The organism is Planctobacterium sp. AWH2_060, from assembly GCF_056158425.1.
This window is the reverse complement of the sequence record NZ_JBSWTG010000001.1, coordinates 2132579-2363264: the sequence shown is the minus strand read 5'-3', so window position 1 is coordinate 2363264 and position 230686 is coordinate 2132579. Positions and strand designations below refer to the sequence as shown.

Below are 230686 nucleotides of genomic sequence, written 5' to 3'. Positions count from 1 at the left end.
TGCCCGCTATGCTCCGGCGCAATCCGAGGATGGTTTCAAACCCGTGGTGGGTGATGAAGCGAGTCAACGATTGTTGCAACTGGCACAGCGAGTGGCGAAAACAGATGCAACCGTGATGGTTTTAGGGCCAAGTGGTTCGGGTAAAGAAGTGCTTGGGCGGTATATTCACGAACAGAGTAGCAGAGCCGACGGTCCTTTTGTGGCCATTAATTGTGCTGCCATTCCTGAGAACATGTTGGAAGCCACCTTATTCGGATATGAAAAGGGGGCCTTTACCGGCGCGTTACAAACCTCTATAGGTAAATTTGAGCAAGCCCAGCAAGGCACCATTATGCTGGATGAAGTGACAGAAATGGATTTGGGGTTACAGGCCAAGCTATTGCGGGTACTGCAGGAGCGGGAAGTAGAGCGCCTGGGCAGTCGCAAAACCATTAAACTGGATGTGCGTGTGATTGCCACCAGTAACCGGGACCTGATGCAGGCGGTGCAAAACGGTCAGTTCAGGGAAGATCTCTATTATCGCTTGAATGTCTTTCCGCTGCACTGGATACCGCTCAATGAGCGAGTTGGAGATATTGTCCCCTTGGCTGAGCACCTGGTGGAGCGACACGCGCTACGTCAGGGATATCGCATACCGGATATCAGTTTTACCGCCAGGCAAAAGCTTTTGCAGCACCCCTGGCCGGGAAATGTCAGGGAACTGGAGAATGTAATTCAAAGAGCATTAATATTATGTGACGGAAATCTCATCACTGAGCACGAACTGATGCTGGACAATCATGTCCACAACATGGAACTGGCTTCTTCGGTAGAGCCAGAGCCGCAAAATAGCGACTTATTGGGACAGGAACTTAAACAACAGGAAAATCAAATCATTCTGGAAATGCTGATTTCCTGCAATGGCAAGCGCAAGGATGTAGCCGAAAAATTGGGGATTAGTCCCAGAACCTTGCGCTATAAACTGGCAAAAATGCGGGAAATGGGTATCGACCTTCCGGCTTAATAAAACACCTATTTACATATCTAAACTTCCGGTGACATTTTTCTGTCACTGGCGGTTTTGCCATGCCTGTAGTACTGTCAAAATCATCTGTCTCAACGCTTAACCTACTGTTAAATAACAATAAAACATTATTGGCATCATCATTGCTTTAAAAAGGGAAATTGTCAAAGTGACAGATTCCTGGAGAGAGTGATGGATATCAAAGCAGATTCCTTATACAGAGAAATGCAAATGCTGGCGGCTCAAACGAAAACTGAGCTGACGCCCTCTGTAGACTTGCAAACCAATCCTTCCCGTGAAAACTTTGCCGACATGCTCAGTTCAGCCATCAATGGTGTTAATGAAATGCAGCTGCATGGCAAAGAGTTGGCCAACCGGTTTGAAATGGGTGATACCACATTAAGCCTGGCGGATGTCATGGTGGCCAAAGAGAAATCAGGCATTGCTTTTGAGGCGACCGTTCAGGTGCGCAACAAAGTAATGGAAGCTTATAAGCAAATCATGCAAATGCCGGTATAACGGAGCAATAACAAATGGCTGACGCAACTACAGACTTAACCGTACCAGGCGATAACCTGGACATGGAATCGGCAGAACAGAAATCCGGCTTTATGGATGCATTGGGCAGCGTTGATATGTTGCGCCAGATTATCCTGGTGGTGGCCTTGGTGATATGTGTGGCAATTGCCATCTTCATCGTGATTTGGGCACAAGAGCCTGATTATCGTCCGCTGGCTAAACTTCCCACTGATGAGCTGATCCAGACTCTGGATCATTTAGATGTTGCTCAAATCCCCTATCAATTGGAAGGCAACACTATTTTGGTACCAGAAGACCAATATGAGGCCATTAAGTTGTCTCTGGCCAGACAGGGACTGTCTCAGGCTCCGGATTCTGGTACAGACATTATCATGCAGGACATGGGGTTTGGTGTCAGCCAACGGGTCGAAAAAGAGCGCCTGAAACATGCCCGCGAGCAGCAAATCGCCCGTACCATTGAAGACATGGCCAACGTAAGTAAAGCCAAAGTTTTATTGGCGATGCCTCGAGAAAATGTATTTGCCCGTAAACAATCTCGTGGCAGTGCTACCGTTGTTATTACTATGCGTCGCGGTGCCATTTTAAATAGCGAAGAAGTCGATGCTATTGTGGATATGGTGGCGTCAGCCGTAGAAACCATTGACCCTGACCGTGTAACCGTTACTGACAGTAATGGCCGCTTGTTAAATTCTGGCTCACAAGATTCTATTTCGGCACGTTCCAGAAAAGAGTTTGAAATTGTAAAGCAGCGTGAAGCGGAATATCAGGGTAAAATAGATTCAATTTTGATCCCGGTTTTAGGGCTGGGCAACTACACCTCTCAGGTGGATGTCAGCATGGATTTTACTTCCACTGAGCAAACCCAAAAGCGTTATAACCCAGATTTACCCGCCGTGCGCAGTGAGATGACAGTCGAAGAGAACAGCGTCGGCAGCGTGATTGCCGGTGTACCCGGTGCATTGACCAACCAGCCTCCGCTGGATGCCAATATTCCACAGAACAATGCCGGTGCAAATTCCACCAGAACTTCACCAGGCAGAACTCATAAAGAAGCCACACGTAATTTTGAACTGGACACCACCATTAGCCACACCAAGCAACAGACTGGTGTGATCCGTCGTTTGAGTGTTTCAGTGGCTGTAGATTACAAGCAGTCTACCGATGCTGAGGGTAACGAAACCAGTGAGCCGCGCTCACAGCAAGAGCTTTTAAATCTGCGTCGTCTGTTGCAGGGCGGTATTGGTTTTGATGTCACCCGTGGCGATTCATTAGAAGTGGTTACCATTCCATTTAGTCGCATTGATACCGGTCTGGAAAAAGAAATTCCGTTATGGGAACAGCCTTGGGCAATGCGTGCACTAAAATTGATTATGGGTGGCTTAATTATCATTGTATTGATTCTGGCTATCGTTCGTCCGATGCTGAAACGTCTGATTTACCCAGAAGATACCACTGAACAAGAAGAGTTCAATGTAGATCAAAGTCTTGACTTGGGTGATGAAACCATCACTATGTTAACTCAGGAGTTTGATGAAGATGCAGTAGGCTTTGCCGCAGATGGTTCCTTGATGTTGCCAGACCTGCATAAAGATGAAGATGTGCTCAAAGCAGTACGTGCATTGGTCGCTAATGAACCAGAACTGTCTGCGCAGGTGGTGCGTAGCTGGTTGATGCTGGACGAATAAATTATGGCAGAAGAAGCAGAAGAAATTGGCTACGACGTAGGTAAACTGGAAGGGGTTGAGAAGGCTGCAATTTTGCTTCTCAGTCTCTCCGAGGAAGATGCGGCGCAAATCCTGAAACACATGGAACCCAAGCAGGTGCAAAAGCTGGGTCAGGCTATGGCCACCATGGATGATATGACCCAGGGTAAGATTACAGCGGTGCACAAGCATTTTATCGAAGAGATTCAAAACTTCAGTACTATCGGTTTCCACAGTCATGACTTTGTGAAGAAAGCCCTGACAGCTGCCTTAGGTGAAGACAAAGCCGCTAATCTGATAGACCAGATACTGGTGGGCGGTGGAGCTAAAGGTCTGGATTCATTGAAATGGATGGATTCCAAACAGGTCGCGGGTATTATCCGTAATGAACACCCGCAGATCCAGACCATCGTATTAGCCTATCTGGATCCAGAGCAATCTGCTGAAATCATGTCTCAGTTCCCGGAAAAAGTACGCCTCGATTTGATGATGCGTATCGCCAATCTGGAAGAAGTACAACCAGCGGCATTGCAAGAGCTGAACGAAATCATGGAGAAACAGTTCGCTGGTCAGGCGGGTACGCAGGCAGCAAAAATGGGCGGCCTGAAATCTGCCGCAGATATTATGAACTACCTGGATACCAACATAGAAGGTCAGCTAATGGATGCCATCCGTGAGCAGGACGAGGAAATGAGTCAGCAAATTCAGGATCTGATGTTCGTATTTGATAACCTGGCCGATGTGGACGACAGGGCCATTCAGGCAATCTTGCGTGAAGTACAGCAAGACGTGTTGATCAAAGCCATCAAAGGTGCTGATGAAGGCTTGCGCGATAAAATCGCCAGTAATATGTCCAAACGTGCCGCTGAAATGCTGCTGGATGATTTGGAGGCACTGGGACCTGTGCGTATTAGTGAAGTGGAAACAGCACAGAAAGAAATCCTGTCAGTGGCCAGAAGATTGGCTGACGCCGGTGAAATTATGCTTGGCGGCGGTGGCGGCGAAGAATTCCTGTAATCAATTAGTGGTGGTGTGAAATGGTTAATTTTGTCGATAAGGAGCAAGGCGAAGAGTTTAAAGCCCTTGAAGTCCCTTATATTGAGGATCCTACGTCAAAATTCAAAAGCGAAAGTAATGCGCTGAACAAAACTTCTGACTGGAAGTGGGAGCCGCCAGAGGAAGAAGAAGAAATTTTGCCACCGACGGCGGAAGAAATTGAAGCCATCCGCAAAGCGGCTTACGAAGAAGGTTTTTTACAGGGACTGGATGAAGGCCAGTTAAAAGGTCATGAAGAAGGTCTGGCCAAAGGCATCGAAGAAGGCCAAAAACAAGGTTATGAGCAAGGTCTTAATGAAGGTTTGCAGGAAGGACGCGAAATTATTCAGCAGCAGATGGAAGCCTGGCAGTCATTGAATGCCTCGTTGCAGGAGCCTTTGACTTTGGTGGAAACCGAACTGGAAAAGGAGTTGACGCAATTGGCTGTGGCGCTGGCTCGCTCGGTGATCCGCACCGAAGTACAACTCAACGAAAATATTATTTTTGAAGCCCTGAAATCAGGCCTAAAGGTTCTGCCAATCAGAGAAAATGGTTATCAGATCCATTTGCATCCGGACGACTTGAATTTGGTAAAACAGCATTTCTCCGATGAAGAAATTCAGCAGCACAACTGGATCCTGGTGGAAAGTGTTGGTCAGTCACAAGGCGGATGTGAAATTATCACCGACTCCAATGCGGTAGATGTCTCAATTGAGCGTCGCGTGCGCGAAACCCTGGATAAGTTTTTGCTAGAGCAGGGGCTCAAAGAAAGAGAGTCCAAATAACTTTTCCGGCCGGATGCTATGACGCAACGTATTCTATCTAAAATAAAAGAACTGCAATCGCAGGTACCGCAATCCACCACAGTAGCAGCCGGGAAACTGGTGCGCGGCATAGGATTAACCCTGGAAGCCGTTGGTTGTCAGTTACCGGTAGGCAGTCAATGTCTGGTACAGACGATTGACGGTGAAATTGAGGCCGAAGTGGTGGGCTTTGGTGACAGTGTTACTTACCTGATGCCCACAGAAGCGGTAAAAGGCATTGTACCAGGGTCCAGAGTCCAGCCTTTAGCGCGCCAGCAAGGTATTGCTGTGGGAATGGAATTATTGGGCCGGGTTGTAGATGGCAATGGTCACCCCATTGACGGCTTAGGGGCGCTGAAAACCACTGAATATGTGCCTTTCACCCGACCTCCTATGAATCCATTGATCCGTAAACCGATTAAACAACCCATGGATGTGGGCGTCCGTTCAATTAACTCAATGATCACGGTTGGCATGGGACAGCGTATGGGACTGTTTGCCGGTAGTGGTGTTGGTAAGAGTGTTTTGCTCGGTATGATGACCAGAGGTACCACAGCTGATGTGGTGGTGGTGGGCCTGGTAGGTGAGCGGGGCAGAGAGGTTAAAGAGTTTATCCATGAGATTCTTGGTGAAGAAGAGCGTCACAAATCTGTGGTGGTGGCCGCGCCAGCTGATACATCTCCTTTGATGCGCTTAAAAGGTTGTGAAACGGCAGTCAGTATTGCCGAGTATTTTCGCGATCAAGGCATGAATGTCTTACTTTTGATTGATTCTTTGACGCGTTATGCCATGGCCCAGCGGGAAATTGCCCTGGCGGTGGGAGAACCACCCGCCACCAAAGGTTATCCGCCTTCGGTATTTGCGAGATTGCCTGCGTTAGTGGAAAGAGCGGGTAACGGCGCCGAAAATCAGGGGTCTATTACCGGCTTTTATACCGTGCTGACAGAGGGTGATGACTTGCAGGATCCGATCGCGGATGCGGCTCGTGCTATTCTGGATGGCCATATTGTATTGTCCAGAACGCTAGCTGATTCTGGTCATTATCCTGCCATAGATGTTGAGTCTTCCATCAGCCGTGTTATGCCTCAGGTGGTTAGCGACGAACATCTACAAACGGCGCGTCGTATAAGACAGGTGTATTCTACCTACCAGCAGAATCGAGATCTTATCAGTATTGGCGCTTATACCCGCGGCACTGATCCCAGAATCGATCTGGCCATTAAAGCTGAACCGGTAATCAATAACTTTTTGCAACAAGGCATGAAAGACATCATTCCCTATGACGAGAGTCTGACCGGAATGGTGCAATTGACACAACGATTCGGGGGTAACGCCGGATGACGCGTCAACTGCAAATGGTAGCAAAATGGGAAACTGAAAAAGAGGAAAAAGCGGCATCTGCCTTTCAAGAAGCTCAGGCTTACGTGCATCAAAATCAGGAAAGACTGAACGGCTTAATGCAATATCGGCTGGATTACTTTAAAAAAATCCAGGAAAAAGCCGCCAACGGGTTGGAAGCCTTATCTTTTTCCCACCATCAGTCATTTATTACCAAATTGGACAGAGCTTGTGCGCAGCAACAGCAAATTATTCAGGACGCCAAAAAGGCAGCTGAACAAAGGAAGCAGTTGTGGTTAGAGCAGCAGAAAAAACGCAAAGCCGTAGAAATGTTGCTGGATAAAAACGCCAGAGCGCTGCAGGCAAAGCTGGATCGCCAGGAACAAAACATGCTGGACGAATTTGCCTTGCAAAAGTTTTTACGTTCCGCCAAGTCTTCTTTCTAATTCTCAGGTTTTCTTTCCTTTTATTTAATATCGAACATTTTGTCAAAAACTGGCCTGCTTTATGCTTTCAGTTGCTACAGAGTTTAAACGCCACAGAAATTTGACAGTTGAAGGCTGTCGCTGCCGCAGAACTCGGTATTTCTGGCTGAATCAGGTGAACAAATATGCAACAAGTTGCCGCTTCTAATAATGACATTGCCGCCAACAAACTTTTTGTTGGCGATGTGAGCCCTGAGGTTTCAGGAGCCGGTAGTGAATTTGCCAAAATTATGATCGGTGGTACAGACAAAGGCTCATCAGATGCTAATTTTCGCGGCTATAGTGATGTAAAGTCGGAGTCGGGACAATCCACGAAAATCACTGAATCCGGTGCCAAAGATAAAGTCGAATCCGGTTTTATTTTGCAAAAGCAAACGACTGAAAGCAATGAGCAGGGGGCAAGTGAGCATGGTGAACAGCAAGGCGATGAATTACATGATGAATGGGTCAGTATTATTCAAAAGCTCAATGGGGAAGATAGTGGAGCTGTTAAGCCTGAAATAGAAACCGATGCACCCGTTCCAGAAGAAGGCCAAGACCAAGAAGTCATATTGTTGCAAGACACCTCATTAGAAGTCACTGAAGTAGATAATACCGACAGTAGTTCAACATCCACAATAGAAACTGAAACTGTAGTTGCTACTGAGACAGAAAATTGGCGGCAACAACTTAAAGACAAGTTACTTAACTCCGGCCAACCGCTGGATATGCATCAAATGAAATCGATGGACAAAACCATCCGCAGTCTTTCAGATGAAGAGATTAAGCAACTGCTCAATGACGATCAGGCTTTAAAACAAATGATGTCAGAAATTTTGAAGGTGGAAGAGCCCGACCCTCAGGATGTGGCATTAATGCTATTGCTGGCCGAACAAAATAACCAACCGGGCGGTCAAAATACGGTAAGCCTGGAAGAGTTGGCTGGGGAATTACAGTCTGGCTCTGAATCCGGCAACACGTCAGAAGATTCTGACGATAATCAACCGTCTCCTACACCTGAAGAACTGTTGAATCAAACATTGGTGACGGAAGTTGAAGGTGAAGTCAGAACCGATATCGAAACGGCACCGATCCCTGAGCCTCAACCCGAACCTGAACCGGAAACCAGTCTTCAGGGGACTGAAAATATTGCTGCAACTGTCGCTGTCGCACCGAATGAAAATCTGGCTTCAACTGAAAATGAGACAGCTACTGATAATGTGGCTTCAACTGATAATGTGGCTTCAACTAGTAATGTGGCTTCAACTAGTAATGTGGCTTCAACTGAGAATGTGGCTTCAACTGAGAATGTGGCTGCAACTGAGAATGTGGCTGCAACCGAGAATGTGGCTGCAACCGAGAATGTGGCTGCAACCGAGAATGTGGCTGCAACCGAGAATGTGGCTGCAACCGAGAATGTGGCTGCAACTGAAAATGTATCTTCAAATACAGTGTCTGATAAGGAGCCTGTTAAACCGGAACTGCCAAAATTAACTCAGTTATTGAGTGAAGTAGACAATATTTCAGAAACTACCGAAGGCAAAATTGCCGCTCTGGATAATCTGACTCGCAGAATCGAATCATCAGATGTCGGACAAACAGAAGCGGGCAAAAAGTTTCTGGCTAGCCTGAAGAATGTGACTGAGGAATTCAAAGATCAGTTAAAGGCTGGTCATGAACCTGGTATTAATATCAGCAAAGTAGTGGCTGAAGCGATGCAGGCAGAGACAGGTTCTGTCGAAGGGGTTGCATTAGATAGGCAATTGCGGGTTTCTTTACAACAAATGGCCAATGTTGCTCAGGCTCAAACCGGACTGGATGCGCAAACCCGCGAGAGCATGCTCACCAGTTTTAACAACAGCCTTGCCGTAAGAGAATCTAATACTGCACAGGTAGAAGCGCAAAAAACGCAGCAGCAAACTTTGCACAATCAAGCCTTCGACAAGGCGGTAAATATTCAGAAACCCGAAGCTGCCCAGGAGTTGGCCAATAAAGTCCAGGTAATGATGAATCAGAAAAACATGGTGGCTGATATTCGCCTTGACCCACCTGAGCTGGGACAGATGCAGATAAAGATCAGTATGCAAGGTGATTCGGCCTCTGTCAGTATGGTGGTGCAATCCCAAGCCGCCCGAGAAGTACTGGAACAAAATCAGCCCAGACTCAAAGAATTATTGGAGCAACAAGGTATTGAGTTAGGTCAATCTTCAGTGCACGAGGAACAGCAAGGACAAAAAGGCGAGGGCGATGGACAGAACTTCGCCTCTGGAAAAGGCCAAGAAGCGATGGATGACCTGGAAGCTGAATCTAATGAAGATATTAGCGCTGTCAGTGTTAATAAACCTGAGGGAATCGATTATTTTGCCTAAATGGCCCATTGATTGCCTTATAGATATTGCGTTACTGACGTGGTGTTATCCATAATAAGGGTAACAAACTAGCAGAGAACCGGAAAATGGCTGAACAAGAACTACAAATGGAAGAAAGCGCCCCAAAAAAGGGGAAAATGATGATTATTATCATTGCTGCCGTGGTGGTGATCATTGGGGCAGTTGCGGCTTTTTTCCTGTTGGGAGACAGCAGTGACGAATCAGAGTTGGATGAGTTGGAAACCGAACAGGTTACCCAGCAGCAACCAACCAGCGGTATTGGCTCCACCAATGTGGGAACGGCACTTTATGTTGCGATGCCTCGTCCGTTTGTGTTCAACGTGCCAGGGTCTGGCCGGGACAGACTGGTACAAATTAAAGTGCAACTAATGGTGCGCGGCACAGATGCGGAAGAGACCGCAAAGATGCATATTCCCATGATTGAGGGGACTTTGTTACGAGTATTTAGTAGTTCCAATGCGGATGATCTGGTCACTGAAGCGGGTAAAATTGCCATGCGTGAACAATCACTACGGGAAGTGCAAAAAGCGATGCAGGAAATTGCCGGAAACCCTGTCATTGAGCAGGTTTTATTTACCGGCTTCGTTATGCAGTAAGTTACGAAATAGTTATCAGAGGCGGAAATAGTGAGCGATTTATTATCACAAGACGAAATTGATGCCCTGTTGCATGGGGTCGACGAAGTTGAAGAAGAGGATGTCGAAGAATCGGATATGTCCTCCTCTGCGATGGAGTATGACTTTTCGTCGCAGGATAGGATCGTTCGTGGTCGTATGCCCACCCTGGAGATGGTGAACGAACGCTTTGCCAGACACATGCGGGTTAGTCTCTTTAATATGATGCGGCGCTCCGCTGAAGTCTCGATAAACGGTATACAGATGATTAAATTTGGTGAGTACATCCATACTCTGTTTGTACCTACCAGCCTGAATATGGTTCGCTTTCGCCCATTAAAAGGCACCGGCTTAATCACTATGGAAGCCCGACTGGTATTTATATTGGTGGATAACTTCTTTGGTGGCGACGGTCGTTACCACGCTAAGATTGAAGGCCGAGAATTTACTCCTACCGAAAGACGTATTATCCAGATGTTGCTGAAAATAATCTTCGAGGATTACAAAGAAGCCTGGGGACCCGTCATGGATGTGTCCTTTGAATACCTGGATTCGGAAGTTAACCCGGCAATGGCTAACATAGTGAGCCCCACCGAAGTGGTGGTGATCAGCTCTTTTCATATCGAGCTGGATGGCGGTGGTGGTGATTTTCACGTGGCATTGCCCTACAGCATGTTGGAACCCATTCGGGAATTGTTGGATGCTGGTGTTCAAAGTGATAAAGAAGATACTGATCTGCGCTGGAGTAAAGCACTACGGGATGAAATATTGGACGTCAATGTTGCGTTGACCACCCATATGTTGGATCTGGAGTTACCACTGGAAGCCATAGTAAAAATGAAAGCCGGGGATGTGATCCCTATTGATATGCCGGAATACATCACGGTATTAATAGAGGGCTTGCCCACTTTCCGCAGTAAATTGGGGCGTTCCAGAGAGAACATTGCGTTACAAATTGTGGAGCGTATCCCCAGACCTGTATCGGTTAAATCGCAGTTACACCTGTTAACTAAAGGTGGTCGAAGAATTGACTCTGATGCCGAACTGCAAACCCTTGAAGATGATTTAGTACTATAAAGTGTAAGAGGAAAGAAAGATGAGTGGTGAAGATGATGCAATGGACGATTGGGCGGCGGCCATGGCCGAACAAGCCGATTCAGAGTCCGAAGAGTCCATATCTGGTGATGCCGCCTCTGGTATGTCTGGAGTGCAGGTAGCGGAACTGGATGAATTTTCTGAATCTGGCGGCGTTTCCGGTGAAGAAGAGAAAAAACTAGATACAATTCTGGATATTCCTGTCACTATATCCATGGAAGTGGGCAGAAGCCTGATTAGTATTAGAAATTTATTACAATTGAACCAGGGCTCGGTGGTGGAGCTAGACAGAGTAGCTGGTGAGCCGCTTGATGTTTTGGTCAACGGTACGCTGATTGCGCATGGTGAAGTTGTTGTAGTTAATGACAAATTCGGGATCCGATTAACGGATGTTATCAGTCAAATCGAACGTATTAAAAAACTCAAATAAGCACTTCTTTCCGACGTTGGTATGGCTGCTTTTCAGTTTCCTGTTGGCAGCCTCCCCTTTCTCAATAGCGCAAGACGATTCTGTTGGGACGCCACTATCTGCCTGGTTGTCCGTGGGCTTTTCACTGATATTGGTAATCGCAGTAATTCTGCTATTGGCCTTCATTATGCGCCGCTTCTCTGGAGTGCAAAGCTCAGGCGGGCAGATAAAGACCGTTGCCAGTATGATGGTGGGTACCAGGGAACGCATTGCGGTTATCCAGGTGGGAGAAGAGCAACATCTGGTGGGCGTCACCAGTCACAATATTAATCACCTTGCAAAACTGGATACGCCGATTACTGCAGTTCGCAAAGATGAGTCATTAAAACAGACGTTTGCCGGGTTCTTACAACAACAAAAAAAGCTTCAGGGCGATTCTGATGATAAAAACACTTAGCCTGTTACTTCTGCTGTTGGTCGCAATATTTCCTGATACCGCATGGGCCAATCCGGGGATTCAGGCGCTGACTGTCACCACCAATCCTGATGGAACTCAGGATTACACCATGACCCTGCAGGTGTTGGGGATTATGACGGCGCTGTCTTTGTTGCCAGCGTTTTTAATCATGATGACGAGTTTCACCCGCATTATTGTGGTCATGTCAATTTTGCGCCAGGCTATTGGCTTGCAACAGTCGCCATCTAACCAGATATTGATTGGCCTGACGCTGTTTCTGACCATGTTTATCATGGCTCCGGTTTTTGAAGAAATGAATGACAAGGCATTGCAGCCTTATTTAAAAGAGGAAATGACCGCCAGAGTAGCGATAGACGAAGCTATCATACCCATTCGGGCCTTTATGTTGTCACAAACCCGAATTAAAGACTTGCAAACTTTTGTGCAAATGGCGAACCTGGAAGATTCTGTCAGTTCGCCGGAAGAAGTGCCCATGACGGTATTAATTCCCGCGTTTATTACCAGCGAACTTAAAACCGCTTTCCAGATTGGCTTTATGCTGTTTATTCCGTTTCTGATTTTAGATCTTGTCGTAGCCTCTATCTTGATGGCGATGGGTATGATGATGTTATCGCCAATGATAGTGTCGCTGCCCTTTAAGTTGATGTTATTTGTGTTAGTGGACGGTTGGAATCTGGTATTTGGTACGCTGGTAAACAGTTACGGTATGGGGTAAGGCGCTATGAGTCCTGAGGTCTTTGTTGATATTCTGAATGACGCGCTGTTTATGGTGATCCTGTTAGTATCCGCCATTATTGTACCCAGTATGATTGTGGGTTTATGTGTGGCGGTATTTCAGGCTGCCACCTCCATCAATGAACAAACCATTAACTTTTTACCTCGACTATTAGTGACACTGTTGGCATTGAGCTGGGGCGGTCATTGGTTGGTAAATAAGTTGATGGACTTTACGTTCGAAATTGTCGCCCGCATCCCGGAAGTTGTTGGCTGACATGATTAATTTCAGCGAAGCCGAGATCATTCAGGCCGTTGCTGATTATGCGTTACCTTTTATGCGCATCAGTGGCATGTTGGGAGCAATGGTGGCTCTGAGTGCCAAAACTGTGCCTACACCAATTCGCGTATTATTGGCTGTGACTTTGGCCATAATGGTCATGCCCCTGGTGCCGCCTGTCCCCATGAAAGACCCGGTTTCGGTGGAAACCTTTGTGATGGGTATCCAGCAGGTTATCATCGGTCTGTCCATCGGATTCATCTCCACCCTGGTGCTGGAAACCTTCGTGATTGCCGGGCAAGTGGTGGCTATGCAAACAGGTTTGGGCTTTGCCTCCATCGTTGATCCGGTCAATGGCATTAACGTTCCTGCGGTAGGTCAGTTTTATTTGATTCTGGCAACCTTGTTGTTTTTAGCCTTTGATGGTCACCTGAACATGATCCAAATGCTGTTTATGAGCTTTGAAGCCTTCCCCATCGGGGAAGTCTGGTGGACTGGCGAACAGTTCAAGGCCATGGTGAATTGGAGCGCCTGGATGTTTATTGCGGCTTTGACATTGTCTCTGGCCCCTATTGTATCGCTACTTATCATTAATCTCGCCTTTGGTGTAATGACCAAAGCTGCACCGCAGCTTAACATTTTTACCATCGGTTTTTCATTTGCTCAGATTGGCGGTCTAATTATTATCTGGCTGACGCTGAACAACTTCACTAACCACTTCGGGCAACAATGGAACAGGGCTCAGCAACTGATGTGTAACCTGTTAAATGTCTGTCCCGGATAGTGAAGTAGGGAGTTTAAACTATGGCAGATGAAGAAAAATCAGAAGAACCCACGGCGAAACGCCTCGAAGACTCCAGGAAAAAAGGTCAGCTAGCTCGCAGCCGGGAGTTATCCACCGTACTGGTTTTGATTTTTAGTGCTGTGACGCTATTTTTTCTTGCTGAAGGAATCGGGCGGGCATTACTGGGCATAATGCGTCGTTTCTTTGATTTAAGTCATGATGAAGCTTATGACTATACCCATATGCTCAATTCATTGGGGTGGGCGTTAGATGCTATCTCTGTGCCTATTCTTACTTTTTTATTGATAGTCAGCGCTGCTGGTGTCTACGGTAGCATTGCTTTGGGAGGATTTAATTTCACCTGGTATACCGCCTCTTTCAGAGCGGAAAACTTAAGCCCTCTCAATGGCTTGAAACGCATGTTTGGCATCAACGGTTTGGTGGAATTGCTCAAAGCCATCGCTAAGTTTGGCATAGTGGCAGCCGTAACCTATGTGATGTTGGCATACTACATGGAAGAGGCGTTGCACCTGGATCAGGAATTGTTCCCCAATAGCTTATTTCACGCCCTGGATTTAATTGGCTGGACCTTCATTATCATTTGCTGTGCTCTTATTCCGATAGCGGCGTTTGATATTCCTTATCAGACATATACTCATAACGAACAAATGAAGATGAGTAAACAGGAGGTCAAGGATGAACGCAAGAACGCCGAAGGTGATCCGCAGGTAAAAGGTCGCATCAGGCGTTTACAATATCAGGCTGCGGCAAGGCGGATGATGCAAGAAGTGCCTAAAGCGGATGTGGTGGTCACCAACCCAACTCATTATTCTGTGGCTTTAAAATACGACCAGGAAGGTAATCGCGCGCCCTACGTAGTGGCCAAAGGTGCGGATGAATTAGCGATGCATATTCGTAAGATTGCCGAGGGGAATGGTGTGCCATTACTCGCATCTCCAGCACTAACTCGAGCTATTTATTACACGACAGAGATTGATGAAGAAATTCCTGAAAAGCTATTCCAGGCTGTCGCTCAGGTACTAGCTTATGTTTATCAGCTAAAACGTTTTAAATCTGGTAAAGGTCACCGGCCTAAACCCCTGGCTAAAGATCTGCCCATTCCACCTGAGCTAAGACATTAATTCCGCAGTTTAGTTTAGCTTTTAGACAAAGATTCACAGTATCTCATTAATTGGCCTGGTTATTGCTGAATACCCGCAGTTGTGTCAATTAATTAACATGCAGATATGTCAGTAGCCACTTATTTCAATCGCATAGACCAAAATAAATTAAAAGAAATTACCTCCGGGCTGGGCACTCCTATGGTGTTGTTGGCCATCATGGGTATGGTAATTTTGCCTATGCCGGCATTTCTTTTAGATGTGCTGTTCAGCTTTAATATCGCTTTGTCACTGATTGTGATTCTGGTCTGTGTATTTACACAGAAGCCGGTGGACTTCGGTATATTTCCTTTAGTGTTGTTGATTGCCACGGTATTGCGATTAGCGCTTAATATTGCATCTACTCGCGTTGTATTACTTGAGGGCCATGAAGGTGGTGACGCCGCAGGTAAAGTTATTCAGGCTTTTGGTGAAGTGGTTATTGGCGGTAACTTTGCGGTCGGTATTGTGGTGTTTGCCATCTTGTTGATCATTAATTTTAAAGTAGTTACTGCGGGTGCCGGAAGAATATCAGAAGTAAGTGCTCGCTTTACCTTGGATGCCATGCCAGGTAAACAAATGGCCATTGATGCGGATTTGAATGCCGGTTACATAGATTCTGACGAAGCGCGTAAACGCCGGGAAGAGATCACCGCTGAAGCGGATTTTTACGGCTCGATGGACGGTGCTTCTAAGTTTGTAAAAGGCGATGCGGTAGCTGGCTTGTTTATTATGCTGATCAATATTGTGGGCGGCTTGTTCATCGGTATGATCCAGCATGATCTGGGATTCGGTGACGCAATAGAGATATACACCTTACTGACCATTGGTGACGGTTTGGTGGCGCAGATACCCAGTTTATTACTGTCAGTTGCTACCGCCATTATTGTGACGCGGGAAAATGATACCCAGGAGATGGGCAGTGAGTTAAGCAATCAGTTAGCTAACCCACAAGCCATGTATGTTACTTCCGGTATTCTGTTTGTTATGGGTATTGTTCCTGGCATGCCGCATCTGGCGTTTTTAGGTTTCAGTGCCATCATTGGCGGTTATGCTTTCTATCAGCAATATCGCGCTAAAAAGGAAGCAGAAAAACCAGCGGTGGTTGAGAAGAAGAAAGACTCAGCTCCGCAGCCAGCAGAAATTAAAGAATTAGGTTGGGATGATGTACAGCAGGTGGACACCATTGGCCTTGAAGTGGGCTATCGCTTAATCCCACTGGTGGATAAAACTCAGGGAGGTGAACTGTTAACACGTATCAAAGGCGTGCGTAAGAAGCTATCCCAGGAGTTGGGCTTCTTAATCCCACCGGTACATATTCGCGATAACCTGGATTTGACGCCCAACAACTACACCATTTCCATGATGGGGGTAAATGTGGGCGAAGCCGATATTCATCACGATGAAGAGCTGGCTATAAATCCTGGGCAGGTTTTTGGCAAGTTAAACGGCACACCCACTAAAGATCCCGCATTCGGATTGGATGCCTTATGGATCAAACCTTCTCAGCGTGAACATGCACAAACTCTTGGATATACCGTGGTGGATGCAGCGACCGTAGTGGCCACCCATCTGAGCCAATTACTGACTAATAATGCCTATCAGTTGTTGGGCTACGAAGAAGTGCAGCAGCTGCTAGATATGTTGGCTAAATCTAATCCCAAACTGGTGGAAGGCCTGGTTCCAGATATCTTACCGTTAAGCACAGTAGTTAAGGTGTTGCAAACACTGCTGTATGAAGGTGTACCAATTCGCGATATGCGCACCATTATTCAGACCCTTTCAGAATATGGCATCAAGAGTCAAGATCCCGACGTTCTGGTTTCAGCGGTTCGTATTGCATTGAAGCGATTGATTGTTCAGGAAATTAATGGCGGCGCGAAAGAAATGCCGGTTATTACACTTTCTCCAGAGTTGGAGCAGATGTTACATCAATCATTGCAGGCGGGTGGACAAGATGGAGCCGGTATAGAACCTGGCCTGGCAGAGAATTTACAAAATTCTCTGAACCAGGCTGCACAACAACAAGAGATGGCGGGTGAGCCTGCAGTGTTGCTGACGTCTGGTATGCTGAGACCGGTTCTGTCAAGATTCCTCAAACATGTGGTACAAGGTTTGCATGTGGTGTCTTATCAAGAAGTTCCGGACGACAAACAAATAAAAATTGTCAGTGCGATTGGACAATAACAAGGCACCAACACCTGAGGTGATGAAATGAAAATTAGACGATTCTTTGCGAAAACAATGCACGAAGCCTTAAACGAGGTTAAAGCGGAACTGGGCGGTGATGCGGTGATCATGTCCAACAAAAAAGTCGCTGACGGTGTAGAAATTGTAGCCGCTTATGATAATGAGCCTGTTAAACGGGCTGCTCCTAAGCCAGCAGAATCGCAACAAGCTCCAACATTAGCAAAGCCGACTGGAAATGGGACGCCGACGCTTAGTGAGATTATCGGTGACTCAGGCGCTGACAGTTTAAAAGAACTGTTAGAAAAGCAGGGCGTCCCCAGTTTCAGCAAGGAGCCGGAACCTGGAACCTATTCAAAAGCGAAACCACAGCCAACTGCTGAGACAGCTCGTCCAGTGGTGGCTAGTGCCTCCGTCTCCGAACCCGTGCGTCAGAGTCAGGCAAAGCCGTCTGATAGTGGAGCTCCCGCAGTCAGCCTGCAAACGGGTGACAAAGCGATTCAGTCAATCCAGGAAGAGCTTAGATCGCTGCGCAACGTCTTACAGTTCCAGGTTGGTGGGTTGTTAAAGCAGGAACAACGCAGAGGACACCCATTACAATCCTATTTGGTTGATCGCCTGGAAGCTATGGGGATCAGTTCGGAATTGGCAGAAGATGTGGTTTCTTACGCGCCGGAAAGTGCCAATGAGCGAGAAGCCTGGTTATTCATTCTTAAACTTTTGGCTAATAGACTTAAGACAACCCGTAACGATATTTTGACGCAAAGTGGTGTAATGGCGTTTCTTGGTCCCACCGGAACCGGAAAGACAACCACTATTGCGAAGCTAGCTGCGCAATACGCTAAACGCTATGGCGCAGATCAGGTGGCATTGGTGACCATCGACAGTTATAGAATCGCGGCCTATGAGCAGTTGGCAACCTACGGTAAAATTATTGGCTGCACGGTTAAAAAAGCAGCAAACGCACAAGAGTTATCCGACGTTTTATATCAATTTAGGAATAAAAGGTTAGTATTGATAGACACCGCAGGCTTCGGTCAGCGAGATACAAGATTAATCAAGCAGTTAGATACTTTAAATGAAGCATCTTGTGCTAATATCAAAATGTACATGGTGTTACAGGCAAATACGCAAAGACATGTCATGGAACATACATTACGTATTTATAACAAATTGCCGGTACAAGGTTGTATCTTTACCAAAATTGATGAATGCTTCTCATTAGGTGAGGCAATCAGTGTCGCAATTCAGGAAAGATTACCAGTGGCCTATTTGACTGATGGACAAAAGGTGCCAGAAGATATAAAAATAGCGGATGCAAAATATATTATTTCATTGGCAGCAAAGCTTTATAAAAAATATGAATTGCCGCATACTTCAAAACAAAGAACAGTACATTCAGCAGTAGCAGTATGATTGAGGACCAGGCGAGTAGTTTAAGAAAAATGAGCCAAAATAATTTAACAAAAGTCATCGCAATCACCGGCGGTAAAGGTGGTGTAGGGAAAACCAATGTGACCCTCAACACCGCTATTGCAATGGCAAAGCTGGGTAAAAAAGTACTGGTTCTTGACGCTGACCTGGGACTGGCTAATGTTGATGTTATGCTGGGCTTACGGGTTGGTAAAAATATCTCTCACGTTTTGTCTGGTGAGTGTTCTCTGGAAGATATTCTGATTGAAGGGCCTCTTGGTATCTTAATCGCGCCTGCCACATCCGGTACTCAAAACATGGCCGAGTTGTCACCTACCGAGCACGCAGGACTTATCAGAGCATTTAGCGAGTTAAAAATTCCGATTGATGTTTTGCTGGTAGATACGGCTGCGGGCATTTCCGATATGGTGCTAAGTTTCTGCCGGGCATCGCAAGATATTATGCTGGTGGTGTGTAACGAACCAACATCACTGACCGACGCCTATGCACTGATGAAGATCCTGAATCGCGATCACGGTGTATTTAAATTTAAGGTTGTGGCCAATATGGTCAGAAACGCCAGAGAAGGGCAGGAACTTTATGCCAAACTCTCCAAAGTAACTAATCGCTTTCTTGATGTTGCCCTGGAACTGGTGGCAACTGTGCCCTATGATGAAAATATACGCAAGGCTGTGCGTAAGCAAAAAGCTATTGTTGATGTATTCCCAGGTTCACCGGCTGCCTTAGCCATATCTCATCTGGCGAAGCAGGCGCTTTCATGGCCGATTCCGGCGCAACCCGGTGGTCATCTCGAGTTTTTCATTGAACAACTAGTTAAACGGCAGGCAGCGAGTAATCAGGCGTGAACAGTAAAGCAAACGCTTACAAACAACATGACGATAAAAGGTTGCTTGTGGAAAAGCACGCACCTCTGGTCAAGCGTATTGCTCACCACCTTATGGCGCGGTTACCCGCCAGTGTATTAGTTGAAGATTTGATTCAGGCTGGCATGATTGGCCTGTTAGAGGCATCACGAAATTTTGATGGTACCAAAGGTGCCAGTTTTGAGACCTTTGCAGGTATCAGGATCCGAGGGGCAATGCTGGATGAGATCCGCAAGGGTGACTGGACCCCCAGATCGGTGCACAAGAATGGCCGGGCGATAGCCGAAGCCATTAACGAAGTTGAAAGAGAAATCGGCGGTGATGCCAAAGACGTGGATGTCGCCGAAAAAATGCAGGTATCCCTTGCTGAATATCACCAAATGCTCTCAGAGGTCAATGCCGGTAAAATAATCGGTATAGAAGATTTAGGAGTGACAGAAGACGTTCTGACAACGGATAAAAATAAGGGCGAAAATACCCCTTTTGATGATCTTATGGAAGGTTCATTTCAAAAGGCTTTGGCAAATGCAATTACAACTTTGCCAGAACGTGAGGCAATTGTTTTGTCTCTGTACTATGATGAAGAACTGAATTTAAGAGAAATTGGTGAAGTACTGGATGTAAGTGAATCCAGGGTGAGCCAAATCCATAGTCAGGCTATGCTTAGATTGAAGTCCAGAATGCAGGCATGGCAAGCTGGATAGCGTATAATAATAAAACTTGATTGAATCCTCACTGGAGGCGGTTTTGGATAAAAACATGAAAATTCTCGTTGTTGATGACTTTTCTACAATGAGACGAATCATCAAAAACTTGTTGAAAGATCTCGGCTTTACCAATGTCCAGGAAGCTGATGATGGCAGCACTGCATTGCCGATGTTGCAACAAGGTGATTTTGATTTTGTAGTTACTGACTGGAATATGCCCGGCATGCAAGGTATCGATTTGTTGAGAGCAATTCGTGCCGATGACAAGCTGAAGCACACGCCGGTATTGATGGTAACTGCCGAAGCTAAAAAAGAACAAATCGTTGCTGCTGCCCAGGCAGGCGTAAATGGCTATGTTGTTAAGCCCTTTACTGCCGCTACGCTAAAAGAGAAGCTCGACAAAATTTTTGAGCGTCTTGGTTAGTTCAGGACAGTCCTGAGATAAAACGGAGCTGAAATGACTAATGAGAAAAGCTCTCCCATTTCGCTTGAAGATGCTAAGCAGTTAGTCGCATTTTTAGAGCAAGGGGATGATGAGGCCGCCAGGGCCTTACTTGAAGCCAGCAAAATCCAGGATTCAATGGAGTTATTTGCTGAGGTGGGTAAATTGACCCGCCAACTCCACGATTCTTTGAATACCTTTAACATTGATTCCCGAATCGTTGATCTCGCAAACGAAGACATCCCGGATGCTCAAACTCGTTTGAACTATGTAATCGAAACTACCGAGCAGGCTGCAAACCGAACGATGGATGCAGTTGAAAGTAGTATGCCGATCGCTGAGAAGATCAATTCGAGTATCAGCCACATTTTACCTGAGTGGAAAAAACTTATGACCCGCCAGTTAGAACTCGGTGAATTTAAGTCCCTTTGCCACGAACTTGACGGTTTTTTAGAACAAGCTAGTAAAGATTCTTCGCAATTGAACGATTTATTAACTGAGGTTCTGATGGCGCAGGGATATCAGGACTTAACCGGGCAGGTTATTCGTCGCGTGATTCAACTGGTTAAAGAAGTTGAAGATAGTCTCGTAAACATGCTCACAGTATTTGGTGAACCTGAAACCGAGCTTAAAAAGGTAGTCGGCAAAGTGGATAAATCGAAGAAGGCAGATGCGAGTGAAGCAGAGGGCCCGATTATTGACGCTGCGGAGAGAGATGATGTCGTTCAGGGACAAGACGATGTAGATGATCTGCTTTCGAGCCTGGGTTTTTAACGTGGAGTTGATGCATGTCGTTTGATGTTGACGAGGATATACTTCAGGACTTCCTGGTGGAAGCCGGGGAAATTCTGGAACAATTACAAGAGCAACTCGTCGATCTGGAAAACAATCCTGAAGATGCTGATTTGCTCAATGCAATATTCAGAGGCTATCACACCGTAAAAGGCGGTGCTGGCTTTCTGTCGCTAACCGAACTGGTGGATATCTGCCACGGTGCGGAAAACGTGTTTGATACCATGCGTAATGGTCAAAGACGGCTGACGCCCGAATTGATGGATGTCATTCTTCAGGCGACAGACGTCGTTGTGGAAATGTTCGAGCATGTTAAAGCCCGTGAACCTCTGCAGGCGGCAGATCAAACATTACTCGACACCCTGCATCGATTGAGCCAGCCGGAGAGCGCTGATGAAGCAGCGGCTCCAATTCCAGCTGCAGAGCCCGAATCCGCAACTGCCGAAGAGGCGGTTGATGACGATGATGAATTTTTTGATTTTGATGCGGACAGTGTCACATCAGATGACGATGGTGGTATCGATGAAATCAGCGAAGATGAATTCGAGCAACTACTAGACGAATTACATGGTTCAGGCGGAGCGCCAGGTAAGAAAGAAACGGCTGCGCCAGCCGCTGCTGCTCCCGCGCCTGCTGCTAGCAGCTCAGGTGGTGATGAAGACATTACCGATGAAGAGTTTGAGGCGCTGCTTGACCAATTACACGGCAAAGGCAAATTTGTTGGAGAGGGAGAATCTGCAAGTGCTGAGCCTGCCAGTGCTCCTGCCCCGGCTAAAGCACCAGCTCCCGCACCTGCTGCTACCAGTTCAGGTGATGACGACGATATTACCGACGAAGAGTTTGAAGCGTTGCTTGATCAGCTACACGGCTCTGGAAAAGGCCCGGGCGTAGAGCAAGCAGAAACGAAACCAGCGGCACCAGCCTCAGCGCCTAAGGCTGCTCCCGCACCAGCCCCCAAAGCGGCGCCAGCACCAGCTCCTAAAGCCGCACCTGCGCCAGCTCCTGTAGCCGCCGCGCCTAAGGCTGCGCCTGCGCCTGCGCCAGCTCCAGCCAAAGCTGAAGCCGCGCCGAAAAAGGACGACAAGAAAGCCGCTGCTGCAGCGCCCCCTGCTGAAACAACCGTACGGGTTGATACCAAGCGTCTTGATCAAATCATGAACATGGTGGGCGAGTTAGTGTTGGTGCGCAACCGCCTTCTTAGCCTCGGCATCAATCTCAATGATGAAAATATGTCGAAGGCTATTGCAAACCTTGATGTGGTAACCGGCGATCTGCAAGGTGCGGTAATGAAAACCCGCATGCAGCCCATTAAGAAAGTATTTGGCCGTTTCCCCAGAGTTGTACGTGACCTGGCCCGAAGCCTGAAAAAAGATATCGCGCTGGAACTTAAAGGTGAGGAAACCGACTTAGATAAAAACCTGGTTGAAGCTCTGGCGGATCCTTTGGTCCACCTGGTCAGAAACTCAGTTGATCACGGTATTGAAATGCCTGATGATCGTGTCGCCGCCGGTAAACCTGCCCGAGGCACTGTTACTCTGGCAGCCTCTCAGGAAGGTGACCACATTTTGCTTACCATTGACGATGATGGTAAGGGAATGGATCCGGAAAAATTGAAAGAGATTGCGATACGTCGCGGTGTACTTGATGCCGATGCTGCGGCAAGAATGTCAGATGTTGAAGCCTTTAATTTGATTTTTGCGCCCGGCTTTTCCACCAAGACCGAGATATCTGATATCTCCGGGCGCGGCGTTGGCATGGACGTGGTTAAAACCAAAATTAATCAGCTGAATGGTTCGGTGAGTATTGATTCAGAGTTGGGTAAGGGTACCCGTCTTGAAATCAAAGTACCACTGACTCTGGCGATACTACCCACCTTGATGATTATTGTCGGGGAGCAGACGTTTGCTCTGCCTTTGTCCTCAGTAAACGAAATCATCAATATGGACCTGAGCAAAACCAATACGGTAGATGGACAATTAACCATGATTGTTCGCTCTAAAGCTATTCCGCTGTTTTATTTGCGGGAGTGGTTGCGCCGCAAACCCGGTGAATTAGACAGAGCATCTGGGCATGTTGTGGTGGTACAAATTGGTACCCAACAAGTGGGCTTTGTCGTGGATTCCTTAATCGGTCAGGAAGAAGTAGTGATTAAACCTTTGGATGCGTTATTACAAGGTACTCCAGGTATGGCCGGGGCGACAATCACCAGTGATGGTGGCATCGCTTTGATATTGGATATACCAAGCCTGTTAAAACGCTATGCTAAAAAGGCTTTAAAGTAGGTTAAATCAAACTGCGAAAATGACTATCTGTAATGCCTTATAAAGTACTGGTTGTTGATGATTCTACCTTCTTTCGCCGGCGCGTATCGGAAATACTAAATCACTCCCCTGATCTCGAAGTCGTCGGGGATGCGCGCAATGGCAAAGAAGCGATAGAGTCGGTTAAACGGCTTAATCCAGATGTCGTTACCATGGATATAGAAATGCCGGTGATGGACGGTATCAGCGCAGTAAAAGAAATTATGCGCTCCCATCCCGTGCCTATAATTATGTTCTCATCGCTTACCTACGAAGGCGCTCAGGCAACACTGGACGCTCTCGAAGCGGGCGCCATGGATTTTCTACCTAAGCGGTTCGAAGATATCGCAAGGGACAGAAAAGAAGCCGTTGATCTCCTGCAACAACGAGTAAAAGCTTTAGGTCCAAGAAAGTTGCGCATGAGGGCCATGCGCTCTCCTGCTGCGCCCTCAGAGAAAAGTGCCCCTTCCACATCTTTTTTCCTAAGACAGCGCAAAGACAGTGCTGAGTTAGTCAAAGAAGCAGTCAGTACACCAACAATTGGCAGCTCCTTCAGAGCTTCCGGAAAACGTTATAAATTATTGGCTATTGGCACTTCAACAGGTGGCCCCGTTGCACTGCAAACCATTCTGACCAAATTTAAAAGTAATTTTCCTTATCCAATATTATTGGTTCAGCATATGCCGGGTACATTTACCTCTGCTTTTGCTGAAAGATTAAATAATATGTGCGATATTCAAGTGAAAGAAGCACAAAATGGCGACGTGCTGATGCCAGGGGTAGCATACCTGGCGCCTGGTGGCAGACAAATGTTATTGGAAGGTACCGCTGCCAGAGCAACAATCACTATTACCGATGTTCATAATTCAGATTTAGTCACCTATAAACCTAGTGTCGACCTGACCTTTTCTTCTGTTGCCAGGCTCTATGGTGGTGATGTGCTCGGCATTATATTGACCGGAATGGGGGCTGATGGCAAAGAGGGATGCAAAAAGTTAAAAGCGAGAGGGGCGACAATTTGGGCGCAGGATGAAAAATCCAGTGTGGTTTATGGCATGCCACAGGCGGTGGCCAGTGAGAAAATCGCAGAGAAAAGTATTGCACTCGCCGATTTTGCAGAAATGATTCAGAAAGAGATGTAATTCAGTCATAATGCACAACAATCAATTACAACCTTTTAACTGTCTTTAAAGAGCCGATATTAGTGATCATCTGGACTGTAGCAAATCAAAAAGGTGGTGTTGGAAAAACCACTACCACTGTGACCCTCGGCGGATTATTGGCGCAGCGAGGTGAACGGGTAATTTTGGTGGATACCGATCCTCATGCATCCTTGAGTTACTATTTTGGTATCGATTCCGAGGAACTCAGTGCCAGTGTTTACGATGTGTTTTTAGCGGGCAAAAACCTGACTAAAGATCGCGTATTAGATTGTTTGTGTCCTACCAAGCTGGATTCGCTGTTTATTTTGCCTGCCACTATGGCATTGGCGACGCTGGATCGGAAGTTAGGTTCTCAGGGGGGCATGGGGCTGGTGCTGAAAAAAGCACTACACTTGCTCAAGGATGAATTTGATTTTGCCCTGATTGACTGCCCTCCTGTTTTAGGGGTATTAATGGTCAATGCATTGGCGGCTTGCAGTCGTATATTGGTGCCTGTGCAAACTGAATTTTTGGCACTTAAGGGGCTGGATCGTATGATGCACACGCTGGAGATTATGGAAAAATCTCAAAATACAAAGTTCAATCATACGATTGTGCCCACCATGTATGACAAGCGAACCAATGCTGCACTGGATGCGTATAAAAAGTTGCGGGCCACTTATGGTGCCTCTGTCTGGTCTAGTGTTATCCCTGTGGATACCAGATTCAGAGAGGCCAGTCAGGCGCAGACGCCACCTTCGGTATTTTGTCCGAAATCCCGTGGGGTTTTTGCGTATAATAGTCTGCTTAGTTATGTTGAATCTATGGAGCTTTTCCGATGAGCGGGTCTTTTGCCAATGAAGATGTAATGGAGGAGTATCTTGCTGCTTTACTGACAGAGGATCAACCGCCTGCTGAAGATACTGTACAAAAACAGGCTGTAGCGCGTTTATTAGAAGGGGTTAAGCCAGAGCTGCCCAAAGTAACGCCGTCCGTTAAGGAAGCGACCCCTGTACCAGAAGTGAAGGTGACGCCCCCGATTCAGACACCTAAAACTGCGGAACCTGAAACTGTTACTCAGCCTGAGATGCAAACAGAGCAAGGCGCAGGAGGCGGCGATGCAGACATTAACGAGCGGGTTATTCAGGGAAATTTTCAGTCACTTTTTTTCAACGTGGCAGGGTTAACCCTGGCGGTACCATTAACAGAGCTCGGTGGTATCCACAATCTTGAGAAGCCGGGCCCGCTTTTTGGAAAGCCTGATTGGTTCATGGGCGTCATGCTTTATCGTGAAGAAAAGCTGAATGTGGTCGATACAGCTAAATGGGTAATGCCCGAAAAGTGCAATGAAATACTGGAAGATTCAATAAAATATCAATATCTTATCATGTTAGGCGATAGTGGTTGGGGATTAGCTTGCGAAGAGCTGGTTAACACGGTCACTTTACAGTCCGAAGATGTTAAGTGGCGAGATGTAGGTGGCAAGCGTCCGTGGCTTGCTGGCATGGTTAAAGAGAAAATGTGTGCTATGCTCGATGTTAAGCAATTGATTAAAATGCTTAACAAAGGGCTTGGTAGTAACGATTAACAGGTAAACACGCTTATACTGGAGCACCTCATATGAGTGATGAAAGAAGTTCAAATACAGCAGAAGATCAAAACGACGAGGTATTGCAATGGGTTACCTATCGTTTAGGAGAAGAAACCTACGGTATCAATGTAATGCAGGTGCAAGAAGTATTGCGTTATACCGAAATTGCTCCTGTTCCCGGGGCCCCTGATTATGTGTTAGGTATTATCAACCTGCGTGGTAACGTGGTTACTGTAATCGATACCAGAGCACGGTTTGGTCTGCCACCCACGGATATTACTGACAATACCCGTATCGTGATTATTGAGTCTGATGAACAGGTAGTTGGCATTCTGGTGGATAGCGTTGCCGAAGTGGTTTACTTGCGCTCTTCTGAAATTGACAGTGCTCCGAATGTTGGTACTGAAGAAAGTGCCAAGTTTATTCAGGGCGTGTCCAATCGCGACGGCGAGTTACTTATCCTGGTGGATCTCAATAAACTACTCACTGATGATGAGTGGGATGAAATTTCTAAGATGTAAGCTTTAATGCTGAAAGAACTGACGTAATTTGGGTATAAAGCCGTCTTTTGACGGCTTTTTTGTGTTGGAGTAAAAGTGGACTGTTTTAAGAAGTATGACATCCGTGGTGTTGTCGACAGGGAACTGACAGAAGATGTGGCATATCGAGTTGGGCATTCATTGGCTATCGTCAAGGCTGCCAAAACTGCTGTGGTGGGGCGTGATGCACGCGAATCTAGTCCACGTTTAGCTCAGAAATTAATTGAAGGGTTGTTACAACAAGGTGTTCGGGTATATGACATTGGACAAACTGGCACCGAAGAAGTGTATTTCGCCTGCCAGCATTTAAATACCGACCTGGGTATTGAAGTTACAGCTTCCCACAACCCCATTGAATACAACGGCATTAAATTTGTCGGTAAGATGGCAAAACCGTTTTCAGATCAAGAGTTTTTACAAGTAAAACAGTACACTCAGGAGGAATACTTTCCACCTGCGGCAAAAGGAACACTGGAATCTTATAATCACTTGCCTGCTTACGTGGCTCACCTGATGAGTTACATCGAAGCGGTGGCAATCAAGCCTTTGAAGATAGTAGTGAACGCCGGAAATGGTGTGGCAGGACATGTGATAGATGCCCTTGAACAGGCGTTTGCACAGCATCAGGTACCTATTGAGTTTATTAAAATATTCCATGAGCCGGATGCGACTTTCCCCAATGGCATACCGAACCCTCTGCTGGATAAGGATAGACATAAAACCACTGAAGCTGTGCTGCAGCATAAGGCTGATTTAGGGATTGCCTGGGATGGTGATTTTGACCGCTGCTTCTTATTTGATGAAAACGGTGAGTTCATCGACGGTATCTATATTGTTGGGTTACTGGCTAAATCATTTTTATTAGATAATCCAGGCGGAACTATTGTTCACGACCCCAGAGTATTTTGGAATACCCGAGATATCGTCAATAAATACCAGGGTAAGCTGGTTAAAAGTCTGACCGGTCACGCCTATATCAAAGCGACTATGCGGGATAATGATGCGATTTACGGTGGTGAGATGTCTGCTCACCACTACTTTAAATCCTTTGGCTATTGCGATAGCGGCATGATCCCCTGGTTGTTAGTCACAAAATTACTGAGTCAAAGCAACAAAGCATTGTCAAAGGAAGTTGAGGCAATGCAAGAGTCTTATCCGGCTTCTGGCGAGATTAACTTTGTTGTTGATAATGTCGCAGAAGAACTGGATAAAGTTCAACGAGTATTTCAGGGGCAAGCTAAAAGTTGTGATACATTTGATGGATTAAGTATGGCTTTTGAAGGATGGCGCTTCAATTTAAGAGGTTCAGCCACAGAACCCTTGCTCAGGTTGAATGTTGAATCTGTTCAGGACGAAGCACTGATAAAGCAGAAAGTTAATGAAATATCGTCGTTAATAGGAAATTCAGGTAAAAATGACGCTATCTAAAGATAAAATAATTCCGGTGATTCTTTCCGGTGGGGCCGGCACCCGCCTTTGGCCGATGTCCAGGCAACAATATCCAAAACAGTTTATCGATATTTCTGGTGCCGGGAAAACGATGCTGCAGTTGTCAGCGTTGCGCACTCAGTCATTTGGCACCCCAATTATTGTATGCAGTGAAGAGCATCGATTTATTGTTGGCGAGCAACTCAATTCTGTGGGAATTGAGCCCAGAGCCATCATTTTAGAGCCCGTTGCCAGAAATACCGCGGCAGCAATCGCTACAGCCGCGCACGTTGCAAAAAGCATTGATAAAGACGCTGTCATAGCGGTTTTTCCGGCTGATCATATGATCAATGACGTTGACGAATTTGTTGCGGCTCTGGAGCGGGGAGTGGAAATTTGTGGTAATGATTATTTGGTCACTTTTGGCGTAAAGCCAGATAAACCTGAAACAGGCTACGGTTATATCCACACTTCCACTGAATCGGTTGGTAAGGGTGTTAAAGTGAATCGCTTTGTGGAGAAGCCCGACTATGAAAAAGCCTGTGAATTTTTAGCTGACGGTCATTACCTTTGGAACAGCGGCATGTTTATGTTTGCCGCTGAGTTTTTGTTAAAGGAATTAGAAAAAACAGAAAAGAGCATTGTGGAGCATACCCAGCGAGCCATTGAAAATGCCACCAGGGACCTGGATTTTTTGCGACTGGACAAAGAAGTGTTTTCTGAATGTAAGAATATTTCCATTGACTATGCCTTAATGGAGAAGTCGCAGCAGGTAGTGTCGGTAGCACTGGATGTGGGCTGGAGCGACATCGGCAGCTGGGAATCTATCTGGCAACAGGCGCGAAAAGATAAGCAGGATAATTTGCTGATTGGCGATGTGATTAGTCAGGATGCAACGGGTTGTTTAGTCCATTCCAATGAGAAGCTTACTGCTATTGTAGGTGTAAATGATTTACTGGTTATTGACACCGATGACTCGCTGTTAGTGGTGGATAAAAAAGCCTCGCAAAACGTTAAAAAAGTGGTTGAGGAGCTGCAAAAGAAAGCCAGAAAGGAACGTTTGCATCATCGAGCGGTTCATCGTCCCTGGGGGAGTTACGACTCTATCAAAACTGGAGAGCGATATCAGGTAAAACAATTATTGGTTAAACCTGGGGCGTCTTTGTCATTGCAGCTTCATCATCACAGGGCCGAACATTGGGTGGTTGTGGAAGGAACCGCTGAAGTGGTGTTAGGAGAAGAGCGGAAAATACTCACGGAAAATGAATCCATCTATATTCCGGTTGGCATCAAGCATCAGCTGAGCAATCCTGGAAAGCTGCCATTAAAGGTTATTGAAGTACAAAGCGGTGCTTATCTGGATGAAGATGACATTGTTCGTTTTGATGATTTATACAACAGAGAGTAATATTAGCAATAGATACAAAGATTTATGCTGACAAAGAGGATTGAGAATGGAAATTTTGCTCGCCAATAAAGCTATCATAGTGGCAGCTCTTGCTCTGCTGGTCAGCGTATTTGTTCTGTGTTTTTTCTCCGCAAAAATTCGTTCTGAAAAAGCCCGTATTACCAGTCTGGAAAATGATTCCCGAACCCTGAAACAAAAACAAAAACAGCAAGAAGAGTTGCTCAATGAGCTTCGGATGGTTACTCAGGGAATGTCTCAAAAGCTCACCTCCTTGCAGAGTAAAGAACCTGAGGACATGGTTCATCAGTTTGAGTTTAATGAGTTACAGCAGACTGTCCAGGCGCTGCAAAGTAAATTGCAAACATTAGAAACGGATGACCCCAATTCCAGGCTGTATACTAAAGCCAGTAAGCTGGTGGCGTCTGGGGCCACGGTCGAAGAGATAATGCAGGAGTGCGATTTACCTCGGGCTGAAGCTGAGTTGGTGATGACTCTCCACTCTGCCAAATGAGCTCTCCCTTTTTCGGTGAAATTTATATTTTATCCATTAAATGCAATGAGCTTATTCGAGTTTTTTGATTTATAGAATCTCAATGCAGTCACAAATCACTAAAGAGTTATGAATAGTAATAAAAAAATAATAGTAACCGGTGGAGCAGGATTTATCGGCTCAAGGTTGATACTAAAGTTGTTGTCCTCAACCAACTATACCGTCGCTAACATTGACAAACTTACCTATGCTGGGGCAAATCATGAGCATTCTTGTATAGAAAGCAGTGCCCGATACCGATTCTACAGGGCCGATATCGCTGACAAAGACAGCGTCTCTGAAATAATCAACGAGTTCGGACCTGATGCCATTATAAACTTGGCTGCCGAGTCTCATGTTGACAGGTCAATAAATAAACCGGAAATATTTATGCGTACTAACATAATGGGAACTTTCACAATGTTAGAAGCAGCAAGAGATTACTGGAACAAATTAAAAGGAAAGGACAAAGACTCTTTTGTATTCTATCAAATATCTACAGATGAAGTGTTTGGAGATTTGAATTCAGATGCACCTGCAATGATTGAGGAGGGACGTTATAAACCCAGTTCGCCTTATTCAGCGTCAAAGGCTAGCGCTGATCACTTGGTTAACGCATGGCATCGAACTTATGGATTACCCGTAAAGTTAAGTTATTGCACCAACAATTATGGACCATTTCAATATCCTGAAAAGTTCATTCCACTTATGGTTAACAATGCATTAAAGGGGAAGAAGTTACCTGTTTATGGTGACGGTAGTCAAATAAGAGATTGGTTGTATGTTGACGACCATGTGGATGCGATTGTCGCTATTTTGTTAAATGGACGTGTCGGTGAGAGTTACAATATAGCCGGAAACAATGAATTGACAAACCTTGAGGTTGTGACGCATTTATGCTCTTTATTGGATGAATTAAAGCCATCCGATGGGCCTTACGCCAGGCTTATCCAGTTTGTTACTGATCGTCCTGGTCATGACTTTCGTTACGCATTAGATGATGGAAAGCTGCGCCGAGAAATTGGCTGGAAACCTCAATATAGCTTCCAGAAAGGACTAAAGTTGACAATAGATTGGTATCTCCATAATCAAAACTGGATAAATAAAGTATTGGAAAAGTCATATGAAATATAAGGGAATCGTTCTGGCGGGTGGCACTGGAGGTAGAATGTACCCGGTAACCAAAGGAACCGTTAAGCAACTGTTACCCGTGTATGATAAACCAATGATCTACTATCCATTGTCGGTCCTCATGTTGGCAAATATAAGGGATATTCTCATTATTACAACTGACAGGGATCAGTCGTTATTTATGGAGTTGCTGGGTGATGGGAAGAAGTTCGGGGTGAGTCTGACTTATGCCGTTCAGGAAGAGCCCAATGGTATTGCCGAAGCATTTAAAATTGGTGCCTCATTTATTGCAAACAGCAAAGTATGTTTGATTTTAGGTGACAATATATTCTATGGCCAAGGATTCCTGAGCAAATTAGAGTCTGCTATGGAAAGTGAAAGTGGGGCTTCTATTTTCGGTTACCAAGTCAAAGACCCTGGAAGGTTTGGCGTCATTGAGTTTGATAATGAGCGCAAGGTGTTATCTTTAGAAGAGAAACCAGATGTTCCTAAAAGTCGGTTTGTTGCAACTGGTTTATATTTTTTTGACAACGACGTTGTTCAAATTGCGAAAACTATAACACCATCCGCGCGAGGCGAGCTTGAGATTACAGATATTAATAATTACTACCTGGAACGAAATAAGATGGATGTCCAAATATTAGGGAGAGGTTTTGCCTGGTTAGATGCTGGCACACCAGATAGCTTGTTGAAAGCCAGTCAGTTTGTGCAGACAATTGAGGAAAGACAAGGATTTAAGTTGGCTTGTTTGGAGGAGTTAGCTTACAGAAAAGGGTGGATAAGTAAGGCTGAACTAATTCGACAGGGTGGTGAAATTCAATACTCCGAATACGGACAATATTTGTTAGAAATTGCACGGGAGTTATAACTGTTATTTTCTCTTGAACTGCAAACTCAATTTTAAGCGTTGTATGAATGTTGCCCGGGTTTAGGTTGCCAGTTTTCCGGAGTTTTGCCTTGTAATACATAGGAAAAAGCGATGAGCTCGGCTATCACGTAGTACAGGTTCTCAGGAATTTCCTGCCCCAGGTCCATTCTGGCCAGAAGTTCGCTCAGGTAGGGATCTTCATGCACCAAAACGCCACTTTGTTTTGCCAGATCGATAATCTCATCGGCCAGGTCGCCGAATCCTTTGGCCACCACAGTCGGAGCGTCATTGCCATCATATTTCAGGCCAACGGCGCGTTTGTCTCGTTTGTCAGTGTCTTGTTTCATTTTATGCTCTGGTTTGCAAAATCTGATAAGGGTTTTGTGCCAAATGTTTCGGGATGTTGCCTCTTTCACAGCGGCCAATTTCAAGTGTTAGTCCCAACGAATCAAAGCGTTTTTTTAACGCCGGCAGGTGTTCTAAAACAATATTTTTGAGCGATTCACTGGATGTGTAAAAATCTACCTTTATGGCTTCCTCGTTGACCTTGGTCTTGGTTAATAGTTCCCCCAAATCCCCCACCGGTAATTTCATGGTCAATAACCAGGCTTTATTTTCTGCGCTGTTGGCTTGCTGCTCTTTGTCCTCAGGTTTATCACGAGTAATTAATATTTCGGGTGATGAGTGTTGCTCACTCTGCCTGAAGGGCAACACATAATAGAAGGCTTCCTGACCCTGCAAACTGCGTTCTGCATTTTGCAATTTTTGTTTTGAATGCTGATTAACTATATCCCCCAGGAGTTTAGCCAGATTATATTTCTGTTCCACTTGGGATAACTCTTTTAAGCCTGAAGCGGTGTTTTTAGCGGTTGCTGTAGATTTGCTGCTACCCCCTACAGCATTACTAATGCTGTTGGCTATTTTTTCCGTGAGTTCGTTATTGCTGCGGTTCAGCTTTGAAGCCAACGAAACCTGCAGCAGGTTAATTAATCCCGCCACCATGCCACCGGATGGCGGAGAGATAATACTAACAGGGGTGATGGGGAGCGCGGGTGATTGTAAAAGCTGGCGAATGGATTGAGCATCTGGCAGTGAAACGGAAGCTTTACCTGGCTCGATATTAGGGAGCGATATCTGCTTTTTGACAAAGCTCTTTAATTCTTCATTGATGTTCAGGTTTTTAAGAATTTCATCAACGGCTGGTGCCAGCTTTTGCCATTGTGCTTCAGAGCTTCGGGAAACCTGTTCCGATATTCCCTTAAGTGTATGCAGAATATCTTTGGCCTGATGATGTAATTGGGTAGTACTGAGCTCGGATTTGATGCCTTGGTTTGGTTCTGCTTTTGAGCTTAATGTCACCATTAACTTTTCAACATTTTTAATGACCAGTTCCTGAATATTGGGCATTGAACTGGACTGCAACGATTTTAAGGTTTGCAATATTTGTTGCGCAGAATTGGATAATTTGGGTGACTGAGGTTCAGATGTAACTTGTTTTTCCGGAGCTGGGTTGCTTGCTTGTTGCAGCTTTTGCTCACTGATCTTAATTTCCGGAATGGTTTTGTTGACATTCAGTTGAGTAAACTGTTTTTGACTCTCTGCTATGGTTTTGTCTAAATCCGGAGACACCGGTTGCTGGTGCCGCTCCTGCGGAACTTTATAGGTGATGTTATTTTCTTTTTCTGCGGATAGTTTGTTGGTGTCATTGCTTACTGGTATGCCTTTGGATGGGATGTTTTTTTCAGTTGCGACAAATTCAGTGTTGCTGCTTTGCAGGTGTTGTTTTACCTGATTTAGCTGAGCTTTTTCCAGAGGTACAGAAACTATCGGTTTATTGCCAAATTCGAGTTGTACCACCAGGCGGTTGTCTTGATTGCGCAACTGTATTCTTGGAACCTGAACCGGTAATTGACTCTCCGTTAACTTGCTCAGCACCGGCTGGATTGTTTGTCGTCCTGCCTGTGACAAGTCAATAGACTTGTGTACCGGCTGCTGCCGCAGAACCTTGACTACGTCTTCTGGTGGCAGACGCAGTGACTCTTGCGTTGTCCCAGCGCTAATTTTTGCTTCCCAGCCCAGCGTACCTGAAGTGAGCTGTAACTTTAGTTCTTGTCCAACAGTGTAACGTTGCGGCGTTTTTACCGCTAAATTTAATACTTCGTCATTGACGCGAATTTGAATACTGCCGCTTTGAGTAGCCACCACACTCGCTTTAATTTCCACAGGACTGGCAATATTGGCCGGGTTTTGAGTGATGCTTTGCAATACCAACTGCGATTGTTGCGGTGTCAGTGCAATTCGTTGCTTCAGGTATTTAGCACTGATATCGAGCAAATTTGGCGATGTTTCAGAATTTAACTTAATGGATATTTCTTTACCTGCTTCCAGAGATAAGGGTATCTTTGGCGCCGGTAATGAGAGTTTTCCAATCGCGGTGTTTAAAGTGAGTTGGGCATTGTTCGAAACCACGACACTTGCTGCAGTTCCCACAGAGTTAATGGTCTGAAAATTAGTCGCACTGACGCTAGTCGAATTGTTACTCGATGTTTGGGGGATATTGGCGGGTAAGACACCAGAACCAGATAAAGTACTCATACGTATAGTTTATCGACACTTCCGGGTATTTGCTGAAATCTCATCATAAATTGTAGTGGAACCGTCATTTTAAATCCGAACATAATAGAAATTATTGATACAGCATAAAAATAGCAAGAGGAATTGTGCTATATTCACGCGGCATTAACTAGGAGCTTTGGGCTTGGATCGTCTTTCAGTTTCAGATCTACAGTGTATAAAACAGGATCGAGAACTTTTTTCACAATTGTCTTTTCAGGTATGCAGTGGCGAAGCCTGGCACATTGTCGGTGATAATGGCGCCGGTAAAACCAGTTTGTTACGCATTATTGCAGGCTTGTCCCAGGCGCAGCAGGGCAAGGTCTGTTGGAATGGCGAAAATATTTCGCAGTGTACTCAGGAATACAATCACAATATGTTGTATCTTGGACACAAATTGGCGTTAAACCAACACCTGAGTGCCGTGCAAAATTTAGAGTTTTGGGCGGGTATTCAATTGTTACCGGGTAATCTGGAGCTTTATCCGTTGTTAGAGTTATTGGGTCTCACCGGACTGGAAGACGTGCCGGTTGGCAATTTATCGGCCGGGCAGCAAAGACGGGTTAGTTTGTGTCGTATCTGGATGAAAAAAGCCCGGCTGTTGATTCTGGACGAGCCTTTTAACGCGCTGGATGTCGATTCCAGAGCGTTGTTAGAAGTCAAATTAAGGCAGCACATTGATGATGGCGGCATGTTGTTGTTTACTTCTCATTGGCAATTGGCTTCCGACATCAAGGTACAGGAACTGAGACTGGAGTATCAGCTCTGATGTTACCAGTACGGACCATTTTTAAAAAAGAATTTAGCTTAGTGGCCAAAGGCAGTGCCGAAATGATGATGCCATTGCTACTGAGTATCATTGTTGTCAGTTTGTTTCCCTTAGGTGTTGGGCCGGGGCCTGATACTTTGCAATTAATTGGGCCTGGAGTGATCTGGGTGGCAGCGCTTTTGAGTGCTCTGTTAGGACTGGAGCATTTGTTTCGCGATGATTTTCAGGACGGCTCTTTAGAACAATATTTGTTATCACCAGCAAGCCTGACATTGATGGTAATGACGCGTCTGTTTTGCCATTGGTTGTTTGTTATCGTACCGCTGATTTTAATTTCACCGTTGTTGGCGCTGTTTTTGAATCTGACCCTTAATATGTACTGGGCGCTGTTGTGTACATTGTTAGTTGGTACCCCTTTATTGAGCCTGGTGGGCGCTATTGCCGTTGCCCTGACCTTATCAATCAACAAGGGCGGCGTACTACTTGCGGTGTTGCTGTTACCGGTTTTTATCCCGTTACTTATTTTTGCTACGGCGGCAATTAACAATGCTGCACTGCAATTGACCTGGTTTGGTCAATTGGGCATTATCGGCGCCATGTTGATTTTTGCCCTGGCGCTTTGCCCTTATGCGATCAGTTATGCTATCAGAGTGAGTCATCATTAATGTGGAAATGGTTACATCCTTACGCTAAAACAGAAGTTACTTACAAGCTAGCGGGGCGCCTGGCTCCTTGGTTTTTATTGCTGGGAATATTGGCCCTGACGATCGGCACGTTCTGGGGCCTGTTATTCGCCCCAGCTGACTATCAGCAGGGTGATGCTTTTCGAATTATCTATTTGCACGTGCCTTCCGCCATTTTATCAATGGGCTTTTATTCCGGGATGGCAATTTGTGCTTTTATCGGGTTGGTATGGCAGGTCAGAACCTGTTACATGGCCATTATGAGTATCGCACCGGTGGGCGCTTGTCTGACGTTTATTGCTTTGTGGACCGGAGCAACCTGGGGGAAACCCATGTGGGGTACTTGGTGGGTGTGGGATGCGAGGCTGACATCGGAATTGATCCTGTTGTTTTTGTACCTCGGTGTAATGGCATTGTATGCCAGTTTTCAGGATAAACTTCAGGGTGGCAAAGCCGCAGCGGTTATGGCATTGGTTGGCGTGATTAATTTGCCGATTATTCATTTTTCAGTTGAGTGGTGGAACACACTGCATCAAGGCGCCACCATTACCAAATTTGCTAAACCTTCAATGGCTCCTGAAATGCTGTGGCCATTGCTGTTAAACATTGTGGCTTTGGCGGTGTTTTGTGCAGGACTGGTTTGTATCCGTTTGCAAAATGAGATTTTTCTGCGGGAGATTCGTCGTCCGTGGGTGATTAAGATGGTCAAAAGAACAGAGGAGTCGTAACCATGCAGTTTGCCAACATCAGCGAGTTTTTTGCTATGGGCGGCTATGGCTTTTATGTCTGGTTGGCCTTTGGTGTGTCTTTTTTATTATTGTTTGCAATGTGGTTTTTAGGGCGCTGGCAAAAAACATTTTTACTTAAAAAAGCCCGTCAGGAATTTGCGCGAACGCAACGCATCAAAGCCGCCAGAGCAGCAAAAAAATCCGGCAACTCAGAAAATTCGTAACCATTTAAATTTAGTTTTTGGAGCGTTAATAGAGCCATGAATCCCAGACGTAAAAAGCGACTTTTGGCAGTAACCGGCATCATCGCCCTTATCGGCCTGGCAGTAAGCTTGATGCTGTACTCGCTAAATCAGAATATTGATCTGTTTTATACTCCCAGTGAGATTGTTAACGGCAAAGAGGGCCGAATGCCTGTCTCAGGGCAGCGTTTGCGGGTTGGTGGCATGGTGGTTGAAGGTTCTGTGGTGCACGATGAAAAAGAGCTGGCTGTAACCTTTAAACTGGTAGATACAGGGCCGGTGGTTAAGATTATCTACAAAGGTTTATTGCCTGATTTGTTTCGGGAAGGACAGGGCATAGTGGCTACGGGTAAGTTATTGGATGCCAATACCATTATGGCTGACGAAGTGTTGGCAAAACACGATGAAGAATACATGCCACCAGAGTTAGCTGAAGCAATGAAGGGCATCAAACATGAAAAGCCAAAACAAATCTATGGAGCTGAAGGTGATAACTAATGATTGCTGAACTGGGGCAACTGTCATTAATTCTGGCCATGATGGCCTCCATGTGCCTGGGTTTTTACCCGGTGCTGGGCGCAATCAAAAACGAGACTAAGCTGCTTAAAATGGCAAAGCCGATGGCTTTTGCCATGTTTGTCTTTACCTTGTTGGCTTATATGGCACTAACGCACGCCTTTGTTACTGACGATTTCACCATTAAGTATGTGGCCAATCATTCCAACAGTTTATTGCCCATTTACTACAAGTACACGGCGGTGTGGGGAGGCCATGAAGGCTCCTTTCTGCTATGGATGTTAATGCTCTCGGGATGGACTTGTGCCGTTGCGATGTTCAGTCGTGGTGTGCCACTTATTATGGTGGCCCGCGTTCTGGGCGTGTTGGGTGCTATCGCTTTGGGTTTTTACTTATTCTTAATTTTGTCCTCAAACCCTTTTGAGTCTTTGTTGCCTTACTATCCGGTGGACGGCCGGGATCTGAATCCGCTGCTACAAGATATTGGTATGATTATTCATCCGCCAATGCTTTACATGGGCTATGTTGGCTTTTCAGTGGCTTTTGCATTTGCCATTGCGGCATTAATGGCGGGTCGTCTGGATTCTACCTGGGCTCGCTGGGCAAGGCCCTGGGCGCTGGCGGCATGGGGATTTTTGACGCTGGGCATTGCCCTGGGCAGTTGGTGGGCGTACTACGAACTAGGCTGGGGAGGCTGGTGGTTTTGGGATCCAGTGGAAAATGCCTCGTTTATGCCATGGTTAGCCGGGACTGCGCTGATCCATTCTCTGGCTGTGACAGAGAAGCGTAAAGTCTTCAAAGCCTGGACTGTGCTACTGGCAATTTCAGCATTCTCACTGAGTTTGTTGGGCACCTTTTTGGTACGCTCCGGCATCATTGTATCGGTTCATTCATTTGCCAGCGATCCGGAAAGAGGGCTGTTTATTCTGGCCTTGTTGGTTTTGGTGATCGGTTGTTCCCTGACATTGTTTGCCATTCGCAGCTCCATGTTGAAGAGTAGCAGTCGCTATGAGTTAGTGTCTCGGGAGATGATGCTGATAGGTAACAACGTGTTTTTAACCGCTGCCACCATTGTGGTGTTGTTAGGGACCTTATTGCCCCTGGTGCACAAAGAATTGGGATTGGGGTCAATTTCCGTAGGTGAGCCATTTTTTAATCAGATGTTTACCTGGTTAATCGTGCCTTTTGTGGTGCTGTTAGCAATGGGACCTATGAGTCGTTGGAAGCGACAGGCTATCGGCGATATAAAGTCGCAATTACTATGGGCTTCCGGGCTGGGGATCGTGATGACGGCATTGCTGTTAACCAGTTTTGATCAATTTTCAACTCTGGCTGTGCTGGGCAGCTTTTTGGTGTTTGTTATTCTGCTCACCACGATTCAGGAAGTATTACTGCGTACAAACCGACAGCTAAGCTGGCAAAATTTACGCAAATTATCCCGCAGTCATTGGGGCATGGTGCTGGGGCACCTGGGCTTTGCGGTGACTTTACTGGGTATCACATTGACCAGTAATTTCAGCGAAGAGCGGGAGGTCAGGTTACACATCGGCGATAGCATTGAATTGCAAGGCTATCAGTTTACCTTTAAAAACGTGACCCATATCGAAGGGCCTAATTATACTGCGGATGGCGGTGTGGTTGTGGTGTCTAAACAGGGACAGCATATCAGCGAGTTAGTGGCTGAAAAGCGCTTTTATCCGGTGCAGCGCAATGTTATGACCGAGGCGGGTATAGATACTAATTTATTGCGTGATTTGTTTGTTGCCTTAGGTGATGAGTTTGCTGACGGCTCTTGGGGATTAAGGGTATACGTTAAACCATTCGTACTTTGGATATGGTTAGGCGCCGCAATCATGGCCTTGGGAGCACTGCTATCCATCATGGATAAACGCTATCGCTTCGCTAAAGTCAAAACGGCATCTAAAGCAGAGCAGGTGCAAGATAACTTTGTTTCGGGAAGAGGAGCTGAAGTTGGTTAAGAAGTACTTACTTTTATTTTTGCCCCTGGTTTTTTTTCTGGTTTTAACTTTTTTTCTGGTAAAAGGATTGTTTTCTGAATCCCGGTATCAGGTGTCTACCCAAGTTGACAGGCAACTACCGGAGTTTTCTTTACCCGACGTGATGGATGAAAGCATCATTTATTCGCGAGAGGTGTTTGAAGGTGAGGTGACCTTGATTAATGTCTGGGGAACCTGGTGCGTTACCTGTGCTATTGAATTACCTTTTTTGACCTCTTTGCGCGAACAGGGAGTGCGCATCGTGGGGTTGTATTTTGAACAAGATTTAGATCCTGATTTTGGCGGCAAAACGGTAGCGCAAATCCGTGCTGATATTAAACAGACTCTCAATCAGCTTGGAGACCCCTATCAGTTTAATATTTTCGATGTAAATCGAGATTATTCAATGGATCTGGGAGTAACCGGGGCGCCGGAGACTTTCCTTGTTGATATTCATGGAAGAGTGTTGCTGCATCATGTGGGTGATCTGAATGAAAGGGTATGGCAAACCAAGTTTTTGCCGCTTTACCAGCAAGCGACACAGGAATTGCAAAATGATTAACCGATGTATTTTGTTATTAACTTGGACTGTTTTGAGTTGTGTTGCTCTGGCAGAAGAAAAGTATCAGTTTGAAAATGCCCAGCAACGGGCTGATTTTTTGTTATTAAGCAAAGAGTTGCGTTGCCCAAAATGCCAGAATCAAAATATTGCGGATTCCAATGCGCTTATCGCCAATGACATGAAGCGCAAAGTGCATCAATTGTTGCTGGAAGGGAAATCAAAGCAGGAGGTCATCGACTACATGAAACTGCGTTATGGCGAGTTTGTGCACTATCAGCCACCTATGACCCCGGTAACTTTTTGGTTGTATTTTGGACCCTTATTATTTGTTTTCCTCTGTGGCAGTTATTTTATTTTACAGCGACGCCGCTCTTCAAGTTCAGTATCTACAGATGCCTCGAACGAAGCCGGCGATGCCAGTCAGGCTGAGAAATTAAAGCGCGCAGAATCAGCGCTCAAGGAAATGAAATGACCTTGTTTTATTCAGGTGCAGCAGCACTGATTATCCTTTTTATGCTATTTCTGGTGATGCCTCTTTGGTCAAAGGCAAAAAAAGTCCGGCAGAAAGAAAACGCTATCAGTAACCCTGAAATCGTCAAACAAAGACTTAGCGAATTAGAACAAGAGCGTCAGGAGGCTCTGTTTTCCTCTGAGGACTATGACGAAGCGGTAATCGAAACCAAACTCAGTTTGGCGGATGAGTTGGATACCGCTTCAGGTGTTGATGCCGAAAGAAGCTCAAGGGCGTTAATCTATCTTAGCGTCACTGTGTTTATAGCGATTCTTGCCAGCACAGCATGGGTTTATACTGAAAGCCATCAACTGCAAAAGGTCCAGTCCTGGTTACTGGCGCAACAAAAATTACCTGAGTTAGGACAGCGCATCGTAGTGCAGGCCGATGAGCAAATATCCCGACAGGAGTTAGTTGAGTTTGCTTTGGCTCTCAGAACTAAACTCAGCCGACAACAAGAGGATGCTGTGGGTTGGCTGTTGTTAGGTCGGGTATTGTCGTCCTTGACAGATTTCGAGGGGGCAATTGACGCTTTCAACAAGTCTATCGCGATACAACCGGACAGGCCGGGTGCTTTGTTTAGTCTGGCACAGGCCTTATTGGTCACCTCTGATGCCAGCAATATGGCAAAGGCGGAAAGTATTTTACTGCGTTTGCGGTCAATGACACCGCAAGATAATAATGTTTTGGGTTTGTTGGCTGTTACCTATGCGCGTAATAACAAACCTCAGGAGGCCATCAACAGCTGGTTGGCATTGCAGGACAAGCTGGACAAAAACGACCCTATGCAGGTCACTATTGAACAGCAATTAAAAATATTGCAAGGGGAAAGCGCAACAGCGGCAGAATTAAATGCACAAAGCGGCACTGAAATACTTGTAACTGTGAGTGTAGACCCAATATTACGAGACAAAATCCCGGCTGATGGACAATTATTTGTTTTTGTACAGGATGCTGACTCTGATAATCGCATGCCGGCAGCAGTGATTAAAATGCCCACGCAACGGCTTTTGGCTAGTGGCAGTATTGTTGTTTCATTGAGTGACGCCAACGCCATGATGCCTGAATATCAGTTATCGAGTTTAAACCGTGGGCGTTTAATCGCTCGTGTTTCCAGTGATGATATGGTGACTTCCGCCACCGGCGATCTGCAAGGACAAAGTACAGTCGCGATTACCAAAGGGAACAGTATTGAGCACGCCATTTTGATAGACAAGGAATTATTGTGAAGACAAAACTTTTCAGTATTTTAATCCTGGTGTTACTCACCTCCGCTTGTGCTTCCAATCAGCAGGTTCAGGAGCAGGCCAGAGCCGCCAGCAATAATGACCCTCTGGAGTCTGTGAATCGCACGTTCTGGGAGTTCAATTGGGACGTATTAGACAAGCATGTGTTAAGACCTGTCACTGTGGCTTACGTTGACTATACCCCAGAGTTGGTGCGCAGCGGCTTGTATAATGCTGCCAGAAACCTGGATGAACCCGGCAATACCCTGAACAATTTATTACAGGGCAAAGTTGCAGATTCTTTTGTGAGCCTCAGTCGCTTCGCGCTGAATTCTACCTTTGGTATCTTAGGGGTTTTTGACGTTGCTGATGAGCTGGGGCTGGAACGCAAGCGCGAGGACTTTGGTGAAACGCTGGGCACCTGGGGCGTGGGTACCGGTGCTTATTTGATGATCCCGGCTATGGGACCCAGTGATGTGCGCAGTAGCTCAGGTGATATTGTTGATGCTTCTTATTGGCCAATTGATGACTTAAATATTTACTTTACGGTGTTCTCTGGGGCGATAAAAGCACTGGAAGGTCGTGCTCAGTTGATGGCTCAGGAGCAACTGATATACGATTCGTTAGACAGCTATGCATTTCTTAAAGATGTCTATTTCCAGGATTTGGCCCACAGGGTAACTGACGGCAAAGTGCAGGAGCCGGAATTAACTTCCGAAGAGGATGCTGAGCTGGACGCATTACTGGAAGAGTTTTAATGCTTAATTGGGGCCATAGCGGCCCATCTATTTTAAGTATTTTCGACACATATTGAACTGAATAGGGCGGATAATAAGGAGATAGAGTGCAATCACCAACGCCGCCCACAATAATACTGTCCAATCCTGACCTGCCCTTAATATCAAAGTAAAGACTGGCACCAATACCAATAGCTTCAATACATTTAACAATAAGCGCTCCGGCGGGGTGAGTTTGTTATTCGCCTCTTGCAATGCCTGTAAGCGCTCAGTCAGCGATTTATTCTCCAGCTCTGGCAGTGAGCGATGGGTAAAATAGAACTTCATTTAAAGATCCTGCAGGGTTATCAGCTGCTAATTCTATCAAAAAACTTTGTTTTAAAGCGTATTTAAACAGGAAATTTGATGCTTTGTTTGGTTTACATTTATGTAACATTTAGCAGAACTGTCTTGAGATTAGCCGACACTTCTTGTATAACACCTCGCTGCGGTTGCCGTCTTCTCAAAGGATTGGCAACCAAATAACAATAATCTGATAAAAATCACAATAAGAACATATCCAAAACTATTCCTAACAGGCAGAAATTGATAATGAGTGAATCCACCCTCAATTCCCCTTCATCGGCCGCAAAACCAAAAGAGTTTTTTGGTCACCCGGCTGGTTTACAAACACTGTTTTTCACTGAAATGTGGGAGCGCATGAGTTACTACGGTATGCGTATGCTGCTGGTACTCTACATGACTGCTGCCATGCAGGAAGGCGGCCTTGCTATAACCGTGGCTACAGCAACCGCAATCTATGGTTTATACACTGGTGCCGTTTACTTTATGGGGCTACCCGGCGGCTGGATGGCTGACCGACTGATTGGTGGACAAAAAGCGGTCTGGTACGGTGCCTGGATCATTATGGCTGGCCATATTGTATTGGCGATTCCCAGTGACAAAACCTTTTTCCTGGGTTTAGTGCTGGTGGTATTGGGTACGGGTTTACTTAAACCCAACATTGGCGCCATGGTGGGTATGTTATACAGCGCTGAAGACCAACGCCGTGATGCCGGTTATACCTTGTATTACATGGGGATAAACCTGGGTTCGGTATTTGGTTATTTCTTGTGTGGCTGGTTGCAGGTGGAGTATGGCTACCACTATGCCTTTGGTGCTGCTGCGGTAGGCATGGGTATTGGTATCATCCAGTTTAGCAAAACATCAGCTCGTTTAGAGGGCGCGGGTTCAAAGCCGTTGCAGCCGTTATCTGAAAAAGGCGCCAAAATGGCCTGGTCTGCGATTGGCGTATTTTTGATTGCTCTGGTGGCAGTCATCGGCGCTATGATGACAGGCGCATTAACTATCAATCCTGTAGTAGTAGCGCAATATGTGGTCACTATTATCACTATTGTGTTTCTCGCCTATTTTGGTTTTATCTTTTTTACCGGTGACCTGAACGGTAACGAAAAGCGCAGTCTGGGCGCACTATTTCTGGTGTGTATTGCCTCTATCTGTTTTTGGGCAGGTTTTGAGCAGGCCGGTTCTTCATTAAACCTGTTCGGCCGAGACTATACGGATCGTCTGGTTGGTACCTTTGAAATCCCAACTGGCTGGTTCCAGTCGTTAAACTCTTTATTTATTATTACCTTGTCGCCCTTTATCGCTGCGCTTTGGATTAACTTAGCCAAGCGTATGATTACGCCTTCATATGGCTTTAAGTGTGCACTGGGCCTGATTATCATGGCTACAGGCTTTATCGTGATGTTTTTCGCGGCACAGTACGCCGCTGCGGGTTTGAAGGTGGCGCCTTACTGGTTGGTGGCTACTTACTTCCTGCACACGGTAGGTGAATTGTGCTTAAGCCCGGTAGCACTAAGTGCTGTGAGTAAGTTATCTCCGAAGCGCTTTGCTGGTCAAATGATGGGGGTATTTGTATTAACTTACTCTATCGGAAACGTCGTTGCGGGCTTGCTGGCTGGTAACTTCGATCCGGAAAATGTGGCTGAAATGCCGAATCTCTATTTACAGATCAGTCTTTTCAGCATTGCTATTGGAATAGTTATCCTGCTTCTAACGTTTAAAACAAATAAGTGGGAAAAGCTGGCAGAAAAATAACCCTTTAGTTGAGTTATTTTAAAAAGGCTCCCAAAAGGGGGCCTTTTTTTGCGTTTTTGAACACAAATTGTAGAGATTTTTCGTGAGCAATTGAGTTAAAATGCGCGATGTTTTGGGTGATGTAACCATCGCGTAAAAAATATTCATTATAAGAAATCTTCCGCCCGATAATTAAGCACAGGATTGGATTCGAACTCATATGTTGGAAAAGAGAGTTTTATCGACACTATTTGCATTGCTGTTAGGTATGACGGCTTTGTTCGTAAATGCACAATATAATCAGGCACCAACCGCACAGCAAATTGAGCAGTTTAAGCGCTTACCAGTGCAACAACAGAAGGTGCTGGCGCAGCAACTCGGTATGGATTATGCCACGATCCAGGCATACATTTCTGGTAGTGGCAACGCCAATCAAAATAATATAGATACGACTGATAGTACTATATATCCGAGAGGAACTGAGTTTGATGAACTCGGGAATCCGGTTAGCTACGAAGATCCCATTGCTAAATTCTTAAAAATAGAAAGCCAGGAATTAAAACCTTACGGTTATGATTTGTTTGCCGGCAGTCCCTCTACTTTTGCGCCAGCAACAGATTCTCCGGTTCCCGCTAACTATTTATTGGGGGTTGGGGACACGCTTGAGATTCAAATTTACGGCAAAGAAAACAAAAACTATACATTGCAGGTAGATCGGGAAGGTCTGATTGTCATCCCTTCTATGAGCCCGTTGAATGTGGCGGGCTTAACTTTTAGCGAGGCTAAAGCGTTCATTTCGGCAGAAATATCTAAATATCTGATAGGTGTTGAATCCCATGTGAGTATGGGACAATTGCGCAGTATGCGTATTTTTGTTTTGGGAGAGGCCTTTAAACCCGGCGCCTATACTGTGAGTTCTCTGACCACTATGACCCAGGCGTTGTTTTTAAGCGGCGGTGTTAACGACATTGCCTCACTGCGAAATATCCAATTAAAACGCGCAGGCAAGACGATTTCTACTTTGGATTTATATGAATTGCTGACAAACGGCAATACAAAAAACGATGCCTTGTTACAACCGGGCGATGTGGTGTTTATTCCTACCATCGAATCGTCGGTAACCATCAAAGGCAATGTCAGACGTCCGGCAATTTATGAACTAAACGATACGACGACCTTTGCTGAGGCCATAGAATTAGCGGGTGGTTTCGCCTCTGATGCTTATCAGGGAGCGGTAAATGTGCAACGGGTCTCCGAAGGCGCAATTACTCAGTTAACCATAAAGTCGTCAGACATGGATAAAAGAGTGCATACAGGTGATGTTATCGACGTCCCCAGTGTGTCTGATAGTTTAGACAGCGCGGTAACCCTGGTGGGTGCAGTAGCCAGACCAGGACCTGTGCAATGGTACGAAGGATTACAGCTTAGCCATCTCATCAGTAATCGAAAAAAAGACTTGTTGGCGGAAGTTGACCTGGATTATGGACTGGTACTGAAAGGTTATCAAACGGGGGAAAATTTGCAGGTAATGCAATTTCAGCCGTCGAAATTATTGATAGGTGATAGTCATCACGACTTTTTACTTAGTAAAGAAGATATCGTTGTATTTTTCTCTCAGGTAGAGGGGAGTGAGTTGGGAAGTGAAGATATCCAGTCGTTGGCTCTCACAAAATCTGACTTAAAGAACAAAGAGAAACAGGCTTGGAAAGATAGAATTGAAGAGCGTCTATTTTGGCAACAGATAGGATTCGATTTTAAAAGTGCGGAACAATCTGATGCTGAGAATGAATTACGGGAAAGCATTGGTGCCTCAAAGCCCATTATTGAACTAACGCAACTTGAAGAAAAGCGACTAGAAAAATTTTATGATACCAGTGCATATTCCCGTACCCGATTACTTGCCCCAATCATTGAAAAGTTAAAAGTTCACGCATCATTTGCAAAGCCTTTGAAGTTGGTTGAAATTTCAGGTTCAGTGCAATATCCAGGATTGTATCCATTACCTGACAACGGCAGTTTAAAAGATGTGTTTCTAGCCGCGGGCGGATTATCTGAATCTGCATTTGCGCAGCAATCAGAAATAACACGATATTCTCAATCCGAATCAGGGGAGATTGTGGTAGAGAATATTCAGTTCAGCCCCCAGAGAATAGTAGAGGGAGATGAGGTTTTTTCACTGAAGAGTCGCGATCGAATTAACGTTTTCAGAAACCCAGAATGGCAAGAGCAACTTACTGTTGAATTAAGAGGCGAAGTTACATTTCCCGGAGAATATACGATTAGTCGTGGTGAATCACTCGCTAACGTTTTACAACGGGCAGGTGGATTAACGGAATATGCAGACCCAAATGCATCAATATTCTTAAGGAAATCTTTACGTCGTCAGGAAGCAGAAAATCTTCGTCGATTAACTGAGGATTTGCGTAAGGAGATAGCCTCTGAAAGCTTGCGTAAAGACACTGGCGCGGGCGCCCTTGTCAGTTATTCTGAGGTTCAAAAGTTGCTCAGAGATTTGACTCAGGTAAAAGCAATGGGGCGCTTGGTAATCGATTTACCAAAAGTACTCGCAAAACAATCTCGAGATATTACATTGGAAGATGAAGATGTTTTAATTGTGCCAGGAGTAAATAATACGGTGAATGTTATTGGCGAAGTTTATGTTCCAACGAGTCACCTTTTTGAAGACGATAATTCTTATACATCTTATATAAATCAAAGTGGTGGTTTTAAGAGTTTTGCTGACAAAGATCGCACATACATAATTAAAGCCAATGGCTCTGTTGTAATTCCTGAATCCAAAGGGTTTTGGTATCAGTCAGCCGCAAGTAAGGATTTTACGGTAAGTCCGGGGGATACTATTGTTGTGCCCTTCGACAGTAGTCACGTGGATAATTTGACGTTATGGACGAGTGCATCTCAGATCATGTATCAATTTGCTGTCACAATCGCAGCCGTTGGCAGTTTATAGGGGATTAGTGTGATTACATCAACAATAATATTATCTTTGTTATTGGCGTCTTTGGGTTGTTACGCTGCAATAAAATTAGTAAAACCCTTTGCTTTGAAAGTAGGGCTTGTTGATATACCGAACCATAGAAAAATTCATACTGGGGAAGTACCATTAGTCGGGGGGATTGCAGTCTATCTTGGGGTTTTAACCGCAAGCTCTGTCTTGTTACCACAAGGACAAATAGTCAATATTTATCTGATCTCTGCAGGTTTGATTGTGTTGTTAGGGGCGCTAGATGATTATAAAGATCTGTCTGTTGGGGTTAGGATAATAGCTCAGATATTGATTGCCTCATTAATGGTTTATGGTGCAGGTCTACACCTGGCAAATTTTGGCAATATTTTGTTTGGGATAACGACCAATTTAGGATGGTTTGGGTATCCATTAACAATCCTGGCAACTATTGCCGCCATTAATGCTTTTAATATGACTGACGGTATCGATGGTTTAGCTGGAATGTTGAGCCTCGTGGCTTTTGCGGGTATAGCTGTATTGATGATCCTTGGTAACGAATCGTTATTTGTATTGCCTTTGATACTTGTGGCCTCCATTGTTCCATTCCTATTTTTTAATTTGGGTATAATAGGTGGGCGTGCCAAAAAAATATTCATGGGTGACGCAGGGAGTATGTTTGTAGGGCTGAGCATAATTTGGTTGCTGGTTATTGGAACACAAGGTGAACAAACTTCATTTCGTCCTGTCACTGCTTTGTGGTTAATTGCCGTACCATTTCTTGATATGTGTGCAATAACTATTAGGCGCATTTTAAAAAGACGCTCACCCTTTAAGCCCGATAAAGAGCATGTACATCATATTGTCATGAGATTGGGTTTATCAGCTCGCTCAGCCTTGGTTTTAATCACTCTGATTTCTGTTTTGCTTGCTGCGTTCGGATTATGTGGCGAGTATTACCAATGGTCGGAAAGTTTCATGTTTTGTGCTTTTTTGGCTCTGTTTGTTGTTTATTTCTATTCACTGAAGCACGCATGGAAGGTCAGCAAATTCATTCGGAAATCATTAACAAAGAGGCCTAAACTGATTTAAGTTTAGGCTTTACCATTCAGTAAAAATTAAGCATACCCATGTATTATTGAGACGAAACTCAAGAGGAAAAGTATGAAAACGCAATCAGGTTTTACACTTGTCGAATTGTTAATTGTAATCGTAATTATTGGACTTCTTGGTTCTTTGGTTGCCCCGGAAATGTTCTCTAAAATTGGAAGCTCCAAACAGAGCACTGCAAAAGCGCAGATGCAATTTTTTGAAACTGCGTTAGACACTTATTATTTAGATGTTGGTCAATACCCCTCAGATTTACAAAGTTTGAAAAATAGCAATGAAAATGGTTGGGATGGTCCATATATTAAAAAGGATGTTCCACTCGACCCATGGGGGAACGCCTATCAGCTAACGGTGCCCGGTCCGGATGGCGCAAATTATCAAATTACATCATTTGGAAAAGATGGTCAGCCAGGTGGTAAAGACGAAAATGAGGATATAAAAGTAAGCGGATGAATATATCTGTCACTTTACAAGAGGAATTTGGTGTTAGCCCAGTAGATCTAGAAAAGGCAAAAACTTATCAGGCAAAATTTGGGGGCCGACTTGAAAAACTGCTGGTTAATATGGGGAGCCTGTCAGAAGATGCTCTCCCTGTGTTATATTCTCAAATGTTGGGAGCTAAGCTCTTAGAGGATATTTCTGATCTCATTGATGACTATGAATTACCTGAATGGGCATCACAACTAGATGTTAAGTTTTTAATTCGGAATCATTGGATTCCAATAAATGGTGAAGAAACTCATTTCTATACCTGTGATCCACTTGACTGGGATGTTAATCAGCATTTAATTCAGCGACAGTTAACTCCTTTGGTAACGCTGATTTCTAAAGATGATGCTGAGAAATTTGCAAGTAAGATCAATAGCGATATAACCGAAGAAAATTCTGGTGAATTAAACCACTTGGAGGAAGACAGGCTAAGAGAACTGGCTTCTGAAGCCCCGACGGTCAATTTACTTAATAATTTAATCGCCCGTGGTGTTAAATGGCGAGCATCTGATTTGCATATAGAGCCTGTAGCCGGGCGTTATCGGGTTCGCTACAGAGTAGACGGCGTATTAAAAGACGAAGGATTATTACCGTCCTCCCTGAGTTTACCTGTGATATCCAGAATAAAAATTCTTTCTAATATGGATATTGCTGAAAAGAGGAGACCTCAGGATGGAAAAATTGAAACTAAAGCTGCAAATGTTGAGCTCGATATTAGGGTATCAATTCTGCCTCTAGGAAAAGGTGAAAGTGTCGTGCTGCGTTTTTTGCGCAAAGACGCTGTGAGCTATGATATGTCTACCTTGGGTATTTCTTCTGATCTGGAAAGTAAAATCCTCAAGGATTTAAAGTCTACGGCTGGCGTTATTTTGTTAACAGGCCCGACAGGTTCAGGTAAAACAACGAGTTTGTATACATTCTTGAACGAACTTAATAATGACAAAGTTAAAATTATCACACTAGAAGATCCCGTTGAGTACCAATTGCCAGGAATTAATCAGGTTCAAGTTAATGCTGACATTGGTTTTGATTTTGCGGCTGGTTTAAGAAGTATTGTTCGTCAAGATCCCGATATCATAATGTTGGGCGAAATCCGAGATCAAGAAACGGCCAGAATTGCAATGCAATCAGCATTAACTGGACATTTAGTATTTAGCACCGTACACACCAATGATGCTCCGGGGGCTTATACTCGATTGGTGGACTTAGGTGTCGAAGAGTTTTTGCTGAATGCAGCTATTATTGCTGTTATCGCGCAGCGATTAGTGCGTAAGGTATGCCCACACTGTGCTGAGCCGGAACCCGATCTTGAACAGTTTGCTCATCTTCATATTGAAGAGCTTCTGATACACAATAGTATCGAACAAGTTCAGTTTCTGCGTGAAAAAGGTTGCGAGCATTGTGGAGGAACAGGTTACAAAGGCCGCATGTCTATTCTTGAATATCTTCCGAATGATGAAACGGTGAAATCGATGGAAAAAGATAGCCAGTTTATTCCCGCAGCGAAAAGATATAATCAAACGATTGGTAATAGAACATTGTTGGAAGATGGCTTGCTGAAAGCGGCACAGGGGAAAACTACCATCAATGAAGTACTCAGAGTTTGTGCCTGATGCCTCTATATAAGTTTAAGGCCTATGACAGTCAAGGCCATTCTGTTGAGGATGTGAGAGAGGCTGGAGATGCTTCTTCACTTAAAAAAGTACTGTTAACTGAAGGGTTAATGGTCGCATCAATCTCAGAACAATCAAAGGCTGTATCCTTAACATTACCCTGGAAAAGTCAAAAGTTAAGTTTGAAGGATATGGAGTTTTTAACTTCAGAGTTGTCAATATTACTAAACAGTGGAGTAAAAATTGATAAGGGCTTGGAGATTATAGCTCGTTCGAAAAAAGAACCTACGACTTCACGTGTTGTTGCAGAAATCATTAAAAAGCTTAAAAGTGGTAATTCTGTCTCTGAGGCTTTTCAAACCAATAAAAAAGACTTCGACCCTTTGTATTTAAATCTGATAGCCATTGGTGAGAAAGCGGGAAAGCTGCCTTCGGTATTTTCGGGCTTGGCCGGGGATTTAAAGTTTCAACAAGCGCTTAAAGCAAAAGTAATGCAAGCAATGACCTATCCTGCGATAATTTTGTTTGTTTGCATACTTTGTGTTTTATTTGTATTTAATTACATTGTTCCGCAGATGGGAAGCATCTTTGATAAAGACGATGCAATTCCTATTTACACGCGATTATTGTTAGGTGCCAGTGAATGGATGATCAATTATCAGTTTTGGTTGCTGGCTGGGATATTAGCTGCTGTTTTCGGTATTGCTTATCAATGGCAATCCCCTTCATTCAGGACTAAATTAGCTCATTATGCTTTGTCAGTTCCTATTATTTCAGATTTGGTTAAACAGGTGGAGCGTATTCGATTTAATTCTGCCATGGCGCTTATGACTGACGCGGGGGTTAAAGTAGATCATGCTATTAACGCTGCTGTAGCCAATGTGCAAAATCCGGTGATTCGCAACAGCCTTGAAATTGCCAATGGAAAGATAAAAAAAGGGGAGCCATTGGCTAAGAGTTTGTCGATGACTCCAATTTATCCAGCTTTTTACGTATCACTTTTGGAAGTGGGTGAAGAAAGTGGAGAATTGACTAGGATCTTCAATGAAATCGCACAGAGAAGTAAAACTGAATTTGAAAGTTGGACTGATAAAGTCACCAATATTTTAGAGCCACTGCTAATCCTGGTTATGGGGGGGATTGTAGGGAGTGTGGTTATAACCATGTTACTTAGCGTTGTATCAGTCAATGACATCACCATCTAAGCGAAAAGGGTTTACCCTTGTAGAGCTATTGGTTGTCGTTACAATTGTGATGCTCGCGACGGGCCTTGTCGGTGGACTCGTAGTTGACGGTTATTCAAAGTTCCAAGGCAAAGCAGAACTAAAACAATTCGAACAGATAATTTTAAAAGCAACTTCCAAAGCCTTTTTATTGGAAAAACCACTCCTGCTCAAAGTACGAGATAATCAATTGAAGGTTTACTTCGAGGAGCAGTTAATTCAGGAGAGTGTGTTTGATTATTTAAGTTTTTATGAAGATGAAATTTTGATTAATAGACTTGGGCTTGCCAGTAAATCACAACTCTCTGTTTTGATACTAGGACGTCGCAAAGTGGTATTGTTGAATGAGATCTCTCGTAGTGTTTAGATTAAGTCGTGGTTTTTCTTTGATAGAAGTATTAGTTGCTTCGTTGATTCTTTTTCTTGTATTAGCGACTGTCACTATTACTTATAGCGGAGCTGTAAAGGGAACTATGTCAGCTACAGAGTCATTAAAATTAAATAATTATGTTCCCATTTTATCCGAACATATCTCTCTTGAAATAAAAGATGGGAAACGCAGTGGCAATGCTCGCTTTATTGATCTGGAGTATCATTGGAGCACTGAATTAATTGAGTCTAAGCCAGTCATCGCTTTTTTTGACTCCGACAATTTTGAAGTTCGGGAGTCTGATATCACTGCCTATTATTGGCGAGTAACTTTGACGACGCAGTATAATGGGCGTCAAATGCACCACGTTTTTAAAGCCCTGTCATGGACCTGAATTCGAATAAAAAAACAAATGGGTTCACCCTTATCGAAATTCTTGTAGCGTTAACAATATTGATGATGGTGCTTTTCATCGGTAGTTTGGCCTATCGCACTTATTCCGTTTATTGGCACAAAGAGCTGGGTGATTTTAACGCAGATTTAGCTGAGTACGAAGGTATTACGAGGCTGCAAAACCTTATCAGAAACATCAAGCCAATGGTCTTTAAAGGTGGAGAGCGTGGCGGATACGTATATTTTGAGGGAGGTGACTCATTAATAAGGGCTATTTCGAATGAGTCGGTACAAAAGCAAAACGCTATATCAGCTTTTGAGATTTCGGTAGTTCAGGATACGTCTAATACAGTTAGAGTAGAATATCGAGAGTCTACAGTTATTGATAAGCCACTGTTATCTGAAATGGATATATCAGGGTATTCAAAGCCAATTGTTATCCTAAAAGGATTTGAAGATATCCGCTTCGAATACTTTGGCTGGATTGATTTTGACAACTTTTCTGTAGAGCAGCATCAAGATAACACCCTAACTGGTGAAAAAAAGTGGTTCGGGCTTTATAGCGGGAAAGATACATTGATATCTCCTTTGCAGGTTAAAGTCAGATTCAAAAAAGATGGTGTGTGGTCTGAACTTAGAATCCCTTTAAGTCAATTTTTACATAAAGATTTGTTGCAATTTATCGGAGTGGACTTGTGAGTGTGTCTACACAGCGTGGTATTGCCCTTGTTCAGGTTCTGCTCATATCAATGGTGCTAATGTTGCTCGTTGTACAGTTGAGCAGTAAAGCTAACAATGCAGTAGAAATCGCTACCGAACTAAAATATAAGGCAAAAGCTGAATTGCAGATTCAATCCACCTTCACTGATTATCAATATGCTCTGTTAACTCAGGATAAGTCGGATTATTTGATTCAGTTAAATGAGCAGAATATCTTGTTTACTAGTCAAGAAACAGGCATCGGAAATCATACCAAGGTAGCAGTGCAAGATATGGCGGGGTTGCTTTCAAGCAGTTTTTTTACTGCAGAGTGGCAATCATATTTAGGCGGAGATAGCGCTAAAGTTGATTATTTAAAGTCTTGGCAAGGGATAGAAGCCCAGTCGGTAAGTGTAGGTATCAAGCGCAACGCGCGTTTACCGTATGTCGAAGAGATAAATTTACTCAAAGGGTTCGAGAATGTCGATCTTTCCTATGTTACACATTTACCCACGGGTTTTTTTAATATGGCAACAGCTCCATTGGGATTGGTGGAGAAAGTTTATGGGAACGACATTGCCAATCAACTCAAGGCATTAAGAAGTGAATACAACTTTAACCGAAACACATTGAACGGAATCAAAGGGTTGGAGGAAGCTAGTGCATTCCCCCCAGGTGAATTTTCTCGCATAAATGTGAGTGTTAATATTGAAAATTCGGACAGGCGCATGTTGTCCAGAGGTCGCTATTATCTATTACAACCGGGGAATCCAATCCCTTTACTTGAATTAGGCTTAACTACACCATGAATCTTTTGCGTAAGTATTGCAAAAAAAATTCCTATCTGTTCCGGGCTGGTTCAGCACACTCCCTGTCGTATTCGACTCAGAACAATAGTTTTTGGACTGGACATATATTACCCATAGTTATAATTGGTCGAGAACATTACCAGGAACTCGAAAAAGTTTATCCGGTAGCTGACAAAAAAGATGTAACGCAAATCGTGGCAAATGAATACCCGCATTTAAAGATGCAACGATTGGTAAACAAAGATCTAACTTCAACGAATGCGACGCTTTATTTGTTTGATGACTCTGTGGCTGAATATGTGAATAACAACAATTGCATATTTTTACCAGAGACTATGTTGACTTCCTTTGTAGATGACGGGGAAATGTATACGATTGAGCGGCTTGGCGGCGTTCTAAATGTTGCTCGAAAGGGGAGTCTAGTTTTTTCATCCTCAGGAAGCGGCATTTACCAGAATCCCGATATGTTTGTATTGTCATCAGGGATAGGAGAAGTACAAGTCCGAAAGAAGTTACAGCAAACAGAGTATTTTGAGCTTTTACTGGAGCAGCTATCTTCAGTTGCTCCAGAGAATATGGCAACGTTGCTTAAGGGGCAAGTGTTGCATCGGAAAGTAGTTGATAATTTGCACATACCTTCTGTGTCAGTCGGTTTCTGCTTATCAGTCGTTTTATATTGGTTGCTACTATTTGGCCATCTTAAATGGAGTGAGATGATGACTCAAACCTCTGTGTCATCGGCCGAGGTAAAAGAAGTTATACAATTGAAACAAGCTGTGGCCGAAAAGCTCGAAACTGCCAAGGAGTTAAGAAGTGCTGGACAGGGTGCCATGTCCGGTGAGCAAATGTGGTCAATTATCACCAGTTTATTAGAAAACGACGTTTCTGTCGGTTCTCTTTTTTATGAGAATGGAGAAGCAAAGCTGTCTCTGGTTACCGCATCAGCCACGGAAACGGTGGAATTTTTACGCAGTATAAAAGGTGTCAAACAGGTTCGGGTAGACGGTGACATATTTAGTTTTCAAGGAAAGCAGAAAGTGAATTTAGTGATTGCCATTCAATCGGAGCAAATAAATGACTAGACAACAATATTTATTGCTTTTGGTTGCAGTGCTTTTGCTTTTGCGATTTGCAGTTGTACCGGCTTTTGAATGGTTAGATTCAGAGTTAGAGGAAGTGATTGCCGAAGGTAACAAGTCTGCAAAACAGGAAATGTTACTGCAATCAAAAGCGCCATTAGAGGCGCAGTTAGCGGAAATCGATTCATTTCTGGATGATGCTACGAAGCATGCGTTTAAAGCCGATTCTGTTCAGGCGGCTACTTTGGTAATTCAGAGCATGATCGAAAAAGAGGCACAAAAACACGAAGTAAAGATCAATCGAATAGCTTGGGTGGAACCCGATGGCGAAGAGAACAAATACCACAGGATTGAAATATATATCAAGGCCCATCCAGCAGATTGGGTGGCGCTGCAAAGTGATTTGAAAGGAAAAAGCTGGCTTCTATTAGAACGCATGAACTTTTTTTATTCACGCCGCACGGGGGATAGCTCATTGATTGGCACTATTAGTGGAACTCTAGCTTACAATTTAAACTTGTGGATTGAAGATGATAAAGACAATTAAACCGCTGCAGGTAGGCGGGGCAACATTATTGGGCTTGTTACTTGTCATGTTCATGCGAGTCGATAAGCGTGATGATTTGGGGGAAGTGGAGTCTCGGACCATTAACCCCATAACACTACCTAGTTTAAGTCAAAATTCAAATTGGAATGCCGGGGAATTGATAAACAGATTGTTGGTTATAATGCCGAAGCCAAAAACACCGAGCGCAGAGGAGTTAGCAAGGCAAAAAGCCGAACTTGAAAGTCAGGTAGCGGTAAAACCTGAAGTCGTGGTGGATAAAACGGTTAAACCTATGTTCTCGCTTTTAGACGATGACCATCAAATTGGGTTGCTTGCCGTAGTTCAGGAAAATCAACAGAAGTTTGCAGTATTGCAAGTTATCAACTTTGAAAGTAAAGAATCGAAGACCGTTAAGTTACTCGAGAGCAACACGTTTCAAAATCTTACGCTACGCATCAACTCCCAAACACAGGTTGAGTTGAATCGCAGTGACAAAAATATAATTCTAAACCTTTTTAAACCAAGGAACACATAAATGATTGGCACAATTTATAAACGCGTTTCGTTTATCGCTCTTTCGCTTGTGCTGGTGTCAGCTTGTCAGAGCACCCAAGAAAAGATCTCAGAACCTCAGGAACAAGTTTATTACATGAAGAAATCTTTGCTTCGAGGTCAGGCGCACGAGGATGAACAAGGTACTAATTTAAGTGATTCAGAAGAAACGGTTCCCGGCTCAAAGCGGGGGTTTACCAGGTTAGATCCTATAAGGCAACACAATCAGAATGTAGCTGACAAGATGGCTCAAAACCTTTTTTCACAATCTGATGAATTACGTATTTCAGCGAATAGCATGCCGGTTACTGATTTCATTCATTATGTGTTCGGCGATCTGTTTAAAGTAAATTATGTTATTGATAATGGGCTAAAAGAAGATGCGACACCGTTAACTTTGAATGTGCAAAATCCCATGACGCAAAATGAGTTATATACCCTTGTAGCAAATTTATTAGCGCAAAATCGCATCAGAATAGAATACAACGAAAACACCTTTTTTTTCCACAAGCCAGAAGACAACCGCGGCAGTGCGACTGTTGCTGTGGGTAGAGAAAGAACCTCGGTGCCAAATGTAGGAGGTCAAATTTTACAGGTTGTACAGTTTAACTATGGGATCCGTATTTCTCTGGAAAGAACGTTAAACAAACTAGTTGATGCGGAATTTATTCCAGATTTTGATCAGAACTCCATGTTTATTTTAGGGAATCGTCAAAATGTAATCAGGGCATTAGAACTCATTAATATGTTGGATGTGCCTGCTCACCGAGGAAAGTATATCGGATTACTTTCACTTGAATACATTAGTATGGATGACTTTACCACTCAGGCAATAACGTTGCTGACCAATGAAGGTGTGGATGCCGCCGTTAATACAGCACAAAATAAAAGTGTATTATTAGTGCCATTGGGGCACATAGGGGCTATAGCCGTTTTTGCTAGTTCTGAAGAAAGCCTGGAAAGAGTAAGGTACTGGGCCAATGTATTAGATCGACCAAGTCAGGGTGAGAATGCACAGTATTTTATTTACTCTCCTAAATATGCCCGTGCAAAAGACCTCGGTGAAAGTATTCAGGGGTTGCTGGGAATCAGTGTAGAAAAGAGTAATAACGAATCTACAGGGGCTAACGCTGCAAAACTTGCCAGTGGACGCACATCTTCTGCTTCAGGCTCTGTTGTGGGGCTTTCCTTTGTCGTGGACGAGCGAACCAATAACATCATTTTTAATACGACTGGCGACAGATATCTGAAATTATTGCCTTTACTTCAAAAGCTCGATGTTTTGCCAAAACAAATCTTGTTGGAAGTGATGATTGCAGAAGTCACTTTGACGGATAGCTTCAAATACGGGGTTGAGTTTGCGTTGCAGAATGATGAACGTTTTACAGCCTCGACACGAGGCGCTTTTGGCGTAGATAAAACTGGTGGTCTTTCTCTTTCATTATTAGATCAGGACTTCCTGGGCTCAACCAGAGCAGAAGCCGCACTGGCTTTATTTAAAGAAAATCAATTCGTGAACGTGTTATCTAATCCCACTTTACTGGTCAGAGATGGCATGACCGCCAGTATTAACGTAGGGACAGAAATCCCAACACGTGGAGCGTTGACAGTCGATGATGGTGTTCAAACTTCCAGCATAAATTATCGAGAAACGGGTGTTCAGGTTCAGGTAACGCCCACTTTGAACGCACAAGGCGTAGTTATCATGAATATTGCTCAAACTATTAGTAATGTTGTCGAAGGCACTGCGGGAACTGATACTCCATCAATTTTCAATCGCTCTTTAAGTACTGAAGCTGTTGTCGAGAGTGGGCGAACTGTTATCTTAGGGGGGCTAATTAGTGAGAGGAATGCGCAGGGGGAAACCAAAGTGCCAGTATTGGGCGATATTCCGTTAATTGGTAAAGCATTTAAGTCTGAATCAGACAGTACTGAGAAAACCGAATTAGTCATGATAGTTACACCAAAGGTTATCCGGTCTTCAGATGAATGGGATAAGCTATTGACTGAATTCTCAGAAAGCCTTGAGACGATTAAACTACGGCACTAATTTTTACAATTGGGAAAGGCTCTGTTTATTGTTTTGACATTACTCCGTGGCAGAACCGATTTTCAACTGAATTCAGTTCGTATTCAGCTCATTATGCTAAGTATCCCAAAAAAGCGGATTTTACAGTAAATAGTTGCCTGGCAAGCCGGGCGCTGGTTTTATATCTACCTCTGTAAAATTTAACTAGCGAAAAGTCGTGTTTAGAATTCGTGACTTTCTTTATGTGTATTTATTGGAGTCTATAAAGCAATGAAATATCAACAGCTTATGTGTTTTTGTGCGTTATTGTTTTGCACTTCTGACTATGCCTGGTCCGTTGAAAGTGGAGCAACTTTGAAAAGTGAGGAAGCCGAAGAGCAGTTTCCGACTTATAATGCTACTTATTACTCCAGAAATGGTTTTTCAGAGCTGTACTTTGAACATGTAGGTGCAGTTACCGGGAAAATCATCAGCATTGAGCCAGGCCCTGAGGGAAAGCTAATTTTGGAGCTTGAACTGACTGACGTGGAAAAAAAGTTGTGGGTTGCTACTATTAACAAAATACTCGAAGGACAAATGATTGTTGGGAATACCGTTGATGTGTTGGGTTTTTTCGATGAAACCCAAAAAGAACAACAATATATGGCAAAGATTACGGATGAGAAAGAGTATCTGATTGGTTTTTGCTTTAATGTTCACGAAACAAATTTACCAATTTACAGGAGCCATTTGTTGCACCATTGCCTGGCGTGGGAACAAGGCAAGCTTGATGTTCAGGCACTGGAAAGAACATTAACTAAATGATGCTTAGACTGAAAAACGCGCAAATATTGACGGCTTAAGTTTTTTCGCCTTTAGCAATGGCGAGCTAAGACCTCTATCGTGAAGCTGCAAAGAGTTTCAAAAAATTACAAATTATTGAAAATAAAGGTATAAACAGTTGTTGCTTCATCTCAAATTTGCCGCTATTCTTTTCCGAGATACAGGTATTGTATCTTATGAACGTTCATAAAATGGATTTGGGTAGTTGCCCGGTCCGCGTTTCAAGAATTGGAGATAACTAATAATGAAACAACTATTTAAATCAACACTACTGGCGACGGCTGTAGCTGTTACATGTGGAACTGCGGTTGCGGGCACAGTAAGTGTCACTAAGCAAGTGCACTCATCAGAAGGTTTGACGGGCGTAACGGCTAACCAAACGTCTAACGCTATCGCCTACACTTTGGCTGCTGCTTATCAGGAAGGTGACAGAATTACTTTCACTTTCCCTAGCGGCTCACTGGTTTCTGGTGGTTTTGCCAGCCAGATCAATGTATCTGCAGTAAACAGTGCAACACCTGCTAACGCGATTGCGGGTTTGGCATTAGGTTTATTGAATTCAGATGCTAACAGCGTAACTTATCGTGTTACTTCTATCACTCAGCCTAACGATGGTGGTTCACCAGCGACAACGTATACTGACCGTACAACTATTGGTGCCGTATTGCCACTGGGTACTGTTCAGTATACTGCCGATGCAATTCGTTCAGGTAGCGTTACTGTAACTGTTAACTCTGTAACAGCGGCTGGTGATGTTCTGGATACAAGTGGTACACTGACTGCCACTGTTGCTGAAGCGAAAACTCAGTTCGGTTCTGCGAGCGTTGGTACTGGCTTTAATGCGGTGATTGACGTTTCACAGATGCGTCAGGCATTTGTTGGCGGCGCCAGCGACAGCTTGGCATGGGCTATCAGCGAAGTAGATACTACAGGCTGGTTGAACGTAGCGACAGTTAACGCCACCAGTGGTACAGTTGTAAATCTGTACGGTGAAGCTGGTAAGATGGCTAACGTAACTGCTGCTCAGTGGTCAAGTGGTTCAGGTACTCGTACTTTTACAGCTGACTCTGCCAAATTGGCAGTGGCATACAATGGTATGACTACTAACGATACCATCACCTTCACTCCGCTGACAGGTACTAGTGCAACTGTTATTGAAGCTCAGGATTTCAGTGCAGACTTCACTTACAACTATACTTCAGCAGGTTCTCAGGCAGGTGTTGCAACTGTAGGCTCTAATGTTAGCGCAGGTTCATGGACACTTAACGGTGCGACTGTAAACATTCCTTACATGCCTTACGGTCCAACTTCATCTCAGGTGGTTTATGTGTCTAACGCTGGTTCTCAGGCGGGTGACATTTCTGTTACTGCGTTTGACAACAACGGTAACGAGTTTAACTTGGGTGTAATCGGAACAGCGAATGCTAAAACTGTGACTAAAATTGCTCCTCTGATCAACAATGCATTAGCTGCAGCTGGTTTTGCAGGTCGTCAGGCTTCAATCACTGTAACAGTGAACGCACCTGAAGATGACATCACTGTTCACGCTTCCTTCAACATTGGCGGTAACGACAGAGCATTTGTTATCACTGACCAATACAAAGGTATCGAGTAATCTTAGATTACTGACCTCATAAAAAAGGCGACCAGAGGTCGCCTTTTTTGTATCTGATAACAGGGGAATGTCCCTAATAACCAATCCCTCAAATCTATTGCATGCGCAAATATCTTGTTATTTTGAGATACAGTTCTCGTAATTTATAGAACATTTGCTAAATTTTAATTAAATAGTACAAGATTGTTATGTTAGGTGTTGCATCTTTGCCAATACTGTTTTTACAATGTGTCACCGTAATAACAAACTAAATGTAGAATACGCAAAGTGATGTAATGCGAGCGCTTATTCTTTTTAGGCAAAAAAATAATAAATGTGGAAAATCAGGAATAAATCTTGAGAAAGAAACGTTTAAGAATTGAGAGTTTGGTGAAGGCACTAAACTTAAATTTGGGAATTGGAGATAACTAATAATGAAACAACTATTTAAAGCAACACTACTGGCGACGGCTGTAGCTGTTACATGTGGAACTGCGGTTGCGGGCACAGTAAGTGTCACTAAGCAAGTGCACTCATCAGAAGGTTTGACGGGCGTAACGGCTAACCAAACGTCTAACGCTATCGCCTACACTTTGGCAGCTGCTTATCAGGAAGGTGACAGAATTACTTTCACTTTCCCTAGCGGCTCACTGGTTTCTGGTGGTTTTGCCAGCCAGATCAATGTATCTGCAGTAAACAGTGCAACACCTGCTAACGCGATTGCGGGTTTGGCATTAGGTTTATTGAATTCAGATGCTAACAGCGTAACTTACCGTGTTACTTCTATCACTCAGCCTAACGATGGTGGTTCACCAGCGACAACGTATACTGACCGTACAACTATTGGTGCCGTATTGCCACTGGGTACTGTTCAGTATACTGCCGATGCAATTCGTTCAGGTAGCGTTACTGTAACTGTTAACTCTGTAACAGCGGCTGGTGATGTTCTGGATACAAGTGGTACACTGACTGCCACTGTTGCTGAAGCGAAAACTCAGTTCGGTTCTGCGAGCGTTGGTACTGGCTTTAATGCGGTGATTGACGTTTCACAGATGCGTCAGGCATTTGTTGGCGGCGCCAGCGACAGCCTGGCATGGGCTATCAGCGAAGTAGATACTACAGGCTGGTTGAACGTAGCGACAGTTAACGCCACCAGTGGTACAGTTGTAAATCTGTACGGTGAAGCTGGTAAGATGGCTAACGTAACTGCTGCTCAGTGGTCAAGTGGTTCAGGTACTCGTACTTTTACAGCTGACTCTGCCAAATTGGCAGTGGCATACAATGGTATGACTACTAACGATACCATCACCTTCACTCCGCTGACAGGTACTAGTGCAACTGTTATTGAAGCTCAGGATTTCAGTGCAGACTTCACTTACAACTATACTTCAGCAGGTTCTCAGGCAGGTGTTGCAACTGTAGGCTCTAATGTTAGCGCAGGTTCATGGACACTTAACGGTGCGACTGTAAACATTCCTTACATGCCTTACGGTCCAACTGCATCTCAGGTGGTTTATATCTCTAACGCTGGTTCTCAGGCGGGTGACATTTCTGTTACTGCGTTTGACAACAACGGTAACGAGTTTGATTTGGGTGTAATCGGAACAGCGAATGCTAATACAGTGACTAAGGTTGCTCCTCTGATCAACAATGCATTAGTTGCAGCTGGTTTTACAGGTCGTCAGGCTTCAATCACTGTAACAGTGAACGCACCTGAAGATGACATCACTGTTCACGCTTCCTTCAACATTGGCGGTAACGACAGAGCATTTGTTATCACTGACCAATACAAAGGTAAAGAGTAATCTTAGATTACTGACCTCATAAATTAAGGCGACCTTTGGTCGCCTTTTGTATTTTTAAGAGACACCTATAGCATTGATATATATGCTTTTTATGCTCTTGGAACATTTTTCAATATCTCTTTTCAGTGTATTCACTACATGCTTGGATTAAATAATAAACATTTGTTTTTCGCCTTATTGACGATTTTGAGTGCAGTTATAATCGCTTATTCACCTTCTTTGTTTGTTCCATTTTATCTGGATGACAATGATTCAATATTGAACAATCAGGCGCTACATTCGGATAGTTTGGATTTATTAATAGCGGGGGGGTATTTGAGTCGTATTGTTGGATATGCTTCGCTTTGGGGAAATTATCAATTTGGGCAATTGGATCCAATGGGATATCATATTTTCAACATCATGATCCATTTGTTTAATGTTGTGGTGGTTTTTCTTTTAGCAAGAATATTGATAAGGTCTGAATCAAGAAATCTTAAGAGTAATCAACACATTATTTGGGCGCTAAGCATAGCCTGCCTATGGGCCCTGCATCCGTTAAATAGTCAACCTGTTATATATATTGTGCAGCGCCTCAGTAGTTTGGCTGCGCTATTTATATTTATAACCATTTTCTTTTACCTTAAGGCCCGCATTAGTAAAAATTCAGGAACCACTTTAATTTGTCTTCTTTTGACAATGTTGTTTGCAATTACTGGGGCGTTCACTAAACAAAACTTTTTTGTTGCTCTGATTTTTTTGTTTTGTTGGGAATGGTTTCGGTCCGAAGGGCGTATCCGTACCTTGCTAACTCGCATTAGCGTAACTGGTTTTATCGCTATTATATTGATTGCTCCGTTGCCATTTATGGAAGGTTATTTGCTGAAGTTAGATAGCTTTACACGTGACCCCGGGGCAACAGACAGAGTCAGTTATTTTTATACGCAGTTGATTGTACTGTGGGACTATATACATAGATTTTTCATCCCTGGTACACTTCAATTGGAAATTCAGGTTCAACTGAGACAAAGTTTTGAACCGATAGTGGCTTTGGCACTTTTAGGTCATATTGCACTTATCGGTGTCGCCGTTCGATTTCGCAAGTCGATTCCTTTGTTTTTCTGGGGAGTATTGTTTTTCTATGTCAGTCATTTGGTAGAGTCCTTTATTTTTCCTATAAAGGATTTGGCATTTGAGCACAGGACCTATGTAGGGAACTTTGGACTTACTCTGGCGTTTATTTCAGTGGTCAAGTTTCAAGTTGAAAAGTTAGCGGATTACAACAGGCTATTAAAAATAGTCATTGCTGGTACTGGCTTTTTGAGTTTATTGGGAGGCGCTGCGATCTATCACCGCGCAGTGCAATGGCAAGATCCGCTAGCGTTTTATGAGAGAGAAGTTCAGTATTCGCCTGAACATGCGCGGAGTAACGCATCATACGGTACTGAACTTGCAAAAGTAGGACGGTTTGAAGAAGCGGAAAAGTATCTTAAGAAAAGTATAGACATTAATCTAGCTAACGAAAAGATAACCGCAGGTGTATTAAATACGTACATGAATGTCCTGTATCAACAAAGGAAATTTCAACAAGCTGCGCCGATCGTTACGATTGCTTTAAGGCATATCCACAACCCCTCCAGAAGGAGCGTTCTATTATCTAATTTGGCTGTGGGTTATATCTATATGGGTTATTGTGATTTTGCACTTGGGTTACTTGAGCAGGCTATAAAGTTGAATCCCGGCAATAAAGATGCGCTTAATAATCGTAACTATTGCCTGCAGGGGCAAGCTGGCAAATAGAACATGATGAATACAGTTCCTGTATAAAGTTGCCGAGGCAAGGATAGCGATGGATATTAAAGTAAAAGCGACATGCTAATTCATTACTGATCAGGGGTATAGGTGTGAAGGTGTTACATGTAGGTAAGTATTTCCCTCCGAGATATGGTGGTATTGAAACATTTATGTCTCAGTTGATGGAAGAGCAAGCCAATCAAGGAAATCTTGTGTCTGCAATTGTCCATGCAGATACTCTTCAATCTGAACGAGATTACTATCAGTGGAAAAATTGTAAAGTCTATGAAGTTAAAAGCTATGGGCAACTGGTGTTCGCACCTCTGGCGCCTTTGTACCCTTGGCATTTTTACCAAGCTTTAAAGAAAGAAAAGCCGGATATAATCCATGTACATCTACCTAATTTATCTGCGTTTTGGGTTTTAATTTTCAAAAAATATTTCGCCAAAAATGCAAAAATCATTATTCATTGGCATGCCGATGTCTTGGGCTCTTCACCTACTAAAATGGTCAGGTTACTTTACCCGTTTTATCGCTGGTTTGAGAGATCGTTAGTGAGAATGGCTGATAATATAATTACAACCTCTCCTCCTTATCTGGAGACCAGCGAGCCATTAAAAGAGTATCGCGAAAAGTGTCTGGTTGTGCCTCTAGGTATCAAATTCAAAGACTTTGATTCATCAAGAAAAAAAACAAGAGAAGATGGCGTTCTACGACTATGTATGATTGGGAGGTTGGTCTACTACAAGGGGCATTCTTTGGTATTAAAGGCCTTAAAAAAACTTGTCGACATGAATGTTAATGTAACACTAGATGTTATTGGAAGTGGCGAGTTAAATGGGAGCTTAAGGCAATCGTGTGAGGCTATGGGCTTGGATAAGGTTGTTAAGTGGCATGGAGCCGTGGAAGAGTCTTTAAAGTTGGATATTCTCAAAAATGCGGATTTGCTGGTGCTCCCTTCTATTGAAAGAACAGAAGCTTTCGGCGTAGTGATACTTGAAGCTGCGGCTTTGAAGATTCCTGCTTTGGTCAGTGATGTTGAGGGGTCTGGCATGCAATATGTAGTTAGGAATGGTAAAACGGGGATTGTATGCCCTAACAATGACGAAGATGGACTTGTTCTGGCACTGTTGGATGTTGTTTCTGTTAGCCAAAAGTTAATTGATTATGGAGAAGAGGCTTATCTTCGTCTTACCAAGTCTTTCAATATCAAAATAATTGCTGAACAGATCCACAAGGTTTATTGTCGTTAATTATTTCCGTACAGATTTTTACATCGGTTAATAATCCTTACCAATCGTTATTTGAAAAGGCTATTCACTAATTTTTATTGAGGTGGGGGTTGGACATTGTGGATAAAATAAAATAACATTTCAGCGCATTTTATTTACAGGATATAGTAGAAAATGGATAAGATTGAACAGGCGTTTAAGCGCTCAATTGAAGTAAAAAACGATGTCGTTACTTCAGGTGCTTATCGGGCTGTAGGAACGATGGCAGACGTACTTACTGAATCCATCAAAAAAGGTGGTAAACTTTTGATCTGCGGCAATGGCGGTTCAGCTGCAGACGCACAACATCTCGCAGCCGAATTTCTGGTCAGGTTACGTCCGATGAATAACCGGCAGGGGATTCCAGCCTTAGCTTTAGCGCAAGATACTTCTACTATTACAGCTTGTGGTAACGATTTTGGTTACGATGTATTGTTTCAACGAATGGTAGAGACCTTGGGAGCTCCCGGGGATGTGTTGTTAGGAATCAGTACATCGGGTAATTCACACAACGTTATCTTAGCTATGCAAGCTGCTAAAGAAGCCGGCATCGAAACTTTCGGCTTCCTTGGAGCCGGAGGCGGAAAGATGCTTGAGCATTGTCAGCACTCTTTTGTGGTACCAAGCTCTGAGACTGCCAGAATCCAAGAAAGTCACATTACTGCAGGCCATGCTTTGATGGAATTGGTAGAAGACAACTTGATCGAACAAGGTTTTTTGACTCTTCGCTAATTGCCCCAAATTTTAAATTAATGTAGTAGAGCAGTAGCAATAATCCGTGTTACTGCTGTTAAATGGCAAAACTGACATGGATGCTTCTCGCTACAAATTCCATATATTTCATGCAGAGCTTACTGCACTAATCTTTGTTTCAACGTCGCGCTAAAAGGTAATTAAATGGTCGACAAGTTAGCTGAACAAACCGAATCGAAAACGGTGTTATACACGATCCCCCAAGAGTACCTTTATCATCCCGAAGATGAGATTAGCTTTGCAACCTACATCAATTGGTTTAAACGTTGGTGGCGAACAATATTTTTAATCTCTTTTGTCGGTACGGGGCTTAGTGTATTTTTAGCATTATCAATGACCAAAATCTTCGAAAGTAAAGTTGTACTGTCTACACCGAGTGAGTTTGATGTAAGTAAGTTTACTAACGATGGAATGATAAATTACGATGCTCAGACTTTGTTTCAAAAATATTATAGTGAAGTCAGAGCTCCAGAAAGGATGCGTCAATTTATTATCGAAAAAGGGTATGTGGAGGCGATTTTTTCTGATGAGGATCGTCAAGCGCATACAATTGATGTACTAATGAGCGCATTCTTGGAAGATTTTTCAGTTGAAATACTGGAGCCAGTTGCTGGTCGTGATGAATTTATTGGTTCTCCTACACAAATCAGTTTATCGCTAAAACACGAGAATGAGTCTCTCATTGTAAATCTATTAAACGAATATATTGAGCATGTTAATCATTTTTTGATAGACAATTCTAAGGTACGTCAGTCAGAAATGCGTGATTTACAAATACGTCGGAAGGAGACTGAAATATTACTAGCTCGCGAGGATGCGAAGAATCGTCGCGAATTATTGATCAAAAAACTGAGTAAAGAAATTAGTGTTGAAGTAAACCGATTGGAACAAGAGCGGCGCTTATTGGTTGAAAAAGCTGCGTCAGACAGAATGGTAACGGTTAACAACATCGAAGCCGAGAATCAAGTAAAGTTGGAAGAGCTTGAGCAGCGGAAAGAAATCCTAATACAATCTGCAAAAGCTAATCGGATGAAGTCTATTGCGGAAGCTGAGGAAGCACGAAAAATTGCAGATAAATTGGGAATTGTTAATCCCACAAGATTAGATGATCTTGTACTTCAGCAAAAACCGCAATCTGTTACACCCAATACAGAGATAAAACTTTCTGATTCAGAGTCTTTGCCGCTCTACCTCATGGGGACAAATTACTTAGATACACTCATAAAAACGCTCTCAGAACGTGAGGATGATACGCGATTCCTGTCAGAGATTGCTGAAATTGAAGGCGAGATTAAAATGATTCGAGATGATATTCGTTTAGCTGCTCTAAAAGCACGAGAAAACGATGAAAAATATCTTGAACAATTGAATGAAATTGATAAAAAAATCGCGATTTTGAGGAATGATCCCATATTAATGGAATTAAAAATACGGGTGTCTGATGACCCCTTTATTGAAAACCTTCCTAAAATACAATCTGATATCGCGGCGTTAAAAGCGATAACATTTAATTTTGACGGCCTAAAAATGTATACATTAGGACGCGCTGCCTATCTTACTAATAAGGCTGTTGAACCCAATCGGAAAATGGTCGCGTTAATAGGTGCAGTCTTTAGTGTGTTATTTGCATTGTTTGTTGCTTTTGTTCGACATATTGTAACGAATAATACAAAACCGAATGTTTGATAACTCTTAAACATTTAAATACCAAGCATCGTCAAAGGCAGGCTGAAATCGTCAAGTTTATGAAAGAATTAGAGCTCCCACTATTAGTATTAGCTGGCGGATTTGGTACCCGTCTTAAACAATTGGTCTCAGATGTTCCTAAACCTATGGCACCTGTGGAAGGAGCCCCTTTTATTTCTTACTTACTTGAACGCTGGCGGCAGCAAGGGGTAAGAGATTTTATATTTCTTTTGCATTACGAAGCTGACATATTTCAGCGTTACATAGAATCGATAACTGATACGATATTATCGAATTGTACTGTCAGGTTCGTTGTTGAACCTCAGCCATTGGGCACCGGTGGGGCTGTTGCGTACGCTGTCCAACAATTAAATCTGTCCGAAAGTTTTTTGTTAGCGAATGCTGATACCTATCTTGAATCAGGTATCGAAGAACTCACAATTACATCCGCACCCTGTATGGGATGTATCCATGTCGATAACGCCAGCCGTTATGGCAAAGTGGAAATCAAACTGGGCAAGGTGGTTGCTTTTAAGGAGAAGCAGGCAGACGTTGGTGGAGGTTGGATAAACGCAGGGGTATCCCATTTGGAAACAGACAGTTTTAAAGAATGGAACGGGAAACCATTTTCATTGGAAAACGAAATCTTTCCAACATTGAGTGCAAAAGGGGAGCTGGGTGCAGTCAAATTGGAATCTAAGTTTGTGGATATCGGCATTCCAGAAGACTATCTCAATTTTTGCTCCTACATTAAATCAAGTAAGCAGGAGAATTTGTGAATACAGCGTCTTATTGCGTCGATTATCGTGAGACGATCAAACAAGCACTAGCACTTATAACAGAAAATAAGCAAGGATTTATTCTTACAATCGATGCTGAAAATCGCGTGTTAGGATTAGCAACCGATGGCGACATTAGAAGCTATCTGGTTAAGGGGGGGCAGACTGACGACGCTATCGAGAAGTGTGCGAATACCAATTTTATTTGGGCCGATACAAAAACGAGTCGTGAGTTAATTTTGAAGAACCTTGACCATGTTATCAAGGTTATTCCGGTTTTAGACGAAGAGCGTCGCCTACTTGAAATTGTTACCAGAGATCACCTGCCGATCCCAACCGAGCACAAGGTTTATGCCAGAGCAATGGCCCCCGTGCGCGTGAGTTTTGGTGGGGGAGGCTCTGACCTCACGCATTATTTCGCTGAAGATAATCAAGGGGCGGTGATTAACACCACCATTTCCTTGTATAGCCATGCTACTTTACGCATACGAAACGATGATAAAATTACAATAGTTTCTCAAGATCTGCAGGATAGTTTAGAAGCCAATGATTTGGCTGATCTGTTAGGTAAAAAGGGCCGTTTTGGGCTCATCCAGGCTGTATTAAAGGTTATCCATCCTGAGTTCGGTTTTAACTTGTATTTGCATTCTGACTTCCCGATGAATTCTGGCTTGGGTGGCTCAGCTGTGGTAGCGGCTGCCATTTTGGGCTGTTTCAATCAATTTCGAACGGATAAGTGGGATTCACACGAATTAGCAGAACTCGCGTTTCAGGCTGAAAGGCTTTACTTGAATGTTTCAGGTGGTTGGCAAGATCAATATGCGACTGTTTTCGGCGGATTTAATTTCATGGAATTTCGCATGGAACAAAACTTGGTACACCCGCTTAGAGTTAGTGAAGAAGTACTGCTAGAGCTTGAGCAGAGCCTGGTTCTATGCAACACACGTTTTGATCATGATTCCGGAGACATCCACAAAGATCAAAAAGAGTCCATGAAAAATGTTAGTGTCAACGAAAAAGTTCAAAGTAATGTTGAATTAACGTACAAGTTGCGTAACTACCTGCTGAAAGGGAATTTAAGGAAATTTGGCAAAGCCATGCATGATGCCTGGTTACTTAAACGTCAGTTTAGTAAAAAGATATCAAATTCTGCTTTGGACAATATATATGATTCAGCAATTGCCAATGGTGCCATTGGTGGGAAGTTGCTGGGAGCCGGTGGTGGTGGATTCTTCTTATTTTTTGTCCCACCATTTGAGAAACATCGGTTAATGCAAGCATTACGTGGTATGAACCTTGACATCGTCCCTTTTCGTTTTGAGCATTCAGGCCTGAGGGCTTGGTCTGCAAGGGACATCGATTAACTTTAGCAATTTAAAGTACAAAATAATGAAGATCGGAAATTTTGAAGTAGGAAATAACAGAGCATTCGTTATTGCGGAAATTGGCAATAATCATAATGGTAGTTTTGAAAGGGCAGTAGAGATGATCGATCTCGCCGTTAGAATGGGCGCGGATTGTGTTAAGTTTCAAATGCGGCATTTGGAGCAGGTATATCGTAAAAGTTCACTGGAAAAATCAGGCGATGATTTAGGCACAGAGTATGTTTTGGATTTATTGAACCGCTTTGAGCTATCGCTGGAAGAACATAAAAAGTTAGCGGATTACTGCGCTGAAATTGGTGTCTTGTATATGTGTACACCATGGGATCAAAGAAGCATTGAAACGTTAGAGAGCTTCGGTGTTGAAGGTTATAAAGTGGCCTCTGCGGATCTGACTAACCTGCCATTAATTGACAAATTAGTGCAAACCGGTAAACCGCTTATATTGTCTACTGGCATGAGTACCGATGAGGAAGTGCGCAACACCGTCGCGTTTCTAAACAAACGTGACGCCAAGTTTGCGGTATTGCATTGCAATAGTACTTATCCTGCTCCGTTGCATGATATCAATTTGAAATGGCTGAATAGTTTAAAAAAAATTCATCCCATCGTCGGTTACTCTGGGCATGAGCGAGGTATTGCTGTAAGTCTTGGGGCTGTTGCATTGGGTGCTCAGGTGATAGAGCGACACTTTACTTTAGATCGCAACATGGAAGGTCCTGATCATGCAGCTAGTCTTGAATATAATGAGTTCAAGATGTTGATTGACGGGATCCGGGAAATCGAGGAGGCGCTTGGTCAGGAAGGTGAGAGAAAGCTTTCTCAGGGTGAAATGATCAATCGTGAAAATCTTGGCAAGAGTTTGGTGGCAACCTCCGCGTTGAGTAAGGGTACGGTATTAGCCCCTGAACATATAAAAGTGCGTAGCCCTGGTCAGGGGTTATCCCCGCAACAATATGAAAATTTGTTGGGTAAAACCTTACAGCGGGATGTAGAAGATGAGGGATATTTTTATGCATCAGATCTGTCCGAAACGCGTGTCGAACCCAGTGCTTATCAGTTTACAAGGCCTTGGGGCGTGCCAGTACGCTACCATGACTTTGCTGAATACCATCAGCGCATAAAGCCGGACTTATTTGAGTTTCACCTTTCGTATTCTGATATGGACTTGAAGATAAGCGAGTATTTATCTGGGCAATACGATTGTGATTTTGTCGTTCATGCCCCGGAATTGTTTTCCGGTAGTCGGTTAATGGATTTGGCGACACCAGACGAAGAATACAGAGCGTTTTCCATTCGCGAAACGCAACGTGTTATTGATATTACTCGTGAACTGAAAGGCTACTTTCCCAAAACTGAGCGTCCAATGATCGTTGCCAATGTGGGTGGCTTTACGATGGACGAAAACCTGCCAAAAGAGGTGATCGAAAGCTACTATCAAACATTTGCAGAATCGCTGAAACAGTTAGATATGGAAGGTGTAGAATTAATTCCTCAAACAATGGCGCCATTTCCCTGGCATTTTGGTGGCCAGCGCTACCAGAACATTTTTGTACATGCCGATGAAATCGTTCATTGGTGTAACAAACTAGGGTTGAGGATTTGTTTTGATGTATCTCACTCTCGCTTAACCTGTAATCATTTCGGTTTGGATTTTTATGAGTTCGCTGAAAAGGTCGCACCTTTGACTGGGCATCTCCATTTAGGTGATTCGAAAGGTGTAAATGGAGAAGGACTTCAGGTAGGTGATGGAGATCTCGATTTTGATCGTTTAGGGAAAATTCTACAAAAAGGCTGCCCGGATGCGTACTTCATTCCTGAGATTTGGCAAGGGCACAAGAATTCTGGTGAAGGATTCTGGATTGCATTACAGCGTCTTAGTGGATTGATTTAACGATTTTAGTGTCTGCATTTTTTAAAAAGACTGTACTTAGCACAGTCTTTTTTTGGTTATATAAAGATTAATTTAGGGGAACATTTATGTTTGGTGTGATGCAAGGGCGACTGTTACCAAAGTATTTAGGACGCTATCAAGCTCACCCAGTGGGCTATTGGCAAAAAGAATTTTCTGTTGCTGCTGAACTCGGGCTTGATTGCATCGAGTTTATTTTAGACTTTAACGATGTAGAGCAAAACCCACTCATGTCTGAACAGGGTGTGCAAGAGATCCAAAATGCTATTGAAGCTACTGGCGTTTGCGTTAAAACAATCTGCGTGGATTATTTAATGGAAGCGCCATTGCATAGTAGAGACTCAATGGTAGCGGATAAAAGCATCCAAACCCTGCTAAGAATACTCAAAAATGCAAGACCGCTAGGAATTACCGATGCGGTAATTCCTTGTGTGGATCAATCTTCGTTGACAAATAAGGCTGCAGAAAACCAATTCATCAGCATCATGAAGACTTTGTCGCCAGAAGTGGCAGAGCTGGGTGTTAATTTATCTTTAGAAACAGACTTGGGGCCAAGTGCGTTTGCTGAATTATTGAACAATATAGCCTGTAATAATGTTACCGTTAATTATGATATCGGTAACAGTGCTGCGCTAGGCTTTAATCCGTTGGAAGAGTTAGATGCCTACGGACATCAGATTTCCGATATTCATATCAAAGATCGTGTACTCCATGGCGGTCCCTGTGTTTTGGGGGAGGGGAATGCTGATTTTGAGCTGTTTTTCAACAAGCTTGCCGATTTTGAATACCAAGGACCATTCATCATGCAAGCATACAGGGATGATGAGGGCGTTGAAATCTTTAAACGTCAGATGGATTGGGTGAAACCGTTTTTTACAAAGAGAAAATAGTATGAATGTACAAACCATCATTTTGGCACGAGGTGGTTCTAAAGGAATACCTAAAAAAAACATCATTGATTTTTGCGGTAAGCCGTTAATGGCCTGGACGATACAGCAATGTGCTTGGGCTAAAAATGTGAATGATGTTTGGGTCAGTTCGGATTGTGAAGAAATTTTAGAAGTCGCAGCAGAGTTTGGGGCAAAAACGATTTTACGCCCTGATGAATTTTCAGGTGATTTAGCGACGTCAGAATCTGCGTGGTTACATGCTGTTGATTACATTGAGCAGGCTCATGGTCCTATCGACGTTGTTGTTGCGCCTCAAATCACCTCGCCTCTGAGGGAAAGCTCAGACATTGATGCAGCATTGCGTAAGTTTCAGGATGAAAACTTTGATTCTATGTTTTCCGCATCGATTGTGGAAGACTTGTTTTTTGGGAAAAAACAGCGGACGGTCAATTAAATTCAGTGAATTATGACTATAAGAACAGAAAGAGGCGTCAGGATATAACTAATAAATTTATTGAAAATGGCTCTTTTTATTTGTTTACACCTCAAGTACTGAGAGAAAATAACAACCGCTTCGGAGGTAATATAGGTTATTGTGAAATGGCCTTTTGGAAAATGTTCGAAATCGACGGTATGGATGATATACGTATATGTAAGGCAGTGATGAACGAGTTTCTGTTATAAAAACGGTCAAACCGCCAAGTTATGCGTTATTGCAATTAAGATTTTTAGGAAAACAGTAGAAAATGACTAAAACTAGACAAGTTTGGATGAATGGCAAATTCGTTGACGAAAGAGATGCAAAAATCTCGATTTTTGATTCTGCGTTGATGTTCGGTGATATGGTGTTTGAAATGACTCGATCTTTCAACAAAAAGCAATTTAAATTAAGAGAGCATCTTGAACGTCTTTATACGGGTATTAAAATGCTTCATATTCCTCTGAATATGACCATAGAAGAAATGGAGCAAGCTTGCTACGACACGATTGCAAAAAATGAGGAAGTGTTTGATGAGCATGATGAACACCGACTTATGATTAACGTTAGTCGCGGGCCGTTGGGATTGTACTCAGAAGTCTTTGATGGTGTCATGGAACCGACAGTAGTTATTGCCGACTTTCCGCTAAAGTGGACAGTTGCCGCAATGGCGCCGCTATATGACAGTGGCGTTAATGCGGTCATTCCCTCGCAAAGAGCTATTCCGGCTTCATTGATGGAGCCCAAAATTAAAAACCGCTCGCGCCTTTTCTACCAAATGGCAAATATTGAAGTTTCTCAGATGAAAGGTGAGAATGTCTGGGCTCTATTAATCGATCCTGATGGCTTTATTACAGAGGGTACGGGTGACAACTTCTTTATCGTAAAAGATGGCGAAATTATTACGCCTGAAGGCCGGAACATTCTTCGTGGTATCAGTAGAGACTACATTTTTGAGTTGGCAGAAGAGCTGGGAATACCTTGCCGCGAAGCAAACATTGAACCCTATGACGTTTATCAGGCTGACGAAGCATTTATGACTGCGACACCGTTTTGTTTGATCCCAACCATTTCGTTAAATGGCATTGCTATTGGTGACGGTAAATTTGGTCCGATATCCAAACAGTTGTTGGCTAAGTGGTCTGAAAATGTCGGCGTAGATATTGAGCAACAAATCCGGCGCTACGGGAAAGAGTGTGCCCAATTGCAGTCCAATGCTCCAACACCATATCAATTCAAACGTAAATAAACATGGACCTGGGTTTACAGAATAAACGGGTCTTGGTGACCGGTGCCTCGCAAGGCATCGGTTTGGCCATTGCCAAAGGATTTTTAGCCGAAGGTGCTAAAGTAGTCCTTGCTGCCAGGGGAGCTCAGAAATTACAAGAGAGTTTTGCAGAATTGGCAGTAAGTTACAGTGAACAGGCGGTCAAGACTATGACTTGCGATTGCACTGACAAGGATTCGCTGGAGCAATTAAAAAAAGCGGTTGTGAAAGAGTTCGGTGGGTTAGATGTTGTCGTCGCAAACGTGGGTGATGGCAGAAGCGTTGCAGATCCTATTCCTGAAGATGAACAGTGGCATCGAGTTTGGAGTACCAACTTTGATAGTGCTCTGCAGACGGCACGAGTATTTTTACCTCTGCTGGAAGAATCTAAAGGTGCAATGTCGTTTATTTCCTCCATCACTGGATTAGAGGCATTCGGTGCACCTGTGGATTATTCAACGGCTAAATCAGCCGTTTTAGCGTTTGCAAAAAATTTGGCCAGAAAAGTTGCGAAAAACGTTCGGGTAAATGTCGTTGCGCCCGGCAACGTAAATTTTCCCGGTAGTGCCTGGGAAGCTAAAATCGCTGCTGATCCGCAACGCATAAACCAAATCATTGAAAGTACCGTTCCAATGCAGCGATTTGGCACTCCAGAAGAGATTGCTGATGCAACTGTATTTCTTAGTTCAGCGCGGGCTTCCTTCATCACAGGAAGCGTAATAGTTGCTGATGGCGGTCAAACAGTAGGAGTTTTTTGATGCTCGATGAGCAATTGTCAGAGATGTTTCGTCTTGACGGCAAAATTATCATTGTCACAGGGGCTCTGGGATTATTAGGGCGCAAGCATTGTGAAGCGATCAGCGCTTATGGTGGTATCCCTGTAATGCTAGATTTGAATCAGGACGGACTGAATGAATTTGCCGCCGAGTTGAAAAGGCGCTTTAACATTGAGGCTGTCGGCTGCGCTATTGATATAACCTCTGAGGAAGCCATTGCTGAGCATTGTCAACAAGTGGTTGCTCAATTTGGTAAGATTGATGGTTTGGTGAATAATGCCGCTAACAATCCGAAAATGGAAAATTCTAAGGATAAGAACTTCTCTCGTCTGGAATACTTTCCGATGTCTGTATGGCAACAGGATATTGCTGTGGGTCTGACTGGCTCTTACCTTTGTGCTAAGTATTATGGCGCAGAGATCGCAAAAAATCCTAATGGCGGGTCAATACTCAATATATCCTCAGATTTAGGCATTATGGCCCCTGACCAACGTTTGTATGCCGATTCAACGTTACCAGAGCATTTACAGCCTGTTAAGCCAGTTACCTATTCTGTGGTGAAAACGGCGTTAGTAGGATTAACTCGCTACCTCGCGACTTATTGGGCGGACAAGAATGTACGCTGTAACGCTATTTGCCCCGGTGGCGTAGAGAATGGTCAGCCACAAGCGTTTTTATCTGAAATTGCCTCACGGATACCTATGGCAAGAATGGCTCGATCTGATGAATATCAAGGGGTCTTGGTTTGGATTTTAAGTGACGCCTCAAGTTATTTAAATGGGGCTATTATCCCTGTTGAAGGTGGGCGTACAGTATGGTAGCTGACGCCTCCAGGGTGCTAGTAACAACGGCGGATCAGCGCAGTTGGGTCGAAGAACAACCCATGCTTTTTTTAGGACAGTGGTGTGCTTTATACAGTGAGCGTGAGAAATGGCAAAACAAAGACATCGCAACCGTACCTTATCATTGGGATGACCGACAGCAGTTGGAGCAAGATTATTGGTACTTGAGAGCGGTTTATGAAAAGGTTTTCAAAGATCTTGCAAAACAACTAAATCGCTTTCACAGCACTCAATGGTCTGAAAGAGCATGGCGAATTTTAATTGGACCTTGGTTAAGTTTCTTTACTGAAATTATTTTTGATAGATGGAAAATGCTAAGACTGGCCTATCAAAATTATGACATTGAGAATACTATCATCCTTGCATTTGACGCGCATACGTTAGTGCCGGCGGAAATGGATGACTTCATCGCCTTTTTTATTGATGATTCATGGAATCATTGGGTTTATGGCGAAATTATTAAGCGCATGGAGCCAGCTCCAAAATTTGAAGTTAAAACTATATCACAAAACCTCGATGAATCCTCTTTGCAACATTCGTCGACCGGGTGGAGAGATCGCCTAAAATCATTGCTTAACAAAACTTCAGGAATGTTTGCAAAAAGGAATAAAGTTTTTCTAATTAGCAGTTATTTAAAACCTAAAGAAGAACTTTTGCTATCGTTGAAACTTGGGCAAATGCCATCGAAATGGTTCGCGCCTCAAATCGAAAAATTTCCGGTAAGCATGACTAAGCGGGAACAGATTCAACCAACATTTCACTGTGATAACGAATTTGAAAGCATTTTAAAAGCTCTGATACCGATGCAAATACCTACCTGCTACCTGGAAGGGTTCAAGGCTCTTACCCATCAAACATTGAAGTGTAGTTGGCCAGAAAATGTAAAAGTGATTTATAACGCCAATGCATATACTTCTAATGATTTTTTCAAAGCCTGGTGTGCACGGCAGGTAGACAGAGGTAGCAAGCTGATTATCGGACAGCATGGCGGTAATTTTGGTTGCAGTAGATTGCATTCTCTTGAAGACCACATGATGAAAACGTCTGATTTGCTGGCCAATTGGGGGTGGGCAAATGATGAGGCTGCTGGCTTAAAAGCGCTCAGTGCCAATAACCTTAAACGTATCGAAAATCTAAAATCGAAAAACGATGGTGAGATGCTTCTAACCACGCTTGTGGTGCCCAGATATAGTTACTGGATTTACAGTATTTCTTTTGCCTCTCAACATCAGTGTTATCTGGACGATCTTTTCGAGTTCATTAATCAATTGCCCCCGAATATCTTTGATAAAACCAAGCTAAGATTGGCTCCGACTGAATATGGTTGGCAAGAACAACAACGATTAAAAGATGCATTTCCTGCTATTTCTTACGATGATCGGAAACAAGGATTACTACAAACGTTGTCTGATTGCAGATTGTTTGTGGGTACGTACGATGCTACCACACACCTGGAAACCCTATCATCTAACTTTCCAAGTGTACTTTATTGGAACCCCCAGCATTGGGAGTTACGCAAAGAAGCAGAGCCTTATTATGAGCGTTTAAAAGCCGTAGGTATTTTACATGATACCCCCCAATCCGCTGCTCTGCATATCGCAGCTATTTGGAGTGATGTAACCTCTTGGTGGGAAACGGATGATGTACAGGCTGCGAGGTTGGCATTCTGTGGTCATTTCGCGCATGTCAATCCAGATGGACTGACAGAGTGGGCCCATTTGTTCAAAAGACTGTCAGCTTGAGTAATAAAGGTCTGAATCTCCTGTGTCTATAAGTGCTGAATCGTCTATTCATAGCCGATTTATTTATACCTTGATAGCAAACTTATGTAAGGCGCTGTTTGGCTTTTTAACTGGCTTGGTTTTGGCAAGGGGACTTGGTCCAGAAGAGTATGGTGTTTTTTCATTCTTGCTAGCCAGCTTCACTGCTTTGATGCAGTTGCTGGACATGGGGAGCTCTAATGCATTTTACACTTTTGTGTCAAAACAGAACCGCTCTAAGCGCTTTATAAATAGTTATGTTGGCTGGTTGATTCTACAGTTCTTTTTGTCTGTATTATTTATATATGTGATTGCACCTGAAGCGTGGATATCAAGCATATGGCACGGTGAAGAGCGAGAGCGAGTATTAATAGCCTTTGTTGCTGTATTTTTCCAACGACAACTATGGAATTTTATATCTCAGCTTGGGGAATCACAGCGATTCACCAAGCAGATTCAATTATTCAATGTGCTAGTGTCCTTGACTCATTTAGTCCTTGTTTCTGCACTTTTTATTGTTGAAAAACTAGCTATTGAGCTGGTTTTTATATTGATGACTGCGGAATTTGCTTTTGCTATTGCACTCGCATGGTGGCTTATACCTGTTGAAAAAATCGATGAAAAAGAATCATATAGTTCGATGATTGTAGAGTATCGAGATTTTTGTTTACCACTTATACCTTATGCTTGGTTTGGAATGGCGATGGCATTTTTAGACACCTGGTTATTGCAAGAGTATGGGGGAGCAGTACAACAAGCCTATTATTCTGTTGGCGCTCAATTTGCCAACATTAGTTTGATAGCTACTGTTTCTATACTGCGAATTTTATGGAAAGAAGTCGCTGAAGCTTGGCATAAAGGGGAGCAAGAACGGGTAAAGCAGTTGTTCGATAAAACCTCTCGTATTTTGTTTTTTCTGGGAGCATTAGTTTCTGGGTACCTGATCCCATGGACTTCAGAGATAATCTCATTGACGTTGGGCAGTGAGTATTTGTCCGGAGCGCTTGCCATGGCTGTGATGTTTTTGTATCCGGTGCATCAAACCCTCGGACAAGTGGTCGGTTCTATGTACTTTGCGATGGAGAAGTCAAAAACCTATGTAATATTGGGGAGTATTCATATTTTACTCAGTATTATTTGTGTGTATTTTGTTTTAGCGCCGAAATCAAATTTTATTCCCGGTATGGAATTAGGAGCTACTGGACTGGCATTGAAAATGGTCATTGTTCAAGTGTTAACTGTAAACCTGTCCATTTTCTGGCTTTCAAGGATGCTATGCTGGGAGTATCGATGGCTATATCAGCCGGTCGTCATACTTGTTTTGCTCGGTATTGGTGCGCTAACAAAGCAACTTGTTAGTTTCGCCTTACCCGAAACCTGGCCAATTCTAGTGCCACTTGTTTGTGGTCTGTTGGGATATTTGTTGTTTACCTTGCTCGCCTTATTGGTATGGCCAAGAATAATTGGCCTTGAAAAAGGTTCGTTGATTGCTCAAGTTAAAGCGATTCGACTTAGACAATAGGCGTTTACATGAATGTGTTTGCATTCAGAAGTCGTTATGGATAAGCGCCTGTTACCGGAATATAGACGCCGACATTTGGTGGTCCATTATATTCGCTTTTTTGAAATGTCATTGGATCGATAAACTTACCCACATTTGCATGACCTTCATATTCCGAACGTTGTTCTGACTTTACCGGTTGCACTATAGCTTCGGAAATCTGCTTAAGCGGATCTATTTTGTTTAACGTTTCTTTCGTTTGCGGTAGTTGTTCAGCAATGATCCTATTTTGCTCACTGTGTATGTGAGTTTTTTTTGTTTTCTCCATGGGTATAACATCCGCAAGTTTTATATTGCTGCTTTCCCTTGTTTCAAACAAATTTGTCAAAAAATATAAACTCACGCATGAAGTAAAAATGAGTGCAGTAAAAATACGGTTTCTCATAATTAGCAATACCTGTTCATATTTATTGGATACTGCGACCATTTAGAGCGTCGATTCTGTAGGCAAAACAAAAACCATCACTTCCCTTGGCATCAGTAAACTCAACATAAACGTCCATATCAAGTGCAAGCGCCATTTTAGCGGTATCGAACATAGAAAGTGCGTTTTCTTTTTCAGTGTGTTCACCCGTGCAACTAAATGTGACCCAATAAGGGCCGCACGAAGGAAGTTCGTTCTTAGGGGTGATATTAAGTTGCGCCATACATCCTCCATACTTACTTCCATCGTTTGAAAGCACCCTAACTACTTTAGCGTTTAAAAATGCTGTGTCGGCTAATGTCGCTGGCGCCACTACGGCAATAATCATCAACAGCACTATTTTTCGAATACTCTTCATGTGTCACCTACAAATAATTGCTTTCAGCATTACAACTGATCGATAAATCAGATATTTTGTTTCAATCCAAATCATGTGTATTTTTCTGCAATTGCGCTTCCGGAGCCTGCTCATTATTACTTGTCATTCGCGATTTATATATAGCATAACGCCAACTCGACTGAATATTTTCGCTATCAAATGGCGTAAATCGTGCCCGGTTTTCCCCGCCTCTGACCAGACGCAATAATCCGATTTCAATCGGAAAGCGTGAATATATTTGCTTGTTATAAAAATCGAAAGCAAACACGATACTGTTGTTACTTCCTTGCTCTCTGTAGGATTGTCCGCCACTGGAGCTCCAGAAGTAGGTGGGATAGGTATTAGGGAAGAAACTGCGCAGCAGGATATTGTCACTGGAATAGAGACTGGCCAGCTCAGCAATGTTTGGCACCCGCCAGTCATTGTAGCCAGCCATGGACTCACTATTCTTAGTGGCCGGTACCTGCAATGCTTCAGGCCAGGTTAATACTGCCTTGTCAGCGCTATCCTGGGTACAGTTATTAACCATCTGACCGATAGAGCATTTCTGCCACATTAATCGGGTGTTCCGGTCAGTGACGGTACCGTCGCCATTGTCCACAAACCGGTCAACCAACTCCAGGCCGATAGTTGTTGAGCGGACAAGGCGTGCTGGCAACTGAAATTGATAAATATAGTCAGAAGACAGGTAATTGGTTGCCTGTGCAAAGGGGAACAAACGTGAGTCAGGTGCCAGTTGGCTATGGTTGGCAGCCTGAGCATAGTTATACAAAGACCATAGTTCTGTTTTAGCAGGCAGTCGCCAGTCTGAGTAACCGCAGAATGAGGCGGCATTGGTGAGATTGAGCAGCGATTCCGAACTGGTGGTTGTGAAGGTATTGTCCTTGTCGTGGATACTGTCATCGTTGGTTTTGACCTCCCAGATAAGTCCGGTGACGTTATCCAGTACACAGTGCCACTCAGTCGCATCAAAAGGTAAATAATTGCCTGCGCTGTCAATTTTGGTATAGCTAAATCCGGCAGCACCATCGGCGCTGTCGTTGTACAGGGCATCACGGCCATGGAGGCAGTCGTAATCATACCCAGGGGAAGGGGCGCTATCGCAAGTCATGCCGGTATCATTTAGTGGCGTTACGCCTCGCGCTACTTCGTTGTCTTCTGACCCGACAGGAATGGGATTGACAGTGACATAAATGGTATTTTCCAGGTCATTGTGTTCATTATCGCTGGCGATATAAGTGAATTGGTCTTCGCCGCTACTGTGCGCGGTGTATGTCATTACGCCATTATTATCAAAACTGACGTCACCATGTTTTGCCGCGACGCTGACGGTAAAGCTCAGGGATGCGTTGCCATCGTTATCTGTCGCAGCCTGTAAGGTAAATGATTCTGCGATCAATAGTGTATAATTTGATGTGTCGGAAAACATGGGGGCAAAGCTGTTGCTGTCACAGGCATCACCAATATCATCATTGTCCACATCAGCTTGATCAGTGTTACTGATGGTGGGGCAGTTATCAATGATTGAGTCAATACTATCCTGGTCACCGTCTCCAGCTTTCTGACTGTCCAGTGGAAACTGATCTTCACTATCCAGATAACCATCGCCATCATCATCGTTGTCGCAGGCATTCCCGATGAGGTCGTTATCGGTATCGATTTGGTCCTGATTGGGCACATCAATACAGTTATCCTGGAAGTTGAGAATACCATCGTTATCGGCATCATTGTCACCAGGCGTGAACAGTGCCCGGTTTTCCCCACCTCTGACCAGACGCAATAATCCGATTTCAATCGGAAAGCGTGAATATATTTGCTTGTTATAAAAATCGAAAGCAAACACGATACTGTTGTTACTTCCTTGCTCTCTGTAGGATTGTCCGCCACTGGAGCTCCAGAAGTAGGTGGGATAGGTATTAGGGAAGAAACTGCGCAGCAGGATATTGTCACTGGAATAGAGACTGGCCAGCTCAGCAATGTTTGGCACCCGCCAGTCATTGTAGCCAGCCATGGACTCACTATTCTTAGTGGCCGGTACCTGCAATGCTTCAGGCCAGGTTAATACTGCCTTGTCAGCGCTATCCTGGGTACAGTTATTAACCATCTGACCGATAGAGCATTTCTGCCATATTAATCGGGTGTTCCGGTCAGTGACGGTACCGTCGCCATTGTCCACAAACCGGTCAACCAACTCCAGGCCGATAGTTGTTGAGCGGACAAGGCGTGCTGGCAACTGAAATTGATAAATATAGTCAGAAGACAGGTAATTGGTTGCCTGTGCAAAGGGGAACAAACGTGAGTCAGGTGCCAGTTGGCTATGGTTGGCAGCCTGAGCATAGTTATACAAAGACCATAGTTCTGTTTTAGCAGGCAGTCGCCAGTCTGAGTAACCGCAGAATGAGGCGGCATTGGTGAGATTGAGCAGCGATTCCGAACTGGTGGTTGTGAAGGTATTGTCCTTGTCGTGGATACTGTCATCGTTGGTTTTGACCTCCCAGATAAGTCCGGTGACGTTATCCAGTACACAGTGCCACTCAGTCGCATCAAAAGGTAAATAATTGCCTGCGCTGTCAATTTTGGTATAGCTAAATCCGGCAGCACCATCGGCGCTGTCGTTGTACAGGGCATCACGGCCATGGAGGCAGTCGTCATCATACCCAGGGGAAGGGGCGCTATCGCAAGTCATGCCGGTATCATTTATTGGTACAACGCCAATCTCTACGGCATAGGAGTCAGTTGCGCCTACAGAACAAAGCGCGAGTTGCAATAAAGCAAATACTTTCAAACTGAACTTGGGTGCTCTAAACATGTGTATAATACAAACCGTATCTGAGCCTCACTATACTGAGTGTACTCCAACAACTGGCCAAAATATACAGATATTAATTTAACTTATTGGCTGAATAGTGACTTTTCAGAACAGTTAATATAGAGTTGCACAACTTGAAAAGACGCCCTTTCTACAAGGCAAAACATCATTAAAGTTTGCTTATTAGCCATTTGAAATGGTTCCGTAACAGCAAACGCAAATTGTAAGGAAATGTAAGGTATGAGTTTAAAGCGTAAGCTGATGAAAAATGAGTTGACGATAGGTTCTTGGCTTACACTTGCACATCCAACGATTGCTGAAATAATGGCGCAATCGGGCTTTGACTGGCTGGCTGTTGATTTGGAACACAGTTGTATCACTATTCGTGAAGCTGAGGAGTTGATCCGGGTCATTGAACTTTGTGGCGTGACGCCACTGGTGAGACTTACCAGTAACGATGAAAATCAGATTAAACGTATTATGGATTCTGGGTCTGGTGGCGTCATCGTTCCGATGGTCAAGAGCGCAAATGATGCGAGTGCAGCCGTAAGTGCTGTTAAGTATCCCCCTATTGGAAAGCGAGGCGTTGGCCTAGCAAGAGGACAGCGTTGGGGGAACCGTTTCGAAGAGTATTTTTCTTGGCAACGTGAGGAAGCGGTTGTAATTGTTCAGATAGAACATATTGATGCTGTTAATGATATTGAGGCGATCTTTGCTACTGAAGGTGTCGATGGCTTTATTATCGGGCCTTATGATTTGAGCGCTTCGATGGGGATTCCAGGCCAATTCGAACACTCTGATTTCATTGCGGCTATGGAGCGCGTAAATGATGCCGCTAAACAGTGTAACAAGGCCGGTGGGATTCACATCATCGAACCCGACGAGTCACAGCTGCGCCAGCGCATTGATCAAGGATATCAGTTTATCGCATACAGTCTTGATGTCCGAATGCTTGATACGGCCTGCAGAAGTGGCTTAAAAACAATAAAAGGTAACTAAATGAAAGCTATTGCAATAATTCCCGCTCGAATGGGCTCTTCTCGTATGCCCGGTAAACCAATGGCAAAAATACATGGAGTGCCCATGATTGGTCATTGTTATTTGAGGACGCGACTATGTACTGATTTGTTAGACACCTACGTTGCGACTTGCGATATTGAAATCAAAGAATATATTGAGTCGATCGGCGGTAAGGCAATTATGACCTCTGATGAACATGAGCGCGCAACGGATCGTACAGCCGAGGCAATGCTAAAAGCCGAAGAATTGTTGGGTGAAAAGATAGATGTTGTTGTGATGGTGCAAGGTGATGAGCCAATGGTTGTACCGGAAATGATCAGCGAGTCGCTTGCTCCATTTAAAGAAGATTCAACGGTTAACGTCGTGAACTTGATGGCTCATATGGACTCAGTTGCGGAGTTTGAAGATCCAAATGAAGTTAAAGTGGTGGTCGATTCCAACTCTGATGCAATTTATTTCTCGAGAGAACCCATCCCTTCTCGTAAAAAGGGAGTGACAGACGTACCTATGTTAAAACAGGTTTGTATCATCCCATTTAAACGAGAGCACCTGCTACAGTTCAATGACACCCCTGAGACTGAGTTGGAACGTATTGAGTCGGTAGATATGATGCGCATCATTGAAACCGGAGGAAAAGTAAAAATGGTGATGACTGAAGCTCGTTCATTCAGTGTTGATACTGAGCAAGATCGTCAGAACGTTGAAAAATATATGACTAATGACGAGCTAATGCAAACTTATAGATAATTGTGATGCTTAATACACTGAAAGGAGAAATCCGTAAATGGTTTTTCGATGTTTTAGCGTTAGTTCCAGGACGATTAGGTTGCCTATTTAGAGGGGTTGTTGTCAGACAGTTACTCAGAAGCAAAGGGAAACTCTCGATTGGCAAGCTTGCCGAAATTGCCCCGGGTAACCTGTCTATCGGAGAAAACGTGTTTGTTAGTGAATTGACCCGAATTCAACCCTTCGATGGTAAAATTACCATCGGGAAAGATGTTGGCTTTAACACTAATGTGACGATTGATGCGAGTGATGGTGGTTCTATTGCCATTGGTGATAAAACCATCATCGGCCCCAATGTTGTCATCAGAGCCAGCGACCACGAATTCGATGACGCCACCAAGCCTATTCGGGAGCAGGGGCATCGACCGGGAATTATCGATATCGGCTCGGACGTTTGGATTGGTGCTAATGCTGTTGTGACGTCTAATGTTAAAATCGGAGACCATGCAATTGTGGCTGCTGGTGCCGTCGTTACAAAAGATGTACCGAGTTGGGCGATAGTCGGAGGAACTCCTGCAAAAGTTATTAAGTACAGGGAACACACATAGTGAAAGAATCAGATATCAGACCACAAGAATTATTTCAAGAATATTTAAGATTATCAGCGTTAGACGCTGAATTATGTTTCAAAAACGCCCCCCGAGATACCGTACCGTGCCCCGGGTGCGGTGACCATAAATCAAGTTATGCTTTTGCAAAACATAGCTTCGATTATGTGACCTGTGATGAGTGTCAAACACTGTTTCAATCGCCGAGACCGGACCTTGAGTCATACATCAAATTCTATAATGATTCAGTTTCGTCCAATTTTTGGGCTGAACAGTTTTTTCCAAAGGTAGCTGAAGCGCGTAGAGAACGAATATTTCGGCCTCGTGTGGAGCGACTTTTAGCGCTTTGTGAAGAAAAACAATTACAAATCGAAACGGTAATGGATGTTGGTGCTGGATACGGTATATTTCTTGATGAATGGGCTAAGAGTAAACCCGGCTGCCGCAGAATTGCGATAGAACCGTCAGCAAATTTAGCACAGATTTGTAGAGAACGTGGACTAGAGGTGGTTGAAGCAATAGCTGAAGATGTAGAGGGATATGATAAAACCGCAGATTTGGTCATTTGTTTTGAAGTCCTTGAGCACGTTCACGATACACTTTCGTTCATTAAAGTATTGAAAAAATTCGTCAAACCTGGTGGTTACTTGATGGTGAGTACACTGGGCTCTGATGGTTTTGATATTCAGTTGTTATGGGAGCAGTCAAATAGTGTTTCCCCCCCTCACCACATTAACTTTATGTCAATAGCCGGATTTGAAGAGTTATTTAAACGAGCAGGTCTGGTTGATGTTGATATCTTGACTCCGGGTGTTCTGGATGTTGATATTGTGCGGAATGCCTTGCGAACTGATCCGGACTGCTTAGGTAATAATAGCTTCATTAAAGCCTTGGTGAAAGATGATAAATTGGCAGCTAATTTTCAGCAATTTCTGATTGATAATCGCTTGAGTTCACATACCTGGGTCTTAGCGAAAAATGTTGACTAGCCCGAAATTTATCAATACCTCTGACGAGGGTGGTTACCGCACTCTATTGTCTTATCAGGATTTAACTATATCATTGGGTAATGGCGCTGTAAGTACATCGGACGAATGCCGCACCTTTTGGGGCAGTGATAACGGTGAGTTTGATTTTTTAGTGTTGTTTGACAGTCGTGGTGCCATGGTCGACGGCCCAGACAGTAGAAGTACGGTAGAGTTGCTTGCAAATTATTTCACTGAAATTGGCGCTCGTTTTTTAATATTGTCCCGGCCGCTATATTTGACAGTTTTTCCGACTTTATTAAGTGTCATGGAATCACAGGATATCACCGTAAAACACGTGATCACCAATGTCGGTTTTGTGGATACGACACCAAAGAAAAAGTCGGTGTTGGAAGATTTGGAAGCACAGATATCAGCGTGTGGGTTGCAGTCTGCCTCAAAAGGACTTGGCGATTATACCTTGTCAAGTGGAGAGGTTGAATATCTGGCCACGAGTGAATTAGAACCGGATTCTATTATTAAACTTAGTGAGAGGCTGTCAAAATGTGCCTCTACATATTGCTTTGTAAATACCCCGGTAATCAGTCAAAGTAGGGCCTTGCCAAGGCCCCGGCCCTCAGTATTTTATCAACAACTAGAGGTCTGCAATAAACTCATTGAGACAATATCAGAAAAGTTGCATGGCCACATTCTGGATGTGAGCGAAGAACAAATTGTGACCTTTGATGGTGTGCATTATCTGTCGAATGAGCATCAATTTATCTATAACCGGATAGAAAAGTACATTGCTGGTCTGGAAAACAAATAACGGAGAAGTTAAACGTGTCCGATTCGGCGTTTACAACACCTCAAGGAAATGTCCTGGATTTGCGCAAGGAAGGTGAGTTATCTCTCTCTGACGCAATGAGAATTGATGAACTGGAACCGGGAGTTAGGCAGGTTTACAATGAATATGTAGGTGAACTAATACGTGCTAACTGTCTTAACGGCGCGGCCTTATTTTTAAAAGTTACCTGTCGTAATACTGTCCAGTCTCAATTACTTGATCATATGTGCAAGTTGGCGCTCTTGGAAGACAGACTTAAACATGGGAAGCGCTATGACGCTATAGTAATTGACACTCAGACGCTAAAAAAGCCTATCGCACAAATGTTGGAGAAATATCAGGCATCTGGTATCCCGATACTGTCCTCGGGGCGGTCAAAGTCGGCATTTATAAATGCATTTAAAAACTTTCTGATTAGTGTCTATGGCGTATTGAGTGATTTGTTTTGGTCAAGGCTTTATCGAACAAAAAAAATGCCAGAGGGCAACGTTTTGTTGATCGATACCTTTCTATTCACCTACAGTTTCGATGCTCCGGGGCCTTTTATTGACCGATTTTACATTGGGCATGAGCAATACCTCAGTCCAGGTGAACTCAAGCATCGCTATTTTACCGCTACCCTTATTGGAGTCCGGAAGCCTGCGGACTACAAAAAGCTATTTAGCGGCGTTGCGGGGTCTGAAGCTAATTTTTTACTTCAAGAATCTTGGTGTTCAATACTGGATTATTTCGTCGCTTTTGCACAAAGTGCAGTGTTACCCTTCAAGCTAAAATCTGTACCATCAGTGCAGGGAGTTGATTATTCAGATTTGCTTTTTCAAGAAGCAAAGTCTGAGATATTTGCATTCTCACTAATTAAAACGATTTGTAAATATCGTTTTATTCGTCAACTATTTAAAGCTGGTGTCAATATTCACAAGGCCATTGATTGGCATGAGAATCAAGTAGGAGACAGAGCGTATAATATAGGCCTTAAAACCTTCTATCCAAAAGTGAAAGTCCATGGATACCAAGGCTACAACGTTCCCGGTTTTTATGCTTGTACACAACCGCAATACTATGAAAAAGAACTAAATTCAGTACCTGATGTTTTCCATGTTATCAATCAAGAGCAGTTGCGAATTCGCAATACAGCGTTTGACGGCATCAACGCGACAGTATCACCTGCGTTTCGTTTTTCTTATTTATTCGACGTTCAACGCGCCCCTGAACAGCAAACCACGGTACTTGTGGTTCTGCCGATCATGCTTGACGAAAGTCGTAAATTGGTAAAAGCCACACTAGACATGCTAGATAACGTAGATAAAGACGTTGTCGTAATATTAAAGCACCATCCCAGTTTAACCTACGCTCGTTTCATTGAATTAATACCTGAAGCTCTAGACAGTCGATTATCGATTACCAAGGAAAGCATGTCTGAATTGCTCACTCGAGTGACTATGCTAATTTCCTCGACATCAAGTGCCTGTCTTGAAGCTGTTGCGTTGGGTGTTCCGGTCGCTATCATGGGGAACTGGTCGGGTGTTACAATGAATCCAATTCCTCAGTTGGTAGACCCCAATTTGTGGCGTATATTTTATACGTCAAATCAGTTAAGTGAATTTATGACTTGCATACTAAATCAGCCAGCGTTTCCTTCTATGGTAGATTCCTTGTTTCAGCGAGTTGATGAACAAAAAACTAAATCACTATTTCAATGCCCCGTTTAAGGTAGAACAGACATGAAAGCGTTAATAACAACTATTCCATTTGGTGATAAAAATAGCCTTCCTCTGGAAATGCTCAAAGAAAATAATATTGAGTATTTGATAAATCCATTGGATAAGAAGTTAACAGAAAAAGAGTTGGCAAATTTAGTGAGCGATTTTGACATTATTATCGCAGGCACTGAGGTCATCAGTGACTTTGTAATGAGTAAAGCTCCTAATTTAAAATTGATTTCCCGGGTTGGCATTGGTTTGGATGGTGTTGATTTGATCGCAGCTGAGAAAAGGGGAATAAAGGTATCTTACACACCTGACGCACCAGCTCCAGCGGTGGCCGAATTAACAATAGGCTTAATGCTCAATCTACTGCGTGCAATTCACGTTGCCAATAGCCAGTTGCACAATGGCATTTGGCACCGACATTTTGGTCGTCGCATTGCGGAAGTAACCATAGGGGTTATTGGGCTCGGTCGAATTGGTAAACGCGTATTAAACCGATTGAGTGCATTTGGAACACCTAAATTATTGCTTAATGATTTGTCACCAGATCCTGAGATAACGCGTCGCTTCAAAGTGGATTGGGTTTCCAAAGAGACAATTTATAGAGAAGCTGATGTTATTACTTTACATGTCCCGTTAACCGCTCAGACAAAAGGGATGATCAAAAAAGAGCAATTGCTGTCTATGAAGAGCGACGCCCTCGTGATCAATGCATCCAGAGGTGGCATCATTGACGAGGATGATTTGTATGAAGTACTAAAAGCAGACCACCTTGGTGGCGTTGCGATTGATGTATTCGAACAGGAACCTTACGACGGTAAACTAAAAGAAATCGAGCGTTGTTTGTTAACAGCACATATGGGGTCTATGTCAATAGATTGCCGAACGAGAATGGAGATAGAGGCCACTGAAGAAGCAGTTCGTTTTACGCGAGGAAAGGAGCTACTTGGCTCAGTTCCGGCTACTGAATATGAAGTACAAAAGCAGGGATTATAAGTAATGACTAAAGTGGTGGTTATTGGTGGTTCGGGCTTTATGGGAAGCCATACGGCAGATGCATTGAGTGAACGTGGCTATGACGTCATTATTTTCGATCGTGATGTGTCGCCGTATTTACGTCCAGATCAAACAATGATAACTGGCGATATGCTGGATCAAGACGCAGTAACCGCGGTGATGCAAGATGCGGAGATAGTTTACCATTATGCAGGCATTGCAGACATCGGTGAAGCAAAAGAACGCCCCTTTGATACCATTCATCTAAATGTAATGGGGGCTACTATAGCAATGCAGGCCGCTGTTGATGCCGGAGTGAAGCGCTTTGTTTATGCCTCTACAATGTATGTATATAGTCCCTATGGCAGTTTCTATCGAGCCAGTAAACAAGCGTCAGAAACCGTAATTGAAGCCTATCATGAGAAGTATGGCATTGATTATACCTTCCTAAGGTACGGTTCTCTTTATGGCCCAAGAGCGCAACCATGGAATGGTTTAAAAAGCTACATAATGCAAGTGGTTGGTGATCGAAAATTAAAATATCGAGGCACTGGCAAGGAACGGCGTGAATATATTCATGTCAGAGATGCCGCCAGACTCAGTGTTGATGTGTTAGACGATGCACATGCTAACCAAGCCATTACAGTTACAGGTTCTCAGGTACTTAACTCCGAAGAGTTAATCGATATGATTTTTGAAATTGCAGGAGTAGAAAAAAACGTTGAGTTTGTCAACAAAAAACTCAGTGCTGATCACTATGTAATGACGCCTTACCGTTACACACCGAAACAAGCGAAAAAGTTAACTTCTGGAGAATTTACCGATATTGGACAAGGGATATTAGAGCTTGTAGAAGAGATCCATAGTGTCAACACAACGCACGCTTAAAGAGTAGTAAAAAGAGTTAATGAATATTGTTCAAACTAAGTTCGAGTTACTGGCAACGTTAAAAAACAAAAAACTGTTGGTATTCGATTTTGATGGGGTGCTGGCTGATTCGGTAAGAGTAAAAACAGAAGCCTATGGCGCCATGTATGAACCTTACGGCAAAGATATAGCTGAAAAAGTTGTTGAGTATCATGTGCAAAACGGTGGTGTTTCGCGTTTTGAAAAATTTAAACTTTGGGAAAAGGTGTTTTTTAATCGTGAAGTAACCCCAGAAAGATTGTCAGAATTATGCAGTGAGTTTGCTGAACGAGTTGTTGAGCGCGTTGTGGAAGCGCCAGCAATTCCGGGGGCAGAAGCATTTTTGATTCAACAAAAAGCGCGCGGATTAATAATGACGGTAAATTCAGCAACACCTACCAATGAAATCAAAGAAATTGTGTTGCGTCGCGGAATGGCAAAATACTTTGATGTGGTGATGGGCTCTCCGGAAAGTAAAGCGGATAACCTCATCCAAAGTATGCAGTTGTTTGACTATGAGGCTAATGATGTTGTGTTTTTCGGTGATGCAGAAGCCGATTTTTTGGCCGCAAAAACGCACAATGTTAGTTTTATCGGTGTTGGGAGCGAAATTAAATCAGTCATGGCTGAATATCCAGGTAAACATTTTGCTATAGATGATTTCTCTATATTAGTTCAAGAATCAAATTAATGAAAAAGAAACTAAAAAAGTTGCTAGACAATTTGCCATTACTACCTCGTTATCGGCACAACGTTTTTTCCGGGACGAACACATGGTCTGAATGGCGATTGATCGCCGGACGTTTGTCCAAAAGCCACGATGATGAACTAAATATCAGAGAGTATGAGCGTTTGTTTTCGGAATTTGTCGCTTGCAAATATGCCTATTCATTCGGCGCGGGAAGGATGGCCCTTTACGCCGTATTGGAAGCTTTGGATATTGGGCCCGGTGATGAAGTTATTTTACCTGCTTACACTTGCGTGGTTGTGCCAAATGCAGTCATTTATCGGGGTGCTAAGCCTGTTTATGTCGATATATGTGATGAAACATACAACATTGATACGACAAAAATAGAAGCAGTGATAACTAACAAAACGAAAGCGATCTTTGCTCAACATACATTTGGCTTCGCATGTGATTTAGATGAAATCAAACAAACTGCGGATGCCCATGGGCTTTTTGTTGTGGAAGATTGTGCTCATGCATTGGGAGCCACATATAAAGGGCGGCCAGTGGGCAGTATTGGCGATGTAGCTTTTTTCTCTACAGACCATTCAAAAGTTATGAGTACTTTTCTTGGGGGGGTAGCTACAAGTAACAAACCTGAAATAGCGCAAAAACTTTCGGTCATACAACAGCGTACGCCCTTTCTTCCGATAGCGACAAATAGGCGTTTATTACGAAGTTTTTTGATTGAGTTTATTCTGACTTCGCCGTTTAACTACTGGTGGGGGAAGTCGATTTTGGCATTACTTTCTCGATTTGGGGTACTTTTTTATTGGCGTGATGAACATTTAGTTCAAAAACCGCAGCAGTATCCTTATCCCGCTCGCTTATCATCGCAGCAAGCATTGTTGGGAATCTCTCAATTAAAAAATATAAACCAAAACCTGCTGCATCGACGAAATGCTTTTCAGCAAATTGACAAATTATTGGGTGTGGCGCCTGAAAATTACAATGACGCCGCCTGTTTACGGTTTTCGTTTAAAGTTCGCGAACGCGAAAAGTTTGAAAATCTGTTTAGCTTCCGCTGGGAGTTGGGTACTTGGTTTACGAGTGTTGTCCAAGGTAGAGGGACAGAACTGGAAAAGGTTGAATATATTACCGGTTCGTGTCCGGTTGCTGAAAAAGCGGCTAAACAAGTTGTTAACTTTCCGACAGTAATGCGAACCTCCCACGATTTTATGATAAAATCTATTGCCAAAAATAAAGAGGCGATATTGGCGAATTTAACTCGATAAGCTTCGAACTTAAAAACAAAATGGTGCGAGCTGAAAACAGTTTTTTTAATAATCTAATTACCTGCCGGTAATATTTCAAAAATAGTTCAAAATTAAGATGATATCCTCAGGAGTGACATTGTTTTGATCTAGACATAACTCGCTATTAGAGAGTTAAATGATGTTATTACACAGGTGCATGGACATTAGTTGGAAAGATGCATCATTTATCGCTGTTTGATGAATGGTTTGCAATTACATGAGGAATTTTGGGCCTGTGCTACGAGGAATTTTAGGAGCAATAAAGAGCGTTGTTCACATTACTCTTTAGGCAAAAGGTATCTAGTGCAAATGTTGATTTTAGAATCCAAACGCCGAAATTCTGTCCATTTTAAACCAAGAACGATGAAAGGTAAGTTTGTATGAAAGTGTTGTTGCTGGCAGGTGGTTTTGGCACCAGGCTGAGTGAGGAAACTGATTTAAGGCCAAAACCCATGGTTGAAATCGGAGGGAAACCAATCCTGTGGCATATTATGAAGATGTATTCACAACATGGTTTCAATGAATTCGTTGTTTTACTTGGGTACAAGGGATATTACATCAAGGAATATTTTGCGAATTATTTTTTGCATCAAAGCAGCATCACTATTGATCTGTCAACAAATCAGATGGAAGTACATAATAATAGCTCAGAGCCTTGGAAGGTGACTTTACTTGATACTGGCCTTAACAGTATGACTGGCGGTCGTGTTAAACGAGCTCAGGAGGCAGTTGGTAACGAACCCTTTATGTTGACTTATGGTGATGGGGTTTCAGACATCAATATCACGGAACTTGTTGCTTACCATAAGACGCACGGCAAGGCGATAACCATGACATCTGTTCAACCGGATGGTCGTTTTGGAGCTATTGAAATTGCAGAGGATAATCGAATTGCTAAATTTCTTGAGAAACCCAAAGGGGATGGCTCATGGATAAATGGTGGTTTTTTTGTTTGTCAGCCTGAAGTCTTTGATTACATTAATGAGGGCGATGCCACCGTATTCGAGCAGGCGCCATTACAACAATTGGCTACTGACGGCGAATTATTTACCTACAAGCATGATGGATTTTGGAAATGTATGGATACGCTAAAAGATAAACAGGATCTTTGTAAAATGTGGGATAGTAATAACGCCAAATGGAAGACTTGGTAAGCAGCAATGATTAAGTTTTATCAGGATAGCTGGTTTGGCATAAAGTTTACTGATATTTGTACTACGGATAGATTCAAGGTAGCGGATGACCAGTTTTATAATAATTTTTATGCGGCGTTTTTCAAAAAATTCAGTGGCTACCAGGATCTACCAGAATGGTATTGTGACGCTAAGAACCGCGTTGTCGAAAAAATAATTGCGAACAAAATTGGAGACAAGGTTTTATCTGTTGGCAGTGGAAACGGTTATATAGAAGCGCAGATTACTGATGCATTTGAAGAAGTTATCGCCGTAGAACCCAGTCGACTGGCGTCCCAGTGGTTGTTACAAAACCCGCATATCAATTGTTACAGTGGTTTTTTTCCTGAAGCATTGCCTATGGGATTTAAAGGTCAAATTACTCAAGCCTATTCGGTTGCAGTAGACTATGTTTTTGATCAACAACAGTACATTGCGTTTTTAAAATCTATCGTTGACTTTGGTATTCAAGATTACACCATGTACCAGGCGACAATGTACACTCCCGCCACAGCTCTCAAGTCATATTTACGCATGTTATTGATTATGCTTGGGTTATATCGAAGAAACGAATTTCAATTGTGGGGTGTAACTCGGACTGCAAAAGAAAGTGTCGATTGTTTCAAAGCCGCCGGATTTACGACGGTTGAGGTAGGTTATTTCGCCGACGGGAATCCGTGGGTTCGTGGAAAAGTAGGAAATTAACAGTGTATAACAATATTTACCAAGGTAAGCGGGTATTGATCACCGGCCATACGGGTTTTAAAGGGAGCTGGTTAACGACGTGGCTACTTAAACTAGGGGCGAAAGTTTGTGGGGTATCCGTTGATATACCAACACAACCAGCAATGTTTGAGGAACTAAAGTTAGCAGAGAAGATTGAGCATCATATTGCAGATATTCGAGATCTTGAGGCGATCAAAGAGATTATGGTGGCTTTTAAACCTGACTTTGTCTTTCATTTGGCTGCACAACCAATTGTATCTACGTCATATGCTGATCCGGTTGGAACCATTGCAACGAATGTAATTGGTACCACACATGTTCTTGAATCGCTACGCGCTCTACAGCACAAATGTTATGCAGTGCTCATTACTTCAGACAAATGCTACGAGAATGTAGAGTGGGAATGGGGATATAAAGAAACTGACCACATGGGGGGGAGAGATATCTACTCCGGCTCTAAGGGGGCTGCAGAAGTGATATTTCACGCCTATCAGCAATCATTTTTTGCTTCAAAAGATGGAAGTGTAAAAATGGCAACTGGGCGAGCCGGTAACGTGATTGGCGGTGGCGATTGGGCAGCTGATAGAATTGTGGCTGATTGTATGCGGGCATGGAGTCAATCAGAGGTTGTTGAAATTCGTTGTCCGGATGCTACCCGGCCCTGGCAACATGTGCTTGAGCCGCTAAGCGGTTATTTGGTTTTGGGGCAAGCGTTGGCTGAGAATGACAATATTCACGGCGAGCAGTTTAATTTTGGTCCACGGGCAGAGCAAAACAGAACCGTAAAGCATTTATTGTCCGATTTGTCTGCACACTGGCATTTTGCATCGCCTGATGACGCATATCAGGTGACGGATAATATCCCTTTCCACGAAGCGGGACTATTGAAGCTTAATTGTGACAAAGCACTTTTCCACTTGAAGTGGGAAGCCAACCTTACATACAAACAATGCATTCGATTTGTGAGCGAATGGTATTATAGCTTCTACAAAGAAAATAAGGATATGTACGACTTTACATTACACCAGATTGGTGAGTATGAAGAGCTTGCCAAACAAAGAGAGTTGATATGGAATCCTGCTTAATTAGCGATGTTTTATTAACGCCATTGAAAAGGATTAATCACCCCAAAGGTGATATTTATCATGCAGTAAAAATGGATGATCAAGGTTTTTCGGATTTTGGAGAAGCGTATTTTTCAACGATAAACCAAGGAGACATAAAGGGTTGGAAAAAACACCAGAAAATGGTGCTTAACTTGGTTGTGCCTGTAGGTGCAATTCGCTTTGTCATCCACGATGATCGTGATACCAGTCCGAGTAAAGGTAAAATTATGGCAGTGACATTGAGTCCGCAAAATTACTGTCGGCTCACAGTTGCTCCAGGTTTGTGGATGGCATTTGAAGGCTGTGGTGACGGTTTAAATATGCTGCTAAATATTGCAAGCATAAAGCATGACCCAGAGGAAGCAATAAACAAAGATCTGGATTCAATCCGCTTTAATTGGAAATAAAAATGAAAACGATACGTCTCTCCAAATCATCTATTTCAGAGGCAGAAAAAGCGGCCGTAATGGCAGTGATGGACCATGAATTCTTAGGTATGGGCGCTGAAGTGCAATCATTTGAGCGCGAAATTGCTGAATTTGTTGGTGTTGAACCGGAACAAGTGGTTTGCGTGAATACGGGAACTTCTGCCCTTCATTTGGCGATTAGTTGTTTGGATATAGGACCCGGCGATGAAGTGCTGGTGCCCTCATTAACTTATGTTGCTTCTTATCAGGCCATCTCTGCCACTGGTGCGCTACCTGTCTCTTGTGATGTTGTTGAAGACACACTTTTCATTGATGTTTGTGATGCTGAACGACGCATTACTAATAAAACGAAAGCGATTATGCCAGTGCATTATGCGAGTGACGGTTCTCGTATGGCAGAAGTGTACGCGTTGGCTGAAAAATATAATTTGAGAGTTATTGAAGATGCAGCACATGCCTTTGGTTGTAAGCTCAATGGGGCAAAAGTTGGCACCAACTCGGATATTGCTTGTTTTAGTTTTGATGGCATTAAAAACATCACCAGTGGTGAAGGTGGCGCAGTTATTACTAAAGATAGCAAGGTGTTAGAACGTTTAAAAGATGGTCGATTATTAGGTGTTGAAAAAGATACTGACAAGCGCTTTAGTGGGCAGCGGAGCTGGGACTTTGAAGTGTCTCATCAGGGGTTTCGTTTTCATATGAGTAATGTGTTTGCTGCCATTGGTCGAGAACAGCTTAAGAGAATTGATTTATTTAAAAATATACGACAGGCCAGGGCGGCTCAATACGTGGATGAATTGACGCAATTACCCGCTATAAAACTGTTGAATTTAGATTGGAAAAACAATATTCCTCATATTTTTGTTATTCGGGTATTGAATGGCAAACGAAATGGATTAATGGATTATCTCATAGAAAATGGTGTCCAGTGCGGTATCCACTACAAGCCCAATCATTTGTTAGCACTTTACAAATGCGAATATAATTTGCCTGTAGTGGAAAAAGTTTCCGAACAAATTTTGACGATACCATTGCATGCCGACTTGACTAAAGAGGATGTGTCATTTGTCATCAGTAAAATACTGGCCTACTTAGGAGAGTAGAGGCATGGCTCGCGTTTCAATAATAATGAATTGCTTTAATGGGGAAGAGTTTCTAAGAGAAGCAATTGATAGCTTGTTTGCACAGACCTATACCGATTGGGAGATAATTTTCGTTGATAACTGTTCAACGGATGGTAGTGCATCGATTGCAGCATCCTATGGTGAAAAGGTTAACATTGTAAAAACCAGCAAAAATATTCCACTTTATGCAGCGCGAAATGTTGGCCTGGAGCATGTCAGTGATGACAGCGAATTTGTTGCATTTCTGGACGTTGATGACCTGTGGGCTCCAACAAAATTAGAAAAGCAAATTGCACTTTTTGATGAAAATACCGCCGTTGTCTATTGCAGAGTGAGAAATATTGATACTTCAGGAAATGATATCGGTACAAGTTATCCTGAGCCTTATCAAGGTGATGTGACACAAAAGCTGCTGCTAAGAAACTTTATCGCAATATCGGCCACAGTGATAAGGGCTGGTTTAATCAGGGAGATAAAGTTTGACCCACAGTTTAACTTGATTGGTGATTTCGAGTTTTGGCTAAGGCTATCCATCGGTAGGAAATTCAGTTTTGTAAATGAACATCTATTTATTCGCAGGGTACACGGAAATAGTTTGACGAAAAGGAGCAAAGGTGAGTGGATCAAAGAGTTTAGGATACACTACAAAGCCTTTCTAAAGCGTTTTGGATTAAAGTATCCCAATATTCTTCTATATGCATTAAAATCTGAAATTGGGCATTTGATGGGACGATATTAGAGTGAAGTTAGCTCTTCACTTTAATTTTATTGGATTAGTGAGAATTAAAAACCAGTTTCATGAGCATTAGATTCATACACATACATTTTTGGTTGGCCTTTATTTCGTGCTTAGCCATCGTAGCTTCATTTCATTTTCATGTCGACACATACTACGATGACGATAATCGTTTCCTCGGAATACTGTTTTTCGTGGTATACGCGTTTCTCTTTAGACCCAGAGTTTCACGAAAAAGTCCTGTGCTTACTTACTTTGGTTTTTTTGTTTTTTTGTTTGTTGGGCAGCGTTTCGTAATAGCCAGCTACTACACAGCTCATAACTGGGAGCACAATTATTACACGGCAGAAATGGTCCAAGAAGCCGGAAAGGGCTTATTGTTGTATGTCGTAGTTTTTTATCTGACATTATCCCTATTAGGTAGACACTTCGAAAAAATTGTATATGAACTCAAGCAAGCTGGTAGAACAATTAACAATGCCGAGCTGAAATTCAAAGTAGCTTCGGTGCTTTTCATTTTTAGTGCCATACTTAGTATTGTCGTTGTAATGGGAGAAAGTGTAAACGGTCATAATAATGCACTAACCAGTAGCATTTTGCATCGATATTTCTTAAGACTTATTATGCCTGACTTTTTAATCTGGTTGGCTGTCGGGATTTATTTGCTGGGCATCCAAAACAAGCGAAAGCACTTTAAATATGTTGTCGTTCTGATGGTTTTTTTTGTATTTATGCGCATCTTTCAGGGAAGCAAATCCGGGATATTTGATATCCTAATTACGAGCATGATGTATATTTGTTTTTTTCATAGGAATTTTGTCATAAGACTTAATCTACGGACGATTTTTTTGGTTCTAACTTTTGCGGTCGCTTCTATTTATATTTTTTCTGTTATCGGATACATAAGGTACGCAATTTGGTATGACGCAGCCGAAGCATATGTCACTCAAACAGGTGTAGAAGATACGGTTACATCGATTTGGAACTCTTTGTCCGAGATATCAAGACGCCTCGGCTTTTTGGATGATGCAATGAAGGTCTTTTATTGGAAACAGCTTGGGTTATATGATATTTCTCATCTCGTCAATAGCAGTACCGCATGGCAATTGGCATTGGACACTTTTGTACCTGGAACTCTGTTTCCGGACTTATTAAAGGCTCAGTATGCACTTGCTTTAATGATTGGTAACGAACCAGAAATAATTAATGGTGCTCCGGTTTACGCTGGATATTGGTGGGGATTTTATGGATACCACGTATATTTGTTTGGTTTTTGGTTGGGGTTGGTTGTAATGTCAATGTTTCTCGTTGCAACCACGCTATTCATTCGCCTAATTTTAAAGCTCTCACCGAGTTCTTTTAAGATTGCATTTTCATTTTCATTTATCCCGGCATTTTTCTTTAATTACTTGGGTTTTTTCGGCTATGAACACATCTTGTCACTATATTTCAATATTTTGGTTTTATGGGTTTTAAATTTTATTATATTTTGTTTTTTAGTTAAGCTATTTTCCAATAATTCGGTGATGCTAAATGTAGAACGATTGAAGGGAACTTGAGATTCTATGTGGTGCTGATATCTTGGGGTTAAATCTTATTTGAGTCGTTTGGTTTCCCATTCAATGCAATGCTGCAAAAGTAACTATCCTAATAACTAAGTTTACTTTATTAACCGTTTCTCGAACGGTTATTATTAATATTGTTTTAATCCGAAGAAATTAGAGGCATTAATGACTAAAACAGCGAATCTAAACGTGCATGTTGTGTTTGCCCTGTTGTTTACATTATCCGTGCTCTCGCCCCCTGTAAATTATCCATATATCAATGTTTTAATGGTGGTTTTGACACTTATATTAGTTCTTCTATTTGCAGGAAAAATACTGCTTGATAATGGCTTTGTTTGGATTTTTTTCAAAAAGTACAAAATCGAAATAGTACTAATCTTCAGTTACGCTGCTGTAAGTTTTTTGTCAATGCTTATTCACTATGATGCATTCTTCGGTTCATGGTTTAATTTTTTATTTTACGGCTTAAGCCCAATAGCAATTTGGTGTTCAATGCCATTTATGTGGCTGATATTCCGATATAGTGGTAACGATCAAAAATTTTATTTTTGGTGGTTCGGGTGGGCAATATTCGTAATATTAGCTCTGGTGGGTATTTGGCAAGCCTTCGATTTCCAAGGAGCGAAAATAATAACTCAATACTTCGTTGCGGGAGATAGACTAAATCTCGACGATGGTAACATAAGTTCTTTAACGCGTATCTCCACGGATTTTGGTGTTATCATGGCATTCGCAATAGTTTGCTGCTTGATGTGTTTAGACGACAGTGATGCAAAGTACAAGGTTGTTATGGGATGTATGGCTATACTGTTTTTGTTTGCAGGTTTCTTATCTGGCTCTCGAAATTTCCTATTGGTTTTGGGTGTTGCGACTATTTTGTTTGTCATCACTAACTTGAAAGATAAATATGTTCAAATTTGTTATGCATTGCTCATATCTGGTACCGTACTTTTAACAGTTGCTTGGTTCAATGACGATGTTGCGCAGCGTTTTTCAGTTATTTTCCCGTTTTTATCTAAATTGCACACACCGTCAGAAATTGTTTGGCGAGACTTGGTTTTTGTTTTTGGGAATTCTGATTTTGACTCCAGCAATAGAACCTTGATCTGGGGGTTTGTCATTCAATCCTTGCAAGATGATTTTTGGATAGGCCCCTCTCTCAGAGGATTTAATATTGTTTTGGGGACATCAGGACACTCCTCTGGTGTAGGGTCGATTACAACAAGTGCGCACAATCTTTTTTTTCAGAGTTTAGTCGATGGTGGGATCGTTGGTTTTTGCATTATTATTGGTTTGATATACCGATTAGTCTTACGTTCAATAAAGACGGGATGTTTGATGATCTTCCTAATTGTTCTTAGTAGTATGATGATAGACTATTACTTGGACCATAGTTTACCTTGGATGTTGTGTGCTGCATGGTGTCTCAACATTCATCAGTTCAAGCATGTGCTCAAAGAGTCGAAAGGCTGAAGTTAGCATTCATTTGAGGTGCCGTCCGGGTCACAAAATATAATCCAGGGTGCATCGATTTGGGATGAAAGTAAGAAAGTGACGACTAAAACGATAATAATAGGTAAGAATAGTAATTTGTCGCAGCATTTACTCAAGGTTGTTGATAACAGTATTTCAATATCTGCAAGAGATTTGCTTAATGATGACTCATTACTTGAACCCTTCAAACACCAACCAATAAAACTGATCTTCAACAATTTCCAGACCTCAACTGAACTGAATCATGTTGTGGACCCTGTATCATTTGTAAATCTCTCGTTGGTTGTAACAGCGAAAACGTTGCAATTTTTCAACAATACTAATATACAAAAAGTGATTTATACGAGCAGTAGTTCAGTATACGGTAACAACATTCTATGTGCGGAATCTGATCAGGTACAACCGTTAAATCTTCATGCGGCATTAAAGTTATCAAATGAGAAACTGGTTGAAAAAATATGCTTAGAGCGCGGTGTGAATTATACGATTGCAAGAATATTTAATATGTATGGCGGAAACGATAAATTTTCAGTTATCAGTAAAATTATAGACTCATGCAGGAGCAAAAAGTCAATTACAATTTCAAATCATGGTAACGCAATTCGTGATTTCATGTACATTGGAGACGTTATCAAAATATATATGAAATTACTCGATATTGAGGACCTTCCATTGGTAAATGTTGGTAGTGGTAATGGCCAGTCTATTAAGAATATCTTAGACTTTCTACGACACAACAATATTGATTTAAATATTAAACACAAAGAGTCAGAAGAGATCAAAATTTCTACTGCATGCACAAAACGATTATTTGCTGCGTTGGGAGAATTGGACTTTATGAATATAGAGGATTATCTGAGCAAGGAATTGTCTAAATGAAGAAAATGATTCTCATGACGACCGTGCCGTTTAGTATTCATCCACTGATTGTTGGACAGCCTAGATTTTTGTCAATGCATTTTGACCTTAAATTAGTGACGTCAAGCAGCCCCATTAATGATCAGATTGCCGAGCAGGAGGGGGTGCCTGTAATTAGCGTTGATATGACACGTAAAATTACGCCACTAAAAGATTTGGTCAGCCTGATTAAATTAGTCAAACTTTTCATAAAAGAAAAACCGGATATTGTATACAGTTTTACACCAAAAGCAGGGTTGCTAGGTATGATTGCAGCACGATTAACAAACGTACCCATTCGTGTTCATTGGCAAGTTGGGCTGCCATTAATGGAAGCGCAGGGTTTTAAACGCTGGTTATTGGTGAAACTGGAGTGGTTAACTTATTCTATGGCCACAAAAGTGATGGCGAATAGTTTTGGTTTGAAACAATTTATGAATGATTATATTTCAAAGAAAGCAATCACTGTCGTCGGGAAAGGCTCTATAAATGGGGTGGATAGTGAATATTTTCGGGATTCCTACAGTGAAGAACAAAAAAAACGTATTCGTAATGATTTAGGCATCAAACCTGATGACAAAGTCTTAGTCTTTACTGGTCGAATTGTGAAAGACAAAGGTATAAATGAATTGATTGAAGCGTTTGTCGCTCTGCTTCCAAGGTACTCGCAACTTAAATTATTACTAATTGGCGATTTTGAAGAGCAGTTAAATCCAATAAAGCCAGAGAATATGATGCTAATTAAAGATTCTCCGGAAATAATTGAAGTTGGATTTCAAAAAGATATCAGACCTTTTTTATCGGTTGGTCAAATATTTGTATTACCCTCGTACAGAGAAGGATTGCCTAATGCGTTGATCGAAGCCGGATGTTTTGGTCTGCCTCTACTCGCTACAGACATAAACGGGTGTAACGAGATAATTGAGCATGAAAAAAACGGACTTCTAATAACAATGAAAGATGTGGATAGTCTGAAAAATGGAATCATTCGAATGTTAGATGACGCTCACTTGTACCATAAATTAAAGTCCAATGTGAGGTCATCAATAACGAGTCGGTTTGAACAATCATACGTATGGCAAGAGCTCAAGAAAGAGCTGGAGACAGGTGTGTAGCCGTTGTGTTGTTTATTCTAAACTTTGTAATAAGCGACAATGCTAAGTGGATGAAAATAGTATATGAGTAAAGTTAATTTGGTGGTTGTTGCACACCCCGACGACGAGATTTTAGGATTCGGTGCGACGGGAGCAAAATTGGTTCAGCATAACGAAATAGTGCAGCCTGTAATTCTCTGTGGTGATGCTGATGTTAGGCACAAGAGACCTTCCGATAATGAGCTATATAACGATACTTTAGCCGCCAACAAATTAATTGGATTTGATAAACCTGTATTGGGTCAATTCCCTAACATACGGATTAATACTGTACCACATTTGGAAGTCGTTCAGTTTATTGAGCAACAAATCCTGGCTTTTAAACCGCAACGAATTTTTACTCACCACCCCAACGATCTTAATGACGATCATGGCCAGGTTGCTCGGGCGTGCTTGGCGGCGAGTCGCTATTTTCAGCGTAGAGATGACATTCCTCCGTTACAATCTTTGCACTTTATGGAAATCCAGTCGGCTACCGACTGGGCGTTTGAGTATGGAAGTAACAACTTTAAAGCAAATTTATTCGTAGAAATTGAACATCAACTTCAGATCAAACTTGATGCATTGGCGTGTTATCGAAATGTGATGAGAGATTATCCACATCCAAGAAGCTATGAGGCTATAAGAGGACTCGCTGCTTATCGTGGTGGCCAATGCGGACAAAAATACTCTGAAGCCTTTCAAACCTGTTTTACTAGGGAGTTATAGCGTGTATCGCAACTATGGGAAACGCATCTTAGATATATTGGCAGCCTTTTGTGCGCTATTGTGGCTGTTACCGATAATGGTATTAATTGCTTTGTTGATAAAGATTTTTGATCCGGGCCCGGTACTTTTTGTTCAAGAGCGGGTGGGACGAAACGGTGCAACTTTTCGGTTTTATAAGTTTCGTTCAATGCCTGTAAATACTGGAAATCTTCCTTCAGATCAGCTTGGTAGTGTTAAATTAACGTGGGTCGGAAAGCTTATTCGGCGCACCAATATCGACGAGTTACCTCAATTGTTCAATATTGCTAAAGGTGACATGAGTATTGTTGGGCCAAGACCTCCTATCCCCTCACAAACGGAATTAGTGGAGAGGAGAGCGCAAAATGGGGCACTGGCAGCAAGGCCAGGTCTTACAGGTTTGGCTCAAATCAAGTCATTCGATGGCATGACGATCGCTCAAAAAGCGGAATTTGATGGAATATATGTTAGGGATGTGTCGTTTATAGGGGACATGGCCATTATTTTCGGAACCTTTGGCTATTTGTTAAAGCCACCTCCTGTTTACTAAGGGGCATTAAATGAATTTTGCATTTGTTACATGCGTTCAGATTGGCTTGTCCTGTATGGAAGCTATATATGATGCGGGTGGAAAGTTGGCTTTTGCTGTTACGCTGAAAGATGACCGTGCCGTAAATAAATCAGGCCGAGTTTACCTTGATAATTTCTGCCATAAGAACAACATAGACTTGCTTAAAGTGGATAACGTTAATGATAGCGAGGTGATGCAAGCTGTTGAGAAGCACAAAATTGACTGGTTATTCATTATTGGGTGGTCACAAATTGCTAAATCAGCGTTGCTGTCGTCGCCACAGCGCGGTGTATTAGGAATGCATCCCACGTTGTTACCAAAAGGAAGGGGGCGTGCTGCAATCCCTTGGGCGATTATTAAGAATCTAAAAAAAACCGGTGTAACATTGTTTAAGTTGGACGCTGGAGTTGATACAGGCCCCATTCTGGATCAAATAGAAATTTATTTGGATGAAAAAACTGATGCTACACAACTCTATACTGAAGTTGATGGCGCTCACGTCGCGTTGATAAAGCAAGTAATACCGAAATTACTATCCAATTCAGTAGAACTGCAACCTCAAGATGATTCCTTGGCAACTATTTGGCCGGGAAGAAAACCTGAAGATGGATTGATTGATGTTAATGGTTCAGTTGTCGACGCCGAAAGGTTAATCCGGGCCGTAACGAAACCTTACCCTGGCGCCTTTTTATTTTTAAAAAATCAAAAATATACCATTTGGAAGGCGAAGTTTGCTGACAAAAAAACACATTCAGACAGGCTTTATTTAGATTTTAAAGATGGAATGTTAGAAGTAGAGGACTGGGAAACAGAATCTATTTCTGCATGATTTGTTATACTTTTTTGGTAACTAAAAATCGGCATTTGTTTATTTGCGCTTGTGATGCATTTTCATAATAACGTATAATTTATGTGCGGAATTTAGCCGAATTTGTAATCAGATGACTGTGTAGTGTAATAAATAACACTAGTGATCATACATAAACGGTAAATTTACAAAGGCGCGTAAGCGAGTCAATGGTAATTGCAATTGTCAGAACAACACCAGGTTAACATAGTTTGAAAAAACTCATATTTAAATTTTTTGAAGTACCAAGAGTTGCGAAAAGGATTATAACTTTAACGATTGACGCCTGCTTTGTCGCGCTGGCAGTTTATTTAGCTTTTTATTTGCGCGTTGAGCATATGCATTACTGGTATGCCTCTGAGTTATATTTGTCGGTCGCTTTTACTGCATTCTTTTCAACGCTAATTTGGATGCAAATGGGCCTTTATCGCTCTGTGATACGCTTTATGACTAACAAAGCTTTTTATACCATTGTATTAGGCTGTGTAATGTCTGCTGTAGCATTCGTTTTGGCCGGTTTTGCACTGGAAGCCAAAATGCCAAGGTCGGTGCCGTTTATTTACTTCACCATACTGCTGCTGTTTGTTGGTGGTTCAAGGCTACTGGTTCGATCACTGATCAACTCACAACATAATTTAGGTAAAGAACCTGTTGTTATTTATGGAGCCGGTTCTTCTGGACGGCAACTTTGTTATTCGCTACAGCATGGTGCAGAGTACAACCCTGTTGCGTTTGTTGACGATAACAGAGACTTACAAAACACCATTATCTCCGGTATCAAAGTGCACCAACCTGCATCATTATCCGACATTATAAGGTCAGATGATGTCAAGAAAGTGCTGTTAGCCATTCCCAGTTGCTCTGGAAAAGTGAAAGCCAAAATTATTGAGCATATAGAAAGTTGCAATGTTGATGTGTTGACTATCCCCGGGTCTGCGGATTTGGTAAGTGGAAAATACCGGATAAGTGAGTTGCGTCAAGTCGCCATTGAAGACTTGTTGGGACGAGATTCCGTTGAACCTAATCAATTGCTGATGGAGAGAAATATCAGCGGAAAAAATATCTTGGTTACAGGGGCTGGTGGGTCAATTGGGGCTGAATTGTGTCGTCAAGTGGCGTCTCAGAAACCAGCGGTACTCGTGCTCTATGAAATGTCTGAGTTTTCTTTGTACTCCATAGAGAAGGAATTGAGAGAGAATATTGATGCCTTTGGTTCTGGTGTTACGATTGTTCCGATACTGGGCTCTGTATTGAATAAAAAACTACTAAGCGAGGTAGTCGCAACGTTTGACGTTCATACGGTCTTTCATGCAGCTGCCTACAAACACGTTCCAATGGTTGAGTTTAATGTAGCCGCTGGATTAAATAACAACGTGTGGGGGACGCTGAATGTTGCTCAAGTGTCCGTGGAGCAAAAGGTAGAAACGATGATACTTATCTCGACTGATAAGGCAGTGCGACCAACAAATGTTATGGGAGCGTCTAAACGTTTATCTGAGTTGGTTCTGCAAGCTTATTCCAAAGAGCAAACTCAAACTTGCTTTAGTATGGTGCGGTTTGGGAATGTCTTAGGTTCTTCTGGGTCTGTTGTACCTTTGTTCAAAAAGCAGATTGCGGCTGGTGGACCAGTAACAGTTACCCACCCGGAAATAACGCGCTTTTTTATGACGATTCCAGAAGCTGCCCAGTTAGTGATTCAAGCCGGTGGTTTGGCACAAGGTGGGGAGGTTTTTGTATTGGATATGGGGGAGTCAGTTAAGATCGATGATTTGGCCAGGAACTTAATACATTTAAGTGGGCTAAGCGTTCGCGATGAAACTACACCTGACGGCGATATTTCAATTGAATATTCTGGATTACGACCTGGAGAAAAACTTTACGAAGAGTTGTTGATAGGCGGTGATATTGAGGGAACTAGTCACAATCGAATTATGAAAGCGACCGAGGTCTCAATGACGCTTGCAGAATTACTCATGTTATTAGATGCACTGCAAGCAGCAATGCAGTGTAACAATGTTGAGGTAATACGGAAGCTACTTCAGGAAGCGCCGTTGGGCTACAAACCCTCGAGCAATAATGCTGATCTGTGCTCACTTAAAGTGCAACAAAATGCGCGTGTAGAGTTAGCACGTGAATCTGTTGTTCACTGAATGCGCTGCATAATGCGAAGCCCCCATACCTCTAGAATGTTATTTTGGTAAAACCGTTTTAGTGATCCCCTTTAATAAACCATGCTATGTAGGCAATGAATTAGATCACCTACAGGAAGCCATCAGTAAAAATCAATTGTCTGGTGGTGGGCATTTTGCCAAGTTGTGTGAAGCTAAATTAGAAGAAACTATTGGTTCTCTAGCTTGTTTGTTGACCCCGTCCTGCACTGCGGCGTTAGAAATGTGTGCTTTATTGTTGGATATTGGGCCTGGTGATGAAATAATCATGCCTAGTTATACTTTCGTCTCTACAGCAAATGCTTTTGTTTTAAGAGGGGCTGAAATTGTCTTTGTTGATATCAGACCTGATACGCTCAATATCAATGAAGATGCAATTGAAGCCGCGATAACCGCAAGAACCCGCGCTATTGTTGTAGTTCATTATGCTGGTATTGCTTGTGAAATGCACAAAATTTGTGAGCTGGCAGCGCAATATCATATCCCCTTGGTGGAAGATGCTGCACAAGCGATTGATTGTTTTTATGAAGGCAGACCATTGGGTTCTTTTGGGGATTTAGCGACTTTATCTTTTCACGGGACTAAAAACATCACGAGTGGTGGCGAAGGCGGAGCGCTACTAGTCAACAATTCTTCCTACGTAAAACGCGCTGAAATCCTTCGTGAAAAGGGCACCAATCGCAAGGCGTTTTTCCGTGGCGAAGTGGCGAAATATTCATGGGTGGATATTGGTTCTAGTTACCTACCCGGAGAGCTCCAGGCGGCATACTTATATGCGCAACTGATGTCTTTGCGGCAAATTACTTACCGCCGAAAAGAAGTTTGGGAAAGTTATTATCAAGCGCTTGTTCCTCTTGAAAAATCAGGTCTTATTTCTCTGCCTACAGTTCCAGAAGTCTGTACACATAATGCCCACATTTTTTATTTTCTGGTTCCAAATATGTTGAGAAGCAGGGTGCTGCAATCGCTAAAGTCAAAAGGGATCAGTGCTACGTTCCACTATGTACCACTGCATTCAAGTATAGCAGGTAACAAGAATGGGAGGTTTTGTGGACGTGATGAGTGGACTACTGACCTGAGTGAGCAATTGATTAGGTTGCCTATTTGGTATGGAATGGATGACAGTACAGTTCAATATATTGCTCAGAATACCTATATAACACTAAAGGAACTGTTGTGAATGACACCCTTTCTAAAATAGAAACAGGCTCGAAAAAGTATAAAAGTTTTTTTCTTACGGGCTTAACTTTGCTTCTGATTGTCATAGTCGCAGGGGCATTGCGCTACCATAAAATATTAGCTTCAAACATCTGGCTGGATGAAGCTTGGGTATTTATAGCTTTATTTAAAACAGATAGTGACTACTTACAACTCCTGTCAATTGCAGGGTTCTATAAGTTTTTTATCAGTATCTGTTCACATATCTTCGATATGTATCAATTAATTAACTTTAGAATTGTGAGTATCATTTTCGGTACTCTTACTAGCATGATGACTTATGTACTGGCAAGTAAGCTATCAAATTCAAAGTGTGCCTTTTTCGCAGCCATCTTAGTGGCTATTTCGCCACTGCAAATCACTTATTCACAAGATGCTTCTGTCTACATGTTTTGTACCTTTTTAGTGACACTTCAGTTTTTACTATATTGCTTTTGGGTAAGAAAATTTTCTATGAAGTTCGCCATCGCATTTGCATTGGTGTCATTGATCGCTATCAATACTCGCCCTCAGATTGTGTTTTTTACGTTTGTTTTGATGGTATCCGCTTTATTTATCAGCGGAGCAATAACAAAACACAAAATAAAGTCAATCTTGCTCGCAACTGTAATTATGTCGCCTTCTCTTATTGCGGTATTGGAAGCCATTTCATTTGTTAATTTAACTGGTGAAGTTGCAAAAAAAGCTATCGATAGCGAAGCAATCAATAGTGTTTATCAGTTGATTGGTTCTGCACTATTCAACTTGCCAAATTTTGTTACTGTTTATGCGCCTCGCACTGATATAACCTCATTTTATGACTACCTTGACCCAATCAGACTAGGCTTTTTTGCTTTGTTGTTTGGTGCGGTAATTTTTTTCTTAATTCGAAAAAATAAATTATTGGTAATTCTTTCAGTGTCAATTGTCTTTTCTGTGGTATTGATATCTTATAGTATGTTGCAGTCCGCACAGTATTTTGAACGTTATTTACTTATATTCCAACCTTTGACAATCGTTATTATTACCACCTTTTGTGGTAATTTATACGTCATGGAACGTAGGACGTTAACCATAACTATACCGATCGGCGTCATAACATTACTTATGTGGGGGCACTTTGCATTAAGTTCATCATATGGTGATCAAATAACGTGGAAACCGGCCAACAACAATGCCTTTAATGCGATAAAAAGCCACCTGTCTAAGGATATTAAATCAGCCTGTTTAGTCCCCTATTTTTTTGAATGGTCCATTGCCAGGTATTTTCTACACAATGAACCAAACGTACAATTGCAAGAAAGTACTTTCGATTTTTTTAATGATCTGGACAATGCTGTGAGATTGCCAAATGAACAATATTTGGAACTGACATTACAGCAGGTTCAAAGCGTTCAAGATGACAATTTTGAACAGATATTTATCTACACCCGTCGGGGGCGCAATATGCTACCAGATATTGAGCAAAAACTGGCGGGTGGATATACGGTGTCAACCATATATCAAGTAGGTGATGTCGTTGTGCAACGATATGTTCAATCTAAATGAAACGCTCTATGTATTAATGATTAAATACGCTGGATAACCGTTTTACATTGGTCGGTGTTATTTGACGACATACTGTTCAGTAGGTGACAGTAGAGCGGGCTCAGGTTCACAACCGACGGTCTGTTTTTAATTTCCGATGGCAATACACCTGAGATAGCAATGATAAGAAATTACGCCACCTATACCCTGATCAATATCATCAATATTGGGGTCAGCCTTATTTTGATGGTGTTTTTTGTCAATAAGCTTTCGCCAGAGGATTATTCTGTCTTTGGCGTTTACGCTGCATTTCTTTCAATTGCCATAGTATTTATTAATTTTGGTCATAAAGAGGCCGTATTTAAATGCAGTAGCAAACGGCAAACTGAGCCCTTGCTGTTCAACTGTATAACAGCCATTCGCCTAGTATTAATTGGTGCCTGTGTTTTTTTAATTGTAGGTGTGTTTAATATCCAGTTGATGTTGGCCGCTTTTTATCTACTGTCTATGCATCTTTTACAGTTAATGGCTTCAATTAATCGAGGCTATGGACATATTTTTAAGGATGCCGGGGCCATTTTAATGTATCGCATTGGTTGGTTATTATTTGCCGTTTGTTTGTATTATTTGTCTGGCCAAAAGCTAACCGCTTCCCACGTTTTTTTAGCGGGAACCATGGTCGCTATCTTGCTGCTCCCATTTATTGCAAAAAAAGAATGGATACTTTGCCCAAAAAGTAATGAGTCAAGAGATTCGAAGGTCGTGAGATTCACAACTTTGAAACGGTTTTTCCTTATTGAATTGCTGACAACGGCCTATTTAAAAGTGGATGTCATAATATTAAAGTTGACAGACTATGACGCTATCGATATTTCAAGCTATTACCTGTCAGTGCAGCTTCTCGAAGCTTCGTTGTTACTAATGGCACCTATGGCTTATTTGTTTTATAACTTAGCTAACAGCGCCTTAAATAAAAATAATGAGTTTGATATCCTTAAACCGGCAGCGCTGACATTTTCTGTGGCCGCTTTTGGCGTCTACATTTGGTATTTGACTGGTGAATGGTTGCTTGCATTATTTTTTCCTCAATATACCGCCTCGTTTTCCTTATCATTGCTTCTACTAAGCTCAGCCATTCCTGCCAGTATTAATATGGTTCTATCTTACCAGGTTGTGGCCAGAAATTTAGAGCATAGCTATCTCATTATTGTATGTGTTGGTTTGTGTTCTATGGTAGTAGCCACCTTATTTTGGGAAGGTATTATAAATGTTCACTCCCCAGCACTTGGCAAATTATTAGCTGAAATTATTATGTGCGCTGCGTTTACATTTATTCTGGTAAGAAATCACAGAAGAAGTAGCGGAAATCATAATATCCATTAACCCCTGCACTGAACAGTAAAAAAGCATTTTTAAAAGGTATACTGACATGAAGATAATTGTAATTGGGGCAGGTTTAGCTGCAGAAACGCTTGGGGCTTACCTTGCTTCAGATCCGCGGTATGATCTCGTTGCGTTTGCAGTAGAAAAACAATTTATAACTGTTCAATCACTGCTTGGGTTACCGGTAGTAGCAATTGAGACAATGCATGAACAGTTCAATTGTCGTGACTATAATGCTGTAATGGCAGTCGGGTACAGTGAGTTAAATGATTTACGGGCTAAACTTTTCAACCAAGTCAGAGGTATAGGCTATGAAGTTGAGACCTACATTCATCCTGACGCGAAGGTGTATTCTGATAACATAGGTGAAGGGACTGTTGTGATGCCGAATTCTGTAGTAGAAGCAAATGCAACAGTCGGGCTTAATGTGGTGGTTTGGGCTAACTGTGTGGTAGGCCACCATTCAATTATTGAAGACCACGCCTGGCTTGCTTCAGGAACCGTAGTGGGTGGTGCCTCAAAAGTTGGCGCGTATAGTTTTTTAGGTATCAATACCACTATTGCGAATGATATAACTATTGCCAAGAAAAACTTGATAGGTGCCAATACAGGTATCTTTAAACATACGCAACCCGATCAAGTTTATTTGAGTCCGCAAGGAGAAAACCTGCGATATACTGCCACTGAATACGCAAGATTTGCTTTAAAATGAGGAAGAGATGAAAAATACGAGTGAAAGCAAATTAATTGAAGTGATAGCTGGAGTACTAATGATTCCTATATCCCAAATTGATGAACAAACTGAAATGGATAATGTACCAGGATGGGATTCATTAAAACACATGAAGCTTATTGCAGAGTTGGAAAATAACTATGAAATTACCTTTCAGATGGTAGAAATAATGAATATGCGTTCGGTACAAACCATTATCAAAACCATGCATGATAAAGGGGTAGTAGGGTGTTAAGCACCGAGCCAAAAGTGGCAATAGTGTCAGGAAGTTCGGGTGATTTGGGAACAGCAATTGTTGCTTTTTTAGTATCAATGGGTAACAGTGTCGTGGGGTTTGACTTAAACCCCCCTGCTGCAGAGCAAAATAAAAAATATGAGTATGTTCGCGTTGATTTGACCGATGAAGCGCAAACAAAACAGGCGGTTGACTATGTGGACTCTAAATATGGTCAGATTAATATCTTAATAAACGCTGCTGGTCTAATTCATAGTAAAGCGCTAATAAACCTCACCGGTAACAATGAACTGCGTCACAGCATCGAGTCTTTTAGGCACGTCATTGAGGTTAATTTAACGTCGACTTTTCTACTAGGTTCGTTGGTTTCAGAAAAGATGCTGAACAAAAGAGTACAAGGACGGATTGTCAATGTCAGTTCGATATCTGCAAAAGGTCCTGCTGGACAAAGCGCCTATGCGTCGGCAAAAGCCGGTGTGGAGGCCCTTACCAAAGTGTGGGCAAAGGAATTAGGTGGATTTGGGATAACGGTAAATGCTATTTCGCCAGGTTACATCAATACACCTTCGACCGAGCGAGCATTGTCTGTTGCTAATCTTCAACAAATTCGAGGCGAAATTCCCATTAGGCGCCTTGGAAGTGTTGACAACATATGTCAGGGAATTGAATACCTCATATGTAATGATTATGCCAATGGGAGTATCCTTGCTGTCGATGGTGGAATGGTAGTTTGAAACCCTTTATTTCGGTGAATGCAATCCAAGTCAGGACGCTTTGGAAGCAATATCAATACGAGATTCAATTTTTCGCAATTATTGGTGCTGTGATTGAGGGGAAGCAAAAGGGATATATATATTTTCATCCAAAAACGCACTCTTATTTGGTTATTCATCGTTTTGGCTTTAGTCAAATTGTGCCTTCTCAATCGACGGACGATGTTTATCAAGATATCGCAAATGTGATCAGAAACAAGTTAATTCCACTCCCTGAAAAGCTTAGGTTGTACGGTACGCCCAGTTGGGCAAACGAGGTGATGAACGGACAGCTTTCAGAGCGGGTGCAGTGGGAACTGGCATCGGGGTCGGAAGTGGTAGCAGATGTAAGGTTCAAACATGGTGATATTAAAAAAATTGATCGGTTGGCAATCAGTGCGATTAGAGGAGCTCTTGGCATAGAGCTTGGCACGCAATTTTGGTCAACTCCTGATGATTTATTAACCGGAAGTGTGGGTTGTTACGCAATAGGCCATAATGGCGATGTCATGGGTGTCTGTTACGGCGCGGCAGTCAGTAATAACTGTATCGAAACTGATATATACGTTGATGAGCGATATAGATCTGGTGGTGTTGCAATAGAACTTGGAAAGCACTATATCAGAGAATGCAGAAAAAGAGGTTTGGCAGTAAAGTGGGATTGTTATACCAACAACAAGGCATCCATGTCCTTAGCGAAAAGGCTTGGATTTACTCCATTGTCTCCTTATCCACATTCCACCATTAACGTTAACAAATAAATAATCAACCGATGATGTATTGTAATTTGGCAGAACAATTCGATGCCCTGCTTGCCAACAAGGAGATTGCGCAAGGTCAAGCTATTCTGGATATATCGTTTCAGGAGCTCGCATTAAAAGCTGGACGGCTGCTATCATTTTTTGAGTCAGAACGAATAGAATATGGCGATGTAATTGCCATTGCTTCAACAAAATGTGTTGATGATTATGCACTTATAGTGGCATGTATATACAAAGGGGTGGTATACACGCATATAGATGACAAAAATCCCATTGATAGAATTAATGAGATTCTTGAGCAGTGTCAGGCAAAGCGAGTATTCTGTTCCGTAAACGATGTCAGTGCAACTGTGCCATCAATCAAGTATGAGGATATATATCGAAGAGTCGCAAACGGTAAGCTTGAAAAGAGTGAGAATCTAGATGGCAGTAGTATCGCCTATATTATGTTTACATCGGGTTCAACGGGTCGCCCCAAAGGGGTAGCGGTAACTCATCAGAATATTTTGCATTTTAGTAGCTGGGTTAAAGACAGGTTTCAAATCACTCCACAAGATAACTTAGCTCAGATAAGCCCTTTATATTTTGATAATTCGGTGTTTGACATCTTTGGCGGCTTGTTTAATGGAGCTGCGCTCTCTCCGGTGTCACAAGAGTTAATTAAAAATATCCCCAAATTACTTGCTTACATTGATCAATTTGAATCGACAATCATATTTGCTGTGCCTAGCTTCTTTATTTACTTATTAAAAATGCGGGCGTTAAGCAACGATGTATTCACCAGTATTCGCACCATTGCCTTTGGTGGTGAAGGGTTTATAAAGTCAGAACTGAAAAAATTATACGATCTCTACCAGCATCGTGCTGAATTGGTCAATGTCTATGGTCCTACTGAATGCACATGTATATGCTCGAGTCATACTATTGTTGAGGAAGATTTTAATGACATGACGAGGCTGACAACACTTGGTCAGATTAATCGAAATGTTTCCTATTTAGTTATAAATGGAGCTGGCGAAGTCGACCAGGAAGGTGAATTATGGTTATTAGGTCCGCTAGTCGCACTAGGATACTATGGCGATGAAGAGAAAACCCGCCATGCTTTCGAACCGTTAACAGGGTATGGTCATTATAAAAAGCCTTGTTATAAAACTGGAGACCGAGTTAAGCGTATTAACAATGAGCTCCATTTTCTAGGAAGAGTTGATAACCAAATAAAACATATGGGTTATCGTATCGAACTTGAAGAAATTGAAGCTCGTTTGTTACGGTTGAAGGAAGTACAGCAGGTGATTGTGGGGTATCGACAAGTCGTTGAAGCACCGGGTGAAATAGTGGCATTTGTATTGCCATCCGGCTCTTTTATCGATGAGGCGGCGCTTTATTTTGAGGCTCTCAAAATTTTACCGACCTACATGGTGCCAGGTCGTTTTGTTTCCATCGAAACCTTTCCTAAGAACTCCAATGGCAAGGTATCTCGAAAACTACTAATGAAAGCCCATTTTCCGGATTAACATGATTAAACTAGAAGTTAATTAATTCCATGAACGTTCCCGCTATCAGCATTGTAACCACGATGTATCACTCTCAAGAATACATTAATCAGTTCTATCGACGCAGTCTTGCACAGTTAAAATCGCTGGGCATTGATGACTACGAATTTATTTTCGTTGATGATGGATCACCGGATAACAGTTTAGCGATAGCCAAAGAGCTTATTATCCAGGATAGTAGTGTAAGAGTTGTCGAATTGTCTCAAAATTATGGGCATAACAAAGCGATAATGGCGGGGCTGGAAGCTAGTGTTGGCCAATATGTTTTTTTGATTGACCTGGACCTGGAAGAACCGCCAGAGCTGCTTGAGCAATTTTGGCAGCGAATGTATGACCCTACCAAAAACGATGTCGATGTTTTGTTTGGCGTTCAAAAAACAAGAAAAGGTGGGCTTGCTGAGAGGTTTTCAGGGGATTGGTATTATAAGATTTTTAATCTTTTATCTGATGACGTTTCGATTCCAGAAAATGTAAGTACAGTAAGGTTGATGAAAAAAGAAGTTGTTACACAGCTATTAAATTTCAAAGAACATGAGTTTTATTTTGGTGCTGCGTGTGCCCAAGTGGGGTACCAGCAAGAAGCTATCTATTTTCAGAAAAAATCAAGTTCGCCAACTACGTACCCATTTTTTAAAAAATATAATTTATTTATCAATAGCATTTTTTCTTACAGTAAAAAGCCACTTTATTTAATATTTTATACAGGTTTTTTGATCACGCTGTTTTCATTTGCGTTTGGTACTTACATGATTATTCGTAAATTATTTTATGGTGCTGTATTGGATGGTTGGACCGGAATTATGGTGTCAATCTGGTTTTTTAGCGGGACGATAATTCTTTTTCTTGGAGTAATCGCCATATACTTATCGAAAATGTTCTCGCAGACAAAACATCACCCTTTTGTGGTTGTAAAAACGATCCATGGAAAAAAAAGGTAAAGAAACATTAACAATTGCCAGGAGTACCAGTTATCAATATCTGCCGAGCCGATCTATTCTTGCGGATAATGTGCAGTCATGTCGCTACCTTTAGCTTCGAAAACGCTTTTATTTTGATGTGCAGCCTGCTTTATAAGCGCAATGGAAGTATATGGTCGATATAGCTTCGATGAGTTCAGGGTTGCACTTGGCTGATAATGGTATCTGGTGTGCAAAAAGTATTGAGAAAATATCCTATCCTGAGTCTGGAAATGAAATTTTGCGCGCAATCGAAGATGAATCGTTTTGGTTTAAACATCGTAATCGTTGTTTAGTCGAAGTGGTGAAAAATCATGATCCTCATAAAAATGAGACCATATTTGATATTGGCGGGGAAAATGGATGTGTGTCGACTGCATTAATGAATGCTGGCTATGATATGGTCTTGGTTGAACCCGGAATGACTGGAGCATTAAATGCTCAGGCAAGGGGGATTAAGAATGTTGTTTGTGCAACTACGAATACGGCTAAGTTTCACGATGCATCTTTGCCTGCTGTCGGTCTGTTTGACGTCATAGAGCATGTCGAAAATGATGCTGGCTTCTTAAGCTCAATCAAAAGATTGATGGTAAATGAAGGGCTATTATATGTAACGGTACCAGCTTATCCTTTTCTATGGTCTCGGAAAGATATTGCGGCAGGCCATTATCGCAGGTACAGTTTAAGACAAATATGTAATGTTTTAGAGTCTGTCGGTTTTCATATAGAATTCGCTTCCAATTTTTTTTAGGTTTCTTCCTTTACCCATATTCTTATTGAGGGCATTGCCCTATCGGTTAGGGGGCTCAAAAAGTGGGAAGCCGTCCATTGCTAAAGATCATAGGACGAAGAGTGGAAACGATAAAAACATAATCGAGCGATTGCTTGCACCGGAAATAGAAAAATTAAGTCGAGGTGAATCAATGCCGTTTGGTGGCAGCTGTTTAGTTGTAGCGAAGTCACTTTAAAGGCCGTAAGTGGGACCTTTGTTGTTATTTGAGAAAAATGAGGTCGCATCTACTAGTTTTCTCAAATAGAATTTCAATTAAAAACGTTTTTAAGTGCTTCGAGAAATGAACAAAAATTTAGTATATAAATGTACTATTTGCGACAGTGTAATGACCATTCTTGACGATGGATTATCCTGTGAAAATGGCCATTTTGTTGAGTCTTTGCCAACTAAAATAGAGTCGTTACAAGTTCCTAATTTTGCCAGTTTTGAGGAAAATGCGAACGAATACAGTGTGTGCAACGCGGCAGAGTTTCACGACAATGCTTTGAATTGGTTATTCGCTACATTTGGTGGTGATGAAAAGAGCTTAAGGTCGCAGTTAGTTCAAAAGCTGAGATTAGAAGCTGGTCAAAAGGTTTTGATAACAGGAGCGGGGGCAGGGAACGATTTGCCTTTTATTGCCAGTGAAATTGGACTAAATGGTGAGATTGTAGCGCTTGATTATGCTAAACAAATGTTGTTGTCGGCCGCTGAAAGGTCTCAACATTATTATGGACTCGAACAATTTAATATCGAGTTTTGTCTTGCTGATGCGACTGACTTGCCTTTTTTTGATGATTATTTTGATTGTGCATACCATTTTGGGGGGATCAATCTATTCTCATCAATTGCTAAAGGTTTCTCTGAAATGGATCGCGTTGTAAAGCCGGGTGGGAAGGTCCTGGTTTGTGATGAAGGGTTAGCCCCTTGGTTAAAGCAAAGCGAATTGGGTAAAATGTTGATCAACAACAATCCACTATATGCTTATGACGTACCCCTTGTGCATATTCCAGCGACTGCCAGAGATGTAAACGTTTCTTGGGTGGTTAGTAACTGTTTTTATGTAATTGATTATGTGGTAGGTGACGGGCTTCCTGATGTGGATATAGACGTGGTTCACCTTGGAACCCGTGGCGGTTCAATTCGTAAACGTTATTTCGGGCAATTGGAAGGTGTAGACATCCAACTGAAAGACTTAGTATATAAAAAAGCAATGGAGCTGGGCGTTAGTCGAGTTGATTTGTTGGAAAAACTACTTAAAAGTGGATTAAAAGACTTATAAAGCGCGCATTTTTGAATTTCAGTAAATTCACTGCATTAACTTTTGGTATTCTTGTTGAGAACTAAGATATCAGTGTTTAGTCTAAGTTATAGCGTTTCTGGTGTTCTTGTGAGCTTCACACAACAACAAAATAATGTTTCTGAGGCGCGTCTTCGGTGGGGTTGAAAAGCATTATACTGTGTCAGGCGTTTTTTGATTTATCGCTGCATAGATGCCGGAGATTAGAATAACGCCAGAGCTGTTATCGAACCCCACCAGACCTTCAAACATCCGTTTTGTCTAAATGCTTTTAATCTCCCACTGAGGGAGCAAATGTTTATTGGAATGGGTGTAACACAAATTGATTATTTTCAACAAAGTGCCCTTTTGTTTTCTGAGTTAGGTATATGCATTTCCATTCTGTATTAGGTAGGAACAATCAAAGTGGTTAATAACAAAGCGATTAAATCGAAAGTTGTTGCGATCTCGCAATCTAACTACATTCCATGGAAAGGCTATTTTGATTTTATCAATCAAGTTGATGAGTTTGTAATTTATGATGAAATGCAGTACACCCGCAGAGACTGGCGAAACAGGAATAAGATAAAATATTTAAATGAGACGAAATGGTTGTCTATCCCTGTAAAAGTGAAAGGGAATTACCACTCGCCCATCAATGCAATGCAGTTAAGTGATCCTGGCTGGTCAAAACGGCATCTGGATACAATTAAACAAGCCTATCGCCTTGCCCCCTATTTTAAATGGTTAATGCCGCACGTTGAGTTTTGGTATGAACAGGTGAGAGTGTGTAGATATTTAACCGATGTCAACGTGCAGATGTTAAAACAGATATGCGGATTTTTGAAAATAGAAACAAAAATAACGACTTCAGTTGATATTGATATGGAAAAAGAAAGAACATTGAGGTTGGTGGAAATGTGCAAAAAATTGGGTGCAACCGATTATCTATCAGGCCCTGCAGCTAAAACCTATTTGAATACTGCGCTTTTAAAAGAGTCAAACATCTCGGTGAGATGGATGGACTATTCTTCTTACCCGGAATATGAGCAATTATCTCCACCATTCGAACATGGCGTCTCTATTCTGGATGTACTTTTTAATTGTGGCCCAAGAAGTTCAGAATATATTTTCATAAAAAAACGATGAAATCATGGCCTAAATGCCAGGGCTTTTTAATAATCAAATTACGAATTTTTAAAATAATGATTCTATTTTTTACTGCAATTAAAATGTTACATCCAGAGATGTTCCATCACCCAATATAAAGGGAGATTTTCTAAATAAGTCTTCAAAAATATGTTTTTGATTACCTAAAAGGTGTTCAGCTGTCTTTCTGTTCATTGCTTTCAGAGTCAAATCGTTTGGGTCATTGGAAGACCGGACTGAGAATCTATCAAATCGGTTTCTTGCCTTAACGATCAAATCCCTGGGGAATAGGGTATTGATAGCAGTGACCGTTATTTCCCTGCTTAGCAAGTAATTAACAAACCAGTTTCCTTTCCTGTTCGAAGCATTTATCGGCACATCATCAAACTCACCAGTGCTAAAATATGACTTTAACCCCAAAAAACTTTCAAACGCCGCGAGAGTCCCCCGACGTTCTTGGGTAAAGTAGTTAAAATCGTAAATAAGAAGGTTACGACCAAAAATTTCCCGGTACTGGTTTACACGCTTTAAAGCATAATTTTCGGTAAACCTAATATTTACCTCTTCGTCACCTAATCTACAAGAAAAACGTCCCATGACAAAATCTTCAAAACTGGGTAAGTTTCTCTCTGATACCTTAAACTGTTCATAAAATGACAGTGCCCATTCAACAGGGTCTCTGAGTACTAAGATTACTTTAATGTTTGGGCAATAGGCTTTCATTCTAATCGCTGCTTCGTCATGCAGAAAGTAGGGCGGAGAAATATCACCTTTGATTTGATGTGGCTTTTTACCTTTGTAAAGTGATTCATACCACTCAATACCACGGCTAAAGTTTGTTCCAAAATAATTAACCTCTTTTCGGAATGGTAGATAAATTTCCGGGTGTTTTTGTAAATTATGATAAAGAAAAGTTGTACCTCCTCTAGGCATGCCTGCTACTACAAAGGTCATTTTACTTTTTTCTTGTTGCATTTTTAACTGTTCCTGTTTGAAAACTTTTTAAGTGCTTTTCGTTAAAATTATCGTTGTTAGACTCTTCACTCTGGCGCCACAGTTTTTTGATAATTGAGTAGGGTCTTTTTTTAACTTCCAAGAAGATTTTTGATAAATAAATTCCAAACAATCCAATTGAAAATAGGACACTTCCACTAAAAAACCATAATGAAACCATGACGGAAGTCCATCCTTGTACTTTCGTACCCACGATAAAATACATAAAAATCAGGTATAGGCCATATGTCATCGAACCGATGGCAATACATAACCCGAACCAAAAAATCGCGTGTAAGGGGGCTGCGCTAAATGATGTAATACCCTCTACTGCTTGTGACAGACGTTTGATAAAACTGTAACTTGTTGAGCCCTTGTGCGTTTTGGTAATTGCTACAGGACGTTGTCGAAATCCGGTTAGCATAAATAAACCAGCCATCATCAGGGTTCGTTCGCGATGAGTCACCAGAACAGAAACATAACGCCTGGTCATTAATCTTGCCGTGACCATATTCTCTGGAATGGTAATTTCCGAAAATGCATTGAACAGCTTATAAAAATATTTTCCGGAGAGTCGTTCAAACCAACCTCCTTTGCGCTCCTTTTGAATACCATAAACTACATCATATTCCTCATCAGCATTTAGGACCTGCCAAAAGGTGGTTAGTAGTTCAGGCTCTTCTTCCAGATCGCAGTCAATTAAAAATACGTATTCTCCCTGACTCGCGTTTAGCCCGGTTAATAGAGCTTTATGGTGACCAAAGTTGCGTGACAGTTCTAAAACACTGACTTTTATGTCCTGCTCTACTATTGATTTGGCTAGTTCAAGAGAGTCATCGGGAGAACCATCATCTACAAAAATGATTTCATAGTCTGATGTTATCTTTCTGGCCGCAGTTGATATGCGCTGATAAAAATTCTGAACGTAGGGCGAAGAGTTATACAATGATGTTACAATCGAAAGTCGCATAAAATTTAGGATGCCTTTTGTGATGCAATAACTAAAAGCTGTAAAGTATAAAAGTTTTCTATTGGTTAAGCGTTTAGCTGCAACAAATATTTTAATCCAATTAAAAAACCATTTAAAGGCAATGGTATGGGGTCGTGTTCAGCCAAATTATACGGCATGAGCTTTTATGCTCATGCCTTTTTGTAACCATACTTGAGGAAGAGTTTTGGGAGGAAGCTGTTTCGAAATAGCAGTTATTTTGTTTACTGCTAAAATTGACTATAACCTATTGAATTCTTATCCAAGAAAAGTCCGGTGTATTGCTACGAATTGTACAAGTGTCTAAATAACCAAGAATAGCATTATTTTTTGTCGAGTTTGCTTCCAGGGCGAGTTTGAGCACATGTTCAAAAGAAGGATGATCTGAAGCAATCGCAACCCTTGATTGCGAACCACAGGGCGGTGTAATCTCATTCATTTCAATAAAAAGTATCGAGCGGTTTGTGTTAGTGTAGTCTGAAAAACTGTCTGGTACGATACTTACACCAGTGATTCGACCGCTAGAAGTGGACACATTTGCCGACTTTACAGTGGTTGGGAGCAATACTAAGAATACTGCAACTAAAAATATATTCTTTAAATCCATATTACAATTTACCTTTTATATCTTAATTAACAGAGCCCTGGCAAGAGACCAGAAACTGTCATTTTTGAGAGGCCGGTATGATACAGGATGCACAAAAGTAAACCAGAACTTTGTAAGAAACGTTATCAACTATTAGAAAGACTGTAAGACTGATGATTTTGATAACGTTTATCAGAGTACAACTTAAATTCGTGTCCTCTGATTAACATTCCAATGAACGTTTATATTAAGGACATAGGTGTGCATTCTCTTCAAAAGCTACCAGAAAGTCGCCTACTAACAGAAAATCAATAGAGCTTCTAAGGAAGGAGTTTAATGCTGTTTCAGGGCATTCGACTATTGGTTCATCGTGCATATTAAAAGAAGTATTTAATATTAATGGAGTACCCGTTAAATCATAAAAGGTTGAGATAATTTTGTGATAACGAGGGTTTACAGATTTTTTCACGATATGAGGGCGAGCCGTCCCGTCGACGTGAACAATTGCTGGGGCTCTTTCGCGGCATATGTCAGTGCACTCTACAACCATAGTCATAAATTCGCATGCTAGATTGGTATCATGATCAACATTAAAAAATTCTGGGGCATGCTCCTCTAAAACAGACGGTGCAAAAGGCATAAAATCGGAGCGGCACAATTTATTGTTTAATGTTTGGCTTATTCCGGGGTCACTAGGCGATGCCATTATGGTCCTATTTCCAAGCGCTCGAGGGCCATATTCCATTCTACCTTGGTAGAGACACACAATATTGCCTGTCGAAAGTAATTCACCCACCAACTCTTCGGGGTTGTTTAAATGCTGATATTTAATACCTTTATATTTTAACATTTGCTCAATATACTCATTGGTATATTCGGTACCAAGATATGTAGAGTTCAACTGAACAGAACGCATTGCGGGTTTTTTGTTTTTTGCCATGTATAGTGCTGCCCCTGTTGCCAGTCCGCCATCACCCATGTGGGGGTGGATGAAGAGCCGCTTTATTTTTTCAATCCTGTTTATTTTGTTGTTCAATAGAACATTCGCAAATACGCCGCCGGCCAGGCAAAGATCTATTTTGGGGATTTGAAACTTATGCATTAAATCTGAAATGTATTGAGTAATGTATTCTTCCAGTAGGTATTGCATACCAGCAGCGATATCTTCTCTGCAAAATCCAGCAAGTTTAGCTTTTAAATGCGTGATTTCATCCATGTAATATAGACCATTGCATTCAAAATTTTGATGTTCTGAATGATATAACAGTCGTTCTTTTATTATTGAATAGGTTTGCGATGGTTCGCCTCTTGCGGAGAGCCCGGTAACTTTTCCTTCTTGTCCGCCTTTAAAACCAAGGATCACAGTAATAATAAAGTAATAATAACCGACAGAAACAAAAAATGGTTGATATTTAAGTTCTTCAAAGTTGCCATTTTTTACCCAAAAAAAACGTGAGCAAATCGCATCACCTTGTGCATCGAAGGTCAGTACTAAACTGTCGTTAAAGCCAGAGGTATAATAGGCGCTGTAGGCATGACAGTAATGGTGATCAATTACTTCCAACGAACTGTTACTAACTTGCAGTTTCAGTGTTTGTTGAATTTTCGAGTTAACTTGTTCACAACGGCTTTTTTGGCGGTGAGAAAGCAGCCTCCTAAGGGCAACAGCAAAAAAACGCTGGTTCAACACCCATTTTCCAAAGTTAATTTTTGCGAACTGACGGAGCATTGTTGTACCGAAATCATAGTCTCGCTTTTGCTTGGGGTCATAACTTTCCGGGGCTCCATGATGAACGTGAATCAATGAAGCTAGCGCTACCCCTTGAAGAGAATTTGTTTTGCCTTGTGCTCTCAGGAAAACATTTGCAGCGTTCAGCGAGTGAACAGGAAAGCCACCGGCACCTTTTTTTCTGGTGAAACGTTCTTCATTAACTGCAAAGATAATATCTCCATCTTCTATTATTGATACACCAGCATCATGCTCTTCAGATATTCCAAGAATAATCACCAAATTTCCTCTTTACTTAGATGAACCATGTCAATAACAATGTATGCTGCCGTGAAGGCCAAGGCATACTATTTTTTATGTGTTTTGGTTTTTGTTATACTAACTAATCTTTTTTAATTTAAATGTGTTGCAACTTAAAGCTGCTAAGTAAAGACCCCAAAGTTGCCAGCCATAATTACATTTGTCAGCAAGGGTCTGATTTATTAGTCTTTTTATTTCGTTGATATCGACTGCTTGCAATAACACCTCACATTCTTGTGTTAATTGAGAGGTTAATTCCTGAGCACTATACTTTGAAAAATAGGGTTTAAGATCCAACCTAAAAGCAGATTTAGGGAGGTTGATGATATATTCAGGATAAGCCCGAGAAAATGTTTTCCTCAAAAAATACTTTTGTTTACCGTCTTTGATTTTTTCCTTATCGGGCAATGCAAACAAACCGGATCTGATAGATGGATCCATAAAAGGGCTAACAATTTGGCATTTTAATCCTTTTGCAAAGCTGTGATGAATATGATTCCAACTATCTGTTAGCGCTCTTGCATCATAATAAAGTCGATCTCTTAAAGACAGAGTTTTTGGTGCACGTTCCCAAAATTCAACACCAGATTCAATGTTCTTGCCGAGCAGACCTTTAAGGATTTGAGTTTCGGTCACAGTCAGTCTTTCTTTATGCTTCTGAGGATTTGCAAATTCCGGTAGATGAGTTGCGTAACCTGCGAGGCAATCATCAGGCCCTTTTCCATTGACTATGGTATCAAAACCATCAAGTACCAAAGCTTGATCTAGTGCGTACTCCAAAACATGACTAGGGTGGGCTAATGGATAACCTATGCATTTGATGAGTGATTTTCCAACAGAAAAAACCTCCAACTCGGTGAAGTCGTAGATTTTAAGTTTTGCCTCCAAATCATTAGCGATGTGCTTGACAGATTGTAGCTCGTCGTTACTTCCCTTACCGAGAGTTTGGCAGGTGGCTAAATTAATTCCATTTCCCTTAATCTGTGTGGCTAAAATAGCAAGTAATGAGGAGTCAAGACCTGAACTGATGTGAAAAGCCGTTTTGTCTTTATTTAGGCCAACCAGAGAACTACAAAGTCTACTCTCAAATTCCCTGGAGCTTATGGCTTGCTCAGTACTTTTATCCCCTTTTTTAGATGAAAACTTGATGGCTTGTAACTGAAAGTCACTACTCTTAATTTCGTGAGTTTCACCCGTGCGTAAAAATTTGATTGGATTTATTAGGGTTTGCGGTGATAAAGGTGCTTGATATGCGAGGTAGTCCCATAAATATTTTTTATTCAGTGATAATTCATAACCCATTTCTTGTAATTGCAGAACTAGCGATGGATAGTGAGAATTCCAATGTAAGCAGTTTTCTATAATTGCGTAGAAAAATGGTGTTTGGCTATCGAAATCACGCGATATGGCAATGCAACCGAGTGTTTTAGTTATCGATATTCCATTCGTAATTTGACATTCCACTTCTGTCGTGAGTTTGATTGGGGTATTCATAATGGGTGATTTAGCAATGAGTATATGGGAGTGTAGGGGAGGCCGCAGCGTTTAGTTTCTCTCGGCTTTCTTCACTTACCAGGTAATTGATGGCAGTTTGGCCACAGTTAAATAAACAGTCAAGTATAGACATGTAAGGCGTGAAGATGCCCCATTTTTGTGGATACTCAATGTGCTTATAATTTTGAAATACGATAGTAACTCCTTGCTCTTTAAGGCTATCTCTACTGAGAAAGTTTTGTGCACTCTTACCATCGAAAAGCACTTTTACACCACCAAAGTGCGAACATATTTCTGCGATCCTTTGCACTTTATCACCCCCTGAGTGCGGTATTTCCGAGCTTCGACAAATAGAAGTGCTGATACCGAGATAGTCCAATAGTCTTTGATTGAGCTGTATGTTAAATTCTGCGAGATTCGCATATTCTATTCTTAAATGTGCCGTGATTATTTCCATTACTTCACCAAAATAAGGGGTATTACCATACCAATTGGACAGTTGATTGAGGAGTTTTTCTCGCCAAGTCAAATGGTATGCAATACTCACTTTATTAATCGGTGTTCCAATTGGGGGTTTGTTTACTGAAACCGAAATACCTTTTACACCGCTTGGTGATTTTAATTGATTATTGTTTCTCCAGTTTTTGGCCGAATACTTGACATCATCTAGGTATACAAAAATATCAGACAGTGCAATTTGTTCAAAATAGCCTAACCAAGGGACGAAACAAGGCTGTATAATACTTATAATCAAATCAGAGAGAGCTTGTGTTTAGCATTGCGATAGATAATAACTGAAAGCGAAAATAAGTGGAAATGCTAACATGGTGGTTAAAGTGAGTTGATTCCTAATTTGTGCGATTACCAATAAAGCAAAGTTGGGAAACAGAGCCAACCTAAACCGTCTTGTATTGAGTTTGTTAAACGAATTAAAGGAGCATAATCGTCAACGTCAATGCTCCTTGCGTTAATAGAGTTACTGAGTAGCTGTATCACTACTTGATGATAAGGCCGTCTCAATCGCTTCCAGTCGTTGCTGTAATTCTTGATTTTGTTTTTTCAGCCTTTCAATTTCCTGTGATCTTTCATTGAGATCTCGATGAAGTGCCTGTACAGCAGCAAGGGTTACACCGCTTATGTCAGTTGTAGTAATGTGCTTTTCATCATTACCTAACCCAAAAACTTGGAAAAAGTCTTCAGCAATAGGACCCATGTGCACAGACTTACTATCATCAGATAAATAGTTCCACGTAGAAATACTCAAACCGGCTAGCTTTTCGAGTATTGAGTCTGAATCAACAGGAGTTATGTTTTCTTTAAATGTTCTACTCGATGCAGATGCAAACGTACCATTGATAGTCAAGCCGGTATTGTTAAGTCTCAACAATTCAGTGCCGGATGCATTTTGATAGCTCATTAAGCCATCGTTAAATAACAATATGTAGTTATCATAAGGATCAGAATTGCCATCGGAGACATCCTCTCTGGTAAATAAGAATCCATTGCCGCTGGAGTACGTTCCAATTGTCCAGTCTCTCCCGGCGTTTTCTCTGTTTACAAATTTAATGTTGCTGCCGTACTTGCTATTCAATGTCACTAATGTTCGAACATCAGCCGTTGCCGCTGAATCATCAGAGTCCTTTATGAGGACATTCGCCTGACTACGCGTAAAATCTACTCCGGTGGTTGGCGTATTGGTCCCAATTCCTACCTGTCCTGTTGTATCTACTGCAACATAACTTGTGGCGCCATCGGTACTTTTTATTTCAAACCTGCCGGTAGGTGTAGCGGTGCCAATACCTACGTCGCCTTCATTATCCACCAGGAACTTTGAAACACCGGAAATTTGAACATCAAATAAGCCATTTGCTGTACCTGATGCTTCCAATCCAAGTCCTACCTTGCCGTCTGATTGAACCATTAACTCCGATTTACCGTTTGTTGCTTGCACATCAAACAACCCTCGGGGGAGAAACCCATTGTCTATATTAATCCCGAAATTTCCGGTTGGAGAGACAAGTACCGCATGGTTATTAGCGTCACTGGGATGTGCAATATCGAGTAGTCCGTCAGGAGTGGATGTTCTGAATCCTACATCTCCGTCTGGGGCCACATGAATAGAGCTATTAGGTGCACCGACCTGAATTCTCAAAGGTAACTTATTACCACTTGTTACATCTCGCACAAAAAAGTTTGTTTCGTTACCAGCTACATCCCAGGCCTGCGCAGTAAAGCCTGAAGTAACATCTTGATCTAGCCTGATTGTTGGGCTATTTCCAGTGACCGCGTGTATTTGCGCAACTGGTGTGGTTGTTCCCAAACCGATAAAATCGTTTGCACCGATGTAAAGAGAGTTATTGTTTGCACCGTCCATAATAGTAAAAGGAGTTGTTCCTGCATCGACATTTGTAATTGAGAACTTATTTGCTCCACCATTAGTTGAGTCATTGACTGTTATTTCCCAATCTCTGGTTGGAAATCCCCCAGAGGAACTGGTGTCGGTAAACCTGATCCTAAGGTTGTTTTCTTTCATTCGGATAGTGTCGAAAGAAAAATTTTCGCCGGAGTTACAGTCAACGCCGACACAAATACTACCTTTTACAACGATATCATCATTGTATAATTGATCAGCATTTACAAGTTGACTACTAGTCAAAAGCAGGATGACAGCTACAAACCGAAAGCAAGCAACAATTATTCGCTTATTAACACTCAGGTTACCATTCATTGCTGCTTGCCTCTTTAATTTGCGCGAAGGATTGAATACTACCGGAATTAACCACAAAACTACCGCTGTGGGATACTGGGGTGCCTGCGTAGGTGAAATTATCTTCCCCTCTACCATTGTCGATAGTGTCCTGAACCAATCTTAAATTGCCAACATGGGTTTTAATTGTGTAGTTGTATCTGCCCGGGGGTAACTTTTCCAATTTATCGAGTAAATTTAGGGTTAATGATTGTCCCTCGAATGCTTCTGTTATAAAAACATTGTCGGGGCCAGAAATGGATATAGTGCCTCCATGGCTAGTTGCACCAATCTGTAAAGAAATCATGGAACTCGACGTAGCAGCTTTGATTAGTTCTTTTATTGGCTTTTCAGACTTGCCTAACTCAAACAATCCGGTACTCATTGCGGAGCTGCAAATGAGCGACAAAATGATAGCTGATGAAAACCTAACCATATAGAAAACCTGCGGTATTTTAGAACTATGTCAAAATGACATCTGGAATGGAACGTATTTGGTCAATATAAACAGTTTTAGATAATTTTCCATTTTTATCGTCAAAAAAGATGGAATTTTTTCTACTTAGTTAAGGCATTTGTAGCAGCCGATTCGACATAAATATACTCCATGATTTTATCCGATTCCTCTTCCAGCCTTAAAAAACTGTATAACCCTTTTACTGCTATAAGTTGCACTAAAATTATATGATTGGCAGAACCTTGAGTTGATTGGAGCAGATCTATATCAGTTTCATCTTTGGACATTACTGCAGTGGCAAAGATTCTTGTTTTTGTTCCTGTCGTAGTTTGGCTATTTTCAGCCTTTAATAGCTCAAGATTAGTAAGTGATTTCGAGTTTAGCAGAACGCTTTTACTAATCTCCTCGAGCTTTTGGTGTTCTGAACTGTTTGGCAACAGACTGATAATTAAGAGCACATCGTTGAGGTGTTCATGTTGGGCTGTACTTCGCAGTACCAGAGAATTCTCATATTTCTGAGTGGGCTTGTAACCAGGCAAATTCTGGAGCTTAATCAAGGGGGATGTGGATAACGTTAGCAATTCAGAGGGGTGCCAGGACAGAGAACCGAGCATTTCGGCGATTTCTTCTTCGTGTTTTGCAAAAAGTCGCTCAGGTAAAGTGAGCTGCAACTGAATACTTGCCGATTTATGCCCATCGGCCAGATTAAACCTCAAAAAATTCGTCTCAGCAAAAAGTTCTCTGAAGACCAAAACTTTGTCATTCGAACTCATTGAATCAGGTTTTGGAATGGCCATTCTATTGATACTGGCCAAAGCTTGGGCGCTTTCAAGCTGATTTAATTGAGTTGCCGGGATATCGTTTTCCTGAAATCTGAGCTTGATAAAATTTTCTTCGTTTTGCCAAAGATCACGATCCTCGGTTACCTTTAAATCCAGGGTATTTGATATGTTTGTGTTAATTCGACTACCGTTGTATTGAATGAGTTTGTCAGCATAACAGTAGCTGTTAATAATTAAGGATAACAATGTAAATACTATGGGATTTTGCATTTTAGTATTACCTGAGAAAACAATTAGTGTGAAATTTGCAGTTTTTATTTCAAAATCGTAGCGTGAGCACTGGTAATTTTCTATAGTAAAAGTAATCCATCTCACATTCTAATTATTATTAAAATCATTATGGCACTCCACTCTAGGTTCTATCGCTACTTTTTGGCAGCGTTTGTGTTATTTTTTTGCTTGGTTAAACCTGGAGAGGTTTTGGCAGGAGATCCAACCTTTACTGCGGCTTTTTCTCCTTCAACAATTTCACCCGGCGCTAGCAGTACTCTGACTTTTACGATAGACAATTCGGCCAATGACACTGCGCTTGCTGATACTGCTTTTAGTGCCACATTGCCCGCTGGAGTCACCATTGCAACGTCACCCAATGCGTCCACAGATTGTAACTCGGCGCAAATCACCGCCGCAGGTGGTGGTTCCAGTGTTTCTTTTTCAGATGCTCGGATTGGAACTGGCGTTTCATGTACATTTTCTTTGTTAGTTACAAGTTCGACAGCAGGTACACACAGTCTGACGACAGGTACGTTGTCCTCTAGCGCAGGAAATCACACTACCGCAAATGCCGACATCACGGTCTCCAGCACTCTACCTTCTCTGTCAATATCTGCTTCTCCGGCGACAGTAGCTCCTGGTGACGTTACCACCATCACCTATACCATTGATAATTCCTTAAGTGGTTCTAATGCAACGTTTATAGACTTTAGTCACGCCCTTAATAATGGATTTGAATTCGCTTCAAGTCCTGAGTTTTCACATAATTGTCCACTTAGAACTATTTCCACATTCGTTTTGGGTTCATTTGCTATTTCTACCAGTGCCCAATCAATCACAGCCAATGACGTAGAAGTAAATGCGGGTGCATCCTGTACTGCGACAGTGAATGTTAAAGCGCCTGAGGTTGTCGGAACTTATCACATGGAAACCGGTTCATTGACCTCATCAGCCGGTACGAGTGGTCCTGCAAGCACTTCGATTACGGTGGAAAGTTCAATTACTAACGGGTCTGTGATGGCGTTGAGTTTTTCCGATGAGGCTTCTCCGGGTGAAACAATTACACTTGATTTTGAATTGGTTAATATCGACCGAGATAACGACATTTCCGGCCTTAATTTTACTGTAGACCTAAACGCTGCTTTGTCAGGATTGAGCGCTACTGCTTTACCTGCTAGTGGGTTTTGTGGTTCAGGATCTACTATTTCTGGTGCATCAAATCTTAGCGTCAGTAATGTCAGTCTCGCCTCAGCGGCGACATGTAGTTTTTCTGTAAGCGTCTTGGTTCCATCTAATGCCGCCGCTGGTGATTATTCAGTGACCTCAAGTACCATTAATTTAACCCGAGGCTCTGCCACTACATCAGCGGCTGCGAGTGCGACGCTAAGGGTACGTAAAGCGCCTTTACTCACGATGCAATTTTTGTCCTCATCTGCGACGCCTGACGAGGATGTCACGCTTCGTTTTACAGTGACAAATACTGATTCTGCGAATTCCGCTTCGGACATCACATTTTCTGTACTCACTGCGGATGGATTAGCCGGGTTCGTTGCCAAAACCTTTCCATCAGCTAACTATTGTGGTTCGGGTTCAACAACTGCTACTACCACTGAGGGCACTACGGTTACTGGTTTTACCATGAGCGGCGCTAACCTCTCAGCTGGCGCTAATTGTAGTTTTGATGTAATACTAACGGTACCTTCTGAGGCACAACCTGGTGATTATAACTTTACCACATCTGGCGGCTCTGCAACTGTTAGTGGCAGCAACTTTGGGATTGGTGCCGCGACAGCAAGCTTGTCGATAATCGCTGCTCCGGCGATTAGTTTCTCTATAACCGAAAGTGATGTTGTCCCCGGTGGAACGGTTACTCTAAATTTCACTCTAAATTATAATGAAAATGCCTCTTCTAATGCTAGTGGTGTTGGTTTTACTGTAGATCTGGATTCGGCTTTGTCTGGATTTGCGGCATCCAGTTTACCGTCTTCAGGCTACTGCAGTAGTGGCTCTTCGGTCTCTGGCAGTTCGGTCCTTACATTTACCGGTATCTCTATGACCCCGGGGGAGACTTGCAGTTTCACCGTGTCAGCCATGGTTCCTGCTAATGCGGCCGCGGGAACTACCATTATCAACACCTCTTCAATATCTGGTACGGTTGGGTCCACAAGTGTAACTTCTGCTGCTGCATCTGACAGCTTTATTGTAACGGGGCTGGTATTAACACATCAATTTTTAACCGAATCCGTGATTCCGGCAACTGATACTGTCATTCGTTATACTATCACAAACGATGCTAGCGCTGGTGCAGCAACTTCAATCCAGTTTTCCCATGATTTGACACAAATTATAAGCGGCTTAGCTGTCAGTGGAGCCTTACCTTCAACACCTTGCAATGGATCTAGTACAATATCGGGAACTACAAACCTGGCATTTTCAGCAGGTGAGTTATCTCCAGGTGGAAGTTGTAGCTTTGATGTCACGGTTGCTGTTCCTGCCGGTTCCGAGGGTACTTATACCAGTGTTACATCTGCAGCATCTGCCACAGTTGATAGTGCGAATACATCATTTTCTGCGTCTACGGCTTTTCTAAATGTTGTGCCGTTGACCGTTTTACTGTCAACCTCAGAGTCTTCACCAACATCATTGGCGGCTATACCTCTGAACATTAGTTTTAGCCGAGCTGTAACTGGGTTTGATGCTGGAGATTTGAGTGTCAGCAACGGTAGCATTGCAAATTTTGCAGGTTCGGGTAATCAATACACCGCAAATATAGTGCCTATTAACACCGGAACAGTTACGGTGGATTTACCCGCAAATAGTGTAGATGATGCAGTTGACAGCAGTGTTAAAAACCCCGCTGCGACTCAGCTGTCCATAGAATATGAAGCGTCACCCACAGTGCTGACACCTACTGTGAGTATAGCCTCTCCGTCCGTTAGTATTACTAATACTGGCCCTGTGACTTTTGGAATTACATACACAAATGTTGAAGAAGTAAGTCTGACCAACAATTCACTGTCTTTAAACACAACTGGCACGGCTACAGGGACTCTGAGCGTTACTAATGGTTCTACGTCTACTCCAACAGTAAATGTCAGTAACATTACTGGTGAGGGAACCCTTGGGATCAGCGTTACAGGAGGGGCTTCTCGTAATGGCTCAAAAACTGACTCAGGAGCTGGTCCCTCCGTTACCTTTAGTGTAGATAATACTGCCCCAACGGTAACTATAGTAGATCAGGTGGCCAATCCATTTAATGCCGCTTTTCAGGCTGAGATTACATTTAGTGAAAATGTCACGGGTTTTACGATTGATGATTTAAGTTTTAGCAACGCAAGTTTAAGCAGTTTTTCTGGCAGCAATAATTTTTATACAGTTACCGTGACTCCTACATCAGACGGCCAGGTTACTGGCAATCTTGCAGCTAATGCCGCACAGGATGCAGCGGGTAATGGAAACACAGCGGCACCCGGGTTTGGCATGGTTTATGATGCGACCCAACCTTCTGTCAGTATTTCCAGTGCAAGTACCTCTGTAAATTCTGCCTTTACCGCGACATTCACATTCAGCGAGGACGTCACTGGATTTGCTGTGGGGGATATTTCCGCAACTAATGCTAGTCTGAGCAATTTTAACGCCACCAGTGCGTCGGTTTATACCGCTACGGTAACGCCAGTTAATGAAGGTGATGTTACTTTGAATGTTGCAGCTAATGTGGCGTCCGATAGTGCCACAAATAACAACACCGCGGCGACGCAATACAGCGTGAACTACGATACGACTGTGCCTACGGTGACTATTACCGGACCAACTACAGCTCAAAATGCGGCCTTCACCGCGACATTCACATTCAGCGAGGATGTCACTGGATTTGCTGTTGGGGATATTTCCGCTACCAATGCGAGCCTGAGTAATTTCGCCAGTACCAGTGCCAGCGTTTATACCGCCACAGTGACTCCAACTGCCGATGGCAGCGTTAGCCTGGATGTGGCTGCCAATGTTGCTATTGATGCGGCCTCAAATAACAATATTGCGGCGACGCAATATTCGGTTAGTTATGATGCAACAAAACCAACTTTGAGTATATCCGGCCCCTCGGTTTCCACTAACGGGGCGTTTACTGCAACCTTTACCTTTAGTGAAGATGTGACAGGTTTTGCCGCGGCGGATGTTTCCGTCAGTAATGCCAATTTAAGTAATTTTGCAGCCACCAGTGACAAAGTATATTCAGCTACTGTGACTCCTTCATCTCAGGGTAGTGTCACCCTGGATGTGGCGGCGGATGCAGCTTCAGATTCTGCGGGTAATGGTAATACCGCTGCAACACAGTTTAGTGTCGTTTATGACTCTGTGGCACCTACGGTGAATATTTCCAGTGCAAGTACTTCTGTTAATTCTGCCTTTACCGCGACATTCACATTCAGCGAGGACGTCACTGGATTTGCTGTGGGGGATATTTCCGCAACTAATGCTAGTCTGAGCAATTTTAACGCCACCAGTGCGTCGGTTTATACCGCTACGGTAACGCCAGTTAATGAAGGTGATGTTACTTTGAATGTTGCAGCTAATGTGGCGTCCGATAGTGCCACAAATAACAACACCGCGGCGACGCAATACAGCGTGAACTACGATACGACTGTGCCTACGGTGACTATTACCGGACCAACTACAGCTCAAAATGCGGCCTTCACCGCGACATTCACATTCAGCGAGGATGTCACTGGATTTGCTGTTGGGGATATTTCCGCTACCAATGCGAGCCTGAGTAATTTCGCCAGTACCAGTGCCAGCGTTTATACCGCCACAGTGACTCCAACTGCCGATGGCAGCGTTAGCCTGGATGTGGCTGCCAATGTTGCTATTGATGCGGCCTCAAATAACAATATTGCGGCGACGCAATATTCGGTTAGTTATGATGCAACAAAACCAACTTTGAGTATATCCGGCCCCTCGGTTTCCACTAACGGGGCGTTTACTGCAACCTTTACCTTTAGTGAAGATGTGACAGGTTTTGCCGCGGCGGATGTTTCCGTCAGTAATGCCAATTTAAGTAATTTTGCAGCCACCAGTGACAAAGTATATTCAGCTACTGTGACTCCTTCATCTCAGGGTAGTGTCACCCTGGATGTGGCGGCGGATGCAGCTTCAGATTCTGCGGGTAATGGTAATACCGCTGCAACACAGTTTAGTGTCGTTTATGACTCTGTGGCACCTACGGTGAATATTTCCAGTGCAAGTACTTCTGTTAATTCTGCCTTTACCGCGACATTCACATTCAGCGAGGACGTCACTGGATTTGCTGTGGGGGATATTTCCGCTACCAATGCTAGTCTGAGTAATTTCGCGGCTACTAGTGCTAAGGTATATACAGCGACTGTTACCCCTGATAGCGAAGGTACGGTAGCTTTGAATGTGGCTGCTAATGTTGCAATAGATGCGGTAGGCAATGGTAATATTACTGCCACGCAGTACAGCGTGACTTATGATAGTACAGCTCCAATATTGATTAGCTCAACACCTTCAGATGGGAACTTGTTGGTTCAGGTAGATACGAATTTGGTGTTGCAGTTCAGCGAAGCAATTTTCTTTAACCCTTCCTCTTCAGGTATTCTGGAAGTTATCCGTTTGTCAGATACCAGTGTTGAACTGGAAAATACGAAACTAACGTTAAATGCCGGAAATCTCACTGGGCAAGGTGTCGCATCGATTTCAGGAACAACATTAACCATCAATTTGGACCAGGAGCTAAAGGCTGGAGGTTCATACGCAGTCCGTATTAGTGGTGATTTACTAAACGATGTGGCCGGGAATGCTTATTCGGGGATCAGCACTTTATCAGGTTTGAATTTTTACACTATGCCTGCGGTTCAATTGTTAGTGGACAAGGCCCAGTTGATTGAAGAAAAAGAGGAAACTGCCAATGTTACTGTGGCTTTAAGGAGCGCTGACGGTCAACCTGTAACCGCAAGTTCTTCGGTATTGGTAAATCTTTCATTTGCTGGGTCGACTGCGTCATCTGGGGCTGATTATAACACTGCAGGATTGGTAAATAATCAGGTAACTATAGTCACTGGGAGTAGCCAGGCGTCGTTTACAATTACCACTATAAATGATTCCCCATTGGCAGATGAGCCAGAACAAGTGCTCGTTTCTATAGATACCATTCCAAGCAATAATGCTCTCGAAGAGACTGCTCAACAAGTAACGGTTAGTATTGTTGAGAATGCCGTTCCTGAAGTTACTAATCTGCCTACTCAATTTACGATTCAGGAAGATACAAAAACACATCTCGTTTTGTCCGATGTTAACGTGTCAGATACTGAAGGTGATGATTTGCTGCTGAATTTGTCGGTGAGTCAAGGTCGGTTACTTTCCCCATTAGGTTCTTCTGGCGGTATTGTAGTTACACAATCCAGCTCTTCTTCACTGCAGCTTGCAGGTTCAGTGGCTAACATCAATGCATTTTTGGATAACTCTGATGCAATTGCTGTTATTCCAGTTTTGAATTCAAATGAACAGTTTATTTTTACGATGACGCTCACTGATGGAACTGAAACGAGTGGACCTTTAACTGTTCCCATTAACATTACAGCCATTAATGATGTTCCAGAGCTTATAAATGGTCAGCTCATTCAGTTCGATATGTCGGGGGGAGATGTCGCAACTGCTACTTCATACACCGAAACAGTTTCTGAAATTACAATGACTCTCACTTTGGATGCGGGGAATCTAGAGATTTCTGATTTACAAACTTTTGGTGGTACAGAGGGGCAGGCTCTGTTTAGCAATTCTGCTCCAGTTACCAACAGTATGGAGGTTTCTTTTACAGAAAAAGTAAATATTGCAAGCCTACAGTTCTTTTTCTTATCTGGAACTACAGCAAGGGACATCCTAATTACTCCAACAGGAGGAACTGGAGCTGAAATGACTGTCCCGGCAACAAAGTTTGCAATAGATGGAGCAGGTAGCAAAATCAGCTTTAATGGTTGGAATGGAATTTCAGGTTTGACCTTTAGCAGTACCTCAGGTGCTTTTGCAGCAGGTATAGACGATTTGCTAGTTTCTGCAGCAAGTTCAGACATCACAGTAACCGAAGATGTTGCGTTTCCTCTGGACTTTAGTGCTTTGAATGTATCGGATGTTGATAGCCAAGTGCTCAACCTGGATATAAGCGTGCCTTCGGGGAGCTTTTCGGTGAAAACTGAATCTTCATCAGGAGCTGCTATTAGTACCACCAGTAATAATATTTCTGTGAGTGGAACAGTGAGCCAGATTGACGCCTTTTTAGGTGAAGTTGGTAATATCGAGTATATACCAGAGGTAAATGTTAACGGTGACCAGCATACCGCAATTTCGCTGATGATAAGTGATAGTGATGGCAGCGGTGCAATCGTTAGGCAAGTAATCAATATTGATATTACAGCGGTAAATGATGCACCGGTAATATCAAATCTAAGCGGCGACTCCATAAACTATACTCAGGCAACTGGCCCGGTAGTACTTGATGTAGATCAGGCGGCAGTGCTTTCCGATGTTGATGACACTGATTTTAATGGAGGTGTTTTGGTTGCTAGGGTTATTTCTGGTGGAGTCAGTGCTGATGATATGCTCAGTCTGAATGCAGGACTTTTGGATACTGGTGCTGGAGCACCTGTACTTGTAAATGGTATCGAGGTAGGGGAACTAGAAAACCCAGTCGCCGTCGGCAATGACCTTATTATTAATTTAAATGCTAATGCGACTACCAGTAGGGTCAGTGAGTTATTACAAGCAATTACGTATTTTAACAGTAATACAATCGATACAACATTTTCGCCCAAGCAAATCTCTATACAAGTGTCCGATGGAGATGATTTCTCTGACGCTGCGATTGTTGATGTGTTGTTTACGCCGCTGGATAGGGATACCTCTTTTGTTTTTGCTGTTCCATCTAACAATATTGGCTCGGGGGCATTAAGTCAAAGTTCTGCACAAACGGCCGTTGTTATTGATATCAGCGACAGTGGCAATGATGGCGTAGCAACTATTATCACAGGAATTAATTTCACGGTCACCGGTAGTTTAAACCCGGAAAACATGTCGTTTATTTTACGTCAGGTTAATGAGGATACGACAAGCACAATAGCCACCTATATTGGAGATTATGCAAACGGTGTTCTAAGGTTTAATGATACGATTGTCATCGCCAATGGTCGTAGCAATATTTCTTTGTATCTTGATACTTGGTTTAATGACATAGCGCTTCTGTCTGACAATGCCAATATTAGCTTTTCATTAACGCCAAGCACGGATGTTTTGGTTTCCTCGACAGGCTCACAAATTGGGACCTCTGCAGCTCAACAGCCTGTGACATTGACTCTGAATATTGAAGCGACTCAGTTACTGTACAGTCAACAGCCTGATGGCCTGGTATCAGGTATTGGCTTTGACACGACTCCTGAGATCCGCGCTGTTGATGATCTTGGTGTGGTTGATATCGACTATAGTGGTCTGGTAACGCTGTCAGCATCCGGAGACGGTGTTTTAAGTGGTAATTCCGCTACTGCCGTAGCCGGGGTTGCGACCTTTAAAGACCTTAAATATTCAGCAATTGAAGATAATGAGCTGATTTTACTTGTTGCGTCTTCTTCAATTGATGCCGCTTTAATCTCTGCTACTTCTGAAAATATTATTGCACAAGTAATTGCCACAAATATCCAATTTGACGTACAGCCTGCGCCATTGAGTATCTTGGCTGATACCCTTACACAATTTGATATTTCGCCCTCTTTAAGCGCTGTAAATAGTAACGGGATATTAGATGCTGATTATTTTGGTGAAGCTGTTTTACAAATAGTTAATGCCCCTGGCATTGCTTTTTTGACTGCTGCGGGAGATCAGGACTTTGACAACGAAACCGTGACCCTCAACTTTGATTCCGGACTACTCACTTTCGAGTCGCTACAAGTGACTTATGAAAGTCAGGGAAGTGAAGCTGAATCGTTCAATTTCTTAGTGAGTAGTGGAACATTGAACAATGCGATAAGTGAAGTGGTTACTGTAGAAAATAACCCTAAAATTGTCGGTCTCCCAGACGGGTATGATGTCGTCGAAGATGAGCAAACTGATATTGATTTGTCAACTCTAGTTCTGGATGAATCTCTGGAAGGCACAGTAACTATGACGATTACTGTGAATTCAGGTACGATTATTGCCTTTGCTGGAGACGGTTCATCTGGCAATTTGGAAATAAGTGGTTCAGGCACTTCCGTATTGACTTTGAAGGGGGCAATTGCAGATTTGTCTGCATTCCTGGAAGATATCAATGCAATTCAATATTTGTCGGCATTGAATGATGATGGGCAGGATACGCTGCTGATTACCGTAAGTGATGGTGAGTTAGAATTCAATGCCAGCGCCGTACTGGCTATCACTCCCGTAAATGATGCGCCTGTTATAACCGGCCAAGCCAGTACGACTGTTCAGCAAGGTGCCGAATATCGGTTTAGCCCGTCCGCGACGGATATTGATAGTGATGTGTTATCCTTTTCGATAGTAAATCAACCAGATTGGTCCGAGTTTGATATTGAAACAGGGGTGTTATCTGGTGTACCGGGTGCCGAGGATTTAGGTCTTTACCCTGATATTGTTGTTGGTGTAACAGACGGGGAATTTAGTGCTCAACTGCCGGCGTTTTCTATTGAAGTACTTGGCACAAATTCAGCGCCAGTGGCAAATGCACAATCAGTAACTGTCCTTGAGGATAATACACTTCAAATTCAATTAACGGGTACTGACGCAGAGCAGGATAATTTAAGTTTCAAAATTATTGATACAGTAGCAACAGGAAGTTTAGCGTTAGACGGGGCAATTGCGACTTTCCGTCCCCCTGAGGATGCTTCAGGGTATTCCGAGCAGTTTAGTTTTGTGGTAAGTGATGGCGTGCTGGAATCAACACCGGCAACAGTTACTATAACCATTCAGCCAGTAAATGATGCACCAATCATTGTTGGTGAGGCCAGTACAACAGTAGTACAGGGAACTGAGTATCGTTTTAGTGTATCCGCCAGTGATGTGGATAGTGATATATTGACATTTTCAATTTCTAATCAGCCAGATTGGGCGTCATTTGATACTGTTTCAGGTCTCTTATTAGGTGTACCTGAAGCGCAAGATGTAGGTGTTTACTCCGACATAGTCATTGGTGTATCAGACGGTGAACTGAAAGCTCATTTAGCCGCCTTTAGTATTGAGGTTCTTAGCAATAATTCAGCTCCTGTAGCGCATTCACAATCACTGACGGTACTTGAAGATAATACGTTGCAAATTCAGTTGACTGGTAGTGACCCCGATGAGGACAATTTGAGCTTCAAGATTGTTGACACTGTTGCTAGCGGAAGCCTGACACTAGATGGAGCAGTAGCCACTTTCCAACCTATGCAGGATGCATCCGGATATTCTGAACAGTTTAGTTTTTCGGTGAGTGACGGTGAGGCAGATTCGGAACCTGCAATTGTTACTATTGAGATTCAGCCAGTCAATGATGCTCCGGTAATAACCGGGACGCCACTAAGCAGTGTTAAGGTTTTTCAACCATACAGCTTTACTCCCACAGCATCAGACATTGATTCCGAAAACTTAATATTCAGTGTCAGTAATGCGCCTGATTGGGCTGTATTTGATATTGAAACTGGGCGCTTGAGTGGACAACCAGGCTCTGAGGACGCTGGGGTTTACTCTGGCATTGAAATAAAAGTAAGTGACGGTGATTTAACTGCCCAACTATCTGCATTCAGAATAGAAGTACAGGTTAATAATCCACCTGTTATTGAAGGAACGCCTCCAGTAGTGGTGGCCACTGGAGAGCAATATTCCTTTGTTCCTCAAGCAAAAGATGTCGATAATGACACTTTAACTTTTAAAATTGTCAATAAACCTTCATGGGCGCAATTCGATTCTACTAGCGGTACACTAACAGGGGTTCCGTTGGAAACCGACGTTGGAAGCTTTAACGGAGTTCGCATTTCGGTTAGTGATGGTATTAATAGTGTTGCATTACCCTCATTTAATATAAGAGTGTGCGAAGTCTGTGATAACAGCTCTCCGGTGATTAGTGGCTCACCTGCAACTTCTGTTATTGCAAATCAGCGTTATACTTTTACACCTGAGAGTCGTGATGCAGATGATGATACGTTGACATTTAGCATTGACGGTTTGCCTGTTTGGGCTAGCTTCAATACTGCGACCGGTCAGCTTTCTGGTACACCATTAACGTCCAATGTTGGCGTATTCAGTGGCATCGTGATTAGTGTGTCTGATGGTGTCGATGCTGTTTCTCTGGCCAGTTTTAACATTGAAGTGCTAAGTGATAATTCCTCTCCATCTTTGGCCGGAACGCCCGTTACTGAAGTATTTCAGGGGGAACGCTATGACTTTAAGCCTGTCGCCGTTGATAGCGATAGTGATACATTGGTGTTTTCAATAAATAACCGGCCTGCGTGGGCCTCATTTAATCCGCAGAATGGGCGTTTAAGAGGGACTCCTGGTATTGATGATGTTGCTAGCTACAGCAATATCGTGATCAGTGTTAGCGATGGCATTAATCCAGCTGTTTCATTACCTGCATTTGCGATTGAAGTGTTACCTCAAAATAGTAAGCCGGTTATTTCTGGGCAACCCAGGACGGCAATTTCAGTGGGTAGTAGTTATTCATTTTCTCCTACAGCCTCAGATGCGGATGGTGATGCATTAGAGTTTAGTGTAACGAGCTTGCCTGATTGGTTAGAATTTAACACAACAACAGGTGCTCTGATTGGTGTACCACAAGAGCAAGATGTCGGTATTTCAGAAGAAATTGTGATATCGGTATCAGACGCTCAAGATGTTGTTTCTCTCGATGCGTTTACGATAAACGTAGTGAATGAAAATGAAGCCCCTGTTGCAAGCGATGTCTCAGCTACGGTTGCTGAAGATAGCAGGGTGACTATCAGTGCGCAGATTAGTGATGGCAATGGCGATGCAGTAACCCTTAATGTCATTACATTGCCTCAAAATGGCGTTCTCTCTGCAACTAATTCTGGTTGGATCTATACGCCGGATTCTAACTTTAACGGTGAAGACAGTTTTGTTTATCAGGCAGACGATGGTGAACTGCAATCATCTACTGCCACAGTAACTGTTCAGGTTACTTCCGTTAATGATAAACCTGATGCGATAGACGATATTTTTGAGTTTGAACAAACTGAATCAGGCGTTTATATCCTGGATGTGTTGACAAATGATGAGGACCCTGATGTTGCCACTAATGGGGATGTTCTGACATTGCAGCAAGCGTCAACTAATTTCGGTGAGGTGAATATTGTAGATAATCAACTACAGTTCGTCGCAGGGGAAAGCTTTATCGGCACCGTAAATCTAAACTACTCAGTTCGCGACACTAGCGCCAAGAACGATAAAGGAAAAGTGACTTTAACAGTCGTTGGTGTTGATGACATTAATGCTCCAATATTGCAAGTTCCCGACGACATCAATATCGATGCCTTGGGATTATTAACTAAAGTTGATTTTGGCACAGCAACGGCTGTTGACGCAGAGGGTAATGATATTCCTGTGCGCCTGGTTAGTGGGCAGGTTAATCTTATGCCCGGATCACATGCCATTTTCTGGCAAGCTGAGGATAGATATGGCTCTGTCAGTACAGAGGTGCAAATAGTTAATATTAATCCTATCGTCTCTGTTTCTGCTGATGAATCAGTGCCAGAAGGTGGACGTATACAAGTCCGTGTCATTCTGAACGGCGATGCACCAGTATACCCATACATCGTAAATTATACGGTCACCGGAACTTCAGATGGTAATGGCGTAGATCATGATGCGGCTTCCGGTAGCGTGACTTTTGACAGCGGTCAGATAGAGACCTTTGATATCGACGTGTTTCCAGACAGTACTATCGAAGGCGAAGAAACAATAGTTGTGCAAATTGACGAGGGCCAAAATAGCGGGGCAAATAATAGTACGAGTATTACTATTACTGAATCTAATATTTCGCCACAAGTCTCTTTGCAGTTGCAGCAAAATCAGGAAGCGAGAAGCACAGTGGCCCGCGATGAAGGACTGGTATCAATTATTGCAAATGTCTCAGATCCTAATCCGCAAGATTCGCTGACAACAGAATGGACTGCAGAAGGTCTTGTAAATACAAGTGATGTTGAGAATGTATTCCTATTCGATCCTGGCTTATTGGCGCCTGTGGGGGACGGAAGTGCAATTTATCAGGTGTCGGTATTTGTAAGTGATGATGGGGAACCGGTCCAGGATGCATCGACATTTATTGATATTGAAGTAGTAGACAGTTTCAGTGCCTTAAGTGAAACGGCAGATTCAGACGGAGATTTGATACCAGACTCTCAGGAGGGGTATGGTGACAGTGACGGCGATGGGGTGCCTGATTATTTAGACGCTATCGATGATTGTAACGTGATTGCAGCACAGGCTGATAATCAAGATGAATTTCTGGTTGAGACTGAGCCGGGCGTTTGCATGAAACTGGGAGAAACTTCTTCAGTTAATGATTCTAATGGTCTGCAGGTTATATTAACGGAGCCAGAAAATAGAGCAGAAAGAGTCAATCGTTTTGGTGAGAAAGTCGTTTTGATCGTGACTGGATTACCCGAAGATCGTGGCTATGAGAATAGCGGCGGAATTTATGACTTTGTGCTTTATGATCTACCAATTGCTGGTCAATCAGCGCGCGTTGTTATTCCGCAGTCTAAACCTATACCCGAGAATGCTGTTTACCGAAAATACAATGCTGATACAGAGTTTTGGACAAGCTTTGTTCAAGATGACAAGAACAAGTTGTTTTCCGCAAAAGGTGAGCGTGGTATTTGTCCTGCACCGGGAAGCGCAAGCTGGAAACGAGGTCTAAAAGCAGGAAGCTGGTGTGTTCAGTTATTGATTGAGGATGGTGGTGCCAATGACGATGATAGGGTGGTTAACAGTAGCGTTGCAGACCCTGGTGGGATAGCAGTATTTGTTAGTGACAACAATGCGCCGTTGGCGCAAAGTGATCAAGCTAAGGTAAGTTGGAATACACCGACTGAAATTGACGTATTGCTCAATGACACTGATGCTGACGGCGACACATTAATTTTAGTCAGTGCGACTGCTGATATAGGCACAGTAGCTGTTCATGACGACACCATATTGGTTTACACACCTAAACCAGGATTTTCAGGTCGGGATAGTATTAGCTATATAATTAGTGATGGTAACAGGGGCTCTGACAGTGCAAGCGTTGCTGTGACGGTTGTGGGAAATAGGGCGCCAGGAGCATTTGATGACTACGCAGAGACGGATAATTTAACAGTTATTGATATTGATGTTTTGTCTAATGATATTGATGTTGATGGTGATGCGTTAACGGTAGATAGCGCATCAGCAGAATTTGGCACTGTATCATTACTCAATAATAATCTGATCAGATATGAACCTGACATTAGCTTTAGCGGACTTGACACAATTGTCTATCAAGTTTCAGACGCAAATGGTGCTGTTGATACTGCTGTAGTCTCTGTATTTGTTGATGGTAATGAATCGCCGTTAGCTGTCGACGACAATGTGAGCACAGAATTTGAAACAAGTATCGTTATCAATGTGCTTGCGAATGACTCCGATCCCGATGGGGATGAATTAACTATAGTTGACGCTAATGCAAATAACGGGAGCGTTGTCGTTAATATTGATGATACATTGACCTATACACCTGATATTGGCTTTAGTGGAGCAGATGTGATTAATTACACTGTCTCTGATGGTTTATTGAGTGCCTCCGCACGAGTAAACGTAACAGTAAATACTGAGCGAGTAGAAGTCATTAATGTCCGTAATTCATCAGGGGGCAGTCTGTCGTTATGGATTCTGGCCGTACTGTGGATATTTACCATGTGTAATAGACGGTTTTGGAGACATCATTTGTCAAAGTGAAATGCAGGTCGCAAATTGTTTCTTAGGCGATATCAAGTATTGCTATTGAAATATCGGGAGGTTCGGTATCATTCCGATATATATTGGTATTAATTGATTAACAAGGATGTGTCTTGTTATCTCGTTTTGTATTACTTTTAGTGTTTTGTATGGCCCACACATGCGGGTGGGCTTCTGATAAATTAAAAGCTAACAGTTTTGGTTATGTAGATGCTCTGATTTGTGAAGGATGTCACGTTGAGCAGGCCACAGGTTTTAAGTCAGTTGGAATGTCACAGTCCTTTCGGCTTGCATCGCCTGAATGGTTAACACAAGAAAAGCGAGATGGTTTACCCTTTTATCATCAGCCCTCTCAACGCTATTATGATTTTGTTGTACGTGATAACGCTCTGATATTTTCGCGCTATCAACTTGATGGGAGTGGTATTCCGGAAAATAAGATAGAAATCCAGGTTGATTATCTTTTAGGTTCTGGCAATAAAGTCGTTAGTCCTCTATATCGAACAGAGAATGATGAATTATACGTATTGCCTGTAAATTGGTATTCTGAAGGTGGCTTTTGGGAAATGGCACCCGGCTACGAGCAAAAACATCACTATGGTCTGTCGCGTAAGGTTCAGCGCGAGTGTATGTTTTGCCACAATGCTTACCCATTTGAGGGAATGGAGCGCGACACTTTTATTCACAGAGATATCTTTCCGCAAACATTACCTGAGGGAATCGATTGCCAGCGCTGTCACGGCCCTGGAGAGGCACATGTCAAGGCACTTCTCGGTGGTGTTGCTGATATTGAAACTGTTCGCAACGCAATTGTTAATCCCGCAAAACTTCCCGTTCAAGAACGAGATTCTGTTTGTTTTCAATGCCATATGCTGCCTGCAGTTAGTATGGTAGGTTCGCGTAGGTTTGACCGTGGTGATTATTCGTTTCGGCCAGGACAAAAACTATCTGAATATTTAATTCATATGGATCCTATCGACAATAATATAAGTAAGGAGCAGAGATTTGAGATTAATCATCATGGTTATAGATTAACAAGCAGCGCCTGCTTTTCTCAGTCCAAAGGTGCCCTTACATGTATCAGCTGCCACAATCCTCACAAAAAAACGTCGCAAAACGAATTTATTAAGCGTGTGGACAATATTTGTGTGAGTTGTCACCAAAATACTCATCAGCAGGTGGAGTTCCAAATGACCTCAACAGAAGAAACTTGTGTAAGCTGTCATATGCCCCAACGTCGCACTCAGGACGTTATTCACGCGGTGATGACAGATCATCGCATTGGTATCTTCAAATCCAGAGATGGATTAAGCAATCCCCTGAAGAAAAAAGAACCAGACCTGATTGGGTTGGATATTTTGGAGCAAGAACTGAAGTTGGATGCCTTAGAAGGCGACATATACCGTCTTGTTTCCATATTGCGGGCTGTACCTTCGGCTACTTATGCGCGCTATCTAAAATCGCGTCTTCAGCAAAGCAACTATTCTCAGCTTATTCCCTATATGGTGCTAATTGAAACTCAGGTGCAGCTAAAGCAATTTAAAGAGGCAAGTGAAACCATTAAGTATGTTAAGCATAGATTTGGAAGTAATAGTAGATTAAGTGAGCTTGATGCCCTTAATCGATTGAGCTCCGGAGATCTTGAAGAAACGGAGCGAATATTTAACTGGTTGATTGAGCAAAATGCGAAAGATGCTGAACTGTACTTTAATTATGGATTACTCAAATATCGTAAGCAAGATTACGTCGCAGCTTTTGATTTTTTCGATGCGGCTATTCAACTTAGAGAGAACTTTGCAAACGCAGCTATGTACAAGGGATTAAGTAAACAAATGATGGGGCAACCAGAAGCTGCAATCCAGTTTTTTAAACAGTCATTACAAATTGAACCCTTGCTTGATAGAAGTTATCAACAATTGATTACTATTTACCATAATCTGCGTAATAGTGCAGATGCTAAGCGGTATTTTAAACTTGGATTAAGGAACGCAGTTGATACCGCAGGGATTCAACTTATTGCACAGCAGCCTGGTAAATCTTATCTTTTGGAGGAGGACAGTGGTGAATAACAAGTTCCAAAAATTATACAGTAAACTCTGCTCAGAGGATAAAATGACCAGTCGATTTTCTCGGTTTTTCTACCGTTCGTGCTATTGCGCTAAAAGTGTTTGCGTGAATTTCGCATTAATCTTAGTCTATGTAATGCCTGTAAGTGCTCAACAAGAAGCTTTTCGATTTGATAATGTAATTAGTCATATTGAAGCTTTAGAGAGTGTTCGAGATCCAAAGTGTTATGCAACTGCATCCCGTCTTGAAGACTTTATTTATGGCACGCCTTTAGAAAATGAGGCGCGGTTTACCAAAAACCTTTTACAAAAAGAGTGGTTAACCCATTTTTGGTCAAAAGCATCGGAGGAAGCCAACCTATCAGGTTTGGATGAAATCAACCAAGACCTCATTATGAAGGTGACAAACCCGGTAATAAGTTGGCGACTATTAGACTCTGGTCATTGGTCGGTGAAATTAGGTAATGAAAAAAGCCTTATGATACATAAAGACGATAAACGTCAATACAGTACTATCGCTTATTCACTCCGGTCACTGTTGGGCGTGCAACAGGAGCTTCTTTTAACTGACCAGTCGCATGAGTTTTTACCACTGACAAGTGCCGCAACTGACACGTTTGCTGATTCTCTGGACTTTTATTTGTTGAGTGTTTTGCAAATCGCTGACCATCAGGCCCGTCAAAATAATCAACATGAAATTAGTGCAAAGCTATTGGAGAGTGTTTGGGATGCGTTAATTTCTTTGGAAGCGAACTCAAAATCTAAAAATGTTCAGGTTACAACTCAGCCACGTGAAGTTATCAGGCCTGTTATGTTTAACCAAGTCGTGGAACAGAAAATCCGCTCTTATCGACAATACAATGAGCTTAATAATCAGATTTTTGTGCGCAATTTACAGGTGTTTTTTGCTCGCAACCGCTGGCCTGAAGAGGGAGCTGAGGCCACTAAATTTAGGCAGCAGTTTACCGAGAGCGTTATTGACTTTGCCGGTGATTTATATAGAGGTGCACAGGAGCTTGCATTAAAGCAAAATCGCAATCTAATTTTAGAAGAAGATGTTTACCAGTATGCGCAGTCGGTTTTACCACACATTATCAACGAATATGAGGATGCGATTTTTTTTCCACAATTATCGGCAAGTCAACGGGTCACTATTGAAGCTTATGATATGGATGCTTTTCGAGATAGCGGCATTCATTGGCGATATCTTCAGTTTGCTATTGATGACAGTAGATTTCCTATCTATTTGGAACCTGATCCATTTGCCGCGGAGTTATTGGTCGAAAATATAGCTCAGTATGGGGTCTTGGTGTTGAGAGTTATGGGGGATATTGGTCGTGAAAGTGGCAGTGAGCGAATCAAGCTGTCGCATTTCATTGATGCGGTAAATGCCGTACATTATTTTTCAAGGGAGAATCAGAAAGCTAAAAACTCTCACGCTAAAAGGTCAGAATCAGGAGTAGTCAGTGTTTTGTCAACGAATGTTGATTCTGAAAAACGTACTCATGATTCAGACTCCTTATTTACTGACGCAACAGAGGAAAGTGGGGTCAGCTTTATGCACCGCTCATCTGATTGGTTGAGCCGGCGGTTGAGAAGTTATCTGACGATTGATGATGGCGTGGGTACAATTACCATTCCACCTGCGTTTGGAGGGGCTGGACTGGCTGCAGGCGATATTAATAATGATGGTTTTGATGATGTACTGCTATTGGGCGGATTAGGTAATCGACTCTATCTCAATAAAGGTATAGGGCAGTTTGAGGATATCACGGATACATCCGGTCTCGACTGGAAGCGGCCTGCGGACAATCTTCCAGGGGAAGCCCGTCAGCCTATAATTGCGGATATGGATAATGACGGTTGGCAAGATATAGTCATCACCTATGTTGATGATTCTCATCGTGTATACAGGAATAAAGGTGACAATACCTTTGAAGATGTTACAAAAAAATCAGGTCTTGGTGGTAAGGGACTCGTAGGAGGACCGGCAACGGTTTTTGATTACGATGGTGACGGCTTATTGGATATTTATATCACGTACTTCGGAAATTATTTAAAAGGTGTGCTGCCCACTTTGAAAAGGCGTAACAGCAATGGATTACCAAATCGGTTATTTAAAAATTTAGGAGGGTTTATCTTCAAAGATGTAACCCAAGGAAGTGGCGTTGACAATACTGGTTGGGGGCAGGCAGTGACACACACTGACTTTAATTCAGATGGAAAGCAAGACTTGGTTGTTGGTAATGATTTTGGTGTCAATGCTTATTACAAAAACTTGGGCAACGGCAAGTTTGTCGATGTAGCTGCGGATCTTGGTACTAACAAACCTTCTTATACAATGGGTATCGGTCTGGGGGATTTAAATCAGGATTCGATATCTGACGTTTACATTTCAAACATTGTTACCATGAATAAAGATGAAAAGTACGTATTGCCATCAGCTGATACGGAAATGAAGTTTAATCCTGAAAAACTAGCCAGAATGCGCGTTGTAGAAGCGAATGATTTGTTCTTGTCTAGAATTGATGTTGGCTCTGGATTACAGTTTGAATTGAGCGATAAAGTAGGGCGAGGGTACTCTTCAACAGGTTGGTCATGGGATGCTGATTTTTTTGATTATGATAATGATGGTGATGATGACCTTTACGTCCTAAATGGTATGAATGACTACCTGGTCTACAGTCAGGAAAATCCCTATTATCAAGATCCGATAAAAAGTCGGGAATTGAATGTGTTATACCCAAAGTCAGATAAAGAAAAGAACGTGTTTTTTGTCAATGAATCCGGGATGCTCAACAATACCAGCAAGGATAGTGGACTCGACTTTACTAGTAATGGTAGAAGTGCAATATATCTGGACATAGATAATGATGGGGATTTGGATATCATTACAAACGATTATCATGAGAAGTCTAGAGTTTTATTTAACAATGCTGAAAAGTATGGAAACAATTGGCTTAAGGTGTCCTTGATCGGTAGCCCGACAAAAGGTGTAAATCGAGATGCTATCGGTTCAAAAGTTATCGTTAAGACTGCTGATGGTTATATTCGAACAAGGGAATTGAGTAGCACAATTGGATATATGTCTGTTCACACGAAGCAATTGCATTTTGGATTAGGAAGCCATGAATCAGCACAAGTTACCGTCATTTGGCCCAATGGCAAATATAGTATATTGAACAATATCAAAGTAAATCAGGTTGTTAATCTAAAATATGACACCGAAACGGCTTTGGCAGCTCAGATTAAGCTTTGAGAAAACAACTATTATGTCGTCCGGGGAGAGAGCACTTGATTAAATTTTTGTTACTCTGTTGCGGGCTCTTTGGAATATTCGCAGTAACGGCAAATTCAGAGGACGTGGTTTTTTTACCTCCTGTTGCGAGTGATATCGATGCGTCCGATTTCCAGGTTTATCGCTCTAAGTACTTAGAATTAAATCAGCACAGCGAGAAAAGAAGCAACCAAACACTGTATGTAAACTCATTGGTTCTAAGTCAATCTCCTTACTTGTTAAAACACGCCAATAATCCAATTAATTGGAAAACTTGGGCCGAGCCAAATATCCGGAGCGCAGCCATACAAGATAAACCGATTTTTCTATCAATTGGTTTTTTTGCCTGTTACTGGTGTCAGGTTATGGAAAGCGAAAGTTTTCAGGATTTGGAAGTTGCCGAGGTATTAAACTCAAATTTTATTTCACTGAAAGTAGATAGGGAAGTTTTACCACAGTTGGATAGTTATATGACGGCAGCGTTAACTAAAGTTAAAGGAGAGGCAGGGTGGCCTTTAACTGCTGTTTTGACGCCGTCTCAGGATATTATCTTCATAGATTCTTACCTGACAAAAACAGAACTATTAAATTTATTAAAAAAAATTTCCGATACATGGCAACACAATCGAGCACTAATTAACAAGCAAAAGGCAATGTATCAGAGAGCACTAAAAGAAGTTAGCTATGCGCTGGCGAAAACCACTGGAAGTGAAATTGATTGGGAAGGGAATTTCCACCAACTAAAGAATCAGCTTGATCTACAAAATGGTGGACTTTCTGGAGCTCCAAATTTTCCAGAAGCTAGCCTTTTACTGTTGTTAATCGATTCTTTGCAACGTTCGCCAGATGCGACATTAGAAGCGGCCCTTAGCATTCATTTAAACAGTATGATGCATAAAGGACTCTATGACCCGGTTTTTGGTGGATTTCATCGATATACCAGTGACTCTGAATGGACAATTCCACACTATGAAAAAATGCTTTATACCCAAGCATTAATGCTCGAAGTGTACAGTAGGGCTTATCGTCTGCATTCCAATAAGCAATACAAAACTACCGTTCAGCATACTTTAGGTTTTGTTAAACAGTTTTTGTCTACTGGAGAAGGCCTGTTTATGGGATCTGTTGATGCTTCATTTGATGGAGTAGAAGGTGGTATGTATCTATATAGTCAACAGGATATATCGCGTCTCGCTGAGCTAGTAAATGGACAAGAGCAACTGAAGTTATATAAAAATAAGGAGTTGTACGGAATTCACTATGCCGGTAACAACATAAGCAATCAGGAACCTTTATTTGCTAAATTAAGAGCTTTAAAAGACGTTAAAAAAGTCAAACTGGATAAAAAGGTTGTTGTTGCCTGGAATGCGCTTCTCATATCAGGATTGAAAGAAGCCTTTGTTAGCTTTGGAAGCAAAGACTTTCAAAAACTAGCTGTGACAGTCGGAAGGGCACTGTCAGAAGACTGGCAAAGGCATGGCAAGTTGAAACGTATTGTAAATCATGGAGAGGATGGTACTCCAGCAAGTATGGAGGATTACGCTTTTTTTTTAAGAGCTTTGCTTGATTTGTACGATATTACTAGTGAGCAGCGTTGGCTAAATTTTTCGGTATCATTGTTAAAAGAGATGATAGCGGAATTAGAGGGTGAAGATAACCAGTTGAGATTTTCCAACGAGCACGGTAGTGACAAGTATAAAATTGCTCTTATTGACGGTGAGTTACTTAATGCCAAAGCAGTGATGTTACAGAATTTACAGCGCTTAAATAAAATAAATATTGGGGGCAGTAATAATTTGATACTCGACACTCTTCAGCAGGAATTAAGTAATTCGGTTTCGAAAAATTCACTAAATCAATTATACGCAAGCAGAGTGATAAAGGAGATGGTGTTAGGGAGTCTGGAGCCGATTCAGTACTTTGCAAAGGGGAATGGGCGGGTTGAGATTAGGCTTCAGGCAAACGGTTCTTATGCTATGTTAGTTAATATGAAAGAGGGGTGGCACATTAACTCTCATGTGCCTTTGGATGACGATTTGATTGCCACTCAATTGGTCGCAAATGAACAAGCGGAAACTCAAGCAAAAGTGTATTTCCCGGAACCGAAAATTAAAACCTTCGGTGACACAGGTAAACCAGTCTCGGTGTTTGAAAAGCGCACTGCATTGATACTTTCTGGCTATGAACAACAAGTCTCATTAACTGTTCAGGCTTGCTCAACAAGTCTGCGATTGTGTTTGCAACCTGAAACACTACGATTTTATTTGACAGATCAATAAAGGGGATAACATTGTTCGCTTGTTTTAAATGTGACTCTTACTAAATCAAGTTACCATATAAAAGGAAGTCAGAAGCTGTTTACTTATGGACATTTCAATATTCGGAGGCAATTAGCGTTTTTAATAACTTGTTAACAAGCATAAACAGCTTATAATACGAATCAATTATCTTTGTCCACAATAATAATGTGCGGACAAAAGTCAAAATATTCGCTAGCCAAGTATTCTGGAAGTAGCGTTTGAGGCGTGGACAGAATTCCTTCATATTGAGCATTCTTGTTTTCATTTAATCGAGTGAAGCACTTAACTTGAGTTCTAAACTATTTTGTTAACAGACAATATTAAAATGGGAAAAGCTTTTTATTTAGATAGAGACGGAGTAATTAATCACGATTTTGGCTATGTTGGTTCAAAGGCGCGTTTTGAGTTTATTGATGGTGTTTTCGAAGCATGCAGGCTGATAATGAACCAAGGGTTCCAAATCGTAATAGTTACAAATCAGGCTGGAATTGCCAGAGGTTACTATGATGAAGAACAATTTAAAAAGCTTAATGATTGGATGTTAATGCAATTTAAATTGCATAACATTGTAATTACTGAGGTATACCATTGTCCGCACCACCCTGACGGTATTGTTGAACAATACCGTCAAGATTGCGACTGCCGAAAGCCGAAGCCAGGTATGATATTAAAAGCTGCTAATAAACATCATATTAATCTCTCAGAGTCTGTAATGGTCGGTGACAAAAACTCTGACCTTGAAGCGGGTAGGCGCGCGGGTGTAGGTACATTAGTCGGGGTTGAGTCTAGGTATGAACTGGATTTAGCCCCAGGTGTTGTTAGTTATAAAAGTTTGTTAGAAGCGGTTGAAACACACTTCATAACTCATACATTAAATGTTGAGTAGGCTTTTTATGATACACTCGATATTTGATGGGATATCCTTTAAGAAGGATTGGAAGCGTTCTCTAAGATGAAGTCAAATTATCTGCTCTTATACGATTTTATGCTTGCCAGAGGAGGTGCTGAAAAGCTTGCTCAGGAACTATTAGTTTATTTCAATAATATGGATTGCCAGGTCGCATTTGTTAATCGTTCATTATTCCCCGACAACGAAATGGCAAATAACAAAATTGAATCATTAGTAGAGCATACCAGTGTAAGAGGCTGGCAGATATTGAAAGCCGCATTGGCGTTTAAAGGTGCACGTGTTAAATGTCAAAACTACACTACAGTTGTTTTTAGTGGTGTTTGTGCTCCTCTTGCGGTCGAAAACTGTCCATCAGATGTCGACAAAATATTGTATTGTCACACTCCTCCTCGCTTCATATATGACTTAAAAGAATATTATCTTGAGCAAAGTTCATTTATTGGAAAGCTCTTGATTCGATTCTTGATTTCTTATTTACAACCGAAGTATGAGTCAGCGATCGGAAAAATGGACTTAGTTGTAGCGAACTCTAAAAATGTACAAAAAAGATTAAAAAAATATTTAGGTGTTGATTCGTTAGTTGTATATCCGCCATGTAATACCGGTGATTATTATTGGAAGGAAGCAAAAGGTTACTACCTGTCAACAGCAAGACTGGAGCCTTATAAGCGGGTCGATTTAATCATTGCGGCATTTAGAAAAATGCCAGAAAAAAAATTGATCATAGCATCTGGTGGAAGTGATGAAGAGAGATTGAAAGAACTGGCGAAGGGAGCTGTAAACATTCAGTTTTCAGGCTGGTGCGAGTCAGAAAAGCTCTATTCGCTAGTTAATGAGTGTATAGCAACCCTTTATTTACCTATTGATGAAGATTTCGGAATTTCTCCAGTTGAGAGTATGGCGGCTGGCAAACCTGTTATTGGAGTTGACGAAGGGGGCGTTGCAGAAACTGTAGTTCACGGTGAAACTGGAATTTTGTTGCCAGCTTTACTGTCTGAAAAAAACATTATTGAGGCAGTTAATGCATTATCTGCAGAGAGAGCTCGGCAAATGAAACTGGCCTGCGAGCAACGAGCAAATCTGTTTTCCACTGAGCATTTTTTGGATGAAATGAGGATGATTTTGAGCCGCCGAAGAGGGGACGAGTTGGTTGGCATCTTGCGATCTGATAGTGGTGATTTGCTAAGAGATGTAACTAATTAAAAGCCTATACCTATGAGTGCTGAACGTATTTGTGTTGTTATTCCGGCGAAAAATGAAGCTGCAGCTATAGGGCGCGTACTATCGGATGTGCGTGATTCCATACCTGGAGATGCTGTCATTGTTATCGATGATGCCAGCGATGATAGAACATCGGATATAGCAAAGACGTCTGGGGCAATGTGTGTGTCTCACATGGAAAGTTTAGGGGCTTGGCAGGCAACTCAAACAGGGTTAATTTACGCCAAATCATTGGGCTTCACCAGGGTAGTGACTATGGATGCCGATGGGCAGCATTTGGGGAGTGAAATTCGAAAGTTAATAGAAGTCATGGATTCAGATAGCTTACCTGATGTGGTTATTGGCTCTTTTGAAAAACGAGCATCATTGGCGAAAAAAATCGTCTGGAACTTATTTCGTAAAATTTCTGGAGTGAAAGTTGATGATATAACTTCTGGCTTTAGAGTATACAACAAAAAAGCGCTTGAGCTTTTGGTTTCGCAAAGAGCGAGTTTGTTGGAATATCAAGATGTTGGTGTTTTGTTGTTACTCAAATCATCAGGCATAAAGATCAGTGAGGTCCCTGTAAAGATGGATAAGCGTTTTGATGGCGAATCCAGAATATTTTCTTCTTGGCTGAAAATCCTTTACTATCTGACTAGTACCTTGATTATCAGCCTTTCTAAAATTCTTCATAAAAATGGCGAACGCTAAGTTGAATCGAATCTATGACTATTTTTAATCCTCAAATAGTTTCAACAATTTTGGCCTTGACCATTACTTTTTCCATTTTTTGGCTAATCAGAAAGGATTACCTAATTCAAAGGGATGGCATAAAATGGATAGTAATAGCTATTGGTGTATTGCTTTACGGCGTTAACCCCTCAATTAATGACTCCATCGGCTTAGTTTTGGGTATTAGTTATCCACCTATCATAGTGGTGTTGATAGCGCTAGCAGTAATACTACTTAAATTATTAGTTGCAGACATTGAACGAGCAAAATTACAAATGTCGGTAACCAGATTGATTCAAAAAATTGCAATTTTAGAGTCAAAAGTTGATATGGACACCGAGTTAACAAAGGAACATTCTGACAATGGAAAATAGTCAATTTGACTACAGCTTGCACAGCTTATTTAAATACCTGTATAGTAAAAAAGTGCTGATAACAATAATCCCATGTGGGATTGTGCTGATAACGGCATTGTGGGTATTAAGTCTTCCCAATACTTTTCTGAGCGAAACCACGTTGTCACCCACCGAAGAGGCAAGTGGTGGTGGCCTGAATAATTTAACCGGGCAGTTAGGTGGTCTTGCATCTCTGGCTGGTATTTCTCTCGGTGGTGATTCTGCCGATCAAGTGACGGTGGCTCTTGAGATCATTAAGTCTCGGCAGTTTTTAGCCAGCTTTGTAAATAAATATAATTTAAAGCCCGAGTTAATGGCCGCTACAGAGTGGGATGCAAATACAGATACCTTAATTCTGAATGAAGATTTGTATGATGCTAATGCTTCTGTCTGGACGCGACCTGTAAAAAATGGCAGACCGGCAGAGCCCACAGATCTGGAAGTCTATGAGAGATTTATTCAGATATTGGGAGTAGAGCGAGATAGCACTACCGGATTGATTAAGCTCTCACTAGAGTTTTATTCACCGGCACTGGCGCAGGAATGGTTATCCCTGCTTATCAATCAGCTTAACAGTGATATGCGTCGCCGGGAAATTCAATCAACAAAAGAAAATATTGAATATCTTGAGTCAAAAGTAGAGCAAATTGGTGATATAGAAATGAAAACGGTGTTTTTTCATCTGATTCAAGAGCAAACCAAACAGCTAATGTTGGCCGAAGTAAGAAGCGATTTTGTATTTACCATCATTGATCCTCCTTATAAACCAGAATTAAAACATGCACCACGTCGTGCATTGATTTGTCTAATAGCCGGATTTTTAAGTGGTTTTTTAATAGTGGCTTGGTTTACGTTCATTTTCCTGATTTCACCACGCCGCAATTAAAGTGAATTAAGTTGGGTATGTATTCTCTGAAGAGATTTCTTGCGACCGAGGCTACTGCTTTTGCTTCAGATTCAGCCTATGTTGAGTTTCAACGTAGGCACCTTTTTGAAAATGTCTTGCTATTTTTGTTGGGCATTTATCTGTTTATAGATACTGTAAATGGTTTATTCGTAAAAACCCTGGGGTTACCGAATCTTTTGTCAGCGTTATATAAGCAGGCGTTGTTTGGATTAATGCTGCTGTTCGCATTTCAATTTGAACTTCGGCGTTTTTTTTGGTGTCTGTGCTGCATAAGTCTGGTTTTTCTGTGGGGAATCCTCAGGTTCTTTCTGGTGGATAATGTCTGGTTTTTGTTGGCGTTCCAGGAGTCGATTAAAGTCATTTATCTGTTTGTGATGGTTCTGGTAGTCAGTTCCTTTAAACACTTTACAATAAAAAAATTAAATCTCATTTTACTGTTCTGTATTGGCATTATTTTCTTAAATGTCATTTTTGCTTTAGTCGGAATAGGACAATCCACCTATCAGGGATTTGGCGCTAAAGGTTTCTTTTATTCCGGGAATGCGGTTTCCGGCGTTATTGTTATTTGTGCAGCCTGGTTTTTAACTTTGACGTTTAAACGCTCGGTTATGCAGTTTTTGATGATCATCCTGATTTTGTCAGTCGTTGCTTTATTGGTTGGAACCAAAAGTGGTTTTTTAGGGGTATTACTATGTGCCGGATTGGTGATTGTCATGCATATGGATGCGCGGGCCTTGGCTTATGGTTTGGTATTACTGTGTCTAATGCTCTTGGGTGTGTTTTCTTTTGGTGAGCAATTATTGGAACAGCCACTGTTTCAACGAGTTTTATTTTTTTACGATAACGGTGGGATAACCCGAGTATTGTTTTCCGGACGAGATGTAAAGCTTATGGCGATTTGGCCCTTGTTCGAACACGCTGATGCCTGGCAATGGCTGCTGGGGCTTGATATGGAAGCTATGCAACGACTAGGGGTTACACGAATAGAATTTGACTGGATGGATATGCAGATTAACTTCGGGATCTTGTTATCCTCGGTTGTTTATTTGGGATATTGGGTACTATTCAGTCGCCTGTTAATTCAGCCTAAATCGACTGTAGTGTCTGCGGCTATAATTGCTTTCCTGGTTTTAATTATGGTGTCCGCGATTGCTGGGCATGTGTTATACAATGGTATGGTGACGCCTTTGTGGGCGGCGCTGACAGCGGCAGCCTTAAATCCAATTATCAGTAACCCGTCATTGCAGCCCGCTACCCATCAACAAATGGATATTGACAGTTAAATGCTTAAGAAGCTTTCTTCTTCCAATCTTGCCGTAATCAAAAACACCAATTGGCTGCTATTTGAAAAAGCCATATCTGCGCCTTGTGGGTTAATTCTGAGTATTGTTTTGGCCCGCTATTTAGGGACAGACTTATTTGGCAATTATAATTATCTTGTCGCCTTAGTACTGATTATCGTTCCACTGGCGGCTTTAGGCTTAAACGCAATTGTAACAAGGGAGCTGGTAAATCACCCGGAAAGTCAACATAAGATCATGGGAACTGCGCTTGCGGGGCGTTTTATAGGTACCAGTATAGGAGCCTTAGTTTTGGTTGCTATTGCATTATGGGACGATCCCGCCAATAAATACCTTGTTATCTGCTTAGCAGTAGGGCAATTGTTTAGCGCATTTACGGTATTTAATTTCTGGTTCCAGGCAAAGATGCGCAACAGTCACGCGGTATTTTCCCGCTTAATCGCTTTGTTCATTGGTCTGAGCTTAAAACTATTGGCGGTTTATTTAGACCTCGGAATTCAGGCGTTGATATTACTGTATAGTTTAGATTTTCTGCTGGTCGCTGTTTTTAATCTTGTTTTTTACCTGAAAGATAGAGAATTAACGGAGCCGATGGTAATTGAAAAGCAGCGATTGCTTAGTCTGATTAGTCAATCTAAGTGGCTTATTATGTCGAGTGTTGCTGCGGTGATTAACCTTAAAATTGATATCATTATGTTGCAGCATTTAAGCTCGTCTGCCGAAGCGGGTATTTATTCAGTTGCTGCTCGTATTTCTGAGTTGTGGTTTTTTATCCCAATCGCAATAACTGCCTCATACTTTCCTGTTCTTCTGAAAAAGAAAACTGAAAGCTTAGACTTGTATCACAATAGTCTGCAAAAACTGAATGATATCTTGATGGGGATGGCAGTTGTCATTATCGTGCCTACATTATTGTTATCAGAGTTTTTTATTGTTTTACTCTTTGGTGAGGAATATCGAACCGCTGCGTTTATGTTAAATATTCACATTTTCGGTGGCATATTTATATTTATGCGTACGTTGCTCAGCAAGTGGTTGATAGCAGAAGGAATACTGCGTTTTTCTCTGGTTACTCATGGGATAGGTGCTGTATGCAATGTCGCTGCAAATTATTTCTTTATTCCTGAATACGGGGGAGTAGGTGCTGCATGGGCTTCAGTTTTTTCCTATGCGATGGCGTCTTATTTCGCACTGTTTTTTGCAGCAGCTACCAGACCAATGGCAATGGTAATGACAAAAAGCTTACTGATGCCATTCAGATACCTTTTACCGACAAGGCGAGGCAAAACCTAATCCGCTACAAGTTGGCAAAGGCGGTTGTTTAATCAAAAAAACGTTGCCACTCTGTATCCTGAAAATCAGTTTTGAGTGAGTCGTAATTTTCTATCAGCTCTGACAGTTTTCCGGCGTTTTGCTTTCTGAGGTTAGTCTGAGGTTGCATTTCATCAACTTCCAGAAAGCTGGTTAACCGAGAAAATTCGCTTACTGGATCAGAAATCATACGTTCATAACTAATTTCGATGAAAGGATGATTGCTAAAGTCTTGTCTGGCGTCTGATTCCCAACGTTTGGTTTTATTGAATCCTTCCTCTAATTCGGCTTTAGTGAAACTTACACGCTTGTTTTTCACCATATCCACTTGTTTCTTTGAAGCCGCAGTCCAGACGTCAGACTGCATCGCTATTTTTCTGGATATGTGCATTCTCAGCATATTTTCTCTGCGCAGTTGAATGACGTGTATTGAAGGATCGGATTTGAGCAGTTCCCAAACCCTGCTCTCTTTGTTGTCCATTGGGTGATGGTAAAAGATCTTAAAGCCCGCCGCTTTGACTCTGTCAGGCTGAAGTTTGTATACACTGTTGATTATAGATTGTGCAGACTTTCTTTTTTGGAAGGCGAAAATCTCCCCTTCCATATGGAGCTCTGGGTGAGAGTTCATATAGGATAGCAATAGGTTCGACCCGGTTCTTGCCCTTCCGATAACTATCACTTTTTTAAACTCTGTATTGCGCTGAATACTGCTCAATAAACGATGCTTAAGCACGCGTTTTGCTTTGTCTGGATTTTTCAGTGATTTTTTTACTAGGTCGAACATGATCAATTGCAAGTATTTTTAGGGGAGGGGATTTTATGCGAATTTAGCTATTAATGCCAATTTGCATTAAAACTCTTCCATGTATAGTTTTCTGCTTGACTATAAGGCCGAGAATGTGCAAGTTTTTTGAGCAATGTTCGAAGGCGACCGACTCTAACCAAAGCCAAGCACTAGATAAATTCGATTTGCATTACAATACTGAGGCGGGACTATCAACCAGCCTTTAGACTTCTTAGTTGAGTTTGCTGATAGATAGACTTTTTCGAAGCCGCAGTCTATTTCAACCACTACCCTTTGATTGAAATCATTTTCGGGGCGCCGACTGCGCCTTAAGGTGACCGGGCTGCGCCCCCCTTAAGAATCCCCCGCAGCCCCTGACGCGCAACAACATAAACTTCGCCATCAGTACAACGACGACCATCAATGACAGCACATCCATGTGCTGGGCATTGATTGAGGTATCATCCCTGATACCTCTCATCGTTGTTTGAACTGATGTCGCAGTTTATTGCGCGTAAAGGGAAATAGGGTTTAGCACTTCGAACAAACTTCGACCTAAATAAACTCATTTGCGAGTCAGTTTGACTTTATCTTTTAGAGGAAATGTTTAGTTTTGGACTTTGTGGTTAAAAAAACAAGCATTTATGCACTCGCCTTGGCTTGACTATGATTTAAGCGACGGGACTTCAAGCTAATTGACAATTCCGTATGAAAGAGGCTAAATACTCCTCCTATTGGACGCTCCATAGGGATCTTTGCATTAATTGAACAAGTGTTCTTCCGAATTGATGAAATTATGACCAAATCGTTTCTTATTCTATCAAATATGTATCCCACCCAACGCACACCAACTCAAGGTGTGTTTGTAAAAAATATAGAAACTTCCTTACTCAATTCTGGGGTCGATGTCGAGAGAGTTGTCTTGGCTGGCAGGCACGATAGCTATATGGCTAAGGTTTGGTTTTATTTAAAATATATACTGTCAGCATTTCTACGGCTGTTGCTTACCCGCAGGGTTATTTATTTGCATTATGTGGCCCATTCCGCGATCCCTTTGCTAATGGCTAGTATTTTTCGAACCCATAAAGTCGTGGCTCACGTCCATGGCGGAGACGTATTGCCTGCCGATTATGAACCTGAATTTGTGCGGAAGATTAAGCTTTGGATTTCAAGACGTGCACTGAGTAAAGCGCAGACGATTATAGTGCCATCTCTCTATTTTAAAGAGTTATTGATAGAGGCCTTTGACGTTCAGGCCGACATGATAAAAGTAAACCCATCTGGTGGCGTAGATACCGATAAATTTAATACATCACTTAAGCAAGAGCCGTCCTACATTCAACACAAGCAACTGGTTGTTGGTTATGTTGGACGGCTGGATTCAGGTAAAGGCATTGAGACATTGATAGAGTCTTTGCGAGAATTGCAGATTAACTTTCATTGTCATTTTGTAGGTACAGGGAGTCGTGATCAGGAGTTCAAAAACCGCATTGTTGAACTCGGCCTTTCCGAAAAAGTAACCTTTCACGGCGCTGTAACGCAAGCTGAACTACCCAAATTTTATTGTATGTTTGATTTTCTGGTGTTTCCTTCCGAAATGCAGGAAAGTTTGGGCTTGGTGGGGCTTGAAGCTATGGCATGCGGCACCCCGGTGATTGGGACTATCAACGCTGGAATGGCTGATTATTTACACCATGAAGTCAACGGTTTTGGTTTTGTGTCGGGGGATGCAACTTCGTTATGCGAGTGTATTTCCCATTGCGCTGCAATTTCACTTAATGATTATCATGAGCTTTCTGGTGCTGCCAGAAAAACAGCGTTGAAGTTTGACGCTCAGCTAAGCAATAGCAAGTTGTTGGAGATTCTCCAATAATGAAATCGTTTCAATCCCCCGCTTTATTGTTAGTGTATGGTGAAGGCGGACATGCAGAAGAAATGCGCCGTTTGTTGGACAATTTGTCAGATGGTTTATTTTCAGAATTGTCACTTGTGGCGATAACTGAAGCTGGCGCAAAAGATATTCATTCAGATATTGTCCGGTATAACGTCACTGAAGTTCGTGATAAGCAGAAAGGGATTAGAATTTTTTCGCTTGTTAAAAGCTTGTGGGTCCTGTTTAGACAATTGTATCAAGTATTTGCCCGGAATAACGTACGCTTTGTGATCACCACTGGTCCCGGATTAGCAATTCCAGTGTCACTATACGCGAGGTTTAAAGGAATACAGGTCTTGCATGTGGAGACCTGTTGCCGGTTTTATTCGAAGTCTCTGACAGGTAAGTTTATGGAAAAACTCGCGACCGACTTTTGGGTGCAAAACGAGGAGCTGTTGTCCTTGTATCCTGATGCAAAATATTGCGGGCGTCTGTAATGAAATTACTCGTGACTGTGGGTACTACAGCGTTTAATTCGTTATTTGAAACCTTAGATAACTGCGAGATACCGGAACATATAGATATTGAGTGTCAGATTGCTAATGGTAGTTATGTTCCTAAAAAGTATCAACATTTTCGATTTACCGATAACTTTGAGGATAAATTGATTAGTGCTGATGCCGTCATCAGCCACGCCGGTGCCGGCAATGTTTTTAAACTGCTTGAATTGGGAAAGTCATCTATTATTGTGGCAAATCTGGAACGCAAAGACTCCCACCAAATAGAGCTAGCCAGGTATGTCTCAGAGAATGACTTTGCCATTGGCATTAAGCACCTCGATCTTATCACTTTAAATAACAGTCTAAGGCAGCTACAGACATTTAAACCGGCACCATACAGAAAGCAGCCATTTCGCTTTGCTGAACAGCTAAATTCCAAAATAATTGAACAGTGTCAACTTCAGTTGAATAAATCTGGGTCTTAAACGTTTTACACCATGACAATTAATGGTGGCCGCTATAGAATAGCGCATTTTTCTCTGGACAAGACAGGAACTCTTTAGATTCATGAAAGTAATCATATCAGGTGGGGAACTATTTAATAAAGGCGCTCAGTCGATGACGCTATCTGTGGTGAGTGAAGTAAGAAAGCGATACCCAAAGGCTGAAATTGCGCTGTTGTCGGCACCGGACGCCAGAAGAGACGAAGGGGAACTAAAAGGTTATCGCTTTTCCATCCTGCCCTGGGATTTACGCATGAAACTCAGAAAGTTTCCTTTGCTAAGCCTGTTTATTAAAAACAAGTATTTTACATCAGAACAAGAAAACGAGATGTGGAAGCAGGTGAAAAATGCGGATCTTGCAATTGATGTGAGCGGTTTTTGTTTGTCTTCACAATTCGGTAAAGCAAGAATTGTAGATTACCTCACCAATTTATACTTTTTCAAAAAGTTCGGTATAAAAACCATTCTGTTTCCTCAATCATTTGGTCCATTTGAATTCGAAGGTCCGCTGTCCTCTGTATTAGTGCATTTCATCAAGAAGCTCATGAGCTATCCCGTGAAAATCTTTGCTCGCGAAGTTGATGGACAAAAACACTTAAAGTCTCTTGGTATCGAAAATAATGTGTCAGTGGCATTGGATACAGTTTTGCAAACCTCGAAGTTGCAAGACGAGTTAGTGTTTAATGGCTCACAGAACAATGAGTTACCGGTTCTCACGAAGGACTCGGTATGTATTGTGCCTAACCAAAAGGTGTATGTTAAAAACAAAGGCAATGCATTGCCAGAGCTGTATCGCAGTATCATTGATAAGCTGTTAGCCGCTAATAAAACCGTCTATTTGTTACGTCACTCTTTTGAAGATCTCGATATTATCAGGCAATTAAAGGTGATGTATGCTGATAATGATAGCGTAGTGGCATTGGAAAACGATTTTAATTCCCTGGAATTGACCGCGATTATTAATCAGTCTCAATTCTTAATTGCCTCCCGCTATCACGCAGTGGTTCATGCTTATAAATGTCAAAAGCCTTGTCTTGTATTGGGTTGGGCAATTAAATATCAGGAGTTGACGCACCATTTCGGACAGCAGCAATATTGTTTTGATGTCAGAGAAAACATGGCTACTGAGAATATCATTTCTTCGCTACAAAGCTTGATTGAAAACGTTGAACTCGAGTCAAAAAATATTGCTGATAACGCTCAACGGTTAAAGCTGGGAACACTCTTTGATGAGGCGTTCTCAATTGACTAAGACTCCTGAAATTGCCGTAGTTGTGCCCACCTACGGCAGACCAGATTCATTGATGGTGTCCATTAATACTGTGCTGCAGCAATCATTTCAAAACTGGGAGTTGCTGGTGGTAGATGACAATCCTCCTGAATCTGAAAACCGAACGATTACACGTCAATTGCTGGCAAAGGTATCCGATCCCCGGGTGCAATATATCGAATTACCCAAAAATTCTGGTGCCTGTATTGCGAGAAATACGGGAGTAAGCGCTGCCCGTGCCCCTGTTATTGCTTTCCTTGATGATGATGATATGTGGCACACTGACAAGTTAAAGCTCTGTCTTTCTCAGTTTCAGGGCAAACCGGATTTAGGATTATTGATTCACAATATTAAACAGACCTATCGTGATAGAGTGACCCACTTTGATTTTGATGTAAAAACAGACTTTTATGGGCATTTTTTGCAGTCGGCGATGGGAGTATCCTGTTCAGCGATTATAGTTGCAAAGCAGTATTTCAATGAGGTTGGGGGGTTTGATCCCGATTTGGCAAGCTACCAGGACCTGGATCTCATGCTTAGAATGTCCTCAACTTTTAGAGCTGAGGTATTGCCGGAATATCTCCTGGAATATCAACTTTCTGATGCAGGTATAACCTTTAATTTTTCCAAAAAGGTTGCAGGAGCGCGTCGTATTCTGGATAAGTTCTATTTGAACCCCTCCTCACAACAGGCGATTTCCGGCAGCCAAAAGTTAAACGCTGCCCTTGGCGATTATTACATGATGTTAGGACAGTCACTAGAAGCATTAAAAGCCTATCAGACAATAACTGCCCTTGGCGGAAAAGACTTCAAATTACGCCTGAAATTGTTATTAGCACGACTTGGGCTGGCTTCTTCCTTTCGATTTTTACTCAATGCTAAGAAACGTTTCGCATAAGCCATTATTATGGAATAAATAGCAATGAAAGCACTACTACGAAATCTTTTATCTGCGCAGCAGATTTATCAGATTAAGTCATTTATTTTATCACTGAAGCTGATTAGCTATAAATTCTTTGCGTCTAGTAAGGTGATGAGCAGAATTTATTACGCTTTTTTTTCGTCTGAATTTGGAAGGGAATGCCAATCAGTATTAAAAGGTAAAATCCGGTATCACAAATCCCATCAAATGTTTGATATGGGCAGTAGTGCCTTGCTAAGGCGAAATGTTCACCGGCTTGAGAAGGGACTGATTATGCAGCCCAGGAAGTCGACTTTTGCAGCGAATTATATCGAAGAAACTGTTCGCGCGTATAAAGGCATGTGCAGCGCCAATGCCTTCTGTGAAGAGGAGAAAGCCTGGGCCCACGATGTATTGGATGCCTATTTTAATGCTGTGACGGATACCGCACCAATTAAGCGGGCCAGAAAAGCATTTAGTGATATTGAAGGGCAGGATTCTAAAGCTTACATCCCCTACACTCATGTCAACAGAAGCAGAACCAATATTACTACTGAGCAATTATATCAATTGTTTTTGCAAAGACGCTCAACGCGTTGGTACAAAGATAAAACGGTAGAAACTGAAAAAGTAAACAAAGCTATAGAGCTTGCTTCTTTGGCTCCCAGCGCCTGTAATCGACAGCCATTTAGCTTTTATGTCGCACCCAGCAAAGACACAGCGGTAGATATTGCCAAAATGGCCGGTGGGACAGGGGGATTCGCCCATAACATTCCAATGTTAATTGCTGTGGTGGGGGATTTATCAGCTTATCCCTTCGAGCGAGACAGACACCTAATTTATATTGATGGCTCATTATCTGCGATGCAGCTTATGCTGGCATTCGAAACCATGGGCTTAAGTTCCTGTCCCATTAATTGGCCTGATGTCGAAGTAAGAGAGCAACAAATCGTTAATAAACTTAAACTACAATCAGAGCAGAGAGTTATCATGCTAATTGCGGTCGGTTACGCTGATGATGCGGGGATGATCCCCTATTCGAGCAAGAAAACCGTCGAAAGTTTGAAAGTAGAAATATCGTAAGGGTTTAAAATGAAAGTTACCGTATTTGGTATTGGGTATGTTGGATTAGTGCAGGCGGCGGTATTAGCCGATTTAGGGAATACGGTAACCTGTGTGGATATTGACCAAAACAAGGTAGATGCCTTAAAGCAAGGCATTATTCCTATCTATGAGCCCGGTCTTGAGCCGATGGTGAAAGATAATTATCGAGGTAAACGTCTGTATTTTACGACGAATGCCAAAGAAGCTGTGGATGGGGCGGAAGTGATTTTTATTGCTGTCGGTACACCGATGGATGAAGATGGCTCTGCTGATCTGCAATATGTGCTCAAGGTGGCACAAACTGTCGGTCAAAATCTGACTGACTACTCTGTGATTGTCAATAAATCCACAGTACCGGTGGGAACCGGAGATAAAGTGGAACAAGCAATTGCTGCTCAATTACAGGATCGCGATGCGGGTATTGAATTCGATGTGGTTTCAAACCCGGAATTCTTAAAAGAAGGCGCGGCCATTGCAGACTGCTCTAAGCCGGATCGCATTATTTTGGGCTCTGATAGTGCAAGAGCGTTGGATGTTATGCACAATCTTTATGCACCATTCAATCGAAATCACAAAAGAACCATCGTAATGGATCGTCGTAGTGCAGAGTTGACCAAATATGCTGCAAACTGCATGTTAGCCACTAAGATCAGCTTCATGAATGAAATGGCCAATATTGCCGAGCAGGTTGGCGCCGACATTGAAATGGTGCGCAACGGTATCGGCTCTGATCCCCGCATTGGTTATCATTTTATTTATCCCGGCTGTGGTTATGGAGGCTCTTGCTTTCCTAAGGATGTCAACGCCTTAATCAGGACGGCTATGGATCATGGCCACTCACCTCAGATTTTGCAAAGTGTTGAAGCGGTTAATGCCAGACAAAAGGTTAAGCTGGAAGAAATGGTGTATCGTCACTATGGCGAAAACCTCTCTGGCATGGCTATTGCTGTATGGGGAGGCACGTTTAAACCTAATACCGACGATATCAGGGAAGCACCAAGCCTGGTGGCTATGGCCGCATTGTTGGAAAAGGGAGCAACTATTCATTTGTTTGATCCCATTGCTAATGAAGCCCTGAAATCTAAGTTAGGTTCACCTGAAAGACTCATCACATTTGAGGATTCGATGGAAGCGTTGCAAGGTACCGATGGCCTAATGATTTGCACTGAATGGAAGATGTTTAAAGCCCCTGATTTTAAACAGATTAAAAGAGGCTTAAAACAGCCTGTTATCTTTGATGGACGCAATCTGTACGATCCAGAATCTATGGCAGCACAGGGTATAGATTATTACGCCATCGGCAGAGGAAAATCAGTTAAAAGGTTTAGCTAGTATGACTAAAGTGACCAAAGCCGTAATTCCCGTGGCTGGGTTAGGCACTCGAATGTTGCCTGCCACAAAGGCGATTCCAAAAGAAATGCTGCCCATTGTGGACAAACCACTCATTCAATATGTAGTGAATGAATGTGTTCAGGCGGGCATCAAAGATATTGTGTTGGTGACTCACGCCAGTAAGAACAGCATCGAAAACCACTTTGACACCAGTTTTGAACTGGAAGCGACACTGGAGCAACGGGTTAAACGTCAGTTGCTGGCCGATGTGCAATCCATTTGCCCACCGGGTGTGACTATTATGCATGTCAGGCAAGGCCATGCCAAAGGCTTGGGCCATGCGATTCTTTGCGCTAAACCTTTGGTGGGGGATGCGCCATTTGCCGTGGTTTTACCGGATGTTATTATCGATGAAGCCTGCAGCGACCTGCGCGTGGATAATCTGGCTGACATGGTTAAGCGCTTTGAAGAAACAGACGCTAGCCAAATTATGGTAGAGGCTGTGCCGCAGGAAGAAGTACACAAGTTTGGGGTTGTGGATCTCGATGGTGTGGACTTGCAAGAAGGCCAAAACGCAAAAATTACCCAGATGGTGGAAAAACCGCCTAAAGGGGAAGAACCCTCAAATCTGGCCATCGTGGGTCGCTATGTACTGCCTGCTGAAATTTGGCAACAATTGGAGCGCACTCCACCTGGGGCTGGTGGCGAGATTCAACTGACTGATGCCATAGCCGCTTTGATGGAACAGCAGACAGTAGAAGCTTATTTTATGAAAGGCAAGAGCCATGATTGTGGTAGTAAAATGGGCTACATGAAGGCCAATGTTGAGTACGCCTTGAGACATCCTGAGTTGGCGGCAGAGTTTAAACAGTTTCTGGCTACGCTGGCTTGTGATTAAAAATATTTAAAGATGCGCGCCATAGGGCGCGCAACTCATCTACACCTTAATCAGCGTTTCAAGACGTTGATAAGCCTTCTCACCAATGCCTTTAACATTCTGAATATCTTCAGTAATCAAAAACTCACCATGTTGATTGCGATAATCCACAATAGCCTGAGCTTTCTTTTGACCGATACCCGGCAGAGCCTGTAGCTGTTCGACGCTGGCGGTATTTAAGTTGACCTGCAACTCCTGTTGAACAGATGCTGAAGTCTGAGCTTCAGAGTCAGTGGCTGCCATAGCGGGGTTTGCTAACATTGCGCCGGTGAGTAGTACCAGGCTGGTGGCTTGTTTGAAAAAGTTTTTCATAAATTTCTCCTTAAGATTAGATTCCATAGTGAAGACTGCTTAGTCAGTCTTCGGAGAAAATTACACGCTTTTTCGGGCCAAGGTTCAACTGTACTAAAGTACAGTTTTTGCAGGAGCAAAAAATCGTCATTTAAAACGATAGTGTCAGAATTTTATAGCTGTATCACATGGACAGCGTGGCGCTCTGATACGATTTTTCTTCCTAAAACCCCCTTTTGCCCATGGCGCCAGAAAACATAAGTCTGTAGGTCGAACTTCAGTTCGACAAAGCAAACTGAATCAACCACCGTTGTTTGACTGGCCGATTTTTGCTCCTGCAAAATCGGCATTCACTACGTCCATGTAGCTCAAGTCAAACCCTTATAGGTGAGAATTTATTCAGACACCGCTACCAAATTCAACCATCGTTGTTCGAATGAATTCGAACCTACAGCCAATCTTCCGGTTTTTCTGCACTTTAGCCTTATCTCGCGAATGGGCCTGATTTGACCGGACTTCGAACATTACAACGACTGGTTATTCAATATAGTATGAATGGTCGTCGTTGTTATGATTGCGCAGCTAATGCTTTTGCGCGTCAGTCAGCAGCCCGGTCACCTTAAGGCGCAGTCGGCGCCCCGACAATGATTTCAACTAAACAATGTCGGTTAAATTAGAGATCTGTGTCGAAAAAAATATCGACTTATAAGAGAGTCTGGCAAGGGGCTGTAGCACCTTAACTAAGATATTTTAAGATGAAATCAAACTGGTGCGATTATGGCTTCTGTTAGGTCAGGCTTTGTCCGAGTGTTGCTCAAAAATCGTTTCTTGCCCTGTGAACACAAGTTTTTAAAATGGCTGGAAGAATAGAATTTATTGAATGAAGGTATGGCGTAATACTGAGAAGTTCTTCTGATGAGCTATGGACCTTCAGTTCTCGACTTGCCTGAAATATAAAAAAGCCAGCATTGTAAATAGTTACAAGCTGGCCTTTTTTGGTCACGTATTTAGACGCTTAGACTCGGTCTAACACCGCCTGAGTGAAGTCTGTAGTGCCATGGCTACCACCAAGGTCACGTGTTGTGCGATCACCAGTTTCAATCACTTCTTTCAATGCGTTACGCAGCTTCTCTGCTTTATCACCCATTTCAAGGTAATCCAGCATTTGTGTTGCAGCTAACATCACAGAAGTGGGGTTTGCCAGGTTTTTACCGGCGATATCCGGTGCAGAACCATGTACGGCTTCAAAAATAGCGCAATCCTGGCCAATGTTGGCTCCAGGAGCCATACCTAAACCACCGACAAGACCAGCACACAAGTCGGACAGAATGTCACCAAACAGGTTGGTAGTGACCATTACATCAAACTGATGCGGGTTCATTACCAGTTGCATACAGGTGTTATCGACGATCATCTCTGCTGATTCGATGTCTGGGTATTGCTCGCCAATTTCTCTGGCCACTTTCAGGAACAAACCGGATGTGGATTTAAGAATGTTAGCCTTGTGTACTGCGGTTACCTTCTTACGGCCTTCACGACGAGCCAGTTCATAGGCAAAACGTACAATTTGCTCTGCGCCCTTGCGGGTGATTTTGCTCATGGCTTCAGCTTCAGAGCCATCTGCAGAAACCACCTGACCCAAACCAGAATACATACCTTCGGTGTTTTCGCGAATGGTAATGATATCGATGTCTTCATAACGGGCTTTGGTACCCTTGAAAGAACGAACTGGGCGAACATTGGCGTAAAGATTAAACTGCTTGCGTAAACTTACATTGATTGAGGTAAAACCTTCACCAACTGGCGTAGTCAATGGACCTTTAAGAGTGACCTTGTTTTTAGCGATCAGGTCCAGGGTTTCCTGCGGCAGCAATTCGCCGTGGTTTTCCAGAGCCATGAGACCCGCATCGGCGTAGTCATAGGTGAAGTCACAGCCTAATTTTTCTAAAACCTGAATGGTGGCATCAACGATATCCGGACCAATACCGTCACCGCGAATAACAGTAATTCGTTGCGTCATTTAATTTTTCCCGATTAACTAAGGTTAAGCTACTTGAAGTGTAGACTTAAAACTGACGAAATTTGAAATGAATAAATCGGCGTATTTATACCACTTTTTTGAGTATTTAGCCATTTTCATAGACACACTTATTGCATATAGGCCAGTAGGTGTGGGAATTTTTCACCGTTTCTTCCACTATTTTAGGGTATTCTGCTGGCTCTATCCGAAGTTTCTGGCAATATTGTTGTAAATATTCATCAGAATCGTATTTAGGAACTTCCCCTTTAAAGAATATTGATGTGGCCAGATTTAAGCTGAGATTTAATAAAGTGTGAGCAATAGTCCGGGGCGCGGTTGGTGGTAATGGCTGTTTAGCAGGCATGTCTCTTAGAGCATCCTTGAGCTCTTTGTCCTGAGCCCAGCATACCGCCAGTTTATAAGCGTGCTGCCATAAAAGCTGGGGTTCTTTGAGTTTTATCCTGTGATTGTCGCGCTGCGCATCATTATCAATAAACTGCCAGTTCTGTTTCAGTTTTAGTTCGGCGTGGGTAAACAGCCCGGAGGCGGCAAAATAAACCCAGCAGCTGGCTTGCTCCGGTAAAAGCTTGGGGTGATATTGCGCCAGTGAGGCGGCAAATGCTGCCCATAGTTTCACAAACTGATAGATGACATCTTGCAAGGGAAACTGGTGTTGTGCCAGCCGCGTAGTCAGGGCACGCTCAACCAACACACTTCGGGTTCGTTCAAAGCCGTTCATTAACAGCCCATGCTTTACACTGTTGATCTTAATGTTTGCTCTGGACTGCTGAGTCGCGGTTAACTGAATATGGTCCACAAAACTGGTTTCGTTTTGGATTAATTCAATCAGAGTATCTACTTCAATGTCTTGCTCATTGAGATGCTCAATAATGTCCACCAGAGACTCCGGAGGCCGATCCGGTCTGAACCCTTTAGGGTAAAGTTTACGACTGTCTGTACTTTGATTAAGAGCTTGAACTTCTATCCATTGTGAACCCCACCACTTTTCCACCAATTTGATTTGATTCAGGTTGATAGGGGGGGCTATTTTTTGAATCTGAGCTTCACTGATAACGCTGATATCGTCACTGTAGCGTTTTTCAGCAGTGTTATAGGCCAGGGTATACAGTTCGCTCTGGTGCTTACCCAGATAAAGTACATTTTGTTTGCCACTGATGGTAAGAGCACTGCCAGGTAATATCAGGCCCGGGTACTCCAGTAAGGGTTCGAGTAGCCCCTGCGCAAAACTTTGACAGCTCTGCACCAGCTTTTGCAATGCATTGCTGTAGCTTAATCCGGGCTTTTCTGGCTTGCGGGTGAGTAACCATGAAAAATACAGGGATAAAAGCTGGTAGTTTGCCAGTGGTACGACGGTATTTCTGCGCTGCACAATGCTTCCCAGCTTTGCAAAGTCATTGGCCTTGATTGCGGTGAGCAGTGAAACCCAAATTTGACGCTGGTAGTGATTAAGTACCCTGATGGTTTGTGCTTTGGTTTTTTGTTGTTGGCTTGCTTCAGATCTCGTGTGTTCACCGCTTATTTGCGGTTTAGCAGTGATGCTCCAGGTGATAATTCCGCTTAGTATTTGTTGTGCGGTAGTCAGATTAATATTGTTCCTTAGTAGCAACAGCGCGCCAAAAACAATGCAGTTAAACTGAAAATTAAAAAAGTAAGGCAGGTTCGACTTATTGAAATGCATTTGAGCCAGCACCGGGTTCGGCGAGGCGATTAATGCCTCAAGGACTCGTTCTGCTAATTTTTCTGTTTGCTCAATATGTTGCGCAGATACAGGTTGTTTTTCATAAAGAGTATTGAGTCTGATGAGGTTTTTGTATAAAGCCGATATAACCTGAGAAACGGGTTCCGTGTTTGCTGGCGTGTCAGTCTCTTTTGCCTCAGTACTCATTCTCAAATTGTTTTTCTGCTGTTTCTCCTAAGGCTACCAACTTATCATTTTTAAACAAGAGCGGAGTACATTCGTCCTGTGATGTGATGCCGTCGGCTCGCTTGTGTTGAGTGCGGTAATACATCACCTGAATTTTGTCGTCACCGGACATCTTGGCTTCACTGATATCAGGACCACCCAGCATGGTGAGAATTTCTTTGTGTGAATAGCCTTTTTCCAGCTTGGTTTCAGATATTTTTTCTATCTGCACCTTGTTAAAGTCCTGGCGATCTTCCCAGCCCATGGTTTCTGGCTTGTCGGGATAATACATAATCACTCCAATACCGAAAGCGGCATAGACTGCTAACCCCACTCCGACACCTTTAATGATTTTGTTCGCCATGTAATACCCTTAGTTTCTTATTCAGTTGAGATTTTACCCAAATTTCAGTACGAAATGAACGTTATTAATCGTGCATTTCGTACCGTTAAACCCGGTGCCCCGTTATTCAGCTACCACCTGATAGCAAGGCACGTATGGATCTCCACCGGGGATCTTCATTCGGTGTTGTTGCACAAAAGAAATCAGCAATTTATCAATCATGTCCATTAAGGTCTTATCGCCATTGAGTTTAAATGGACCGTGTTTCTCAATTTCGGCTACGCCTTCGGCTTTGACGTTGCCCGCCACAATCCCTGAAAAAGCCCTTCTTAGCGCTGCAGCCAGAGAGGCTTTGGGTTGATCGTAATGCAAATCCAGCGATGCCATGTTGGCGTGATTGGGCACAAAGGGTTGCTGGAACTCAGGTTCGATTTTTAATGCCCAGTTAAAATGGTAAGAGTCACCGATATTCTTGCGAAACTCCTTAACATTGGCTTGCTGCTCTTTAATATAACGGGCCACTTCCACTGGATCATCAACGATAATTCTGTACAGAGATTGTGCTTCCGGCCCTAAGGTTTTTGCCACAAAATTATCTATGGCTTCGAAATAACCGGCGCTTTCCTTCGGACCCGTTAAAACAATAGGCAACACCTGTTGCTTGTTTTTTTCATGCAGCATAATGCCCAGCAGATACAAGAGCTCTTCAGATGTACCTACGCCACCGGGGAAGATCACTATGGCGTGGGCCATTCTGACGAAGGCTTCCAGGCGCTTTTCAATGTCCGGCATAATTACCAACTCATCCACAATAGGGTTCGGTGGTTCTGCGGCAATAATGCTGGGCTCAGTTAGTCCCAGGTAACGCCCGGTGGTAATACGTTGTTTGGCATGACCAATGGTGGCACCTTTCATGGGGCCTTTCATGGCGCCAGGGCCACAACCGGTACAAATGTTTTGTCCTCGTAATCCCAACTGATAGCCTACTTCTTTGGTGTACTTGTATTCAATATCCCCGATAGAGTGACCACCCCAGCACACCACCATGTTCGGCTCATTAGTTGAGGGCAGGGCTCTGGCGTTGCGCAACATATCAAATACCGCGTGGGTAACATGTGAAGAGTCGGTAAAGTCCAGTTCGTGACTTTCCAGTTTGGCACCCATGTATAACAAATCACGTAACACGGCGAACAGGTGCTCATGCACGCCCTGAATCAGATGACCGTCCACAAAGGCCAGCTGCGGAGGATTAATCAACTCAATTTTTACACCGCGCTCACGGCGAATAAGATTGACTTCAAAATCCTTGTAAGGTTCGAACATTTGTTTGAAATCATCTATCTCTGCACCACTGTTGAGTACTGCCAGACAACAATTTCTGAATAAAGTATGTAACTCTCTGTTATTGGTGAAGTTAAGACGATCTACTTCCAATTGGGATAACTGGCTCATAGGGCCAAGGGCATTTAACTGAATTGAATTCATTTTTATCCTTCGATGATGATACAGCAATTTCGGCCACTATTTTTTGCTTCGTACAATGCTTTGTCGGCACGTTCAAAAACGGTAGCGATTGAGTCACCTGACACGAAATCGGTGGCGCCGATTGACGCTGTGATTGTGACCGCGCGATCTCTGAATTTGAATGGGATCTTTTGAATTTGCTTACGCACGGTTTCAAGGGGTTTTCGAATTTGGTCTATCGGAGTTTGCGGTAATAGCATTACAAACTCTTCTCCTCCCCAACGCGCAAAAAAGTCGGTAGTACGTAAGCACCTACTTATGTTTTTGGCTATGACCTGTAGGGTTTTATCTCCGGCAGAGTGACCAAAGTTGTCGTTGATATTTTTAAAGTGATCAATATCCAGTACCGCAAGGCACAGCGGGTGCTGATGTCGCTTCCAGCGGCGAAATTCTAATTCTACTCGTTCGTTATAGGCGTTTCTGTTGGGTACCTGGGTTAAGGAGTCGCGATAGCTGTGATATTTTTGTTCCAGCAAACGTTGTTTATAGGATTCGGTTTCTCTTTCCAGTGTGGATAATTGCGATTTCAGGCCAGATAACAATTCCATTAGAGACACTTGCTCTTCTTTATCGGCGGTTTCTCTTTTGGTCAGCGTTGACGCCATTTTATCCAACATCTCATTGGCCTGTTGCTTTAAAATTGCCAGGTCAATGGCATTGTGCACTTCGATGCCAAAATCACCAATCTGCGCGCGCAGTTCACGGGAATGATCTAGTTTTATCTGATACTGTTCTTTTGAGGCAAGAATAGAATTCTCTACTTTTTTACCCACGCCAATCAGAGACTTTTGCAGGCCCACTACATAGCGTTCGGCCTGTTTGCGCTCGTGCAACAACTCGTCGGTCAGCGTTCGCAAAACTACCAGGCAGCATTGCATCAATTCCTGACGACTGAGACCGCTGTTTAGTTGCAATGCAATATCTTTTAATGTCTGATCATCTGGTGTGGTAGACAGTAACTGATTAATCAGCTCTTTAAATTCCAGACAAATCTTATCGTGTAATTGTCGGGTTATCTCGTCGTCACTAAGAACACTGCTATCAGTTTCTTCCGACTCTTTATCTACCAACTTGTTAAACAGGGTAATACCTTGCTTTAAGCGCGCGGCGATAAAATCAATATTATGGGTGCTGCCGTTTAATTCGCTGATGTAGTCGTTGACCAGTTGTTTAAATTCGACATCGGTTGCGTCACTGTGTAGCAAATGATTAGCAAAAGTCTCAAGTTGGCTGATGGTCTCGTGGTTAAAGGAGCGCAATGCATCCGCGTGCTTTAGAACCGGACCGGTTAAATCACTGATGGTGTTTTCAGCGTGCAGCCAGTTAGAGGAAGACTTTAAATGATTCCTTAAGGTATGTAGCTTTGTGTCTATTTCAGGAAAGCCGCCGTCGTACACCTTGGTAAGTCGGATAATGAACTCGCTTAAATTTGCGACCTGATGTTTCAGCAGCTTAATTTGCTTTTGCTGGTTTTCCACTTTTTTTCCCGTACTACTTCAGGAGATTATTTTTCACAGAAGTAATAAACCGATGCTGTTTATACTTGTGTCCCCAAGTATTGCTCCCTGTCTGGAGGCAACAAAAATCCCTGATTACCTATTGTTAGCACAAAATTGATTATCTGGACAGATATTGCCCGGCGATAATGTCACTATTTATTGCCGAATCAGTCTGAAATTGTCCATTTCATTGTGCTCTGTGCTGCGAAATGGGTTGATATCCAAACCTCCACGGCGGGTATATCTGGCTAAAACCGAAAGCTCTTCAGGTTGGCATTGTGCCATCAAGTCGCAAAATATCCGCTCAACACACTGTTCGTGAAATTCATTGTGCTCTCTGAAGGAGATAATGTATTTCAATAGAGAGGCTTCATCGATTTTTGGGCCTTTGTAGTGAATGAAGACGCTGCCCCAGTCCGGTTGATTGGTAATTAAACAGTTGGATTTTAACAAATGGCTAACCAGCTTGCGTTCCACATTTTGTTTAACATCGACCTGGAGCAGCTTGCTGTCAGGTTGGTAAGTGGTTATCTCCACATCCAGATCATCAATACATTCTGCGTCTAGTTCCACAACCGGCAAATTGTCTGCGGCCAGGCTATTGAGTGTCACCGCAATCTTGCAACCTGCCGTAGCACTGAGATCTTGTTCCAGCAGTGCCAATACTTGCTCTTGTGATTCAAAACGGCTTTGATTGAAACCGTTAAGGTACAGCTTAAAGGATTTTGATTCGATGATATTTGGTGAAGTAGCCGGGACCTTACATTCCAGCAGGGCCACTACAGGTTTACCTTTGGGGTTTAACCAGGAAAACTCATAACCATTCCAAAGGTCTTCACCTTTGAAGGGTAATGTTTCGGTGATGCCAAGTGGCTCACGGTTCAGACTCCGGGCTACCGGCTGTAAAATATTGGCATCATAGCTGTCTGGGTATGCAACGCTTTTACCTAAAGACAGGTTGTTCAGCGAATCTTGGTAGGGATTTTGTTTCATTATTTGTTAATCTTCTCACTTATCTTGTAATTTTAAGATTGTGACTCAGGAATGACAACAGACATCAGCAATTCTTTCGATAATTTTATTAACCGGTGGCTGCAATTTCAGGAGCAGGAAAAACATAGGCTGCTGATTGAAAAAGATGAGCAGTGGCCATCCCCGGCGGAATCTGGTGCGCCAAACGATGATGGATGGGTAAATTGGCAGCCGGTTCTGCAAAACCAAAATAACGATTTAAGCGGTCTGATGGATGGTCTGGGTTTGCAGGCAGACAGGCAACTGGAGTGTTTTTACTGTCGCTATTTCGGCGATAATCTGAACGCCAGTACTTCTCGCGGTGATCTGCAACTGTTATTGCCCTGGAATCAGGATGATTTTATTCGTTTACAGGAAAATCTAATCGCTCATGTGATGATGAAACGTCGCCTGCGCCAGGCTGAAACCCTGTTTTTTGCTGTAACCGATGAAGAAGACTTTATCTTATCTGTCATTAATGCCACCGGCGAAGTCGCGCTGGAGCAGGTGGGCAAGGAGCCGCAGGAAATCCTGGCGGCTAACCTTGCAGAGTTTCTCGACACGCTTAATCCCGAGCCTTATCAGCAAGACTGACCTTTCTCCAGTTGGTTGAGGCGCTGTTCCAGTGCTTCGATACGCTGCTCTAATCGCTGGATCCGTTCTGCATCTGAGCTTGCTTTCTTTTTAGGGGCGCTGTTTTGGGTGGGCTTTAACTCAGTGATGGCAGACGGGTTTTGCTTACAGTACTGAACCGCTTTAACGATTTCCGTAAACGGGGTATTACCCGGTAGACGGGATTTCAACATGCCGGTGGAAACTGACTTGCCTTCTTTTAGCAACTGTTGGCAAACGGCGATGACTTCTGGTGACATGATTCTACTCTGTGAAATGTGTCGAACTAAGGCTCAATATTATCACTAAAGTACTTTTGCGTAATACGATTACAATAGTCTTTTGATATTTTTACCGGGCCGGCTTTGTGCGTGGGTTGTAAGCGCTCCGGGTGGCGACCCATACCGGACAAAATGCAATACCAGGAAGGGCGCAAATACACCAGCTCGCCTTCCACTTTTTTCAAAGCCGCTTCAAAGTCTTCACCTCTGTCCCAGGCTTTGATCAGGAACTTTACCGTCTCGGAAATCTTTATTTCACCTCTGGCGTCAAGCCAGTATTGGCTATCTTTGCGGGTATTTAGCAGATAGTGCAGAGACACATAATCTTTGACGCCATCAAACAGGCGATTCATTTCATCATTGTAATTTCGGATGTCGACATTGGAGAAATTTCCGGTTTCCAGAATTTCCGACAGATTTTGTATCGCAAACTGCACCAGCATCAGAGCTGTAGCTTCCAGTGGTTCAATAAACCCCTGTGATAAGCCGATTGCGATACAGTTACCGGACCAATGTTGAGTTACTCTACCCACTTTCATCTTTAGGTGTTTCACTTGGACATCGGCATCGGGGGCAATTCCCAACTCTGCTTTCAGTTCGTTTTCAGCATCTAACGCGGTGGTGTGGCGAGAGCTGTAGACATAACCATTGCCCCAGCGACTGGTTAAGGGAATTTGCCACATCCAGCCATTTTTAAGGGCCTTTGAGCGGGTTTGTGTCTTAAACTTATGAGGCGATTCTGGCGGAGTTTGAATGGCTACAGCGGCATCGTTGAACAGGGTGTCCTGGTAACTTGTAAATTCTCGCTTTAAGGTTTTTTGGGTCAATAAAGACTTAAAACCGGAACAGTCGATAAAAAGGTTACCGGCCAGTTTCAGTCCAGTGTCGGTCATGATACTTTTAATTTGTCCGGCAGAGTCGGTGCCAACACTGGTGACGTTAGCCACATGATGTTTTACCCCTTTGGCTTTGGCTTTATCTCGTAAAAAGTGTCCCAGTTTGGTGGCATCAAAGTGGTAGGCATAATCTACGTATGTGTCTTGTGGTTTTAGCAATACCGGCCTTTTGAACTGTTCTGCAATGTAGGCCGCCGTAAAATAGTTGTCCGGGTTGGCGTCGGCATCAAAGCCTCTGCGGCGCAGGCCACAGTTGTAGAAAAACATTTCTGCTGGCTTTTTATCAAACTCGTTAAAAAACGGGTGGAAATAGCTCTGGCAACCGTATTCAAGGCTCCAGTCATCAAAGCGAATACCGGATTTATAGGTGGCGTCGGTGGCCTGCATCCACTCTTGTTCAGCAATATCCAATTGTTCGAAAAACTGTTTCAGATAAGGCGTTGAGCCTTCTCCCACTCCCACTGTGCCAATGTCCTGAGATTCCACCAGAGAGATATTGACTTTACTGGAGAGTTTGTGGGCCAGATATAGTGCAGTCATCCATCCGGCCGTACCGCCACCTACAATTATTATTGAATTTGCCATACTAATTAATCAGATGCGTAGACTCACGCACCACTAACTCCGGTTCAAAATATTGATTGTGAATATCTTCTTTATCGCCCTTGCGCTTATTTTTTATACTGCGAATTAACAGCGAAGTGGCTTTGCGTGCGATCAAACTGGTGGGCTGTGCGGCTGTTGTGAGCTTTGGCCAGGTTTGACGAGAGAATGGGTTGTCCTCAAATCCAGCTATAGCTACGTCTTTTGGCACATCGAAATTCATCAGTCGTGCTGCGAACAAAGCACCGGCGGCGATTTCATCATTACAGGCAAATATAGCAGTGGGTGGATTGTCCAGGCTTAACAGAGCTTTAGCGCCCTCTACACCTGCCTCAAACGAATAGTGGCCATCGATGATTAACTGTTCTTCCACCTGTAACTGATGATTACTCAGGGCGGTTTTATATCCCAGCAGGCGTTCATCGGTGGATTGGTGATCTTTATCCCCGGTGATAAAGGCAATGCGCTTGTGGGCCATGGCGATAAGATGCTCTGTAATTTTTTCACTGGCACCGCGGTCATTTACCAATACACAGGGGCCTTTGGTTTGTTTATCCCCGGCACCCGACAGTATCCGCACATAATTCATGTTTATCTCATCAAGCGCTGCCAGCACTTCCGGCATTTCCGATAAAGGAGGAGAAAGCACCAGGCCTGCCAGTTGTGAACGACGCACCATGTCTTTGACTTCGGCTACGATGTTCTTATCTGAAGCATTACAGGGGTGGATAATCAGCTCAAAGCCGTTGCTCAGGCATTCTTTCAGGATACCGTTTTGCATATCTATCACATAGTAGGCATTCGGGTTGTCATAGATGTACCCGATGGCAAAAGACTGAGTGGCTGCCAGGTTTCGCGCTGAACTGTTGGGCTGATAGTTCAGCTCAATGATTGCAGCTTGTACCTTTTGCTCTGTATCCGGTTTAACCGAGTCTTCTTTGTTGATCACTCGGGATACGGTTTTTATCGATACGCCTGCCAGTTTTGCGACGTCTTTTATTGTTGCTTTCAAAAAATCCCCTGAAACGGCTTGTATTGCTTAGTTTTAACGCACTCTTGTAAATGGATTGTAACGACTTAGCTAAAAAAAAAGCAATTAAATGGTTGCATTGCAAAAAATGTTAGACTAATGTTACGGGAAATTGACAACGTTGTCATTTCATTTTTGAACTTAAAATGATGAAAACCTGACGACCGAGTCAAAATTTTTTGAAGTAAAATGACAACGTTGTCAAAACGGCAAACTGAGGAAATTGGGAAAATGAACACAACAAATCTTACCAGGCTGTCTCGTGGCATTAAGGTCGCTCTCGCTTCAGGTGCATTGAGTCTGATGGCTCAACCTGCACTGGCACAAGAAGCGTCAGCGGATAATGTCGAAACCATCGAAGTAACGGGTATTCGAGGTAGTCAAAAAGCCAACATCAATGCAAAACGCTTTTCAAACGCGATTGTTGATGCCATCAATGCAGAGGACATCGGTAAATTTCCGGATAAAAACGTCGCTGAGTCTTTGTCGCGTATTCCGGGTATCACCATTGATCGTGACTTTGGTGAGGGGCAAGGGGTAACGATTCGTGGTATTCAGCCCGATCGCAACCTGACATTGTTAAATGGTCAGGCGGTAGGTACTGCGCAATGGTTTGTACTGGATGCTGCGGGTCGTAACTTTAACTTTGAGATGCTGGCCTCAGAAATGGTAGCGGGTCTGGAAGTGTACAAGTCAGCTCAGGCCGACATTGACGAAGGTGCTATTGGTGGTACGGTGATTTTACGCACTCGCAAGCCGTTAGATCTTGAAGCAGGAACCCTGCAGGCGTCAGTTGAAGCGCAATACAACGATTTATCTGAAGAAACCGATCCGTCTTTATCTGGCCTTTACAGCTGGAAAAACGACGACCAAACTTTCGGTGTTTTAGTATCCGCTTCCTTTCAGGAGCGCAATGTGCACCGCGAAACTAACGAAGACTTTGGTTGGTTCGGACCTACGGTTGATCGTATAGAGCCTGCGCTTGAAGCTCCGGCAGGTGCATCGCAAAAAGGTGCGTTGCCATGGGGGATGGGCTCGGCATTGTTCCAGCAAGAACGTGAACGTATCGGCTATGATATCACCGCTCAGTGGGCCCCTAGTGATGAATTGGATATGACCTTACATTATTTAAGCTCCACTCTGAAAGCGGATAATGTTAACTCCAATTTGATTGGTATTCCGTTTCGCGGCTTATTTGCGATGGGCGACAATCCAAACCCCGGTACTGTAAATGGTGATGCCGTAGTCGATAGCCTTCAGGTTTTCGGCGTGGATAACCGTCCAGGTTGGGCACGTCACATGGCCTACGACAATATCTTCCGCGATGGTTCAGAGGCTTCAACCGAAGTGCTGGATTTTGAAGGTAACTACAACACCGAATCTGGAAAGCTGCACTGGCAAATTGGTCGCACAGTAGGTGAGGGCACAAACAATGACTTCTTCACTGAATTTTGGGTAGATCATACCGATCCGCGTGCGGCATTTGATTTCTACAATCCGGGTGGTACTAACCCCTATATCGATTTTGTTGGTCCAAGCCCATGGTTACAAAATCCGGGTGACGAAATGTGGTTAGGCGGTATCTTTGATCAGCGCAATATCGCTGAAGACAAGGAAACTTATCTGCAATTAGATTATACCCACGACGTAAGCTGGGGAGCGATTAACAGCATTAAATCTGGTATTAAACTACGTGACCGTTCTTTCCAGCAGGACAGATACCGCACTAGTCTGAACAACCTCGCTCCGGTTGGCGAAGGCAGCCTGGGTGCAGCAAGTGAATTCTGGTCTGGTGATATGGTGAATGTGTCTCACAGCAGTACTAATGGTGTTGCCGCGTCATACTTCATGCCAGACAAAGACGCTATGTATAACGCCCTGTATGCAGTAGCCGAATGTACTGGTGGAGAAGCTGAACTATGCCGTAACGACAACGTATTCTTGAGCGATGCCTCCTATGCCATCGATGAAGACATTACCGCTTTGTACACTATGGCTAACTTCGATGATGAAAACATTCGCGGTAACATCGGTCTGCGCTATGTTACCACTGACCAGGATTCTCACGGTTACGATTTGGCCTCTGGTGCACCAGTAACTCTGTCGGGTGATTATTCTGCCTGGTTACCCAGCGTAAACGTATCTTATGATTTAACCAGCGATGTAGTATTACGTGCTGCGGCTGGGAAAACTATTGCGCGTCCTTCGCCATTCCAGTTGTCAGCATCCTATAACCTGACACCAGAAACCAGTTCAGGTAGTGCCGGTAACCCCAATCTAAATCCTGAGCGTGCAACCAGCTTTGAAATTGGTGCGGAGTGGTATTTCAGTGATGCGTCTGTATTTGCGGTAACTGCCTTTACAAAAGATCGCTCGGACATCATTGTTGAGAAGATTGTCGCCAGAGAAGTTAATGGTGTGATGATCAATCAGCTGAATACGCCAATCAACGCAGGTACTGCAACGGTTGAAGGTATTGAGGTTCAGGTACAACACGCCTGGGATAACGGCTTTGGCGGTTATTTCAACGTAACTTACAACGATGTGAGTGAGCTGAAAGACGGCGATACCCTGATTGATTTGCCGTACAACTCAAAAGAATCCTACAACCTTGGGGTTTACTATGAGAATGATTTGTATAGTGCTCGTCTGAACTATACCTACCGTTCTGAGTACTTCCTGGCGTTGACTGAGTTTGGTAACCGCTATCGCGACGAGCAATCTCAGTTAGATGCGCAGTTCAGCTGGAATGTCACTGAAGACATTACTCTGAAGTTTGAAGCGTTGAATATCACTGATGAGATCTGGGAAAACTACTACGAGCGTGCCACAGACGGACATCGTGTAGGTGGTACTCAAAGCTCTAACGGCAGACGTTTCTTCGCCGGAGCCAGCTTTAAGTTTTAATAAAGTGTGTGTATGTCAATCACCCGTTTCGTACGCTTGATCGGGTAAAATCTATAGGGAAATGGAAAACTGGCATAGTGTGTTACTGGCTCTGTTGCTGCGGTCGCAGAGCCAGCTTTTAAAAAAGAGAATAAGGTGTGAGTTAATGAGATTGCTGAGTAAAACTTTAACAGTTATTGGTTTTTGGACGATTGCCACAGGTGTCGTGCAAGCCAGAGCAATGTCATTAGCTGATTTATCTGAAAATCTGCAAGTCCAATATCAGGTGATTTCGAATCTGGACAACAGCGATTGTGAATCCCTGTTTAAAGGTCCGTGTTTTACCGGACAACTTCGTTTCTCGCTGCCTAAGTCGGCAACCACTGAACCCTTTGCGCTGTATTTCAGTCATATTGCGCCAATTAAGTGGGACAGCCACGCTAATCTGGATATTAAACATATCAACGGTGATTTACATCAGATCCAATTTACCGGCTCAGAGTTCAGCCAGCAGTCTGAGCAAACCCTTGTATTTAAAGCGGCATTTTGGCACGCGGCCCATTCTGATGTGATGCCTAACTATTTTGTGGTGTCTGAAGACGGACAGTCGTTTATTGTTCAATCGACAGCGCCGCAACAGGATCCAGAAACCGGTCTACAACATCTACCCCATTTAATAGCGCATACCAGGCCAGAGCAGTACCGTCGTCATGACGATGATAAATTACCACTGGCGGATGCCCAGTGGCTGTACAAGCACTATGAAGCAATGCAAAAGGGGACTGGTGATACTAAGCCTTCAACGCCAAGAATTATTCCGGCGATGAAGCAGGCTTCCTGGTCTGCTGAAAACTCGCTTTCTTTGGCATCTGGTGTTGCCATCAAGTGGGGCAACTTCATCGAAAATGATCTGCTTATTGAGTTGTTGGCTAAGGCTGGTCTGAAAGCTAACCCTGCCGGAGTAGCCATAAAACTGAAGCAAGATGGAATGCTCGCGCCAGGAGAATACCGTTTAGATCTAACTCAAGATAAGATCTTACTTTCTGCTGCTGATAATGAAGCACTGCAATACGGATTCGTGAGTTTGTATCAACTCGTTGTGCTGCATGGCAAACAACTGCCCCTGGCTGCGATTCTGGATGCGCCACGTTATCAATATCGCGGTGTACATGTGGATGTGTCCCGCAACTTTTTGGGTAAAAAGCCACTGTATCAACTCCTGGAGCAAATGTTTTTGCTCAAGCTCAACAAGCTGCATCTGCACCTGGCGGACGATGAAGGTTGGCGGCTCCAGATCCCCGGCTTGCCCGAGTTAACCGATATCGGTGGATTCAGGTGTTTTGATCCGCTGGAAGAGCATTGTTTGTTACCGCAACTGGGCAGTGGTCCAAATCGCGAAAGCCCGGTAAATGGCTATCTGACGGCGAAGGATTATCAGGCGTTACTGGAATTTGCTCACGCGCGCCACATTGAGGTCATTCCGTCTTTTGATTTGCCAGGCCATGCCAGAGCTGCGGTAAAAGCCATGGAAGCGCGCTATCGAAAATTCAAAGCGAAGGAAGATTTGGCCGCCGCAGAAGAATTTTTGTTGTCGGATTTTGCTGACGACACCAAATACAGCTCAGTACAGTTTTATCACGACAATACCGTAAACCCTTGTATTGATTCTACTTATCACTTTATTGATACCGTAATAGCTAAAGTCAAACAGTTGCATCAGGGAGTCAATGCGCCGTTAACCACCTATCACATTGGTGCTGATGAAACGGCCGGAGCCTGGGTTAATTCACCCACCTGCAAAAAATTGATTGCCGAACGGGAAGATTTATCCGGTGTGCAGGATATCAAACCCATGTTTTTAACAAGAGTGATTGATATCGTGTCTAAACACGGTTTAAAAGCGGCGGGCTGGAGTGATGGTATGCATAAGGTCATCGATTCCCAGGCACAGCAAGGACATCAGGTGAATGTTTGGGATACTTTGTTTTGGGATGGCCATAAGATAGCCAATGAATTTAGCGAAAAAGGCTGGACTACTGTGTTGTCTAATCCGGACGTGCTCTATTTTGATTTTCCTTATGCTAATCATCCAGAAGAAACCGGTTACTACTGGGCCTCAAAGAACACCGACGAGTTCAAGGTATTTCAGTTTATGCCAGGAAATCTGGCGGCTAATGCCAGCCAGTGGCAAGACCGGATGGGTAATCCCTATCAGGCCACAAACGATTTTGAGCAGGCTACTCGCGTGGCCGGAATTCAGAGTCAAATCTGGTCTGAGGCAATACGCACGCCGGGAACTTTCAACTATCTGATGTATCCAAGACTACAGGCCTTTGCGGAACGCGCATGGCATCAGGGCAACTGGGAAGTGCCGTTACAAACCGGGCAAACGTTTAGTTTCGAGGCAAATCCTCAGCATCAGGATACGCAACTAGCTGATTGGTCAGGGTTTAGCAAGGCACTTACAGCGTATTTTTCCAGTGAATTAGGGGCAGATATTAACTTTAGAATACCGCCTCCGGGAATGAGCTATAAAGCCAATCAGTTAAAGGTAAATAGCGCCTGGCCAAAATTGGAAGTGCAGTGTCGTTGGGAAGATACGGATTGGCTTACAGTGACTGAAACAGACGAGATTAACTCGGGTGTAAGCAGCATTGAATGCCGCACGGTCATTGCTGAAACAGGCAAGCAAAGCCGTATTTCCAGGTTACAATTAACATCAGGGAACTGATGTTTTTATAATCAAAAATGACAGCGTTGTCATAAATTTGTGAGCTTACTAAGCTAAAAACAGCAGCAGGAGAGAAAAATTGATTACCGAACAAACTCTGTTTTTGGGTGTTGATGGCGGAGGCAGCAAATGTCGTGTTGTCTTGCAGGATACTCAGGGCAGAACATTAGGAGAGGGATTATCCGGGGCTGCTAATCTGTTGCGCGGTGTAAAGGCCTCACAAAATGCAGTTATGACCGCTTATTATCAGGCCAGAGAGCAAGCCGGTTTGAGTAGCGCTGATGACCACCGGGTAATAGCCGGACTCGGGCTGGCTGGTGCCAATATTGAGCATCTGAAACAGGAGTTTATGAGCCAGTGGCAACCGGGTTTTGCTGCAGCTTATATGACCACTGATTTAGAAATTGCCTGTCTTGGGGCGCATCAGGGACAACCCGGTGGCGTCGTGATAATAGGCACAGGCAGTTGCGGTCAGATAATAACGCCTAAAACCAGCTATGCCTTAGGTGGACATGGTTTTTTGTTGGGCGATAAGGGCAGTGGTGCCTGGTACGGACTCAAAGCGATGCAATATTGTTTGGAAGCCATAGACGGCATGCAACCCAAGGGTGAATTAGTCACAGCGGTTATGGAATTGACCAAATGTCCAGATGAAGAATCACTGGTGACTACCTACGCTAATGCCATGCCCAAGGCATTCGCTGTGTTAGCACCGCTGGTTTTCAAATTGGCGCAAAAAGGTGAGCCCACTGCTAAGGCGCTGGTGACAGAAGGGGTTGGTTATATAGAGCAACTGTGTTTGAGCTTGCTGGAGAAACAACCGGGTCGCTTTAGTCTGATTGGTGGTTTATCCCATCTGGTTGCACAGCAGCTATCACTTGAAATGCAGCAACGTCTGTCTCCGGCGCTCTGTGATCCCGAAGTCGGTGCAATACTCTTTGCCAAACAAAGCATGGAAAAATCCCTGCAAAGCCAGACATCAGGCAGCGCACAAATCTATTCTGTAACTTAAAGAGATCTAAAATTATGAGCAGTATTATGGCGCGTGAAGCGTTATCCACCCCCGCGATTATTCAAAATCAGATACGGGCTAATCAACCGGTAATTGAAAACCTGGTGCAGGCAATCAAAGCGCAGAATATTAAAATGATTATGATGGTAGGGCGAGGCTCGTCTGATCATGCCGGGGTATTTGCTAAATACTTATTTGAAGTGGAACTGGGAATTCCGGTTTGCTTTGCTGCACCTTCGGTAGGCGGTGTCTATAAAAAAACTCTGACTTTAGAAAACACCCTGGCCATCGTTATTTCGCAGTCGGGAAAAAGTCCTGATTTGCTCAATCAAACTAAGGCGATTCAGGCCGCAGGAGCTTATTGTGTTGCTCTGGTCAATGATGGTTACTCGCCATTGGCTGCAATGGCGGATGCGGTTTTACCTGTCAGGGCTGAAGCAGAGTTAGCGGTTGCCGCCACTAAGAGTTATTTGGCAACCCTGTCAGCCTTATTGCACTTTACCGCCGTCTGGAAGCAGGATGAGGTGTTGCTAAATGATTTGCAAAAGTTACCTGAAGCGCTGGGGCATGTTTGTGAAGGCAAAACCCAACTGAAAGCTGAGTTTTTAAGAGGCTTACGTCATTGTGTGGTTTTAGGTCGTGGTTTTGGCTATGCCATTGCGCGAGAGATTGCCTTGAAGTTAAAAGAGGTGTGCAGTATTCATGCAGAAGCATTTAGCAGTGCTGAGTTTATTCACGGTCCGGTGACGCTGGTAGAAAACGAACTGGCGGTGATCAGTGTCGATATTCAGGACGAATCCCATAGTGTGCATCAGGAGCAGGTCAATAATGTCAGTCACAGGGGCGCGCGCATGGCTACGCTGACACATCACGCTTGTGAGTTATCACCGCGTTTGATGCCTTTATTGGTGATGCTGCGCTTTTACCTGGATGTAGAGCAGGTTGCCCAAACTATGGGCATGAACCCTGATGCGCCTCCTGGACTTAAAAAAGTAACGGAAACCCACTAAGCAGGATATTTGAGATGAGTGACAGGCAGTTTACTGTAGACCGGGTACTAACCGATGAAGGTTGGCAACAAAACGCACTGATTTCCGTTAAGTCCGGAAAAATTGCTGCGATTGAGCCTGAACAGCAAGGACAAAATTCACATTTCAAGGGGACGTTAGTACCTGGCCTGGTGGATTTGCAGGTTAATGGCGGTGGCGGCAAACTGCTCAATCTGTCCCCCTCTTTGCAAACTATTGAGCAAATGGTGTTGGCTCATCGGCAGTTCGGAACTACGGCCATGCTGCCGACGCTGATCACCGACCAATACCCGGTGATGTCAGACTGTGCCAATGCCGTAGCCGAGGCACTTGACGCCGGGATTGTAGAAGTGCTTGGAGTGCATTTTGAAGGGCCTTTATTGAATCAGAAAAAGAAAGGCGTGCATCCTGAGAAATTTATCCGAGGGATCTCAGATAAAGAGCTGGCACTGTTTTGCCGTAAAGATCTGGGCAAGGTATTAGTTACTTTAGCACCCGATAATGTCACACCCGATGTCGTTAAAGATTTGGTGGGGCAGGGGGTGCATGTCTGTCTGGGGCACTCCAACGCCAGCTATGAGCAAACCTGCGCCGCATTGGAAGCTGGTGCTACCGGCTTTACCCACATCTACAACGCGATGTCGGCGCTGCAATCCAGAGCGCCGGGTATGGTGGGGGCAGCATTAATAAATAAATCATCGTTTGCAGGATTGGTGTTGGATCACTATCACGTGCATCCGGCTGCCAGTCGTTTAGCTATCGATAGTAAGGGCATTGATAAGGTGTTCCTGGTGACAGATGCAATGGCACATGTGGGCAGTGATGCTGATGAATTACCCTATTTTGATACGGTTATTCGTCGTCAAAACAATAAACTGACGACACCAGATGGAACCCTGGCAGGTTCTTGTCTCGATATGTGGCAGGCGGTGCTCAATGCCCATAATGATCTCGGATTATCGTTACAAGATGCCATTCAGATGGCCAGCAAAACACCCGCCAGTTATCTTGGCCTCGAATCCTTCATTGGTAGCATAAAGACCGGAAACCGGGCAGATTTTATTTTGCTTGATCAGGATCTTACTATTGAAAAAGTTTTTGTAGCAGGCGACATTAAATTCAACAGAGCAGGAGCCTAATAATGACCAGTAAGTGTGAGACTCAACCTATGCCAGTAATAAAGAGCAGCCTGATACCTATGTTAATCATAGGCACGCTATTTTTCGTGTTTGGTTTTGTGACCTGGTTAAACGGCGCGTTAATTCCCTTTCTACAAATGGTTTGCCAATTAACCGAAACTCAGGCGTTAATGGTGGCGTTCTGTTTCTATGTTGCTTACGTTGTCATGGCTTTGCCGATGGCCATGGTGTTAGAAAAAACCGGTTATCGCATGGGCATGGTGATTGGACTGGGGCTGATAGCTTTAGGCGCCTTGTTATTTGTACCAGCTGCCCTTTCACGTGAATTTGCCTTGTTCTTAGGAGCGCAATTTATCATGGGTTCAGGCCTTACCATTCTGCAAACTGCCTCCAATCCGTATATTGTTAAAATAGGCCCGGAAGAAAGCGCCGCCGCTCGTATTGCTGTGATGGGGTTGCTGAATAAAGCGGCGGGTGTATTAGCTCCGTTGTTGTTTACAGCTTTGGTGTTAGGTGACTTTGCTCACATTACCAGTTCTGCCCTGGAGAGTATGAGCGAAACGGAACGCTTGTCGCAGATCGAAATGATGTCCACGGGTCTGGTAACACCTTATATTGGCATGGCGGTGGTGTTGGTACTGCTGGCCATTGGGTTGAAGATGTCTTCTTTGCCTGAAATCTCCCTTAATGATACCCAGGAGGAAAGTAGCACAAGCACTGATTCAGTATTGCAGTATCCGCAATTGGTATTGGGCGCCGTTGCCCTGTTTTTTTATGTGGGAGTAGAAGTGATTGCCGGTGATACCATTGGCTTATACGGCTCCAAGTTAGGGATCGCCAATGCCACCTCTCTGACTTCATTGACCATGTTTGGCATGGTGGCGGGTTATTTGGCGGGCCTGGTACTGATCCCCAGGTTCTTAAAGCAACAACAGGCGCTGCTGGTTTCGGCAATACTGGGCCTGGTGCTGACCACTATGATTTTGTTGGCCGACGTTGAGCAAGTTAACTTTGCATTTCTCTGGGCATGGGCGGGTTTTGAAGATGTGCCCGATGTTATCACCTGGGTGGCACTTTTAGGCTTGGCCAATGCGATGGTATGGCCAGCATTATGGCCTTTGGCATTAGCTGGGCTAGGCAAGCTGACCTCCAAAGGCTCTGCCATCTTAATTATGGGGATTGCTGGTGGCGCGGTGATGCCTTTGGGTTATGGATTGCTGTCGGATAGTTGGAATAGCCAATCCGCCTATGTGATCATGTTGCCCTGTTATTTGTTTATCCTGTTTTATTCGTTGCTGGGGTATCGTCTCCGACAATGGCGATAAGCAAGTTATTTTCGAATCTGGCCGCATATGCGGCCATTTTTTTGTAACGAATTCTACTCATTTTTGGTGATATTCACTAAATATTGGTTTTTGGTTCACGCAACATTAAGCTGAAATTCATACAAAACCGCTAAAACTCTATATAAATCAAAGGTTTGAAAAATTGGTCTGCATATTGAATTCCAATATCAAAACCAAGGCTTCAGGTCGGTACTGAAGCGTTAAAAGAACACACCAAAACGGAGTATAAAAAATGAAAAAGCATTTATTAGCACTGGTAGTAGCCGCCCCTTTAGCCTTTGGATTGGGTGGTTGTGTGATTTCAGTCGACGGTGACGGTTGGGATGGTCACAATGTAGATTGGGAAGATCGTGAATACAAGAACCGTAAAACCATTGCTAACCTGGAGCTGGATTTAGGTACTGAGCAAGTTAAATCGCGATTGGGCGTACCGGATTTCAATGAAACCCTGCGTCGTGATGGTGAAACCTACACAGTCCTGTTTTATCGCACTCAAAGAATGCATGGTGACGGTAAAACAACCAAAGATGAGTGTACCCCGCTGGTCTTTAAAAATGGCTTGTTAGTTGGCTGGGGTGAAACCGCTTTAGACCGTATTTAGTTTAATGTTCTGATGGCGAAGTTTATGCTTTTTCGCGTCAGGGGCTGCGGGGGATTCTTAAGGGGGGCGCAGCCCGGTCCCCTTAAGGCGCAGTCGGCGCCCCGACAATGATTTCAATCAGATGATAGTGGTTGAATTAAACTGCGGCGCCGAAAGAACGCTACCCTGGAGCCTGTAAGTAGGTTGAGTGGTTCAGTGTCGATGATTTAAGACATATCCAAAATAATTGGGTTTTGGCGTCGGTTAGGTCAAGCTGAGTCGGATGTCGCTCAAAAATCGTTCGTGATTTTGTCCCGGAGTAGGGGCCCTATCTCATCCCTGATGACATAATGGAATTGGTATCAAGCTGGCTTAGCCAGCTTTTTCCATTTAGTACCTGCCACTTTTTACTTGTCAGACCACCTTCGGAATTGGCTATTTATCGTTAACGCTTTGTTAACAAGTGCCGTGTCTTATTGTACATTCAAATAAACCAGTAACAGGAAATGTGATGAATACCAGCGAAGCACAGGCGCTCAATAAAAATATTAAAGCCGTATTTCTGACTGCAGAAGATCTTAAAGTGGCGGGCTCAATTTTATATCAGGCCTATCATGACGATCCGCTTTTTATCGATATTTTCCAGGCGCAAAAGGAAGGTTTTGAACAGCGATTGCGCTCAGCAATTCGCGAGGAACTCAATGCTTTCTGGATGGCTAAGCAGCCCATGGTGGGGTTGTTTGAAAAAGAACGTTTGTTAGCTGTTGCCTGTTTAACTCATTCAGATTCCGCTTTTGGACCGGGGCGTTTTTGGCACTGGCGTTTAAAAATGCTGTTAACGGCTGGCTTTTTTTCCACCAAGCAAATGATTGAAAAAGATCAGAAAATTCAGCAAAACGTGCCGGCTGAACATTACCACTTAATCTCTTTTATTGGGGTTCATCCGGACGAGCAGCACCATGGTTTGGGTCATTTACTGATGTCTGCAGTAGAATCTGTAATGCTGGATAACCCCAACAGCAGTGGCGTGGCGGTGTATGCCACATTACCCAAATACATGCACTTTTTTGAAGACTCGGGTTACCACCTTGTGAAAGAGTTGGAAGTCGGCCATATCAGTGGTCATTTGATGTTCAGAGATCGCCCCGGGCAATAATCGTCGGGGCTAATTCATGCGGTAGGGTGGCACAGTGGTTGATAAGGCTTTGAGCCCTTCCATTTCTAATACACCCTGATATTTGTCTTCGCCATTACCGGAAAACTCAAAAATAAACAGCGTTTTCCAGTCGGGTTTGCCACGCACCAATCCAAAACGAGTTTTATCTCTGGCAACACTGATAAGTTGTAGTCCTTGTTTCTCACAATAGTTGGCCAAATATCGATTGGCCGTTTCGCTAATGGCCCTCATACGCCAAAACTGCGCGATGACGACGACAATGATTAAGATAAACAGAATATCAGCCAGAGAAATCATTAGTTGCGTCCAAATAATTGATTGATACCCTTCGCCAGCGCTTCACTGCGCTCAGGATCTCTGAGGCGTTGCAGCATAATGTCTCTGAGTCCGGGAATTTGTACCAGGTCTGAATACAAGGCAGGCAACAGGTCCAGACGAGCGGCTTCTTGCATAAACTCAGTTAAAAATTGATAGTCTTGTAGCAGTCGCCAGTGACGTCCGGCGATCACGATAAGCGTATCGGGAGTACTGAGAGTTTGGCTTAATAAGGTTGTCAGGTTGGCACGCAGCTCTGCTAAACCATCAAAATGCGTTAACGCCCGCAACAGGTGATTAAAGATTTTTTCTTCTGGCCTTGCAGCTTTTAATTGCTGAAACAGGAATTGGTTTAATGCCTCGGGCAACGCCGTATTTTCCATTGATGCCAACAATGAATGCTGAACCACCTGGTCATAACTGGCAAAATTTTGTTCGATGTGTTTGGCGTTGTGATCCAGGTTCAGATTAAACACCACGTCACTTAGTCCTTGTACCGAGATATTTTGCCAGTCATGCAGATCTGGTCGGGCAATATAGTTTTTGGCATCCATGTAAAATTGGCCCGGCGCTAATCCCAATAATTGTTTAGCGAAACTGTTAAAGTCTGCCAGTTGCGCCTGATTAGGAGTAAACAGAAAGGGATTATCCGGCAAAGATTTCTCACTGTCGTCCTTTAATAATTCGGTGCCCAGAGCCTCTACTACAATATTAAGAAACTGATCGCGCTGCGCTGTGACTACTTTTCCCTGTTCGTCCAGAGGTAGTTTGATAAACCAGATATAATGTTGGCTGGAAAGACTTTTATTCCAGAACAAAATGCCCAACCACATCATTTGTTGTCTGGGAAAAGGTGCTGGGTCTGCAGCCGTTTCTATGTTCAGGAAGTCCTGATTATCCAGTAATTGAAATGCACGGCCCATATCTACGATGCGATATTCGGTGCCGGCTTCCAGTAAAAATTCGCTTATCGTGGTAATTCTGGTCATGCAGTACTCTGAAATTTATTAAAAATCGCGTTATTATACCCAAATTAAAGGCTTTTTAGCCACGCCCTACGGTCTTGTAATGCACTTTCAATATTGAGTTGTGTAAGGCTAAATAATGGCTAAAAACTCATTGATTAACCCTTGCGCTGATATCTGTGCGCCTGCAGGCAGCAGCTATTTATCTCAAGCCAGGTATTTGATTAAAAACGGAGGTGGTCTCTGAGCCGCACTGAATGTAAAACTGAAGGATTACGACTCAAACTCAGTAATCAGTTGCAAGAATTGGAGGCAACCCTTAAAAAATTCAACCTGTGGCAAAACAATAAATTGTCAGTTGAGCGGGTAAGCAATCCATTTGGTGTTGGTGAGATCAGTTTTGAGCAGTGGTTACAGTTCATCTATTTGCCTAAAATGCGTCTGCTTATTAAGTCAGGACAAAATGTGCCAGTGGCCAATATCACGCCCTACGCTGAAGAAGTGTTGGCCGGACATGAGGCAAGCACTGTGCTTTTGCGCATTTTAGCCAGCCTGGATAACCTGTCAGCGATGTGCCATGAACCTGTCCTCTGAACCTATGTCCTGTCCTGAGTTAGATATACCAGACCAGTTGCCAGTGCTGTATCAGGATGAGTGCATGGTAGTGGTGGACAAACCCGCTGGTTTGTTAGTACATCGCAGCATGATAGACCGGCATGAAACCCGTTTTGCCATGCAAATGGTGCGGGATCAGATTGGCCAACATGTTTTCCCAATTCATCGTCTGGATAAACCCACAGCTGGAGTACTGATATTTGCCTTGAACCCGAACACGGCGCGTTTGCTGAGTGAACAGTTGGAACAGCATCAGCTTGAAAAGCGCTATCTGGCAGTGGTCCGGGGCTATATTGCGGAGCGGGGAGTGGTAGATCATCCATTGCTGGAAAAGCTGGATAAGATTGCCGATAAAAAGGCGCGACAGGACAAGCCAGCGCAACAAGCCGTATCCGCATTTCGTTGCTTGCAGCAGGTAGAGTTACCACAGGCGGTGGGTAAGTATCCTACCGCTCGTTACAGTCTGGTGCTATTGAGTCCAGAAACCGGGCGAAAACATCAATTGCGTCGTCACATGTCGCATTTGCGTCATCCCATTGTGGGCGATGTGAATTATGGCGATAATAAACACAATCGATTTCTAAGAGAGTCTTGTAATTTCCCCGGTCTGGCTTTATGGTCCCACCAAATTAAATTCAGTCATCCTCATACCGGTGAACAGATAACGCTAAATTGCGATCTGCCCGACCGTTTCAGTCGCTTGTGGCACCAATGGGGATTGGACGAGACAACTATTAATCATTTATGGAGAACCTGGTGGCCAGTGTAAGTATTTTTGTCGGCTCGGTATACGGTAACGCACAGCATGTTGCAGAACAATGTGAAGAAAAATTGGTTGAATTGGGGCACGACGTAACCCTGTTTGGTGAGCCAGAAATCGCCGATTTTAAAGACGCTGAAAATGTCTTGGTGATCACGTCCACCACCGGCCAGGGTGACTTACCACCTAATATCGAGTTTTTTGCTCAGGACCTTAGAGATCAAATGCCCTTGATGGCAGGAAAGTCTTTCGCCGTAGTGGCATTGGGCGACAGTAGTTATGGTGATACCTTTGGTGGTGCCGGACGCACTATGTTTGAAATTCTCACCGAATTACAGGGTAGCCCCATGGCAGACTTGTTTATAGTGGATGCCATGGAAACCTTTGAACCAGAAGCCGAAGTCGTGCCCTGGGTAGAAAAGCTGTTTAGCGTTAATTAGAAATCAGTGGGGCAGTTGGTAAACCTTTCTGCCCCACTGTAATGTTGTTACTCAGCGCCACGCAATAAGGCGTTGATGCCGACTTTCGAGCGCGTTTGCGCGTCTACTTTTTTCACAATAATGGCGGCATACAGGCTGTACTTGCCATCTATTGACGGCAGGTTGCCAGGTACCACTACGGCGCCAGCCGGGACGCGGCCATAATGAACTTCGCCGGTTTCACGGTCATAAATGCGTGTGCTTTGACCAATGTATACACCCATTGAGATTACCGCACCTTCTTCGACTATCACACCTTCTACGATTTCAGAGCGAGCGCCGATAAAACAGTTATCTTCAATAATGGTTGGATTGGCTTGCAGTGGCTCTAATACACCGCCGATGCCAACGCCGCCAGAAAGGTGGACGTTTTTACCAATTTGGGCACAGGAGCCAACAGTTGCCCAGGTGTCAACCATGGTACCTTCATCCACAAAGGCACCGATGTTGACGTAAGAGGGCATTAACACCACATTTTTACCTATGTAGCTGCCGGTACGCACAGTTGCGGGTGGCACTACGCGCATACCTTCTTGTTGAAATTGTTCCGCACTGTAATCGGAGAATTTAAGTGGCACTTTGTCGTAAAAGCGGCTTTCTGCACCATCCATAACGGCATTGTCGTGCAATCTGAAAAATAACAGTACGGCCTTTTTCAGCCATTGATGAACTACCCATTCTCCTGCAATTTTTTCTGCTACACGGGCCTTACCTGAATTTAGTAGTGCCATGGATTGCTGCACAGCCAGTTTAACGGCTTCATCGGCAGTTGCCGGGGTGATGTTGGCTCGGTCTTCAAATGCCGCTTCGATGATGGTTTGCAAGTCTGACAAATTGCTCATGCGATGTTTAGTTCCTGTTGGTTCAATAATTAGTGGTTGTCTGACAGTCGCTCAGTGACTTTTCGTTTTAGTTCTACCTGCTGCTCGTTGCTCAGGCATTTTCCTTCGCTATTGCTGAGAATAAACAAATCCTCCGCTCGCTCACCTATGGTGGTAATCTTGGCGTGATGTAACGAGAGGTCTTGTTCTACAAATATATGTCCCAGCTTGGCCAGTAACCCTGGCGCATCCAGTGCTTCCAACTCCATCATGGTGACATCATCCTGATTGCCGAAAAAGCGCACTTTCGTGGGTACCGCCAGTTGTTTTAACTGTCTGGGGATGCGGCGTTTGTTAACGTGTTCAACGCCCGGTTTTTGTAGTTGCGTCACAATAGCATCCTGCAGGCTCTTAAGCCTGCTGGGGGAGCTTATGCGTTTTCCGTCCTGTTCCAAAATAATAAAACTGTCAAAGATATAACCATCTTTAGTGGTCATCAGTTGCGCATCCTGGATGGAACAGTTTCTGCTGTCCAAAACAGAAGCTACCTGAGCAAACAGGCGAGGGCGATCTGCACCGTACAGCATCAGCTCAGTACCGCTTTTCGCGGTGCCATCGGTGACAGCAACTACAAGTGGGTATTGCTCGTTGTATTGGTTGTACAGAACGATATGAGTATGCCAGGCGATTTGTTCCGGTTTAAAACGGGCAAAATAATCTGGTGGAAAGTTTTCCCAGGCTTTAAGTACGGCGGATTCTTCGTAATCTTCCAGCAGTGATTTCATGGCGCTGGCTTTGTGCTCGTCTTCACGAGATTGTAAGTCAACTTTGTTCTCCAGTCCGTTTTCCAGCGCTTTTTGGGTCATGATGAACAACTCTCTTAACAAAGAAGACTTCCATTCATTCCACAAATTACTATTGGTAGCCCGGATATCCGCCAGGGTCAGCGCGTACAAATGTTCCAGATGCTCCTGAGTTCGCACTGTGGCAGCAAACTCCTGGATCACTTCAGGGTCATATATATCGCGGCGCTGTGCCACTACTGACATGAGTAGGTGGTGTTCAACCAACCATTTAATCAGGTTTTTGTCTTTTTCCGGAATTTCATGTAATTCACAGAATGCTTCCACGTCTTTTGCGCCGAGCTTAGAGTGGTCGCCATTACGACCTTTAGCGATATCGTGAAATATTCCTGCTAGAAATAACAGTTCCGGCTTATCGGCATTGCGCATAATGCGCCCGCAGCGGGGAAATTCATGATCATTTTCTTTGCGATTATAACGCGCCAGGTTTTTGATCAGTCGATGGGTGTGCTCGTCTACGGTGTAGGCGTGAAACAAATCAAATTGCATCATGCCCACGATGTGATTCCATTGCGAGATGTAGCTTTGCATGATGCCGTGTTTATGCATCAGATCCCAGGCCAGTTCAAAGAAATCGGGCTTTTTCACCAGCTCTAAAAACACCGTTCGACACTCGGGGTACTGGCATAAAAAGATATCTTGTTCCTGATAAACCCGCCTGGCATTGCGCAGCAGACGCAAGGTGGCGGCATGTAATCCTTTGATTTCAGGGTAGTCGGAAATAATATGGAAGAAATTGAGTATCTTAACCGGGCTATCAAACACCTTGTCGTGTTTGGCATGTATAAGACCGCCCAAGACGTCAAAATCAGTAGAGATATCTGCGGTAACCTTGAGCTTTTCACGCAACATTTCATGACGAAAGTGACCCAGCAGCATTTCGCTGAGTTCCCGCACCCGGCGCACCACGCGGAAAAAATCCTTCATCATTTTTTCGACAGAAGCTTTGCCTTCGTCGCCATATCCCAGACGCCTGGCTACTTCTGGCTGATAATCGAATAACAAACGGTTTTCACTGCGGCCGGCAATAATATGCAGCACAAACCGAATACGCCACAAGTGAGTACGACATTCGGTTAGTTCGTCTAATTCCTGACGAGTAAAATAACCATAATCAACCAGGTCTTTACCCTTAAGCACGCTAAAATGCTTTTTTGCCACCCAACCAATACATTGGATATCCCGCAAACAGCCTGGGTTTTCTTTGACGTTCGGCTCAAGGTTATAACTGGTGCCATTAAACTTGGCATGTCTGACTTGTTGTTCGTCGTACTTGGCGGTGTAAAACAGTTTACTGGGCCAAAATGCGCGAGACTGCATTTTCTCATGCAAGTCTTCAAAAACCGTTTTGCTACCTACTAATACTCTGGATTCAATCAGATTGGTGGCAATGGTGACATCTTCTTTGGCCAGTTTGATGGTTTCTTTTACCGTTCTGACCGACTGACCAATGTCCAGTCCGATATCCCAGAGGATAGTTATAAATTGTGTGACCTTTTCCTGAACTTCCTTATCCAGTGCTTTGTGGGAAAGAATAAGCAGATCCACATCTGAATGAGGCTGCAGGTGACCCCGTCCATATCCACCTACGGCCACCAGGGCCAGTTGTGGCACATCGTGCAAATCCAGCAGTCGCCAAATATGGCTCAATACCGCGTCGACAAATGCGGCGCGGCCAGTGACCAGGGTGTTGACGTCGGTGGTTTCAAATTCCTTTTCTAACCATTCATAAGAGTTGCTGATACATTCTTTAAATGCCTGCGTATTGCCGGGGCTGGTGATTAACCGCACCTGGCTAAGTAGACTTTGAAATGCCAATGCTGTGTCCCCTGCAATATGAAGTTGGCGAATGAGTTAAGCGGCTTTAATAACCCTGTCTATGGTTTCATCAGAACGAAGAGTCAGAATTTCGCAACCATCGCTGGTGACCAAAAGGGTGTGTTCCCACTGCGCGCTAAGGCTTCGGTCTTTAGTAACTACAGTCCATTCGTCAGGTAATAGTTTGCTGTAGCGTTTACCGGCGTTAATCATAGGTTCGATGGTAAAACACATACCTTCTTTTAATACTTCACCTGTGCCTGCTTTGCCATAGTGCAGTATTTGTGGCTCTTCGTGGAAACTAGCACCAATACCATGACCGCAATATTCCCGCACCACTGAGTAATGGTGTTTTTCGGCGTGTTCTTGTATCACAGCTCCGATGTCACCTATACGGGTACCCGGTTTGACGATTTCGATACCTTTGTACAGACATTCCTGAGTAATAGTGATTAATCGCTCTGCCAAAATACTGGGTTTGCCCACCACAAACATCTTGGACGTGTCGCCGTGGTAGCCGTCTTTAATTACGGTGACATCGATATTGACTATGTCGCCATCTTTCAGTTTTTTGTCCGACGGGATGCCATGACAAATCACGTGATTCACCGATGTGCAAATAGATTTAGGAAAGGGAGGATTGCCATAATTTAATGGTGCTGGAATACCGCCCTGAACATTGACGATATAGTCATGGCATATCGTATTTAGTTCGTCTGTGGTCACACCTTTTTTGACGTGCTCACCGATCATTTCCAGTACTTCTGATGCAAGTTTTCCGGCAACTCGCATTTTTTCGATTTCTTCTGGGGTTTTGATAGTTATCGTCAAGATTCTGTCCTGATAGAAGTTTTAGTTCATTTTAAGCCGCTAAGTTTACTTGGTATGACAATGGATGTATAGCCAGGCGGACAGTCGGTTACCTGACTTACTTACATTAAAGCCCTAAAAACGTTGAGTTACAGGCCTATAAATGGTATAAAGCGCCGCGCCTGAAACATGAACCCAATTTCTGGGTTGTGTTGCAGCGTATAATTTTATTTAAAACACACATACATCGACACGGTTTTCGGGGTGTCTGGCTTTTCTCACGGGAAACAGGATCGAAAATTGGGATGTATGGAGGCCTAACCCCAATTGAGGAAATTTATTATGGCAAACGTGTCTATGCGTGACATGCTGCAAGCTGGTGTTCACTTCGGTCACCAAACTCGCTACTGGAACCCAAAAATGAAGCCTTTCATTTTTGGCGCTCGTAACAAAGTTCACATCATTAACCTGGAAAAAACAGTTCCTCTGTTCAATGATGCATTGTCTTACTTGTCTTCTGTTTCTGCTCGTAAAGGTAAAATCCTTTTCGTAGGTACTAAGCGCGCTGCTGGCGAAGCTGTAAAAGAAGCTGCATTGAAATGCGACCAATACTACGTAAACAAGCGTTGGTTAGGTGGTATGTTGACTAACTGGAAAACAGTTCGTCAGTCAATCAAGCGTCTGAAAGATCTTGAGCAACAGTCTCAAGACGGTACTTTCGAAAAGCTGACTAAGAAAGAAGTATTGATGCTGACTCGTGAAATGGAAAAGCTGGAAAGCAGCCTGGGTGGTATCAAAGACATGGGCGGTTTACCAGATTGTCTGTTTGTTATTGACGCTAGCCACGAGCACATTGCTATTGCGGAAGCGCGTAGCTTGGGTATTCCTGTGGTTTCTGTTGTTGATACTAACACTGATCCAGATGGTATTGATTACATCATCCCTGGTAACGACGATGCGATCCGTGCAGTTCAGCTGTATTTGAACGCTGCTGCTGATGCGACTCTTGAAGGTCGTGAGCAAAATCTTGAAGCAATTGCTGAAAACGACGATTTCGTTGAAGCTGCTGAGTAAGATTTAACACAGCATTCATAAATGCATGTTACAAGTGTAAGACTTGATGAAAACAGGGGCTATGCCCCTGTTTTAAAATAATCTGGTAAATAGAATTTACCCCATATTTTTAAAATGAGACCGATATCTGGTCTTGTTTCTACGATGAAATTTAAAACTTATTCCTGAGGATATACAGATGGCTGTAACTGCTGCTCAAGTAAAAGAACTTCGCGAGCGTACCGGCGCCGGTATGCTGGATTGTAAAAAAGCATTGCAAGCGACTGATGGTGACATCGAAGCGGCGATCGAGAACATGCGCAAATCTGGTCAGGCAAAAGCGGCTAAGAAAGCGGGTCGTATTGCTGCAGAAGGTGTGATCCTGACTTCTGTTAATGCCGGTGTTGCCACTATGATGGAACTGAACTGCGAAACTGACTTCGTAGCGCGTGACGAAAGCTTCCTGGCGTTCGGTAACAAATTGGTTGCATTCGCTGCGGCTAATAAGATCAGTGACGTTGAAACTCTGAATGCATCTGAAATTGACGGTGCTGCGGTTTCTGATCTGCGTGATACTCTGGTTGCAAAAATTGGTGAAAACATCAACGTACGTCGTGTTGTAACTGTTGAAGGTGACAACCTGGGCGCATATGTTCACGGTGCACGTATCGGTGTAATCGCGGTGTTAACTGGTGGTTCAGAAGATTTGTCTAAAGACGTAGCTATGCACGTTGCTGCCAGCAGCCCACAATTCGTTAAGCCTGACGATGTACCGGCTGACGTTGTTGAGAAAGAAAAAGCGATCCAAATCGACATCGCGATGCAAAGCGGCAAGCCTGCTGAAATCGCAGAAAAAATGGTTATGGGCCGCATGAAGAAATTCACTGGCGAAATCAGCCTGACTGGTCAGCCTTTTGTTAAAGATCCTTCCATGAGCGTTGGTCAGTTGCTGAAAGACAACAGTGCAGACGTTATCAACTTCATCCGTTTTGAAGTTGGTGAAGGTATCGAGAAGAAGACCGAAGACTTCGCAGCTGAAGTTCAGGCACAAATGGCGGCTGCTAAGCAGTAAGCTGTTTGTAAATAAATCTGACAAAAGCTTTTGCATTAAAGCATTGTCATATAAACTACAGGCACCTCAAAAGAGGTGCTTTTTTTTAAGTACAATGTTTTTACAGTGTGCCAGCGGCAGTTGCGCAGCGCTTCTGTAAACTGTACTGAAACGGTTTTTGTTCCCCAATCCCCTGACAATCATTGAGGATGAGAAATTTTCATGAGTATCAGCTCTAAACCAGCCTATCGAAGAATACTGTTAAAATTAAGTGGTGAAGCCCTGATGGGCAACGAGTCCTTTGGGATCGACGCCAAGGTTCTGGACCGCATGGCCGCGGAAATTAAAGAGCTGGTGGAACTGGGTATCCAGGTTGGACTGGTGATTGGCGGCGGTAATCTGTTTCGCGGTGAAGGACTGGCCAAAGCCGGTATGAACCGGGTGGTGGGCGATCACATGGGAATGCTGGCCACGGTAATGAATGGCCTGGCAATGCGGGACGCCTTGCATCGCGCATTTGTGAATGCCCGTTTAATGTCTGCTATCCCTCTCAATGGCGTTTGTGATGCCTACAACTGGACTGAAGCCATCAGTCTGTTGAAATCCGGTCGAGTGGTCATCTTTTCTGCAGGCACGGGAAATCCGTTCTTTACTACTGATTCGGCGGCCTGTTTACGCGGCATTGAAATCGAAGCCGATGTCGTATTAAAAGGCACCAAGGTCGATGGCGTCTATAATGACGATCCCAATAAGAATCCCGAAGCGGTTCTGCACAAGCACCTGAATTACAGCGAAGTGCTGGAAAAAGAATTAAAAGTTATGGATTTGGCGGCGTTTACACTGGCGCGAGATCACAATATTCCGATTAAAGTCTTCAACATGAATAAAACCGGCTGTCTGAAAGCTGTGGTTATGGGTGAAGACGAAGGTACGTTGATAGATAACAACTAAAATAGTTAAGGTTAATAAAATGATTGATGAAATTTTTGCAGATGCAAAAGAGCGAATGGAAAAAAGTATTGCTGCGCTAAAGGTAAACTTCAGTAAAATCAGAACTGGTCGTGCACATCCAAGCTTGTTGGACAATGTGATGGTGTCTTATTACGGTGCCGCGACACCTTTACGTCAATTGGCCAACGTAGTGGTAGAAGATTCGCGTACACTGGCACTGACTGTGTTCGATAAAAGCGCGATTCAGGCGGTTGAAAAAGGCATTTTACAATCTGATTTGGGACTGAACCCTATCTCTGCCGGTACCACTATGCGTATTCCTCTGCCGCCTCTAACGGAAGAGCGCCGTAAAGACCTCATTAAAGTTGTACGAGGAGAGGCAGAGCAGGGCCGTATCAGTATTCGCAATATCCGTCGTGATGCCAATGGTGACGTGAAAGACCTTTTGAAAGAAAAAGAAATTTCTGAAGATGAAGCCCGCGCAGCAGAAGACAATATTCAGCAAGCTACCGACCGTTTTGTAAAACAAGTTGATGAGCTGCTGAAAACCAAAGAAGCTGAATTAATGGAAATTTAGAAGCTGGCTTAATGGCAGATCTAAATCAATCCAATGGCTTAATGCCGCAACACGTTGCCATTATTATGGATGGCAACGGGCGTTGGGCCAAACAAAAAGGTAAGCTTCGAACTTTTGGACATAAAGCCGGCGCTGAAGCGGTACGCTCAGCGGTGGGTTATTGTCTCAAAAACAACATCAAAGCCCTGACTCTGTTTGCCTTTAGCAGTGAAAACTGGTTGCGCCCGGCAGATGAAGTTAAGGCCCTGATGGAGTTATTCGTCTGGGCTTTAGGCAGTGAAGCCAAAAAGCTCAACAAGAACAACGTTAAGTTGCAGGTTATTGGGGACCTTAGCCGCTTTGATAAAAAACTATTCGCTAAGATCCAGGAAGCTGAAGCGCTGACTACCGACAATACTGCGATGGTATTAAATATCGCCGCTAATTACGGTGGAAAATGGGATATTAGTAACGCCTGCAAAGCGCTTTACCAGGAAATTGCAGCACAAAACGGCGATATCAACCAGATAACCGAAGCCGATCTTCATAAGCATATTCAATTGGTGGATCTACCCGAGGTGGATTTACTTATTCGCACCGGCGGCGAACAGCGAATTTCCAATTTCTTAATATGGCAATTAGCCTATGCTGAGTTGTATTTTACCCCCACGTTGTGGCCGGATTTTGATGATGCCGAATTCGCCAAGGCGGTAACCGAGTTTGCTGGCAGGCAGCGTCGATTTGGTATGACGGGTGAACAAATTGAGAGCCAGAGTTAGGAACTGCAGGTTATGTTGAAACAACGAATTATCACTGCCCTGATATTGGCTCCACTTGCACTTTGTGCAATATTATTTTTGCCAATCCGGGGATTTGAACTGGTTTTTGCTGCAGTAATTGCTCTTGGGGCCTGGGAGTGGGCCAATCTGACCGGTCTCACTATTCCCTTATTGAAATCAATTTACACCGCCATTGTAGCGGGCCTTTGCATTGCACTGAGTTTTGTGGTGCCGGTGGATGCCGTATGGGTGCAAGGGGAACTGGTTCCCCTATATAAAAATATTCTTATCGCAGCCGGGGTCTGGTGGGCGTTATCTCTGTTTTTAATCATTGCCTATCCAAGATACAGCCTGGTATGGCGCTCTAGTGTGCTGTTGCGAGGTATTTTTGGGTTATTAACTCTGATCCCCACCTGGGTTGCCGTGGTGGTCTTGCGCACCAGCCTGTTCGACGTCGATCCGCTCTATGGTGCGTCTCTGATTTTTTACGTTTTAGGCATTGTTTGGGCTGCTGATGTAGGCGCCTTTTTTGTTGGTGTTAAATTTGGACGCCATAAACTCAGACCCAATGTTTCACCTGGAAAAACCATTGAGGGCTTGCTGGGTGGCGTAGGTGCTTCGTTTGCCATCATTGCATTTGCCGCAATGCATTATCACGTAGACCCATCCCGTATCTGGTTACACGTCCTGGTGGGCGGCCTGACAGTGGCTGTCAGCGCGCTGGGTGATCTCAACGAGAGTATGTTCAAGCGTTGCGCTGGTTGTAAAGACAGTGGTAATTTGTTGCCAGGTCATGGTGGAATTTTGGATCGGATCGATAGTTTAACTGCGGCCTTTCCTGTTTTTGCCTTATGTTATGTCATGTGGATGGCGTAAGCTGAATTCATTACCATGAGCAAATCAGATCCAATTCAAAATATCACCGTGTTAGGTGCAACCGGCTCAATAGGGCTGAGCACCCTTGATGTGGTGGCACGTCATCCTGAGAAATACAAGGTTTTTGCGTTGAGTTGTCACTCCAGAGTCAAAGAGCTGGTGGAATTGGCTCAAACACATCGGCCAAAGCACCTGGTTACCAGCAGCAAAGCTGATTACCCCAAATTGCAAGCTTATTGTGAAGAGACCGGGTTATCCTGTCAGGTACATCTGGGAAATGACGCTCTTTGCATGATCGCATCAGATGACGAAGTTCAGGTGGTGATGGCGGCTATCGTCGGTGCCGCTGGCTTGTTACCCACACACGCTGCGGTGCAAGCCGGAAAAAGAGTATTGCTGGCCAATAAAGAGTCACTGGTTATGTCTGGTAATCTGTTTATGGATGCAGTACAACAAAGCGGCGCGCTATTATTACCGGTAGACAGTGAACACAATGCGATTTTTCAGTGCCTACCGCAAAGCGGCTATTGTCAAAAGTCCATCCGCAAAATTTTGCTGACTGGCTCAGGTGGGCCGTTTTTAAACCGGGACCTGGATACTTTCGATGCTATTACTCCGGAACAAGCCTGTAAGCACCCAAACTGGTCTATGGGGCAAAAGATATCAGTTGATTCTGCCACCATGATGAACAAGGGCTTGGAATTTATCGAAGCTTGCTATTTGTTCGGGGTCAGTGGTGAGGAAATCGAGGTGGTCATTCACCCTCAGAGCATTGTGCATTCAATGGTGCAATACACTGATGGTTCGGTGCTGGCTCAAATGGGGCAACCGGACATGAGAACACCGATTGCGCATACTTTATCCTGGCCTGAACGCATTGAATCTGGTGTGTCATCGCTGGATTTTGCGCAATTGACGGATCTGCAATTTATGAAACCTGATTTTGCGCGTTTCCCCTGTCTAAAGTTGGCGATTGATTGTGCTTTTAAGGGACAGGCAGCTACAACGGCCCTGAATGCCGCCAATGAGATAGCTGTATCGGCGTTTTTGGCTAAGCAGCTTCGCTACACCGATATTTTTAAACTCTGTCTGGCCACGGTTGAGCAAACCCCTGACAACCCCTTGTCATCACTTGCAGATATCCTTGAGTGTGATAAACATAGTCGCTTGTTTGCGACCCGTTATTTGGAGACATTGCGTTAATGCTGGATTTCTTGCAAAACCTGACCGCCTTTATTGTTGCCCTGGGTATCTTGGTGGCCGTTCACGAATGGGGGCATTTTTACGTTGCCCGGCTTTGTGGTGTAAAAGTGCTCAGGTTTTCCGTCGGATTTGGCAAGCCACTGTGGCGCACACATGATAAGAAGGGCACTGAATATGTAGTGGCCATGATTCCCCTGGGTGGCTATGTACGCATGTTGGATAGTCGCGTTGATGATGTCTCCGAGCAAGATCAGAATGTGACCTTTAATAGTCAACACGTATTAAAACGCATTGCCATTATTGCCGCTGGCCCTCTGACTAACTTTATTTTTGCCATCTTCGCCCTTTACCTGATGTATTTGATGGGGGTTGAAACAGTACGCCCGGTGATAGGAAATGTGACGCCTGGTAGTATTGCTGAACAGGCTGGCTTACCCGCTGATACGCAGATTAACCGCATTGGTGATCGCGAAGTAAAAGACTGGAATAGCATCAATCTTGAGCTGGTATCTCATATCGGTAAGCAATCAATGGAAGTGGGTACCTATACCGCTTCTAATATGTCAGAAAAGCGTTATCAGTTGGATCTGTCAAGCTGGCAATTTGATCCGGAAACTCAATCGGCAATTCGTTCTTTGGGGATTGAACCCTTTAGGCCTGCAATTACCACTACATTGGGATTAGTGGCTAAAGATTCACCGGCTGAGCGTGCCGGAATACAAAAAGATGACAAAATTTTAAGTATTGATGGAACTCCCATCGATAAATGGGAACAAATAGGGGAGTATCTCACCGGCCGTGGTGGTGATACGGTAGGTGTTATGGTACTCAGAGAGGGCCGCGAAGTGCCGGTGATGGTGCAGGTGGGCTATCGTGAAGATAATCCTGAAGTTGGCTATCTCGGTGTGGTGCCTCAACAAGAACCCTGGCCTGAAGAGTATATATTTAACCATCAATATGGATTGGTTGCAGCCATGGGGGCTGCTATGGATAATACATGGCGCTTAATGACATTGAGCGTCGAGATGATAGGCAAATTATTAACCGGTGATGTGTCGGTTAAGAATTTAAGTGGCCCAATTTCTATTGCTCAGGGAGCAGGCGCCAGCGCCGGATATGGTTTGGTGTATTTCCTGAGCTTTTTAGCGCTGATAAGCGTGAATTTAGGGATCATTAACCTGCTTCCATTACCCGTCCTCGACGGTGGACACCTGCTTTATTATTTTATTGAGCTGGTGACCGGAAAACCGGTTCCTGAATCTGTTCAGGAAGTCGGGTTTCGCATAGGTGGGATTTTACTCTTTATGTTGATGGCAGTGGCAATTGTAAACGACATCGGGCGTTTATAGCAGGCGCGCTTTTTTTAACAATGCTGAATAAGTTTCAGTCAGGAAGAATATAAATAAATGAAGTTGAATCAGATACTTTTTGCATTGCTTGTGATGTTTTGCACAGGTGCAGTGAGTGCAAATACAGCCAAAGAATTCGTCATCGATGATATTAAAATTGAAGGTTTGCAAAGGGTTGCTTTAGGTGCTGCGCTTACCTATATGCCGGTAAAAGTGGGCGACAGCATGAATGGTTTTCGGATCGCTCAGGTTATTAAATCGCTCTATTCTTCTACTCATTTTGAGAGCATTAAAGTATTGCGCGATGGCAATACTTTAGTGGTGCGTGTGAAAGAAAGGCCCACCATCAGTAATATCATTTTCGAAGGTAATGATGATATTAAAGATGAACAGCTGCAGGAAAGTCTGGACGGCAGTAACATCCGAATTGGTGAACCTTTAGATCGCACGGTATTGACTGGTCTGGAAAGCGGTCTGAAAGACTTCTACTACAGCGTGGGTAAATACAATGCCGACGTTTCCGCCATTGTCACGCCCTTGCCTCGTAACCGTGTGGATTTAAAATTCCTGTTCGAAGAAGGCGACGCTGCTAAGATTGCTCAGATCAACATCGTGGGCAACGAATTGTTTAGTGATGCTGAGTTACTGGAAGGCTTTGAACTGGGCTTTGATGCTGCCTGGTGGGATATCCTTGCGGAAACCCGCTATCAGAAACAAACTCTTGAAGGGGATATGGAAACCCTGCGCAGTTACTATCTGGACAGAGGTTATCTGCAGTTCAATGTGGACTCTACCCAGGTTTCAATGACACCCGACAAAAAAGGTATCTATGTTGCGATCAATGTGACCGAGGGTGAACAGTTTAATATTTCTGATATCGAAGTGACCGGTGATTTGTTAGGTCACGGCGACACTATACGTGCCTTATTGCCCCTAAAAAGCGACACTCTGTACAACCAGGCGTTGGTGACCTATAGCGAAGAGTTTATTAGTAAGTACTTAGGCCGCTTTGGTTATGCTTATCCCACAGTAACCACTATTCCCGATATTAACGAAGAAGATAAAACCGTAAAGCTGACTATTGCAGTAGACCCAGGCAAGCGTATTTATGTACGTCGAATTAATTTTGTGGGTAACGACATCACTAAGGATGAAGTACTGCGCCGTGAAGTCACGCAAATGGAAGGTAGCTTCCTGTCTAACCAAGCATTAGAAGTATCCAAATCGAATATTTCCAGACGTCTTAACTTTGTGGATGAGGTGGAGTTTGAAACGGTTCGCATCCCGGGTGAAGAAGACAAGGTCGATGTTGATTTTAGTCTGAAAGAGCAGCCTTCAGGCTCTTTCAATGCTGGCATCGGTTTTGGTGACCGCACAGGTTTGAGTTTGCAGGCCGGTGTATCTCAAGATAACTTCCTGGGTACCGGAAAGCAGGTGGGCTTTAACGTCAACACTAACCGTTATCAGCGTCAGGCGGCGATTACCTACAACGACCCTTATTTTACCATTGATGGTATTAGTCTGGGCGGCAGTTTGTCTTATAGTGAGTTAGATGCCGGGGACTTTGGTCTGGTGCAATACAACACCAAAACCTATCGCATTGGTGGTACCTTTGGTTTCCCCATTAACGAGTACAACCGTTTGCGCTTTGGTATTACCTATGAAAACGAAGAGCTGGCGCAGCGCGACACATACGAACAAACTAAACGCTTCTATAACCTGTTTGCGGATCAGAATGATCCAGATGCGCCGATAAAGTACGACTCGTTTGTCATGAATGCGGCCTGGATTAGAAGTACATTAAACCGTGGTTTGTACCCAACTGCAGGTTCTAACCAAACCTTGTCTTTAACGGCGACTACACCGAATTCCGATGCCAATTATTTTAAGGCTGAATTCAACACCCGTTTTTACTTCCCGTTATCTCAGGATCAACGCTGGACTGTATTAACCCGTCTGCGTTTAGGTTATGGTAATGGTTATGGTGATATTAATGGCAAAGACCAATTCTTACCTTTCACCCAAAACTTTACCGCAGGTGGCTCAGGTACACTGAGAGGTTTTGAGAATAACACTGTGGGCCCAAGAGCTGTTCAAAGGTTAACAACGTCTCAAACTGGTCCGGATGGCAGTACGGTGGGCAATGGCAGTTTGGCCGACTCACTGTTTGTTACTGAACGTTCAATCGGTGGTAATGCTATCGCTGTCGGTGGTGTGGAGCTGATTGTACCGACCCCCTTCATCGGTGAAGAATATGACTCTCAGGTACGTTCCAGTATTTTCCTGGATGTGGGTACCGTTTGGGATACCGAATTTGACTTTGATGACTACAGTGGATTGGAATTGACCGGAACCAGTGCTGAGCGTTTATTGGATTTCGCTGATCCGGGACTGTATCGTGCCTCCTACGGCCTGTCTGTACAGTGGTTATCACCCATGGGACCAATGGTCTTTAGTTTCTCTCGTGCTCTGAAAGAGCAAAGTGGAGATGAAGTGAAGTTCTTCTCTTTCAACATTGGTCAGACATTTTAATCGTATTTAAAATTGCAAAAACAAATAGCATAAGAATTTAAGGAGTAATCTGTGAAAGCATTAAAACTAACCGCCGTCGCTATGACTTTAGCCGCCTCTGTTGCCAGTGGTAGCGCCTATGCACAACAAAAAATCGGTGCAGCCAATGTGCAGGCGATTTTTCAAAGCCTTCCTCAGGCGGCGACTATTCAGCAAAGCATTAATGCTGAATTTAAGGACAGAATCGAAGAAGTTAACCGCATGGAAAAAGACCTGCAGTACTACATGGAAAAGCAAAAGCGCGATACTGCAACTATGAGCCAGCAAGAAATCACCGAGCTGGAACAACAAATTAAAACCTTGAGAGATGAGTATGTTGCCAAAGCCCAACCTCTGCAGCGCGATCTTGAGCGTCGTTCTAACGAAGAGCGCAATCGCTTGTTAGGTATGATTCAACAAGGTATCAATAAAGTTGCCGAAGCTGAAAACTACGACGTTATCTTGAATGCTGGTGCCATTGCTTTTATCGATGAGCAATACAACGTGTCGCAAAAAGTTATCGAAGAAGTTAGCAAAACTGCCAATTAATTGAGAATCCACTCATGCTCAGCTACACATTGGCCGAGTTGGCGGAGATTATTGGTGCCGAAGTTAGAGGAGATGCGACTGTTAGCGTCTCCTCTATTGGCACCTTAGCCGCCGCTACTGAAGGTCAAATCTCTTTTCTGGCAAATGCCAAATACCGTTCCCAGTTATCCGAAACCAAAGCCTCAGCCGTTATTCTCAGTGACGAGGATGCAAAATATTGCCAAACCAATGCTTTGGTGATGAAAAACGCCTATCTTGGCTTTGCTAAAGTGGCACAGGCACTGGACACCACGCCGGACTCTGCACAGAACATCCATGAATCTGCGGTTATCGCAGCCGATGTGAAACTGGCAAACAATGTCTCTGTGGGGGCAAACGCGGTTATCGAAACCGGCGTAGAGCTTGGTGCTGATGTGCAAATCGGTGCTGGTTGCTTTATCGGAAAAGGTGCTCGCATAGGTAAGGGCACTAAATTATGGGCAAATGTTACTGTTTATCATGATTGCGTAATCGGTGAAGACTGTTTAATTCAAAGTTCTGCAGTGATTGGTTCTGATGGTTTTGGTTATGCCAATGATGCCGGAAAATGGGTCAAGATCCCGCAATTGGGTCGTGCCATTTTGGGTGATAGGGTAGAGATAGGGGCGAACTCCTGTGTTGATCGCGGAGCATTAGAAGATACGGTATTACACGATGGCGTTATCATAGATAACCTTTGTCAGATTGCTCATAACGTCGAAATAGGCGAAAATACTGCGGTGGCAGGTTGTACTGTTATTGCCGGAAGTACCACCATTGGTAAGCATTGTATCATTGCCGGTATGGTGGGTATTAATGGCCATATCAACATAACAGATGGCGTAACCTTTACGGGATTCTCAATGGTGACAAAGGACATCAAGGAGCCAGGCGTATTTTCTTCCGGCATCCCCGTGATGCCGAATAAAGACTGGCGTAAAAGTATGGTGGGCTTGCGTAATCTTGAAAAATTGTCGCAGCGGGTAAAAGAATTAGAAAAACATCAGAAATAGAGCACTTTATTTTAAAGCACATGATTTGCTAACTGCCGCAGTGCTGCTCTATGATAAAAGTCAGAACAGGAGATGAGTGGTTTGACTGACGTGATTGAACGTGTAGAAATCGAAGAAATAATGGCGTTGCTGCCGCATCGCTACCCGATGCTGCTGGTAGACAGAGTAACGGAACTGGAAGTCGGTAAACGTATTAAAGCCTATAAAAATATCACCTTTAACGAACCTTGTTTTATGGGACATTTTCCAGGCAAACCCATTTTTCCGGGCGTCATGATTCTGGAAGCATTAGCCCAAGCCGCGGGGATTCTGGGCTTTAAGAGTGCCGGAAACAGCGACGATTTATACCTGTATGCGGGTATCGATAAGGCCCGTTTTAAATTACCGGTAACACCGGGTGACCGACTGGACTTTGACGTAGACTTCATTAAGGAGCGTCGCGGCATCTGGAAATTTAAAGGTTATGCCAGTGTCAGTGGTCAGGAAGCCTGTAGCGCTGAATTCATGTGTGCAATGAGGAAGATGTAAATCGTGATCCATCCTACTGCTGTCATCGATCCTAAAGCCTCTTTAGGAAATAATGTTGCTATTGGTGCTTTTGCTGTCATCGGACCGGACGTGGTTATTGGTGATGATTGCGTTATTAACTCTCATGTGGTCATCAAAGGCCCCAGCAAAATTGGCAAAGGTAATCATTTTTTTCAGTTTGCCAGCATAGGTGAAGACTGTCAGGACAAAAAGTACGCAGGTGAACCTACAGAGTTGATTATTGGTGACAATAATGTCTTTCGCGAAAGTGTTACGGTACACAGAGGTACTGTGCAGGACGAAGGCAAAACCATCATTGGTGACGGCAATCTGTTTATGGCTTATGCCCATGTTGCTCATGATGTACGTATTGGAAATCAGGCTATTTTTGCCAATAACTGTACTTTAGCCGGGCATGTGCATGTGGCTGACTATGCGATTTTAGGAGGCATGACCGCAATTCACCAGTTTTGTAAAATTGGTGCTCACGCTTTTGTCGGGGGCGGTGCAATCATTCTTCGTGATTTACCGCCGTATGTCATGTTGGGCAATGATGGCAAACCTCATGGCATCAACTCCGAAGGATTAAAGCGTCGTGGCTTTTCCCCTGAAAGTATTCGGGCCATCAAAAATGCGTATCGGGTTATTTACCGTCAGGGTAACAAGGCCGCAGAGGCCGTCGAATTGATTAAAGACATGGTTGAGGAACATCCCGACGTTCAAATCATGTCTGATTTTCTGGAATCCTCTGAGCGCGGTATTATCCGTTAAGCACCAACTCTCAACGCTGTTTTAAGCGATTATTATGACCAATAAAACCATTAGAGTGGGAATTGTCGCCGGAGAAACCTCTGGCGATATCTTAGCCGCAGGTCTGATTGCGGCATTTCGTAAAAAATATCCTAATGCTGTATTCGAAGGCATCGCTGGTCCGAGAATGCAGGCCGTCGGTTGTCAGTCGTTGTTTGATATGGAAGAGCTGTCGGTAATGGGATTAGTGGAAGTCTTGTCACGTATCCGTCGTCTGTTACATATTCGCAAAAGCGTCTTGCAGTATTTTACCGAAAACCCACCTGATGTATTTATCGGTGTTGATGCGCCTGATTTTAATCTGACTCTGGAGATGAAGCTTAAACAACAGGGCGTTAAAACCATTCACTATGTCAGCCCGACCGTGTGGGCCTGGCGCGAAGGTCGGGTGCACAAAATTGCACGGGCCACAAACAACGTGTTCTGTATCCTTCCGTTTGAGCCTGCGGTGTACCAAAAGTTTAATATTCCGGCGGAATTCGTTGGCCACACCCTGGCCGATCAAATTCCTTTGGCTGTAGACAGGCAGGCTGCCCGAGATTATCTAGACGTGGAAGCCGAGCAAAAAGTATTGGCGGTATTACCGGGTAGTCGAGCCAGTGAAGTTAAGAACCTGCTAGAAACCTTTATTCAAAGTGCCGAAAAAGTGGCACAAAAGCATCCGGATTTATTAGTTTTGATACCGGTTGTGAACAAACAGCGCAAGATTGAAATTGACGAGTGCCTGAAAGCATTAAAGCCGCGCGTTAAAGTGCGTACCGTATTTGGTCATTCTCAGCAGGTTATGATCGCTTCTAATGCTGTTTTGTTGGCATCGGGCACGGCAACGCTGGAGGCTTTGTTGTGTAAACGGCCCATGGTGGTGGCTTACAAACTGAAGGCTATGACCTATCAGATGATGCGTTTTATGTATAAGCAAAAGTTCTTTTCTTTGCCCAATATCCTGGCTGGTAAAGAACTGGTTTCTGAACTGCTGCAAGCTGACGTCAATCCCGAGCTGATCTCAGAGCGACTTCTGGCTTTGTTAGAGCAAGAGCCATCAGGCTTGCAACAGGAATATTTAAAAATTCATGAGTCGCTTCGATGCGGAGCCGACCAGACTGCCGCTGATTCGGTGGCAAAATTACTGAAACTGGAGGTCTAGTCTTGCTGATTGCTGGTGTTGATGAAGTGGGTCGAGGGCCACTGGTAGGCAATGTGGTCACCGCCGCAGTTATATTAGATCCGGCCCGACCTATTGCCGGACTCACCGATTCTAAAAAACTCTCTGAAACTAAAAGAAATAAGCTCTACCCATTAATCAAAGAGCAGGCACTTTGCTGGGCTATTGGCGAAGCAACGCCGGAAGAAATTGATGAGATAAATATTTATCAGGCCACTATGCTGGCAATGACCAGAGCGGTTGCGGCACTAACAACGGTGCCAGACTTTGTTAAAGTGGATGGCAATAAGGTGCCTGATTGGCAGTGGCCTGCAGAGGCGATAGTTAAGGGAGATTTAACGGTGCCCGAGATTTCTGCCGCTTCGATTCTGGCGAAAGTCACCCGTGATCGCCAAATGGCAGAACTGGACCAACAATTCCCGGAGTTTGGTTTTGCGCAGCACAAGGGGTATCCTACTAAGTTGCACCTTGAAAAGTTAACTCAGTTTGGGCCTATTGCCGCCCATCGCCGCAGCTTTAAGCCTGTGGCACAATTATTAGCACAATGACGCTGGAAAAATAATGTCACAGGAAAGTAGCCCTTCTTTCGTTCACCTGAGAGTACATAGTGATTTTTCTATGTGCGATGGTTTGAATAAAATTCCCAAGATCATTGGTCGGGTTGCTGAGCTTGGTATGCCGGCAGTGGCAATTACCGACCAAATGAATATGTGTGGCCTGGTAAAATACTATTATCAGGCCCATGGCAATGGCATTAAACCCATTATTGGTTGCGACTTTTGGTTGCAAAATCCTCTGTTGGGCGAAGATATTTTTCGCACCACTTTGCTAGCGACTAATAATGCTGGCTACAAGAACATCACGCTTTTGATTTCTCGCGCTTATCAACGGGGGGCAGTCAAGGGCAAGGCAGTGATTGATGCCCATTGGCTGGCGGAACAGGCTGAGGGCATTATTGTACTTTCCGGTGCCAAAGACGGTGAATTAGGTTTTGCACTGCAAAAGCAGAATCACAAACAAATCAACCAGCTACTGGATTTTTATGGGCAGCACTTTGCAGATCATTTTTACATTGAGCTGCAACGTACGGGTCGCCCCGGCGAAGAAGACTATTTACACGCGGCTGTTGCGTTAGCTGATGAGAGGGAGCTGCCTGTAGTGGCCACCAATGAGGTGGTGTTTCTCAAAGAGTCAGAGTTTCCGGCACACGATATTCGAGTCAGTATTCACGACGGATATACCCTGGAAGATCCGCGTCGTCCGAAGCGTTTTAGCGAGCAGCAATATCTGCGTAGTGCTGAGGAAATGCAGGAGCTGTTTAGCGATATTCCGGAAGCCATAGAAAACACCGTAGAAATAGCCAAACGCTGTAATGTCACGGTGCAATTGGGAACCTACTTCCTGCCTAAATTCCCCACCGGTGGATTGTCGGATGCAGATTACTTGGTAAAAGTATCTGAAGAAGGTCTGGAAGAGCGATTAGAGTTTCTGTTTCCTGATCCAGAGGTACGTGCTCAAAAACGCCCGGAATATGACGAACGTCTACAAATCGAGTTGCAGGTAATCAATCAGATGGGATTCCCTGGTTACTTCCTGATCGTTATGGAGTTTATTCAGTGGAGTAAGGATCACAATATTCCGGTAGGACCTGGACGGGGATCGGGTGCGGGTTCATTGGTAGCTTATGCGTTAAAGATCACCGATTTGGATCCGTTGGAATTTGATTTGCTTTTCGAACGATTCCTCAACCCGGAAAGGGTATCAATGCCGGATTTCGACGTTGACTTCTGTATGGATCGCCGCGATGAGGTAATTGATCACGTTGCAGATATGTACGGCCGCGACGCGGTATCCCAGATCATAACGTTTGGTACCATGGCCGCTAAAGCCGTAGTGCGCGATGTGGGCCGGGTTTTAGGGCATCCCTATGGCTTTGTGGATCGCATCTCCAAATTGATCCCAGGTGATCCAGGCATGACCCTGGCAAAAGCCTTTGAGGTGGAGCCGCGTCTGCAGGAAGCCTACGACGAAGACGAAGACGTTAAAGATCTGATTGACATGTGCCGCATCCTGGAAGGGGTGGTGCGTAACGCCGGTAAACACGCCGGGGGAGTGGTTATCTCTCCCACTAAAATTACCGATTTTGCGCCGCTGTATTGCGACGAGGAAGGTAAATTCCCGGTTACTCAATTCGATAAAAACGACGTAGAAACAGCCGGTCTGGTTAAGTTCGACTTCCTGGGACTACGTACCCTCACCATCATCCAATGGGCCCTGGATATGGTGAAAGAGCGCTCCGGTGATATAGTCGACATATCAGCGATTCCGCTCGACGACAGAGAAAGTTTCGACATGTTGATGCGGGCCGAAACGACGGCGGTATTCCAGTTGGAATCTCGCGGTATGAAAGATCTGATCAACCGTCTGCAGCCTGATACCTTCGAAGATATTATCGCACTGGTGGCTTTGTTCCGACCGGGTCCATTGCAATCCGGCATGGTAGATAACTTTATCGACCGTAAACATGGTCGTGAAGAAATATCTTATCCTGATGCCCAATATCAGCACGAATGTTTGGAAGAAATTTTGCAGCCCACCTATGGCATTATCCTGTATCAGGAGCAGGTAATGCAGATAGCTCAGGAAATGTCCGGTTATAGTCTGGGTGGTGCTGACTTGTTGCGCCGGGCCATGGGTAAGAAAAAGCCTGAAGAAATGGCCAAGCAGCGTGCCTCATTTGAGGATGGTGCGAAAGAAAACGGTATCGATCCCGAACTGGCAATGAAGATTTTCGACCTGGTGGAGAAATTCGCCGGTTACGGCTTTAATAAATCTCACTCCGCAGCCTACGCGCTGGTGTCTTATCAAACCCTTTGGTTAAAAGCCCATTATCCTTCTGAGTTTATGGCGGCCGTAATGTCCGCGGATATGGATAACACCGATAAAATCGTAACCCTGGTGGACGAATGCAATCGCATGGGCATTAAGATTTCACCACCTGATGTTAACTCCGGGAAATACAAATTTACGGTAAATCAGGAAGGCACCATTATTTATGGTATCGGTGCGGTAAAAGGCGTCGGGGAAGGTCCCATAGAAGCCCTGATTAAGGCTCGCGAAGAAAAGGGCTACTTTACTGATATTTTTGATTTTTGTGCCAAGGTGGATCTTAAAAAGCTCAATAAGCGAGTGATGGAAAAACTCATCTTATCCGGTGCCATGGACGAACTTGGGCCTCACAGAGCTTCGTTGATGGCCACCTTACCAGAAGCGATGGCCGCTGCAGAGCAACACGCAAAAGCGGAATCTTATGGTCAGGCTGACATGTTTGGTTTGCTTACCAGTGAGCCGGAAGAAGTTAATAATGCCTTTGTCAATGTACCTGAGTGGCCAGAAAAGCAATGGTTAGATGGGGAAAAAGAGACTTTAGGTCTATATTTAACCGGCCATCCCATTAATCAGTACCGGGAAGAGTTACAGCATTATTGTCGCGGCCGTCTGGTGGACGCTAAGCCCGGAGATCGTGATTCTGTCGCAAAAGTTGTGGGACTGGTGATCGGCGTTCGTGTTATGGTTAACAAAAAGGGCCGTCGTTGGGCTATTGTTACTCTGGATGATCAAAGTGCCAGAATGGACGCGCGTTTCTTCCCTGATATGTTCGAAGAATATGAAGAAATGTTGCAAACGGATAAAGTTTTGGTGCTTTCCGGACAGGTCAGCTTTGATGATTTCTCCGGGGGCAATACAATCACGGTCCGTCATGCTCAGGATATTATTCAGGCGCGCGAAAAACAGCTGAAACATTTGTTGCTGGAAGTGGATGCGCAGTGGTGTCAAAACGAAGGAATAGCGCATCTGCAAAGGGTATTTGAACCCTTCCGAGGCGGAATATGTCCGGTTCAGCTGCGTTATATTCACGAAGATGCTACAGCTTGCATATCTTTGGGGGCTGAGTGGTACTTATCACCACAAGATGAGTTATTATACGAAGTAAGAAACCTGTTGGGTGCGGATAAAGTGAAAATGGTTTTTCACTAAATCATTGGCTGGTATGCATGTACCGCGCGCAATAATACATTAAATGAAGTAATAATTAGGTATTTGAATGAGCTTACACTTCCTTGATTTTGAGCAACCCATTGCTGAACTTGAGGCAAAAATAGAAGAGCTAAAGTCCGTTAATCAGGGCGGCGAATTTGACGTCAGCCTGGAAGAGGAAATCACTCGTTTAAGAGAAAAAAGCTCAGAACTGACAAACAAGATCTTCTCTGGTTTAGGTGCCTGGCAGATTTCACAACTAGCCAGACACCCTATGCGGCCCTATACTCTGGATTATATTCCGCGCATATTCACAGACTTTGATGAATTATGCGGTGATCGTGCCTACGCTGATGACAAAGCCATTATTGGTGGTCTGGCGAAAATTGACGGCACACCGGTAATGGTTATTGGTCACCAGAAAGGTCGCGATACCCACGAAAAAATTAAGCGTAATTTTGGTATGCCTAAACCTGAAGGGTACCGCAAAGCTTTGCGTTTGATGGAAATGGCAGAGCGCTTTAAGCTGCCAATTATTACCTTTATCGATACTCCCGGTGCTTATCCAGGCGTTGGTGCGGAAGAGCGTGGTCAAAGTGAAGCCATTGCCCGCAACCTGAAAGTGATGTCAGGTTTAAAGACGCCAATTATCTGTACTGTTATCGGTGAAGGTGGTTCCGGTGGCGCACTGGCGATTGGGGTCGGCGACAGAGTGAATATGCTGCAATTCAGTACCTACTCGGTTATTTCTCCTGAGGGCTGTGCCTCTATTTTGTGGAAAAGTGCCGAGAATGCACCATTAGCTGCGGAAGCGATGGGGGTATCTGCACCACAAATTAAAGAGTTAGGTTTGATTAATACCATAGTAAACGAGCCTCAGGGTGGAGCACACAGGGATTACGACACCATGGCAGCAAACCTGAAAGCCACGCTTAAACAACAGTTGTCGCAATTAACCAGTTTGTCTAAAGAGGCATTATTGGAAGAGCGTTATCAACGTCTGATGTCTTTTGGTTATTGTTAAGACGCCATCCAGGTTACACTAAGCCGCAGTAATGCGGCTTTTTTATTTCTGCACAATTCCGAATGGCTGAATCTCAAAAACATTATCAACAGTTTGCAACCGTCTTGCAGCGCTATCTACACGCAGATAAGTCCTATGATGTGCTGTTGGTGGCTTATAGTGGCGGTTTGGACTCCTCTTTGCTGCTGCATTACGCCGCAGTCTTTGCCAGGCAGCAGCAACTTAATATCAGCGCCATTCATGTCAATCACAATCTCAGTAACAACGCCGGACAATGGCAACAACATTGTGAATCTCGTTGTCATGAGTTAGGCATTCCATTGACCATAAAGCAGGTACAAGTAAATGCTGATGGGATGGGGCTTGAAGCCGCTGCCAGAGAGGCGCGCTACGCAGCCATTGCCGAGGTGAGTGAGGAAAATAGCCTGGTGTTATTAGGGCAACATCAAAGTGATCAGGTGGAAACCTTTATGCTGCAATTGTTGCGGGGGGCAGGTCCGGCAGGGTTATCTGCGATGGCGGAGTTTTCTGTGAATGCGCTGGGTAGTCATTTGTTACGACCATTACTGAATTTATCTCGCACAGAAATTGAATCAGAAGCCAAAGCTGCGGGTTTGAACTGGGTAGAAGATGAATCAAACCAAAACGATGATTTTGAACGCAATTATCTGCGCAATCAGGTATTGCCGCTTATAGCCGAGCGCTGGCCACAACATGAAACGACGATTAGCCGGTCAGTCAGTCATATCGCGGAACAAAATAATCTGTTTCAGCAACAGGTTTCGAAAAAACGACAGGAAATAACCACAGAGAATGGCCAGTTATACATCTCTGGGTTAGTTCGTTACGAGCATTTGTGGCAAAAGCAGATATTGATGAGTTGGCTAAAAGCTTCCGGTGCTACATTGCCCTCTGCAAAGGTGTTACAGGTAATATTGGAAGAATGTGTAATGGCTAAAGCTGATGCCCAGCCGCTGGTGAAGTGGGGCGATTGGCAATGTCAAAGATATGACAACCTGTTGTATTTACTGCCACTTAAAGAAGACTCAGTACCCAAAGACTGTAATGTGCAGTTAAATCAGTGGAATATCTTACCGGGAGATGCGGGGCAGCTGTGGATTAGCCGTGAAGCCACAGAAATGGGGCAGACGGTATATTTGCCAGAGAAGGGCGAGTTTACTGCCACCTTTGGCCAGTTTTCCCGACGTTTTAAACCCTTGGGGAGCGCTCATTCAAAACCGATTAAACAGTGGTTTAAGGAGTGGAAAGTCCCCCCCTGGCAACGCCAGTCAATGCCGATTTTGTGCTGTAAGCAGGTGATTTTCGCCGTCGGTGAGCGGGTTTGTACTTCGCATCCGCAGCCAGGTTACATCCCTTTTAGCATCCGGTGGCAAAAATAGTCAGCTCAGACTGCCCATTTAGCACAGTTTCTGCCCGCTTTCTTTGCTTCGTAAAGTGCCTTGTCAGCGCGCTCAAAAAATTCAGCTTCGTCATCCTGTGCCTGTAACATGGCCAAACCAAAACTGACACTGATACCGTGTTTTTGTAGCAAGGGATCTGCTGCGACAGCTTCCTGGATTCGTTCCACTATCAGGTTATTGGCGGCTTTGTCGGTGTTGGTGGTGATACAGCAGAATTCATCGCCACCGAAACGGAAGGCGTAATCGGAATTGCGCAAAGATTGATTGATGGCTCCGGCAATACTCATCAGTACTTTATCACCTTCATTGTGACCAAATTTATCATTAACCAGTTTGAACTTGTCCAGATCCATCATTATCAGACTAACTTTATCGCCTTCGCGGTGGGCTTTACTGGTGGCCTTTTCCAGGGTTTCATCAAACTGACGACGATTACCCAAAGAGGTTAAACCGTCTTTTAGTGCCAGTTTTTGAATCTGAAAGAATTGCAGGGCGTTGCGAATGGGGTTCTTAACACACTGGTTGATATCTTTTAATAACTGGTTTTCCCGCAGTGACAGGGTTCTGACGAAACCGTATTCAATTTTGGTACTACCGTCTCGTCCAGAGGTCAGGTCGAAGCTTCTGACAACTGAAGGTTTGTCCTGTTCACCGAACTGAAAAATACCAACAGGGCTGTGGATTTTGAGAAACAGGGCATTCAGACGGCTTTGTAATTCTTTATAAACAACATTGCCAAGTACTTGTAAATCAAGACTATTCGTCAATACTTGCAGTAACTGATTCTTTTCTTTGTCGCTCATGTGTGTTTGCTGAGCGTTTATATTGAAAAAGCCTTCAGTTATTGTGTTATCGTAGAACGGGGCTAAATTTTCCAAGTTTTTCTCCTGCCAGAAAATTGGCGAAACCAACTTTTACTGTGTTATTGCTATGGTTAAAGCAATCAACGTGCCAAACTAAAAATAAACCGCGGAATGGGAATGGAAGGCAGTTTTACCGACATTTTGTTATTGATGGTGGTGGCAGTTTTTGCCGTATGGTTATTTAAACGGGTGAACTTGCCGCCTATCCTGGCGTACTTGGCCTGTGGCATTGTGGCCGGCCCAGACTTAATGCAGATCTATGAGGATCCGCAGGAAATGCATTTCTTTGCCGAATTAGGCATTGTATTTCTGTTGTTTTCGTTGGGATTGGAATTTTCGCTACCTAAAATGTTAGCAATGCGGCATCTGGTATTCGGTGTCGGTCTCGGGCAAATGATAGTTACCACCCTGGTGTTTATGGGGCTCGCACTGTTATTTGGCTTTGGTCCTATTCCTGCTTTTGTTATCGGTGGTATGGCTGCCTTATCATCAACGGCCATTGTTATTAAGCAATCCAGTGAGCTGGGCATACTCAATACTGCCCGAGCGCAAATGTCGGTCAGTATCCTGTTGTTCCAGGATTTGGCAGTAGTCCCCCTCCTGATTGTTATTCCCTTGTTTGCCGCAGATGGCGAGCAGAATCTGGCGGTCGCTATATCTTTAGCGGTGTTTAAAGGTTCATTAGTATTTATTATCTTGCTGTCGGTGGGTAAATGGGTGTTGCCCAGAATCTTTAGTGAAGTGGCAAAAACTCGTACTGATGAATTATTTGTGCTCACCACTATTCTGGTGGCTTTAATGGCCGCCGGTTTAACCCATTCCTTCGGTTTATCCATGGCTCTGGGCGCGTTTCTGGCAGGCATGATGTTGGGCGAGAGCCAATACAAGCATCAGTTGGAGGCGGATATCAGGCCCTTCCGAGACATTTTTATGGGCCTGTTCTTTATAACCATTGGTATGCGCCTGGAGTTGAATACCTTTGTCACCAGTATTCATTGGATCCTCATTGGTCTGTTGATTTTGATGGTGTTAAAAGTGGTGTTGATCCGCTTTTCTGCCTGGTTGTTTAAGGCGTCCGGTGACGATGCCTGGGCGGCGGGTATTAAACTCTGTCAAATGGGCGAATTCAGCTTTGTTATTTTGGCGCTGGCCACCAATCACGACATATTATCTTCCAAAGATGCTTCAATTTTGATGAGTATCGGTATTTTAAGTATGGCAATCACTCCCTGGTTAGTTACTAACAGTCCCAGAATTGTCGCCAGGATGACCCGGAGAAAAATTGAGACGCCGACACAACCTTCGCCCAATCAGGAAGCCTTGCAGGATCACGTTATCATTTTTGGTTTTGGTCGGGTTGGGCAGTCGGTAAGTCGTCTACTGCGGGTGGAGGCAATACATTATGTTGCTGTGGATGCCGATCCTGTTCGGGTACACGAAAGCTGTGCTGCTGGTGAACTGGTGTATTTTGGTGATGCGCAAAACAAAGATATTTTACGGGCGGTAGGGATAGACAAAGCTAAACTGGCTATTTTAACTTTTGATGAACATGCCAAAGCCAAAGCCGTTATTGAATCTGTGGTGGCGCTGAATCCGGATTTGCCAGTGGTGGTGCGTACCCGTAAAGACTATCACCTCGAAGAACTCTACATGGCTGGGGCATCTCAGGTGGTGCCAGAGATTCTGGAAGGTAGTCTGATGTTGGTATCTCAGGTGCTGCATCTGTGTGGTGTTCCTATGTCACGTATTCTGAAACGGGTACGCAAGGAGCGCAAAGAGCATTACCGCCATATGCATGGATTCTTCCCCGGGGAAACCACCGAAATGACTTATGGCAAACAAGATAAGCTGGAATTTATGCATGCGGTAGTGTTAACCCCAGATGCCCATGCGGTGGGTAAACGCCTGTCCGATGTGAAAATTGACACTATGCGGGTTTCAATAAAGGGTTTGCGCAGAAACAACGCCGAAATTCCGGCACCAGACCCAGATATCGAGCTGCAGGTTAATGACGTGATTGTGATTTCAGGTAAGCCTCGCCGGGTGGAACGGGCTGAGAGGATATTGTTAGAAGGGCACTAGCGGAAGATACAAACACAATCGTCATAGTTAGATACTTCAAAGGGAGCAATGGAATAAAAAGATGATTGAAATAATTGGCTATCTGGCTGCGTTGCTAACTACGGCCTCTTTTTTGCCTCAGGCGATTAAAACTTTAAAGAGCAAAGACACACAATCACTGTCTTTGAGTATGTACTCTATTTTTTGTTCAGGTGTATTACTCTGGTTGTTCTATGGGTTACTAATATCAAACTGGCCTATAGTGGTGGCTAATGCAATTACGTTTATGCTGGCAGGCTCCATCTGGATAGTGAAATTCAGGGCTGTAGTGAAAGCCCGCTCAGGTGTGTCATAATTCCAGAAACCTACGGATCTCATCCTGTTTTTTCAGGCCATCTTTGTATCCCAATTGGATTAATTCACTACAAAATTTGCCTTCAAACATCAGATAACTCAATAAGCTGGATTCGCCAGAGCGGTTGACACCTATCAACCGTAGCAGGGTTTTAATACCGCCTGGCATCTCATCATAGTATTTCCAGGCTAATTCCTGAATGCTTTTAGAGGGGTTTATAATCAGACAATCAACGGGTTTTAAATCAGTCAGCTTTTTTTGTTTCGCTGTTAACAGGTTCAGGGTTTGATTAACCCGTTCCATTCTTTCTATATCTGAATCAAGCGCATCCGAGAATATAGTATCCAACAGATGACCCGCAATTTGGGCGCTATTGAGGCGCTTTGTCAGGTGCGGGTGGGGATTGTCAGGCTTATCTTTGACGACACCAATGATCATAATTTTTCGGGCACCCAGGTGGATAGGAGCGCTCAAGGGAGCGGATTCGTGTATGGCACCATCACCGTAGTAGTCTTCGCCAATTTTCACCGGAGGGAAAACCAAAGGGATTGCTGAGGATGCCAGTAAGTGGTCTATTTCCAGTGTACAGGGCACGCCCATGCGGTGGTGCCGCTTCCAGCCTTTAAATGACTCTTTTCCCTGAAAAAAGTTAACAGCATTGCGTTCGGAGTAGCAAGACGCTGAGATAGAGATAGCATTTAGATTACCTGACATGATATTGCGATCTATGCGCGAAAAATCCAACAGGCGCTTAATCAGAAAACGCAGCGGCTGATTGTTTAACAGGCTGCCTGGGTGTCTGGTGATGTAACCTGAGCGCCACGAAGAAACATAATTGCGCAGAATGTATCCGGCCACTTCAGAGAATGAAGCGTCATAAACCTGCGCTGTTTTAAAATTCTTCCACACCCACTCTAACTTTCTTACTCCCAGGTGGAAACAGGAAGCATAACAGGCCAGTGCTGTGGCATTAATCGCTCCTGCAGAGGTGCCACATAATACCGGAAACGGCAGTTTGTGATTACGTGGTAAGTACTGGGTAAGCGATTTCAATACCCCTACCTGATAGGCTGCTCTGGCACCACCACCAGAAAGGATCAGGGCAAACTCATCTCGGTCAGTCATCGTCCAGTTCCTGACAAATCAATAAACAAATCCTGGAATATTATCCCAGCTGACTTCATCCACCTGGTCCTCGCCGAGAAATGCATCAGCATATTGTTGATAGACTTTTTCTTTCACAAAGATTTCAAACAGGTCAGGGTCGATATGCTGATCCTTACACATAAAGCCCATAATTTTCAGGCATTCACTCATTTTCTTCGCTGGCTTGTAGGGTCTGTCAGAAGCGGTAAGGGCTTCAAAAATATCGGCGATAGCCATCATTCGAGCAGGCACAGACATTTGGTCGCGGGTAAGTCCTTTCGGGTAGCCGGTTCCATCCATTTTTTCATGGTGACCACCGGCATATTCCGGCACCCTTTGCAGATGTTTTGGAAATGGCAACGAATCCAACATGGATATGGTGATATCCATATGGCGGTTGATAACCTGACGCTCTTCGTTATTGAGAGTACCTCTGGCTACCTGCAGGTTATAAATTTCTTCTTCGGTGAGCAGCGGGTGAGGTTCACCGTTCAGTTGTACCATTCTGGATTGGCCGATATCTGCGATGCGCTGTTGATCATCCGGGGTCATGAATTCACCGCCGGTATTGGCTTTTTCTACAAACAAATAATCATCGGTGAGCTGTTGTAAGCTTTGCTGCAATTCTTCTTGTAACTTTCCATGTTCACTTTTATCAATGTCAGCCATTTTACGCAAACAAGCAATTTCCAGATCGCGTTTTGCCACTTCGAAACGGGTTTTGATCATATCAATTCGGTCAAAAACGCATTCCAGCTTTTTAGACTTGTCCATGACGTATTCCGGCGTGGCTATTTTGCCGCAATCATGCAGCCAGCCTGCGATACTGAGCTCATTTTTATCTTCTTCGCTCATATCAAAATCTTTCAGAGGACCTTCTGAATAGCGACAAACCGCATCTGCTATCATCATGGTCAGTTCCGGCACCCGGCGACAGTGACCGCCTGTATATGGCGACTTTTCATCGATTGCCTGAGCGATAAGGCGAGTGAATGATTGGAACAGGTTTTCCATACTGTCAATCAATTGTCTGTTGGTCAGTGCGACCGCCGCTAATGATGCAAGGGCTCTGATGGATTGCTCAACATCCGGTGAAAAGGCAATAACCTGATCCTGATGGTCCTGAGCGTTAATTAATTGCAGTACCCCGTTTAGATCTCCTTCATGGTTAGTCATCGGAATACATAATACCGACTGGGTGTGGTAGCCGGTTTTACTGTCCATAGTGCGCGGGCCGGAAAGATCGTATTCAGTTACCGAATAAACGTCTTCGATATTGATGACTTCCTGAATAGCGGCGGAGTGGGCTACCAGAGCCGAGGTGTTAACGCTACCGTCCTCTTTAAAAATCGGAATCGCAGGGAAGGGAATAGGGGTGCCTGATGAGCCACCCATGTACATGTTCATACTGTCGTTGAACAAGGTATCAAATTTTAATTGCTTATCAGAAGTTACCCCATAGATAGTCCCACCATCGGCGTTGGACAATCGCTTGGCGGCTAACAAGATCTTTTCCAGTAACTTGGTGGTGTCATTTTCCGTAGACAATTCGATGCCAACATGTACCAGTTCCAGTAACGTTTTGTCGACTTCCATCAGGTGCTCCTACTTCGATGTATGGGTATAACTACCATCCCAATCATCGGGTAATGTTTGATCTTTTAATGATTCAATGCGCTCTATGTATAAAGTGTAAAGGATATCTTTCGGATTTGCTTCAGCTAGTTGCTTAAATTGCTCACTGGCTTGCTGCCATTGCTGCGCAAGGTAACTGTCATAGGCTTTATGAAAAGCCTCTAACTCTTGCAAAAAGGTATCATTCACTCGTTCAGGGGCAATGGGCTCGACAATGGCGACGGCTTCATTTTTGCCTTTTACTTTTACCCTGTCGATTCTGCGATGGATGATACCTTCACATTGTTGCATAGTGGCTTCACTGACCAGTAACTCTACACCATAAAACTTAGTCAGGCCTTCTAGCCTGGAGCCCAGGTTCACTGCGTCTCCTAACACAGTGTAGGCTTTTCTGAAGGTAGATCCCATGTCGCCGACGTTCATATCACCGGTGTTGATCCCTATGCCCACTTTAACTTCAGGTAAGCCATCGGCTTTAAATTCTTTGCGTAAACGGGCGGTAATGCGCAGCATTTCAAATGCGGTTTCCACCGCATTTTGAGCGTGCTTGGGATCATCCAATGGCGCTCCCCAAAACGCCATAACCATGTCACCGACATATTTATCGATGGTGCCCTGATGGGTAAAGATGGTTTCAGTTATTGGGTCGAAATAGCGATTCAGCAGCATTTTAAGTTCGTTGGCTGAGAGCTTCTCCGAAATCGTGGTGAAACTGCGGATATCTGAAAACAGTACCGACAGCTCCTTACGTTCCCCTTCCATGGTGACGCTGTCAGGCTCTTCTAACATCTTATCTATGTGGGCAGGGGGCACATATTGATCAAATATGCCTTTGATTTGTTGACGTCGTCTACTTTCAGCAAAAAATCCAGTGCCAATGTTGTACATCATTAGCAGCAAAACCAGCAATATTGACGATGCCATAGGAAGCGCAATATTCGCTTCTGTCCATAACAACACATTGCCATAGATACTCCCGCTGAGGGCAATTACGCCGGTAATCGCCATCCAGGAGGGGCCGAGGAGTGGCATCATTATAGCCAGGATAGTCCCTAGAATAATGATGTATAAAGCCACTGACGCTTCCCACCAATCCGGGCGGTATTTGAGGATACTAGGATCAAGCAGACCTTCCAGTACATTGGCATGCACTTCAACTCCGGGGAACTGCACGCCAACAGGGGTAGAACGCAAGTCCGCTAATCCCACTGCAGAAGTACCAACAAAGACTACGGAGCTGTCAAATATCTCGGGATTTTCAACCTGATTATTAAGTACATCAATGGCTGATACATAAGGAAAACTAAACTGCGGTCCCCGATAGGGAATAAGTACCCGGCCTTCAGCATCAGTAGGAATCAATTGACTGCCAATTTTTACCCCTTCAACATTCACCAGATTTCCGGCTTGTCTGGTTTTTACTTCAATGTTTTCGGCCAGTGCATAAAGTCGTGCAGCCTCCAGAGAAATGGAAGGCAATAGTTTGTTGCCATAGCGCAATATCAACGGGCTGCGGCGAATAAATCCGTCAGAATCCGGAGAGGAGTTCATAAAGCCTTCGCCAACGGAGGCATCGTGAAATTCAGGAATACTGGATTCAAAACCAGAATAATTGATGATCCCCAACTGGCCTGCCGGATGGTCACTGCTGATATCGTGAGTTGGCAATACGCCACGGCGCAAATCACTTTGATTAAGCAAGTAACTAAACATGACATCCGTGGCATCAAAGCTCTCCATAAAGGCTTTGTCACCGTCCATTTCGTCGATGAGGTTAGCGATATTGTCAACGGCCAGGTTTTTGTTGAGAAGAGCCTGATTGACTTCCCGGGCGGGATTGCGCTCGCGATCTGCGAACAGTACGTCAAATACCACAACAACGGCACCCAGATCGGCCAGGTTATAGACCAGTTCTGCCAGCCTGGCTCTGGGCCAGGGCCAACCTATACTCTCCATGGTTTTACCGTCCAGATCCACAATCACAATATCGGCAAACCCAGAAGTGCGATTGTCCAGCGTTGACTTTAACCTTAAATCAAAAATAAAACCGTCGATGCGATTGAACTGCAGAGCAAGCGGTGTATTGGGGTAGCGGGAGACATAGAACTGCAATAAGAACACTAAAAACACCAAGCCAAACCCGGCAAGGATGGCTCTTCTGTGTTCCTTGAGAGTTCTGAGTGGCGTCATAGTTTATCGAAATCGATACACATGCCTTCCCGAGCTGCAAAAAGATCCAGATCGGATTGAGCCACTTCAATGACATCTCGACAGTGAGTTTCTACTTTCTCAATGTCCTTGTCAGTGCGAATATGGTCATGACTGTATAGTGCTAGTTTTTTTGCGCGACTGGCCATGGCCAGCTTTACTGCTTCTTCTGCCACAGAATGTCCCCAGCCAGATTTTGCCGGCATGTCGGATAACATGTACTGGGCATCGTGGATAATAAGATCGGCTTTCTCAGAAAAAGACACCCACTCCAAAAAGTCGGTTTCTTTTTGATACGGAGGATACAATTCGTTATCTGTAATGTATGCCACTTTCGCTCCATCTGCCTCAATAAGGTAGGAGCTGCCACTACCTGGATGGTTCATGGAGTGGCGTGTGATAGTGGCACTGTTGAGTTTCCAGCTAATTTGCTCTTTGGGATAACTGACAATCTGTATATCTGACTGCAGGGAGCTGTACTTGACCGGAAAGTAACTGCCACCCATTTGTTTTAAAAATGCCTCGGGTTCATCTGGTGTGGTCAGCCCAGGGGTGACATAGATCTTTCGACCAGGTATATAAATAGGAGTAAAAAACGGGAAGCCCTGAATATGATCCCAGTGATTGTGGGTGAGTAATAGGTGGATTTCCTTATCGGTTTTTGCCAGTTTTTCCCCGAGTTTCTTTATGCCGGTGCCTGCATCCAGAATAATATCGGTACCATCATTGAGTTCTACATGGCAACAAGCC

At 43.4% G+C, this 230686-nt stretch carries 196 protein-coding genes (2 of these 196 cut by a window edge); 160 read left to right on the top strand and 36 right to left on the bottom strand.

Translation table 11 applies throughout. The annotated features are described in order from the left end of the window. The 32 genes from ACXAD8_RS10045 to rfbA all read left to right on the top strand — a co-directional run. On the top strand, positions 1 to 1003 hold the 3' portion of the coding sequence (locus tag ACXAD8_RS10045) for a sigma-54-dependent transcriptional regulator (protein ID WP_475227952.1). 344 nt of this gene lie to the left of the window's left edge; the window shows 1003 of its 1347 coding nt (coding positions 345-1347); the start codon falls outside the window, past its left edge; it ends in the stop codon at positions 1001 to 1003. 192 nt (positions 1004 to 1195) lie between these two features. Further along, entirely contained in the window at positions 1196 to 1522 is a 327-nt protein-coding gene (gene fliE, locus ACXAD8_RS10040) for a flagellar hook-basal body complex protein FliE (RefSeq protein WP_475227950.1), read from the top strand. Positions 1523 to 1536: 14 nt separating this feature from the next. Next, complete coding sequence (gene fliF, locus ACXAD8_RS10035) at positions 1537 to 3228, top strand: flagellar basal-body MS-ring/collar protein FliF (RefSeq protein WP_475227948.1); 1692 nt, start codon at positions 1537 to 1539, stop codon at positions 3226 to 3228. A gap of 3 nt (positions 3229 to 3231) precedes the next feature. Continuing rightward, the gene (gene fliG, locus ACXAD8_RS10030; RefSeq protein ID WP_475227945.1) at positions 3232 to 4263 is read left to right on the top strand and encodes a flagellar motor switch protein FliG; all 1032 of its coding nucleotides are present in this window, start codon (positions 3232 to 3234) and stop codon (positions 4261 to 4263) included. A 20-nt stretch (positions 4264 to 4283) separates the two neighbouring features. Beyond that, on the top strand, positions 4284 to 5066 hold the full coding sequence (gene fliH / locus ACXAD8_RS10025) for a flagellar assembly protein FliH (RefSeq protein ID WP_475227943.1): 783 nt from the start codon (positions 4284 to 4286) through the stop codon (positions 5064 to 5066). Between the two features lie 18 nt (positions 5067 to 5084). Beyond that, a complete protein-coding gene (gene fliI / locus ACXAD8_RS10020; protein WP_475227941.1) occupies positions 5085 to 6425 on the top strand; it encodes a flagellar protein export ATPase FliI in 1341 nt (446 codons plus the stop codon). Further along, positions 6422 to 6868, top strand: coding sequence for a flagellar export protein FliJ (gene fliJ, locus ACXAD8_RS10015; RefSeq protein ID WP_475227938.1), 447 nt, complete (start codon positions 6422 to 6424; stop codon positions 6866 to 6868). The genes fliI and fliJ overlap by 4 nt, the downstream gene beginning before the upstream one ends. Positions 6869 to 7032: 164 nt before the next feature. Continuing rightward, positions 7033 to 9255: a flagellar hook-length control protein FliK gene (locus ACXAD8_RS10010; protein WP_475227935.1), complete on the top strand. Its 2223-nt coding sequence runs from the start codon at positions 7033 to 7035 to the stop codon at positions 9253 to 9255. Positions 9256 to 9341: 86 nt separating this feature from the next. After that, positions 9342 to 9872 carry a flagellar basal body-associated protein FliL gene (gene fliL, locus ACXAD8_RS10005; RefSeq protein ID WP_475227933.1) on the top strand — a complete coding sequence of 177 codons (531 nt, stop codon included), beginning with the start codon at positions 9342 to 9344 and terminating at the stop codon, positions 9870 to 9872. A 30-nt stretch (positions 9873 to 9902) separates the two neighbouring features. Next, entirely contained in the window at positions 9903 to 10967 is a 1065-nt protein-coding gene (gene fliM, locus ACXAD8_RS10000; protein WP_475227930.1) for a flagellar motor switch protein FliM, read from the top strand. Between the two features lie 19 nt (positions 10968 to 10986). Continuing rightward, entirely contained in the window at positions 10987 to 11415 is a 429-nt protein-coding gene (gene fliN, locus ACXAD8_RS09995) for a flagellar motor switch protein FliN (RefSeq protein ID WP_475227928.1), read from the top strand. 43 nt (positions 11416 to 11458) lie between these two features. Next, complete coding sequence (fliO, locus tag ACXAD8_RS09990) at positions 11459 to 11851, top strand: flagellar biosynthetic protein FliO (RefSeq protein ID WP_475227926.1); 393 nt, start codon at positions 11459 to 11461, stop codon at positions 11849 to 11851. Further along, positions 11835 to 12587: a flagellar type III secretion system pore protein FliP gene (gene fliP, locus ACXAD8_RS09985; RefSeq protein ID WP_475227923.1), complete on the top strand. Its 753-nt coding sequence runs from the start codon at positions 11835 to 11837 to the stop codon at positions 12585 to 12587. The genes fliO and fliP overlap by 17 nt, the downstream gene beginning before the upstream one ends. 6 nt (positions 12588 to 12593) lie before the next feature. Then, positions 12594 to 12863 (top strand): flagellar biosynthesis protein FliQ, encoded by a 270-nt coding sequence (gene fliQ / locus ACXAD8_RS09980; protein ID WP_229529433.1) that lies wholly within the window; start codon positions 12594 to 12596, stop codon positions 12861 to 12863. 1 nt (position 12864) lies between these two features. Continuing rightward, a complete protein-coding gene (gene fliR, locus ACXAD8_RS09975) occupies positions 12865 to 13650 on the top strand; it encodes a flagellar biosynthetic protein FliR (RefSeq protein WP_475227921.1) in 786 nt (261 codons plus the stop codon). A 20-nt stretch (positions 13651 to 13670) separates the two neighbouring features. Next, positions 13671 to 14792 (top strand): flagellar biosynthesis protein FlhB, encoded by a 1122-nt coding sequence (gene flhB, locus ACXAD8_RS09970; protein WP_475227919.1) that lies wholly within the window; start codon positions 13671 to 13673, stop codon positions 14790 to 14792. A gap of 105 nt (positions 14793 to 14897) precedes the next feature. Further along, positions 14898 to 16997, top strand: coding sequence for a flagellar biosynthesis protein FlhA (gene flhA, locus ACXAD8_RS09965; protein WP_475227916.1), 2100 nt, complete (start codon positions 14898 to 14900; stop codon positions 16995 to 16997). A gap of 27 nt (positions 16998 to 17024) precedes the next feature. Next, positions 17025 to 18413 (top strand): flagellar biosynthesis protein FlhF, encoded by a 1389-nt coding sequence (gene flhF, locus ACXAD8_RS09960; RefSeq protein ID WP_475227914.1) that lies wholly within the window; start codon positions 17025 to 17027, stop codon positions 18411 to 18413. Next, positions 18410 to 19276: a MinD/ParA family protein gene (locus tag ACXAD8_RS09955; RefSeq protein WP_475227911.1), complete on the top strand. Its 867-nt coding sequence runs from the start codon at positions 18410 to 18412 to the stop codon at positions 19274 to 19276. The genes flhF and ACXAD8_RS09955 overlap by 4 nt, the downstream gene beginning before the upstream one ends. Further along, a complete protein-coding gene (locus ACXAD8_RS09950; protein WP_475227909.1) occupies positions 19273 to 19998 on the top strand; it encodes an RNA polymerase sigma factor FliA in 726 nt (241 codons plus the stop codon). The genes ACXAD8_RS09955 and ACXAD8_RS09950 overlap by 4 nt, the downstream gene beginning before the upstream one ends. A gap of 43 nt (positions 19999 to 20041) precedes the next feature. Continuing rightward, positions 20042 to 20425 (top strand): chemotaxis response regulator CheY, encoded by a 384-nt coding sequence (gene cheY, locus ACXAD8_RS09945; protein WP_229529426.1) that lies wholly within the window; start codon positions 20042 to 20044, stop codon positions 20423 to 20425. A 33-nt stretch (positions 20426 to 20458) separates the two neighbouring features. After that, entirely contained in the window at positions 20459 to 21217 is a 759-nt protein-coding gene (locus tag ACXAD8_RS09940; RefSeq protein ID WP_475227906.1) for a protein phosphatase CheZ, read from the top strand. Between the two features lie 14 nt (positions 21218 to 21231). Continuing rightward, positions 21232 to 23517, top strand: coding sequence for a chemotaxis protein CheA (locus ACXAD8_RS09935; protein ID WP_475227903.1), 2286 nt, complete (start codon positions 21232 to 21234; stop codon positions 23515 to 23517). 32 nt (positions 23518 to 23549) lie between these two features. Continuing rightward, positions 23550 to 24677, top strand: coding sequence for a protein-glutamate methylesterase/protein-glutamine glutaminase (locus tag ACXAD8_RS09930; protein ID WP_475227901.1), 1128 nt, complete (start codon positions 23550 to 23552; stop codon positions 24675 to 24677). Between the two features lie 62 nt (positions 24678 to 24739). Continuing rightward, positions 24740 to 25519 (top strand): ParA family protein, encoded by a 780-nt coding sequence (locus ACXAD8_RS09925; RefSeq protein WP_475227899.1) that lies wholly within the window; start codon positions 24740 to 24742, stop codon positions 25517 to 25519. Next, positions 25516 to 26265 (top strand): chemotaxis protein CheW, encoded by a 750-nt coding sequence (locus ACXAD8_RS09920; protein ID WP_475227896.1) that lies wholly within the window; start codon positions 25516 to 25518, stop codon positions 26263 to 26265. Before ACXAD8_RS09925 ends, ACXAD8_RS09920 begins: the two co-directional genes overlap by 4 nt. Before the next feature lie 32 nt (positions 26266 to 26297). Continuing rightward, positions 26298 to 26789 carry a chemotaxis protein CheW gene (locus ACXAD8_RS09915; RefSeq protein ID WP_475227893.1) on the top strand — a complete coding sequence of 164 codons (492 nt, stop codon included), beginning with the start codon at positions 26298 to 26300 and terminating at the stop codon, positions 26787 to 26789. Between the two features lie 75 nt (positions 26790 to 26864). After that, on the top strand, positions 26865 to 28235 hold the full coding sequence (locus tag ACXAD8_RS09910) for a phosphohexomutase domain-containing protein (RefSeq protein WP_475227890.1): 1371 nt from the start codon (positions 26865 to 26867) through the stop codon (positions 28233 to 28235). Beyond that, entirely contained in the window at positions 28222 to 29643 is a 1422-nt protein-coding gene (locus tag ACXAD8_RS09905; RefSeq protein ID WP_475227887.1) for a mannose-1-phosphate guanylyltransferase/mannose-6-phosphate isomerase, read from the top strand. The genes ACXAD8_RS09910 and ACXAD8_RS09905 overlap by 14 nt, the downstream gene beginning before the upstream one ends. 46 nt (positions 29644 to 29689) lie before the next feature. Continuing rightward, positions 29690 to 30154: a DUF2802 domain-containing protein gene (locus tag ACXAD8_RS09900; protein ID WP_475227884.1), complete on the top strand. Its 465-nt coding sequence runs from the start codon at positions 29690 to 29692 to the stop codon at positions 30152 to 30154. A 108-nt stretch (positions 30155 to 30262) separates the two neighbouring features. Then, positions 30263 to 31306 (top strand): dTDP-glucose 4,6-dehydratase, encoded by a 1044-nt coding sequence (gene rfbB / locus ACXAD8_RS09895; protein ID WP_475227882.1) that lies wholly within the window; start codon positions 30263 to 30265, stop codon positions 31304 to 31306. Continuing rightward, positions 31296 to 32171 (top strand): glucose-1-phosphate thymidylyltransferase RfbA, encoded by an 876-nt coding sequence (gene rfbA, locus ACXAD8_RS09890; protein ID WP_475227880.1) that lies wholly within the window; start codon positions 31296 to 31298, stop codon positions 32169 to 32171. Before rfbB ends, rfbA begins: the two co-directional genes overlap by 11 nt. Positions 32172 to 32203: 32 nt before the next feature. Here the strand turns inward: rfbA and ACXAD8_RS09885 are convergent, their stop codons facing one another. Continuing rightward, positions 32204 to 32518 (bottom strand): EscU/YscU/HrcU family type III secretion system export apparatus switch protein, encoded by a 315-nt coding sequence (locus tag ACXAD8_RS09885; RefSeq protein WP_475227877.1) that lies wholly within the window; start codon positions 32516 to 32518, stop codon positions 32204 to 32206. A 1-nt stretch (position 32519) separates the two neighbouring features. Further along, complete coding sequence (locus tag ACXAD8_RS09880) at positions 32520 to 34766, bottom strand: hypothetical protein (RefSeq protein WP_475227875.1); 2247 nt, start codon at positions 34764 to 34766, stop codon at positions 32520 to 32522. Positions 34767 to 34929: 163 nt separating this feature from the next. On the opposite strand from ACXAD8_RS09880, the gene ccmA reads away from it, so the two are divergent. From ccmA to ACXAD8_RS09830, 10 genes are all read left to right on the top strand, one after another. Beyond that, positions 34930 to 35553, top strand: coding sequence for a cytochrome c biogenesis heme-transporting ATPase CcmA (ccmA, locus tag ACXAD8_RS09875; RefSeq protein WP_475227872.1), 624 nt, complete (start codon positions 34930 to 34932; stop codon positions 35551 to 35553). Continuing rightward, complete coding sequence (ccmB, locus tag ACXAD8_RS09870; RefSeq protein ID WP_475227870.1) at positions 35553 to 36218, top strand: heme exporter protein CcmB; 666 nt, start codon at positions 35553 to 35555, stop codon at positions 36216 to 36218. The genes ccmA and ccmB overlap by 1 nt, the downstream gene beginning before the upstream one ends. Beyond that, entirely contained in the window at positions 36218 to 36964 is a 747-nt protein-coding gene (locus tag ACXAD8_RS09865) for a heme ABC transporter permease (protein WP_475227867.1), read from the top strand. Before ccmB ends, ACXAD8_RS09865 begins: the two co-directional genes overlap by 1 nt. A gap of 2 nt (positions 36965 to 36966) precedes the next feature. Continuing rightward, on the top strand, positions 36967 to 37188 hold the full coding sequence (ccmD, locus tag ACXAD8_RS09860; protein ID WP_475227865.1) for a heme exporter protein CcmD: 222 nt from the start codon (positions 36967 to 36969) through the stop codon (positions 37186 to 37188). Positions 37189 to 37224: 36 nt separating this feature from the next. Further along, positions 37225 to 37704: a cytochrome c maturation protein CcmE gene (gene ccmE, locus ACXAD8_RS09855; protein WP_475227863.1), complete on the top strand. Its 480-nt coding sequence runs from the start codon at positions 37225 to 37227 to the stop codon at positions 37702 to 37704. Further along, positions 37704 to 39701, top strand: a complete 1998-nt coding sequence (locus ACXAD8_RS09850; protein ID WP_475227861.1) for a heme lyase CcmF/NrfE family subunit — start codon at positions 37704 to 37706, stop codon at positions 39699 to 39701. Before ccmE ends, ACXAD8_RS09850 begins: the two co-directional genes overlap by 1 nt. Positions 39702 to 39792: 91 nt before the next feature. Continuing rightward, the gene (locus ACXAD8_RS09845) at positions 39793 to 40281 is read left to right on the top strand and encodes a redoxin family protein (RefSeq protein ID WP_475227858.1); all 489 of its coding nucleotides are present in this window, start codon (positions 39793 to 39795) and stop codon (positions 40279 to 40281) included. Next, positions 40274 to 40753, top strand: coding sequence for a cytochrome c-type biogenesis protein (locus ACXAD8_RS09840; RefSeq protein ID WP_475227856.1), 480 nt, complete (start codon positions 40274 to 40276; stop codon positions 40751 to 40753). Before ACXAD8_RS09845 ends, ACXAD8_RS09840 begins: the two co-directional genes overlap by 8 nt. Further along, on the top strand, positions 40750 to 42021 hold the full coding sequence (gene ccmI / locus ACXAD8_RS09835) for a c-type cytochrome biogenesis protein CcmI (protein ID WP_475227854.1): 1272 nt from the start codon (positions 40750 to 40752) through the stop codon (positions 42019 to 42021). Before ACXAD8_RS09840 ends, ccmI begins: the two co-directional genes overlap by 4 nt. After that, positions 42018 to 42776 (top strand): MlaA family lipoprotein, encoded by a 759-nt coding sequence (locus ACXAD8_RS09830; RefSeq protein WP_475227851.1) that lies wholly within the window; start codon positions 42018 to 42020, stop codon positions 42774 to 42776. The genes ccmI and ACXAD8_RS09830 overlap by 4 nt, the downstream gene beginning before the upstream one ends. 27 nt (positions 42777 to 42803) lie before the next feature. On the opposite strand, the gene ACXAD8_RS09825 is transcribed toward ACXAD8_RS09830, so the two are convergent. Further along, a complete protein-coding gene (locus tag ACXAD8_RS09825) occupies positions 42804 to 43082 on the bottom strand; it encodes a DUF6170 family protein (RefSeq protein ID WP_475227849.1) in 279 nt (92 codons plus the stop codon). 264 nt (positions 43083 to 43346) lie between these two features. Here ACXAD8_RS09825 and ACXAD8_RS09820 point away from each other — a divergent pair, with 264 nt between their 5' ends. The 31 genes from ACXAD8_RS09820 (at position 43347) to ACXAD8_RS09670 (ending at position 80021) form a co-directional block, all read left to right on the top strand. Then, positions 43347 to 44855: a peptide MFS transporter gene (locus ACXAD8_RS09820; RefSeq protein ID WP_475227847.1), complete on the top strand. Its 1509-nt coding sequence runs from the start codon at positions 43347 to 43349 to the stop codon at positions 44853 to 44855. Between the two features lie 199 nt (positions 44856 to 45054). Continuing rightward, positions 45055 to 47802, top strand: coding sequence for an SLBB domain-containing protein (locus ACXAD8_RS09815; protein WP_475227845.1), 2748 nt, complete (start codon positions 45055 to 45057; stop codon positions 47800 to 47802). Between the two features lie 9 nt (positions 47803 to 47811). Further along, positions 47812 to 48888 carry a UDP-N-acetylglucosamine--undecaprenyl-phosphate N-acetylglucosaminephosphotransferase gene (wecA, locus tag ACXAD8_RS09810; RefSeq protein ID WP_475227843.1) on the top strand — a complete coding sequence of 359 codons (1077 nt, stop codon included), beginning with the start codon at positions 47812 to 47814 and terminating at the stop codon, positions 48886 to 48888. Positions 48889 to 48960: 72 nt separating this feature from the next. Beyond that, the gene (gene gspG, locus ACXAD8_RS09805; RefSeq protein ID WP_475227841.1) at positions 48961 to 49359 is read left to right on the top strand and encodes a type II secretion system major pseudopilin GspG; all 399 of its coding nucleotides are present in this window, start codon (positions 48961 to 48963) and stop codon (positions 49357 to 49359) included. Further along, positions 49356 to 51008 (top strand): GspE/PulE family protein, encoded by a 1653-nt coding sequence (locus ACXAD8_RS09800; RefSeq protein WP_475227838.1) that lies wholly within the window; start codon positions 49356 to 49358, stop codon positions 51006 to 51008. Before gspG ends, ACXAD8_RS09800 begins: the two co-directional genes overlap by 4 nt. Continuing rightward, positions 51008 to 52213 (top strand): type II secretion system F family protein, encoded by a 1206-nt coding sequence (locus tag ACXAD8_RS09795; RefSeq protein ID WP_475227836.1) that lies wholly within the window; start codon positions 51008 to 51010, stop codon positions 52211 to 52213. Before ACXAD8_RS09800 ends, ACXAD8_RS09795 begins: the two co-directional genes overlap by 1 nt. Continuing rightward, entirely contained in the window at positions 52197 to 52598 is a 402-nt protein-coding gene (locus ACXAD8_RS09790) for a type II secretion system protein (RefSeq protein ID WP_475227834.1), read from the top strand. The genes ACXAD8_RS09795 and ACXAD8_RS09790 overlap by 17 nt, the downstream gene beginning before the upstream one ends. Further along, positions 52576 to 52995, top strand: a complete 420-nt coding sequence (locus ACXAD8_RS09785) for a type IV pilus modification PilV family protein (RefSeq protein WP_475227831.1) — start codon at positions 52576 to 52578, stop codon at positions 52993 to 52995. Before ACXAD8_RS09790 ends, ACXAD8_RS09785 begins: the two co-directional genes overlap by 23 nt. Then, complete coding sequence (locus ACXAD8_RS09780; protein WP_475227829.1) at positions 52986 to 53693, top strand: type II secretion system protein; 708 nt, start codon at positions 52986 to 52988, stop codon at positions 53691 to 53693. The genes ACXAD8_RS09785 and ACXAD8_RS09780 overlap by 10 nt, the downstream gene beginning before the upstream one ends. Beyond that, positions 53690 to 54502, top strand: coding sequence for a hypothetical protein (locus tag ACXAD8_RS09775; RefSeq protein ID WP_475227826.1), 813 nt, complete (start codon positions 53690 to 53692; stop codon positions 54500 to 54502). Before ACXAD8_RS09780 ends, ACXAD8_RS09775 begins: the two co-directional genes overlap by 4 nt. Continuing rightward, on the top strand, positions 54499 to 55584 hold the full coding sequence (locus ACXAD8_RS09770) for a hypothetical protein (protein WP_475227824.1): 1086 nt from the start codon (positions 54499 to 54501) through the stop codon (positions 55582 to 55584). The genes ACXAD8_RS09775 and ACXAD8_RS09770 overlap by 4 nt, the downstream gene beginning before the upstream one ends. After that, on the top strand, positions 55577 to 56128 hold the full coding sequence (locus ACXAD8_RS09765; protein ID WP_475227822.1) for a hypothetical protein: 552 nt from the start codon (positions 55577 to 55579) through the stop codon (positions 56126 to 56128). The genes ACXAD8_RS09770 and ACXAD8_RS09765 overlap by 8 nt, the downstream gene beginning before the upstream one ends. Beyond that, the gene (locus ACXAD8_RS09760) at positions 56112 to 56663 is read left to right on the top strand and encodes a hypothetical protein (RefSeq protein ID WP_475227820.1); all 552 of its coding nucleotides are present in this window, start codon (positions 56112 to 56114) and stop codon (positions 56661 to 56663) included. The genes ACXAD8_RS09765 and ACXAD8_RS09760 overlap by 17 nt, the downstream gene beginning before the upstream one ends. Continuing rightward, positions 56664 to 58730 carry a type II secretion system protein GspD gene (locus tag ACXAD8_RS09755; protein WP_475227818.1) on the top strand — a complete coding sequence of 689 codons (2067 nt, stop codon included), beginning with the start codon at positions 56664 to 56666 and terminating at the stop codon, positions 58728 to 58730. 249 nt (positions 58731 to 58979) lie between these two features. Then, positions 58980 to 59513, top strand: a complete 534-nt coding sequence (locus ACXAD8_RS09750; protein ID WP_475227816.1) for a hypothetical protein — start codon at positions 58980 to 58982, stop codon at positions 59511 to 59513. A 262-nt stretch (positions 59514 to 59775) separates the two neighbouring features. Continuing rightward, complete coding sequence (locus ACXAD8_RS09745) at positions 59776 to 61146, top strand: hypothetical protein (protein WP_475227814.1); 1371 nt, start codon at positions 59776 to 59778, stop codon at positions 61144 to 61146. 413 nt (positions 61147 to 61559) lie between these two features. Then, a complete protein-coding gene (locus ACXAD8_RS09740) occupies positions 61560 to 62930 on the top strand; it encodes a hypothetical protein (protein ID WP_475227813.1) in 1371 nt (456 codons plus the stop codon). A gap of 138 nt (positions 62931 to 63068) precedes the next feature. Next, positions 63069 to 64709: a hypothetical protein gene (locus ACXAD8_RS09735; protein ID WP_475227811.1), complete on the top strand. Its 1641-nt coding sequence runs from the start codon at positions 63069 to 63071 to the stop codon at positions 64707 to 64709. Positions 64710 to 64813: 104 nt separating this feature from the next. Then, positions 64814 to 65956, top strand: a complete 1143-nt coding sequence (locus tag ACXAD8_RS09730; protein ID WP_475227809.1) for a glycosyltransferase — start codon at positions 64814 to 64816, stop codon at positions 65954 to 65956. A gap of 153 nt (positions 65957 to 66109) precedes the next feature. Then, positions 66110 to 66706 carry a D-sedoheptulose-7-phosphate isomerase gene (locus tag ACXAD8_RS09725; protein ID WP_475227808.1) on the top strand — a complete coding sequence of 199 codons (597 nt, stop codon included), beginning with the start codon at positions 66110 to 66112 and terminating at the stop codon, positions 66704 to 66706. A 165-nt stretch (positions 66707 to 66871) separates the two neighbouring features. After that, positions 66872 to 68413 (top strand): hypothetical protein, encoded by a 1542-nt coding sequence (locus tag ACXAD8_RS09720; protein ID WP_475227806.1) that lies wholly within the window; start codon positions 66872 to 66874, stop codon positions 68411 to 68413. 59 nt (positions 68414 to 68472) lie between these two features. Next, positions 68473 to 69192, top strand: a complete 720-nt coding sequence (locus ACXAD8_RS09715) for a sugar phosphate nucleotidyltransferase (RefSeq protein ID WP_475227805.1) — start codon at positions 68473 to 68475, stop codon at positions 69190 to 69192. Further along, a complete protein-coding gene (locus tag ACXAD8_RS09710; protein ID WP_475227802.1) occupies positions 69189 to 70556 on the top strand; it encodes a GHMP family kinase ATP-binding protein in 1368 nt (455 codons plus the stop codon). The genes ACXAD8_RS09715 and ACXAD8_RS09710 overlap by 4 nt, the downstream gene beginning before the upstream one ends. Before the next feature lie 25 nt (positions 70557 to 70581). After that, the gene (locus ACXAD8_RS09705) at positions 70582 to 72468 is read left to right on the top strand and encodes an N-acetylneuraminate synthase family protein (protein ID WP_475227800.1); all 1887 of its coding nucleotides are present in this window, start codon (positions 70582 to 70584) and stop codon (positions 72466 to 72468) included. Positions 72469 to 72554: 86 nt separating this feature from the next. After that, complete coding sequence (locus ACXAD8_RS09700; protein ID WP_475227798.1) at positions 72555 to 73376, top strand: sugar phosphate isomerase/epimerase family protein; 822 nt, start codon at positions 72555 to 72557, stop codon at positions 73374 to 73376. 1 nt (position 73377) lies between these two features. Beyond that, positions 73378 to 73830, top strand: a complete 453-nt coding sequence (locus ACXAD8_RS09695; protein ID WP_475227795.1) for an acylneuraminate cytidylyltransferase family protein — start codon at positions 73378 to 73380, stop codon at positions 73828 to 73830. 292 nt (positions 73831 to 74122) lie between these two features. Next, a complete protein-coding gene (locus tag ACXAD8_RS09690; protein ID WP_475227793.1) occupies positions 74123 to 75103 on the top strand; it encodes an aminotransferase class IV in 981 nt (326 codons plus the stop codon). Between the two features lie 2 nt (positions 75104 to 75105). Then, positions 75106 to 75879, top strand: coding sequence for an SDR family NAD(P)-dependent oxidoreductase (locus ACXAD8_RS09685; protein WP_475227790.1), 774 nt, complete (start codon positions 75106 to 75108; stop codon positions 75877 to 75879). Further along, complete coding sequence (locus tag ACXAD8_RS09680; protein WP_475227788.1) at positions 75879 to 76718, top strand: SDR family oxidoreductase; 840 nt, start codon at positions 75879 to 75881, stop codon at positions 76716 to 76718. Before ACXAD8_RS09685 ends, ACXAD8_RS09680 begins: the two co-directional genes overlap by 1 nt. Beyond that, positions 76712 to 78481 (top strand): LIC12162 family transferase, encoded by a 1770-nt coding sequence (locus ACXAD8_RS09675; RefSeq protein ID WP_475227786.1) that lies wholly within the window; start codon positions 76712 to 76714, stop codon positions 78479 to 78481. Before ACXAD8_RS09680 ends, ACXAD8_RS09675 begins: the two co-directional genes overlap by 7 nt. Positions 78482 to 78503: 22 nt before the next feature. Continuing rightward, entirely contained in the window at positions 78504 to 80021 is a 1518-nt protein-coding gene (locus ACXAD8_RS09670) for a lipopolysaccharide biosynthesis protein (RefSeq protein ID WP_475227783.1), read from the top strand. 34 nt (positions 80022 to 80055) lie between these two features. Here the strand turns inward: ACXAD8_RS09670 and ACXAD8_RS09665 are convergent, their stop codons facing one another. From ACXAD8_RS09665 to ACXAD8_RS09655, 3 genes are all read right to left on the bottom strand, one after another. Next, positions 80056 to 80445, bottom strand: coding sequence for a hypothetical protein (locus ACXAD8_RS09665; RefSeq protein ID WP_475227782.1), 390 nt, complete (start codon positions 80443 to 80445; stop codon positions 80056 to 80058). Between the two features lie 22 nt (positions 80446 to 80467). After that, positions 80468 to 80842 carry a hypothetical protein gene (locus tag ACXAD8_RS09660; RefSeq protein WP_475227780.1) on the bottom strand — a complete coding sequence of 125 codons (375 nt, stop codon included), beginning with the start codon at positions 80840 to 80842 and terminating at the stop codon, positions 80468 to 80470. Positions 80843 to 80903: 61 nt separating this feature from the next. After that, complete coding sequence (locus tag ACXAD8_RS09655) at positions 80904 to 83672, bottom strand: Lcl domain-containing protein (protein WP_475227778.1); 2769 nt, start codon at positions 83670 to 83672, stop codon at positions 80904 to 80906. A gap of 240 nt (positions 83673 to 83912) precedes the next feature. On the opposite strand from ACXAD8_RS09655, the gene ACXAD8_RS09650 reads away from it, so the two are divergent. The 36 genes from ACXAD8_RS09650 to ACXAD8_RS09475 all read left to right on the top strand — a co-directional run bounded on the left by ACXAD8_RS09650 (position 83913) and on the right by ACXAD8_RS09475 (position 120440). Continuing rightward, positions 83913 to 84671, top strand: a complete 759-nt coding sequence (locus ACXAD8_RS09650) for an HpcH/HpaI aldolase family protein (RefSeq protein WP_475227777.1) — start codon at positions 83913 to 83915, stop codon at positions 84669 to 84671. Beyond that, a complete protein-coding gene (locus ACXAD8_RS09645) occupies positions 84672 to 85439 on the top strand; it encodes a 3-deoxy-manno-octulosonate cytidylyltransferase (RefSeq protein WP_475227774.1) in 768 nt (255 codons plus the stop codon). It abuts the gene before it with no gap. 5 nt (positions 85440 to 85444) lie between these two features. Beyond that, complete coding sequence (locus tag ACXAD8_RS09640; RefSeq protein WP_475227772.1) at positions 85445 to 86026, top strand: acyltransferase; 582 nt, start codon at positions 85445 to 85447, stop codon at positions 86024 to 86026. Beyond that, complete coding sequence (locus ACXAD8_RS09635) at positions 86026 to 87015, top strand: class I SAM-dependent methyltransferase (RefSeq protein WP_475227771.1); 990 nt, start codon at positions 86026 to 86028, stop codon at positions 87013 to 87015. The genes ACXAD8_RS09640 and ACXAD8_RS09635 overlap by 1 nt, the downstream gene beginning before the upstream one ends. Next, entirely contained in the window at positions 87005 to 87820 is an 816-nt protein-coding gene (locus ACXAD8_RS09630; RefSeq protein ID WP_475227769.1) for a hypothetical protein, read from the top strand. The genes ACXAD8_RS09635 and ACXAD8_RS09630 overlap by 11 nt, the downstream gene beginning before the upstream one ends. A gap of 14 nt (positions 87821 to 87834) precedes the next feature. After that, complete coding sequence (locus ACXAD8_RS09625; RefSeq protein ID WP_475227767.1) at positions 87835 to 89547, top strand: DUF6716 putative glycosyltransferase; 1713 nt, start codon at positions 87835 to 87837, stop codon at positions 89545 to 89547. Positions 89548 to 89559: 12 nt separating this feature from the next. Next, the gene (locus ACXAD8_RS09620; protein WP_475227765.1) at positions 89560 to 90540 is read left to right on the top strand and encodes a phosphoglycerate dehydrogenase; all 981 of its coding nucleotides are present in this window, start codon (positions 89560 to 89562) and stop codon (positions 90538 to 90540) included. A 3-nt stretch (positions 90541 to 90543) separates the two neighbouring features. Continuing rightward, complete coding sequence (locus ACXAD8_RS09615) at positions 90544 to 91428, top strand: NAD-dependent epimerase/dehydratase family protein (RefSeq protein WP_475227762.1); 885 nt, start codon at positions 90544 to 90546, stop codon at positions 91426 to 91428. Positions 91429 to 91504: 76 nt separating this feature from the next. Further along, positions 91505 to 92137 carry an HAD family hydrolase gene (locus ACXAD8_RS09610; protein WP_475227759.1) on the top strand — a complete coding sequence of 211 codons (633 nt, stop codon included), beginning with the start codon at positions 91505 to 91507 and terminating at the stop codon, positions 92135 to 92137. Continuing rightward, a complete protein-coding gene (locus tag ACXAD8_RS09605; protein WP_475227757.1) occupies positions 92137 to 93408 on the top strand; it encodes a DegT/DnrJ/EryC1/StrS family aminotransferase in 1272 nt (423 codons plus the stop codon). Before ACXAD8_RS09610 ends, ACXAD8_RS09605 begins: the two co-directional genes overlap by 1 nt. A gap of 401 nt (positions 93409 to 93809) precedes the next feature. Continuing rightward, positions 93810 to 94583 (top strand): glucose-1-phosphate cytidylyltransferase, encoded by a 774-nt coding sequence (gene rfbF / locus ACXAD8_RS09600; protein ID WP_475227755.1) that lies wholly within the window; start codon positions 93810 to 93812, stop codon positions 94581 to 94583. A gap of 6 nt (positions 94584 to 94589) precedes the next feature. Further along, positions 94590 to 95306: a class I SAM-dependent methyltransferase gene (locus ACXAD8_RS09595; RefSeq protein WP_475227752.1), complete on the top strand. Its 717-nt coding sequence runs from the start codon at positions 94590 to 94592 to the stop codon at positions 95304 to 95306. 2 nt (positions 95307 to 95308) lie between these two features. Then, the gene (rfbG, locus tag ACXAD8_RS09590; RefSeq protein WP_475227750.1) at positions 95309 to 96412 is read left to right on the top strand and encodes a CDP-glucose 4,6-dehydratase; all 1104 of its coding nucleotides are present in this window, start codon (positions 95309 to 95311) and stop codon (positions 96410 to 96412) included. Continuing rightward, positions 96397 to 96840: a dTDP-4-dehydrorhamnose 3,5-epimerase gene (locus tag ACXAD8_RS09585; protein ID WP_475227748.1), complete on the top strand. Its 444-nt coding sequence runs from the start codon at positions 96397 to 96399 to the stop codon at positions 96838 to 96840. The genes rfbG and ACXAD8_RS09585 overlap by 16 nt, the downstream gene beginning before the upstream one ends. Positions 96841 to 96842: 2 nt before the next feature. Then, entirely contained in the window at positions 96843 to 97964 is a 1122-nt protein-coding gene (locus ACXAD8_RS09580) for a DegT/DnrJ/EryC1/StrS family aminotransferase (RefSeq protein ID WP_475227745.1), read from the top strand. A gap of 4 nt (positions 97965 to 97968) precedes the next feature. After that, positions 97969 to 98724 carry a glycosyltransferase family 2 protein gene (locus ACXAD8_RS09575; protein WP_475227743.1) on the top strand — a complete coding sequence of 252 codons (756 nt, stop codon included), beginning with the start codon at positions 97969 to 97971 and terminating at the stop codon, positions 98722 to 98724. Positions 98725 to 98963: 239 nt separating this feature from the next. Next, complete coding sequence (locus ACXAD8_RS09570) at positions 98964 to 100280, top strand: hypothetical protein (protein ID WP_475227741.1); 1317 nt, start codon at positions 98964 to 98966, stop codon at positions 100278 to 100280. Between the two features lie 171 nt (positions 100281 to 100451). After that, a complete protein-coding gene (locus tag ACXAD8_RS09565; RefSeq protein WP_475227739.1) occupies positions 100452 to 101759 on the top strand; it encodes an O-antigen ligase family protein in 1308 nt (435 codons plus the stop codon). 78 nt (positions 101760 to 101837) lie between these two features. Continuing rightward, on the top strand, positions 101838 to 102659 hold the full coding sequence (locus ACXAD8_RS09560) for an NAD-dependent epimerase/dehydratase family protein (protein ID WP_475227737.1): 822 nt from the start codon (positions 101838 to 101840) through the stop codon (positions 102657 to 102659). After that, complete coding sequence (locus ACXAD8_RS09555) at positions 102656 to 103792, top strand: glycosyltransferase family 4 protein (RefSeq protein ID WP_475227734.1); 1137 nt, start codon at positions 102656 to 102658, stop codon at positions 103790 to 103792. Before ACXAD8_RS09560 ends, ACXAD8_RS09555 begins: the two co-directional genes overlap by 4 nt. A 63-nt stretch (positions 103793 to 103855) precedes the next feature. Next, positions 103856 to 104539, top strand: coding sequence for a PIG-L deacetylase family protein (locus ACXAD8_RS09550; RefSeq protein ID WP_475227733.1), 684 nt, complete (start codon positions 103856 to 103858; stop codon positions 104537 to 104539). Position 104540: 1 nt separating this feature from the next. Further along, positions 104541 to 105107, top strand: coding sequence for a sugar transferase (locus tag ACXAD8_RS09545; RefSeq protein ID WP_475227730.1), 567 nt, complete (start codon positions 104541 to 104543; stop codon positions 105105 to 105107). Between the two features lie 10 nt (positions 105108 to 105117). Continuing rightward, the gene (locus tag ACXAD8_RS09540) at positions 105118 to 105957 is read left to right on the top strand and encodes a formyltransferase family protein (protein ID WP_475227728.1); all 840 of its coding nucleotides are present in this window, start codon (positions 105118 to 105120) and stop codon (positions 105955 to 105957) included. Between the two features lie 230 nt (positions 105958 to 106187). Next, entirely contained in the window at positions 106188 to 108125 is a 1938-nt protein-coding gene (locus ACXAD8_RS09535; protein ID WP_475227725.1) for a polysaccharide biosynthesis protein, read from the top strand. 61 nt (positions 108126 to 108186) lie between these two features. Further along, complete coding sequence (rffA, locus tag ACXAD8_RS09530) at positions 108187 to 109323, top strand: dTDP-4-amino-4,6-dideoxygalactose transaminase (RefSeq protein ID WP_475227722.1); 1137 nt, start codon at positions 108187 to 108189, stop codon at positions 109321 to 109323. Continuing rightward, positions 109320 to 110888, top strand: a complete 1569-nt coding sequence (locus ACXAD8_RS09525; RefSeq protein ID WP_475227719.1) for a glycosyltransferase family 39 protein — start codon at positions 109320 to 109322, stop codon at positions 110886 to 110888. The genes rffA and ACXAD8_RS09525 overlap by 4 nt, the downstream gene beginning before the upstream one ends. A gap of 159 nt (positions 110889 to 111047) precedes the next feature. After that, entirely contained in the window at positions 111048 to 112250 is a 1203-nt protein-coding gene (locus tag ACXAD8_RS09520; RefSeq protein WP_475227716.1) for a lipopolysaccharide biosynthesis protein, read from the top strand. Positions 112251 to 112296: 46 nt separating this feature from the next. Next, positions 112297 to 112962, top strand: coding sequence for an acetyltransferase (locus ACXAD8_RS09515; RefSeq protein WP_475227713.1), 666 nt, complete (start codon positions 112297 to 112299; stop codon positions 112960 to 112962). Positions 112963 to 112969: 7 nt separating this feature from the next. After that, entirely contained in the window at positions 112970 to 113218 is a 249-nt protein-coding gene (locus tag ACXAD8_RS09510; RefSeq protein WP_475227711.1) for an acyl carrier protein, read from the top strand. Beyond that, positions 113212 to 113952 carry an SDR family NAD(P)-dependent oxidoreductase gene (locus ACXAD8_RS09505; protein WP_475227708.1) on the top strand — a complete coding sequence of 247 codons (741 nt, stop codon included), beginning with the start codon at positions 113212 to 113214 and terminating at the stop codon, positions 113950 to 113952. The genes ACXAD8_RS09510 and ACXAD8_RS09505 overlap by 7 nt, the downstream gene beginning before the upstream one ends. Then, positions 113949 to 114731 carry a GNAT family N-acetyltransferase gene (locus ACXAD8_RS09500; RefSeq protein ID WP_475227705.1) on the top strand — a complete coding sequence of 261 codons (783 nt, stop codon included), beginning with the start codon at positions 113949 to 113951 and terminating at the stop codon, positions 114729 to 114731. Before ACXAD8_RS09505 ends, ACXAD8_RS09500 begins: the two co-directional genes overlap by 4 nt. Positions 114732 to 114757: 26 nt before the next feature. Continuing rightward, positions 114758 to 116245, top strand: coding sequence for an AMP-binding protein (locus tag ACXAD8_RS09495; RefSeq protein ID WP_475227702.1), 1488 nt, complete (start codon positions 114758 to 114760; stop codon positions 116243 to 116245). Between the two features lie 29 nt (positions 116246 to 116274). Beyond that, a complete protein-coding gene (locus ACXAD8_RS09490) occupies positions 116275 to 117222 on the top strand; it encodes a glycosyltransferase family 2 protein (protein ID WP_475227699.1) in 948 nt (315 codons plus the stop codon). Between the two features lie 151 nt (positions 117223 to 117373). Next, positions 117374 to 117991 carry a class I SAM-dependent methyltransferase gene (locus tag ACXAD8_RS09485; RefSeq protein ID WP_475227696.1) on the top strand — a complete coding sequence of 206 codons (618 nt, stop codon included), beginning with the start codon at positions 117374 to 117376 and terminating at the stop codon, positions 117989 to 117991. 322 nt (positions 117992 to 118313) lie between these two features. After that, entirely contained in the window at positions 118314 to 119294 is a 981-nt protein-coding gene (locus tag ACXAD8_RS09480; protein WP_475227693.1) for a class I SAM-dependent methyltransferase, read from the top strand. Positions 119295 to 119717: 423 nt separating this feature from the next. Further along, positions 119718 to 120440 carry a WbqC family protein gene (locus ACXAD8_RS09475; protein WP_475227691.1) on the top strand — a complete coding sequence of 241 codons (723 nt, stop codon included), beginning with the start codon at positions 119718 to 119720 and terminating at the stop codon, positions 120438 to 120440. A gap of 78 nt (positions 120441 to 120518) precedes the next feature. On the opposite strand, the gene ACXAD8_RS09470 is transcribed toward ACXAD8_RS09475, so the two are convergent. The 9 genes from ACXAD8_RS09470 to ACXAD8_RS09430 form a co-directional block, all read right to left on the bottom strand. Beyond that, positions 120519 to 121415, bottom strand: coding sequence for a sulfotransferase domain-containing protein (locus ACXAD8_RS09470; protein WP_475227688.1), 897 nt, complete (start codon positions 121413 to 121415; stop codon positions 120519 to 120521). Beyond that, positions 121396 to 122403, bottom strand: coding sequence for a glycosyltransferase family 2 protein (locus tag ACXAD8_RS09465; protein WP_475227686.1), 1008 nt, complete (start codon positions 122401 to 122403; stop codon positions 121396 to 121398). Before ACXAD8_RS09465 ends, ACXAD8_RS09470 begins: the two co-directional genes overlap by 20 nt. Before the next feature lie 265 nt (positions 122404 to 122668). Further along, positions 122669 to 123028 carry a hypothetical protein gene (locus ACXAD8_RS09460; RefSeq protein ID WP_475227683.1) on the bottom strand — a complete coding sequence of 120 codons (360 nt, stop codon included), beginning with the start codon at positions 123026 to 123028 and terminating at the stop codon, positions 122669 to 122671. A 226-nt stretch (positions 123029 to 123254) separates the two neighbouring features. Continuing rightward, positions 123255 to 125015, bottom strand: a complete 1761-nt coding sequence (locus ACXAD8_RS09455) for a carbamoyltransferase family protein (protein ID WP_475227681.1) — start codon at positions 125013 to 125015, stop codon at positions 123255 to 123257. A gap of 99 nt (positions 125016 to 125114) precedes the next feature. Next, positions 125115 to 126530 carry an asparagine synthase-related protein gene (locus ACXAD8_RS09450; RefSeq protein ID WP_475227678.1) on the bottom strand — a complete coding sequence of 472 codons (1416 nt, stop codon included), beginning with the start codon at positions 126528 to 126530 and terminating at the stop codon, positions 125115 to 125117. A gap of 10 nt (positions 126531 to 126540) precedes the next feature. Then, on the bottom strand, positions 126541 to 127284 hold the full coding sequence (locus ACXAD8_RS09445; RefSeq protein WP_475227676.1) for a WbqC family protein: 744 nt from the start codon (positions 127282 to 127284) through the stop codon (positions 126541 to 126543). 222 nt (positions 127285 to 127506) lie between these two features. Next, positions 127507 to 129258, bottom strand: a complete 1752-nt coding sequence (locus ACXAD8_RS09440; RefSeq protein ID WP_475227673.1) for a tail fiber domain-containing protein — start codon at positions 129256 to 129258, stop codon at positions 127507 to 127509. Further along, positions 129248 to 129661, bottom strand: coding sequence for a hypothetical protein (locus ACXAD8_RS09435; RefSeq protein ID WP_475227670.1), 414 nt, complete (start codon positions 129659 to 129661; stop codon positions 129248 to 129250). The genes ACXAD8_RS09440 and ACXAD8_RS09435 overlap by 11 nt, the downstream gene beginning before the upstream one ends. Positions 129662 to 129834: 173 nt before the next feature. Continuing rightward, positions 129835 to 130785 carry a hypothetical protein gene (locus ACXAD8_RS09430; protein ID WP_475227667.1) on the bottom strand — a complete coding sequence of 317 codons (951 nt, stop codon included), beginning with the start codon at positions 130783 to 130785 and terminating at the stop codon, positions 129835 to 129837. Between the two features lie 210 nt (positions 130786 to 130995). Between ACXAD8_RS09430 and ACXAD8_RS09425 the strand changes: the two genes are divergently transcribed. From ACXAD8_RS09425 to ACXAD8_RS09375, 11 genes are all read left to right on the top strand, one after another. After that, positions 130996 to 145752: an Ig-like domain-containing protein gene (locus ACXAD8_RS09425; protein WP_475227665.1), complete on the top strand. Its 14757-nt coding sequence runs from the start codon at positions 130996 to 130998 to the stop codon at positions 145750 to 145752. 113 nt (positions 145753 to 145865) lie between these two features. Continuing rightward, the gene (locus tag ACXAD8_RS09420; RefSeq protein WP_475227662.1) at positions 145866 to 147821 is read left to right on the top strand and encodes a cytochrome c3 family protein; all 1956 of its coding nucleotides are present in this window, start codon (positions 145866 to 145868) and stop codon (positions 147819 to 147821) included. Beyond that, positions 147814 to 151077, top strand: coding sequence for a CRTAC1 family protein (locus ACXAD8_RS09415; RefSeq protein ID WP_475227660.1), 3264 nt, complete (start codon positions 147814 to 147816; stop codon positions 151075 to 151077). The genes ACXAD8_RS09420 and ACXAD8_RS09415 overlap by 8 nt, the downstream gene beginning before the upstream one ends. A 35-nt stretch (positions 151078 to 151112) precedes the next feature. Continuing rightward, on the top strand, positions 151113 to 153374 hold the full coding sequence (locus ACXAD8_RS09410) for a thioredoxin domain-containing protein (protein ID WP_475227657.1): 2262 nt from the start codon (positions 151113 to 151115) through the stop codon (positions 153372 to 153374). Between the two features lie 346 nt (positions 153375 to 153720). Beyond that, complete coding sequence (locus ACXAD8_RS09405) at positions 153721 to 154281, top strand: D-glycero-alpha-D-manno-heptose-1,7-bisphosphate 7-phosphatase (protein WP_475227654.1); 561 nt, start codon at positions 153721 to 153723, stop codon at positions 154279 to 154281. A 66-nt stretch (positions 154282 to 154347) separates the two neighbouring features. Continuing rightward, entirely contained in the window at positions 154348 to 155508 is a 1161-nt protein-coding gene (locus ACXAD8_RS09400; RefSeq protein ID WP_475227651.1) for a glycosyltransferase, read from the top strand. Between the two features lie 12 nt (positions 155509 to 155520). Further along, on the top strand, positions 155521 to 156219 hold the full coding sequence (locus tag ACXAD8_RS09395) for a glycosyltransferase family 2 protein (RefSeq protein ID WP_475227649.1): 699 nt from the start codon (positions 155521 to 155523) through the stop codon (positions 156217 to 156219). A 14-nt stretch (positions 156220 to 156233) separates the two neighbouring features. After that, complete coding sequence (locus tag ACXAD8_RS09390) at positions 156234 to 156614, top strand: DUF2304 domain-containing protein (protein WP_475227646.1); 381 nt, start codon at positions 156234 to 156236, stop codon at positions 156612 to 156614. Next, a complete protein-coding gene (locus tag ACXAD8_RS09385) occupies positions 156604 to 157521 on the top strand; it encodes an LPS O-antigen length regulator (protein WP_475227643.1) in 918 nt (305 codons plus the stop codon). Before ACXAD8_RS09390 ends, ACXAD8_RS09385 begins: the two co-directional genes overlap by 11 nt. Positions 157522 to 157853: 332 nt before the next feature. Beyond that, positions 157854 to 158825, top strand: a complete 972-nt coding sequence (locus tag ACXAD8_RS09380; protein WP_475227641.1) for a hypothetical protein — start codon at positions 157854 to 157856, stop codon at positions 158823 to 158825. Continuing rightward, complete coding sequence (locus tag ACXAD8_RS09375; protein ID WP_475227638.1) at positions 158826 to 160136, top strand: flippase; 1311 nt, start codon at positions 158826 to 158828, stop codon at positions 160134 to 160136. It abuts the gene before it with no gap. Positions 160137 to 160164: 28 nt separating this feature from the next. Here the strand turns inward: ACXAD8_RS09375 and ACXAD8_RS09370 are convergent, their stop codons facing one another. Next, positions 160165 to 160938, bottom strand: coding sequence for a sulfotransferase (locus tag ACXAD8_RS09370; RefSeq protein ID WP_475227636.1), 774 nt, complete (start codon positions 160936 to 160938; stop codon positions 160165 to 160167). Between the two features lie 796 nt (positions 160939 to 161734). Here ACXAD8_RS09370 and ACXAD8_RS09365 point away from each other — a divergent pair. From ACXAD8_RS09365 to galU, 8 genes are all read left to right on the top strand, one after another. After that, positions 161735 to 162811 carry a glycosyltransferase family 4 protein gene (locus tag ACXAD8_RS09365; protein WP_475227633.1) on the top strand — a complete coding sequence of 359 codons (1077 nt, stop codon included), beginning with the start codon at positions 161735 to 161737 and terminating at the stop codon, positions 162809 to 162811. Then, positions 162811 to 163308: a PssD/Cps14F family polysaccharide biosynthesis glycosyltransferase gene (gene pssD / locus ACXAD8_RS09360; RefSeq protein WP_475227631.1), complete on the top strand. Its 498-nt coding sequence runs from the start codon at positions 162811 to 162813 to the stop codon at positions 163306 to 163308. Before ACXAD8_RS09365 ends, pssD begins: the two co-directional genes overlap by 1 nt. Then, a complete protein-coding gene (gene pssE, locus ACXAD8_RS09355; protein WP_475227628.1) occupies positions 163308 to 163796 on the top strand; it encodes a PssE/Cps14G family polysaccharide biosynthesis glycosyltransferase in 489 nt (162 codons plus the stop codon). Before pssD ends, pssE begins: the two co-directional genes overlap by 1 nt. A gap of 82 nt (positions 163797 to 163878) precedes the next feature. Then, a complete protein-coding gene (locus ACXAD8_RS09350) occupies positions 163879 to 165066 on the top strand; it encodes a polysaccharide pyruvyl transferase family protein (RefSeq protein WP_475227625.1) in 1188 nt (395 codons plus the stop codon). After that, entirely contained in the window at positions 165059 to 165982 is a 924-nt protein-coding gene (locus ACXAD8_RS09345) for a glycosyltransferase family 2 protein (RefSeq protein WP_475227623.1), read from the top strand. Before ACXAD8_RS09350 ends, ACXAD8_RS09345 begins: the two co-directional genes overlap by 8 nt. A 297-nt stretch (positions 165983 to 166279) precedes the next feature. Next, positions 166280 to 167068, top strand: a complete 789-nt coding sequence (locus ACXAD8_RS09340; RefSeq protein ID WP_475227621.1) for a nitroreductase family protein — start codon at positions 166280 to 166282, stop codon at positions 167066 to 167068. 9 nt (positions 167069 to 167077) lie between these two features. Continuing rightward, on the top strand, positions 167078 to 168421 hold the full coding sequence (locus ACXAD8_RS09335; RefSeq protein ID WP_475227619.1) for a UDP-glucose dehydrogenase family protein: 1344 nt from the start codon (positions 167078 to 167080) through the stop codon (positions 168419 to 168421). Between the two features lies 1 nt (position 168422). After that, entirely contained in the window at positions 168423 to 169319 is an 897-nt protein-coding gene (gene galU / locus ACXAD8_RS09330; protein WP_475227616.1) for a UTP--glucose-1-phosphate uridylyltransferase GalU, read from the top strand. A 39-nt stretch (positions 169320 to 169358) separates the two neighbouring features. Here galU and ACXAD8_RS09325 read toward each other — a convergent pair whose 3' ends face one another. The 7 genes from ACXAD8_RS09325 to queF form a co-directional block, all read right to left on the bottom strand. Next, the gene (locus ACXAD8_RS09325; RefSeq protein WP_475227614.1) at positions 169359 to 169670 is read right to left on the bottom strand and encodes a ComEA family DNA-binding protein; all 312 of its coding nucleotides are present in this window, start codon (positions 169668 to 169670) and stop codon (positions 169359 to 169361) included. A gap of 994 nt (positions 169671 to 170664) precedes the next feature. Beyond that, on the bottom strand, positions 170665 to 171669 hold the full coding sequence (locus ACXAD8_RS09320) for an isocitrate dehydrogenase (RefSeq protein ID WP_475227612.1): 1005 nt from the start codon (positions 171667 to 171669) through the stop codon (positions 170665 to 170667). Between the two features lie 106 nt (positions 171670 to 171775). Then, on the bottom strand, positions 171776 to 173575 hold the full coding sequence (locus tag ACXAD8_RS09315) for a hypothetical protein (protein ID WP_475227611.1): 1800 nt from the start codon (positions 173573 to 173575) through the stop codon (positions 171776 to 171778). Further along, the gene (locus tag ACXAD8_RS09310) at positions 173565 to 173957 is read right to left on the bottom strand and encodes a DUF3192 domain-containing protein (RefSeq protein ID WP_475227608.1); all 393 of its coding nucleotides are present in this window, start codon (positions 173955 to 173957) and stop codon (positions 173565 to 173567) included. The genes ACXAD8_RS09315 and ACXAD8_RS09310 overlap by 11 nt, the downstream gene beginning before the upstream one ends. A gap of 102 nt (positions 173958 to 174059) precedes the next feature. Next, on the bottom strand, positions 174060 to 175421 hold the full coding sequence (gene ppnN / locus ACXAD8_RS09305) for a nucleotide 5'-monophosphate nucleosidase PpnN (protein WP_475227607.1): 1362 nt from the start codon (positions 175419 to 175421) through the stop codon (positions 174060 to 174062). A gap of 2 nt (positions 175422 to 175423) precedes the next feature. Next, the gene (locus ACXAD8_RS09300; RefSeq protein WP_475227604.1) at positions 175424 to 176938 is read right to left on the bottom strand and encodes a GGDEF domain-containing protein; all 1515 of its coding nucleotides are present in this window, start codon (positions 176936 to 176938) and stop codon (positions 175424 to 175426) included. 177 nt (positions 176939 to 177115) lie between these two features. Continuing rightward, positions 177116 to 177952: an NADPH-dependent 7-cyano-7-deazaguanine reductase QueF gene (queF, locus tag ACXAD8_RS09295; protein WP_475227602.1), complete on the bottom strand. Its 837-nt coding sequence runs from the start codon at positions 177950 to 177952 to the stop codon at positions 177116 to 177118. A 51-nt stretch (positions 177953 to 178003) separates the two neighbouring features. Between queF and syd the strand changes: the two genes are divergently transcribed. Beyond that, positions 178004 to 178564: a SecY-interacting protein gene (syd, locus tag ACXAD8_RS09290; protein WP_475227599.1), complete on the top strand. Its 561-nt coding sequence runs from the start codon at positions 178004 to 178006 to the stop codon at positions 178562 to 178564. Here the strand turns inward: syd and ACXAD8_RS09285 are convergent. From ACXAD8_RS09285 to ACXAD8_RS09275, 3 genes are read right to left on the bottom strand one after another with little or no spacing between them, the layout of a single operon-like run. Beyond that, a complete protein-coding gene (locus tag ACXAD8_RS09285) occupies positions 178552 to 178842 on the bottom strand; it encodes a hypothetical protein (protein WP_475227597.1) in 291 nt (96 codons plus the stop codon). The two genes, syd and ACXAD8_RS09285, sit on opposite strands and share 13 nt — an antisense overlap. A gap of 26 nt (positions 178843 to 178868) precedes the next feature. Next, the gene (locus tag ACXAD8_RS09280) at positions 178869 to 180344 is read right to left on the bottom strand and encodes a tryptophan halogenase family protein (protein WP_475227595.1); all 1476 of its coding nucleotides are present in this window, start codon (positions 180342 to 180344) and stop codon (positions 178869 to 178871) included. Between the two features lies 1 nt (position 180345). Beyond that, positions 180346 to 181374, bottom strand: coding sequence for a LacI family DNA-binding transcriptional regulator (locus ACXAD8_RS09275; protein ID WP_475227593.1), 1029 nt, complete (start codon positions 181372 to 181374; stop codon positions 180346 to 180348). A gap of 249 nt (positions 181375 to 181623) precedes the next feature. Here ACXAD8_RS09275 and ACXAD8_RS09270 point away from each other — a divergent pair, with 249 nt between their 5' ends. The 8 genes from ACXAD8_RS09270 (at position 181624) to ACXAD8_RS09235 (ending at position 193270) form a co-directional block, all read left to right on the top strand. Then, positions 181624 to 184299 carry a TonB-dependent receptor gene (locus tag ACXAD8_RS09270; protein WP_475227590.1) on the top strand — a complete coding sequence of 892 codons (2676 nt, stop codon included), beginning with the start codon at positions 181624 to 181626 and terminating at the stop codon, positions 184297 to 184299. Positions 184300 to 184444: 145 nt separating this feature from the next. After that, the gene (locus ACXAD8_RS09265; RefSeq protein ID WP_475227588.1) at positions 184445 to 187009 is read left to right on the top strand and encodes a family 20 glycosylhydrolase; all 2565 of its coding nucleotides are present in this window, start codon (positions 184445 to 184447) and stop codon (positions 187007 to 187009) included. 79 nt (positions 187010 to 187088) lie between these two features. After that, positions 187089 to 188021: a glucosamine kinase nucleotide-binding domain-containing protein gene (locus ACXAD8_RS09260; RefSeq protein ID WP_475227586.1), complete on the top strand. Its 933-nt coding sequence runs from the start codon at positions 187089 to 187091 to the stop codon at positions 188019 to 188021. An 11-nt stretch (positions 188022 to 188032) separates the two neighbouring features. Further along, positions 188033 to 189031 carry a glucosamine-6-phosphate deaminase NagB-II gene (gene nagB-II / locus ACXAD8_RS09255; protein WP_475232929.1) on the top strand — a complete coding sequence of 333 codons (999 nt, stop codon included), beginning with the start codon at positions 188033 to 188035 and terminating at the stop codon, positions 189029 to 189031. Positions 189032 to 189045: 14 nt separating this feature from the next. Continuing rightward, complete coding sequence (gene nagA, locus ACXAD8_RS09250) at positions 189046 to 190188, top strand: N-acetylglucosamine-6-phosphate deacetylase (protein WP_475227583.1); 1143 nt, start codon at positions 189046 to 189048, stop codon at positions 190186 to 190188. Positions 190189 to 190190: 2 nt separating this feature from the next. Further along, complete coding sequence (locus ACXAD8_RS09245; RefSeq protein WP_475227581.1) at positions 190191 to 191513, top strand: sugar MFS transporter; 1323 nt, start codon at positions 190191 to 190193, stop codon at positions 191511 to 191513. 253 nt (positions 191514 to 191766) lie between these two features. Beyond that, on the top strand, positions 191767 to 192135 hold the full coding sequence (locus ACXAD8_RS09240; protein WP_475227579.1) for a DUF3192 domain-containing protein: 369 nt from the start codon (positions 191767 to 191769) through the stop codon (positions 192133 to 192135). 490 nt (positions 192136 to 192625) lie between these two features. Further along, complete coding sequence (locus ACXAD8_RS09235) at positions 192626 to 193270, top strand: N-acetyltransferase (RefSeq protein ID WP_475227576.1); 645 nt, start codon at positions 192626 to 192628, stop codon at positions 193268 to 193270. Positions 193271 to 193279: 9 nt separating this feature from the next. On the opposite strand, the gene ACXAD8_RS09230 is transcribed toward ACXAD8_RS09235, so the two are convergent. Beyond that, positions 193280 to 193588, bottom strand: a complete 309-nt coding sequence (locus ACXAD8_RS09230; protein ID WP_475227574.1) for a DUF3301 domain-containing protein — start codon at positions 193586 to 193588, stop codon at positions 193280 to 193282. Then, the gene (locus ACXAD8_RS09225; RefSeq protein WP_475227572.1) at positions 193588 to 194595 is read right to left on the bottom strand and encodes a DUF3549 family protein; all 1008 of its coding nucleotides are present in this window, start codon (positions 194593 to 194595) and stop codon (positions 193588 to 193590) included. The genes ACXAD8_RS09230 and ACXAD8_RS09225 overlap by 1 nt, the downstream gene beginning before the upstream one ends. A gap of 273 nt (positions 194596 to 194868) precedes the next feature. Here ACXAD8_RS09225 and ACXAD8_RS09220 point away from each other — a divergent pair, with 273 nt between their 5' ends. The 3 genes from ACXAD8_RS09220 to ACXAD8_RS09210 are packed head-to-tail and all read left to right on the top strand — an operon-like array spanning position 194869 to position 196386. Next, positions 194869 to 195165 (top strand): YqcC family protein, encoded by a 297-nt coding sequence (locus ACXAD8_RS09220; RefSeq protein ID WP_475227570.1) that lies wholly within the window; start codon positions 194869 to 194871, stop codon positions 195163 to 195165. After that, positions 195149 to 195955 (top strand): tRNA pseudouridine(65) synthase TruC, encoded by an 807-nt coding sequence (truC, locus tag ACXAD8_RS09215; protein ID WP_475227567.1) that lies wholly within the window; start codon positions 195149 to 195151, stop codon positions 195953 to 195955. The genes ACXAD8_RS09220 and truC overlap by 17 nt, the downstream gene beginning before the upstream one ends. Continuing rightward, positions 195943 to 196386 (top strand): flavodoxin domain-containing protein, encoded by a 444-nt coding sequence (locus ACXAD8_RS09210; RefSeq protein ID WP_475227565.1) that lies wholly within the window; start codon positions 195943 to 195945, stop codon positions 196384 to 196386. Before truC ends, ACXAD8_RS09210 begins: the two co-directional genes overlap by 13 nt. Before the next feature lie 47 nt (positions 196387 to 196433). Here ACXAD8_RS09210 and dapD read toward each other — a convergent pair whose 3' ends face one another. The 3 genes from dapD to map are packed head-to-tail and all read right to left on the bottom strand — an operon-like array spanning position 196434 to position 200758. Continuing rightward, positions 196434 to 197258, bottom strand: coding sequence for a 2,3,4,5-tetrahydropyridine-2,6-dicarboxylate N-succinyltransferase (dapD, locus tag ACXAD8_RS09205; protein WP_475232928.1), 825 nt, complete (start codon positions 197256 to 197258; stop codon positions 196434 to 196436). Between the two features lie 38 nt (positions 197259 to 197296). Further along, a complete protein-coding gene (glnD, locus tag ACXAD8_RS09200) occupies positions 197297 to 199927 on the bottom strand; it encodes a [protein-PII] uridylyltransferase (RefSeq protein WP_475227562.1) in 2631 nt (876 codons plus the stop codon). Positions 199928 to 199963: 36 nt separating this feature from the next. Continuing rightward, entirely contained in the window at positions 199964 to 200758 is a 795-nt protein-coding gene (gene map, locus ACXAD8_RS09195) for a type I methionyl aminopeptidase (RefSeq protein WP_475227560.1), read from the bottom strand. Between the two features lie 321 nt (positions 200759 to 201079). On the opposite strand from map, the gene rpsB reads away from it, so the two are divergent. From rpsB to tilS, 18 genes are all read left to right on the top strand, one after another. Next, positions 201080 to 201811, top strand: a complete 732-nt coding sequence (gene rpsB / locus ACXAD8_RS09190; RefSeq protein ID WP_475227558.1) for a 30S ribosomal protein S2 — start codon at positions 201080 to 201082, stop codon at positions 201809 to 201811. A 178-nt stretch (positions 201812 to 201989) separates the two neighbouring features. Beyond that, positions 201990 to 202862 carry a translation elongation factor Ts gene (tsf, locus tag ACXAD8_RS09185; protein ID WP_475227556.1) on the top strand — a complete coding sequence of 291 codons (873 nt, stop codon included), beginning with the start codon at positions 201990 to 201992 and terminating at the stop codon, positions 202860 to 202862. Between the two features lie 201 nt (positions 202863 to 203063). Next, positions 203064 to 203792 carry a UMP kinase gene (gene pyrH / locus ACXAD8_RS09180; RefSeq protein WP_229529298.1) on the top strand — a complete coding sequence of 243 codons (729 nt, stop codon included), beginning with the start codon at positions 203064 to 203066 and terminating at the stop codon, positions 203790 to 203792. Positions 203793 to 203811: 19 nt separating this feature from the next. Continuing rightward, entirely contained in the window at positions 203812 to 204369 is a 558-nt protein-coding gene (gene frr / locus ACXAD8_RS09175) for a ribosome recycling factor (RefSeq protein WP_475227553.1), read from the top strand. Between the two features lie 11 nt (positions 204370 to 204380). Next, positions 204381 to 205127: a polyprenyl diphosphate synthase gene (gene uppS / locus ACXAD8_RS09170; RefSeq protein WP_475227551.1), complete on the top strand. Its 747-nt coding sequence runs from the start codon at positions 204381 to 204383 to the stop codon at positions 205125 to 205127. A gap of 12 nt (positions 205128 to 205139) precedes the next feature. Next, entirely contained in the window at positions 205140 to 206003 is an 864-nt protein-coding gene (locus tag ACXAD8_RS09165; RefSeq protein ID WP_475227549.1) for a phosphatidate cytidylyltransferase, read from the top strand. Positions 206004 to 206036: 33 nt separating this feature from the next. Beyond that, positions 206037 to 207206: a 1-deoxy-D-xylulose-5-phosphate reductoisomerase gene (gene ispC, locus ACXAD8_RS09160; RefSeq protein WP_475232926.1), complete on the top strand. Its 1170-nt coding sequence runs from the start codon at positions 206037 to 206039 to the stop codon at positions 207204 to 207206. Next, positions 207206 to 208555: a sigma E protease regulator RseP gene (rseP, locus tag ACXAD8_RS09155; protein ID WP_475227546.1), complete on the top strand. Its 1350-nt coding sequence runs from the start codon at positions 207206 to 207208 to the stop codon at positions 208553 to 208555. Before ispC ends, rseP begins: the two co-directional genes overlap by 1 nt. A gap of 57 nt (positions 208556 to 208612) precedes the next feature. After that, the gene (gene bamA, locus ACXAD8_RS09150) at positions 208613 to 211087 is read left to right on the top strand and encodes an outer membrane protein assembly factor BamA (RefSeq protein WP_475227545.1); all 2475 of its coding nucleotides are present in this window, start codon (positions 208613 to 208615) and stop codon (positions 211085 to 211087) included. A 51-nt stretch (positions 211088 to 211138) separates the two neighbouring features. Further along, positions 211139 to 211654: an OmpH/Skp family outer membrane protein gene (locus ACXAD8_RS09145; protein WP_475227544.1), complete on the top strand. Its 516-nt coding sequence runs from the start codon at positions 211139 to 211141 to the stop codon at positions 211652 to 211654. 14 nt (positions 211655 to 211668) lie between these two features. After that, complete coding sequence (lpxD, locus tag ACXAD8_RS09140; RefSeq protein WP_475227542.1) at positions 211669 to 212685, top strand: UDP-3-O-(3-hydroxymyristoyl)glucosamine N-acyltransferase; 1017 nt, start codon at positions 211669 to 211671, stop codon at positions 212683 to 212685. 72 nt (positions 212686 to 212757) lie between these two features. Continuing rightward, positions 212758 to 213213, top strand: a complete 456-nt coding sequence (gene fabZ / locus ACXAD8_RS09135; protein WP_475227539.1) for a 3-hydroxyacyl-ACP dehydratase FabZ — start codon at positions 212758 to 212760, stop codon at positions 213211 to 213213. A gap of 3 nt (positions 213214 to 213216) precedes the next feature. Further along, positions 213217 to 213984, top strand: a complete 768-nt coding sequence (gene lpxA / locus ACXAD8_RS09130; RefSeq protein ID WP_475227537.1) for an acyl-ACP--UDP-N-acetylglucosamine O-acyltransferase — start codon at positions 213217 to 213219, stop codon at positions 213982 to 213984. A gap of 34 nt (positions 213985 to 214018) precedes the next feature. Further along, complete coding sequence (gene lpxB, locus ACXAD8_RS09125) at positions 214019 to 215167, top strand: lipid-A-disaccharide synthase (RefSeq protein ID WP_475227535.1); 1149 nt, start codon at positions 214019 to 214021, stop codon at positions 215165 to 215167. Positions 215168 to 215169: 2 nt separating this feature from the next. Then, a complete protein-coding gene (gene rnhB / locus ACXAD8_RS09120; protein ID WP_475227532.1) occupies positions 215170 to 215733 on the top strand; it encodes a ribonuclease HII in 564 nt (187 codons plus the stop codon). 13 nt (positions 215734 to 215746) lie between these two features. Next, positions 215747 to 219223, top strand: coding sequence for a DNA polymerase III subunit alpha (dnaE, locus tag ACXAD8_RS09115; RefSeq protein WP_475227530.1), 3477 nt, complete (start codon positions 215747 to 215749; stop codon positions 219221 to 219223). A 67-nt stretch (positions 219224 to 219290) separates the two neighbouring features. Then, positions 219291 to 220247, top strand: a complete 957-nt coding sequence (accA, locus tag ACXAD8_RS09110; protein WP_475227528.1) for an acetyl-CoA carboxylase carboxyl transferase subunit alpha — start codon at positions 219291 to 219293, stop codon at positions 220245 to 220247. A 62-nt stretch (positions 220248 to 220309) separates the two neighbouring features. Further along, the gene (gene tilS / locus ACXAD8_RS09105; protein WP_475227526.1) at positions 220310 to 221647 is read left to right on the top strand and encodes a tRNA lysidine(34) synthetase TilS; all 1338 of its coding nucleotides are present in this window, start codon (positions 220310 to 220312) and stop codon (positions 221645 to 221647) included. Positions 221648 to 221652: 5 nt separating this feature from the next. On the opposite strand, the gene ACXAD8_RS09100 is transcribed toward tilS, so the two are convergent. Next, a complete protein-coding gene (locus tag ACXAD8_RS09100; protein ID WP_475227523.1) occupies positions 221653 to 222546 on the bottom strand; it encodes a GGDEF domain-containing protein in 894 nt (297 codons plus the stop codon). A gap of 102 nt (positions 222547 to 222648) precedes the next feature. Between ACXAD8_RS09100 and ACXAD8_RS09095 the strand changes: the two genes are divergently transcribed. Next, positions 222649 to 224613, top strand: a complete 1965-nt coding sequence (locus ACXAD8_RS09095) for a monovalent cation:proton antiporter family protein (RefSeq protein ID WP_475227521.1) — start codon at positions 222649 to 222651, stop codon at positions 224611 to 224613. Positions 224614 to 224674: 61 nt separating this feature from the next. Beyond that, positions 224675 to 224947, top strand: coding sequence for a SemiSWEET transporter (locus ACXAD8_RS09090; protein ID WP_475227520.1), 273 nt, complete (start codon positions 224675 to 224677; stop codon positions 224945 to 224947). On the opposite strand, the gene ACXAD8_RS09085 is transcribed toward ACXAD8_RS09090, so the two are convergent. The 4 genes in view from ACXAD8_RS09085 to ACXAD8_RS09070 are tightly spaced (at most 18 nt apart) and all read right to left on the bottom strand, a layout consistent with a single transcriptional unit that may run on beyond the window. Then, on the bottom strand, positions 224942 to 226072 hold the full coding sequence (locus ACXAD8_RS09085) for a patatin-like phospholipase family protein (protein WP_475227517.1): 1131 nt from the start codon (positions 226070 to 226072) through the stop codon (positions 224942 to 224944). The genes ACXAD8_RS09090 and ACXAD8_RS09085 overlap by 6 nt on opposite strands. 18 nt (positions 226073 to 226090) lie before the next feature. Next, complete coding sequence (locus ACXAD8_RS09080) at positions 226091 to 227689, bottom strand: HD domain-containing phosphohydrolase (RefSeq protein ID WP_475227516.1); 1599 nt, start codon at positions 227687 to 227689, stop codon at positions 226091 to 226093. A 9-nt stretch (positions 227690 to 227698) separates the two neighbouring features. Beyond that, on the bottom strand, positions 227699 to 229918 hold the full coding sequence (locus ACXAD8_RS09075; protein ID WP_475227514.1) for a CHASE2 domain-containing protein: 2220 nt from the start codon (positions 229916 to 229918) through the stop codon (positions 227699 to 227701). Further along, positions 229915 to 230686, bottom strand: partial view of an MBL fold metallo-hydrolase gene (locus ACXAD8_RS09070; RefSeq protein WP_475227511.1) — the 3' portion only. 77 nt of this gene lie beyond the right edge of the window; the window shows 772 of its 849 coding nt (coding positions 78-849); its start codon lies off the right edge, out of view — the gene reads right to left on this strand; the stop codon is at positions 229915 to 229917. Before ACXAD8_RS09070 ends, ACXAD8_RS09075 begins: the two co-directional genes overlap by 4 nt.

Excerpts from the sequence above, each read along its gene's own strand:
- ACXAD8_RS09375 (WP_475227638.1), top strand. The coding sequence starts at position 158,826 with ATGCTTAAGAAGCTTTCTTCTTCCAATCTTGCCGTAATCAAAAACACC.
- tilS (WP_475227526.1), top strand. The coding sequence starts at position 220,310 with ATGGCTGAATCTCAAAAACATTATCAACAGTTTGCAACCGTCTTGCAG.
- ACXAD8_RS09390 (WP_475227646.1), top strand. The coding sequence starts at position 156,234 with ATGACTATTTTTAATCCTCAAATAGTTTCAACAATTTTGGCCTTGACC.
- ACXAD8_RS09310 (WP_475227608.1), bottom strand. The coding sequence starts at position 173,957 with ATGGCGAACAAAATCATTAAAGGTGTCGGAGTGGGGTTAGCAGTCTAT.
- ACXAD8_RS09440 (WP_475227673.1), bottom strand. The coding sequence starts at position 129,258 with ATGAATGGTAACCTGAGTGTTAATAAGCGAATAATTGTTGCTTGCTTT.
- ACXAD8_RS09645 (WP_475227774.1), top strand. The coding sequence starts at position 84,672 with ATGAAAGCTATTGCAATAATTCCCGCTCGAATGGGCTCTTCTCGTATG.
- ACXAD8_RS09705 (WP_475227800.1), top strand. The coding sequence starts at position 70,582 with ATGAAGATCGGAAATTTTGAAGTAGGAAATAACAGAGCATTCGTTATT.
- ACXAD8_RS09520 (WP_475227716.1), top strand. The coding sequence starts at position 111,048 with ATGATAAGAAATTACGCCACCTATACCCTGATCAATATCATCAATATT.
- ACXAD8_RS09915 (WP_475227893.1), top strand. The coding sequence starts at position 26,298 with ATGAGTGATGAAAGAAGTTCAAATACAGCAGAAGATCAAAACGACGAG.
- ACXAD8_RS09640 (WP_475227772.1), top strand. The coding sequence starts at position 85,445 with ATGCTTAATACACTGAAAGGAGAAATCCGTAAATGGTTTTTCGATGTT.
- ACXAD8_RS09660 (WP_475227780.1), bottom strand. The coding sequence starts at position 80,842 with ATGAAGAGTATTCGAAAAATAGTGCTGTTGATGATTATTGCCGTAGTG.
- rfbF (WP_475227755.1), top strand. The coding sequence starts at position 93,810 with ATGAAAGTGTTGTTGCTGGCAGGTGGTTTTGGCACCAGGCTGAGTGAG.
- ppnN (WP_475227607.1), bottom strand. The coding sequence starts at position 175,421 with ATGAATTCAATTCAGTTAAATGCCCTTGGCCCTATGAGCCAGTTATCC.
- fliP (WP_475227923.1), top strand. The coding sequence starts at position 11,835 with ATGATAAAAACACTTAGCCTGTTACTTCTGCTGTTGGTCGCAATATTT.
- fliJ (WP_475227938.1), top strand. The coding sequence starts at position 6,422 with ATGACGCGTCAACTGCAAATGGTAGCAAAATGGGAAACTGAAAAAGAG.
- ACXAD8_RS09165 (WP_475227549.1), top strand. The coding sequence starts at position 205,140 with ATGTTGAAACAACGAATTATCACTGCCCTGATATTGGCTCCACTTGCA.
- ACXAD8_RS09920 (WP_475227896.1), top strand. The coding sequence starts at position 25,516 with ATGAGCGGGTCTTTTGCCAATGAAGATGTAATGGAGGAGTATCTTGCT.
- ACXAD8_RS09605 (WP_475227757.1), top strand. The coding sequence starts at position 92,137 with ATGAAAAAGAAACTAAAAAAGTTGCTAGACAATTTGCCATTACTACCT.
- ACXAD8_RS09075 (WP_475227514.1), bottom strand. The coding sequence starts at position 229,918 with ATGACGCCACTCAGAACTCTCAAGGAACACAGAAGAGCCATCCTTGCC.
- ACXAD8_RS09465 (WP_475227686.1), bottom strand. The coding sequence starts at position 122,403 with ATGCGACTTTCGATTGTAACATCATTGTATAACTCTTCGCCCTACGTT.
- ACXAD8_RS09820 (WP_475227847.1), top strand. The coding sequence starts at position 43,347 with ATGAGTGAATCCACCCTCAATTCCCCTTCATCGGCCGCAAAACCAAAA.
- rfbA (WP_475227880.1), top strand. The coding sequence starts at position 31,296 with ATGAAATATAAGGGAATCGTTCTGGCGGGTGGCACTGGAGGTAGAATG.
- ACXAD8_RS09905 (WP_475227887.1), top strand. The coding sequence starts at position 28,222 with ATGACGCTATCTAAAGATAAAATAATTCCGGTGATTCTTTCCGGTGGG.
- ACXAD8_RS09785 (WP_475227831.1), top strand. The coding sequence starts at position 52,576 with ATGAGATCTCTCGTAGTGTTTAGATTAAGTCGTGGTTTTTCTTTGATA.
- ACXAD8_RS09285 (WP_475227597.1), bottom strand. The coding sequence starts at position 178,842 with ATGTCACCAGAAGTCATCGCCGTTTGCCAACAGTTGCTAAAAGAAGGC.
- ACXAD8_RS09340 (WP_475227621.1), top strand. The coding sequence starts at position 166,280 with ATGCAGCCCAGGAAGTCGACTTTTGCAGCGAATTATATCGAAGAAACT.
- ACXAD8_RS09750 (WP_475227816.1), top strand. The coding sequence starts at position 58,980 with ATGAAATATCAACAGCTTATGTGTTTTTGTGCGTTATTGTTTTGCACT.
- ACXAD8_RS09080 (WP_475227516.1), bottom strand. The coding sequence starts at position 227,689 with ATGGAAGTCGACAAAACGTTACTGGAACTGGTACATGTTGGCATCGAA.
- ACXAD8_RS09265 (WP_475227588.1), top strand. The coding sequence starts at position 184,445 with ATGAGATTGCTGAGTAAAACTTTAACAGTTATTGGTTTTTGGACGATT.
- pssD (WP_475227631.1), top strand. The coding sequence starts at position 162,811 with ATGAAATCGTTTCAATCCCCCGCTTTATTGTTAGTGTATGGTGAAGGC.
- ACXAD8_RS09540 (WP_475227728.1), top strand. The coding sequence starts at position 105,118 with ATGAATTTTGCATTTGTTACATGCGTTCAGATTGGCTTGTCCTGTATG.
- ACXAD8_RS09230 (WP_475227574.1), bottom strand. The coding sequence starts at position 193,588 with ATGATTTCTCTGGCTGATATTCTGTTTATCTTAATCATTGTCGTCGTC.
- fliE (WP_475227950.1), top strand. The coding sequence starts at position 1,196 with ATGGATATCAAAGCAGATTCCTTATACAGAGAAATGCAAATGCTGGCG.
- ACXAD8_RS09630 (WP_475227769.1), top strand. The coding sequence starts at position 87,005 with ATGTTGACTAGCCCGAAATTTATCAATACCTCTGACGAGGGTGGTTAC.
- flhF (WP_475227914.1), top strand. The coding sequence starts at position 17,025 with ATGAAAATTAGACGATTCTTTGCGAAAACAATGCACGAAGCCTTAAAC.
- ACXAD8_RS09555 (WP_475227734.1), top strand. The coding sequence starts at position 102,656 with ATGAAGAAAATGATTCTCATGACGACCGTGCCGTTTAGTATTCATCCA.
- ACXAD8_RS09315 (WP_475227611.1), bottom strand. The coding sequence starts at position 173,575 with ATGAGTACTGAGGCAAAAGAGACTGACACGCCAGCAAACACGGAACCC.
- ACXAD8_RS09800 (WP_475227838.1), top strand. The coding sequence starts at position 49,356 with ATGAATATATCTGTCACTTTACAAGAGGAATTTGGTGTTAGCCCAGTA.
- dnaE (WP_475227530.1), top strand. The coding sequence starts at position 215,747 with ATGTCACAGGAAAGTAGCCCTTCTTTCGTTCACCTGAGAGTACATAGT.
- ACXAD8_RS09490 (WP_475227699.1), top strand. The coding sequence starts at position 116,275 with ATGAACGTTCCCGCTATCAGCATTGTAACCACGATGTATCACTCTCAA.
- fliL (WP_475227933.1), top strand. The coding sequence starts at position 9,342 with ATGGCTGAACAAGAACTACAAATGGAAGAAAGCGCCCCAAAAAAGGGG.
- fliH (WP_475227943.1), top strand. The coding sequence starts at position 4,284 with ATGGTTAATTTTGTCGATAAGGAGCAAGGCGAAGAGTTTAAAGCCCTT.
- ACXAD8_RS09620 (WP_475227765.1), top strand. The coding sequence starts at position 89,560 with ATGAAAGCGTTAATAACAACTATTCCATTTGGTGATAAAAATAGCCTT.
- ACXAD8_RS09280 (WP_475227595.1), bottom strand. The coding sequence starts at position 180,344 with ATGGCAAATTCAATAATAATTGTAGGTGGCGGTACGGCCGGATGGATG.
- ACXAD8_RS09885 (WP_475227877.1), bottom strand. The coding sequence starts at position 32,518 with ATGAAACAAGACACTGACAAACGAGACAAACGCGCCGTTGGCCTGAAA.
- ACXAD8_RS09665 (WP_475227782.1), bottom strand. The coding sequence starts at position 80,445 with ATGAGAAACCGTATTTTTACTGCACTCATTTTTACTTCATGCGTGAGT.
- ACXAD8_RS09430 (WP_475227667.1), bottom strand. The coding sequence starts at position 130,785 with ATGCAAAATCCCATAGTATTTACATTGTTATCCTTAATTATTAACAGC.
- tsf (WP_475227556.1), top strand. The coding sequence starts at position 201,990 with ATGGCTGTAACTGCTGCTCAAGTAAAAGAACTTCGCGAGCGTACCGGC.
- fliF (WP_475227948.1), top strand. The coding sequence starts at position 1,537 with ATGGCTGACGCAACTACAGACTTAACCGTACCAGGCGATAACCTGGAC.
- ACXAD8_RS09745 (WP_475227814.1), top strand. The coding sequence starts at position 59,776 with ATGAAACAACTATTTAAATCAACACTACTGGCGACGGCTGTAGCTGTT.
- fliG (WP_475227945.1), top strand. The coding sequence starts at position 3,232 with ATGGCAGAAGAAGCAGAAGAAATTGGCTACGACGTAGGTAAACTGGAA.
- uppS (WP_475227551.1), top strand. The coding sequence starts at position 204,381 with ATGGCAGATCTAAATCAATCCAATGGCTTAATGCCGCAACACGTTGCC.
- fliI (WP_475227941.1), top strand. The coding sequence starts at position 5,085 with ATGACGCAACGTATTCTATCTAAAATAAAAGAACTGCAATCGCAGGTA.
- ACXAD8_RS09480 (WP_475227693.1), top strand. The coding sequence starts at position 118,314 with ATGAACAAAAATTTAGTATATAAATGTACTATTTGCGACAGTGTAATG.
- ACXAD8_RS09795 (WP_475227836.1), top strand. The coding sequence starts at position 51,008 with ATGCCTCTATATAAGTTTAAGGCCTATGACAGTCAAGGCCATTCTGTT.
- ACXAD8_RS09095 (WP_475227521.1), top strand. The coding sequence starts at position 222,649 with ATGGAAGGCAGTTTTACCGACATTTTGTTATTGATGGTGGTGGCAGTT.
- ACXAD8_RS09270 (WP_475227590.1), top strand. The coding sequence starts at position 181,624 with ATGAACACAACAAATCTTACCAGGCTGTCTCGTGGCATTAAGGTCGCT.
- ACXAD8_RS09460 (WP_475227683.1), bottom strand. The coding sequence starts at position 123,028 with ATGGATTTAAAGAATATATTTTTAGTTGCAGTATTCTTAGTATTGCTC.
- ACXAD8_RS09225 (WP_475227572.1), bottom strand. The coding sequence starts at position 194,595 with ATGACCAGAATTACCACGATAAGCGAATTTTTACTGGAAGCCGGCACC.
- rseP (WP_475227546.1), top strand. The coding sequence starts at position 207,206 with ATGCTGGATTTCTTGCAAAACCTGACCGCCTTTATTGTTGCCCTGGGT.
- ACXAD8_RS09655 (WP_475227778.1), bottom strand. The coding sequence starts at position 83,672 with ATGTTTAGAGCACCCAAGTTCAGTTTGAAAGTATTTGCTTTATTGCAA.
- ACXAD8_RS09725 (WP_475227808.1), top strand. The coding sequence starts at position 66,110 with ATGGATAAGATTGAACAGGCGTTTAAGCGCTCAATTGAAGTAAAAAAC.
- ACXAD8_RS09825 (WP_475227849.1), bottom strand. The coding sequence starts at position 43,082 with ATGAAGTTCTATTTTACCCATCGCTCACTGCCAGAGCTGGAGAATAAA.
- bamA (WP_475227545.1), top strand. The coding sequence starts at position 208,613 with ATGAAGTTGAATCAGATACTTTTTGCATTGCTTGTGATGTTTTGCACA.
- ACXAD8_RS09955 (WP_475227911.1), top strand. The coding sequence starts at position 18,410 with ATGATTGAGGACCAGGCGAGTAGTTTAAGAAAAATGAGCCAAAATAAT.
- galU (WP_475227616.1), top strand. The coding sequence starts at position 168,423 with ATGACTAAAGTGACCAAAGCCGTAATTCCCGTGGCTGGGTTAGGCACT.
- ACXAD8_RS09790 (WP_475227834.1), top strand. The coding sequence starts at position 52,197 with ATGACATCACCATCTAAGCGAAAAGGGTTTACCCTTGTAGAGCTATTG.
- ACXAD8_RS09595 (WP_475227752.1), top strand. The coding sequence starts at position 94,590 with ATGATTAAGTTTTATCAGGATAGCTGGTTTGGCATAAAGTTTACTGAT.
- ACXAD8_RS09365 (WP_475227633.1), top strand. The coding sequence starts at position 161,735 with ATGACCAAATCGTTTCTTATTCTATCAAATATGTATCCCACCCAACGC.
- ACXAD8_RS09690 (WP_475227793.1), top strand. The coding sequence starts at position 74,123 with ATGACTAAAACTAGACAAGTTTGGATGAATGGCAAATTCGTTGACGAA.
- ACXAD8_RS09235 (WP_475227576.1), top strand. The coding sequence starts at position 192,626 with ATGAATACCAGCGAAGCACAGGCGCTCAATAAAAATATTAAAGCCGTA.
- ACXAD8_RS09085 (WP_475227517.1), bottom strand. The coding sequence starts at position 226,072 with ATGACTGACCGAGATGAGTTTGCCCTGATCCTTTCTGGTGGTGGTGCC.
- ACXAD8_RS09700 (WP_475227798.1), top strand. The coding sequence starts at position 72,555 with ATGTTTGGTGTGATGCAAGGGCGACTGTTACCAAAGTATTTAGGACGC.
- lpxD (WP_475227542.1), top strand. The coding sequence starts at position 211,669 with ATGCTCAGCTACACATTGGCCGAGTTGGCGGAGATTATTGGTGCCGAA.
- ACXAD8_RS09395 (WP_475227649.1), top strand. The coding sequence starts at position 155,521 with ATGAGTGCTGAACGTATTTGTGTTGTTATTCCGGCGAAAAATGAAGCT.
- ACXAD8_RS09510 (WP_475227711.1), top strand. The coding sequence starts at position 112,970 with ATGAAAAATACGAGTGAAAGCAAATTAATTGAAGTGATAGCTGGAGTA.
- ccmE (WP_475227863.1), top strand. The coding sequence starts at position 37,225 with ATGAATCCCAGACGTAAAAAGCGACTTTTGGCAGTAACCGGCATCATC.
- syd (WP_475227599.1), top strand. The coding sequence starts at position 178,004 with ATGACAACAGACATCAGCAATTCTTTCGATAATTTTATTAACCGGTGG.
- ACXAD8_RS09240 (WP_475227579.1), top strand. The coding sequence starts at position 191,767 with ATGAAAAAGCATTTATTAGCACTGGTAGTAGCCGCCCCTTTAGCCTTT.
- pssE (WP_475227628.1), top strand. The coding sequence starts at position 163,308 with ATGAAATTACTCGTGACTGTGGGTACTACAGCGTTTAATTCGTTATTT.
- ACXAD8_RS09385 (WP_475227643.1), top strand. The coding sequence starts at position 156,604 with ATGGAAAATAGTCAATTTGACTACAGCTTGCACAGCTTATTTAAATAC.
- ACXAD8_RS09400 (WP_475227651.1), top strand. The coding sequence starts at position 154,348 with ATGAAGTCAAATTATCTGCTCTTATACGATTTTATGCTTGCCAGAGGA.
- ACXAD8_RS09935 (WP_475227903.1), top strand. The coding sequence starts at position 21,232 with ATGTCGTTTGATGTTGACGAGGATATACTTCAGGACTTCCTGGTGGAA.
- ccmD (WP_475227865.1), top strand. The coding sequence starts at position 36,967 with ATGCAGTTTGCCAACATCAGCGAGTTTTTTGCTATGGGCGGCTATGGC.
- ACXAD8_RS09815 (WP_475227845.1), top strand. The coding sequence starts at position 45,055 with ATGTTGGAAAAGAGAGTTTTATCGACACTATTTGCATTGCTGTTAGGT.
- ACXAD8_RS09760 (WP_475227820.1), top strand. The coding sequence starts at position 56,112 with ATGATAAAGACAATTAAACCGCTGCAGGTAGGCGGGGCAACATTATTG.
- accA (WP_475227528.1), top strand. The coding sequence starts at position 219,291 with ATGAGCTTACACTTCCTTGATTTTGAGCAACCCATTGCTGAACTTGAG.
- ACXAD8_RS09575 (WP_475227743.1), top strand. The coding sequence starts at position 97,969 with ATGGCTCGCGTTTCAATAATAATGAATTGCTTTAATGGGGAAGAGTTT.
- ccmI (WP_475227854.1), top strand. The coding sequence starts at position 40,750 with ATGACCTTGTTTTATTCAGGTGCAGCAGCACTGATTATCCTTTTTATG.
- flhB (WP_475227919.1), top strand. The coding sequence starts at position 13,671 with ATGGCAGATGAAGAAAAATCAGAAGAACCCACGGCGAAACGCCTCGAA.
- ACXAD8_RS09780 (WP_475227829.1), top strand. The coding sequence starts at position 52,986 with ATGGACCTGAATTCGAATAAAAAAACAAATGGGTTCACCCTTATCGAA.
- fliN (WP_475227928.1), top strand. The coding sequence starts at position 10,987 with ATGAGTGGTGAAGATGATGCAATGGACGATTGGGCGGCGGCCATGGCC.
- ACXAD8_RS10010 (WP_475227935.1), top strand. The coding sequence starts at position 7,033 with ATGCAACAAGTTGCCGCTTCTAATAATGACATTGCCGCCAACAAACTT.
- ACXAD8_RS09695 (WP_475227795.1), top strand. The coding sequence starts at position 73,378 with ATGAATGTACAAACCATCATTTTGGCACGAGGTGGTTCTAAAGGAATA.
- ACXAD8_RS09470 (WP_475227688.1), bottom strand. The coding sequence starts at position 121,415 with ATGCAACAAGAAAAAAGTAAAATGACCTTTGTAGTAGCAGGCATGCCT.
- ACXAD8_RS09450 (WP_475227678.1), bottom strand. The coding sequence starts at position 126,530 with ATGAATACCCCAATCAAACTCACGACAGAAGTGGAATGTCAAATTACG.
- ACXAD8_RS09755 (WP_475227818.1), top strand. The coding sequence starts at position 56,664 with ATGATTGGCACAATTTATAAACGCGTTTCGTTTATCGCTCTTTCGCTT.
- ACXAD8_RS09765 (WP_475227822.1), top strand. The coding sequence starts at position 55,577 with ATGACTAGACAACAATATTTATTGCTTTTGGTTGCAGTGCTTTTGCTT.
- nagA (WP_475227583.1), top strand. The coding sequence starts at position 189,046 with ATGAGTGACAGGCAGTTTACTGTAGACCGGGTACTAACCGATGAAGGT.
- ACXAD8_RS09550 (WP_475227733.1), top strand. The coding sequence starts at position 103,856 with ATGAGTAAAGTTAATTTGGTGGTTGTTGCACACCCCGACGACGAGATT.
- queF (WP_475227602.1), bottom strand. The coding sequence starts at position 177,952 with ATGAAACAAAATCCCTACCAAGATTCGCTGAACAACCTGTCTTTAGGT.
- ACXAD8_RS09335 (WP_475227619.1), top strand. The coding sequence starts at position 167,078 with ATGAAAGTTACCGTATTTGGTATTGGGTATGTTGGATTAGTGCAGGCG.
- rfbB (WP_475227882.1), top strand. The coding sequence starts at position 30,263 with ATGAATAGTAATAAAAAAATAATAGTAACCGGTGGAGCAGGATTTATC.
- truC (WP_475227567.1), top strand. The coding sequence starts at position 195,149 with ATGAACCTGTCCTCTGAACCTATGTCCTGTCCTGAGTTAGATATACCA.
- ACXAD8_RS09900 (WP_475227884.1), top strand. The coding sequence starts at position 29,690 with ATGGAAATTTTGCTCGCCAATAAAGCTATCATAGTGGCAGCTCTTGCT.
- ACXAD8_RS09740 (WP_475227813.1), top strand. The coding sequence starts at position 61,560 with ATGAAACAACTATTTAAAGCAACACTACTGGCGACGGCTGTAGCTGTT.
- ACXAD8_RS09680 (WP_475227788.1), top strand. The coding sequence starts at position 75,879 with ATGCTCGATGAGCAATTGTCAGAGATGTTTCGTCTTGACGGCAAAATT.
- ACXAD8_RS09515 (WP_475227713.1), top strand. The coding sequence starts at position 112,297 with ATGAAGATAATTGTAATTGGGGCAGGTTTAGCTGCAGAAACGCTTGGG.
- ACXAD8_RS09735 (WP_475227811.1), top strand. The coding sequence starts at position 63,069 with ATGCTTGGATTAAATAATAAACATTTGTTTTTCGCCTTATTGACGATT.
- fliQ (WP_229529433.1), top strand. The coding sequence starts at position 12,594 with ATGAGTCCTGAGGTCTTTGTTGATATTCTGAATGACGCGCTGTTTATG.
- rpsB (WP_475227558.1), top strand. The coding sequence starts at position 201,080 with ATGGCAAACGTGTCTATGCGTGACATGCTGCAAGCTGGTGTTCACTTC.
- gspG (WP_475227841.1), top strand. The coding sequence starts at position 48,961 with ATGAAAACGCAATCAGGTTTTACACTTGTCGAATTGTTAATTGTAATC.
- ACXAD8_RS09685 (WP_475227790.1), top strand. The coding sequence starts at position 75,106 with ATGGACCTGGGTTTACAGAATAAACGGGTCTTGGTGACCGGTGCCTCG.
- ACXAD8_RS09715 (WP_475227805.1), top strand. The coding sequence starts at position 68,473 with ATGAAAGAATTAGAGCTCCCACTATTAGTATTAGCTGGCGGATTTGGT.
- ACXAD8_RS09580 (WP_475227745.1), top strand. The coding sequence starts at position 96,843 with ATGAAAACGATACGTCTCTCCAAATCATCTATTTCAGAGGCAGAAAAA.
- fabZ (WP_475227539.1), top strand. The coding sequence starts at position 212,758 with ATGAGTGGTTTGACTGACGTGATTGAACGTGTAGAAATCGAAGAAATA.
- ACXAD8_RS09245 (WP_475227581.1), top strand. The coding sequence starts at position 190,191 with ATGACCAGTAAGTGTGAGACTCAACCTATGCCAGTAATAAAGAGCAGC.
- ACXAD8_RS09615 (WP_475227762.1), top strand. The coding sequence starts at position 90,544 with ATGACTAAAGTGGTGGTTATTGGTGGTTCGGGCTTTATGGGAAGCCAT.
- ccmB (WP_475227870.1), top strand. The coding sequence starts at position 35,553 with ATGTTACCAGTACGGACCATTTTTAAAAAAGAATTTAGCTTAGTGGCC.
- lpxB (WP_475227535.1), top strand. The coding sequence starts at position 214,019 with ATGACCAATAAAACCATTAGAGTGGGAATTGTCGCCGGAGAAACCTCT.
- ACXAD8_RS09865 (WP_475227867.1), top strand. The coding sequence starts at position 36,218 with ATGTGGAAATGGTTACATCCTTACGCTAAAACAGAAGTTACTTACAAG.
- ACXAD8_RS09090 (WP_475227520.1), top strand. The coding sequence starts at position 224,675 with ATGATTGAAATAATTGGCTATCTGGCTGCGTTGCTAACTACGGCCTCT.
- frr (WP_475227553.1), top strand. The coding sequence starts at position 203,812 with ATGATTGATGAAATTTTTGCAGATGCAAAAGAGCGAATGGAAAAAAGT.
- ACXAD8_RS09650 (WP_475227777.1), top strand. The coding sequence starts at position 83,913 with ATGAGTTTAAAGCGTAAGCTGATGAAAAATGAGTTGACGATAGGTTCT.
- pyrH (WP_229529298.1), top strand. The coding sequence starts at position 203,064 with ATGAGTATCAGCTCTAAACCAGCCTATCGAAGAATACTGTTAAAATTA.
- flhA (WP_475227916.1), top strand. The coding sequence starts at position 14,898 with ATGTCAGTAGCCACTTATTTCAATCGCATAGACCAAAATAAATTAAAA.
- ACXAD8_RS09720 (WP_475227806.1), top strand. The coding sequence starts at position 66,872 with ATGGTCGACAAGTTAGCTGAACAAACCGAATCGAAAACGGTGTTATAC.
- ACXAD8_RS09370 (WP_475227636.1), bottom strand. The coding sequence starts at position 160,938 with ATGTTCGACCTAGTAAAAAAATCACTGAAAAATCCAGACAAAGCAAAA.
- ACXAD8_RS09320 (WP_475227612.1), bottom strand. The coding sequence starts at position 171,669 with ATGACGCAACGAATTACTGTTATTCGCGGTGACGGTATTGGTCCGGAT.
- ACXAD8_RS09880 (WP_475227875.1), bottom strand. The coding sequence starts at position 34,766 with ATGAGTACTTTATCTGGTTCTGGTGTCTTACCCGCCAATATCCCCCAA.
- ACXAD8_RS09840 (WP_475227856.1), top strand. The coding sequence starts at position 40,274 with ATGATTAACCGATGTATTTTGTTATTAACTTGGACTGTTTTGAGTTGT.
- ACXAD8_RS09930 (WP_475227901.1), top strand. The coding sequence starts at position 23,550 with ATGCCTTATAAAGTACTGGTTGTTGATGATTCTACCTTCTTTCGCCGG.
- ACXAD8_RS09435 (WP_475227670.1), bottom strand. The coding sequence starts at position 129,661 with ATGAGTACCGGATTGTTTGAGTTAGGCAAGTCTGAAAAGCCAATAAAA.
- ACXAD8_RS09850 (WP_475227861.1), top strand. The coding sequence starts at position 37,704 with ATGATTGCTGAACTGGGGCAACTGTCATTAATTCTGGCCATGATGGCC.
- ACXAD8_RS09675 (WP_475227786.1), top strand. The coding sequence starts at position 76,712 with ATGGTAGCTGACGCCTCCAGGGTGCTAGTAACAACGGCGGATCAGCGC.
- ACXAD8_RS09325 (WP_475227614.1), bottom strand. The coding sequence starts at position 169,670 with ATGAAAAACTTTTTCAAACAAGCCACCAGCCTGGTACTACTCACCGGC.
- ACXAD8_RS09585 (WP_475227748.1), top strand. The coding sequence starts at position 96,397 with ATGGAATCCTGCTTAATTAGCGATGTTTTATTAACGCCATTGAAAAGG.
- ACXAD8_RS09770 (WP_475227824.1), top strand. The coding sequence starts at position 54,499 with ATGAATCTTTTGCGTAAGTATTGCAAAAAAAATTCCTATCTGTTCCGG.
- fliR (WP_475227921.1), top strand. The coding sequence starts at position 12,865 with ATGATTAATTTCAGCGAAGCCGAGATCATTCAGGCCGTTGCTGATTAT.
- ACXAD8_RS09565 (WP_475227739.1), top strand. The coding sequence starts at position 100,452 with ATGACTAAAACAGCGAATCTAAACGTGCATGTTGTGTTTGCCCTGTTG.
- ACXAD8_RS09485 (WP_475227696.1), top strand. The coding sequence starts at position 117,374 with ATGGTCGATATAGCTTCGATGAGTTCAGGGTTGCACTTGGCTGATAAT.
- ACXAD8_RS09350 (WP_475227625.1), top strand. The coding sequence starts at position 163,879 with ATGAAAGTAATCATATCAGGTGGGGAACTATTTAATAAAGGCGCTCAG.
- ACXAD8_RS09940 (WP_475227906.1), top strand. The coding sequence starts at position 20,459 with ATGACTAATGAGAAAAGCTCTCCCATTTCGCTTGAAGATGCTAAGCAG.
- ACXAD8_RS09405 (WP_475227654.1), top strand. The coding sequence starts at position 153,721 with ATGGGAAAAGCTTTTTATTTAGATAGAGACGGAGTAATTAATCACGAT.